The sequence below is a fragment of the Microbacterium sp. NPDC006705 genome (genome assembly GCF_044903545.1).
GTDB lineage: Bacteria > Actinomycetota > Actinomycetes > Actinomycetales > Microbacteriaceae > Microbacterium > Microbacterium plantarum.
The window spans coordinates 733457-960342 of the sequence record NZ_JBJDQQ010000001.1; the positions used below are offsets into that span (position 1 = coordinate 733457).

The window sequence follows — 226886 nt, forward strand, 5'->3', positions numbered from 1 at the left end:
CGGATCTCCTCGAGCAGATCGTCGATCTGACCCTTCGAGGGTTTGATGATGATCTCGGGGTCCACGAGACCGGTAGGCCGGATGATCTGTTCGACCACGCCGTCGGCGATGCCCATCTCGTAGCGCCCCGGTGTCGCGGAGAGGTACACGGTCTGCCCGACGCGCTCCTTGAACTCGTCGAAGCGGAGCGGCCGGTTGTCCATGGCGCTCGGCAGACGGAATCCGTGATCGACGAGGGTGCGCTTGCGGGAGGCATCCCCCTCGTACATCGCTCCGATCTGCGGAACGGTCACGTGCGACTCGTCGATCACGAGGAGGAAGTCGTCGGGGAAGAAGTCGAGCAGCGTGTGGGGCGGGTCACCCGGGGAACGACCATCGAGGTGCCGCGAGTAGTTCTCGATGCCCGAGCAGAAGCCGAGCTGCTGCAGCATCTCGAGGTCGAACGTCGTCCGCATCCGGAGACGCTGCGCCTCCAGCAGCTTCCCCTGGCTCTCGAACTCCTTCAGACGCTCGCCCAGCTCGTGCTCGATCGTTCCGATGGCGCGCTGGACCGTCTCGGTGCCCGCCACGTAATGCGACGCCGGGAACACCGGGACGCTGTCCAGCTTCTGCACGACGTCGCCCGTCAGCGGGTGGAGCATGTACAGCGCCTCGATCTCGTCGCCGAAGAGCTCGATGCGGATGGCGTACTCCTCGTACACCGGGATGATCTCGATCGTGTCGCCGCGCACCCGGAAGTTGCCGCGCGAGAAGTCCACGTCGTTGCGGTTGTACTGCATCGCGATGAACTTGCGGATGAGGGCGTCACGGTCGTATCGCTCGCCCACCTGGAGCGCGACCATGGCGCGGAGATACTCCTCAGGCGCACCGAGGCCGTAGATGCACGAGACCGTGCTCACCACGACCACGTCGCGACGGCTCAGGAGCGAGTTCGTGGTCGAATGGCGCAACCGCTCGACCTCGGCGTTGATCGACGAGTCCTTCTCGATGAAGGTGTCGGTCTGCGGGACGTACGCCTCGGGCTGGTAGTAGTCGTAGTAGCTGACGAAGTACTCGACCGCGTTGTTCGGCATGAGATCGCGGAACTCGTTCGCCAGCTGCGCGGCGAGCGTCTTGTTGTGCGCCATCACGAGCGTCGGACGCTGCACCTGCTCGATGAGCCACGCCGTCGTCGCCGACTTGCCCGTACCCGTGGCGCCCAGCAGCACGACGTCGGTCTCACCCGCGTTGATCCGGCCTGCGAGCTCGGCGATCGCCTGGGGCTGGTCACCGCTCGGGACGTATTCGCTGATGACCTCGAAGGGCCTCACGGAGCGCGTGGTCTGCATGATTCCAGCGTAGGCGGGGCCACCGACATCGGGCTCGGCCTTCGCTCAGAGCGTGCGCGCGTGCTACGAGGCGGGCGCCGCGGTGAGCTCGGCCCAGAGGGCGTCGACCTGCGCCAGCGTCGCCTCGAGGTCACCCGCGGTGTCGATGACGACGTCGGCGATTGCGAGTCGCTGGTCATCGTCGACCTGCGCCGAGATCCGCCGGTCGGCCTCCTCCGCCGTCATCCCGCGAAGGCGCTGCAGACGCTCGCGGCGGACGGATGCGGGCGCGTGCGCGACGACGACGGAATCCCAGGGGTCGTCGACGCGAGCCTCGACGAGCAGAGGCACGTCGTACACCACGATGGTCCCGTCCCCTCGGCCGAGCGCTTCGTCGAAGCGTCGCTGCGACTCCGCACGCACCGCCGGGTGGACGATCTCGTTCAGCCTGGTTCGCGCTTCCGGGTCGGCGAACACGATGACCGCCAGCGCGGCGCGGTCGAGTTCGCCGTCAGCCGCGATCACGCCGGACCCGAACTCGGCGCTGATGGCCTCGAGCACGGGAGACCCGGGGCGCTGGACGTCCCGCACGATCGCGTCCGCGTCGACGACAACGGCCCCGTGCTCGGCCAGCCGACGCGCGATCGTGGATTTGCCGGACGCGATCCCGCCTGTCAATGCGATCAGAGGCATACACCCGAGGATGCCACGGGCGCTAGGCCGAGCGCGAGGTCGCCCGGTCGATACGATGGATTCCACACAACCCGCGGAAGGTGGGATCACCGTGGAACGCACCGCCGTCATCGTCGAAGACCAGGCCGACATCCGCAGCCTGCTCTCGGCGATCCTCGAATCGAGCGGATTCTCGGTGCACGCGACCGAGAACGGCCTCGACGCGGTCGAGCTGATCCGATCGGTATCCCCCGACGTCACGACCCTCGACGTCAACATTCCCGGCATCGACGGGTTCGAGGTCGCGCGTCGCGTCCGCGCGTTCAGCGACACCTACATCATCTTCATCTCCGCCTTCGTGGAACCGGGCGACGCCGAGCGCGGCAGGGCAGCCGGCGGTGACGAGTACCTCGGCAAGCCGTTCCGGCCGCGCGATCTCAAAGCACGCCTGGCAGCCATCCCGTCACAGCGGCGACGCGAGGAGGCGCCCGTCGTGGATGCCGCACCGACGGCGACCCCGACTCCGGCCGCGCAGAACCTCTCCTATGGCGACGTATCGGTGACCGACGGCGTCTTCCGCCTCGCGGGCGTTCCGATCGAACTCGCGCACGCCGAATCGTCCGTGCTCCGCGCCCTCCTCCTCGCGCAGGGACGCACCCGGACGAAGCACGACCTCGCACTCGCTCTTCGGTCCCGGTCACGCGCAGAAGCTCCCGATCCCGACGAGGTGCGGGCGATCGAGCGCAGCGTCGAGTCGCTGCGCGGGACGTTCGCGGCCGCCGCGACGTCGACCCTGATCGCCTCGGACCAGGGCACGGGGTACCGGCTCGACCAGCGCTGACAGCGGCGCGGACAGCGTCAGGACGGTTCGGCGAGCAGCACGGCCGAAGCCACCCCCGACGAGGCACGGGTCGCCGCGGCCGCCGCCGCCTCGATCAGGGCATCCGCGTCGTAGCCGACGGCATCGCTCAGCGCGACGCCGATGCCGATGGCCGGAAGCACGCCGCCCTCGACCGAGCCGAGCGCCTCGAACAGGGAGCGGTAGAGCGCCAGCGCCTGCCGTCGCGCGTCCGCCGCGGATCCGACGACCGTGATGACTCCGATCCGCTCGGCCCCGACCTCGCCCAGAACAGCGAGCGTCGGCGCGTTCGCCGCCATGGTCTTGCGCCACGTCCGTACGACCTCATCGCCCACATCGAGACCGAACGCGGTGGCGATGTACTCGAGTCCGTCGAGCTCGATGACCCAGACCGCCACCAACTCCCTCCGCGCGCTGGCCCGCTGGACGCTCACGCTGACCGCCCGGCGGAAGCCCGCGATCGTGGCGATCTCACCCGAACCGGCATCGCGCCCCTCCGGCGAATCGGACCCGCGCACGCCGACCCGACCAGCGCGGAGGACCGACGCGCTGACGACGGCGGTGATGGAGAGGACCACCGTCAGGATGCTCGTGGGTATCGAACCCGCCCACAGATCGAAGACCTCGCCGTACCCCAGCGTCACGACGATGACGACGCGCACGAGGTAGAACAGCGCCTGCACGCCGAAGACGATGCCCAGCGGGAGCGCGGTACGGGAGGCGCCGAGGGCACCGCGGAAGCACTCCACCGACGCCGCCGTGGCCAGCACGCTCAGCGCTCCGAACATCACCACGGCCCCGGACCAGTCGTCGCCGCCCAGGGCGAACTCGACGGCGGCAGCGACCGCGGCAGCGGTGCCGCCGAGCGCGACGACGACACCGGCTCCGCGCACCGGCCGCCGGTTGTAGGCGCGGCATCCGAGCCACATGAGACCCGTACCGACGACGGCAGCGGTGTTGCCGCACACGACGGCCCAGGCGGTTTCAGGGGCACTGGCCCAGACGACGTAGAACATCGTGGTCAGCACGGCGGAGAGGAATCCGACTGCCCAGAATCGGCCGCTCTGCTCGGGCCGACGCAGCAGAGTATCGAAGATGAACAGCACGGCGCACACCAGCACCACGACGGCGGTCACGAGCGAAACGGAGAACTGATCGATCATGATGTCGCCGTCCCGGGCCGCCGCGCCGGAAGCGTCACCGAGAAAGTCGAACCGACGCCCAGAACGCTGGTGACCGTGATGTCCCCGCCGTGCCTGCGCACGATATCGCGGCTGATCGCCAGACCGAGCCCGTTGCCGGTGACGGACGAATCGCGGACGGCTGCCCCCCGGTAGTAGCGCTGGAACACCGAGCCGAGGTCCTCCTCGTTCAGCCCGACCCCGGAGTCCTGCACGGCGATCAGCGCCCACTGGTCACCGACCGAGGTGGCGACCGAGACACGACCGCCCGGTCGGTTGTACTTGACCGCGTTCGAGAGGAGGTTGTCGAGAACCTGCCGGATGCGAACAGGGTCCGCATAGGCCCGAGCTGGTTCGACGCGGGACACGTCGATCACGATGCCGCGCTCCCCCGCGCTCACGAGGATCGACTCCACGGCAGCGTGGACGATCTCGACGAGATCGACGTCCGCCGGTGAGACGGTGAGCTGCGCCGCGGATTTGTGCTGACTCGACGCCGCCAGCACGTCTCCCACGAGGCGGAGCAGCTGGTCGGCGTTCCGATCTGCGACGCGCAGGTTCTCGAGCGCCGCCTCGGGAACACCCGGCGTGTCGATGGCCAGCTCGAGGTAACCCAGGATGGACGTCAAAGGGGTCCGCAGCTCGTGCGAGACCGACGACACGAGGGCGTCGCGCTCTCGCAACGCGTCGGTTTCGGCCGTGACGTCGCGCGTCACGACGACCGCGCCGGAATCCCTGCCATCCGGCTCGATGATGCGCCGCGCCGACACGCTCAGAACACGGCGGTCCTCGCCCTGGCCGACCTGGATTCGCGCGTCGGTGAAGGCTTCGCCGTGCCGGACGCGCGCCAGTGGATGCTCGTCAGCGGCCAGCAGCGTCGAGCCGTCGGCCGAGAACACGTCAGGCTGTCCGCTGGTGCGCGACCCGCGCTGCAGGCGCGCGTGGGCGTCATTGATGATCGAGGCCGAGCCGTCCGACTCGATCCGCGCGACGCCGAAGTCGACGCGGTCGAGGGCCTCGGTGAGCACCTGCTCATGTCGGCGCGCTCGCTCGAGAGATTGCGTCAGCACCGTCGCTTGACGGTCGAGGAGCAGCCGCTGTGCGCTGGCGCGCCGGCTGCTGAGGAACGTCGACGTGCTCACGGCGATGAGCAGGAGAGGCAGAAGCAGGAAACCGAAGGATGACGGCGACGACCGGATCACCGCGTCCGTCACGCCGTATGCGGCGAGAGCTAGGAAGATGCCCCCGAGCCAGCCGGCGGCGCCGAAACCCGCCGCGAGCCAGATGACCGGGAAGACCCAGAGCAACCCGAATCCACCGGTCGGCTCGGCGACGCGCATGACGCCGATCGCGACGATGTCGCCCAGCGGGATCAGAGCGAGCCACCGGGGCGGCAGATGCCCCCACGGGACGATGATCGATGCGCCCGTGAGCACGAAGACAGCGGTGACGGCGAGGAAGAACAGGGCCGTGTCACCGCGGAATCCCACCATGAGGCCCGCAATTGCAACGACGAGCACGACGGACGTCGTCACGATCTGATTGAGCATCGCCGACCGCGCGCGGTCACCGTCTCCGAGGACGGCATCCACCCACCGCGGGGGCGCGGGGAGAACGTAGGTCGCGCGCGTTCGTTGCGGCGTCTCGTTCTCCATGCACTGAAACTATCGCGTCACGGACGCCCGCGCGCACGGCACGGCGGAATCTCGTTACGTCGCCCGGAAACGGCGAAAGGGCCGGAGCACGAGGCTCCGACCCTTCCGTCGTATCAGTGTGGGCTCAGCGACCCGAGAGCTTCTCGCGCAGAGCGGCGAGAGCCTCGTCGTCGGCCAGCGTGCCGCCGCCGGTGCTCGCGGACTGGACGTCCGACGAGAACGACGAGCCGTTGTCGGCGGGAGCAGCCGCCTCGGCCTCGAGGGCCTTGACGACAGCAGCCTTGTGCGCCTCCCAGCGACCCTGAGCTGCCGCGTACTCGGCCTCCCAAGCCAGACGCTGCTCGTCGAAGCCTTCCTTCCACTGGTTGGTCTCCGGGTCGAAGCCCTCGGGGTACTTGTACTCCCCGTTCTCGTCGTACTCGGTGACCATGCCGTAGAGGGCGGGGTCGAACTCGGTGCCGTAGGGGTCGACCGACTCGTTCGCCTGCTTCAGCGAGAGCGAGATGCGGCGACGCTCGAGGTCGATGTCGATGATCTTGACGAAGACCTCTTCGCCGACCGACACGACCTGCTCGGCGAGCTCGACGTGCTTGCCCGACAGCTCGGAGATGTGCACGAGGCCCTCGATGCCGTCAGCGACGCGAACGAACGCACCGAACGGAACGAGCTTGGTGACCTTGCCCGGCGCGACCTGTCCGATCGCGTGGGTGCGGGCGAAGACCTGCCACGGGTCCTCCTGCGTCGCCTTGAGCGACAGCGAGACGCGCTCGCGGTCGAGGTCGACCTCGAGGATCTCGACGGTGACCTCCTGGCCGACCTCGACGACCTCGGAAGCGTGCTCGATGTGCTTCCACGAGAGCTCGGAGACGTGCACGAGGCCGTCCACGCCGCCCAGGTCGACGAACGCACCGAAGTTGACGATCGACGAGACGACGCCCTTGCGGACCTGTCCCTTGTGGAGGTTGTTGAGGAACGTGGTGCGCGACTCGGACTGCGTCTGCTCGAGCAGGGCGCGGCGCGAGAGCACGACGTTGTTGCGGTTCTTGTCGAGCTCGAGAATCTTGGCCTCGATCTCCTGGCCGAGGTACGGCGTGAGGTCGCGGACGCGACGCAGCTCGATGAGCGATGCCGGCAGGAAGCCGCGCAGGCCGATGTCGACGATCAGACCACCCTTGACGACCTCGATCACGGAGCCGGTGACGACACCGTCGTTCTCCTTGATCTTCTCGACGTCACCCCAGGCGCGCTCGTACTGCGCGCGCTTCTTGGAGAGGATGAGGCGACCTTCCTTGTCCTCCTTCTGGAGAACGAGGGCTTCGACCTCGTCGCCGACCTTGACGACCTCGTTGGGGTCGACGTCGTGCTTGATGGAAAGCTCGCGCGAGGGGATGACACCCTCGGTCTTGTAGCCGACGTCGAGGAGGACCTCGTCGCGGTCGATCTTCACCACGGTGCCTTCGATGAGGTCGCCGTCGTTGAAGAACTTCAGAGTCTTCTCGACCGCGGCCAGGAAGTCCTCAGCAGATCCGATGTCGTTGATAGCGACCTGCTTGGTGGCCGGGGCGGTCGTTGCGTTAGTCATGTAGTGGGTTGTCCTTGTTGGGTCAGGGTGTCGGGCCGCGAATCCGGGGCTCGTCATCTCGGGGACGACGGCCGCGATCGAGGCGGATGGTTGTGGATGATGCGTCAGATGCGCATGGCGACGAAGCCACACGAGTGACGATCCAGGGTATCAGAGCGAACCCGCTCGATTCCAGTCCTCCAGCGCTTCCTGCTCGCCGCGGCGGCGCCAAGTGCCCGGCCCGTCCCGATCGGTCACGCGGAGGGGTCGAGGACACCACCGACGTAGAGCCATCGGCCGCGTACTCGAGTGAATCGGCTGACCTCGTGGAGCTCTCCGGAATCGGAACCGGAGCGCCACCGGGCCCGGAACTCGACGATGCCCGTGGCGTCGTTCGCGCCGCCGGCGGCCCGAACGACCGTGAGCCCCGTCCACTCCTCCGGGCCGTCCGCCTCGAGACCGTCGGGACGCGTCGCAGGGTGCCAGGTTCGCGCGAGATGGGTACGGTCTCGCACGGCGAACGCGGTGTAGCGCGAACGCATGAGCTGCTCCGCAGTTCCCGCCGCCTGCCCGTCGAGGATGGGACCGCAGCAGGCGCCGAACGCCCCGCCGCCGCACGGGCAGGGCGCCGCGTCCGTCGGACGCCGCCTGAGCGCCGCCTCACCGAACGACATGTGCACCACCACTCCGCATCCCTCCAGGCTACGAGACAGCCCTGTGGAAAGTTCCCGCGGGCGGAGGATCGGGGTCGCTACGTTCGGGGCATGTTCGTCCGACGCCGCCATGCTGTCGCCGCCGTCCTCGCCGTCGCACTGCTGACAACCGGATGCGGCTCCCCCGCGTCCTCGCCCACCCCCGAGCCAACGGCGACAGCGCCCTCCCCCACCGACAGCGACACCGCCGCTTTCGCCGCCGCCGAAGCGACCTACCGCGCCTACGTCGACGCCCTCAATGCCGTGGACCTCTCCGACCCGACAACGTTCGAACCCGTACTGGCGCTTACGACTGATGAGGCCGAAGTCTCTGTAGCGAGGTCGTTTGAGGAGATGCGCTCGAAGAGTTGGCAAGTAGAGGGGAGGAGCACGATTGTGTCGTTGAGCCCAGACGAAATGAATGCTGCCCGCACTCGTGCGACCCTGGCCGTTTGCCTCGACGTGTCTCGGGTAAGCGTCGTGGACAAGAACGGCGCATCGATGGTCGGCGATCGTCCTGACATCCAAAGCTTGCAGATCAGCGCAACCCGCTCCGACGACGGGTGGCTGCTGAGCAAGTTCGAGAGCAACGCGGTTCCGCGCGCATGTTGACCGCAACCGTGGTGGCAGCCCTCACGATCGGCTTACCACAGAGTGTGAACGATCCCTGTTCAGACGGCCTCGGATGGGTGTCTGCCTGCACAGTCGACCCCGCGGGCGAATCGGTTGTCATCCGAGGCGAAGGCCGCGCACCTTCGTTGCAGGCTCCCTCTTCCCAAGGACGCGAAACCGACACCCAGCCAGCCCCACCGAGAGACTGCGGGGCGCTGAACCGGTGCGACGACTTCACCGTCTCGCTTCTGCCGCAGGCGACGATCGCCGATGTCGCGTCCTTCGCTCCGCAACCGGGTGCGCTCAGCAGCCAGCCGGCCGGCTACGGTGTCGCCGGGCTCCCGCTCGACTTCCTGATCGCGGCGTCGCAGCACACGGCCACGGGAACGCTGTTCGACCTGCCGGTCACCGTGCGCTTCACGCCGGACGAGATCGTCATCGCTCCCGGCGACGGCAGCACCCGCACCGTCGCAGCCACCGCCCGGACACCGGCGAGCCACACCTACCGGTCGCGAGGCAGCTACGTCGCGAACGCCACCGTGCGCTACCGCGCGGAGGTCGATTTCGGCCGCGGCTGGCGACCGGTGCCGGGCGCCCTCGAGATCCCGACCGCCGGGTACACCGTCGAGGTGCTCGAGGCACGGGGAACGCTCGTCGATCGGGTCTGCACCGAGCCGCCGTCGGGGCCCGGATGCTGAGCAGTCTGGATCAGCACGATGCTGCGGGGGCCGCCTCCCGTGCCAGGATGATGCGATGAGCGACCGACTCATGCTGCTCGACAGCGCATCCCTGTACTTCCGCGCGTTCTACGGCGTCCCCGACACCGTCAAGGACTCCGAGGGCCGGCCGGTCAATGCGGCCCGCGGCTTCCTCGACATGATCGCGAAGCTCGTCACGACGTACGAGCCGACTCACCTGATCGCCTGCTGGGATGACGACTGGCGACCGCAGTGGCGTGTCGACCTGATCCCGACATACAAGACGCACCGCGTCGCCGAGACGGTCGAGACCGGTCCCGATGTCGAGGTCGTGCCCGACCCGCTCGAGGCGCAGATCCCGACCATCCGCGAGAGCCTCGACGTCCTCGGCATCCCGATCGTCGGGGCACCCGACCACGAGGCCGACGACGTGATCGGCACGCTCGCGACGCGCGCGACGATGCCCGTCGACGTCGTCACCGGCGACCGCGACCTCATCCAGCTCGTGGACGACACGCGGCAGATCCGCGTCGTCTACACCGGCCGGGGCATGAGCAACCTCGATGTGCTCACGGGCGAGGCGGTCGTGGCGAAGTACGCCGTGCGCCCCGACCAGTACGCCGACTTCGCCACGATGCGCGGTGACGCTTCCGACGGACTCCCCGGAGTGGCCGGCGTGGGCGAGAAGACCGCGGCGACCCTCCTCGCCGCTCACGGCGACCTCGACGGCATCCTGGCGGCGGCAGAGAGGGGCGAGGGCATGAGCGCCGGGGTCCGCGCGAAGCTCGCGGCGGCAGCGGATTACCTCGCGGTGGCTCCGCGAGTCGTCCGGGTGGTCCGCGACCTGGACCTCGGCGCTGTCGACGGACGCATCCGGCGCACCGATGCAGACAACGTCGCAGAGGTTGCCGATCGTCGTGGGCTGGGCGGTTCGCTCGCACGCGCGGCATCCGCACTCTGCGACCGCACCTGACTCCACCGCCGCGCTCTCAGGAGCGGGTGCGACCAGTCCATTCCCGCAGCCGGTCGAGAGGCCATGTCGTGACGATGCGATCGGCGGGAACCCCCAGCCGCTCCGCGCGCTCGGCCCCATAGTCGATCAGCGACAGCTGCCCCGGGGCGTGAGCGTCGGAGTCGATCGAGAACAGGCACCCCGCCGCGATCGCCTGTTCGATGAGGTCGTCTGGCGGGTCCTGCCGCTCCGGCCGCGAGTTGATCTCCACCGCCACCCCGTGTTCCACGCACGCCGCGAAGACGGGCTCCGGATCGAACTCGGACGGCGGCCTCGTCCCCCGGGAACCTTCGACCAGTCGGCCGGTCACGTGCCCGAGCACGTCGACGCGGGGATCGGATGCGGCGGCCACCAGGCGTCGCGTCATCGCCCCACGGGCCATCCGCAGCTTCGAATGCGCCGACGCGACCACGATGTCGAGGCGCTGCAGCAGCTCGTCCTCCTGATCGAGCGCCCCGTCGTCGAGGATGTCCACCTCGATGCCGCTGAGCAACGTGAACCCCTCACCGCTCATCCCGGCGACGACGTCGAGCTGATCGCGCAGGCGCTCGGGAGACAGCCCGCGGGCCACCCGGAGTCGCGGCGAGTGGTCGGTCAACGCGAGGTACTCATGCCCGAGGTTCCGGGCCGCGGCGACCATCTCGGCGATCGGGGTCGTCCCGTCCGACCAGTCGGAGTGGCAGTGCAGGTCGCCGCGGAGTCGACGTCGGAGCTCGCCGGCGACGACCACACCGCGCCGCTCCCGCAGATCCGCGAGGTATGCGGGCACCCCGCCGGCGCGGGCTTCCACGATCACGGTCAGCGTGCGATCGCCGATCCCCGGACGTCGGCGCAGCGCGGAGACGTCGTCGAGAACGTCGTCCGGCAGATCTCGAATCGCGTCGGCAGCGGCGCGGAACGCCTTCGACTTGTACTTCGACGACCGTTCGCGCTCGAGCAGCTCGGCGATCTCGGTCAGGGCGTCGACAGGTTCCATATGCATGCCGGAGGCCCGCGCCGCGGCGCGGGCCTCGCTCCTCCCTGTTCAGCCGGAGGTGACCGCCGACCGGCGGACGACCACCGGGGCCGAGGCCAGGCGGTGAATCGCGAAGCCGAAGATGATCGACAGGATACCCACGCCCATGGCGAAGGCGGCGACGCCGAACGACACGACGGAAGTGAACAGCGACGCGCGCAGGAACGACGCGTTCATCATGGTGGCCCGGACGGGATCGTCCTTATCCAGCTGGGCATACGTCTTGCCGCCGGACGCGTCGAGTGCGTGGTGCTGGATGATGTCCGCCTGCACGTATGCGGTGAACGGACCAGCCACGGTCTGGCCCTGGAAGGCGGCCGCGTCTTCCGGAACGGTGATGTTCTCCGCACGGAGCTGACCCGACACGATCGACCAGACGACGAGCCCGCCGATGATCAGCACGACTCCGCCCAGCATCCCGAGCACGCCCAGGATCTTCACGAGGCCGGCTCGGCGGACGGGCGCTTCGACCGTATCGGCGGTGGGGGTGGTGTGTGACATCGGGTCCTCCTCGGGTGCGTTGCGCCTCACGCTATGCATCCGGGCTCTCGGCGCCGTGCGCGCGATGCCGTGAAAAACCGATGTGGTCTGACCTCAACCGGCCGACGCGGAGATCCAGCGCTCCAGAGTGCCGGCAGCGGCGCCCGAGTCGAGGGCCTGCGACGCATCGTCGGCCGCCTCCGCGAGGCGCTCGAGGATCGGGCGCTGCACCTGGGCAGCATCCCGCCACAGGCGGTACGCCACGATTCCCGCCGCCGCGTTCAGCACCACGATGTCACGCACCGGCCCGGTCTCTCCGGACAGAACCCGGTGGACGACCGCGGCGTTGTGCTGCGGGTCCCCGCCCAGCAGATCCTCGATGCGCGCGAGCGGCATCCCGAGATCACGCGGATCCAGATCGTGCTCGTGGATGTCGCCGCGGCTGACCTCCCAGATGCGGCTGTGGCCGGTCGTCGTCAGTTCATCGAGCCCGTCGTCACCGCGGAAGACCAGGGCGGTCGCACCGCGAGTGCGGAACACGCCCGTGATGAGCGGCACCCGGTCGAGGTGCGCGACGCCCACCGCGTTCGCCTCAGCGCGCGCCGGGTTGCAGAGCGGCCCGAGGAAGTTGAAGACAGTGGGGATGCCGAGCTCAGCTCGGGCCGCGCCGGCATGCCGGAATCCGGGGTGGAAGGCCGAGGCGAACGCGAAGGTGATCCCCGCTTCCTGCAGCACCCGTGCCACATCATCGGGGTCGAGCGAGAGGTCGATGCCCAGTGCGGCGAGGACGTCCGACGAGCCCGACTTGGAGCTCGCCGCCTTGTTGCCGTGCTTGACGACGGGAACGCCGGTGGCAGCCGCGACGATGGACGCCATGGTCGACACGTTCACCGTGCCGAATCGGTCGCCCCCGGTCCCCACGATGTCGAGCGCGTCGGTCGGAACAGCGAGAGGGAGCGCCGCCTCGAGGATCGCGTCGCGGAAACCGACGATCTCGTCGACGGTCTCCCCCTTAGCGCGAAGAGCCACGAGGAACCCGGCCAGCTGCGCGGCGGATGCGCGACCGGCCATGACCTCGCGCATCGCCCAGGTCGCCGCCGACACGCTGAGATCGCGCTTCTCGAGAAGGTCGGTCAGGATGTCGCGCCACGCGTACTGAGCCATGACACACGATCCTATCGGCCGGTTGTCGGGCGACTTTCGGCTGATTCTTAGGTCGCCCTAACCGCGGCGCGATCCGACCAGACCTTCAGCGATGCAGAAACCACCCTCCAGATCGGCCATAATGGATGCCGTGACGACCACTCCAGCGACGTATTCCCAGGCCCTGCGCTCGGTCAAGCGGCCGGACCCGGTCGCTGTGGGCACCATCGTGTGGCTCGGCAGCGAGGTGATGTTCTTCGCGGGGCTCTTCGCGATCTACTTCACCCTGCGCAACACCTCTCCTGAGTTGTGGGCCGACCGCACCGAACTGCTGAACATCCCGTTCGCCGCGGTCAACACGCTCATCCTCGTGTTGTCGTCGGTGACGGCGCAGATCGGTGTCCACAACGCCGAGCACTTCCGCCCCTACCGGTCGGGCTCCTTCTGGAACCTCCGCAAGTGGGGAATGGTGGAGTGGTTCTTCCTGACCTTCATCATGGGAGCGATCTTCGTCTCCGGCCAGGTCTGGGAGTACGCGACGCTCGTCGCCGAGGGCATGCCCATCCAGGCCGACTCGTACGCTTCCGCGTTCTACATCACCACCGGCTTCCACGCCCTCCACGTCACCGGTGGTCTCGTGGCGTTCCTCCTCGTCATCGGGCGCGCCTTCGCCGTCAAGAACTTCGGCCGGAAAGAGATGACGTCCGCCATCGTCGTGTCGTACTACTGGCACTTCGTCGACGTGGTGTGGCTCGTCCTGTTCGCCGTCATCTACTTCCTGAAGTAAACCGGAGCTGATTCACCCATGGCATCCAACAACCCGCGCCGCAACGGCGGTCGTCGCAGCAAGTGGGCTGCCGCCGCGCTGATCGGCATCGGACTGCTCGTCACCGGCGGAGGCTACGCCGGCGCCACCGCCGCGATGGCGGCGGGCGACACGACGCAGACGGCATCCACGCTCACGGTCGAGGACGGCAAGAAGCTGTTCCAGGCCAACTGCGCCACCTGTCACGGTCTCGACCTGCAGGGCACGAACGACGGCCCCTCGCTCTACGGCGTGGGCGAGCTGTCTGTCGAGTTCCAGGTGGCCACAGGACGCATGCCGCTGCAGATGCAGGGGCCGCAGGCTCCGCAGAAGCCCGTTCAGTTCACGCAGGAGCAGATCGAGGCCATGGCGGCCTGGGTCCAGTCCGAGGCCCCCGGCCCGACCTACCCGGCTTCCGAAACGCTCGACGGTGAAGGCGACGTCTCACACGGTGCCGAGCTCTTCCGCATCAACTGCGCGATGTGCCACAACGTCGCCGGCGCCGGTGGTGCACTCACCGAAGGCAAGTACGCACCGCCGCTGACGACCACGTCGCCGCTGCACATGTACGCAGCCATGGTCACGGGCCCGCAGAACATGCCCGTCTTCAACGACATGACCCTCACCACCGAAGAGAAGCGCGACATCATCAGCTACCTGATGATGCGCCCGACCGAGAACTCGCCCGGCGGCTTCTCGCTCGGTTCGCTCGGCCCCGTCTCGGAGGGTCTGTTCATCTGGATCTTCGGCATCGGCTCGCTCGTCGCCATCTCGGTGTGGATCACCGCGAAGTCGAACTGAGAACCGTGACGATCGAAGCAACGCACAAGGAGCAAAATGGCTGACGAGAAGGCGCCCGAGCAGGTTCCTGCTTCCCCGGTGCCCTCATCGGGGCTCGCCGTAGCGGTGTCCGACCCGGTGCACAACCCCGGGCTCGCACCCCACCGCAAGCGCATGACCGACAAGGACCCCGCCGCCATGACGCGCGCGGTCCGCACGGTGTACACCCTGTTCTACCTGTCCGCAGCGGCAAGCATCTGGGCCATCGCGGCGTACCTGATCTTCCCGATCGAGAGCGGGATGATCAGCGACATCCGTCGCAACAACCTGTTCATCGGTCTGGGCATCGCGACCGCCCTCCTCGCCATCGGCATCGGCGCGATCCACTGGTCGAAGGCCGTGATGAACGACACCGAGTTCATCGAGGAGCGCCACTCGACGCGTGGCAGCGAGAAGACCCGCGCCGCGGCGGTTCAGGTCTTCGCGGACGCGAACAACGAGTCGGGCTTCGGCCGCCGCACGATGGTGCGCAACTCGCTTTTTGTGGCGCTCGCGGCATCCGTCCTCCCGGGGATCACGCTGTTCCGCGGTCTCGCGCCGCACAGCTCGCCCGAGCACCCGCACGCGGGCGACCCGGTTCACCTGCTCAAGCACACGATGTGGGAAGAGGGCATGCGCCTGGCGCACGACCCGACCGGCAAGCCGATCCGCGCCGCCGACCTGACGCTCGGCTCCGCCGTGCACGTCATCCCCGAGTCCCTCGCGACGCTCGCGCACCACGACGGCTACCTCGAGGAGAAGGCCAAGGCCATCGTCCTCCTCATGCGTCTGCTCCCCGAGCAGCTGAACGAGGCGGATGACCGCAAGGACTGGTCGTACGACGGCATCGTCGCGTACTCCAAGGTGTGCACGCACGTCGGATGCCCGGTCGCCCTCTACGAGCAGCAGACCCACCACCTGCTGTGCCCGTGCCACCAGTCGCAGTTCGACGTGACCAACGCGGCGGCCGTCATCTTCGGCCCCGCAGCACGTCCGCTGCCGCAGCTCCCGATCACCGTCGACGACGAGGGCTACCTGATCGCACGCAGCGACTTCACCGAACCCGTCGGCCCGAGCTTCTGGGAGCGTCATTGAGCACCTCCACCCACCCCACGGAGAACGTCACGACCGCACCCGCGGTCCACGCTGACGGCCCGACCCGTCCCTCGGACAAGCCGCTCGGCGGCAAGTTCGTCGGCGGCGTCGCGAACTACCTCGACGAGCGCACGAGCATCTCGGGCCTCGTCAAGGAGCTGGGCCGGAAGATCTTCCCCGACCACTGGTCGTTCATGCTCGGCGAGATCGCGCTGTGGTCGTTCGTCGTCGTCCTGCTCTCGGGAACGTTCCTGACGTTCTTCTTCGAGGCGTCGATGGCGGAGACGCACTATTACGGCGCTTATGCACCGATGCGCGGCCTCGAGATGTCGGCGGCCATGGCCTCGACCCTCGAGATCTCGTTCGACATCCGCGGCGGCCTCCTCGTGCGTCAGCTGCACCACTGGGCGGCGCTCGTGTTCGTCGCCGGTATCGGCGTGCACATGCTGCGTGTCTTCTTCACCGGTGCGTTCCGCAAGCCGCGTGAGCTCAACTGGGTCATCGGGTTCATCCTCTTCATCCTCGCGATGGCAGAGGGCTTCACCGGATACTCGCTGCCCGATGACGTTCTGTCGGGCAACGGTCTGCGCATCATCGACGGCATGATCAAGGGCATCCCGCTGATCGGAACCTGGACGTCGTTCCTCCTGTTCGGCGGCGAGTTCCCGGGCACCGAGATCGTGGGGCGCCTGTACGCGCTGCACATCCTGCTGCTGCCGGCCATCCTGGTCGCGCTGCTCGCGCTGCACCTGATGCTGATGATCGTGAACAAGCACACGCAGTTCGCCGGCCCCGCGCGGACGAACAACAACGTCGTGGGCTACCCGATGATGCCGGTCTACATGTCGAAGATGGGCGGCTTCTTCTTCATCACCTTCGGCGTGCTGGTGCTCATCGCGGCCCTGTTCACGATCAACCCGATCTGGAACTACGGCCCGTACGACCCCTCCCCCGTGTCGGCCGGTACGCAGCCCGACTGGTACATCGGCTTCGCCGACGGCGCGCTGCGCCTCGTCCCGCCGCACTGGGAGTTCGTGCTGTTCGACCGAACCTGGTCGTTCAACATCCTGGTCCCGCTCGTCGGACTCGGTCTCTTCATCGTCATCGTCATGCTCTACCCCTTCATCGAGGCGTGGGTCACCGGTGACAAGCGTGAGCACCACATCGCCGAGCGCCCGCGCAACGCGGCGACCCGCACCGCGATCGGTGCAGCCGGTGTGACCTTCTACGCCGTCCTGTGGGCAGCTGCATCGTCGGACATCATCGCGACGCACTTCCACCTGACGATGGAAGGCGTGATCCACACGCTGCAGGCGCTGCTGATCCTCGGGCCAGTGATCGCGTACTTCGTCACGAAGCGCATCTGCATCGCGCTGCAGAAGAAGGACCGCGAGATCGCTCTGCACGGCTACGAGTCGGGTCGCATCGTGCGTCTGCCCGGCGGCGAGTACATCGAGGTGCACCAGCCCGTCGACGAGTACGAGCTCGTCAAGCTGGTCGACTACACCACGAACGCTCCCCTGGTGGTCCGCCCGAACGACAAGGGTCAGATCCCGTGGCACGAGAACCTTCGTGCCGGACTCTCGCGCTGGTTCTTCGAAGACCGTCTCGCGCCCCTGACTCAGGCAGAGATCGAGGCTGCGCGGGCACACGCCCACCACGACCTCGAGCACATCAGCGAAGAAGAGGACGCCGAGATCCAGGGCGCCCACGAGCGCGCCGGTGTCCCGAACGCTCCGCATCAGCCCATCGATGATGGCAAGGGCGTCGAGACCGCGAACCGTCCGTCGAACATCATCGTCCCCGATGAGGATGCCGACGGCGAGGCGCCGAAGAAGAGCTGACCCGGACCTGTCCGGATTACGGCGGGGTGTGACCGATCGGTCGCACCCCGCCGTTCGTCTGTCTGCGTAGCGTGTCCACCATGACTGATGCACTCGCCTACTTCACCGCCAAGCTCGAGCATGAGACGGATGCCTCCGACGTCTACGAAGCGCAGCGCGCGGACGAGCCCTTCACGCTCGTCGATGTCCGCAGCGCCGAGGCATGGGCGCAGGGGCACGCTGTCGGAGCCGTGCATCTCCCCCACCGCGAGATCGCAGTGCGCGCCGCGGACGAGATCGACCGTTCACTCGACGTCGTCGTCTACTGCTGGAGCCCCGGCTGCAACGGCGGCACCCGCGCCGCGATCGAGTTCGCCAAGCTCGGATACCGGGTGCGTGAAATGATCGGTGGCTTCGAGTACTGGGCTCGCGAGGGCTACCCGGTGGCGAACGCGCACGGTCCCCTCCCCCGGCTCTCCGACCCCCTGGTGGCCCTCGTACGCTCCTGAGCGTTCCACGGCCTCATGTGACGCTCGTGAGGCGTTCACGGCCCCCATCGGCCGCCTGACGTCGTGGAGGCTGTCCCGGCTCGGCCCAGGCCGACCGCGCCCACGCCGGGTCGTCTGCAGCCGCATCTCTGCCGGCATGTGTGCCGCGATGCAATGGTTCAGGCGCAACGTCCCGTGCCCGCCGTGCCCGAGGCGGGGTGTCGATGCTGTTCCATTGCATCGCGGCACGCCCCGGCATCCGGGCACGTCCCGGCATCCGGGCACGCCCCCGCATCCGGACAGCCGGCACGGTGACGTGGCCGCCGTCGCAGAGCTCCCTAGCCGGACACCAGGTCGTGTCGCATCGAGAGGTCATCCCCCGAATAGCTCCGCCCGCTGACCGTCGGCCGGGCCTGGATGCAAGAGAGCAGCGGCGACGCGCCGAGCCCCAGCATTCGGGCGCGGCGTGGTGTCGCGAGGACATTGCACCCCGGTACAGCGATCAGCGCGTGGCGTCCACACATCGCCGGCGAGGCGGGCCAAGGGGGCGAGGCGGGAGGCGGGTGGGGCGACCGTCCTAGCCACACTCAATGCCGGAAATAGCGACGGCCACCGCACCGGAGTGCGATGGCCGTCGTGCAGCGCGTGGGATCAGCGCGCGAAGTAACCGCGGTAGTACTCGTAGACCCATCCGACGATCGCCACGATGAAGATCGCGAACCCGATCGGCAGGAGGAACTGGCCGACCGCGAGTCCGATGATGAACACCGAGGCAGCGAAAGCCAGCACGAGCGGCCACCAGGACCACGGGCTGAACTCGCCGACCTCGGGGTCGCCGTCGTCGATGTCAGCGGTGAGCGAGTCCTCCGGGAGCTCGCCGCCCTGCGCCTTGTGCACGCGCGAGACGTAGAACGCGATCATCGCGCCCATGAAGCCGGTGAACAGGAGGGCGGTCGAACCGACCCACTCGATGCGGTGCCACCAGACACCCTGGTCGGTGTGAGCAACGAGGTTCCACACGGTGTAGGTGATGAACACCGCGAAGAAGAACCAGGTGAGCACCCACCACAGGTTGATGTTGGTCTTCACGGCTTACTTCACCTCTCCATCGGCGACATCCACAACCGGTGCATCGGGGGCGTCCTTCGCGGGGCCCACGCCGACCGGGATGGCGGCCTCGGGGTGGTTCAGGTCGAACGCCGGCCGCTCGCTGCGGATACGCGGGATCGACGTGAAGTTGTGTCGCGGCGGCGGGCAGCTCGTCGCCCACTCGAGCGACGCTCCGTAGCCCCACGGGTCGTTGACTGTGACCTTGGGGGCGGTGCGCGAGGTGATCCAGACGTTCAGGAAGAACGGGATCATCGAAGCGCCGAGGATGATCGCGCCGATGGTCGAGACCTGGTTCTGCCACGTCCAGCCGTCAGCCGCCGAGTAATCCGCGTAGCGACGCACCATTCCGTCGACACCCAGCCAGTGCTGGATGAGGAACGTCATGTGGAAGCCGATGAACAGCATCCAGAAGTGCACCATGCCGAGACGCTCGTTGAGCATGCGCCCGGTCCACTTCGGCCACCAGAAGTAGAAGCCCGCGAACATCGCGAACACGACGGTGCCGAACACGACGTAGTGGAAGTGAGCCACGACGAAGTACGAGTCGGAGAGGTGGAAGTCGAGCGGCGGCGACGCGAGGATGACACCGGTGAGACCGCCGAAGACGAACGAGACGAGGAAGCCGAGGGTGAAGACCATGGGCGTCTCGAACGTGACGGAGCCCCGCCACATCGTTCCGATCCAGTTGAAGATCTTCACACCGGTCGGAACCGCGATGAGCATCGTCATCAGCGCGAAGAACGGCAGGAGCACAGCACCCGTGACGTACATGTGGTGCGCCCACACCGCCACCGACAGGGCAGCGATCGCGATGGTGGCGTAGATCAGCGTCTTGTATCCGAAGATCGGCTTGCGGCTGAACACCGGGAGGATCTCGGAGACGATGCCGAAGAACGGCAGCGCGATGATGTAGACCTCGGGGTGGCCGAAGAACCAGAACAGGTGCTGCCACAGCAGGACTCCGCCATTGGCGGTGTCGTAGATGTGCGAGCCGAGGACACGGTCGGATGCCGCCGCGAAGATCGCAGCCGCCAGAACCGGGAACGCCATCAGGATCAGGATGCTCGTGACGAGGGTGTTCCACGAGAAGATCGACATGCGCCACATGGTGAGGCCGGGCGCGCGCATCGTGATGATCGTGGTGATGAAGTTCACCGCGCCGAGGATCGTGCCGAAACCGCTCATGCCCAGACCGAGCATCCAGAGGTTTCCTCCGGCTCCCGGCGAGAACGTCGCGTTCGCGAGCGGCTGGTACGCGAACCAACCGAACGACGCGGCGCCCTGCGGGGTCAGGAAGCCCGAGATCGCGATGATCGAGCCGAAGAGGAACAGCCAGAAGGCGAAAGCGTTCAGACGCGGGAAGGCGACGTCGGGCGCGCCGAGCTGCAGCGGCAGGATCGCGTTCGCGAAGCCCGCGAACAGCGGCGTCGCGAACATCAGCAGCATGATCGTGCCGTGCATCGTGAAGAGCTGGTTGTACTGCTCCTTGGTCGGCACGATCTGCATGCCGGGCTCGAAGAGCTCAGCACGGATGATGAGTGCCATCACGCCGCCGAGAAGGAAGAACATCACCGAGGCGATGAGGTACATGTACCCGATCGTCTTGTGGTCGGTGGAGGTGATCCACTTGACGATGATGTTGCCCTTCTGCTCGACGCGCGATGCGCTGAGCAGGGCCGCCTGGCGCGGCGGCAGGGTCGTGGGGCGGCCTGCGGGCTGTTCGCCCTGAAGCGGAAGTGTCGTAGCCATCAGTGGCTTCCCTCACCGGAGTCGTCGGTGACCGCGCCCGTTCCCGGAGCGTTCTGGAGGCGGTCATATGCCGTGTTGATGTCGCCGGTCTGGCCGCTCTCGCGCAGGGACTCGAGGTACTCCTCGTACTCCTGCTCGGACACGACCTTGACGTTGAACAGCATCATCGAGTGGTACTCGCCGCACAGCTCGGCGCACTTGCCGGCGTACGTTCCCTCGCGGGTGGGGACGAAGGACCACGAGTTGGTGTCGCGGTGCGGGTACATGTCCTTCTTGTAGAGGAAGTCGATGACCCAGAACGAGTGGATGACGTCGCGCGACTGGAGGTTGATCTTGACCTCCTTGTTGACCGGCAGAACGAGCGTCGGCAGCTCTGCCTGGTCGATGTCGCCGTTGGCGTCGGGCTGCGCCTGGACGCCCATCGTCCAAACCGCGTCGGAGTTATCGGACTCGTCGCCGTTGTACTGGAAGTCCCACGCCCACTGCTTGCCGATCGCCGTGATCGAGACCTCGGGATCGTCGTACTGCGTCTCGAGGATCGACTGGTCGCGCGCCGTGAAGGCGAAGAACCCGATCACGAGGATGAGCGGCACGATCGTGTAGAAGATCTCGATCGGCATGTTGTAGCGCAGCTGGACCGGCAGACCCGTCTGACCGCGGCGGCGGCGGTACGCGATCGCGGCGAAGGCCATGAGGCCCCACGTCAGCACGCCGACGGCCAGGAGCACGATCCAGGAGTTCACCCAGAGGCCCGACACCATCTCGGTGCGGTTCGTCGCCTGCGTACCGTCGTCGGTGAAGCCCGGGAGGTAGCCGTTCAGCTCCGTCGGTGTACAAGCTGCGAGGGAGACTGCCGTGACGATCCCGAGTGGGATCACGGCCCAGCGGAGGCGGCGTTTGAAGCGCACAGTGCACCTTTCCGGGACGAATGGTTCGACCTTCAGTCTAGGGCAAGCTTTCACCCTATTCAGGCCATCCATTCAGGATGTCGGAGACGGGGGATGTCGCGGGCGAGGCTCAGTGGAAGCTGTCGCCGCACGCGCACGAGCCCGCCGCGTTGGGGTTGTCGATCGTGAAGCCCTGCTCCGAGATCGTGTCCTTGAAGTCGATCGTCGCGCCGTCGAGGTAGGGCACGGACATGTCGTCGACGATGACCTCGACGCCGTCGAACTCGACGGCCTTGTCGCCGTCGAGGAACCGCTCGTCGAAGTAGAGCTGGTAGATCAGTCCGCTGCAGCCGCCGGGCTGGACGGCGACCCGAAGACGCAGGTCGTCGCGGTTCTCCTGCGAGAGGAGGCTCTTCACCTTGAGCGCCGCCTCATCGGTCAGCGAGACGCCGTGGGCACGGACGGTGTCGGACGTGGCGATGTCGGTCATGATTCTCCCGAGGTCTCGGGCCGCGAGACACGCGGCCGGTGCCACGATTCTACGCGTGAGCACCGGCCGCGGGTCGGTCCGAGACGACGTCGTGACCGTCAGCGCGAACTGGCGTCCAACCGCTCGAGCAGCAGCGCCTCGGACACGAGGGCGTGCCGGAAGGTGTCGAGGTGGAGCGACTCGTTCGGGCTGTGGGCGCGGGCGTGCGGGTCTTCGACACCGGTGACGAGGATCTGGGCCGCCGGGAACTCCCGCACGAGGTCCGCGATGAACGGGATGGACCCGCCCACACCGATGTCCACGGGATCGACCCCGTAGCCCTCAGCGAGGGCCGCGCGAGCGTGCGCGACGGCGTCTCCGCTGGTGTCGACGAGGAACGGATTCCCGGTCTCGATGTCGCGGAAGCTCAGTTGGGCACCGAACGGTGCATGGGCGCGCAGGTGGGCCTCGATCGCTTGGTACGCCTCTTCGGCGGACTGTCCCGGAGCCACGCGGGCGGAGATCACCACGGAAACCTCGGGACTCAGCGTGTTCGATGCGTTGCGCACGCTGGGAGCGTCGATGCCCGTCACCGTGATGGAGGGCTTGTTCCAGATGCGCGAGAGGATCGTTCCCGATCCGATCGGCGAGACACCCGGCGGGAGACCGGCCTCGGAACGGAGCGTCTCCTCTGAGTACTCCGGCGTCTCCGCGTCACGCTCGGACAGTCCCTCCACGGCGACGCCGCCGTCGTCGTCCCAGAGCGTGGCGAGCAGCTTCACCGTCGCCAGCATCGCGTCCGGGACCGCTCCCCCGAACATCCCCGAGTGCGACGCGTGCTCGAGTGTGCGCACCGTCATCGTGAAGCGCGCGTTGCCCCGGAGCGAAACGGTGAGCGCAGGCGTGGTCGCATCCCAGTTGCCGGAGTCGGCCACGACGATCACGTCAGCACGCAGGGCGTCGGCGTTGTCGGACAGGAATGCCGCGAAGGACGCCGACCCGGCTTCCTCCTCACCCTCGATGAAGAGGTTGACGCCGAGGTCGAAGTCTTCGCCGGCCGCCTCGACGAGAGCACGCAGGGCGCCGATGTGTGCCATGACCCCGGCCTTGTCGTCGGCTGCGCCGCGACCGTACAGGCGACCATCACGGACGGTGGGCTCGAAGGGAGCGGAGTCCCACAGGGCCTCATCGCCGACCGGCTGCACATCGTGGTGCGCGTAGAGGAGGATCGTCGGCCGGCCATTGCGCGCAGCGCGAGTCGCCAACACCGCCGGCATCCCCTCCTCACCCGTCTCCGGAATGGTCGCCGTCGCCACCTCGACGCGATCGAAGATGCCGAGCCCGCGCGCCAGATCGGCGACGGCCGCGGCGCTGCGCTCCACCTCGGCCCGGTCGAATCCGGGGAACGCGACCGAGGGGATCCGCACGAGCGCGCCGAGATCGGCGAGGGCGGCGGGGACGGCGGAGAGGGCGGCGTCGCGCACAGCGACGGACCGAGGAGATTCGGAGGTCATGCGGGTAATCTTAAGAGGCACGTTCGTCGCAGAACCCGAGGATCCCCGTGGCCAAAACTCCCGCTGCCCCTGCTCCGGACGACGCCGCTCAGGCGTCGACGGGCTCCGGCAAGAACCGTCCCACCCCCAGCCGCGCCGCCCAGGAGGCGGCCCGCAAGCGCCCTCTGGTGCCGGACACCAAAGAAGCGAAGGCGCGCGCTCGCGCAGAGCTCGCCGAGCGCCGCGACAAAGCGCGTATCGGTATGGCCAACGGCGACGAGCGCTATCTGCCGATGCGCGACAAGGGACCGCAGCGTCGTTTCGTCCGCGACTACATCGACGCCGGATGGCACCTCGGCGAACTCGTCATGGGCGCGATGGTGCTCGTCATCATCGTGACGTTCCTCGGCTCGAACGCGGTGACCTTCTACGCGTTCATCGCCCTGTGGTCGTTCATCCTGCTCGTGATCGGCGACATGGTCATCACCAGCATCCGCGTGAAGAAGGCCGTTCGAGCGAAGTTCGGCGCAGAACGCATGGAGAAGGGCCTCGGCTGGTACGGCGCGATGCGCTCGATCCAGATGCGCTTCATGCGTCTGCCGAAGCCTCAGGTCAAGCGCGGCCAGCGCCCCGTCTGAGATCGACCAGACCACGGTTGATCTGCCGTGCCCACAGGGGGCCGCGGTAGATGAACGCGGTGTACCCCTGAACCAGATCGGCGCCCGCGGCCAGCCGCTCCTGCACGTCCACCGCGGTCTCCACTCCCCCGGCTGCGATGACGCAGAAATCATCGGGGACGGCCGACCGCACCACGCGCAGCACCTCGAGCGCGCGACGGCGAAGCGGCGCGCCCGAGAGTCCGCCGGCGCCGATCTGCTCGATAGTCGCCTCGTCCGTCAGCAGGCCGTCGCGAGAGATCGTGGTGTTCGTGGCGATGAGGCCGGCCAGGCCGGCGTCGACGGCCATCCGCGCGATGGCGGTGACCTCGTCATCCGCGAGGTCGGGCGCGATCTTCACCAGCAGGGGCGTCGCGCCGGCCGCATCCCGCACGGCCTCGAGCAGCGGGCGGAGCGTCTCGACCGCCTGCAGTCCGCGGAGCCCGGGTGTGTTGGGCGACGAGACGTTGACGACCAGATAGTCGGCCTCGGGGGCGACCAGACGCGTGCTCGTGACGTAGTCGGCGGTGGCCTGCTCGACGTCGACGACGCGGCTCTTGCCGATGTTCGCTCCGACGATGGCATGGTTCCGGCCGCGACGCAGACGCCGGAGGCGGGATGCCGCGGCCGCCGCGCCGCGGTTGTTGAAGCCCATGCGGTTGACGAGCGCACGATCCGGAATCAACCGGAACAGCCGAGGCCGGGGATTGCCTTCCTGCGGCACAGCCGTCACGGTACCGATCTCGACGTGCCCGAAGCCGAGGGCGCCGAGCCCGCGCACCATGACCGCGTTCTTGTCGAACCCTGCCGCCACACCGAACGGCGAGTCGAAGACGAGTCCCAGCGCCTCGGTCCGAAGCGACGCGTCCGGACGGGTCAGCGCACGGGCGATGGTCGAGAAGGGCGGGACGCCGAGCAGACGGATGACCGGGACCACCAGGTGGTGCGCCGTCTCCGGCTCCATGCGCGAGAAGACGGTGCGGAAGATGAACGGATACATCGCCGTCCAGCCTAGAGCGCGTCCGACCCCTCCGATGTCCGTGCCGCGATGTGATCGGCACGCAGCTGTTCGATCGCTGCTTCGAAATCTTCGAGCGTGTCGAACGCCTGGTACACACTCGCGAATCGCAGATAGGCGATCTCGTCGAGATTGCGCAGCGGTCCGAGGATCGCGAGGCCGATCTCGTTCGTGTCGATCTGCGACGAACCGGTCTGGCGCACGGCCTCTTCGACCGCCTGCGCCAGTACGGCGAGGTCGGCCTCGGTGACCGGTCTGCCCTGACACGCCTTGCGGACGCCCGACATCACCTTCTCGCGGCTGAACGGCTCGATGACTCCCGAGCGCTTGATGACGTTGAGGCTCGCCGTCTCGATCGTCGAGAAACGGCCGCCGCACTTCGGGCACTGGCGCCTGCGACGGATGCTGAGGCCGTCATCGCTCGTGCGGGAGTCGATGACGCGGGAATCGGGATTGCGGCAGAAAGGGCAATGCATGACGAGCCCAGATTACGCGTCGAACCGCGCCGAGACCGCTTCGCCGTGCGCGGGAAGCTGTTCCGAGTCGGATAGAGCCAGGATGCCGTCGTGCACCGCGCGCAGCGCCTCACGGTCATAGGTGATCACCTGCTGCGATCGCAGGAAGGTCGCGGCACCGAGACCGGCGGCGTAGCGCGCCTGTCCCCCGGTCGGGAGCACGTGGTTGCTGCCGGCGAGATAGTCGCCGAGGCTCACCGGGGTGTGCGAACCGACGAAGACGGCCCCCGCGTTCACGTACTCGTCAGGACGCGGATCGCGCAGGTGCAGTTCGAGGTGCTCGGGCGCGTAGGCGTTCGAGAACGCGGCCGCAGCCGGGATGTCGTCGACGAGGACGATCGCGGACTGGGGGCCGTCCAGGGCGATCGCGACGCGGTCCGCGTGACGTGTACCGGCCGCACGGACTGAGACCCGCTCCGCCACCGCGGCGGCGAGATCGGCGGAGTCCGTGACGAGGACGGCGGCTGCCTGCTCGTCGTGCTCGGCCTGGCTGACAAGGTCAGCAGCCACGAGATCGGCATCGGCCTCATCGTCGGCGACGATCAGGATCTCGGTGGCGCCGGCCTCGGAGTCGGTGCCGACGACGCCCGCGACGACGCGCTTCGCGAGGGCGACGAAGTTGTTGCCCGGCCCGGAGATGACATCGACGGGATCGAGCTCGAGAGAGTCGACGCCGTACGCGAACGCGCCGATCGCGCCGGCTCCGCCCATCGCGTAGACCTCCGAGATACCGAGGAGACGTGCCGCCGCGAGGATCACCGGGTGAATACGCCCGCCGTGGTCGCGCTGCGGAGGCGAAGCCAGCGCCACCGTCTCGACACCGGCGACCTGCGCCGGCACGACGTTCATCACGACACTGGAGGGATACACCGCTTTACCGCCGGGGACGTAGACCCCGACGCGCCGGACGGGTCGCCAGCGCTGCTCGACGCGGGCACCCGGGCCGAGCTCGGTGACCCGGTCGGGCGGGACCTGAGCGGCCGACGCCAACCGCACGCGGCGGATTGACTCCTCGATCGCAGTTCTCACGGCCGGCGAGATACCCGCCAGTGCCTCATCGAGGTGTTCAGCGGGAACTCGTACCGCGTGATCTTCGACCCCGTCGAAGCGAGCCGCCTGCTCACGGAGCGAAACCTCTCCGCGAGCGGCGACATCATGCACGATCTCAGCTGCCGTAGCCAGGGCAAGCCCGCGGGCGGCTTCGGCCCGGGGAACGGCGGCGAGCAACTCGGCGGGCGTCAGACGACGGCCGCGAAGATCGATAGTGCGCATCGTTCCAGGCTAGCGCGCGCCCGCGGCGGACTCAGCCGCGCGTGACATCGCTGGTCTCGTGGAGATATCCGACGCGGCCGTCCTCGTGGCGGACCACGAAGACCTCGCCGCGATCCTCGATGACGAGGGCCCATGCCGTCGGCCCGATCCGGAAGAGCGGCGCACCCATCTCGTCGAGGACATCGCGCTCATCCGGGACGAGCGCCCAGAACGCCTGGGGCGCGGCAACGGGCTCGATGACCGTCGTCGCGCCGGTGTCGAACGGCTCCGCAGCGTCGGCCGGTGCCGACTCGGGCGCGCCGGAGGATGCCGGAGCCTCCGCGGGGACGGCGTAGCCGGCCGGAGCCGCGTAGCCGGTGTAGGCGGGGGTGCCGGCGCCTGCTGCGTGCGGAGCGCTGTGCGCCGATGCGGTGTGCGACGGGCCGGTGTGCGGGGCCGGGCGGGCGGATGCCGGCCGGGCGACGACCGGACGCGTCGCCCGCGCCACCCGGTGCGCCGGCGATTCGGGCCGGTGCGCGAAATCGTCGCCGAGAACGGGAAGGTGGGGCGCGACGACGGTGAGCACGACCCCCGCCAGAGCCAGGATCACCTCGACCCACACGACCCAGCTCGCGAGGAACACGCCGGACTGTGCGAGGCCCGCGAACGAGCTCCAGATGATCCCGAGCCACACGGTGGCGGAGACCGAGAAGGCGACCGACGCGAACTGATCGATGCCGAGGGAGCCGACACGGCGGATGCCCTGCGGCGAGAAGCGGCGCAGCAGCACCAGGAAGACCGCGACCGTGGGCACGCCGATCGTCAGGATCCAGTCGATCCCCGCGCCCCACACCGACACCCCGGCACCGAAGCGGCCGTACACGGGGAAGAACGAGCAGATGAACGCGACAGCCCAGACGCCGGCGAGAGCGACCTCGCGGATCGAGAGCGGACCCACGCCGTACTGCGGCGGCGCCTCCCCCGACGAGCCCACGGCGGACTGCGCGCCGCGCTCGTCCGAGCCGGGAAGGACCGAGGTCTGCCCGGCCACGGCGGACGCGGCAGAGGTGCCTTCGGATGACGCCGGCATCTCCGCCGCGTCGTCGACCGGGGCGTGCTCGGCGGGCTCCTCGATCACGACGGGCTCGACCGCGGACTCGTCGATCACGACCGCTGCATCCGCTGCGGGCGCGAACGCGTCCGAGGCCGCGTCGGTCTGCGCACCGTCGAAGTCGTCGGTGGCTGTGGTCTCGTGTGCCGGCTCGGCAACGCCGGGCGCTGCGTCCTCGGGACGGCCGTCGTCGGAGTGGATGTTCTTCTCGTCGGTCACGATGTTCCCTTCGTCGCGGCGGTTGCGCTGCGGTGGAATCCTACCCGGCTCAACCCAGACACTGAGGTCCCAGAAGTCCCTTGAGCTCACCGTAGAGATCGGGCGTGACGCGTACCGGATGCGGCACCTCGAACACCTTCGCCGTACCCGCCCTGTGGAGCTTCAGCGACACCTCGGTCTCACCGCTGTGACGACGCAGGACGGCCGCCAGCTCGCCGATCGTCGACTCCGTCGCACGCTGCTCCGGAAGCAGCAGCACGAGCGGCCCGGCGGCATCGAATGAACCGAGGTCGGGAGAGAACGCGGATTGGCCGTGCAGGTTCAGCCCGTCGTCGCGTCGCGACACCCGCCCTCGGACGACGAGGATCGAGTCGGCCACGAGCATGCTCTGGAACTCCGTATACGTCTTCCCCATGAACATCACGGTCACTTCACCATCGAAGTCCTCGACGGTGATCATGCCGTAGGGGTTGCCGCTCTGCTTGGCGACGCGGTGCTGCACGCTCGTGACGAGCCCGGCGACGGTGACCTGATCGCCGTCCTGGACGTCATCCGACGCCAGCAGGTCGTGGATCGAGGTGGAGGCGTGCTTGGCCAGCGGGATCTCCAGCCCGGCGAGCGGATGGTCGGACACGTAGAGTCCGAGCATCTCGCGCTCGAAGGCCAGCTTGTCCTTCTTCGTCCATTCGGGCCGCTCGGGCACCTTGGCCGGCATGACTTCCTCGGCCTCGTCGTACAGGCTGTCGAAATCGAATCCGATCGCACCGGTCGCGGCCTTGCGCTTCGCGTCGACCGCGGCTTCGACCGCGTCCTCGTGGATCTCCATCAGGGCGCGGCGGGTCGAGCCCAGTGAGTCGAACGCGCCAGCCTTGATGAGGGACTCGACGGTCCGCTTGTTCGCGACGTGGAGCGGGACCTTGGTGAGGAAGTCGTGGAAGCTGACGTAGTTGTCATCGGCCCGCGACGCGATGATGCCGTCGACGACGTTGGCACCGACGTTCCGCACCGCGCCCAGACCGAATCGGATGTCCTCGCCGACGGCGGCGAAGTATCGGATCGACTCGCCGACGTCGGGCGGCAGCACCCTGATGCCCATGCGGCGGCACTCGTTGAGGTACACCGCCATCTTGTCCTTCGAATCGCCGACGCTCGTGAGGAGTGCGGCCATGTACTCGGCGGGGTAGTGCGCCTTGAGGTAGGCCGTCCAGTACGAGACCAGGCCGTACGCAGCGGAGTGCGCCTTGTTGAACGCGTAGTCGGAGAACGGGAGCAGGATGTCCCAGAGCGCTTTGATAGCACCCTCGCCGAAGCCGCGTTCCTTCATACCGCCCGAGAAGCCCTCGTACTGCTTGTCGAGTTCGGCCTTCTTCTTCTTGCCCATCGCGCGGCGGAGGATGTCGGCCTGGCCGAGCGAGAAGCCGGCGACCTTCTGCGCGATCGCCATGACCTGCTCCTGATAGATGATCAGGCCGTAGGTCGTGTCGAGGATGTCGCGCAGCGGCTCTTCGAGCTCGGGGTGGATCGGCGTGATCGGCTGCAGGCCGTTCTTGCGCAGTGCGTAGTTCGTGTGCGAGTTCGCGCCCATGGGGCCCGGCCGGTACAGCGCGATGACAGCCGAGATGTCCTCGAAGTTGTCGGGCTTCATCAGGCGGAGCAGCGATCGCATCGGTCCGCCGTCGAGCTGGAACACCCCGAGCGTGTCGCCGCGGGTGAGCAGGTCGTAGGCCGGGCGGTCGTCGAGCGCGAGATGCTCGAGGTCGAGCTCCTCACCCCGGTTCATGCGGATGTTATCGAGCGCATCCGAGATGATCGTGAGGTTGCGCAGCCCCAGGAAGTCCATCTTGATGAGACCGAGCGTCTCGCACGAGGGGTAGTCGAACTGCGTGACGATCTGACCGTCCTGCTCGCGACGCATGATGGGGATGATGTCGAGCAGCGGCTCCGACGACATGATGACGCCGGCCGCGTGCACGCCCCACTGCCGCTTCAGGCCCTCGAGCCCGAGGGCGCGATCGAACACGGTCTTCGCCTCGGGATCGGTGTCGATCAAGGCGCGGAACTCGCTGGCTTCCTTGAACCGCGGGTGCTCCTTGTTGTACATGCCGTCCAGCGGCATGTCCTTGCCCATCACCGCCGGCGGCATCGCCTTGGTGAGCTTCTCGCCCATGCTGAAGGGGAACCCCAGCACGCGGCCGGCATCCTTCAGTGCCTGCTTCGACTTGATCGTGCCGTAGGTGACGATCTGCGCGACGCGCTCGGAGCCGTACTTCTCGGTCACGTACTCGATGACCTCGCCGCGGCGACGGTCGTCGAAGTCGACGTCGAAGTCGGGCATGCTGACACGATCGGGGTTGAGGAACCGCTCGAAGATGAGACCGTGCTCGAGAGGATCGAGGTCGGTGATGCGCATCGCGTAGGCCACCATCGATCCGGCGCCCGAGCCACGCCCGGGACCGACCCGGATGCCGTTGTCCTTCGCCCAGTTGATGAAGTCGGCGACGACGAGGAAGTAGCCCGGGAAGCCCATCTGGAGGATGATGCCCGTCTCGTACTCGGCCTGCTTGCGCACCTTGTCGGGGATGCCGCCGGGGTATCGGTAGTGGAGCCCCGCCTCGACCTCTTTCACGAGCCAGCTGTCTTCGGTCTCGCCGTCGGGTACGGGGAACCGCGGCATGTAGTTGGCCGAGGTGTTGAACTCGACCTCGCAGCGCTCGGCGATCAGCAGGGTGTTGTCGCACGCCTCGGGGTGGTCGCGGAACAGCTGCCGCATCTCCTGGGCCGTCTTGATGTAGTAGCCGTCGCCGTCGAACTTGAAGCGGTTCGGATCGTCGAGCGTCGAGCCTGACTGCACGCAGAGGAGCGCCGCGTGCGCATCGGCCTCGTGCTGATGCGTGTAGTGCGAGTCGTTGGTCGCGACGAGCGGGATGTCGAGGTCTTTCGCCAGCCGCAGCAGGTCGGTCATCACCCGGCGCTCGATCGACAGGCCGTGATCCATGATCTCGGCGAAGTAGTTCTCCTTGCCGAAGATGTCCTGGAATTCGGCGGCCGCGGCGCGAGCGGCGTCGTACTGACCGAGGCGGAGCCGCGTCTGCACCTCCCCCGAGGGGCAGCCCGTCGTCGCGATGAGCCCCTTGCCGTAGGTCTGCAGCAGCTCGCGGTCCATGCGCGGTTTGAAGTAGTAGCCCTCCATGCTCGACAGGGAGCTCAGCCGGAAGAGGTTGTGCATGCCCTCGGTGCTCTGGCTCCACATCGTCATGTGGGTGTAGGCGCCGGAACCGGAGACGTCGTCGCTCTTCTGCTCGGGCGATCCCCACGCCACGCGCGACTTGTCGCTGCGGTGCGTTCCCGGCGTCACGTAAGCCTCGAGACCGATGATCGGCTTGACGCCGGCCGCCTTCGCGGCACGGTAGAACTCGAAGGCGGCGAACGTGTTGCCGTGGTCGGTCACCGCGATCGCGGGCATGCCGTAGTCAGCCGCCGCCTGAGTCATGGCCGCGATCTTGGCTGCACCGTCGAGCATCGAGTACTCGCTGTGCACGTGCAGATGAACGAAGGAGTCGGATGCCACCAGACGAGTCTACGTTCGGGCTCGGACACCGGTCCTAGGCTGGGCCCATGGCCACTCCCGACTTCGTCCTCGATCTGCGCAAGAAGATCGGCACCGCTCCGCTGCCCCTCGTGGGGGTCACCGCCGTGGTGTTCCGCGATGAGAAGGTGCTTCTGGGCAAGCGCGCCGACAACGGGAGCTGGCAGCCGGTCTCCGGCATCGTCGACCCGGGTGAGGAGCCTGCAGACGCCGCGGTCCGCGAGTGTCTCGAAGAGGCGGGCGTCGTCGTCCGTGCGGAGCGCCTCGCCCTCGTGCACCAGATCCCCCGCATCGTGTACGCCAACGGCGATCAGGTCGACTACCTCGACCTGGTGTTCCGGTGCTCCTGGGTCTCGGGCGATCCGCACCCCGCGGACGGCGAGCTGACCGACGCCGGGTTCTACGACCTCGGACAGATGATCGACGTCGCGCCCGAGCACGTCCGCAAGATCGCCCTCGCCGTCGCCGAGGATGACCCGGCGACGTTCCGGGGCGGCCGGTGAGCTCGCGCGTCGCCCTGGGCGACCTGCTCGACGCCCTCGCGCGGGACAACGGCGACCCCGGCGGCGGAGCGGCCAGCGGAGTCGTGACGGCCGTCGCGGCGGCACTCGCTCAGATGGTGAGCCGCTACAGCTCCGCGGAGCCGGCCGCGGACGGGATCGACGACCGTCTCGCACGGCTCCGCGACGCGGCCATCGCCGCGGCTGACGACGACGGCCGGGCGTCGGGCGCGCTCGGTGCGGCGCTGAGGCCGGACGACGACCCGGGCGAGCGCGACCGTCGCATCGTCGATGCGGCGACCCGCGCCATCGAGACGTCGGCTGCCCTCGGCGAGATCGCGCTCGGCGTGTGGGACGAGGTGCGCTTGCTCGCCGACGTCGGCAACCGCCACCTCATGTCGGACGTCGCCGTCGCCGCTGACACAGTCGCCGCGGGCCTGGGCGGCGCGGCGACGAACCTCCGCGGCGGGCTCGCTCTGCTCCGCGCCCACGGCGATGCCAGTGCCCTCGAGTCTGCGCACGACGGCCTGTCTGATCGACTCATCGCAGGGCGTCGCGAGGCGCGTGCTCTCGCCGATCGGCTCGGCGAGCCGTGATCGCGACGCGAGGGGCGAACGCGGGGCGACCCGTCAGTCGCCGCTGAGGATCTCGAGGGCGCGCGCGAGGTCGGGGGCGTAGGGCGACGTGAACGCCGACCACTCCCCCGTCACGGGGTGTTCGAATGCGAGGCGATGAGCGTGCAGCCATTGACGCGTCAACCCGAGCCGGGCGGACAGTGTCGGGTCGGCACCGTAGAGCGGGTCGCCGACGCACGGATGCCGGTGAGCGGCCATGTGCACGCGGATCTGATGGGTGCGACCGGTCTCCAGGTGGATCTCGAGCAGGGAGGCGCCGACGAACGCCTCCAGCGTCTCGTAGTGGGTGACCGAGTCCTTCCCCGTCGGAGTGACGGCGAACTTCCAGGAGTGCGACGGGTGACGGCCGATCGGGGCGTCGATCGTCCCCGAGAGCGGGTCGGGGTGACCCTGCACCACCGCGTGATAGATCTTCTCGACCTCACGCTCCTTGAATGCGCGCTTGAGGGCGACGTAGGCGGGTTCGCTCTTCGCGACGACCATGAGACCGCTCGTGCCGACATCCAGGCGGTGCACCACGCCCTGGCGCTCGGCCGCCCCGGTCGTCGCGATGCGATAGCCGGCAGCGGCCAGAGCGCCGAGCACGGTCGGGCCGTCCCAGCCGAGCGAGGGATGGGCGGCGACACCCGCCGGCTTGTCGACGACCACGATGTCGTCATCGTCGTGCACGATGCCGAGGTCGGGAACCGCGACTGGGACGATCTGAGCCTCTGCTCGCTCCTCCCAGAACACGTCGAGCCACGCTCCGGCGGCGAGCTTGTCGGACTTCCCGAGCGTGCGACCGTCGAGCGTCACACCACCCGCAGCCGCCACCTCCGCGGCGAAAGTCCGTGAGAACCCGAGCAGCTTGGCCAGCGCGGCGTCGACACGGACGCCGTCGAGCCCGTCGGGAACCGGGAGCGCGCGTTGCGGCATGTCAGCGTTCCGTATCCGCAGTGGCAGCGGCCCCGGCGGCCTCGTCCACGTTGCGGCGCTCGCGTGAGCCGTCGAAACGGACGCCGATCACGACCAGCACGGCGACGGAGATCATCATCGTGACGATGAACATGTCGGCGACGTTGTAGATCGCCGACGGGAACCACAGCCACATCCACGGGGTGTGGATGAAGTCGACGACGTGCCCGACGAGGAAGCCGGGTTCCCGGAGCAGGCGATCGGTGAGGTTCCCGAGGACGCCCCCGAGGAGCAATCCGAGGACGATGGCCCACGACCTCGTGCGCACGCTGCGGACCGTGAGCACGACCACGACGACCGCCACAGCCGCAAGTGCGAGCGTGAAGAGCCAGGTGACCCCCGTGCCGAGCGAGAACGCTGCGCCGGGGTTCTTCGTCAGATACAGCTGGAAGAAGTCGCCGAGGACCGGAACCTCACGCTGGTACGGCAGGTTCTCGAGCGCGAGATACTTTGTGAACTGGTCGGCGGCCAGTACCACTGCCGCGAGAATCGCGACGAGGGCACCGGCCGCCGGACCGTTCAGACGCTTGCGCGACGCCAAGGATTACGCGCCGGCCGAGACGCCGGTCGTGTCGAGGTCGCGGAGCTTGCTTTCGATGAAGCCGCGGAGCTGGCCGCGGTAGTCCTTCTCGAACTGCTGCAGCTCGGAGATACGACCTTCGAGCGACACGCGCTCGGCCTCGAGACGCGCCACCTCGTCGCGGCCGCGGGCCTCCGCCTCGGAGATGATCGACGCAGCCTGAGCCTGCGCGTCGGCGATGAGCTTGTCGCGCTGCGCCTTGCCCTCGGCCACGTGCTCATCGTGCAGGCGCTGGGCCAGCTCGATGATGCCGGCGGATGCGGCGGCGGGAGCCATGTCGGCGGCCGGGGCGGGCTGCTCGACGGCGGGAACCGGCGCGGGCACGTCCTCGACGACGGCGTCGTCGGCGGGAGCTGCAGCGGGCGTCTCACCCGACTCGTAGGCAGCGAGCTTCGCCTTGAGCTCGTCGTTCTCGGCGATCGTCTTGCGCCATTCCACGACGATCTCGTCGAGGAAGTCGTCGACCTCATCGGGGTCGAATCCTTCCTTGAAACGCACGTGCTGGAACTGCTTGGTGACGACGTCTTCAGGGGTCAAAGCCATGGTGTTGTCCTCTTTCAGGGCTCACGACGCGGGCCGGTCAGCCGGCACCCGCCGCAGCGGGCCGTACCCACCCAGCATAGTCCGACGCCTTCGCGGTCGCGACGATCCCGCCGCGACCGCCTCAGGAGAAGGCGATCACGCGGGTGATCGACAGCAGGATGAAGCACGCCAGCATGGTGAGCGGGAATGCCAGATCGATTGCGATGACGCCGAGTCGGATCGGAGGGATGACCCGGCGCAGTGTCTTGATCGGGGGGTCCGTGATCGTATAGACGACCTCGGCGAGCACGAGGGTGAAGCCCCGCGGGCGCCACTCCCGGTTGAACAGGGGGATGTACTCCAGGATCAGTCGGACGAACAGAACGAGGATGTACAGCAGCAGAGCGAAGTAGACGAGCGCGGCGATCAGCCGAACGACATCCACGTCAGGTCACTGCGCGAACGGCGCCGCCTCAGGCTCAGCCTGAGCCACAGCGCCGTCGCCGGAGACGGCGATGTTCTCGGGTGAGAGCAGGAACACCTTGCTCGTCACGCGCTCGATGCGGCCATACAGACCGAGGGAGAGTCCGCTCGCGAAATCGATGAGGCGCCGCGCGTCGGCGTCGCTCATCTGCGAGAGGTTGATGATGACCGGCACACCCTCGCGGAAGTTCTCGGCGATGACCTGCGCATCGCGATACTGCTTGGGGTGAACGGTCAGAATCTCGCTGACGGTTCCCGTGGTGGGCTGACGCACGACCGCCGGACGGTGCAGCGGAGTCACCGGCGCGGCCGGCTTCTCGACGGGCTTGTCACGGCGGGCCTGCTGCTGCTCGGCCTGCGGCTCTTCGTACATTTCTTCCTCATCTGCGAGGCCCAGGTAAACCATGGTCTTCTTCAGCGGGTTCGACATCGCATCCTCCGTTTGCTCGTCTGTTCCGAGGCTATCCGCGGTCCGGGCGCGGTCCCGTGATTGCCGATCCGATCCGCAGGTGTGTCGCACCGGCGGAGATCGCTTCGACGAAATCGCCGGTCATCCCGGCGGAGATCCAGGTCGCGTCGGACGCGACGGAGCGCAGGGCGACGGACGCCTGCGCGAGACGGGCGAAGGCCGCGGCCGGCTCCTCGCCGAGGGGAGCCACAGCCATCACACCGCGCATCCGGAGACTCGTGCAGTGCTCCGCCACGTGGGCGGCGAGGGCCTCGACACCGCTCGGCGCGACGCCACCGCGGCCCGGGTCGTCGGTCAGATTGACCTGCACCAGCACATCGAGCGGCGCCCCCTCGGGAGCCGCCACATGGAGCGCGTCGGCAATACGCGCGCGATCCACCGAGTGGACGACATCCGCTGCGGCTCGCACGGCACGGGCCTTGTTCGTCTGCGCCTGCCCGATGAAATGCCAGTGCATGCCCTCGAGGTCGGCGAGCTCATCGTGCTTGGCGGTGAGCTCCTGCTGTCGGTTCTCCCCCACGTCGCGCACGCCGAGGGCGTGCAGCTCAGTGATGAGCCCCGGAGGGTGGAACTTGGTCACCACGATTCGCGTCACCTCATCCGCGGCGCGACCCGACGCCCGCATCGCAGCTGCGATGCGGGCGTCGACGTCGGCGAGCCGTGCGGCAAGGTCCGGCATGGATCGTTCGGTCTACTTCAGGAAGTCGGGGATGTCGAGGTCATCGTCACCGAAGACCGAGTCGTACGACTCGCTCTTCGCCGAGACCGGCACCGTCTCCTTGGCCTCACGACGCTCGACCGGCTCGGATGCCGCGGCCTGCTCAGCCGGGATCTCGGGGACCACCGGAGGCGCCGACGGCCGGGCGGCGGCGATCGGCTCGATGCGAGCCTGGGGCTCGCCGCCGTCGAAGCCCGCGGCGATGACGGTCACGCGAACCTCGTCGCCGAGGGTGTCGTCGATGACCGTACCGAAGATGATGTTGGCCTCGGGGTGCGCCGCCTCCTTGACGAGCTGCGCCGCGTCGTTGATCTCGAAGATGCCGAGGTTCGATCCACCCTGGATCGACAGCAGGACGCCGTGGGCGCCTTCGATCGAGGCTTCGAGCAGCGGCGACTCGACAGCCAGCTCGGCCGCCTTGATGGCGCGGTCGGCGCCACGAGCGGAGCCGATGCCCATGAGAGCCGAACCGGCGCCCTGCATGACCGACTTCACGTCGGCGAAGTCGAGGTTGATGAGGCCGGGCGTCGTGATGAGGTCGGTGATGCCCTGGACACCGGCGAGGAGCACCTGGTCGGCGGTCGCGAAAGCCTCGACCATCGAGATGCCACGATCGCTGATCTCGAGCAGGCGGTCGTTCGGGACGACGATGAGGGTGTCGACCTCTTCCTTCAGCTTCGACACACCGGCCTCGGCCTGGCTCTGGCGACGACGACCCTCGAACGAGAAGGGCTTGGTGACGACACCGATCGTGAGCGCCCCGATCGACTTGGCGATCCGCGCCACGACAGGAGCACCGCCGGTACCGGTTCCGCCGCCCTCACCGGCGGTGACGAAGACCATGTCGGCACCTGCGAGCGCCTCCTCGATCTCCTCGGCGTGATCCTCTGCGGCGCGGCGACCCACCTCGGGGTCGGCGCCGGCACCGAGGCCTCGCGTCAGTTCGCGGCCGACGTCGAGCTTGACGTCCGCGTCGCTCATGAGGAGCGCCTGCGCGTCGGTGTTCACCGCGATGAACTCGACACCCCGCAGCCCCAGCTCGATCATCCGGTTGACGGCATTGACGCCGCCACCGCCCACACCGACGACCTTGATCACCGCGAGGTAGTTCTGGTTCTGGCTCATGCCGGCCTCCATCTCGTCCCGAACCCTGCTCGTAAACCTTCAACCTCACGTAGAGGTTTAAAGAATTGCCGGGTATGCAATTCCTGAGTTGAAGCTACGCACTCAGGGACTCACCCGCCGGACGTGCGCGGCGTGTCGCGACATCCCGTGTTGCGCGTTTCTCGGAGCAGCGGAAAAGGGGCAGGATCGACGCCTCAGCGGACGACTGCCGCCTGCGGCGACGACACGTCGTAGCCGGAGGCATCCGGTCGAGCCGCCATGAGCGCTTCGAGCGCCTGGACCTTCTTGGCCGAGTCGCTCGCCCCGCCCCAGACCACCGAGCGGCCGTCGGTGAGCGTGAGCGTCACGTCGTTCGGCGTCGTCGCGGACAGCACCGTGACCTGGGTCCGCAGGGACTCCGGCAGCGAGCGGAAGACCTGCCCCGCGGCGGCGAAGGTGCTCGACGACAGGCCTCCCTCGACCTCGAGGAGCGGCTGGCCGGACGGCGGTTCCGGGGTGGTCGACAGCGCGACGCCCGCGGCATCGACCAGCGTGTAACCGGCCTCGCCCTGCACGGCGCCGACCGGTGTCCGCTCGACGATGCGAACCACGAGCTCGTGCGGCGGACGCGCTTCGAGGCTGTACGACTCGACCAGCGGGAAGGAGACGAGTGCTGCCTTCACAGCGCTCTCGTCGACGAGGGGCATCGGCGTCCCGATCTGACCCTCGAGCGCTGTCTCGACCGCGCCGGCGTCGAGTTGCGAGGTTCCCACGATCGTGACGCGTTCGACCGCGAACAAGGGGCTGTAGGCGGCACCGATAGACCCGAGCACGAGAGCCGCCAGAACGCCGGCGGAGATCAGCCAGATACGTCTGCGCCGACGCTGACGTGCCGTGAAGCGCCGCACCTCGCGACGCAGCGCCCGCCGCCTCGCACGCGCCGCGCCCCACAGATCGCGCGCCGTGAGCGGCCGGTCGGGCTCGCCGACATCCGAGACGTCGGATGCGGGCGGCGCCGCCGACTCTCCGCGGGCGGGCGGATCGAACGGGATGATCGGCGCTATCCCGTAGTCGCGGCCGCGCTGGTGCCACAGCTCCTCGACGGGCTGGGTCTCGGTGGCGTCCGGCGAGACGCTTTCCGCCACGCCCGCACCCCGCTCATCGGCGTCGCGCCGCGGTGGGTCCACCCGCCGCGGAGCCGACGTGGGACGGTCGTCCGGCGCACTGGCGCCGTCCTGCCCGCCGCGCGGCCGCGGGGACGGTGGCAGCGGACTCGGGCGACGCACCGGCTACCCCTCCGCCCGGGCGAGCGACTCGAGCACCTGCGGGATGATCAGGTTGACGTTGCCGCAACCGAGGGTGACGATGAAGTCGCCCTCGCGCGCGACGCCCGCCGCGTAGTCGGCGGCCTCCTGCCAATCGGCGACGAAGTGCACGTGCCCGGGGTCGGTGAACGCGCCGCTGACCAACTCGCCCGTCACTCCCGGCACCGGATCTTCGCGCGCTCCGTACACATCCAGGACGACCGTGTGGTCGGCATGGGTCTCGAGCACGTCGGCGAACTCGCGGAACATCTCCTGCGTGCGCGAGTACGTGTGCGGCTGATGCAGGGCGATGATCCGCCCGCCGCCCACGACGGTCCGCGCTGCGGAGAGCGCCGCAGCCACCTCGGTCGGGTGGTGCGCATAGTCGTCGTAGACGCTGACGCCCCGGGTGACGCCGTGGAGCTCGAACCGTCGGGCCGTGCCGCCGAATCCTTCCACCGCTCGGAGGGCGCGCTCGAGCTCGTAACCGAGGGCGACGAGCACGGCGACGGCGCCCGCCGCGTTGATCGCGTTGTGGGCGCCCGGCACCGAGAGCCGGCCGTGGGCCGTCTCTCCCCCGGCGGTGAGCGAGAACGACACCGGCCCGTCCGTCACGATGTCGGAGACGCGGACGTCGGCGTCGGCGGCCTCACCGAAGGTGACGACGCGGCGGTGGCTGAGGGCGGCCGCGACGCGTGCTGCACCCGGGTCGTCGGCGGAGATGACGACGGCCTCGCGCGCGCCATCCGCGAAGCGGACGAAGCCGTCGTAGAACGACTCTCGGGTCTGCCAGTGATCGAGGTGATCCGGATCGACGTTCGTGATGAGGGCGATGGAGGTGTCGTAGAGAAGGAAGGTGCCGTCGGACTCGTCGGCTTCGATGACGAATACATCGTCGTCTCCCGTCGCGCTCGAGACACCCAGGTCGGCGATGACACCGCCGTTCACGAAGGTCGGCCGCGTCCCGAGACCACGGAGCGCCGTGACGATCATGCCCGTGGAGGTCGTCTTGCCGTGCGCACCCGCCACCGACACGAGTCGGCGGCCGCCGACGAGCCAGTGCAGGGCCTGCGAGCGGTGGATGACGTGCAGGCCGCGCTCCTTGGCGAGGAGGAACTCGGGGTTCTCGGGCCAGATCGCCCCGGTGTGGACGACCGTGTCGGCGTCATCGGGAAGATGCGCCGCGTCGTGTCCGATGTGGACGTCGGCGCCGCGGGCGGCCAGCGCGCGCATCGCAGGGCTGTCGGCCCGGTCGGATCCCGAGACGCGGATGCCGCGGTCGAGGAACATCCCGGCGAGGCCGGACATGCCCGATCCACCGATGCCGATGAAGTGCGCGGCGGTGATGTCGGCGGGGATCGGGAGGCTCAAGTCGGGTCTGATCATGACCCGTCAAGTCTAGGTCGCCCGGCTGACAGCACCGCCCGCCACGCCCTCAGCGTCGCTGCGCGGCATCCAGGAGGGCCACCACGTTCGCCGCCCCCTCGCGTGTGCCGACGGCGCCGGCTGCGCGCCGCATCCGCTCCAGTTCGTCGCCATCGCTCAGCAGGGGCACGACCTCGGAGCGAACGCGCTCGGGCGTGAAGTCGGCGTCGTCGATGATGCGCGCGGCTCCGGCGCGGACGGCTCCCGCGGCGTTCAGCGCCTGCTCGCCGTTTCCCACCGCGTAGGGCACGTAGACGGCGGGGATGCCGAGCGCGCTGACCTCGCTCACCGTCGCCGCCCCTGAGCGCGAGACGACGACGTCGGCGAGGGCGAACGCCAGGTCCATTCGATCGAGATAGGGCACGACCCGGTAGTCCGGCGACGCGGCCTCGGAGACCTCGTTGCGCTCGCCCGACGCGTGCAGCACCTGCCAGCCGGCATCGACGATGTCTCGCCACGAGCCCGCGAGCGCCTCGTTCAGCCGACGAGCGCCCAGCGAGCCTCCGAAGACCAGCACGACGGGGCGCGCGGGGTCGAGACCGAAGGCCGCCGCAGCCTCGGCACGACGCGTCGCCCGGTCGAGGTCGACGATCTCGCGGCGAAGCGGCATTCCGACCACCTGCGCACCGCGCAGCGGGGTGCCGTCGAACACGATGCCCGTCGCGGCCGCGCGTCGGGCGCCGAGCACGTTCGCGAGCCCGGGACGGGCGTTCGCCTCGTGGACGACGTAGGGCACGCCCTCGCGGCGCGCCGCGACGTAGGCCGGAGCGGCGGCGTAGCCACCGAAACCGGCGACGACGTCGACTCCTCGCTCGCGGATATATGTGCGCACCTGCGAGACCGCACGCAGCCAACGGGCCGGGAAACGGATCGCGGCACCGTTCGGACGCCGGGGGAAGGGCACCTTGTCGACGATCAGCAGTTCGTAGCCCCGTTCGGGGACCAGCCGGGACTCGAGCCCCTCGCGGGTTCCGAGTACCAGAACCGTGTCGTCGGGTCGTCGGTCGCGCAGGGCATCGGCCACGGCGAGAAGCGGATTGACATGGCCCGCCGTGCCGCCGCCTGCCAGAAGGTAGGTCGTCACTGCACCGAGCCTACCGGCGGGCCGAGCGTGCCTCGGCGCCCGCGGGACGCACCGGTCGCGCCCCCGAGGCGACCTCGAGCGCCGGAGCGCGAACGGGCAGCGTCCGCGCGAACGAGAGCAGAACCCCGGTCGCCAGCAGACCCGACACGAGAGAGGTCCCGCCCTGCGACATGAAGGGCAGCGGCACGCCCAGGACCGGGAAGATGCGCAGCACGACGCCGATGTTCACGAGCGCCTGACCCACGATCCAGATCGTGATGCCGCCCGAGACGATCCGCACGAACGGATCGTGGGTCTTGCGCACGATGTGGAAAGCCCCGACGGCGTAGAGCGCGAAGAGAGCGAGGACGACGGCGCAGCCGATGAGGCCGAGCTCCTCCCCCACGATCGCGAAGATGTAGTCATTCGCGGCGGCGGGCAGCCACTGGTACTTCTCGCGCGAGTTGCCGAGCCCCAGACCGAAGATGCCGCCGCTCGCGAGCGCCCAGATCCCGTGGAGGGGCTGGTAGCACGAACCCGCATCGGCGAAGTAGCAGTCGGTCGAGTCGACGTTGAGGAAGCTCATGATGCGCGCCATGCGGTTCGGGCTCGTGACCGCGAACACCGCAGCAGCAGCCACGACCAGGATCAACGGGATCACGAAGAGCCGAAGCTTGACGCCGGAGAAGAAGAGGCAGCCGAGGAGGATCGCCATGAGGATCATCGCCGTGCCCAGATCGTGACCGCCCATGACGGTGCCGATCACCAGAGCGCCGACGGGAACGACCGGGATGAACACGTGCTGCCACTTCGACAGGAGCGTCTGCTTCCGGTAGAGCACGAAGCCCAACCACACGGCGAGGGCGAGTTTGAGGAACTCCGACGGCTGCGCCTGGAACCCGAAGACCGAGATCCAGTTGGTGTTTCCATCGTTGCGGACGCCGAGGCCGGGCACGAAGACGAGCAGCTGCAGAAGGATGCCGGCGACGAGGGCCGGCCACGCGATGCGTTTCCAGAACCGCAGCGGCATCCGGCTCGCGATGAACATCAGCGGGATGCCGAGCAGCGCGAACACCGCTTGCTTCAGCACCGTCTCGAAGGGGCTCGCGTTGGCCGTCGCCATCGTCGCCGACAGCACCATCACGAGGCCGAAGCCGGTCAGGATGAGGGCGGTCGAGGCGAGCAGCAGGAATTCGCTGGGCACCGGCGCGAACACGCGCCCGAGCGACACACGCGCCGCGAAGCCGCTCCGCGTCTGACCGTCGTCAGCGAGCTTCTTCGGCGGGGGCGTCGGGCGGCTCGGCGTCGTGGTCACCGTCTCCCCTTCCGATCCGTTCGCGCACGGCCTCCGCGAAGCGACGACCGCGGTCTGCGTAGGAGGCGAACTGATCGAACGACGCCGCAGCGGGTGCGAGGAGCACGACATCCCCGTCACCGGCGACGCCGGCCGCCAGTTCGACGACCCGTGCCATGACATCCTCAGTCTGAGTCGCCTCGACCTCGATCACCGGAACCGCGGGGGCGTGTCGCGCGAACGCGGCGAGCACGGCGGTGCGGTCCTCGCCGATGACGATGGCCGCTTTGGTCGCCGCACCTCGTCCCGCGACGAGTTCGGAGATGTCGACGCCCTTGAGGAGCCCGCCCACGACCCAGATCGCGCCCGGGAAGGCGGCGAGCGACGAGGCCGCCGCGTGCGGGTTGGTCGCCTTCGAGTCATCCACCCAGGTCACGCCCGACACGCGAGCGACCACTTCGATCCGGTGCGGGTCGAGGCGGAACGCCAGCACCGCCTCGCGGATGGCGGCGGGCTCGACATCGAGCGAGCGAGCGAGGGCCGCCGCGGCGAGAATGTTCGCGACGATGTGAGGAGCCGCGAGGCCGCGCGCCGCGAGCTCGACGACCGTCGTCAGTTCGAGAGCCGACGAACGCCGGTCCTCATGGAAGGCGCGATCGACGAGGATGCCGTCGACGACCCCGAGATCGCTCGGGCCCGGAACCCCCAGGTCGAACCCGATGGCGCGGCAGCCCTCGACGACCTCGGCCTCCTCGACCATTTCGCGGGTGGCTGCATCCGACTTGTTGTAGACGCACGCGACGCGGGTGTTCTCGTACACGACGGCCTTCGCGTCGCGGTACGCCTCGAATGAACCATGCCACTCGAGGTGATCGTCCGCGAGGTTCAAGCACACGCTCGCGTGAGGCGAAAGCCGGTCGGGGCCCTCGGCCAGGCCGAGGTACCAGAGCTGATGGCTCGACACCTCGACGACGAGGACGTCGAAACCACCCGGATCGCGGACGGCGTCGAGTACCGGGACGCCGATGTTGCCGCACGGGGCGGCCCGCAGCCCGCCGGCGGCGAGCATGGCCGCGCTGAGCTGCGTCGTGGTCGTCTTGCCGTTCGTGCCCGTGATGAGCACCCAGTCAGCCGGGCTGCCGTCAGGACGGACGACCTTGTCGCGCACGCGCCACCCGAGCTCGATGTCGCCCCAGACGGCGATCCCGTTCTCGCGTGCCCAGCGGATCACCGGGTGGTGCGGGGGGAACCCGGGGGATGCGATCACGACCTCCGGCGCGTGCGCGACGACCGTCTCCGGCACGCTCTGCAAGGAGCCGTCATGGAGCGAGACGCCGATGACGGGCAGAAGCCGCGCGTACTCGGCATCCGCGCCCTCGGTGGCAACCAGCACATCGGCGCCGAGCTCGGCGAGGGTGTCAGCGACGGAGAAGCCGGTGACCGACAGCCCGAGGACGACGACGCGGAGTCCGCGCCAGTCAGCGTGCCAGCTCGTGAGGCTGTCCAGACGGGCGGTCATACCGCTGCCAGCCATGCGACGTAGAAGAGACCGACGCCGCCGACCGCCAGCATTCCGGCGATGATCCACATCCGGACGACGATCGTCACCTCGGGCCACCCCCGCATCTCGAGGTGGTGGTGGAACGGGCTCATGAGGAACAGGCGCTTACCGCCGGTGGCCTTGAAGTAGTAGCGCTGGAGGATCACCGAGCCGGGCGCGATGATGAACACGCCGGCGATGATGACCGCGAGCAGCTCGGTGCGCGAGAGCACGGCCATAGCGACGATGACCCCGCCGATCGCCATCGATCCGACGTCACCCATGAAGATCTTGGCCTTGGGCGCGTTCCACCAGAGGAACCCGACGAGCGCGCCGACGAAGGATGCCGAGATGATGGTGAGATCCATCGGGTCGTTGGTCGTGTAGCAGGCGGACTCGTACGCCGGCACGAGAGCACCGCTCGCGCAGCGCTGCTGGAACTGCCAGAAGGTGACGAGGCTGTAGGCCGACACGGTGAAGATGCCCGCGCCGGTCGCGAGCCCGTCGAGTCCATCGGTCAGGTTCGTCGCGTTCGACCAGGCCACCGCCTGGAACGAGATCCACGCGAGGTAGAGAAGCCAGCCGGCGACACCGCCGAGCGCCATGAACGACAACCAGTCGATGTCGCGGAACAGCGAGATGAAGGGGCGCCCGACCGGCTCGCCGCCGTCGTTGGGCACGAGCAGGGCGAGGATGCCGAAAGAGACTGCCACGATCACCTGGCCGGCGACCTTGCGCCATCCGGACAGCCCCAGGCTGCGCTGCGAGCGCACCTTCATGTAGTCGTCGATGAACCCGACGATCCCCAGCCCGACCATCATCCAGATGACCAGGAGACCCGACATCGATGGCGGCGCCCCGCCGGTCAGCGTCCCCACGAGGTAGCCGACGATCGTGCCGCAGATGAAGATGATTCCGCCCATCGTGGGCGTTCCACGCTTGGCGTGGTGACTCGGGTTCGTCGCGTCGTCCGGCGTGCGGATGACCTGGCCCCAGCCGAGCTTCTCGAAGATCCGGATGAACAGGGGCGTCAGGAAGAGTGTGAACGCGAGCGAGATCGTCGCGGCCGTCAGCAGAGATCTCACGAGAAGAATTCTCCCAGACGATCACCGAGGTGCCGCAGCCCCGCGGAGTTCGACGACTTCACCAGCACGCGATCGCCCGCCCGCAGCTCCTCGATGAGGTAGTCGTACGCGGCATCGGCGTCGGCGAAGAACACCGCCTCGCCGTCCCACGACCCCTCGCCGATCGCAGCGAGGTACAGGCGTCGCGCCTCGGCGCCGACGACCACGATCCGCTCGATGCGGAGGCGGACGGCCTGGAGGCCGACGCGATCATGCTCGTCACCGGCGAACTCACCGAGCTCGCTCATCGCACCGAGCACGGCCACCTTGCGCTCGCCGGGCTGCGTGATCTGCGCGAGAGTGCGCAGAGCTGCGGCCATCGAGTCGGGGCTCGCGTTGTAGGCGTCGTTGATGATGCGCACGGACTCCGACCCGAGCGGCTGCATCCGCCAGCGCTCTGCGAGCTCGACCGTCTCGAGCCGCGCGATGGCGTCTTCGAGCGCGACCCCGAGCTCGAGAGCCGCGGTGATCGCGGCCAACGCGTTCATGACGTGATGCTCGCCGAGGACCCGCAACCGCAACGGCATCCGCTGGTCGCCGACCACGACGACGCACGAGGTCCCCGATGCATCCACCTCGACGTCGTCCGCACGCACCTCTGCCGCGGCGCCCCGCCCGAACCAGCGGACGCGGACGTCGCGAGCCTCCGCGACCGCAGCCATCGTCGCGACGCGCGCGTCGTCGGCGTTGAGGACGGCCACGCCGCCGGAACGGACCGCCTCGACCAGCTCGGTCTTCGCCTTCAGCGTCGCCTCGACGCCGCCGAACCCGCCCGCGTGCGCCATGCCGACCATGAGGACCACTCCGACGTCGGGGGTCACGAGACCGGCCAGACGTGCGATCTGACCCGAGCCGTCCGCACCGAACTCGCTGACGAGGAAACGCGTGTCGTCAGCGACACGAAGCATGGTCAACGGCGCACCGACGGCGTTGTTGAACGACGCCCGCGGCGCGACCGTCGGCCCCTCCCCCTCGAGGATGCGCGCGAGGAGGTTCTTCGTCGTGGTCTTGCCGTTGGAGCCGGTGATCCCCACGACGCGGAGATCACCCGTCGCGCGCACGCGTCCGACGACCTCGCGAGCGAGGTCAGCCAGCGCCGTCACGGCGTCGGCGACGACGATCTGCGTGATCTCGGCGTCGACGAGGTGCTCGACGACCGCCAGCGCGGCTCCGGCCTCGGCGGCCGCCGGCACGAAGAGGTGCCCGTCGGTCGCCTCGCCCGGCTTGGCCACGAAGACGTCGCCCGGACCGATGTTCCGCGAGTCCGTGTCGACCATCCCTTCGACCCGGGTGTCGGGAGCGTCGCTCCCGGCGAGGTGGAGGGTGCCGGAGAGCACTCGAGCGATGTCGGACAACGGAAGGGAGATCATGTTCAATCCTCGGACGCGCTGATGCGCATCACTGGGTCACGGGGAGCAGTGGCGTCTGCGAGTCGGACGGCATGATCCGGTAGTGCTTGAGCACCTGGGTCATCGCCTTCTGGAACGCCGGCCGGTTCGCTGCCGAAAGGCGCAGGGTCTTCGGCTCGTCGAATGCCGTCAGGACAACATACTTCGGATCGTCGGCGGGTGCGTAGCCGACCAGCGACGTGTAGTACAGGTTGTCCTTGTACGCGCCGGTGTTCGGATCGACCTTCTGAGCGGTTCCCGTCTTGCCCGCCATACGGTACCCGGGGATCGCGATGTCGTCCGCGAGGGTCCCCTGAGCGAAGACGTTCTCGAGCATCTCGCTCACCTGGCTGGCGGTGCTCTCCTTGATCACGCGCACCGGCTCGGGAAGATCCGGCTCGGTCACTGTTCCGTCCGACGCCGTGCAGGACTCGACGAGGCTCAGCGGCTCGCGCACACCGCCGTTGGCGATCGTCTGATACACGGATGCCACCTGCGGCGCCGTCACGGTGAAGGCCTGGCCGAAGGTCGTCGTGTAGTAGGTCTGGTTGTCCCACTGGTCGGTCGGGATGTACGTGCCCTTGGGTTCACCCGACCAGTTGAGCGCGGTGCCCTCTCCGACACCGAACTTCTTGAGGTACTCCAGCCGGGTCTCGGGGTCGACCTGCGAACCGAACTGCGACAGGGCGACGTTGGACGACGTGACGAGCCCTCCCGTGAGCGTCAGGTTCTGGGCCTCGTGGTGCTCCGAGTCGTTGACGACGGCTCCGTTGGGGAATTCCATCCGATCGGGTGACCATGCGGTCGAGAGCGGGGTCAGCCCCGCCGCTTCGATGGCGGTCGCGGCCGTCACCGGCTTGAAGGTCGATCCCGGCTCGTACGAGTCGCGGAAGAGGCGGCTGCCCCGGTCCGCGGGATCGGATGCCGCGATGTCATTGAGGTCGACGCTGGGGTACTCGGCAGCGGCGCGGATCTTCCCCGTGGCGACCTCGACCACGAGGATCGAGCCGCTCTCGGCGCCGAGGTTCTGCGTCTGCTCGGCGATGAGCTGCTGCATGTACCACTGCAGGTCGCGGTCGATCGTGAGACGGAGCGTCCCGCCGTTCACCGGGGCGGGGTCTTCGATCTCCGTCCCGGGGATGACGACGCCGTCGAGGCTGCGCATGTAGCGGACCTTGCCGTCGCTGCTCTGCAGGCACGAGTTCTGCAGAGCCTCCATGCCCTCGAGCGGCGCTTCGTCCGAGCCGACGAAACCGATGACGTTGCCCGCCACCGCCCCGTCGGGGTAGGTCCGGTGGGGGTGGGGGTCGAACCCGACGAACGGGAGCTTCAGATCGGCGAGAGCGCGGTACTGGGCCGTCGAGATCCCCCGCTCGAGGTACGCGAATCGCGACTCCGGGTCGGCGGCGACGGCCGTCGTGACGATGCCCTCGACCTCGGCGGCATCCTGCCCGGTCACGGCGGCGATCTCGGCGGCCAGCTCGGGCCAGGTGACCGTGACCGTCTGACCGTCGTCGTTCTTGCGCTTGATCCCCTCGATCGCCAGCTTCGGGTCGATCTTCGCGTCGTAGACGGAGGTCGTCGTGGCGAGGGTCGCGCCGTTGGTGTCGGTGATGTCGCCGCGCGTCCCGAACAGGTCGGTCCCGGCCTCCATCGCGAGGTTGCGGGCGTCGGCCTCGTGCTCCTCGGCGTTGACGACCTGGATGTCGACGAGCCGGACGATGAACGCGACGAGGACGGTGAGGACGACGAGGAGTGCGACGACCGTACGGCGGCGCGGACTGCGGGTGGCTCGTGTCGTCATGTGTCTCAGTGTGTGGTCGGGGCGGGCAATCCGTCGGCGATGGGCGGGGGTGTCGCTCGATCGGCACCGACCAGCTCGTCGGTGCTCGTGCCGGTCTCGAGGCTGGCAGCGGGATCGGTGACCAGCGGGACGCCGGCGACGAGCGAATTGGCGACGGCGGCGCGGCCGAGGGCGTCGACGTTCGAGTGCGCGCCCGCGGCGCTGGCGGATCCGAGCACGGCGCCGTCGCTGAGTCGCAGATAGTTCGGAGACTCGGCGATCACCATGCCCAGGGCGGTCGCATTGGCCGCGAGGTACTGAGGTGAGGCGAGTCCCGCGAGATCATCCTCGATGATCTGCTTCTGCCAGGTGAGCTGCCGCTGCTGCTGCGAGAGCGAGGAGATCTCATACGAGGTCTGGGTCGTGAGGATCGACAACCCCATCTGCACCGCCCCGATGAGCACCGCGCCCGACACGGCGATGACGCCGTAGAGCATGCGCGGGCGACGCCGACGGGAAGCGCCGGCGACGAGGCGCAGATCGCGCTGACGCTCCCGCTCCCCCTCGCGCGGCAGGCGACCGGGAACGCTCGCGAAGAAGTCGTCGCCGAGCGGCGATGGGATGCGGGCGGTGTTGTCGGCAGTCACGAGGCCTCCCTCATCCGTTCCGCCGCACGCAGCCGGACCGGCGTCGCGCGGGGATTGCGTTCACGTTCTTCCTCGGACGCCAGTTCCGCGCCGCGGACCAGCAGCCGGAACCGCGGCGCATGCTCGGGGAGCTCGACGGGCAGGCCGCTGGGGGCAGTCGATGACGACGCCTCGGCGAGCACGCGCTTGACCGCGCGGTCTTCGAGCGACTGGTACGACATCACGACGATGCGTCCACCGAGGGCCAGCGCGTCGAGCGCCGCCGGCAGCGCGCGCTCGAGCACGGCGAGCTCGGCATTGACCTCGATGCGCAGGGCCTGGAACACGCGCTTCGCGGGGTGCCCGGAACGGTCGCGCTGCACGGCGACCGGGGTCGCGGCGATGAGGACGTCGACGAGCTGACCTGATCGTGTCAGCGGCGCCCGGCCCCGCGCCTCGATGATGGCCCGCGCATACCGCCCTGCCAGCTTCTCCTCGCCGTAGCGCTCGAAGATGCGCCGCAGGTTGCCCTCGCTGTAGGTCGCGAGGATCTCTGCCGCGGTCGTGCCCGCAGTCTGATCCATACGCATGTCTAGAGGAGCATCCTGGGCGTAGGCGAACCCTCGCTCTGCCTCATCGAGCTGGAGGGACGAGACACCCAGATCGAACAGGATGCCGTCCACGCGCCGGATGCCGAGCGAATCGAGGGCCTCGCGGATGCCGTCGTAGACGGTGTGGACGAGGTCGACGCGGTCTCCGAACCGGGCGAGGCGCTCTCCCGCGATGCGCAGGGCGTCGGTGTCACGGTCGAGCCCGACGAGCCGAACGCCGGGGAACCTCTCGAGAAGCGCTTCTGAGTGACCGCCCATGCCTTCGGTCGCGTCGACGACGACGGCGCCCTCGCGGTCGAGCGCGGGCGAGAGCAGCTCGACGCAGCGGTCGAGCAGGACGGGGGTGTGGATGTCGTCGTTCGTCATGGTCGTGGCGGGACGGGTCCCGGAGCCCTGATCCCCCTCCGCTGCGACCTGACACCGGGGAAGTGCGTCAGGGCCAGCGGCTGAGGATCACGGCCACGGGTCAGAAGAGTCCCGGGATCACCTCCTGCTCCATGTCGGAGTAGGCGTCTTCGTTGCCTGCGGCGTAGGCGTTCCAGGCATCCGCGTCCCAGATCTCGGCGTGCGCGCCGACACCGGTCATGACCAGTTCGCGCCCCAGCCCGGCGTAGGTGCGCAGGTGCGGCGGCACGGTGATGCGGTTCTGGCTGTCGGGCTTCTCCGCGCTCGCGCCGGAGAGGAACATCCGCTGGAAGTCACGCGCCTGCTTGTTCGTGAGAGGCGCTTCGCGGATGCGCTCGTAGACACGCTCGAACTCCACCGTGCTGAACACGTAGAGGCACCGCTCCTGTCCGCGCGTGACGACGACACCGGGGCCGAGGTCGTCGCGGAATTTGGCGGGGAGGATGACGCGGCCCTTCTCGTCGAGCTTGGGGGTGTGCGTGCCGAGAAGCATGGTGCTCCACCACCCCCTCCCGGCCCGTCGGTGGCCACCACTTTACTCCACTTTCCTCCACTTCACTATGGCCACAGCACCCATTCCTCCCCAGGGCACAAAAAAGAGCACCGACCCGAAGGTCGGTGCTCTGAGAAGAAGCGGGATGCGTCAGCGTTCGCCGTTGCGGCGGTCCCAGCGGTCGTTCATCCGGTCCATGAAATTCGAGGACCGGGCGGCGGGCTTTCGCGTGCCGGTGGTCGCCGTCGGTCGGCTCGCTGTTCCGTTGCGAGAGGGCGTCAGCGCCAACACGACCCCGCCCACCATGACGAGGAAGGCCACGACGCCGATCGCGATGATGCTGCTCGAGACGCCGGCGATGAGACCGCCGAGACCGAGGAGGACGAGCACCGCACCGTAGACGATGTTGCGGTAGCTGAGGGACTGACCTTCGCGCGGAGCACTGACGACGTCTGCTTCATTGCGCATGAGATGGCGTTCCATCTCGTCAAGCAGCCGCTGCTCCTGTTCTGACAGTGGCATGCATCCCCCTCTGTTCGGGTACCGATGCGCCCGATTCTACGCGCGCTGATGAGAACTAGGCTAGGCCTGTGACGAGCTCCGCCGACCCGATCTCGACCGTTTCCCAGCGACTGGAAAGCTTCGCGGCGGAACGGCGGGCCGAGGCCGCCGATCTCGGGGCCGAAGCGGTCGATTTCGTCGACCGCGCCTTCGCCGCCGTCGCCGGCGGCAAACGCCTCCGCGCGCGGTTCCTCACGGCTGGGCACGCGGTGGCCGGGGTCTCTTCCGACGACGCCGACATCGCAGGTGTCGCCGCTTCCCTGGAGATCTTCCATGCGGCCGCGCTCGTGCACGACGATCTGGTCGACAACTCGGACACGCGACGAGGACGCCCCGCCGCCCATCGCGCCCTCGAGGAGGCGCATCGCCGATCCGGCTGGCTCGGTGACGCCGACGCGTTCGGACGGGCCGCCGCGATCCTGCTCGGCGACCTGCTCATCGCCTGGAGCGACGACCTCCTCGAAGAGGCCGTCGACGGACACCGCTTCGCGTCGGACGTCCGCCGCCAGTACGCGACGATGCGGCGCGACGTCACGGTCGGGCAGTATCTGGACGTGGCCGAAGAGGCCGCGTGGGCCACGGCACCCGACCACGAGCACGCCGCCCGAGCACTGCGGGTCGCGTCCTACAAGTCCGCTCGATACAGCGTGCAGCAGCCCCTCCTGATCGGCGCGGCACTCGGCGGCGCCACCGCGGCCCAGCGCGAGGCCCTCGCTGAGTTCGGCCACTCCGTCGGTCTCGCCTTCCAGCTGCGCGATGACGTATTGGGCGTCTTCGGCGACCCCGCAGTGACGGGCAAGCCGTCCGGCGACGATCTCCGCGAGGGCAAGCGGACCGTCCTCATCGCTTACGCGCGCGAAGCGATGGACGCCGACGGCCGCGCCGACCTCGATGCTGCGCTCGGCGACCGGGCACTCGACGAGGCGACCATCCGACGCCTGCAGCGGGTCATCGACGAGAGCGGCGCCGTCCAGCGCCTCGAACAGGAGATCGCGCAGCTCGCCGCCGCAGCCGATGCGGCGCTCGATGACGCGCCGATCGGTGGTGCCGAGATCGCAACGCTCCGAGAGATCGGACAGGCCGCGATCCAGCGGACCGCCTGAGCGTCCGGAGCCTCTGCTCCGGTCAGGCGAGCGTCTGCGCGACCCTGCGGACCTCGGTCTTCCGTCCTGCGCGCAGGGCGGCGATGGGAGCGGCGCCGATGGAGTCCTCGGTGGCGAACAGCCAGTCGATCGCCTCGTCGTCCGAGAACCCGGCGTCGTGCAGCACGGTGATAGTGCCCCGGAGCGACGACAGCGGCGCGCCGTCGAGGAAGAAGGCCTCCGGCACGCGAAGCGTTCCGTCCCGACGCGAGCCGATGAGGTGATTCTCATCCAGCAGTCGCCGGACGCGGCTGAGCGTCTCGCCCGTCAGCTCGACGACCTCGGGCAGTGTCAGCCAGGACAGGGGAACGGCGGGGTAATCGGGAGTGCTCACCCCTTCACTATGTCACTTCCGATCGGCGTCCCGGCCCGCCGTCGGGTCGGCTTTCACACGAGTCACAGCAGTCACTTCGGTTGACACCTCTCACAGCAACATGTCAGCGTTTCCGAGACCTCCGAGAAGGGACCCTCCGTGCGCCGCGACTCGAACTCTCCCCCGCACCGCCCGCGACCACGCCTGCGTAGCGCCGTCGCACCCGCCGTCGTCGGTTCCATCGCGCTCAGCCTGACCGCGCAGCCGGCGACGGCAGCGCCGATGACCGAGACCGCCCAGCGCGACGCGGTCCCCGGCGCGTCGTTCCGAGCCGCCACGGTCGGCACCGCGGGCCCGGTGCGCCCGCTCTCGTCGCGTCCCGCAGAGCACACCGTCGTGCTCGGCGACACCGTCAGCCGCATCGCGTCCGCTTACGGACTTCGCACGGTCGATCTCCTGGCCTGGAACGGTTTGAATTGGTCGTCGGTCATCCGCCCCGGCGACCGCATCCGGTTGAGCGCGGAGCCGGGCGCCTCGGCGACGCCGGCTGCGGTCCCCGTAGCCCAGACCACCTCGACGGGACTCACCCATACCGTCGCGAGCGGCGACACCCCGTGGTCGGTCGCTCAGGCTCACGGCGTCGACGTCGCCACACTCCTGGCAGCGAACGGGCTCGCGGACGGTGCCGTGATCTTCCCCGGTCAGACGCTCGCGGTCCCAGGGTCGCCCTCGGCCGCCCCGACCCCGGCGCCCGCAGCCGCGGACGCCTCGCAGTCCGTGCCGATCGCCGCCGCGGCGCACACCGTGTCGGCAGGCGACACGCTGTCGGCGATCGCCGCCGCTCACGGTCTCGGCCTCGACGCCGTACTCGCGGCGAACGGGCTCGACCGCTCCTCGATCATCTATCCCGGCCAGCAGCTCGTGATCCCGGGAGCCGCCGCAGCACCCGCCGTCCAGGCCGCCGCTCTCCCCGACCTCGGCCTCGACGCGGAGCAGATCGCCAACGCGCGGCTGATCATCCAGGTCGGTCGGGAACGCGGTGTGCCCGACCGCGGGATCGCGATCGCCCTGGCGACTGCGATGGTCGAGTCGTGGATCCGCAACCTCGACTGGGGCGACCGCGACTCGCTCGGCCTCTTCCAGCAGCGTCCGAGCACCGGGTGGGGCACCCCCGATCAGGTGCGCGATCCCGCTCGCTCCATCGCCACGTTCTACGGCGGCGCGGCCGATCCCAACGGCACCGCGACGCGCGGACTGCTCGATATCCCGGGGTGGGAGAGCCTCGCCTTCACCGACGCCGCGCAGGCCGTGCAGATCTCCGCCTACCCCGAGCGGTACGGCGAGTGGGAGCAGCAGGCCTATCGCTGGCTCGCCGCACTCGGCTGACTCCGAGAACGCTCGGAAGCCATGTCGCCGACGCACGAGGGTGAGCCGTTGCCCGGGCTCGCAGCATCCGCTCCGTAGAATCGCTCCGTGAGCATGAGCCAGCAGACCGACCCGCTGATCGGCCGACTGGTCGACCAGCGGTATCGCGTCCGCGCTCGCATTGCCCGTGGCGGCATGGCCACGGTCTACGTCGCGACCGACCTCAGACTCGAGCGACGCGTGGCACTCAAGGTCATGCACGGGCATCTGTCGGACGACTCGGTCTTCCAGAGCCGCTTCATCCAGGAGGCCCGCTCTGCGGCGCGCCTGGCCGATCCGCACGTGGTCAACGTCTTCGACCAGGGCCAGGACGGCGAGATGGCCTACCTGGTGATGGAGTACCTCCCGGGCATCACTCTGCGTGAGCTGCTGCGCGAGCAGAAGCGTCTGACGATCCCTCAGACGATCACCATCATGGATGCGATCCTGTCCGGTCTCGCCGCCGCCCACCGCGCCGGGATCGTGCATCGCGACGTCAAACCGGAGAACGTCCTGCTGGCCGAGGACGGTCGCATCAAGATCGGCGACTTCGGCCTCGCTCGGGCCACGACGGCGAACACCGCGACCGGGCAGATGCTGCTCGGCACGATCGCCTACCTGGCACCTGAACTCGTCACCCGGGGCACGGCCGACGCCCGCAGCGACATCTACGCCCTGGGCATCATGCTCTACGAGATGCTCGCCGGCGAGCAGCCCTACAAGGGCGAGCAACCGATGCAGATCGCCTACCAGCACGCGACCGACTCGGTCCCGCGCCCGAGCGCGAAGAACCCGGGGGTGCCCGAGCAGCTCGACGAGCTGGTGCTGTGGGCGACCGAACGCGAGCCCGACGAGCGTCCCCTCGACGCCAAGGTCATGCTCGATCGGCTGCGAGAGATCGAGCGTGAACTCGGGGTGTTCCCCCAGGTCGTGCGCACGGCGCCGTCCGGCGCGCCGGTGGTGGTCATCGACGACGACGGCGAAGGTTCCGGCGAGCTCACGAAGGTGATGCCCGGGACGTTCACGGCGCCCCCCGTCACGACGGATGTCGACAACGCGACCCGGCTGCGCCGACACGCACGTCGCAACCGGACGAAGGGCGCCTGGCTCGTCACGATCGTGCTTCTGCTGGCGGCTCTCGCCGGCGGCACGGGATGGTGGTTCGGCTCGGGGCCGGGCTCGCTGGTCGCCGTTCCCGATGTGCGCGGAACGAGCTTCGCCGATGCGCAAGCCGCCATCATGGCACAGGGACTCCAGGCCCAGGAGACCGGCGAGAACAGCCTCGACGTCGCAGAGGGGCTCGCCATCCGCACCGACCCCGACCCCGGCTCCCGGCTCGATCGAGAGGCGGTCGTGACGGTCGTGATCTCGCGGGGCCCGGCGGAAGTCTCCATACCCGCGTTGTCGGGTCAGACCGAAGACGCAGCGCGCGAGATCCTCCGCCAGAACGTCATCGCCGTCTCGGACGATGCCGACGCGGAGTTCGATCCGGATGTCGCCGACGGCACCGTCATCCGCGCTTCCGGCACGCCTGCGGGGGGTGGCGAACCGGTCGACTGCTCCGGTGGATGCACGCTGCGCCAGGGCGATTCAGCCGCACTGCTGGTCTCTCGGGGTGCCGTGCCCGACGTCGCGGGCCAGAGCGTCAACCGTGCCACCGGAATCCTGACGGACGCCGGACTCGAGGTGTCGGGCGAGACCCGCACCGAGGCGAGCGAGCGCATCGCGAAGGGCGATGTGATCGGCATCGCCGACCGCGGTGAGGAAGGCAACTGGCGGCCGGGTGACGTCGTCACGCTCATCGTCTCGAGCGGTCCCCCGCTGTTCGAGGTGCCGAGCGTCGTCGGACAGACCCGCGATGCGGCCGCACAGACGCTCCGCGACGCCGGCTTCGAGGTCAGCTTCTCCGCGCTGTGGAACATCTGGCCGGACGGACTGACGAAGGTCACCGCTCAAGACCCCGCCGGTGGCAGCAAGCACGTGCGCGGCACCACGATCACGCTGCAGATCACCGCGACCGGCTGACCCTCTCCGCCGCCGCGCGCCGATGACCCGGTACCCGGCATCCTCGAACAGCTGAACGCGCGTGAGGTCGTCGAGCCACCGTCGCCGCAAGGTGCGGTGCTCGACCCCCTGGTACTCGAGGGGCAGCCGGTGCGCGACGCGCAACAGCGACTCGCGGGCGGGAGCAGGCCTCGCCGACCCAGCGCTCTCCACAGCCGGGAACGGCGAGAGCGCACATCTGCACGGTGGGGAGACCCCACAACCGTGCGGATGTGCGCTCTCGCGCGGCCGCGGAGCCCGGAGCTCAGCGCTTCTCGAGCTCCTCGGCGACCAGGAAGGCCAGTTCGAGGCTCTGCATGTGGTTCAGACGCGGGTCGCACAGGCTCTCGTACCGCGTGGCGAGCGTCGCCTCGTCGATCATCTCGGAGCCGCCGAGGCACTCCGTGACGTCGTCACCCGTGAGCTCGACGTGGATGCCGCCCGGGAAGGTGCCCACCGCACGGTGCGCCTCGAAGAAGCCGCGCACCTCGTCGACGACGTCGTCGAAGCGACGCGTCTTGTAGCCGGTGGGCGTCGTGATGCCGTTGCCGTGCATCGGGTCGGTGACCCACAGCGGCGTCGCGCCCGAGTCCTTCACGGCCTCGAGCAGCGGCGGCAGCGCATCGCGGATCTTGCCCGCCCCCATACGAGTGATGAAGGTGAGGCGACCCGGCTCGCGCTCGGGGTCGAGCTTGTCGATCAGCGCCAGCGCGGTGTCGGTCGACGTCGTGGGGCCGAGCTTCACCCCGATGGGGTTGCGGATCTTCGAGAAGTAGTCGACGTGCGCGCCGTCGAGCTCGCGCGTGCGCTCGCCGATCCAGAGGAAGTGCGACGACGTGTTGTACGGCGTGTTCGTCCGCGAATCGATGCGCGTCATCGGGCGCTCGTAGTCCATCAGCAGGCCCTCGTGGCCCGTGTAGAACTCGACGCCGCGCAGCTCGTCGAAGTTGGCCCCGGCCGCCTCCATGAACTTGATGGCTCGGTCGATCTCTCCCGCGAGGCCCTCGTAACGGGCATTCGCCGGGTTCGACGCGAAGCCCTTGTTCCACGAGTGCACCTCGCGCAGGTCGGCGAACCCGCCCTGCGTGAACGCGCGGATGAGGTTGAGCGTCGACGCGGCCGTGTGGTAGCCCTTGAGCAGCCGGGCTGGGTCGGGCTGACGCGAGGCGGCGGTGAAGTCGTAGCCGTTGACGATGTCGCCGCGGTACGCCGGCAGCGTGACGTCGCCGCGCGTCTCGGTGTCGCTCGAGCGGGGCTTGGCGAACTGCCCGGCCATGCGACCCATCTTGACGACGGGCATCGAGGCGCCATAGGTCAGCACGACCGCCATCTGCAGCACCGTCTTGATGCGGTTGCGGATCTTCTCCGCGGTCGCGCCGGCGAACGTCTCGGCGCAGTCACCGCCCTGCAGGAGGAAGGCTTCTCCGGATGCCGCGCGCGCGAGGCGCTCGCGGAGGATGTCCACCTCACCGGCGAAGACGAGGGGCGGGAGCGTCGCGATCTCGGCCGACACCGCAGCCACGGCGTCGGGGTCGTTCCACGCCGGCTGCTGCTTGATGGGAAGATCGCGCCACGAGTCGAGTGAATCCAGCGTAGGCACGCGCCAAGTCTAGTGCTCGGCCGACACCCCGCCGGCCGTGTGACGATCAGGCCTGCTGCTGCGCTGCGCGCTCCTTGACCGACGATGCGTACACGTCTTCGTACTCCTGCTCGCCCAGCCGCTGCAGCGCGACCATGATCTCGTCGGTCACCGAGCGCAGCACGTACCGGTCGCTCTCCATCCCCTGGAAACGAGAGAAGTCCAGCGGCTCGCCGATGACCATTCCCACCCGTCCGACCCGGGGGATGCTGCGCCCGATGGGCATGACCGCGTCGGTGTCGACCATGACGACGGGGATCACGGGCACGCGGGCCTCGAGCGCCATGCGCGCCAATCCGGTACGTCCGCGGTAGAGCTTGCCATCGGGGCTCCGCGTGCCCTCGGGGTAGATCCCGAGCAGATCGCCGCGGCCCAGCACCTGGAGTCCCGTGTTGAGCGAGGCTTCGGACGCCTTGCCCCCCGTCCGGTCGATGGCGATCTGACCCGTCGCCTTCATGAACACCCGAGTGGCCCAGCCCTTGAGGCCCGTTCCGGTGAAGTAGTCGCTCTTGGCGAGGAACGACATCGGCCGGTCGATCATGAGCGGCAGGAAGATCGAGTCGCTCACAGAGAGGTGGTTACTGGCGAAGATCGCCGCACCGGATGCCGGGACGTTGCGGCGCCCCACGATCCAGGGCCGGAAGATCGCCTTCACGACGGGTCCGATGAAGATGTACTTCATCAGCCAGTAGAACACCGGTCACCGCCCCCCGGCCAGATCGGCGACGCCGATCAGGCCCGCGTCGTTGCCGAGCGTCGCGATCGCGAAGTCGGCGGGAGCCGCGTTCTCGCCGCCCGGGAGCGCGTCACGGTAGGCCGCCCGGACCGGCGCGAGGAGCGTCTCGCCGAGCTGGGCGACGCCGCCGCCGATGACGAAGATCTCGGGGTCGAGCGTCGCCTGGAACCCGCCCGCGGTCTCGCCCAGCGCCGTCGCGACCCGGTGGAGCGCCTCGAGCGCTCCGGGATCGTCGGCGAGGATCAGGCGCGAGATCGCGTCGCCCGGGATCGAACCGTGCTCGTCGCGCACCTGCGCGAGCCCGGCACCGAGCTCGGGGTCGTCGGCGATGGCCACCGCCTCGCGCTGCAGCGCGCGTCCCGAGGCGTACTGCTCGAGGCATCCCTTCAGGCCGCACCCGCACGGGCGCCCGCCGCGCTCGAACCGCACGTGGCCGAGCTCGCCCGCCGCTCCTCGACCGCCGATGAGGAGCTGCCCGTCGATGATGACCGCTCCCCCGACGCCGGTGCCGAGGGTCAGCATCACCATGTTGGAGCTGCCGCGGCCGGCGCCGAAGCGGTACTCCGCCCACCCCGCGGCGTTGGCATCGTTCTCGAGCACGACGGCGACGCCGACGCGCGCCTCGAGCTCGGCTCGCAACGGGTGCTCCACCCAGTCGATGTTCGGGGCGTGGCGCATGATCGACCGGGTGCGATCGAGGAACCCCGCAGCAGCGACGCCGACAGCGGTGACCTCGTGCGATGCGCGGAAGTGCCGCACCATGTCGGCGACGGCTTCGGCCAGCGCGTCGGTGTCGGCGGGGGTGTCGACGCGGATGCGGTCGACGATCGTCCCGTCGGCGGAGACGACACCTCCGGCGATCTTGGTTCCGCCGATGTCGATGCCGATGTTGAGCACGCGTGGTCCTTTCCGTCGGCCGTCCGGCGGCGACCCGCAAAGTCTAATGGGGCACCGCGTTCGCGCGCGGGCTCGGCGGCCGGGCGGCCGATAGAGTGTCTGTACCCTGCCAGACGCTTCCGGTACCGAAGGAGTTGCCGCCCATGAGCGCCGTCCAGTTCGAAGTCCCCGCTGTCGTTCCAGCCGACCCTGACGCGAACATCACCGATCTCCTCGTCGACCGGGTCGCCGCGACCCCGTCGCGAGCGCTCTTCGCCGTGCCGCACGACGGTGGTTGGCGAGACATCTCCGCGGCCGAGTTCCAACGCGAGGTCATCGCGCTGGCGAAGGGTCTCGTCGCCGCCGGTGTCGAGCCCGGCGACAAGGTGGCGTTCATCGCCCGCACCACGTACGACTGGACGCTCGTCGATTTCGCGATCTTCTTCGCCGGCGCCGTGATGGTCCCCGTCTACGAGACGAGCTCGGCGTCGCAGATCGCCTGGATCCTCGGCGACTCGGGCGCGACGTTCGCGATCGCGGAGTCGGCCGACCACGCGGGTCGCATCGACGAGATCCGGTCGACCGTGCCCCTCGTCCGCGAGGTGTGGGTCATGGCTTCGGGACATCTCGACAAGCTGCGCTCGAGCGGGGGCGGCGTGTCCGACGAGGAGATCGAGCGGCGACGGAACCTCGCCGTCGGCTCGGACATTGCGACGCTCATCTACACCTCGGGATCGACCGGGCGCCCGAAGGGCTGTGTGCTGACCCACAGCAACTTCGTCGAGCTCGCCCGAAACTCCGGCGAAGCGCTCAAAGAGGTCGTCAACCACCCCGGCGGCGCATCGACGCTGCTGTTCATCACCACGGCCCACGTCTTCGCTCGCTTCATCTCGATCCTCAATGTCCATGCCGGGGTCAAGACCGGGCATCAGCCCGACACCAAGCAGCTGCTGCCTGCTCTCGGCACGTTCCAGCCGACCTTCCTGCTCGCGGTCCCGCGCGTGTTCGAGAAGGTCTACAACTCGGCGGAGCAGAAGGCCGAAGCCGGCGGCAAGGGCAAGATCTTCCGCGCCGCCGCGCAGGTCGCGATCGATCACTCGCGGCTGAAGCAGGAGGGCAAGAGCATCCCGCTGCTGACCAAGCTCAAGTTCCGTGTCTTCGACAAGCTGGTCTACGGCAAGCTCCGGGCCGCCATGGGCGGCCGCGTCACCTACGCCGTCTCGGGATCCGCTCCCCTGGGCCCGCGCCTCGGCCACTTCTTCCACAGCCTCGGCGTCACGATCCTCGAGGGCTACGGACTCACCGAGACGACGGCTCCCGCGACGGTCAACCTCGCGACGAAGTCCAAGATCGGCACGGTCGGGCCGGTCCTGCCCGGCGTCGGAGTCCGCCTCGGTGAGGACGGCGAAGTCGAGGTGCGCGGCATCAACGTGTTCGCGGAGTACTGGCGCAACCCCGAGGCCACCGAGGCGGCGTTCAACGACGGCTGGTTCAAGACCGGCGACATCGGATCGTTCGACGACGAGGGCTTCCTCACGATCACCGGACGCAAGAAGGAGATCATCGTCACCGCCGGCGGCAAGAACGTCGCCCCCGCCGTGCTGGAAGATCCCATCCGCGCCAATCCGATCGTGGGCCAGGTCGTCGTCGTGGGCGATCAGAAGCCCTTCATCTCCGCGCTCGTCACGCTCGACCCGGAGATGCTGCCGACCTGGCTGACGAATAACGGCCTCTCCGGAGACATGTCCCTCGCCGACGCGGCAAAGAACGCCGAGGTCCGCGCCGAGGTCCAGCGCGCGATCGACGAGGCGAACCGCAACGTCTCGCGCGCAGAGTCGATCCGCAAGTTCACGATCCTCGACACGGAGTGGACCGAGGCGAGCGGCCACCTGACGCCCAAGATGAGCATCAAGCGCAACGTCATCCTCACCGACTTCTCGGACGCCATCTCCGACATCTACGACGAACCGGTGAAGACGAGCAACGTCCCGCTCGGATGATCGGATGACGCAGAAGCGGGGCCCGGCTGGTGATGACCGGCCGGGCCCCGCTTCTGCGTGACGCGTCAGAACCAGGACGACTCGCGCACCTCGCGCATGGCGATCCGACGCTCGGCGGGCGAGAGCCGGTCGAGGTACAGGATGCCATCGAGATGATCGCACTCGTGCTGCAGGGCCTGCGCCATCAGCCCCTCGCCCTCGAGGACGATCTCTTCGCCGTCGAGATCGATGCCCACGGCGCGCGCGTACGGGTGCCGGAGCGTGTCATGCCACAGGTTGGGTACCGAGAGGCATCCCTCGCCGATCAGAGACGGTTCACCGGAGACCTCGACGAGACGCGGATTGAGGATGTAGCCGATGACGCCGTCCACGTTGTAGCTGAACGCGCGCAGGCCCACGCCGATCTGCGGAGCGGCGACGCCCGCACGACCGGGCAGCTCGACGGTGTCGAGGAGGTCCTGGACGAGCGAGCGCACACCGTCGTCGATCGTCTCGATCGGAGCTGCCGGCGACTTCAGGACCGGGTCGCCGAAGAAGCGGATCGCGCGAACCGTCATGTCAGGCCGCCCCTCCCAGACGCAGACCTTCGACCACGCTCGCCGCGAGTTTGCGCGCCGCTTCGCGGGTCGCCGGCTCGAGGTCGCGGAACGAGACCGCGCTCCCCGCCGCCAGGTGCGGGTCGTACGGAACGCGCAGGACGGAGCGCACGCGCGTGGCGAAGTGCGTCTCCAACTCTTCCGCGCGAACCATCGGCGTTCCCGGACGGGATGTGTTGAGCACCACGACGGCGTTCTTCACGGCGTCGGCGAAACCGTTGGATTCGAGCCACGTCAACGTCTCGGAGGCCAGCCGGGCCTCGTCGACCGAGAGACCGGCGACGACGACGATCTGGTCGGACAGTCCGAGAGTCGCGCCCATCACGGAATGCACGATCCCGGTGCCCGTGTCGGTGAGGACGATGGAGTAATAGTGCGCCGCGATCGCGGCCACATCCTCGTAATCGTGATCGCTGAACGCTTCGGATACGTGCGGATCGGCGTCGGAGGCCAGCACGTCGAGCCGGGTTTCGTCGCGCGCGACGATGGCGGAGAGGTCGTTGAAGCCGACTACCTCACCGCGTGCACGCGCCAGATCGCGCACGGTCTTCCCGCTCGTGCGGCCGATGCGATCGGCCAGCGTGCCACGATCGGGATTGGCGTCGATGGCGATCACGCGGTCATCGCGGGCATCTGCGAGAGCCATGCCGAGGAGGGTCGTCACCGTCGTCTTGCCGACGCCGCCCTTGCGCGAGAGCACGGGGACGAACTTCGCGCCACCGGCCAGCGGCGCGGCGATGCGACGGTCGAGCTCCTTCCGCGCCCGCGCGCGCTTTCCGTCGCCGAGGTTGATGCGATGGCCGGAGACGCTGTACAGCAGCCGCTGCCAACGGCCTTCCGGCTCGGCTCGCACGACCTGCGAGGGGTCGATCAGACGTTCGGCCGTGAGGAGGTCGGCGGACTCGCGCCCGGCCTCGAGGTCGCCGATACGTCGCGATTGGAGGACGGGCTCGGTCGTACGCGCCACGGACACGCGCTCGGTGGCGTGACGCACCTGCTCGGCGGCCTGGTGCGCTTGCCGGCGCGTCGTCGGCACGGTCCCGGTGATCGGGGTGGAGGTCGGCACGACCGTCGCGACGGCGGCACCGCCCTCGAGCGTTTCTCCGACGTCGGGCTTCGGGGCGTCGTGCTCGACGGCGGCGTCCGTCGCGTCGCCGGACTCATCACGCACGTCCAGAGCCTCGCCGGCTGCACCCGCGGTCATCGGTTCCGAGTCGTCCTGACCGTCGGTCTCCGCGTCCTCGTCGTCGATCGTGGCGGTGACGACCTCGTCGGCCGGCTCGGCTGCGTCGTCATCGGTCGCGACGTCCTCGTCGATCGCGACGTCCTCATCGGTCGCGACGTCGATGTCGTCGTCGACGACGAGGTCGGCTGCTTCGGCCTCCGTCACCTCGTCGCCCATCTCGCCGTCGCTCGGCCGATCCGGCGCCGCGAGGTCGTCGTCGTGGTCTGGAGTCGCGTGCTCGCCGACGCCCGCCTCGTCGTCGGAAGCACGCGATGTGTCATCCTCCGACGCGTCGGCATCGCCGTACGGCTCGCCCGGTCCCGCCCCGAGGGGGATGTCGCCCGTCGTCAGCTGCTCGTCGCCGACCTCGCCGTCGATGACGTCGTCGTCATCGAGGTCGTCTTCCGCGACGGGAAGCGCGACGTCGACCTGCGCGGTGCCGCCGATGATCCCGATCGCCGTCGTGTGAATGCTCTCGCTGTCGGCGAGGACCGCGGGATCGGTCTCTTCGGGCTGATTCTCGTTGCGCTCAGGCATGTTTTGCTGCGTCCACTCCCAGGTCTCGAGCTCGCGCCCGACCCCTTAGGCTACCCGCCGGGCCGGACGACGACCAAAAGGTCACCGGCTTCGACAGCTGCGGTCGGATCGACGACGAGCCGCTCGACGACGCCCGCCACGGGCGCCGTGATGCCCGCTTCCATCTTCATCGCCTCGATCGACGCGACGGGCGCCCCGGCCTCGACGGCATCGCCGACGGCCACCTTGAGCGTCACGACGCCCGAGAACGGAGCCGCGACCTGACCAGGAATCGCGGTATCGGCCTTCTCTGCTTGGCGGGCCTCGACGCTGATCCCGCGGTCGCGGACGAAGACCGGCCGCAGCTGCCCGTTCAGCGTCGCCATGACCGTGCGCATGCCCTTGTCATCGGCCTCGCCGATGGCCTCGAGCCCGACGTAGAGCTGGACGCCCTTCTCGATCTCGACGACGTGCTCAGCGCCGGGAACGAGCCCGTACAGATAGTCCGCGGTGTCGAGCACGCTGAGGTCACCGTACGTCTCGCGTACCCGGTCGAACTCCTGGGTCGGCGCGGGGAAGAGCAGCGCGTTCAGCGTGCGCCGTCGCGTTGCGGAATCCGCGTCGAGGTCCGCCGCCTGCGCTGCCGACAGGTCGGTGACAGCGGGGCGCACGGTGCGCCCGGCGAGCACCTTCGACCGGAACGGTTCGGGCCATCCGCCCGGCAGGTCGCCGAGCTCGCCCGCCATGAAGCCGACGACCGATTCCGGGATGTCGTACGCACCCGGGTCGGCGGCGAAGGCTTCGGGATCGGCTTTGACGGCCGCCAGATGCAGGGCGAGGTCGCCCACGACCTTCGACGACGGCGTGACCTTCGGAACCCGGCCGAGGATCCGGTTCGCCGCGGCGTACATGTCCTCGATGAGCTCGAAATCGTCGGCGAGCCCGAGGGCGATGGCCTGCTGCCGCAGGTTGGAGAGCTGGCCGCCGGGGATCTCGTGGCGGTAGACCCGGCCGGTGGGGCCCGGCAGACCGGACTCGAACGGCCGGTACATGTGCCGCACGGCTTCCCAGTAGGGCTCGAGGTCCGACACCGCATCGAGGTCGAGCCCCGTGTCGCGGTCGGTGTGCGCGAGGGCGGCCACGAGGGCGGAGAGCGACGGCTGGCTGGTCGTGCCCGCCATGGGCGCGGACGCCGCGTCGACGGCATCCGCCCCCGCTGCGCTCGCGGCCAGAAGGGTCGCCAGCTGCCCGCCGGCGGTGTCGTGCGTGTGGACGTGGACGGGGAGATCGAACCGTTCGCGCAGCGCCGAGACCAGGCGCGACGCTGCGGCCGGCCGCAGCAACCCGGCCATGTCCTTGATGGCGAGGACGTGCGCTCCCGCTTCGACGATCTCCTCGGCGAGACGGAGGTAGTAGTCGAGGGTGTAGAGGTCCTCGCTCGGGTCGAGCAGATCTCCCGTGTAGCAGAGCGCGACTTCGGCGATCGTCGTTCCGGTCTCGAGGACGGCGTCGATGGCGGGCCGCATCTGCGTGACGTCGTTCAGTGCGTCGAAGATCCGGAAGATGTCGACACCCGCATCCGCCGCTTCCCGGACGAAGGCTTGCGTGACGGCTGTCGGGTAGGGGGTGTACCCGACGGTGTTGCGGCCGCGCAGCAGCATCTGCAGCGCCACGTTGGGAAGCGCGTCACGGAGCTTGTCGAGCCGTTCCCAGGGGTCTTCGCCGAGGAAGCGGAGCGCCACGTCGTAGGTCGCTCCGCCCCACGCCTCGACGGAGAGAAGCTGAGGAGTGAGCCGCGCAACAGCGGGGGCGACCGCAACGAGGTCCTTGGTCCGCACGCGGGTCGCGAGAAGCGACTGGTGCGCGTCGCGGAAGGTCGTCTCCGTCACGGCGAGCGAGGTCTGGCGGCGCAGGGCTTCGGCGAACCCCACTGGCCCGAGTTCGAGGAGGCGCTGACGCGAGCCCGCCGGTGGCGACGCAGCGAGGTCGATCCGCGGAAGCTTGCTCCGGGGGTCGACGCTCGTCGGAGCAGAACCGTGCGGGCGGTTGACGGTGGTGTCGGCGAGCCAACCCAGGATCTTCGATCCGCGGTCCTTGGACGCGCGTCCCTCGAGCAGCTCGGGGCGCTCGTCGATGAACGACGTGCTGAGGTCACCGCGAGCGAAAGACGGGTCGTCGAGAACCTGCTGCAGGAACGGGATGTTGGTCGAGACGCCACGGATGCGGAACTCGGCGAGGGCGCGGCGCGAGCGCACGACCGCGGCGCCGAAGTCTCGCCCCCGGCACGTGAGCTTCGCGAGCATCGAGTCGAAGTGCGGGCTCACCTGAGACCCGGCGGCGGTCGTGCCGCCGTCGAGACGGATGCCGGCCCCGCCGGGCGACCGGTAGGTGGTGATCTTCCCCGTATCGGGGCGGAACCCCTGAGCCGGGTCTTCGGTCGTGATGCGGCACTGCAGAGCCGCGCCGCGCAGCTGGATGCGGTCCTGGGTGAGGCCGAGCTGCGCGAGGCTCTCCCCCGCCGCGATCCGCATCTGGGACTGGACCAGGTCGACGTCGGTGACCTCCTCGGTCACCGTGTGCTCGACCTGGATGCGGGGGTTCATCTCGATGAAGACGATCTCGCCTGCCCGGGGGCCGGCGGTCTCGAGCAGGAACTCGACGGTGCCGGCGTTCACGTAGCCGATGGAGGTCGCGAAGGCGATCGCGTGCCGGTGCAGGTCGGCCCGCGTCTCGTCGTCGAGATTGGGAGCCGGCGCGATCTCGATGACCTTCTGATGGCGCCGCTGCACCGAGCAGTCCCGCTCGAAGAGGTGAACCGTCTCCCCCGTGGCATCGGCGAGCACCTGAACCTCGACATGGCGGGGTCGCTGCACGGCCTGTTCCAGGAAGACGCGCGCGTCGCCGAAGGCACTCCGGGCCTCGCGCATGGCCTCGGAGAGGGCCGGCGCGAGCTCGTCGGGGCTGGCGACGCGCCGCATCCCGCGTCCCCCACCGCCGGCGACGGCTTTGACGAAGACGGGGAAGCCGATGTCGCCTGCCTGGGCCACGAGAGCGTCGATGTCGTCAGAGGCGTCGGTCGATCGCAACACCGGCACGCCTGCGGCGACCGCGTGACTCTTGGCCGTGACCTTGTTCCCCGCCATCTCGAGCACGCGTGCGGAGGGACCGATGAACGCGATGCCCGCCTCGGCGGCGCGCGCGGCGAGTTCCGGGTTCTCCGACAGGAAGCCGTAGCCCGGATAGATGGCGTCTGCCCCGCTCTCACGCGCGACGCGGATGATCTCGTCGACGTCGAGGTACGCACGCACCGGGTGCCCCTTGACGCCGATCTCATAGGCCTCGTCGGCTTTCAGCCGGTGGAGCGAGTATCTGTCCTCATGGGGATAGACCGCCACGGTCCGGGCCCCCAGCTCGAACGCCGCACGGAAAGCGCGGATGGCGATCTCACCACGATTCGCGACAAGGATCTTCCGGAACATGCTCACCTCGCTGGAGTGAGTCGCGCGGCAACGGCGCCGCGCGGGGGCTCGAATACCCTCACAGCCTAGGGGAAGGTAACGTAGAGCCTCGTGCACGTACTTTCCGTCAGCTCGCTCAAGGGCGGGGTCGGCAAGACGACGGTCACCCTGGGGCTCGCATCCGCCGCGTTCGCCCGCGGTGTCCGGACGTTGGTTGTCGACCTCGATCCGCAGTCCGACGTGTCGACGGGGATGGACATCCAGGTCGCCGGCCGTCTCAACGTCGCCGATGTCCTCGCCAATCCGAAGGAGAAGGTGGTCCGTCAGGCCATCACCTCGAGCGGCTGGGCGAAGGTGCATCCCGGCACCATCGACGTTCTGATCGGCAGCCCGTCCGCCATCAACTTCGACGGACCGCACCCGAGCGTGCGCGACGTCTGGAAGCTCGAAGAGGCTCTCGCGACCATCGAAGCCGACTACGACCTCGTGCTCATCGACTGCGCTCCCTCACTCAATGCCCTGACCCGCACGGCGTGGGCGGCGAGCGACCGCGTGATCGTCGTGACCGAACCCGGCCTGTTCTCCGTCGCTGCCGCCGATCGCGCCCTCCGCGCCATCGAGGAGATCCGACGCGGCCTTTCGCCTCGCTTGCAGCCCCTCGGGATCGTGGTCAACCGCGTGCGTCCGCAGTCGATCGAACACCAGTTCCGCATCAAGGAACTCCGCGACATGTTCGGTCCGCTGGTGCTCTCGCCCCAGCTTCCCGAGCGCACGTCGCTCCAGCAGGCGCAGGGCGCCGCGAAGCCGCTCCACATCTGGCCCGGAGACTCCGCGCAGGAGCTCGCGTCCGACTTCGACGCGCTGCTCGACCGCGTGCTGCGCACCGGCCGCATCCCGGTCGCGGGCGAGACTCCCACGGCCACCCCGAGCTGATCAGCTCGTCCCCACACGAACGAAACCCCGGCCGCACCGCAGGTGCGCCGGGGTTCTGTGTATCGGGAGCGACTCAGGCGCTGCGCGCCGAGCGTCGCGCGGCGAGCTCGTCGACGGGGTCCGGCGCCTGGGGGTCGAACTCCACGAGCGTCGACTCGACCTCGCGGAGGACCTTCCCGACCGCGATGCCGAACACGCCCTGACCGCGGCTGACGAGGTCGATGACCTCGTCGTTCGACGTGCAGAGGTAGACCGAAGCGCCGTCGCTCATCAGGGTCGTCCCGGCGAGATCACGAATGCCGGCGGCGCGGAGCTGATCCACGGCGACGCGGATCTGCTGCAGCGAGATGCCGGTGTCGAGCAGTCGCTTCACGAGCTTGAGGACGAGGATGTCGCGGAAGCCGTAGAGCCGCTGCGACCCGGAGCCACTGGCGCCGCGAACGGTCGGGACGACGAGTTCGGTGCGAGCCCAGTAGTCGAGCTGACGGTAGGTGATCCCGGCGGCGCGAGCGGCCTGCGCTCCCCGGTACCCGGCTTCGTCATCCATCTCGGGGAGACCGTCGGTGAAGAGCAGGTCGGTCGTGAACCGCATCTCGCCGAGCGAATCATGCGCGGTCATCTGGTCCTCCTGCCGGACGGTCGGGTTTCTTCCACGCTAGATGAGGGATGCCGCCGCGGCAACGACATCCGTTCCGAGCCCGCGGCGTGTCGCGTGCGGCTCACCTGACGAGTCGGTCGATAGCCGCCTGGACGAACGCCGAACGGACGTCGTCGAGCCGGCGCACCAGTTCGGGAGCGAGCTCGTGGGCGCGTCCACGAGACGAGGAGTCGGTTCGGCGGAGCAACGGCGCGAGCGCCGTCTCGACGAGCGCGACGTCACGCTCGGCCGCCTGGCGCACCGTGCGGAGGTGGCGAGGACCGATGCCGTGACGATCGAGGGCGACGAGGGTACGCAGCAGCACCAGCGCGCGTTCGTCGTAGGTGTCGGCGGCGGGCAGCAGGCCCGCTGACACCGCGTCGCCGAGCAGCGCCGCGGTGGCCTCGGCCTGATCGATCAGCTCGTCGCGCCGATAGCGCCGATGCTGGACGATCGACGCCGGCAGCGCAGGCGGAAGCCCCTCGGCCCCCGGTGTGTCGAGGTACTCACGGATGCGTGCCAGGGGCATGTAGTGGTCGCGCTGGAGCGTCAACGCCGTGCGCAGGCGCTCCACGTCCGCGGGCGAGAACTTCCGGTATCCCGACCCGGTGCGCGTCGGTGTGACGATCCCCTGGTCCTCGAGGTAACGGAGCTTGCTCGAGCTCAGAGCCGGAAACTCCGGGCTGAGCCGGGCGAGCACCTGACCGATGCTCAGATGACCCGCCGTCGTGGACCGACTGCGGGCGGCGGGGGCCGCGCTCACGCGCCGGTCGCCGGTCCGCGATCGAGCGGTGAGACGAAGAAGTTCAGGCGGAATTTGCCGACGCGCAGTTCGGCGCCGTCCGAGAGCACAGCTCGGTCGACGCGCTCACCGTTCACGTACGTGCCGTTCAGGGAGCGCTGGTCGACGATCTCGAATGCCGAGCCGGTGCGAGTGATCTCCGCGTGCCGGCGCGAGACCGTGACGTCGTCGAAGAAGATGTCGGCCTCGGGGTGGCGACCGACGGTCGTCACGTCGGTGTCGAGCAGATACCGGGCTCCCGCCGTCGGGCCCGAACGCACCAGAAGCAGGGCTGCCCGCTCCGGCAGAGCCTGGATGGCATCGCGCTCGACAGCGGTGAGGTCAGCCCCGAACGGCACGAATGACAGGTCCAGGTCGTGCCCGAACGTCTGCGTCGTGTCCGAGGACCCGCTGTGCGGCGCGCGGTCGGGGCCGCGTCGGATGTCGTCGACGTCTCGATCCTTTTCGTCCACAGTGTCCTCCTCTTCCGGGCCAGCCTAACGGATCGACGACGAGTCGCGAACGCGATTCCCGAGGGCTCTCACGACCTTCATATGCCTCGCGGATTAGGCTCGGGGCGATGTCTCAACGCACCCCCGCTCTCCGCACGCGCCTCCTCGCCGCCCTCGGCCTCGCACTCGGCCTCGCCGTCGCCGCACCCGCGTCCCCCGCCCTCGCACACGACGAGCTGCTCGCTTCCGATCCGGCCGCCGATTCGACGGTGACCGCGCTGCCCGACGAGCTGACCCTCACCTTCAGTGGCGTCCTGATCGACGAGGACGGGGTCAACGCGATCTCGGTGACCGACGCAGCCGGAACCGAGCTCGCCGAGGGCGCGCCGACCCTCGATGGGACCACGGCGACCCAGGCGCTCAGCGGCGACAGCCAGGGCCCGATCACCGTGCGGTGGCGTGTGGTCTCGAGCGACGGCCACCCGGTCTCGGGCGAGTTCTCGTTCACCGCCGGCGACCCCGCGGCCGCGCCGACATCCCCCGTCGGCGGAGAAGCCGAGACCACCACGGAGGAAGGCCTTCCCGCCGTGTTCTGGATCGTCGTGTCGATCGTCGTCGTCGCCGGCGTGATCGCGCTCGTCATCGCCCTCGTAGCGGCGTCTCGGCGGCGCACCGAGGACTAGGCTGGGAGCATGCCTCACTACAACGTCGTCATCCTCGGCGCGGGCCCCGGCGGGTATGTCGCAGCTGTCCGCGCTGCGCAGCTCGGACAGTCCGTCGCGATCATCGAAGAGAAGTACTGGGGAGGCGTCTGCCTCAACGTCGGCTGCATCCCTTCCAAGGCGCTGCTGAAGAACGCCGACCTCGCCCACACCTTCAAGCACAAGGCCGATCTCTTCGGCATCAGCGGAGATGTGAACTTCGACTTCGGCACCGCGTTCGACCGCAGCCGCAAGGTGGCCGAGACGCACGTCAAGGGCATCCACTTCCTGATGAAGAAGAACAAGGTCACCGAGTACGAGGGTCGCGGTTCGTTCCTCGACGCCAAGTCGATCCAGGTGACCAAGACCGATGGCTCGCAGGAGACCGTCACGTTCGACAACGTCATCATCGCCACCGGCTCGACGGTGCGCCTGCTCCCCGGCGTTCAGCTCAGCGACAACGTCGTGACCTACGAGGAGCAGATCCTCACTCGCGACCTGCCGAACTCGATCGTCATCGTCGGTGCCGGCGCGATCGGCATGGAGTTCGCCTTCGTGATGTCGAACTACGGCGTCAAGGTCACGATCATCGAGTTCCTCGACCGCGCCCTCCCCAACGAGGACGTCGAGGTCTCGAAGGAGATCCAGAAGCAGTACAAGAAGTACGGCATCGACATCCTCACCTCGACCAAGGTCGAGCAGATCGTCGACTCCGGCGACAAGGTCACCGTCTCGTACTCGGCCAACGCCGACGGCGCGAAGGGGCAGATCGAGGCCGACAAGGTCCTCATGTCGATCGGCTTCGCGCCCCGCGTCGAGGGCTTCGGTCTGGAGAACACCGGCGTGAAGCTCACGGAGCGCGGCGCGATCGACATCGACGACCACATGCGGACCAATGTCGAGGGCATCTACGCGATCGGTGACGTCACCGCCAAGCTGCAGCTCGCACACGTCGCCGAGGCGCAGGGCGTCGTCGCGGCCGAGACGATCGGCGGAGCCGAGACGCAGACTCTCGGCGATTACCGCAACATGCCGCGTGCAACGTTCTGCTCGCCGCAGGTCGCATCGTTCGGTCTGACCGAGCAGCAGGCGCGCGACGCCGGTCACGACGTCAAGGTCGCCAAGTTCCCCTTCTCGGCGAACGGCAAGGCGAACGGCCTGGGCGAGCCCGTCGGCTTCGTCAAGCTGATCGCCGACGCTGAGCACCTGGAGCTCCTGGGCGGACACCTGATCGGCCCCGACGTGTCGGAGCTGCTGCCCGAGTTGACCCTTGCTCAGAAGTGGGACCTGACCGCGCTCGAGGCCGCGCGCAACGTCCACACGCACCCGACGCTGTCGGAGGGCCTGCAGGAGGCCTTCCACGGTCTCGCGGGCCACATGATCAACCTCTGACGCTCGCGTCTCCAAGACGAACGCACCGCGCGGCTATGGCCGGCGGTGCGTTCGTCTTTTCGTCTGAGCGAGCTGCGGATACTCAGCGCGCGAGGGCGCGTCCGAGCTTGGATTCGGATGCCGCCGGCGCTCCCCCGACGGATGCCACGAGCTCATCAGCCGCCGCGAAGAGCTCGGCGACACCCGCCGCAGTGCTCGGGGCCGCAGGGCCCAGCTCGAGCTCCCACTCCCGCCACGAAGTCGTGCGCCCCGAGCGCTCGTCCGTGGCCGTCACCCGATCGTCGACGAACTCCGCGACCATGCCGCCCTCGGCATCGAGCAGAGCGAAGGCGGTGCGCGAGTTCCGGATGCGCGCGATGACCTCGAACGGCGGCTGCGCCACCTCGGCGAGCTCCGCGATGATCGCCTCGGGCACCTCAACCGGGGCCGACTCATCGGCGTCGTCGAGGGGCCAGTGCGTCTCGAGCTTGCCTTCCGGCGTCGAACGCTTGACGTGCCAGCCCGCGTCGGGACCGCCTGTACGTCGCCGCAGCGCGGTCAGCGCCTCGGCGAGTCGCCCGTCGGCGGTGTCGAGGTAACGCGCGTCGAGCTCGCGGGGCTCGGGCTCACCGACGGACGCGACTCCGGGAAGAGTCGACCAGTCGGGCACCGCCGTGCCGGCCTCGACGTCGTACTTGCGCTCGATCTCGAGCGAGCTGCGCGGCTCAGTCGTCACTGGTGACGCGGTCGTCGCGCTCGTCGGTCGAGGGGTCGATGTCGCCCTCCGCCTCGACGAAGTGGAACTCGGACGACGTCGGCCCGTCACCCTCGCCGGTGTGCTCCGGCTCGCCGGCGCGCTCATAGACCACCTGGGTCTCGCTGTAGGGAAGGATGAGCCGGTCTGACGCGTCTTCGTCCAGCGGAAGGGTCTGCCCATCGAGGGGACCACCGTGCAGTCGTGCAATAGCCATGTTCTGACCTCCTGGGTCCGACGATACCCGCGCCGCCCGGACCGGCCGATACGCTTGCGCCATGCGTGCTCGGCGACTACGAAAGCTCCCCTCGGCGTGAAGCCGTTCGTGCTGCTCGCCACCCGCGCTGAGGACGTACCCGCAGACGAGGAGTACGAGCTCTTCCTCCGCCATACGGGCCTCGAGCCTGCTTCGCTCCGGCGCGTGCGGCTCGAGGCCGGGCCGATGCCCGACATCGACCTCGACGACGTGTCGGGCATCTTCGTGGGCGGCGGCCCGTTCAACGCATCCGATCGGTGGGAGCAGAAGACTGCCGTGCAGCGCCGGGTCGAGGCCGAGTTCTCGGATCTTCTGGCGCGGGTCGTCACGCAAGACGCCCCGTTCCTCGGGGCCTGCTACGGCATCGGTACGGTGGGCGCCTTCCTCGGCGCCACGATCGACCGCCGATTCGGCGAGCCCATCAGCGTCGTCGACGTCGAGTTGATGGATGCCGGCAGGCGCGACCCGCTCCTGGCCGGGATGCCGCAGACGTTCTCGGCCTTCGTCGGGCACAAGGAAGCGATCTCAGAGCTCCCGCCGCGCGCCGTGCTGCTGGCTTCATCAGCCGGATGCCCGGTACAGATGTTCCGGGTCGGCGAGAACGTCTACGCGACGCAGTTCCACCCCGAGCTCGACCTCGAGGGCATCACCACCCGTATCCACGCCTACGCCGGCTACGGCTACTTCGCACCCGACGAGCTCGACCTCACCCTGAGCGCCGTGCGGCGCAGCCCGGTCACCCACACGGGGTCGATCCTGCGTGCGTTCGTCGAGCGCTACGCGCGGTAGGTCAGGCGTTCGCTTTCGCGCGTTCCTCGGCCTCGAGCTCGCGGGCCTTGTCGAGTTCCCGGGCGGCGGCGGAGACGGCATCCTCGGCACGCTGCACGCGCCGCTGCAGGAATGTCGCGGCGCCGAACCGAGCCCGAACGCGGTCTTCCTCTTCGCGCACGCCCGTGATGATGTACGCCGTGGCGATGAGGATGACCTGCGATGACAGGTTGAGCCACAGCAGCAGCGCGATGAGCGAGGCGAACGACGCCAGCAACGGGTTCGAGGTCGCGCCACCGACGAACAGCCCGGACAGCTGCTGCAGCACCGTCAGCCCTGCGGCACCGAGGAGTGCGCCGCTCCAGAGCGCACGCTTTCGCACCTTCACCCCGGACAGAACCCGGAAGAGCACGGCCACAGCGACGGCGTCGAGGGCGAACACCACCACCAGCGACACGGCCCAGCCGCCGAACTGCACGAGCGGGTTGTCGTCGGAGAAACCGAGGAGGTCGGCGAGCAGTCCCACTCCGGCCGTCCCGAGGAACGTTACGCCCGCAGCAGCGACCAGTGCCCCGCCGATACCCATCGCCAGTGCGAGGTTGCGCAGCAGCACCCAGACGAAGAGCACGTCGTCGGTGAGCTGGTCTGCGATCGCGCGCATCGCGGTACGGAGCGATCCGATCGCACCGATCGCCGCGCCGAGCAGACCGACGGTGGCGATGACTCCCGCGATCGTGAGTCCCGCGGGGGCGGTGATGTCGTCGAGCTTGATGAGGCCGTTCGTTCCGACGAGTCCCGGGATGACACGGTTCACCGCGTCGATGAGCGCCTGCCACGCAACCGGATCGCCGGCGAGCCAGAGCGCCGCGACGGAGAACCCCAACAGCACGCCGGCGAACACGCTGAACAGGGTGCGATACGTGACGCTGTCGGCGAGCACCGGTCCGCGATGTTCGCTGTAGAGCAGGAATGCGCGTACCGGCTTGCGCTGCAAGGCCCACGCGATCGAGCGGGAGATGAACGTGGACTCGGCCATGCGGCCACGATAGCGCGACGTCCACCTCCTCCCTCGCGCACTTGACAGGCATCAGCCCGCGACCCAGGAACCTCCGACGGCGACCCATGCGCCGGCGAGCATGAAAGGACCGAACGGGATCCGCGTGCGTCGGTCGCCGCGGCGCACGGCGATCATGACGACGGCGACGAGACCTCCGGATACGAATCCGAGCGCCGTTGCGACGAGCGGCGCTTGCCAGCCGTGCGGCCCGGTGAGAAGCCCGATCGCCGCCACGAGCTTCACGTCTCCCCCGCCCATCCCACCGCCGGCGCGATGCAGGAGGTAGTACAGGACGAACAACGCCGCGCCACCGACAGCCGCCCCACCGAGCGGACGCATCGAAGCGTGCTCGATCGCCGCGAGCGTGGCGAGGCCCGCGGCTGTCCCGGCGAGTCCGAAGACGAGGCGATTGGGCAGCCGGTGCGTCGCGATGTCGACGGCCGCGAGCGCCGAGCTCAGCACTGCGGCGGCCGCGACGAGCACGATCATCGCCATCGAGACCGCCGTCACGCGTCGAGGACCTCGAGCATCACCCGGACGACGCCGTCGGATCCGATCGATTCGGCGCGGCGGATCGCTTGCTTCAACGGGAGGACATAACCGCCGCGCCCTGCATCTGGAAAGATCGGAGTCTGCCACGTCGAACCACCGATCGTCGCCCGCACCCGCACGGACCCGAACCCCCGCGGCATCCGCGGGATCTCTCGGATGTCGGCGCTGGGCTCTGCCGGGACGGCCGCGAAGTACCAATCCTGGGTACGAGCCTCCCAACGGAAGACCTCCGCATCGAACTCCATTCTCACGCGATCAGCGTAGGCCGTACCTCGACCCGAGCGCCGGGGGTCTCCACAGGTGCTCGGCTAGGGCTGAATCAGGACCGGCGTCCCGGCCGGCAGCTGAGCCAGCCGGTCGACCGCGGGCCCGTCGAGGTAGATGCAGCCGAAGGATGTATCGCCCTCGCGCGCCCGGTAGTAGTGGAAGGCCGTCACAGCGACGTCTCCCCCGTCGAAGCCCGCCATCACGGGCGATTGGACCCCGAGGTAGACCATGGGATGCCCCTGGGTGTACCGGAACTCCGGCACGACCGTCGTCCACATGACGAAGGTCCGTCCGGTCGGTGTCGGTGTCGACGGCTTTCCCCACGCGAACTGGTCCGACACGCGTTCGCGTCCGGCGGCGCTGACGATGTCGATCGTGTTCCCCGCGAGGTGCACCTCGACGTACTGCGGGGTCGTGGTCAGCTCCACGTCGGCGACGCGCAGCCACCCGACGGTCTGCCCGCCGTTGCCCTCGGGCGGCACCCCCTGCCGGCCCGGCAGGAGCACCTTGACCCAGTCGGCCTGGGCCTCGACGACGGGCACGGTCGTGCCGCCGTAGTGGTGGTCGCGAGGAAGGTGCCCGACCGGTTGCCCGGTGGGGTCGGCGAACACGGGCGCGCCCGCACCCAGCGGCCGCGCGAGCGATGAGGTCACCGGTCCCATCGGATCGTCGTCGACGGGCACCGCGGGGTTGACCGAGCGCACGTCGATCAACGGGAGAGCGGTGATGTCGTAGAGGGTGTCGTTGCGGGCGTAGGGTGCCGACCCAGCATCCGTCGCCTGCGCCACGGGCGTGGATGACGGAGCGTCACTGAGGGCGGCGGCGGCCGGCGGCTCGGCTGTGGTGGCCGCGAGGTCGCGAAGCGGGGCGAGCGCCCCGTACCCCGAGGCGGCCAGGACTCCGACCGCGACGACGGCCACGAGGGCTGCGGGATGCGGTCGCCGAGTCATACGCCCATGCTCGGTCGCACACGGCGATGACGCAAGAGCGGGCCGCGGGTCACCAGTGCGGGTGGATGTCTGCTCGCAGGAGCTCGTCGTAGACGTCGACGACGGCATCGGCGAACGCCGTCAGATCGGTGCCATCGTCGAGCAGATCCGCCGCGGCCGCGTTGGCGCGCGCCTGCTCTGTCGTGCGGGCTCCCGGAATGACGCTCGTGACGCCCGGACGCGAGGCGATCCACGCCAGCGTCGCCGCCGGCAGGGTGATGCCTTCGGGAAGAGCGGCCGCGAGTCGGCGCGCAGCCGTCAGGCCGGTCTCGAAGTCCACCCCCGAGAACGTCTCGCCGCGGTCGAAGGCCTCGCCGTGCCGGTTGTACGAACGGTGATCGTCGGCCGCGAACTCGGTCTGCTCGGTGTAGCGACCGCTCAGCAGACCCGACGCCAGGGGGACGCGCGCGAAGATCGCGACGTCGGCGGCCCGGGCCGCGGGAAGCACCTCGTCGAGCGGCTTCAACCGGAAGGGATTGAGGATGATCTGGATGTTCGTGACGTTCGGCCGAGCGATCGCCGCGAGCGCCTGCGCGGCGGTCTCGACCGAGACGCCGTAGGCCGTGATCGCTCCGTCCGCGACCAGTTCGTCGAGGGCGTCGTAGGTCGCGTCCGACTCGATGACCGCCGACGGCGGGCAATGCAGCTGCACGAGGTCGAGCGTGTCGACACCCAGGTTGCGCCGCGATCGGTCGGTCCAGGCGCGGAAGTTCTCGCGCGTGTAGTTCTCGGGAACCTGCGCTTCGCGGCGCCCCATCTTGGTCGCGACGGTGATGCCGTGCCCCGGACGGCCGGCGAGGAATCGGCCGATGGTCGTCTCACTGCGGCCATCGCCGTAGACGTCGGCGGTGTCGAAGAGCGTGACGCCGGCATCGGCGGAGGCCGCGAGGACGGCCAGAGCCTGGTCGTCGTCGACCTCGCCCCAGTCGGCGCCGAGCTGCCAGGTGCCGAGGCCGATGGCCGAGACGGAACGGGAGGTCGAAGCGAGGCTGCGCTGCTGCATGGCTACAGCGTAGGCGCAGGGCCGGACACCTCGGTCCGGCCCTGCGCTCCGCGGATCGTCGTCAGGCGCCGTGCGCCGCCTTCGCCTTCCCTCCGTTCTTCTTCGTGGGGGCGTCCGAGGTCTCCGCGTTGACCGGCGCAGCCGGGAGGGCGGCATCCGCAGCCGCGACGGCCGCGGCGCGGGTGGTGCGCACCGCGCCGAACGACGTGCCGTAGTACGCGGCTTCCATGAGCGTCTTCATGTCATCGATCATCGGCATCCGCGGGTTCGCCGGTGCGCACTGATCCTCGTACGCAGCCATCGCGAGACTGTGCAGGTTGTCGAGGAAGCGGGCTTCGTCGACGCCCTGCGCCTGGAACGAGCGCTCGATGCCGACGCGGTCTCGCAGCTCCTCCACCGCGCGGGCGTAGCTCTCGACACCTTCCTCCGGCGTCGCGGCCGGAAGCCCGAGGTGCTGCGCGATCTGCTGGAAGCGCTCGGGAGCGATGTACCGCTCGTACTTGGGCCAGCTCGTGAGCTTCGTCGGCACCGTGCCGTTGTACCGGATCACGTGCGGCAGGTAGACCGCGTTGGTCCGCCCGTGCACGAGCTTGTACGTCGCGCCGGTGACGTGAGCCATCGCGTGCACGATCCCGAGGAAGGCGTTGCCGAAAGCCATCCCCGCGATGGATGCCGCGTTGTGCATCTTCTCGCGAGCCTTGCGGTCGGCGCTGTCGGTCGAGCCCGGCTGAGCCTTCGTGCTGCGCTCGATGTTCTCGAAGATGAGCTTGATCGCGTGCAGGCAGAGCCCGTCGGTGTAGTCGTTGGCGTACACCGACACGTACGCCTCGGTCGCGTGCGTCAGCGCGTCGAAGCCGGCATCCGCCACGAGGAACCCCGGGAGCACCCGCGTCAGCTCGGGATCGATGATGGCGACGGACGGCGTGAGCGCGTAGTCGGCCAGGGGGTACTTCATCCCGGTGGCGTCGTCGGTGATGACGGCGAAGGGAGTCATCTCCGAGCCCGTCCCCGACGTGGTGGGAACGCAGACGAGCTTGGCCTTCTTGCCCATCTCGGGGAACGTGAACGCACGCTTGCGGACATCGAAGAACTTCTCGCGCATGTCGGAGAACTCGATCTCGGGGTTCTCGTACAGCAGCCACATGACCTTCGCGGCGTCCATGGGCGATCCGCCGCCGAGCGCGATGATCGTGTCCGGCTGGAACTGGCGCAGCTGTTCCGCCCCGGCCACGACCTCCGACACCTTCGGCTCGGGGCGCACCTGATTCAGCAGCTGCACCTGGACCCGGTTCTCGCGACGGTTCAGGACATCGGTGATGCGGTCGACGTAGCCGAGCGAGGTCATGGTCTCGTCGGTGATGATGCTGACGCGTTCGACTCCCCGCATGTCGGCGAGGTAGCGGATCGCGTGCGGCTCGAAGTACGTCTTCGCCGGGATCTTGAACCACTGCAGGTTGTTGTTGCGTCGTCCGACGCGCTTGACGTTCACGAGGTTCACCGCCGAGACGTTGTTGGAGACGGAGTTGTGACCGTACGAGCCGCAGCCGAGGGTCAGCGAAGGCAGAAAGGCGTTGTAGATGTCGCCGATGCCGCCAAGGGCCGACGGCGAATTCTCGATGATGCGGACCGCCTTGACGACCTCCGCGAAGCGGGCGATCACGTCCGCATCGTTGGAGTGGATGGCGCCGGAGTGACCGAGCCCGTCGAACGCCACCATCTGCCGCGAGAGCTCGATGCCCTCATCCGGAGTCGAGGCACGGAGAACGGCGAGGACCGGGGCGAGCTTCTCGCGCGTGAGCGGCTCGTGCGGGCCGACGCCGGAGACCTCGGCGAGGAGGATCGAGGTGTCGGCGGGCACGGTGAAGCCCGCCTGCTCGGCGATCCACACCGGCGACTGGCCGACGACCCGCGCGTTGAGCTTCGCGTCGGCGCAGTTCACGCTGTCGGCTGTCACCCCGAAGATGAACGCCTCGAGCATCGCCTTCTCCCCCGTCGTCACCCGGTAGGCGTGCAGGCGGGCGAACTCGTCCAGCGCCTCCTCGGCGACGGGCTCGTCGAGGATGACCGCCTGCTCGCTCGCGCAGACCATGCCCATGTCGAACGACTTCGACAGCACGATGTCGTTGACGGCGCGACCGACGTCGGCGGTGCGTTCGATGAAAGCGGGCACGTTGCCGGCGCCGACGCCGAGGGCGGGCTTGCCGCACGAGTAGGCGGCGCGGACCATGGCGTTGCCGCCGGTGGCGAGGATGAGGGCGACGCCCGGGTGGTTCATCAGTTCGCCGGATGCCTCCATCGACGGCTCTTCGATCCACTGGATGCAGTCGGCGGGCGCGCCGGCCGCCACCGCGGCCTCGCGCACGATGCGGGCAGCTTCGGACGAGCAGCGCTGTGCGGACGGGTGGAATCCGAAGACGATCGGGTTGCGGGTCTTGAGCGCGATGAGCGACTTGAAGATGGCGGTCGAGGTCGGGTTGGTGACCGGGGTCAACGCACAGATCACCCCGACGGGGTCTGCGATCTCGGTGATCCCCGTCAGCTCGTCGTGCGCGATGACGCCGACGGTCTTCTGGTCGATGATCGAGTGCGTCACGTGCTCGCACGCGAACATGTTCTTCACGGCCTTGTCTTCGAACAGGCCGCGGCCGGTCTCTTCGACGGCCATGACGGCCAGCTCACCGTGATGGTGCAGCGCCGCGACCGATGCCTTGCGGACGATGTGGTCGATCTGTTCCTGGGTGAAGTGCGCGTACTCGTCGAGGGCACGCTGTGCCCGGGTGACGAGGGCGTCGACGGCGATGGACATCGTGAGCCTTCCCGGCGCGGACGGTCGCCGCGTCTGTGTCCGAATCCGGGATGGAGGGACCTCGACCCCGTGATCACAGTGTGCGCCATGTGGTCTGACCACAGCGTCCACGCGGGCCGGAACAAATCAGAACCGCGACTTTTCCCGATCCGACACCGGTCCGTCACGGACACCGCGGAGCAGACTGACCCCGTGGCGCAACTCCCGGTGTACTTCTTCTCCTCGACCTCGAACCTCATCCGCCGCTTCGCGAGCAACCTCCACGCCACCGACGGCCGCCCCGTGCGCGACCTCTCCGAGCGGACCATTCGTTCGAGCGAGGCACCGGGACCCTGGATCCTGCTGACGCCTTCGTACAAGGCGGGGAACGACGCTCACGCGACCCTGCCGGCGGCGGTTCGCGCCTTCCTGCGCTCCCCCGCGAACCGCCGGCGCCTCGTCGGGATCATCGGCTCCGGCAACCGCAACTTCGGCGACCACTACCAGGCGGCGGCACGCGAGCTCGCTCGGGTGTCGGGACGTCCGGTGGTGTTCGAGTTCGAGCTGGCGGGCACCCCGGAGGATGTCGCGGAGTGCGCTCGCATCTTGACGGCTTTCGATGCGCGCTTCGGGAACGCTCCCGAGGCGCACGATCGATGAGTCGTATTGCGTCTTTCGGTGACGTTGCACGACGCGTCGCCCCACAAGCGTCCGAAATCGCGTAGCATTCGAGAGTCGGTGCGTCACGGCGCGCCTCTCCGTCGGTTCACTCCGACGTGCACTTCGTTTCATTCCGCCGTCGATCTCATGCACCCGGGCCGTGCTCTCGGCCCCGCGACCGCACCTATCTGGACAGGTCGCCCACACCGGCGAGTGTCTGCTCGCCCCCACACACTCCGCGGCGGCCCCGCCGCAGCGGTATCCGGATCATCACAGCGGTGGTCCCAGAACACAGAAGGAAAATGACGACATGGCCACTGGCACCGTCAAATGGTTCAACTCGGAGAAGGGGTTCGGCTTCATCGCTCCGGACGACGGCACCGCGGACGTGTTCGCGCACTTCAGCGCCATCGCCGGCACTGGACACCGCAACCTGTTCGAGAACCAGAAGGTTGAGTTCGACGTGGAGCAGGGCCAGAAGGGCCTGCAGGCGACGAACATCCGCGCTCTCTGAGCGTTCGACGCAGTGAAGGGGCCGGTCCGAAAGGGCCGGCCCCTTCCGCGTGCCTAGCGGGCGCCGCTGCCCGCGGGCAGATCGACGCGGCGCGCGACGTTCGCGGTGACGGACTCGAGTGGTCCCCGGCCACGGCTGAGCGCCCACATCGTGCATCCGGCGAGAAGGACCACCACGCATCCGATCCAGAAGCGTCCGCTGACGGCAGGATCGCCATCCCACGACGAGAGATCGGGGGCGAGCCCGAGCGGGGAGATCAGCACCGCGAACGAGACGACGTGGGCCGTGTAGGCCGTCAGCGGCATGGAGCCGACTGCCGCGACAGGCACGAGCAGCGCGCGGAGCGGACGCGCGAGGAGCAGGCAGGCGCCGACGACGGCGAGCGCGAAGCCGCCGGACCCGATGATCTCCCACGTCCCTCCCGAGTGCGGCGCCACGCCCCACGCCTGAGACAGCGCGGCTCCCAGATCGACCTCGCTCAACCGTTCCAGATAGCCGCGCCCGTCGGGACCCATCGACGAGGACGATCCCGGCATCAGCGAGGACGCTCCCGATGATGACAGCGCGGATGCCGACGACGAGACGCTCCCCCACCCCGAGAGCCACCCGCGGACCGTTCCGTTGAACGCGTCGCCCAGGCCGTAGCCGAAGGCGGCGAGCCCGACTCCCGACCCGAACAGCACCGCCGCGGTCCGCGGCCGGTCGAGTCGCATCCGCCCGAGCGCCATCCCGGCGAGAACCAGGGGCAGCCACACGGTCAGCGGATACGAGCCGCTGATGAGGAAGTCGACCGCGGTGCCGCCGATGCCCTGCGGGATGCCGGCGCCCGAGAGCGTCACCGCACGCAGGAGCGCGACGACGGTCGGCCCCGCGACGGCGATCGCGGCCGCGGTGAGCGCGAGGGTACGGCGACGGAGTCCCAGGAACGGGATGAGGATCAGGAAGAGGATGCCGTAGATGGGCAGAATGACGGCGATCCCGCTGCCGAGCATCTCCAGCGCCAGCCCGAGGGCGAGAACGACGAGGGCACGGCCGGCCATACGCAGACGTGCGGACCGCAGTGCCTCTCCCCGGGGGAGCTGCTCACGTCCGGTCGCAAGCGCGACGGAAATGCCCGCGACAACGGCGAAGAGGATGGACGACCGCCCCTGGACGATCGCGGCGAGGTCGGGCCCGTCGGGCCCCGCGACCATCCACGAGATCCCGACGTGCGCGCCGATCATGCCGAAGATCGCGAGGCCCCGGGCGACGTCGATGCCCATGAGCCGGGGCGGGCGGCCGAAGTAGCGCCACCGGTTGCCGACGAAACGGCGGACGGGCTCAGCGGATCGAACGGTCGGAGTGGACGGCAGGGACACGACAGGCTCTCCTCGGCGATGGGCCGGACGACGACACGGGCACGTGCGGCACGTGCCGCGCACCCGGTCGACGGTAGGTCTCGGCCCTGTGCGCGGATTAAGCGCGCGGGTGGCATCCGCCGGTCAGGCGGCGTTCGACGGGATGCGGATCCCGAACCGCGTACCCGTGCTCGAGCTGGCCACCGACACGTCGTAGCCCGAGGCTGTCGCCAGCGCCTGCACGATCGCGAGACCGAGTCCGACCGTCGTCCGCTCGCGCGTCTGCGTCCGGCTGCCTGCCTGGGTGAAGCGATCGAAGATGGTCGGTAGTGCCTCGGGATCGATTCCCGGCCCGTCGTCCTGGACGACCAGTTCGACGGAAGTCGCCGTCGTCTCGAGAGAGACGGTCACACTGGTTCCGTCCGGAGTGTGGTGCCCCGCATTGGCGACGAGGTTCAGCAGCATCTGACGGATCGCCCCCTCGTCCCCGACCACGGAGACATCTTCGTCCGGCAAGGCGATGCGCCAGATGTGCCCGGGATATGCGAACCGCGCGTCGGATGCGGTCTCCGCGACGATCATCGACAGCTCGACGTCGTCGTGCGCGACCACCGGGTCGGCGTCGAGACGCGCGAGCAACAGCAGGTCGTCGATCAGCGTGCTCATCCGCGACGCCTCCGACCCGATGCGCTGAAGCGCGCCCTGCGTCTCGAGGGGGTCGGCGTCGGCATCGGGATGGGCGTAGAAGTCGGCGTAGCCTCGGATCGAGGCGAGGGGGTTGCGCAGCTCGTGGCTCGCCTCGGCGATGAAGCGACGCATCGATTCCTCGGCGCGGTGACGCGCGTTGAGCGAGAGCTCGACGTGGTCGAGCAGGCGATTGAGCGCGTCCGCGACGCGGTCGGTCTCCGACCCCAGATGCCGCACGTCACGGGGAACGCGGCGCTGCGGGGCGATCTCGCCGGATGAGAGCGGGGTGGCCGCCACTTCGTCGGCGATCTCGGCGACCCGTTCGAGGGGGTCGAGCTGCTGCCGGGTCCACCGCCAGCCGAACACCGCAGCGAACGCGGCGATCGCGATTCCGACGACCGCGAGCCAGAGGGCGTAGGTGCGAACGACCGTGTCGGTGTCGGTGAGGCCCACACCGCTGACGACGGTGAGCTCCTGCCCGTCTGCCGCCGCGACCTCGGAGGTCGTCACGAGGTACCCGCCGTCGTCGGCCACGTCGATCGTCGTGGTGAACCCGCTTTCCGCCATCCCGTCCCGAACGTGCGTAAGCTCGCGCTCGGTCATCGGGCGGTAGGTGTAGTCACGGGTGAAGAAGGCCGAGACCGCGACGCGGTCGCCCTCGACGACGAAGAAGAACCCGTCAGAGGGAACCGCCAGTGACACGTCGTCGAACGTCGGAACGCTTCCGGTCGCATCCACGGCCGAGAGAGTCTGCCCGATGGCCGTGTCATTGGACAGGTAGAGCGTCGACTCGGCTTGAGTGACGAGATTCTGACGGAGGATCGCGACCGAGACGATGCCGAAGACGGTGACGGCCGCGAGAAGCAAGCCCGACATCATCGCGACTGATCGGCCGCGCAGGGTGCGCAGGCCTCCCGGCCGCGCCGACCTCACGACGATGCCGGCACCGTTGGTGCCGCGCGGAGGATGTAGCCGACCCGCCGCAGCGTGTGGATCATCGGCTCACGCCCGTGATCGATCTTCTTGCGCAGATACGAGATGTAGATCTCCACGATGTTCGACTCCCGTCCGAAGTCATACTCCCAGACACGATCGAGGATCTGCTCCTTGCTGAGGACGCGATCGGCGTTGAGCATCAGGAAACGCAGCAGCGAGAACTCCGTCGCGGTGAGCCGGATCTGCTCCCCCGCGCGCGTGACCTCGTGGTTGTCTTCGTTCAGTCGCAGGTCGCCGACCTCGAGCATCGGGGTCGGTGCACCCTGCATGAGCATGGGGCTGCGTCGCAGCAGCCCGCGCAGACGCACCACCACCTCTTCGACGCTGAACGGCTTGGCGACGTAGTCATCGCCGCCGGCGGCGATGCCGGTGATGCGATTGGCCACGGTGCCGTTGGCGGTGAGGAAGAGGACCATGGTCTCGCTCAGCTCGCTGCGGAGCGTGCGCAGCACCTCGACCCCGTCGATGTCGGGCAGCACGACATCGAGGACCATGAGATGCGGCCTCATGCGACGCGCGGTCTCGATCGCGCTCGCGCCGGTCGCAGCGACCTCCACCTGCCAGCCCTGCCGTGACAGCACCGCCCCGAGCAGATGGCGGAGGTTCGGCTCGTCATCGACGACGAGCACGCGGATCGCGGGATCGGACAGCGGAGACGACGAGAGCGACATGGCTTCATGGTCGCGCGTGAGAATATGCGCCCGTTAAGAAAACCCGAGACGAGTCTCAGGCGAGCACGGGGTTGACCTCGGGGTGGCCGGCGAACACGTCCAGCACCAGGTCGAAGTAGGTCTTCCCCGCGCCCCGGTCCAGTTCGTCGAGCGCCGCGCGCGCGGGCCGTGCCGCGTAGGTGTCGGGGCGCTCGAGCTTTGCGGCGAGGTAGGCCCGGGTGAGCGGGATGCCCAGCGCCTGTCGCGAGATCGCCGAATCCGCCCACACGACGCGAGCGGACGAAGCGTGCGCGAGGACGCCGAACCCGCCGTAGAGCAGATCGTCGAGGGCGTCCAGGCTCTCCCCGAGAGTCCACTCCTCGTCGGGCATGAAGACACGGTTCAGCTCCGCGTAGAGCGACGGGATGTCGCGGACGCGCGCGCCCTCGATCCGCAGGTCGACGGCGGCGGACGGCGGGCGATTCACATGCCGAGGCTAGCCGCCGCGACGATGACGAGCGCGCGCGGCACCGCCGAGAGACAGCGTCGCAGGAGACGCGTGACGTTCGTGATCACGACGGGGATGCTCGTTGGAGCCACGATGACCGCCGCCCCGCTGGTCGCTGCAGCGGCCCTGGCAGAACTGATCCGGAACGGGGACTTCTCGACGGGTCACGAACCCTGGTGGTCGGTCGGTGTCGACGGCTTCGACACCGCAACCGGCGCCTTCTGCGCCGGCGTGCCCGACACCGAGAACCCCTGGGATGTGCTCATCGGCCAGAGCGACCTCGCGCTGGCCGATGGGGCCACCTACACGCTGACGGCGAGAGTTCGCGCCGATGCGCCCGGCACGCTCATCACTCAGGTGGCGCCGAAGGTCCCGGATACCGCCTACACGACGTACCTCGCCGAGAGCACGCCACTCGCCGACACCTGGCAGCAGATCAGCGCGGAGTTCACGGCACACGACCTGGGCCAGGGCACCGTGTCCGAGCTGCAGTTCCGCCTCGGCGCGAACGGCGCCACGCGATTCTGCGTCGATGACGTGAGCCTCGTCGCCCGCGACGCCGCGACTCCCCCGGTCACCCCGATCGGCGACGACGAGCTGCTCGCGAACCCGACACTGGACGAGAGCACGAACCCGTGGTGGACGAGCGGCCCCGTGGCGCTGTCGAACCCCGCCCAGCGGATGTGTGCGACGGTGACCGAGCGATCTGTCGAACTCGGCACCGAACCCCAGTCGTACGACCTGCCGTTCACCACGTCGCCGGCCGGCGACTATCACCTCGGGCAGGTGCAGTTCCGCCTCGGCGCGGTCGCAGCCGACACGGAGGTCTGTTTCGACGAGATCTCCCTCCAGGGAACCGCCTACTCCTACACCGCCGACCCCGGACCGGCCGTCAAGGTCAACCAGGTCGGGTATCTGACCCGGGGCCCCAAGCGCGCGACCGTCGTGTCCGATGCCAGCGCACCGTTGCCGTGGACCCTCGAAGCGCCGGACGGTACTGCCCTCGCCACGGGCGAGTCTCAGCCGGCAGGCTTCGACGCCTCCGCGGGGCTTCCGTTCACACGATCGACTTCAGCGACGTCACCGAGGAAGCGGTCGATGTGAGGCTCCGCGTCGGCACGGACGTCAGCCATCCCTTCACGATCTCCGCCGACGTCTTCCGATCGCTGCGCGCGGATTCGATGCGGTTCTTCTACACGCCGGTGGCAGCATCGCTGTGCACCCGCTCGCCAACGACGTCGCCGGCGATGCCGACATCCCGCTCGATGCGGCGTCGCTCGCCCTCCTCGACGCGGCCGGCGCGCCGACCACCTCCGTCGTCACCGACGGACAGGGTCGATACGAGCTGAACGGGGACGTCGTGTCGTTCATCGCGGATGCCGGGTTCGAGGGAACGGCGGCCCCGGTGAGGTACCGGGTGGCGGATGCGCGTGGCACCGAGGTGACCGCGACCATCACGGCCACGGTGACGGCACAAGCCGGTGAACAGCCCGACGAGCCGGGCTCGGCGGGCTCGGCCTCTGCGGGCGCGGCGCGCAGCGTCCTCGCGAGCTCGGGCATGGACCCGCTGCCACTGTGGATGCCGGTCGGCGCGGGCGCGGCGCTGATGGCGGCCGGCGTCTCGTTGCTGCGTCGGCGACGGCTCGGCTGAGTTCGGGCGGGCCGCTCGGGACACGCTTCCGAGCGGCCCCCGTCGTCCGTGTTAGCTTTCGAGAACCGCGACCAACAGCCGGAACGAGATATGACCGACACTCCCTCCACCCGAAGGGCACCCCGGGTGACGCTGCGGGAGGTCGCGGAGCGTGCGGGCGTCTCGCGCTCGGCCGTCTCGTTCGTGATGAACGGTCGCACCGACCAGCGCCTGTCCGACGACGTGTTCGAACGCGTCCGTCGCGCCGCGGACGAGCTCGGCTACCGCCCCAACATCACCGCGCAGACCCTGCGCACCGGCCGCTCCGGCACGGTCGCGCTGGTCTCCGACTTCGTCAGCAGCACCTCGTTCGCCAACTCGATGGTCCGCGGTGCGATGCAGGAGCTACGCGAGCGCGACACCCTCCTGTTCACCGTCGACACGCAGGGCGATGCGGAACTCGAGGAGCAGCTGCTCCAAAGCCTCCTGGGCCGCGACATCGACGGTGTGATCTACGCGTCGATGTTCACGCGGACCATCGCGCTTCCGCGGGCACTCGAAGGCGTCCCGACGGTCCTGTTGAATTGCGTGACGGCAGACGGGTCGATCGACGCGGTCGTGCCCGACGAGCTCGCGGCAGGGCGTGACGCCGCGCGGATGCTGCTCGATCACGGTCACCGTGACGACATCTGGTTCGTCGGAGCGCTGCCGGCAGGCTCGAGAGGCGGGGCCGCCTGGCCGGAGTGGGACCCCATCGCTCTGGCCGAGCGTCGCGCGGGCATCGACGCGGTGCTCGCCGCGGCGGGAACGAGCCTCGCCGGCGTCACCGCAATCGACGACGACTGGGACGTCGCGAACGGGCGCCGGGCGGTGTCGCGGATGCTCGCGGAGCCCCGGGTCAGGCCGACCGCGCTCGTGTGCGCAAACGACGCGCTCGCCGTCGGCGCCTATCAGGCGCTCCGTCATGCCGGGCTCGGTGTCCCCACCGACGTGTCGGTGATCGGCTTCGACGGCAGCCCCTACGCCCGCGCCGTCGAGCCCGAGCTCACGTCGATCGCGCTCCCGCACATCGAACTCGGGCGGCGAGCGGCGGCGATGCTCGCTGCCCCCGGCGATTCGCCGCGCCTCGAACGCGTGCCGATGCCGATCCGAGCGGGCGGGTCGGTCGGGGTCGCACCCTCCCGGTAGCGGCTCAGCGCCCTAGCGCAGCGGCAGGGCAAGCGGGGCGCCGTCGCGTCAGCGGAAGCCGCCCGGCGCGAAGAGGTCGGGGCGTTCGGCCTTCAGATGTGCCAGGAGCTGTCCGTAGCCCGTCATGGCCGAGGTCGCCGTGAAGGCCGTCCGCCGGCCGCGCTTCGCGAGAACCCCGCTGTAACGATGAGCCACGTGCGGGCGCAGCCGGGTGATGTCCGCCAGCTCGACCCGGGTCGGCGGCAGGAAGCCCCGCGAGACGAAGACCGCCTTTGGGGCGACCTCGAGCCGCATCCGACTCATCCCGTGCGCGAGCCACAGGAGCGCGGCGCCGATGAGCAGAGCTCCGAGCCCCACGATCCGCCTCGCGGGCGAGTCCTCCGGACGTGTGATCGGACCCACGAGATTGATGACGCCGATGATCGCCATCATGCAGCCGCCGACGCGCACCATGACCCGCCGCCAGCGCTGGGTCGTTACGACGAAGAGCACCGAGGCGCGTTCGTCACGCCAGGCTGCGGCGACGTCGGACGATCGCGCCAGTACGGCGCTCGCGCCCGCGATCGCCAGCATGACGACAGCGACCGCGAAGCCGACCACGGAGAACAGAGCGTCCATGGGCGACGGGCCTCTCGTCGGGATCGGGCGACCCTCGACGGTATCGCATCAGCCGATCCGCTCGACGCGGACGTCGTCGATATTGAGCCAGTTACCGCCGGCAGCCTCGGTGTAGAACCCGAACTCGAGAGTTCCGTTCGAGACCGGCACCTCCAGAGACACCCGCTTCCAGTCGTTCGGACTCACCGGCAGCGCTGCCTGGCGCTCCGGCACGCCGGAGTTCTTCGCGTACAGATAGGCGGAGGTCTGGCCGCCGCTGTTGAGCGTCCACGCGGAGACCCGGTAGAGCCCCGACGGCAGCCCGCCGAGCGCCTGATAGGCCGACGCGGTGTAGGGCGTCGACTTCCAGAACGTGAGCTTGAGCGCACCGACGACCGCCGGGTCCTGAGTGAAGACCGCGTTGGCGTGGGCGCCTCCCGGCGACCACACACCCCAGCCGGTCGGATCGTTCGTGTAACCGTCCTGCTCGAAGCCGCCGTTGACGACGAGGTTCGGCGGCGGCGCCTCCCCGAACACGTCGAGTGTCGTCAGGGCCGCGCCGCTCCAGTCGAACAGCGTCTGGTTGTCCCAGGGGTTGGAGAGGACGCCCGGGTCATCGTTGTCGATCTTTCCCGCCTCGGTCCCCCAGTTCGCGCCCGGGACGGGAAGCCAGCCCGGCTCCCACCAGATGAGTCCGCGCCCGCGCCCGTCAGGCACAGCACGGACGATGTCGCGGAGGTCTCGCAGAAACGCCGTCTGGCCCGCGACGGTCGCCGGATACCCACCGGTCGCCGCCTCGGCGGTGTAGAACGAGTTGCCGAGGCCGTCGGCGTCGCCGAGAGTCCACCCGTAAGCGGTCTCGACGATGAGGACGTCCTTGCCGTATCGCGCACTGATGTCGTTGAGATTGGCCGCGAGCTGGCCCATGGTCCCGTGCCAGAACGGGTAGTACGACAACCCGATGATGTCGAACGGAACACCCTGAGCCGTGATCGCGTCGAACCACCAGCGATAGAGGGCGTTGTCGCCGCCGTGGTCCAGGTGCAGGACGATCTCGATGTCCTCCCCCGTTCGAAGCGCCGCGTCGACCCCCGCGATCCCTGCTTTCAGCAAGCCAGCCAGCTGAGTGAAGTCCGAGACGCCGTTGCCGACCCGACCGTGATCCCAGAGGATGCCGCCGGGTATCTCGTTGCCCATCTGCACCATGTCGGGCAGCACCCCGGCCGTCCGCATGGCGTCGATGACGTCCTCGGTGTACGCGCGGACGGTCGACACCAGCTGCGGATAGGACAGCCCGCGCCACGCCTTCGGCACGGTCTGCGTTCCCGGGTCGGCCCACCAGTCGCTGAGGTGGAAGTCGAGCAGGACGTCCATCCCCGCGGCCTTCGCGCGCTGCGCCGTCGCGATGGTCGTCGCGAGGTCGTTGGTGCCACCGCCGTATGGTTCGCCGGCAGCCGTGTAGGGGTCGACCCACAGACGGAGCCGAGCGAGGTTCATGCCGGCATCGCCCATGATGTCGATCGGATCGCCCACGACTCCGCCCCGGGAGAACGTCCCGCCACGCGTTTCGACCTCGTGGATCATCCCGAGGTCACCGCCCATCACGAAGTCGTCCGGATCGAAAGCCGCGCTCGCGGTGGTCGCCGGAAGGAACGCCGCGACCAGGACGGCTGCGGCCGCGGTGGCAAGCGCCGTCGCTCGCCGCCGTGCTCGGTTCGTCATCTGTGTTCCTCTCTCGTGACTGTGGGCCGACCGGAGGTCGCCCCGAGTGCGCTCAGTGACGCGAGAACGCGCCCCCGCTCATCGAACAGCGTCTGGTTCGCCCAGCCGTTGCCGGGCTCAGCCACGTCGTTTCCGTAGTCCATCCCCGCCGCCGACGCCCAGGAGGTTCCGGGCACGGGCAACCAGGCGGGCTCCCAGTACACGATCCCGAGTCCCCGACCACCGGGCACTCCCCGCACGACCCCCGCGAGGTCGTCGAGATACCCGGCCTGACCCTCGACGGAGGCCGGGTAGATCGCCGCAGGCGAGCTCGCGTCGAACATCGAGGTCCCGCCGGGGTTGTCGGGCCGGTACGCGTACGCCGTCTCGACGACGATGACGTCCTTCTCGTAACGCTCGACGAGCTGGTGGAGGTTGTCGCGCAGGTCGTCCAGCGACCCGTGCCACAGCGGGTAGTACGACAGTCCGACGGCATCGAAGTCGACGCCTCTCATGGTGATCTCGTCGAACCACCGGCGATAGAGATCGGCAGCACCTCCGGCGTCGAGGTGAAGGACGATGCGCGAACGGGAATCGGCCGCGCGCACCGCACTCGACCCCGCCTGCAGCAGTCGGGCGAGACGGTCGTACTGCTCGGACGCCTCATCCGGCGACACCTCCTCGAAGGCACGGCTCTCGAGGTCGTACCGCGGCGTGCGGCCGTGCGGCCACAGCATCCCGTTCGTCGTCTCGTTGCCGACCTGCACCCATTCCGGGCTGCCCGCGCTCGACTGCACGGCGGTGATGACCTCCGCCGTGTGCGCGGCGACGGCATCGCAGACACCGTCGAGGTCGAGGCCCTCCCAGGATCTCGGCAGCGACTGCTTCTTCGGATCGGCCCAGAAGTCGCTGTAGTGCAGGTCGATCATCAGGTCGAGTCCGGCTGCCCGCGCGCGCTCGGCCAAGCGCAGCGTCGTCGCGAGGTCGTTCGTGCCGCCTTGGTACGGCCGTCCTGCGCTGTCGGTCGGGTCGACCCAGACCCGCAGGCGCGCGAGGTTCACGCCGTGGTCGGCCAGGATGCGAAAGAGGTCCCTCGTGCCCGCGGCATCCGAGAAGCTGCCGCCCAGCGCCTCGACCTCCGCGGTCATCGACACGTCGGCCCCGCGAATCGGTAGTGATGTCGTCGTCATTCCTTCTCTCCTCCTTGCGCTAGCCCCGCGACCAGGTATCGCTGGAGCACCATGTAGAGCACTGTGATCGGCACCGCGACGAGGATGGCCCCCGCCGCGAACGTCGTGAAGTCGTTCCGCGTCTGGTCGGAGATCAGCTGGAACAGCCCGATCGCGACGGTGTAGTTCTGCGGGCTGCTGATCAGAAGACGCGGGAGGATGAAGTCCATCCACGGCACCGCGAATTGGGTGACCGCGACGAAGGTCAGCATCGGCGTCATCAACGGCAGCAGAATGCGCGTGAAGATCTGCAGATGCGAGGCCCCGTCGATCACGGCCGCCTCGTCGAGGCTGGTGGAGATGCCGTCGAGGTATCCCTTGAGCAACCAGATGTTGTACGGCACCGCCGCCGCCACGCTCGCGATCACGAGACCGGTGAGACTGTCGAGCAGGCCGAAGTTCAGATAGAGGATGTAGATCGCGATCGCGGTCATGAACGTCGGGAAGATCTGGATCACCAGCATCACGAGCAGTCCCAGGCGCCGCCCCGCGAAGCGCAGCCGAGCGAACACATAGGCGGCGATCGCCGACAGCAGCACGCTGATCACCATGTTCGACACCGCGACGAAGAGCGAGTTGCCGTACCAGGTGGCGAACGGCGTCTCAGCGAACAGCCTGATGTAGTTGGCGAGAGTCGGATCGGCCGGGATGGCCGACGCCTGCGCGAGTGAGCGCCCCGAGCCGAAGGAAGAACCGACGATCCAGGCCAGCGGGTAGAGGACGATGATCGCGACGATCAGCAGCTCGACATGGATCAGGACGGTGAGAAATCGGTTCCGAGTTCTATGCATCGGTGAACGCCTTCGAACGACGCAGGCTCCAGATCGAGAAGCTGCCGACGATGACGAAGATCAGGATCGACATCACCGAGGCGATGTCGTACAGACCGTTGTCGAGCGTGAGCTTGTAGAGCCAGGTGATGAGGATGTCGGTACCACCGGCGTACCGGTAGTCGGGATTCGCAGGGCCACCTTGGGTGAGGAAGTAGATGACCCCGAAGTTGTTGAAGTTCGCCACGAACGACAGGACGATCAACGGTGCCGTGGCTCGCAGGACGATGGGCAGCGTGAGGTAGCGCACCTGTTGCACCGCCGACGCGCCGTCGATGCGCGCGGCCTCGTAGTAGCTCGGCGAGATGTTCGTCAGGGCACCGCTGATGAGAGCCATGAAGTAGGGGAAGCCCAGCCACAGGTTCACCAGAAGCGCGATGAGCCGCGCGAGCCAGGGGTTCGCCGGATCGGTCAACCACATCACCCGCTCGGGCGTGATGCCGAGGTCGACGAGCGCCTGACTGATGGGCCCGAACTGACCGTTGAACATCGAGCGGAAGACGAGAGCTGAGATCATGGCGGGCACCGCCCACGGCAGGAAGAAGATGCTCCGCCACAGGCGCGGCAGGCGTACGCGCCTGCTGGAGACGAAGACGGCCTGCAGAAAACCGAGCGCGTACGTCGTGGTTGTCGCCAGCGCCGCCCACAGCACCGTCCATCCGAGCACGCCGAAGAACGTCGCACCCCAGGCGCCGGCTCCCAGCAGCTGCCGGAAGTTGGCGAGGCCGACCCAGTCGACCAGCTGCATCGGCGGCAGGTTGTCGCTGCTGTAGTCGGTGAATGCGATGAGGATGCCGAAGACCACCGGCAGGGCGGTGACGAACAACAGCAGGATCAGGGTGGGTGCGAGCACGAGGTAGGGGAACGCCGTCTGCCGAGCGGCGCGCACCCACTCCCCGGCGGTCAGCCGCTCTCCGCTCGTGATGAGTCGGCGCCGCGTCCGTGCTGCGTCGCGCACGGCCCAGACGGTGGTCGCCGCCATGAGCCCGAGGACGAGGACCGCGATGATGCCGTTGATCATGAGGACGATCGAGTGGTCGCCCGGCGACAGCCCCGCGACCGTCATCGTGCGCGGTTGCGTGCCGAGGGTGACGAGACCCCACAGACCGCGGACGAAGAACCCGCCGTGGGTGCGCGGCGTGTAACCCGAGAGGTCGGCGTAGTGGCCGGTGAGCAGCTCAGCGATCACCGCACCGGCGCCGACGACACCGAGTGCCAGACCCTTGCCCCACTCCCGGTTGAGGAACTGCCCGAGACCGGGCACCAGCGCGGAGGCGAGCCCGAGCGTCCAGGGCGCCACGGGGTCCGCTCCGCGTCGGTGCGGGCTCACTCCCCCAGCCCGGTCAGGTCGGCGTAGCCGGCGACCGCCTGCTGCTGCGCTGTCGCCGGATCGAGGACGCCGTCCCACACGCCCGCGACGAGGTTGTTGCCGACCGTCCAGAGCGCGTCGCTCACGTCCGCGACGAGGTCGGAGCGCTCGGCCTGAGCGAGCACCCCGTTCGCGTGCGGATCGTCGGCGAGTCCGGGGATGGCTTGGGCGTTGAGCCTCGTCAGCGCCGGGATGCCGCCCGTCGTTCGATAGAGCGCAGCGGCCGCCTCGTCCGACGCGAGGAAGGCCGCGAACACACGCGCGGCGCCGGGATACTCGGAGTAGCCCGAGACGACCCCCACTCCCAGACCCGCGAGCGTCGCTGCGTCGCCTCCCCCTTGGGCCGACGGGAGGGTCGTCACGCCGTATTCGAAGCCGTTCTCCGCCGCCGCCGCGGTGAAGTCGCCGATCGACCAGGGCCCCGTGATCGCATAGGGCGTCTGGCCCTTCCCGAACTCCATCTCGATGGAGTCCCAGGTGGCGTCCGCCGAGTTGACCGGCCAGAGGTCGCGCAGCGCGCCGTAGTATTCGAGGCCGGCAGCGAGAGCCGGCGCATCGAGACCGGGATCGCCCTTATCGGTGCCGAGATGCCACCCGAGCGAGCTGAGCACCGGGTACGCGTAGTAGAGCTGCCCGCTCAGCCAACGAATGGTCCACCGGTTCTCCCGGGGGTCGTTGTAGGTCGCGGCGAGCTCGCGGATCTGCTCCCAGGTCGTCGCCGGTTCGGTCGAACCCGTGAGCTGCTGCAGGAGGGTCTTGTTGTAGAACAGCGCGATCGACTCGGTCGACACCGGCACGCCGTACAGCTCGCCGTCGCGGCTGACGACGCCCGCGAACGCGTCACCGACCCGCGAGGCGATCTCGTCCGCGTACTCGCCCAGCGGCGCAGCCACCCCGGACTCGATCGCGTTCGCCAGGTCGGTGAAGTTCGTGAAGTAGACGTCGGCGCCGGTGCCCGCCTCACCGTCGAGCGCCATCTTCGAGACAGCATCCACCTTCGACACCGTCGTCACCTCGACGCGGATGCCGGGATGCGCGGCGGCGAAGGCCTCGACCAGCGCCTCGCCGTACTCGGGGTATTCGACCCAGACCTTCAGCGGCACCTCTCCGCTGGCGATCTCCGGCTCGATCTCATACGCGCCCGCCTCGGCGTCCCAGGTCAGCGACGTCTGCTCGACCGAGGGCGCGCTCGAGCATCCCGCGCTCACCGCGACGGCGAGGATGATCGCTGTACCCACCGTTGCGCGGGTGATGGCTGCTGTGTTTCGGATGGTCATGCGAACTCCCTCGTTGCCGTGACTGTGACCGGTCCCAGTCAACTGGCGCGGTCCACCTGAGTCCATGACGGTAGTGGCAGGATCGCTGCTCCGACGCCCCTCTCCCCTGGGGAGGAATCGGCGATGACCCGGTCCCCCGGCTCAGTCCAGCGGCGTGACGACCTTGTTCTGATACGCCCAGACGACCGCCTGCAGGCGCGAACGCACCCCGAGCTTCATCAGGATGCGCACCAGGTGCGACTTGACGGTGCTGACCTCGACCGTCAACGCCTCGGCGATCTCGTCGTTCGACATTCCCTGCGCCAGCAGCTCGAGAATCTCGCGCTCTCGCGGCGTGAGGTGGTCGGCGGCCTCGGTGGCCGTCGACACCCGCTGCAATGCACGTCGGCGTGAGAACTCCCGCAGCACTCGCCGCGTGACGGCCTGATCGAGGGTGCCGTTGCCCGCGGCGACGTTTCGCACCGCTCGGACGATCTCTTCGGGCTCGGCGTCCTTCAGAAGGAATCCCGACGCCCCGGCCTCCAGCGCCTCGAACACGTAGTCGTCGATGTCGAAGGTCGTGAGGATCAGCACCGGGACGGCGGGTTCGTCTTCTCCCCGACCGGCAAGCGCCCGCGCCACCTCGATACCGCTGAGACCCGGCATCCGGACGTCGAGGCAGGCGACATCGGGCTGCAGCGACGTCGCCGATTCGAGCGCTTGGATGCCGTCGGATGCCGTCGCGACCACCTCGATGTCATCTTCAGCCGCGAGTAGCGCGGCGACCCCCGCCCGCACCAGAGGCTGATCGTCGGCGACGAGCACGCGGATCACGAGCTCGCTCCCGGGGCGCCGAGGGCCTCGGCCGGCACCGTGAGCCGGACACGCCAACCACCGCCGGCCTCCGGTCCCGCGTCCAGCGTGCCGCCCACCAGGCCGGCCCGTTCGCGCATCCCGAGCAGTCCGAATCCCTCGCGAGCCGCGCTGGCGGACGGCGCCGCGAGGGCAGGTGGGACACCCGCGTCACGCACGGTCGCGACGAAGACGCCGGGCCGAGTGCCGTCGAGGCGGACCTCGCACGGCGCCCCGGGAGCATGCCGAGCGGCGTTGGCGAGCGCTTCCTGCACCATCCGGTACACCACGAGCTGACCGAGCGGGCCGACCTGTGCAGTGCCTCGATCGATCGAGAACTCGACCGCGCGGCCCGTGGCCCGGGCGGCGTCGACCAGAGCGGCAACGGTCTCGATCGTCTCGACCGTGTCGCGCCCGTCGCCGTCTCGCCGAAGCAGTCCGACGAGCTGGCGGAGGTCGTCGAGCAGCACGCGGCTCTGTTCGCGCACCTGCCGGACGGCCACCCGAGCAGCTTCCGGATCTGTGGTGATCTGGCGCTCGATGACCCCCGACATCAACGCGATGCTCGATACGTGATGGGCGGCGATGTCATGCAGTTCGCGCGCCATCGCGGTGCGTTCGCGGGCGACCGCGGCGTCCACGACCGCGGCCCGTTCACGGCGAACCGCCTCGCTCTCGCCCTGCTCGGCACGACGGGCGTCGCGACGAGCTGTCACCGCGAGCACCCCCGCGGCCGGCAGAGCGACGATGGCGACGGCTTGCAGCAGCGCCGCGCCCACCGCGGCCGGCACGGTCACCGCGCTCGACCCGAGGATGTCGGCGGCCTGTCCGCCCGCGACGAGGATGCCGGCCACCGGCAGCACGACCCGAAGGGCTGGCACCGTCACGACCGGCGTGGCGCGCAGAACGGCGACCAGCACGGCGGCATCGGCGAGGCTGCCGAGTCCCGTCGGAGTGGTGATCCCGATGAGCAGCGCTCCGGCCGACGTGCCGAGCAGCACCGCGACGGGAGCAGAGCGCGCGAAGCACAGCGCGGCCGCCTGCACGGTGAGGACGGCGGCGAAAACCCACCACGAGGCTGACCCGAGGCTCGGCGTCGCGTGATCTGCGAACAGCTCGGGCGCAGCCGCCAGCGCGAGCAGCGTCACCGCGCCGGTGCCGAGCGCCACGACGACATCCGTGACGCTCGGCGCACGCCGCATCCGACTCATGCCGCTATCTTTGCGGCTTCCGGCGCGCGATGCCCCATCACGGGCGAACCCGCCGGAAGTCCGAGACGCCCGCGGGTGAGCGCGATCGTGACAACCGCGGCCACTGCCGCACCGATCAGGAGCACGTGCTGCAACTGGTCACCGCCCACGGTCGGGAACATCTCCGCCCAGAACACCGTGACGGTGTTGTTCAGGCTCACATGGAAGAGCATCACGATCGGCAGGCTCTGTCCGGAACGGTTGAACAGCCACATGATCACGACGTTGAACAGCGCACTGAAGGCGACGAACTCCACGACATTCAGCCATGTCACGTCCGGCCATGATCCCCACTCGGTGAGGAACAGCGGCAGGTGCCAGATGCCCCACAGCGGCCCGAGGATCGCCGCGGCGCCGAGCGGACCGAAGCGCTCCTGCAGCGGCGGTAGGGCGAAGTCGCGCCAGCCCGGTTCTTCGGCCAACCCCGTCGTCAGCATCTGCAGCAGGAGTGCGGGCACGTACAGCGCGACCGCGATGAGGCTGGGCGCCTGCGCCTGCCCGCCGGATGCGACGAATCCGAGCGACAGCACGGCCAGCGGCACCGCGAGCAGCGCGACGGCGTACCACCGCGGCGCGACTCGCCACCGCAGCAGCCGCCCGACCCAGACACGCAGTCCCGCGCGTCCGCCCGTCACCGCGGTCACGACGAACGCCGCACCGAGTGGCCCGAGGTATGCACCGAAGAGCATCCCGGTGAACTGCGAGGTGCCGAAGATCTGCGGGAACGCGTAATCCCAGACGCCGAGACCGTCGTTCGAGAGGATCCACGGCGTCCAGGCCACCCAGCTGAGACCCAGCGCGAGCACGAAGAACGATACGAGGGGCCGCCGGCGGATGATGCCGGTGACGCTCCTCTCGGAGGTGGAGCCGACGTGAATGGTGGCCATGAGGGTTTCCTTCCGGTCGTCGTCGGACCCCGGGGAACGGGGTCGTCGTCGACTGTAGGAAGGAGGCCGCGTGCGGCTCGACGTTCGAACGGCGGCAATGCGTGATCTCCATCGAAAGGTGGAGGAGCAATCGCGCCGACCTCCGCCCCACTGGCACAGTGGGGGTATGAGCACGACGCAGAGCATCATCATCGACGAGCGAGCGCTTCAGGCCGCGCTCGACGAGCAACCGTTCTCGGGGATCGTCCGCGTCGACTCCGGCGATGTGTCCGTGTGGCGCAGCGAGCACGGGATGGCCGACCGGGCGAGCGAGACGCCCGTCTCCGAGAGCACCCGCTTCGCGATCGCGTCAGGGAGCAAGGCCTTCACGGCACTCGCCATCATGCGACTCGTCGAGGACGGTCGGCTCGCGCTCGACACTGCCGTTCGAGGCGTGCTCGGCGACGACCTGCCGCTCATCGACGACGCGGTCACCGTCGAGCAGCTCCTCGGCCACACCTCGGGAATCGGCGACTACATCGACGAGGACGACGACCTCGATGTATCGGAGTTCTACCTCGGAGTGCCCGCGCACACGCTCACGACCGCGGAGGCGTTCCTGCCCCTGCTCGACGGCATCCCGCCGAAGGCCGCTCCCGGCGAGACCTTCGCCTACTGCAACAGCGGCTACGTCGTGCTCGCGATCGTCCTCGAACGGGTCACGGGCCGCGTCTTCCACGAGGTGGTGCACGACCTCGTCCTCGTCCCGGCCGACCTCGTCGACACCGGCTTCCCCCGCACCGACGAGCTCGACGGGAATCATGCCCGCGGATACGTCTTCGACGACGGACTGCGCGTCAACACGCTGCACCTGCCCGTCCGCGCCAATGGCGACGGCGGCGCCTCCACGACGGCCGCCGACGTTCACCGGTTCTGGCGCGCGTTCTCCGCCGGACGCATCGTCTCGCCCGAAACCGTGGCGCTGATGACCGCCCCGCGTTCCTTCGTCGAAGACGAGGAGATGCGGTACGGTCTCGGTTTCTGGCTCAACGAGACCGGACCAGGTGTCGTCCTCGAAGGGTGCGACGTCGGCTCGTCGTTCCGGTCCGTTCATCACCCGCCGACCGCGACCACCGCGACTGTGATGAGCAACACGGCAGACGGAGCCTGGCCCGTCGCGCGCGTACTCGCCGATGCGATGGCGCAGCTCGGCGAGCGGTAGGCCGGTCACCCGGCCGCGACAGGCTCCGTCTCGTCGTCGTCGACGGCTGGCGGAGCCGCCGCGATGTGCGTGATCGGACGCCAGACCAGCAGCAGGGTCACCGCCGCGCCGACGAAGGCGAACCACCAGGGGCCGGTCGGTCCCCAGACCTGGGCGATGACCCCGCCGAGCGCCTGCCCGATCACGAGTCCGCCGAAGACCCCGACCATGTTGACCGAGGCGATGCGGCCCTGCAGCTCGTGAGGAACGAGGCGCTGGCGGACGGTGGTCGAGATCGTAGCCCAGACGAAGGCGTAGGCGCCGAACGCGATCATGATCACGAAGGCGACTGCCCCCGAGGTCGTCAGGGCGAACGCGAGGTGCATGAGCACCTCGGCGGTGAGACACACGCGCATGAGCGCGGCGAACGAGAAGCGTCGTTCCAGCCTTCCGAACAGCAGAGTCGCCGCCAGTCCGCCGATCGCGGAAGCCGTCGTCAGCGCGCCGTACCCGACCGGCCCCATCCGCAGGTAGTCGGTCGCGTAGAGGACGAGCACACCCCAGGGCGCGGCCCAGGTCACGTTGAAGGTGAGGATGATGATCACGAGCGTCCGCACCGGCGGGTTGCGCCACAGCCAGCGGATGCCGCTGAGGATATCGGTGTGCACCGGAGTACGCTCACGCGGTCCGTCCGCCGGTTCGACGCGCTTCGTCGCGGTGATCCGCGAGATGAGGACGATCGCGAGCGCGACGCACAGCCCCTGGACGGCGAACGGCCAGAACGATCCCACGGCGAACAGGAAGGCACCCAGCGGCGGACCGCCGAGCTGGTTCGCCACGAGGAACCCGGCCTGAAGGCGCGCATTGCCGATGCCGAGGTCGCTTTTGCGCACCATCATCGGCAGCAGAGTGCTGCTCGTCGTGTCGACGAACACCTCGGCGGTGCCGTAGAGGAACGCCACGATCAGCACCATCCAGATGCTGGCGAGACCGGTGACGAGGAAGACGCACAGACCGACCAGCACGAGAGCCCGGATGCCGTTGGCCACCATGATCAGGATCCGTCGGTCGACCCGGTCGGCGATCGCGCCGGCGTGGAGTCCGAACAGCAGCCACGGCAGGAACTGCATGACGGCACCGGAGGCCACCAGGATGGGCGAATCGGTCATCGACGCGATCAGGAGCGGGGCGGCTGCGAGGGCGATGCCGTCGCCGATGTTGCTCGTCAGCGACGAAGCGAACAGCCACCGGAAGTCACGGCCCAGACGCCGCGGCGCGACCCACTCTGCGATACCCACCGCACGAGCCTAGGGCGCACCTCCGACACGGGCGGAAACACCGCGATCTGCTCCGCGCCTCAGTCTGCCCGCGGCGGCTGCGCCGGTCAGGATGCGGGGACGATCCGCAGCGCTTCGACGAGACGGGCGTAGAGCGGGCTCGTCTGGACGAGCTCGTCGTGCGTGCCCGAGGCGCCGATGCGCCCATGGTCCATGACGAGGATCCGATCGGCGTCCATGACCGTCGAGAGTCGGTGAGCGATCGTGATGACGAGGGTCTCGGACGAAATTCGCTCGACCACATCGTGGATCGCCGCCTCGGTCAGTCCGTCCAGCTGCGCGGTCGCCTCGTCGAGCAGCAGCACCGCGGGGCGCCGGACGATCGCGCGCGCCACCCCGATGCGCTGACGCTGTCCGCCCGAGAGGCTGGTCGTGCTCACGGGCTCGTCGAGGCCGAGGGGGAAGCTCTCGATCAGGTCGCGCAGCCGCACGGCCTCGAGCGCCGCCCAGAGCTCGTCGTCGGTCGCATCGGGGAACCGATAGGCGAGGTTGTAACGCACGCTTCCCGTCAGCAGCGGCGTCTCCTGCTCGACGTAGGCGATGCGCTCCCGGATCGAGCTGAGGGACAGCGCGGCGTAGTCGCCGCCGTTCATCCGGATTGTGCCCGACTCGGGGCGGTAGAACCCGAGGATCAGCGAGAACAGGCTCGTCTTCCCGGCTCCCGACGGCCCGACGACGGCGATCCGCCCACGCGAGGGCAGGCCGAGAGTGAGGTCGACCACGGCCGGCGCGACGGCCCCGGGGTAGGTGAACGTCACGCGCTCGAACTCCAGCGCCGGCGCATCTCCAGCATGCTGCGGGGCGTTCCCGCCGCTGGCGGTGTCCTCCGCGGCGATGTCCTCCGTCTCACGGATGCGCGCAGCGGCGGCCGCGCCGGACTGGAGCTCGGCGACGTACATCGTGATCGAGCTGACCGGCTCGACCAGCTGGAACGCGTACAGCAGGAACGCCACGAGAGTCGACACCTCGAGCCACCCCGACCCGACCCGCCAGGCGCCGACGGAGAGGATCAGAAGAATGCCGAACTGGATGCCGCTGCCCGCGATGGTCCACGCGAACGCCTCGGTGCGATTGGCCCGCTTGCCGTGGCGCATCGAATCGCGGGCCTGATCGATGACGCGGCGCTCCTCGGTTCCCTCCGCCCGTGCCGCCTTCATGGTCCGCACAGCGCGAGCCCCGCCCTCGAGGATCGCTCCGAGACGGCCAACCGCCTCCTGTGCGCGGCGTTGCGCCTCTCCGATCCGAGGCATGAGTCGACCGGCGAGCACGCCGACGACGACGATGCAGCCGAGCGCCACCAGGAACAGGGTGAGGTCGAGGATCGCCATGAGGACGAGCGATCCGGCGAGGGCGATCACCTGATTGACCAGATTCACCAGTGCGGACGAGGTCGCTTCGCGCAGCAGCACCGTATCGGAGGTGACTCGGGTCACCACCTCGCCGGTCGGCCGGAACTGCAGGTCCGCCACTCGTCCACGGAAGAACCGTCTGACGAGCATCGATCGCGCCGAGAACACGATGTCCTCCGCGAGGTTGCCGAGAAGCACCGCCTGCGCGAACCCGAATCCGGCGCCGGCGATAACAAGACCGAGCAACAGGGCGATCGGCGTCAGCATCTCGGCGGGCGCACCGACGGAGTCGAGGATCCGCTTGGTGACCAGCGGCGTCGCCAGCGCGGCTGCCGTGCCTCCGAGCCCCAACAGGAAGCCGACGGCGAGACGAGCGCGATGTGGCCTGACGAAGAACCAGAGCGTCCGCATGTTCGGCCACGAAGGCGCGGCGGACGGTTCCTGATCGCGGGCAGGGCTGACGGGCGATTGCTCGAGGTTCGGTGCGGAAGTCATTGCTTTCGCACCGTAGAAGATCTGGCTCTGCGTCGAATAAGAGAACGGAACGGGTGACGCCCCCTCCCGGCGCACCTCCGACACGTAGGCTTGCCCGATGTCCGGAAACTCGCGTGTCAGCCCCGATGCCTTCGTGCGCGTGCGCGGAGCGCGCGAGAACAACCTCCGGAACGTCGACGTCGACCTTCCGCGCAACGCGATCGTCGCGTTCACCGGTGTGTCGGGCTCGGGCAAGTCGTCGCTCGCGTTCGGGACGATCTTCACCGAGGCGCAACGCCGGTATCTCGAGTCCGTGGCCCCCTACGCCCGGCGCTTGATCCAGCAGGGCCACAATCCGCACGTCGAGTCGATCACGGGGCTCCCGCCGGCAGTCGCCCTGCAGCAGCGTCGCGGCGCGCCGAGCTCTCGCTCGAGCGTCGGCACGGTGACGACGCTGTCGAACTCGCTGCGGATGCTGTTCTCGCGCGCCGGCACCTTCCCCGACGGGTTCACCGACCGGCTCGACTCCGACGCCTTCTCCCCCAACACCGCCGCCGGCGCGTGCCCGGAGTGCCACGGCATCGGCGTCGCGCACACGGTCACCGAGGAGACCCTCGTGCCCGACCCCTCCCTCAGCATCCGCGACGGCGCGATCGCCGCGTGGCCGGGCGCGTGGCAGGCGAAGAACCTCCGCGACATCACGATCGCCCTCGGCTACGACGTCGACCGCCCCTGGCGCGAGCTCGACCCCGCCGACCGGGAATGGCTGCTGTTCACCGACGAACAGCCCGTGATGGAGATCACTCCGCAGCGCGACCGAGTCGCGAAGCCCTACAAAGGCATGTTCTGGAGCGCGAAGAAGTACGTCTTCCACACCCTCGCCGACTCGAACAGCGCGAAGATGCGCGAGCGAGTGCTCCAGTTCGTGCGCACCGGCGTCTGCCCGCTGTGCGGCGGCTCGGGCCTGCGGCGCGAGGCGCTGGCTGTCACCTTCGCCGGCCGCACGATCGCCGAGCTGAACGCCCTGCCGATGAGCGACCTCGCCGACATCCTGCGTCCGACCACGATGCTGACGGATGCCGCGCCCGCGCTGCCGACGTCATCGTCCGGCGAGCGGACGGATGTCGCTGTCGCGATCACCACCGACCTCGTCGCCCGCATCGAGGTGCTGATCGACCTCGGGCTGGGCTACCTCGGTCTCGGCCGGGTGACCACGACCCTCTCCCCCGGCGAGATGCAGCGTCTGCGTCTGGCGACGCAGTTGCGCTCGGGCCTGTTCGGCGTGGTCTACGTGCTCGATGAGCCGTCGGCCGGCCTGCATCCCGCCGACGCCGAGCCGCTGCTCGACGTGTTGGAGCAGCTGACGGACGCGGGGAACTCGGTGTTCGTCGTCGAGCACAACATGGACGTCGTCCGCGGCGCGGACTGGATCGTCGATGTGGGACCTGGAGCGGGCGAGGGCGGCGGCGAGGTGCTCTACAGCGGAGCCGTCGACGGACTCGCCGAGGTCGCTGTGTCGGTGACGCGGCCCTTCCTGTTCCCCGACGCCGACGGCGCTGCCGTGAAGCCGCGCGACCTGCGCACCCCCACCGGTTGGCTGACGCTGAAGGGCGCCTCACTGCATAACCTGGTGGACGTCGACGCGTCGTTCCCGCTCGGGACGTTCGTGGCCGTCACGGGTGTGTCGGGGTCGGGCAAGTCGTCGCTCGTGGGAGGCGTGCTCCGCGACGTGGTGCGCGGCTACCTGCGCGGGGATGACGCAGGCGACCAGCCGGACGACGAGACAACGGATGCCGCGGCGCCGGCCGAGACCGGGCTGGCGGAGGCGACACTCCCCGACGGGCGAGCCGATATCCCGACGGTGCGGACCGTCGACGGCCTCGAGCACATCGACCGGCTCGTGCGCGTCGACCAGAAGCCGATCGGACGTACGCCGCGCTCGAACCTGGCGACCTACACGGGCCTGTTCGATGCGGTGCGCGCCGTGTTCGCCGGCACCGACCTCGCCCGCGAGCGCGGGTACACCGCCGGCCGTTTCTCGTTCAACGTCGCGGGAGGCCGCTGCGAGACGTGCCTCGGCGAGGGCTACGTCTCGGTCGAGCTGCTGTTCCTGCCGGGCAGCTACGGGAAGTGCCCGACGTGCCACGGCGCGCGGTACAACGCCGAGACGCTCGAGGTCACCTACCGCGGTAAGAACATCGCCGAGGTGCTCGCCCTCACCGTCGACGAGGCTGCCGGGTTCCTCGAGCCGGTGCCCGCGGCATCCCGCAGCCTGCGCACGCTACGCGACGTCGGCCTGGGCTACCTGCGGCTCGGGCAGCCGGCTACCGAGCTGTCGGGCGGCGAGGCGCAGCGCATCAAGCTTGCGACCGAGCTGCAGCGCGCCCGTCGCGGCCACACCCTGTACCTGCTCGACGAGCCCACCACCGGACTGCATCCCGCCGACGTGCGCCTGCTGCTCACGCAGCTGCACGCGCTGGTCGACGCCGGCAACACGGTAGTCGTCGTCGAGCACGACATGGCTGTCGTAGCCTCCGCCGACTGGGTCATCGACCTCGGTCCGGCCGGCGGCAACGCGGGTGGCCGCGTGGTGGCGGCCGGGACGCCCGAGGACGTGGCGCGGGAGGCGGAGAGCCGGACGGCGCCGTACCTCGCGCGGCATCTGGCGAACCGATCGGAGCCGAACGCTACGCCGTGATCGAGGCCGGGTCGGCGAGCAGGGATCGGCTGATCGCCCGTACCGAGGGGAAGGTGTCGAGCTCCATGACGTCCGCGAGCGAGAACCACCCGGCGCCGTGGACCTCGTCGGCCGCGAAGCTCACGGTCTCCTCCCCCGTCACGTCGAGCACGAACGCCATGTCGAGGTGGATGTGCGCCGGCTCGCCGGGGCGCTCGGGGATGAGCTGATAGCTCATGCTCGTGGGGAGGTCGAGCTGCGCCTCTTTCGTGCCGTCGACCTCGAGGTCGATGCCCGGGTGCGGCCGCACCGCCGCATGGATGCCCGTCTCTTCGAGCACCTCACGGACGACGGCGGCTTGCGGCGTCTCGTCCGGGTCGACGTGACCACCCGGGGGCAGCCATCTGGTGAGCTTCCGGTGATGCACGAGCAGCACTCGGTCCCCCGCCGCATTGAGGACGTAGCCACTCACGCTGAACTGCTTCTCGAAGTGCGACGTGTGCTCGATGAGCGTCATACGGGGGTCCTCGGTTTCTCGCGGCCGGGGCCGGGCTAGCGCACGTGCCTCCTCCATGCGCTCGGCCATGGTCCGGTCGAGAGCTACTACCAGTCTCCATCGGGGCTGCTCGGCGCGGGCTCAGGACACTCGAGCCACGTCGCGCGGACGGAACTGTTCTCGAGCAAGTAAGACCGGCACGCTCGGCGTGCCGTCTGCGGCCGCCAACCAGCTGAAAAACTACGATCCTCCAGGTGGAACTCGACCTCCACGTCAACGGTGGAATCCGTGCTGCTCAGCACTCTCCATGTGAACGATGGCACTTCTGCTAGTTCCTGGGGCGTGAGCTCGAGGACTCGTACGAGCGCTCCCCGCTCATTGGCATCATCGGCGACCCCCTGCTGCACGCGCTGGAGCAGATCATTGTCAGCGAATGCCGCAGCGTAGGAGTCCTCTGGCTCTGCTTCCGAGTCCGACCACCAGCCCGCTGCAGAGCCCACTCCCCCGGCAGTCAGAAGGGCGCCCAGACAGATAACCAACACGATCCTGCGGCGACGGAATGCCCGGGGCACCTCATTCATTCCTCGATCCTGCTCCCAACTTGACCGCAGCGCTATGACCGGGATGTCGGTGCGTCTCGGAGTGGCACGTGTCCTTGATTGCCTTTCCATCCTGGAGACACCCCCCTGTGACCATGACCGACTGCCACCCCGGCGGTCGCGTCATCCTGCGAAGTGGTGCCAGCACGCGACGAGCGAAACGGCGGCGCCAATGCGAAGCCGAAGAGCTTGGGCCACACGGGGTAGGGCGTGAACAGCTGCAAGATCCTGCCCGCTCGGCGCGCGCAGGAAACGCGCGAGGAACACGCGTCCTCGCGAGCGTCACGACCGCTGAGGAAGCCCGCCTCGCCGACGCCTCGGGCGTGGATGGGCTCGTTGTCCAGGGACCGCGCGCCGGGGGGCACAGTGCGACGTTCGGCGCCACCCGCACACCCGACACCGTCCTCACCCGCGCCTTTACGGGACGCCCCACTCGCGCTCTGCGCAACGGGTTCATCGACCGCCACCAGAGAACCGACCTCAACGCCTACCCGGCCGTGCACCACACCTCACCCGTCCACTCCGACAGGCGGCGTCGCAGGCCGGCGACGCGGACCGGTTGCAGCTGTGGGCGGGCACCGGGTGGCGCAACGCCACCTCCGGTCCGGCATCGGAGATCATCCACCACCTCGCCGACGGGGTCTGAGCGCACCGAATCGCCTCGTCCCGGATGCCGCGGGGAGTGCGAATCCGGTCGACGGAGCGCCGGAGCGGCACACCCGCGTCCGCGAAGGCCGCGCGGAAGGGCGGGACGCCCGCCTCTGCGGTCAGGTCAGGGTGTCCCGTGCCACAGCCGCGCGGTCTCGATGTGCGTTCGCAGCAGGCGCTCGCGCGCTTCGTCCAGTGCGTCACGAGCATCCTCGAAAGCGCGACGCGCATCCTCGAGTCGGTGGTCGACCGCGGTCGGCGCTCCGGTCAAATGACGATCAACGGGGCGCCTGCAGATCGAATGACTCGATGTCGATGATCTGCTTCGTTATCGCATAGATCAGAACCTGCACTCGGTCGCGCACCCCCCACTTGGTCATGACCCGACCCAGATGCGCCTTGACGGTCGGCTCTGCGAGATGCAGCTGCCTCGCGATCTCCGCATTCGATCGCCCGTGAGCGAGTGCTTTGACGATCGACAACTCGCGCGGGGTGAGGGGTGGCGGTGCAGGCGCACCACCGACGATGCCCGGGTCGTCGCGCACGGAGCTGATCAAGTCGCGAGTGACGCGTGGGGAGATGACGGACCGGCCGGCATGGATCTCGCGCATCGCTTCCAGGATGTCGTCCGGGTCGGTGTCCTTCACGAGGTAGCCGGAAGCTCCAGCGCGCAGCGCCGGTACGACGTGCCGCTCCGTCGAGAACGTCGTGACGGCGAGCACCCGCACATCCGGGGAGGCCGTCGTGATCTGACGCGTGGCTTCGATTCCCGAAAGCTTGGGCATCTGCAGATCCATGAGCACGACGTCGGGTCGAAGCTCCCCCGTCGCCGCGACCGCACTCTCGCCGTCCACCGCTTCGCCGACGACGCTCATGTCACCGCTGGTGTCGACGAAAACACGGAGAGCATGACGGACGAGCGCTTCGTCATCGGCAATCAACACTCGCGTGGCTCCCACGCTGCGATTATAAGGAGCGCGTCGACAATCGGGTTAGTACATAGGTATGTGAATTCCGATACCTCCGGACGCAGTGCACCGGCATGCTCTTCCGAAATCCTCCTCCGAGAACCCTCGTTAGGAGTATCGATGTTCACGGAACTCTTCTTGTTCACAGCGGGAATGCGACCGGCGGGTCCGATCATGAGCGAGTTGTGCCGCTTGCTGGGGATCTGCAAGTGACCCGATCACCCATGCGGGCATGATGGGAGGGTGACGGAGCGTCAGAGGAGACTACGACACCGGCACGCGCCGGGCCGAGTGGGCGCGGATGAGCGCGGGTTCTCCGCGCTGCCGCGCCGGGGGCGCATCATCCTGCTCCTCGTCCTGGCCGTGATGCTCGTCGTCGACATCGCTTTAGCCGTCACCGAGCCAGGTGTCGCGTGGCGCGGTCTGATGTTTGGGTTGCCTGCGATGCTGGCCACGGTTCTGTTCATCTGGTGGCCCCCGGCAGCAGCGACCAGCCTCCTCCTCATCGCGCTCGTGCAGATCACCGCGGGGCAGGACGGCAGCGATGTCCTCTACCTCGCGGGCGTTGCCGGCCTCGTGGTCTACACGAGCCCGCTCTGGTTCGTGTCGATCTACGTCGTCGCGACGCTGATCCTCACGATCCTGGCGAGCACCGTCCTCGGAATCTTCGCGAACACGGCGCTGCCCGCGCTGGCGCTCGTGGTCGCGATCTCCGCCTCCATCGGCTGGGCGCTGCGCGCGGCGCACGGGCGTGAGTTGCGCCTGGCAGGTGACGTCGCCGCACTGGCCCAGGCACGCACGGCGGCGATCGAAGCCGAGCGGGAACGCATCGCAGACGAGTTGCACGACATCATCGCGCACGACATCACGCTCGTCTCGATGCACGCGAGGGTTCTTGAGCGCGTCGATGACGAAGCACTGCGCGACCAGTCCGTTCGCGCCATCCGCGCCGGCGCAGACCAGGCGCTGGCTGACATTCGCAGGATGCTCCGGATCGTGCGCGACGACGGAGCTTCCCCACTTCAGACGCCCGATGACCACGTCCCGACGCCGAACATCGCCGCCGCTTTCGAGGAGGCCCGCGACGCGCTCCTGCAGCTTGGGGCGGCCATCACGGTGCGATACAGCGACGTCTCGGTGTCGTCCACGATCGAACAGGCCCTGGTGCACCTGATCCGTGAGGGCACCACCAACATCGCGAAGCATGCGCCCGCGAACGCCTCCGTGACGATCACGCTCGAGGTGCTCGACGACGACGTGTGTCTAGAGCTGACCAACAGCATCGACCCTGCTCCGACCACAAGCGGCGTCCCATCGTCCGGTTATGGGCTCGACCGTCTGCGCGAGCGTGTCTCGGTCTCCGGCGGGCACTTCACGTCGGGACCCGCAGACGGACGGTGGGTCCTCACCGCACGGTTACCCGCGCGCTGACCGTCGGCGACGTGCCGCCCGAGCGCGCACCGGGGAGCGCGGAGCGCAACGTCATGAAGGTCAGCGCACGTCGCAGCACTGCGACGACGAGCGCAGTGCCGCGGATCGTCACCCACAATCGGGGCGACGTGATCCTGTGCGCAGCCGAGAACACTCGATAAGGCGACCGGCTCGAGCGAGCATCACCCCCGGCGAAGTCAGTACGTTCGTCGCTACTCGCGGGTCCGGGCAAGCGCGAACATGACGATGTCGGGGCGCCCGCTCCGCGTGAAAGTGAGGAGATGAAGACATGAGCACTGTCACGGGTCTGGCCGAGGACCAGACGAGAATCAACGTCCGTCAGCTCGCGGGCGCGACGGTGGCCCTGACAATCGCCACCTTCGCGCTCGTCTTGAGCGGCACCTTCGGGCCGGAGGTGGTGAAGTCGATCATCACGGCGGCAGGAGTTGCCGAGGCCGGGGTCGCCGTCGCGATCGTAGATGCGGTCCTAGCGGGTTCCGCGGTCGCGACCGTGGTGGCCGCGTTCATCGGCCTCGGCGTCGGCGGCGCCGTCGTGGGCGGCATCCGCTGGGCGATCGCGACGTTCGGGCGCAAGCAGGCCATCGAGTAAGACCTGAGCGTGTCCGCCAGGAGCTTGCCCTCGGCTCGACGAGAGATGACGGGCGCACGGCGCTGGGCAGCGGGGGTGACGATCCCTCTGTGGATCGTGACCCTCGCGCTCGGCGCCACTGCCGGGCTGCCGTTCGAAACTGCCCGTCAGGACCCCGCATACATGCCCTGGGAGCAGGTGCCGCTGATCTTCGGCAGCAACATCATGGTCGGCCTCATCCTCTACGCGGGAGTCGCAACGCTCGGCACCATCACGATCGCGATGACGGTACTCGCGGGGATCTACATCGGCTCGGTGGTAGGACTCGCCGCTTCGGACTGGGGCGTCGGCGGAGCCGCCGACGCGCTGCTTCCGTTTCTCGCCTTCGAAGTTGCGGGTTTCGCTGTGTTCGGTTTTGCGGGACTTCTCCCGACTGCGGAGCTAGCTCGTCGCTTGTATCTGCGGATGCCGTCTGGATCAGCCACGTGGCGGCAGCACGCGAACTCGTTGAGTGCGTCACTGTCCGCCACCCTCCCATACGCACTCCTCGGAACCGTGCTACTGATCGTCGGCGCGATTCTCGAGGTCGCTGGCGGCTTGCCGCGCTGACGACCGAGTCCGCCCGGTACGGAGAAAAATGATCAATGCACCATCCGAGTCCATCCTCGACCACGTATCGAGGACCCCGCGACGGCGCCGCGCGCTGCCGTGGGTGCTCGTCAACGTCCTCCTCGCCATAGTTGGCGCCTTCGCCCTCGTCAGACACATCGACGCTCAGCTCGCCTTGCCTGCGACCGAGGTGCCCCAGGGTTTCGAGGGCCTAGCGCGGGTTACCGCGCTCTCGATGCTGATACTGGCCGCCATCGCGACGTACGTCGTGCTACGGCTGGGAGCGGCGATCGTCGGCGGCGGCCTCGCCGGCTTGATCAGGTCCGAGGCGCGGTGGGATGCCCGCGATGCAGCGGTCGCTGCGGTCGATTACGCTTCCGCAGGCTCAACGCTGCTCGCCATCATCGCTGCGGTAGCGGCTGTCCCCAAAGCCGCCGCAATCACGGCCATCGCGGTGTTCGGCGTGTCCATCATCTTCGCGGTCGGTTACCGCACGCTTCACGGGCGGCACGTCGCGGTGCGAGTGCAGGTCGTGACGATCGCTTTAGCCGCGGCAGCGACCGGCGCCGTGCTCGCCGCTCAGATCGGAAGGGTTCTCGCATGAGCGCGTGGAAACGTATTCGACCATGGATCGCCCCGGCTGCTGTTGGTGTTCTCTTCGTGGCGTCGGTCGTCGGGTTCTTGCTCCGCGACTCCAACGAGCTCGGCGCACCGGAACGCACCTTCGCCGTGCTTTCTGTTTCGCGTTCGGTGTTGGCCGTCGCGGGCGCGGTCGTAGCAGTGCTGCTGGTGATATTCGTTGCGAAGCCCACATTCGTGCCAGTCGTCGGGGTGCTTCTCTTCGCGATCGCCATGCTTCTCTGCGTCGTTATCGGGGCGTTCCTGCGCGGGGAAGCCTGGGTTTGGCTTCCCTACTCGGCCGCCGCCCTGTGCGGGCTCGCGGCCCTCGCGCACCTTGAGGGAGCGTTTGATCGAAAGCAGCTCGGCCGGGAGCGGCACACGTGACAGTTGGTTCTCGATCCATAGTCGCAGCGTCTGCGGACGGAGGCGCGCTCGCGGCTCCGAGGCAAACATCGCTTGTCGGCCGGGCACGGTCGGCGCTGGGCGCGATCGTTGTCGTCGCGCGGTTCGAATTCGCTATGTGGGCGCGAGCAAACGGCGTCACGAACAATGTTCGCGCGGCCAGCACGATCCTTCTCGTGATGGTCGTCAGTTCAGGCGCGATGCTCGTGCTGCTTCTCGTGGCGATCGCTGCCGTCGTCCGCATTCTTTCGGTCGCTATCACTCCCTCCCTGCCGGTGGTCGCCCTTGTCGCCGAGGTACTGATGGCGCTCACCGCCCTCTCTGCTGTGAGCGGCTCAGCTCGCGTGCAGGCACACTTGACGCCCTTCTCCCGGCTCCTGTTCGACGGGCTGCGGGTCGCCCCGCGCGCGAGTCTGTTCGTGCGGGGTCAGCTTCGACCGCTGCTGCGTGTAGCTGCAATCGCCGTGATCGCGCTGACGGTGACGATCAGCGGCCCCGCCGATGTGGCCACGGTCGGTGGCGTTCTGCTCGTCGGCGTCGCAGCCGTGCTTCTCATCGCGGTCGGGGTGTCACGAGCGCCAACGAAGATGCACTCCTTTCCCGTCGCCGTCGCACTTGCCGTCGGCTGCGGGGCAGCGGCGGGCTTTTTCCTCTCGACCCTCAACCCCGTCGCACTATTCGCCCTGGACGTCGAGGAGTTGTTCCGATTCGTGACCGATCAGTTGCGCAGCGCGTCGTCCTTCTCTCCCGCAGCGATCGCTGCGGTCCTGGTAACCGACGCACTGGCGCTTCGATTCGGCCGCGCGACCGGCGTCGAGTCTGCGCTCCGCAGAGTCCACGGCTGGCCCTCGGCTTTCGTAGCGCTCGTGACGCGCTCGGTCGGGCGTGGCTCCATCATCCTCCGTCGCACTCTCCGCCCGCTGTGTCTGTTGAGCTCAGCTGTGCTGGCAGCGGGCCTCGCCGGCACTGGCGCTCTGGCGGGCGTAGCACCGGGAACGACGGCGATCGCACTGCTTCCTTTGGTGGTCGCCAGTATTGTCTCGGCGACCGCATCGACGTTCCTCACGCCGCTGCATGTCTTGCCCCTCTTCGCGTTGGCCGCCCGATCAGCGCCACGGTCTATTCCGGTCGCGGTCGCGGTCTACGGGGTGACTCTGACCGTCGTGGTCGCCGCTCCAACCCTGGTCCTGGGTGCCGGGGTCTCGCTGTTGCGCTTCGATCCGACTCCGCTGCTGGTTGCTGTTGTGACCTCGTTCGGGGCTGTAGCAGGCCTCATTCTGGGCCCATTCGCCGATTCCGGGGTCCAACGATTGCCGGACGGCACCATCGAACTCAGTATCCATGGCCACCTCGTTTCGGGTGCGCCTCCGCTTCTGGGCGCGCTCGCCGTGACATTCTCGCCGCTCGCCGTTGCCCCCGCGGTATTGCTGGCGTCGGTCGGGGCCGCGGCTGTCGCCCTCGTGTTCCTCCGTCGAAAGGTGCACGTCCTGTGAATGAAATGAGCGCAGTCGTCGCGTTCGAGAACGCCACGCTCGCATATCGCGGTGAGCCACCCGTACTCACCGACGTCACACTCGCTATCGGACCAGGTTTGACTCTGATCACGGGGGCGAACGGCAGCGGAAAGTCGACGCTGCTCGAGACCGCAGCCTCGAATCTGCCCCTGCGCTCGGGAACATGCTCGATACGCGGCGTCTCGGTAGGCGACACCGCAGCGCGACGCATGAGGGCATACGCTCCGCATGAGATCGGCCTCATTCCGGCGCTGACCCTGCGCGAGCACCTCATTCTTTGCGGGCGAAGTTCGGACGACGAAATCGATGCTGCGCTCCAACGATGGGGTTTGATGGACTACGGTGACTTGCCAAGCTCGGAGTTGTCGTCCGGGAACCGGCGCAAGAGCTGGCTCCTCATGTGCACCGACGACGTCGAATCCTCCTGTGTGCTGTTGGATGAGCCCTTCAACGCGCTCGATGAGGACGCCGTGGAGGCGTTGATCGACACCATTTCGACATGGCTCACGCAAGGCCGAGCGGTGATCGTCGTCGCCCATGCGTTGCCAGCTCGCCTGCGCCAGCTGGCAACCCGACTCGTCGCGATCGAGAAGGGCGAGGTTCATGTCGCGGACGCTTGACTCCGGCGCTGCGCCGCGCCTCATCGTGTCCGGCGTCTCGAAAACACTCGGTGGGCGTCGGGTGCTCAACGACGTTTCCTTGCGCGTCACGCCCGGGACCGTGACGTCTCTCGTAGGCCCGAATGGGGCCGGCAAGTCCACGCTTCTCCGAGTAGTGCTCGGATTGGAACGCGCGGACGCAGGCGCGGTCAGCATCGACGGGGTGTCGTACACGCACCTGCAATCGCCGATGCGTTCGGTGGGCGCGTCCCTTGATGCTGGTTGGTTGCACCCCCGCCGGCGAGCATGCGATGAGCTACTCGTCGCCGCCCGGTCGCATCGGATCGACAAGGCCCGAGTGACAGAGGTGCTGATGGAGGTCGGGCTGACGGAAGCTGCGCGCCGCCGGGTCGGAACCTTATCGTTCGGCATGCGGCAGCGGCTATCGCTCGCGCGCGCCCTTCTCGGGCAGCCGAGCCTTCTGATACTGGACGAGCCACTCAATGGCTTGGACGTTGACGGCATCCGGTGGATGCGGTCGTTGGTACGAGGCGTAGCCGACAAAGGCGGAGCAGTGCTCATGTCGTCCCACGTGCTCAGCGAGGTCGCAGCGGTGAGCGACAACGTCGAAGTGATGTCGGCAGGACAGATTGTGACGACCCGCCCTCCGGCGAGGACGTCCGGAAGCTCGACGTCTGAGGCTGCCGGATGGACCGTCACCGCTCTCACGGATGCCGCCGCGGATCTCGCCGCCCTGCTGCGCCGCCAAGGCCACGTCGTCAGCGTCGACGGACGTCGCGTCGTCGTGCATGACGCGCGCGTCGCCGCCGTTGCCCGCGTGGCCTTCGTCGAGCGTCTTTTCGTTGAGTCGATCGGGGAGACACGTGGGGACCTCGAGGCCGAGTACACGCTCGCGATGGCGCGTGCGAACCAGGAGAACCTCGCGCCGTCTGCATTTCACCAAGGCTGAGACATGAACACCGAACCCGTGACCCAGACAGGGCTCCGCGCTCAGCGGCGTTTTCTTCGACCAGGCTGGCGCGACGTCGTCGCATTCGAAATCACCCGCTACTGCACCGTCCCCGCACCCTGGCTGATGATGGCGTCGGTGGTCCTGGTAGGAGCAGGATCGGCGGCACTTGCCGTGCTGCTGGCTCAAGCATTGGCCGACACGACACACGGCGGCCTGCCAGCGGACGCTACGAGTCTCCTTCGGGCGGCTCCGACCTCAGGCGCATCCACGATGTTCCTGGTAGCCGGCGTGTTGGGCGTTTATGCCTCCTCGGGCGACCGAACCACCGGGGGTAGTCGCTTGAGCAACCTCGCAGTGCCGTCAGCACGACGCCTTCTCGCGGCGCGCCTCTGTGCCGTCGGAGCTGTTTCCTCCGGCGTGGCGCTGGCGACTTTCCTCGTCTGCGTCATCGTGGTCGGAGGCTTGGCAGCGCTACTCGAGCAACGCCCGCCGAGCTTCTCGGTGGAGATCGCGCGAGGAGCGCACCTGGCGCTAGGAGCGGTTGCTGTTGCTTGGATTGGCACCGCCATCGGCGTCTTGCTTCCGTCCGGCCCTCTCGCCTACTGGTTGTTCTTGGCTATCGGCTGGCTCGTCCCGACAGCGCTGCGTGCGGTCAGGGCACCTGCCACGATCATCGATCTCCTGCCCGTAGACCAGGCCGCCGCGCTGGCCGGCGCGGCCGGTCCAAACGCCCCGATCACCTACATCATCCCGTTTACGTGGGCCGCTCTGCTGTGCGGTCTCGCCTGGCTGATGGCGCCGGTCACGACGCGTCGTTAGCCCAGAGCTTCCGCAGGCACCAGCCCCTTCGTGGCAACGCGAAGATTGGGCGACGCGGCAGGTTGAAGCTGTCCCCCGGCTCAAGCCTGGGCTCACGCCCGGCGGCCTCCGCTCCGCGACCTGATCCTCAAGGCTGATGAGGGAGCCCTGCATCCGGATGCCGACCTCGCCGCAGCAGGGCTCATTGCGAGCCCCCGACACGACATCGGCAATGAGCTCGCGGCTCGGATAACGCTCCGTGGGCCTGCCGCGAATGCAGCAGAGGCGCCGAAGTCCTGAGCAACCTGCGACCTGAATGAGAAGCCACTGCCAAAGACCGCGAAGCCCCGACAAGCATCTCGCTCGCCGGGGCTTCGAACCGTCGGGATGACAGGATTTGAACCTGCGACCCCTTGACCCCCAGGCGTGCGAACGGCTCCAACCGAGCCGAAATCCGCGTAGTTCCGCGGATCAGATCATGCAGAGTGCGTCACGAGATGCATGGTTTGAATGATTCTGGTCCCCAATTGGTCCCCCTCCGCGAAGGTGGCGGGAGCCTGAAAAGGAGCTTGGTTGGGGGCGCCGATGGTCAGGAATCCGGCCGACACGCTCTTCGCTTCGTCAGCGGTCTTGACTTGGACAAGGGGGTTCTTGCCTTTCTCCCACGCGACGCACCAACAGCCCGCAGAGCGATGCTCGGTGACATGTATGAGCGAGACGGTTATGGTCCCCTGTTGGCCCCCTCCGGCATCGTCGTGGTTGCCCCGAGGTGTCGGCGGCGGAGGAGATAATTTAGCTGTGATCAATCGGCCAGCGGATCTCATGGCGCAGATCGAACGTGACCTCCTCGATGAGAAGCCGCTCGATACTCTGCTCCGCAAACTCATCCTGCTCGGCGGAAACGCGGGCTCGCCCGAGCTTCGCAACTGGGCGTCACTAGAGCTCCGCGGCTACGGGCGGGACGTGGAGCTGCCCCCGTACCGAACTGTGTCCGCCCCGCTACAGGTCGACGGCGCCGTTTCAGGCGGGATCGTGCGCCACGAGACGATCGGCGCGATGGACATTCCTGACTTCGCTCGCGATGAAATCAACGAACAAGTTCCGCTTCGAATGGGCGTGAGCGAGATCCACAGCATGGTGAATCAGCACCGAAACGACAGAATCGTCAAGCTCCAGCCACCGGGTGCTCCAGACCTCGTCACCTACATGAACGGCACCCGGGAGATGAACGGCCACATCACTGCGCTCTACTGGAGCGTCAGCACTATCGCGCTCGCTGGCGTGCTCGACCAGATTCGCACTCGCTTGGCTGAACTCATCGCCGAGCTGCGCTCCGCAACCCCGCAGGGCCAGAACCTACCAACCCCAACGCAGGCAGCCAACGCCGTGAACTTCGTCATCAACGGGCGCGGGAACCGCGTGAGCATTGCACAGGCCGCGGACGGCAGCACGATCACTGCTGCACCCGAAGAAGCGAAGCCGCGCTTCTGGACGCGAGCAAGGCTCGTCGGTGCAGCGGCCGTTGGACTCGCCACGATCGCAGGAACGGTCATCGCGGCACTCCAACTGCCGATCTGGTGAGGTAATCGAGAGGAAGCCATGACCACGCATACACCCCGAACAGTCACGTCCGTGCTGGCGGAAGTGGGAACCGACAGCGTCACCGTTACTTGGGGGCTCGGAGAGCCAGTCGATGTCGGCGATGTCGAGTTCTTCGGCTATGGCGTCTATTACTACGACCCGACCGGCAACGGCGGAAAACGACTCGGCGTTCGCTTCGGCGACGCGATCACGGCGTGGGTCTTCGACAACGCCAGTGCCACCCAGGCTAACTACGAGGCATCGTCCGTCACGGCCACGAAGGACGCCGTGACGGTGCACTTCCACGACGCAAGTCTGGGCCTGGACGTGGTGGGCACGATCGCGGCCTACGCACACGTCAACGGTCGCGATACGCAGGCCGAACTACCTGTCACGCTTCTGCATTAACATGAGCGATCTCCAACTTCCTGGCGGCGAAGAGACCTTCGGTGAACATCTCGTCGAGAACGTCTTCGCAACGTGGATTGATCGCGACCTCGAACAGCGCGCAACCGAGCTCACGCGGGCGCACGTGTACCGCGCGGTGGTTGAGCTCCCGCCATCGGGTGGTGCACCGATCGTCCGAATCAACGAGGAGGTGTCGCTGCAGGCGCGGGCGGTCGCATCGGCGCCTATCAAGAAGGGCGAGCCGGTCACGGCAGAGAACATCAGCAGCCTCGAAGCCTTCTGGCCTGTCGATGTCGACCCGAACAGCGGATGGCTGGCCTACATCATCGTCGGCGAGTCCGCATACATTGCCTTCGACTTGCGCTACAACAAACAACGCAGTGCCGAGTTGCTCAGCCTTGCTGACGACTACCTCGACGTAGTCGAAGCGGTCCGGGAGTTCGCGCTGCGACCAGCCGTCGACAATCTCCTCTCCGCGGCGGAACTCACCGTTCAGGCGCAGATGCTCGCGCAGTCGCAGGAGACGAGGTTCCACAACGTGCGAGATCGGTGGCTGCGTGAGAACGAACGGCTTGGCAATGCGCCGGAAGGCTTCTTCGCCACGCTCCAGCGGCTCCGGCGAGAACGAGGGGCCGCGAGGTACGGCGACGGCGTCTTAGGAGTAACAGCCGACGAGGTGCCAGCCTTGATTGCGACCGTCCGCTCGATGGTCGAGCACGCAGCCAATCAGATCGGGCTGGTCACGGCCGACACAAGTTCACTGAGTAGCAAGTCTCCTCAATAATAGTTGGGCGTGAGGAACGAACGCTCGATCGGCTCAGTCCGGTATCTACAGCGTGAAGTTGACCGCGAAACGTCCAAACGGCGTCGTCGCGGCCGGAATTCGGGTAGTTCTAGGTCTCAGATAATGCAGAGGATGTCACGAGACGCATGAATTGCATGGGTTTGGTCCCCTACGTGGGGGTCAGAAGAGACGATCATCAAGAGGATCAAGCAACGTGATCTGCAACTGGTCACGCCCGTCGGGATGCTCAAGCTCGACTCGAAGCGCAAACCCCGTGTCCAAGATGCTCTGGATATCTGAGTGGTCTCTGGCCGAGATCGTCCCCAACAGCTGCACGCCCTGGTAGAGACCGAACGGAGCGGGATGAGTCTCGCCCTCTATCTCCGCCAGGCGTAGCGGGATAGATCCTGTAGTAGGCGCAGCCTGAAGGTGGACAGGCACGTTCGCCACGTTGCGATCGAGCAAGTTCTTCAGCAGGCTTCGCCGTCGCTGACGCGTAAAGTCGAGGAGATCAATTACCTCAGAGGTCGATGCGGCAAACTCTTGGCGCCAGCCGGACACGCCGAGTGATGCCAGATGCTCTCTCAACACGTCCAGTTCCGCTACCCGATCGAAGCGACTTGCCACTAGGTTGGCGATCCGTCGTGAACGAATACCTTCGGTCACGAGTGCGAGCGCGACCGGCGTGCTGACTCCGTACCTGATGTACCCGCCGAGTTCTGGACAAACGAGTTCGTCACCGCCGGCTGCTTGCAGGTGCGTATTTATGAGGTCGATGAGCGCTCCAACTGTCCACGACAGATAGTGCTCGAAGTGCTCTGTGGTCGCAGTGACTATTTGTTCAATCCTCCATGCGGGATCGGCGACGGCGCCCAAGTGACTCTCTGCCAGCTGCGGTAGCGAAGCACCTTCGAGCCAGTCGCGCAAGACTTCGGCGGCATCTACATCTAGAGTCGCGCCCTGTACAGACTCGCGGAATCCCCATCGAGGTGCTTCAGGAAGCCGGAGCAACTCTGCGATCGTCGGACGAAGGATTCCCGCCGCTTCTAGAGCCGTAGAGACAGAAGTTACGTCTGCGGAGATCAGGGCACGGGCAATCTGCGACGCCCATTCATCAATCTTACGAGCGGAACCGATAGAGCAGCCGATCCGCGACCATCTCTGACGGGCAGCGGAATCGACAGATACATAGGCATCCCGCGCTCGCCCCGCGAGTCGTGTATATCGCGTTCTAGCTTGGGTGGATTGATTTGCCGCCAGGGTGAACCCCACCACCGTGTCGAGGTCCACCGTCTCTGGGCTGGTCAGTTCCCGCTCGGCCGCGGCCAGCATCATCCAGACGAAGCTGATAAAATCCGCGGCCGCACCGTTGGCTGCGAACACTGCGTCGGCGTCAGCCCTTTGAACGCCTTCGAGTTCGGCAACAGCCTGGAGTGCGGAGTCAGTCAGCAGGGAGGACGTGACCTCTAGGTCCTGATCGTCAGGGTTGAGGTCGGCGAAGTCCTGACTGCTCGGCGAGGCCGCCCTTACTAGTACGATCCAGCCCTCAGTCTCGCGTCCTGCCCGCCCTGCCCGTCCCATTGCGTTCACGAGCCGGGCACCGCGTAAGCGGGTATCTTCGGGCTGGTCTGGGTATGGAGTGTCGTATAGAACGACGGTCCTGACCGGCAAGTTCACCCCGTCCGTAAGCGTTGAAGTGCAAGTCAGATAGAGGAGATCATCACTTCGCACGGCAGCCTCAAGCGCTTCGAGCACCTCGACGGGCAACCCTGCATGATGGAATCCCACGCCTCGCCTAAGCGTGCCGACAAGTGGATGTGCGTCGCCCAACTGTTGGCGTACAAAGTCAACCAGCGCGGCCAGTTGCGGCTGCTCATCGAGCTCGTCCGCGATGCCACGAGCGAGCGTCTGGGCTTGCTTCTTTGTTGACGCAACAACTAGTACCGATCCTGCGTGCCCTAGAGCGGTAATCATGCCGCTGGCAATCGAATAGTGTTTCGTGTTTCGTGAGGAATCGACCTTCACTTCAACTGGACGCTCTCCCCCGTCCTTCGACTTTCGGACTAGACGCCAACCCGTGTCCCCTTGAGTGCGGAGTGACTTGGTGCTCCCGTTTCCGAGCCGCAATCGGATCAGTCCCGAGAGCGGCGTGGTGTGCCGGTAGGGCCACACGGACCCGGCCCCTCCTTCAACGACGGTCTGATCCCACTGCGCTTCGGTATTGAAGACTGCATGCAGTCGCCTGGGCCCCCGCCAGTCACTTGTCTGGCTCAGGGCACCGCCGTTTGGATCAAGCCACTGAGCGATCCCACCGACGTTTCCCATCGCGGCCGAAAGGAGAATTATGCGATGCGGTCGGCCTTGTGTTTGCAGGTTCAGGGCAGATATCACGGATTCAAGCACGAAACCACGCCCCTTCTCCTTCAACAGCTGAGCCTCATCGAAGATGAACAGACTGTACTTGTCGAGTACCGCTTCGAAGTCGTTTCTCAGGAGATGACTGAGTCTTTCCGGGGTCATAACATCGACGTCGGCCTGCTCAGCCTCCGAAAGCGAGAGGCCCAATTCTTCCAGCCAGGCGGAGAAGTCAGTCTTTTCCGCTCCGACCTCTTTCTGGAGGATACGAACTCGTGCGCTCATCGCGCGTCGAATTTCTCGACCAAGACTTCTTGTTGGCACGACAAAGCAGATACTCGTGTCCGTCTGCGCCAGATGGGCGACGGCGAGCATTTGAGCGACGAGTGTTTTCCCCCCGCTGGTGGGAACGGAAAGTACCATTCGCTTGACTTCCTGCGAGCACGGCGATGGTTCTCCGGTGAGCAGCTCTCGCTGCGGCTCCCAGAGCGTCAGCACGGCAGGGCTGCCAACCGCGAAAGCCTGGCGTACGGCGATCGGTACGTCTGGCGGCAGGATCGAAGGGTTCCAGGGTGAGCCCGCCTCCGCGATGGTCGCGAAGTTCAGTAGATGTGTAGCGACCCAACGCGCGTCGAGCGAAGCGCCCCCGGTTTCGCCAGTCGCTACCTCCCGCAGTCGTTGAGACCCCCGAATGTAGCGTTCATAGTCTCCACGAGTCAGGTACGAGAGTATGTCTTCCACAGCCAGGACGAGCGTCTGCAGCGAACCGAGGGCCGTTGAGCGCAGGCTGTCCATCGCCGACTGCTGTGCTAATGATGCGAAGTATCTGCGCCACCGAGCAAGCCAACCGAAGGCTCGTTTAGCATCGAAGCTCAAAAATACGAGTCCGGCGCGTATGGAGAGATTCTCAAGTGACGGTTCTTGCGTGCTGTCTGCTCCACCTAAGAGGGGCTGAAGTCGGGTTATGATCGCGGACGCGTTTGGGTCACGGCCACCTCGGCGATACCCGATCGCAGCAGCAAATCCGATTGATAGGCGTTCTTCATCGCTCCAGTCATTTCGAGCCAGAGCAAGATCGAAAATATGGGCGCTCACCAAGAACGCCTGACGTTGGCGAGCTGCCGAGTAACGTTGACGCGCGTCACTTACCGACGCCACGCCATGCAAGTACCATGCTGTCTTAATTAGCTTCTCGTCAACAGATGGACGATTAAGCACTAGGGCGATTTCGGCCTGCGCCATGCGTTCTTGCAATCGCTCAGCCGTCGGGAGACCGGAGCGACCCGCGAGCGCTTCGCCGAGTAGATGTATGTCTAGAGACCGCTCCATAGGATCTCCTTTACCTTCGAGGCAAACTCAGGAAAGTTCGGCAACGCAATAACGATTGACTCGGTTTGTCCAGCCGCCACAAACTCCGGGAATTGTGTGCCGAGCGATCTGAACGTGTTGCTGTTTCGTGGGCGATGTTCGAGAGACGCCCCTACGGAGACTCCCACGCCTGCTCTTGCGCTCCGTTCGAACCAGAGGTCAACCATGCCGTCGTAAAGCTCCCCCAGGGCACCTTCAGCAGTGAGGGTCGCAGGTCCCGCGAGCTTGGCAAGGTAGTGGTGGCCTCTCTTGCGCAACTGTTTCGCCGCCCGGTTGATCGTTTTCGATATCCGAGCATCCGCGTCGTGTTTCTTAATCTCCCAGAGCCGGAAAACGAGGGTTCCGCAAGAGTCCTCGTACACGACGAGCCCATCTCCCCCTGGTTCGAGTGCATCGGCCTTGATGGGTGGCGCTTCTACGAGAGTGCGTCCGTCCCGACAGGATGTACGCTCGGCCACAACGCGGTGCCAGAGCAACTCCGCGACGTGCCCTTGTACATGATCAGCGGGCTTCGGAGCATCCGGAAGACCGAAACCGATGGAAACAAATGCCTTGACGGCTTCTAGTTGCGCTCCCGTCGAGGGTGCGCCCCCGTCACGACGCGTGCGCCACCGGTCGAGGACCGGTGATTTCCCGCATGCAACGACCATCGCATCGTCAGCGATGATCGCGGCGGCAAGGTCACGCGCATCATCTACCAATTGCTCGCCACCGACGACATACTCAACCTTCGACTTGCCATCGCTTTCTTCAAGTGTCAAAAGCGGAGTCAAGAAGGCTGGTGAGCTCATAATGACGACCTATCTGTCGAGTTGCGGATCGCCGTTGATCTTGGATGCGGAGAGCGGTCGGCGAGCATCGACCGCGGTGAAGCGGATCTCCTTGCCGGTTGCAGTCGAGACTTCGGACACATCGGCAGGGAGTGCGCGGAGGCGGTCCACGGCGGCCTTGTTGCTCCGGTACTGCAGCGCGATGAACCAGCCTTTGGTGGCGTTGTCGGATTGCAGATAGCTCGGGAGCTGGTACCGCAGCCCGTTCCAGAACCTGCCGTTGTGGAGCTTCTTGACTTCGATCAGCAGACGGGCAGATGTGCCTGAGGATGCTTTGAAATCGACCGGACCGCGTCCGAGCTCGACTTCGCGGTCGAGCTCGACGTCGAACTGCCGGAGGTACTGCTGAGCGATGCCCAGGAACACCAGCTGTGCTGCCTCTTCGGGTTTCTCGGAGCCGTCATCGTTCCACAGCAGGCTCCAGCCTCGCTGGTCTTCGATGAAATGCCGGAACTGTTCCACGACTTTCGCGGCGAGGTCGACGAGATCATCGTGAGTTGTGATCGTGCGCGGCGGGAGAGGATGCTCAGCGGCGTATCGTGCCGGTTCCCGGTCCCACTGAACGACCCCGAGCGGGTCAGCGCCGAAGTCGTAGCCGATGAGGTCTTCCCGGCTGGTCTGGGCTCGCGCCCAGTCCCGGACTCGATCGGGGTGCTGGCGGGCGAAAGCGACGATGCTCGCCTTAGTCACCGCCTGACCGACCTGGAGGTTGAGAGACAGGCGGATGTCGTCATTGAAGTGGGAGTCGAACCAGTCATCCGCGTTCAGCGTCGGCAGGCCATTGAGGATGAACGCCGGGACGAGGATCACCGGGCGCCCAGTGACAGGGTTGGTGGGAAGGGCAACGTCCTCGTCATGCCATCTGGCGCTATCCAAGCTGACACGAGCATGCCGGACCTTGTGCTGGTCGAGCGGGACGTTGTGGTGCGTTGCGATGGCCTGCGTGTATGCGATCAGGCGGCTCTTGATGACATTGGCGGTCGCATCGGAGATCCGATCCGCCCCGATTCCCTCGTTCAGGATGCCGATTTCCTCGATGTGCTCGGGCTGCCCGAGGCCTGCGGCGATCGCGACGGCGATACCGTCGGCCATCCGCGCCGCGAAGCGATCGCCGGCGCCGGAACCACGGGTTCCTTCCGCCGTGTATCCGAGGCCGAGCTCGAAGGGCTCCGGGAAAGTGAGTAGTCGCCGCGCCGCCTGTGCTGACACCGAGGTGCTGCTCGTTGCCCTGGCGACGAGGCCGTAGCAGTGGACGAAGTGGGCGATCAGCTCGTTGTGCGCTTGTGCCCATTCGCCGCCCGCTTCGAGAAGAAGCAGCGGGTCAATGAAGAGCTTGGTGTCGATGGTGAGGTGTGGATCAAACCAGTCGTCTGCCTCGGAGCGCTCGATCCCGAAGGCTTCCGAGAATCTCACGATCGATCCCCGGTCAGCGGAACGCGAGATGCGGCTATCTCGTAGAGGTGGGCGGGCAGACCCGATCCCGAGAGGAATCTGTCGTCGTCGATCCCTGCGGAGCTCATGACCTCACGGGCGCGCGGCAGCATCGAGGGCATCTCAAGTGATGCGACCCGGCCGGGCTCGGCGCGGCGCCAGCCGTTCTGTGACATGCGGATCATGGCGTTCCGGTATGAGACGTCGCCCATGATGCCGAGTGCACGAGCCCTGTACAACAGCGCTGCCAGGCTGACTCCCCAATGCTCCTTGAGCTCGGCGAGCTGTGCCCATGCACGGCCAGCCGTAGAACTCGGCAGGAACGGGGCAATCTCCTCGGCAGGCATGAGGAACTCGGATGCGAATCGATGAGCCTGCTCTTCAGCGATCTTCCCGCCGGGTTCGGCGTCGTGATGCATGATCAGATGCCCGAGCTCGTGGGCGACGTCGAACCGCTGCCGGTAGTAGTCGTCCTTGGCGGGATTCAGAACGACAATCGGCCGCGTGGCCGTGTGCAGGGAGTAGGCGTCGATAGCCGCAATCCCCGGCTCACTGAAGACGACGACTACACCCGCGCGCTCGGCGAGGCGGATCATATGCTGGATCGGTCCTGGGCCGACGCCGAAGAACTCACGGGCATCCCTGGCCGCCTCTTCCGGAGGTGTTGTGCCCTCTTCAGGGTCGACAGGCAGATCGGGCAGCAGCGCTTCCGGAAACTCGACCGCGTTTTCCAGCATACCGGTCACCTCGGCGACGAACTGCCCATACGCTTCGGCTTCATCCTGAGCGATCTGCGGGGTGGAGCGGAGCGACCGGAAGTGCGGCTTGTTCACTCGTGGCGGGGCGCCTCCGCCGAAGAACTGCGGCTCGACTTTCAGGGCAAGCGCCAGCTTCGCCACAGTGGCCCGGTTGGGTTGCTTCGCGCCGCTCTCCCACGCCGTCACTGAAGCCGGCGACATTTCGATCAGGGCAGCGAGATGCGCCTTCTTTAGCCCCGCGAGTTGTCGCGCCATTGCTAGACGCTCGCCGTTGAAAAACGAGGCGGCGGCGGCGAGCGTCTGGGACGGTCGGCGCGGGCTATCCATTCGCCGCGCCCGCCCCCTCGCCCGCGAGCGGCTTCTTCATTCGCACGACAACATCGTCCACATTGGTCGATGCCGAATCCCCAGGCAGTGCGGGCGGCACACGCACACCCGTGCCGCCCATCGGAGTCCCGCCTGAAAGCAGCAACTGACGCCAGTGCCAGCAGGAGTCCTCGGGATGAACGGGGTTCTTACTTTGGCCGACGTAGAGCTCGAACTGCTTAGTGATCGGGTTGAAGGCATGTGCCGCCACGAGCGTCACGCCGACGAACTCGTCATCATCAGGGATACCGGGAACCGACTCCAGGCCGAAGTCGGCGTCGTCGAACAGCGTGTTCCCGCCGATGAACTGCTGGGAGGCGACTCGGCGCTTGGCATCGCTGCGCTCCACCCACTTGATGTCGTCGATGCGGCCGAAGATGTAGGACTGCAGCAGCACACGGTGCCCGTCGGCTGCCCAGCCTGGTGACTGCCGGTAGTTGCTCCGCGCAATCGCCTCGGGAGAAAGTGACGGCATAGACCGGAACGCCTCGGGCGCGATACCGCGCTCGAGAACATCTGAGCCAGTTCCATCCACATCTTCTCCCAGAGCGAACCGCCCGTTCGAGGTCGCGCGGTCCATCAGATCCTTGAGGTGCTTAAAGTTCAGGTAGCCGATGACTCCCTGGTCATGTCCGGCGTCCTCGTCATAAATCTGATCGGTGGCGGCGAAGGCTGCTGGCGCGGCCCACGCGAGCACGTCGAGGAGGCCGGAGGTCCGGAGGCTCGCGATGGCGTCGTCTTCAGCAGTCACAAGATAAGCCTACACCCAGGTCAGTAAGTTGCGTACTAGTTTTCACTCCCAGCGTGGCTTGTGCCTTCTAATTTGCTTCGTGCGCCAGGGGTCCTCACCCCGCTCTTCCGAAAGCTCGCTCGAGGTGCTCGGCGGTGGCGGGGTTCACGGTCTCATTTCGGTGAATGTAGTGTTGCATCGTGATCCGCGGGTCGGTGTGCCCGAGGAGTTCGGAGGCGAGGAGCGCGCCCTGGGCGTCGTTGATGACTGTGGCGACGGTGCGGCGGAATCGGTGCGGGGTGACGTTCTCGATCCCGGCTTGATCCATCACGTCGCGAAGGAGCCGGCGGATATTGTTCGTCGTGTGTGGCGTCCTCATCCGCGTGCTGAATAGCAACGCCCCCGAATCGGTCTCGCCGGTCCGGAGAAGACGCGATCGGATCGCGTACAGCGCGAATGAAGGTAGCGCGACGCGGCGAACCGAGCGATCCGTCTTCGGATGATCCTGCCGGTGTGTCGGCTCACCCTTGCGGCTGATGATCGTCCCAGCGATCCGTGCCGTCGGAATCGGACTATCCAGGTCGAGATCCTGGAGGCGGATGGCGAGGACTTCGCCGATGCGGGCGGAGGTGCCGAGCATGACCTCGACGATCTGCCCGAGTTGCCGATCAGGCCTTGGTCCCGCCAGTATCCGCCGTGACTCCCATGCCTTGATCGCTGCCCGGATCTCCTGCACCTCGCCGATCGTGAACGCGTCCGGGATGCTCTTTTTCCGGTGTAGCCGGGAGACGTGGTCCATCGGGTTGCGGGGCAGGATCTCGTGTCGGACCGCGAGCGCGAGGGCGAGGCGGAGGACGACGCGGGCGTGCTTGGCGCGGCTGTAGCTGCGCTTGGCGAGTTGCTTGAGGAAGTAGTCGCAGCGGGCGACGCCGATCTCCCGGAGTGTGAGGTCCTTGAACGCCGGGAGGACGAGGGCGCGCATGTCTCGCTCGTACAGGTTCCTGGTGGTTCGTGAAAGCCGGTCTTCGATCTCCATGTCTTCCAGCCAGTAGGCGACGAGTTCCGGGAAGGGGCTGTCGGCGCTCATCCCGTTGAATCCCGGCTGGTACAACGAGCGTTCGGAGAGCTTCTGCTTCAGCTTTCGCTCGGCGGCGGAGCTCGAGGACCCGGTGGCCTGGACGAGTCGGCTCTTGCCGTCCCAGTCGCGGTAGCGGGTCTTGGCGACGTGGTTGCCGCTGGGCTGTGCGCTGGTGGCGATGACTCCGAAGGTGCCGATCGGGGTTCGGGGCCTACCCACGCGCGCTCTCCGCACCACCGGGAAACGTGGCGGCGCCGGCGGGTTCGCGCATGGCCCCCATCCAGGTGCGGACGTCGCTGACGCCGAACATGATGCGCTTCCCGAACCGGTAGGCGCGAGGGCCTTTCCCGCTGGTGCGCCAGTCGTAGATGGTCGAAACGGGGACGCCGAGGTAGTCGGCAAGTTCGTTGATGCTCAGGAGTGGTTCCAGCCCGTGGGAGCTGGGCTGCGGGTCATCGTTCATCCCTCCAGTCTCGAAGCCCTTGGCGTGTGATGCTGCCGTCGGCAGATACCGGACCTGCCTGAGGCGGATGACGAGCGATGTCGTCAGTCAGAGGAAGCCTGCGGCGCTGCCGATCCCACTCCCCCGAAGGGCTCGCCGTTCGCGCTGTTCACGCAGCCGGGCTCCGGCCAGGAGTGCCAGGCTCACCGGGCCGATCGCGATGAACTTGAGCGCGTTCCAGCAGAACAGCAGCACGAGGAGGTTGAGCCAGCCCGAGCCACCGCCATCGATGACGGTGATGCAGTAGTTCGCGGCGAGCAGGTAGGGCGCAGCCAGGAGCATCGCGGGGATTCCCCCTTTCAGTCCGCGACGGGTGCGGATCAGCTCGAGCAGGATGTTGGTGGGCATGTAGCGCCGCAGGAAGTAGCGGGTGCGGACGCTCAGCGCGCAGAGCAGTCGAAGCATGGTCGGGCCTCTCATCAGACGTGGTTCTCCGTCGAGGAGGCAGAACATGATGAGTGGCCCCGAAGGGACTGTCCCGAAGGACCCGCAAAGATTGGAGACGCTGCCTCTCCCTCCACAATACGACCGATGGGTGACGGTCGGAATAGCCGAAGCGGCACATGACCGCCCGCCTGGGCCATGCTTAGAGTGTGAGCGGCGGACCGAGGGACTACGGCGCGGGAACCGAGCGCCTGTTGTTCCGCATGGCGCGAGGCACCTGCTACTACCCGGCCTGTCCTGTTCCCGTCATCTCGACGGAAGCCAGTCACGCGATCGTGGGCGTTGACATCGCGCACATACGAGGGGCGAAGCCGGGATCTGCCAGGTACGACTCGAGCATGACGGACCCTGAGCGGGCCGCGATCGAGAATCTGATCTTGCTCTGCAAGCCGCATCACAAGCTGGTGGACACGATCGAACCCCAGAACTACTCCGTGGAGATACTCGCGGAATGGAAGCGTGACAACGAGCCGAGCGAGCCACCTGGTTCGCTCGGCTCGATCCTCACCGAGAGCAACCTCGAAAAGCTCCTGGAGGAGTTCGCGGCGAAGTCGGGACCCGTGCGTCGTATCGACGTCGCGATCTCCGCTGGATTCGTCGTGAACGCGACCGAGTTCACATCGGTTCCCCTGGACGCGTTCAGTCTCGTGCTGGAGCTCAATCCGGTTCTGGACAAGCATCCGAAGCTTCTCATCACGGACATACGCAACGTCGGGAGCATCGCTGTCTCCGTAGCGTCGATCAGCATCTACTGGGCCTTCGAGGCGGAGGACGTTGATCGGCCGCCAGAAATGACCCTCTTGGGGCGCAACGACTTCGGAGCCTCGAACCCCCCTCTTCCGTACCGACTTGCGGATGGGGAGGCAGTGCAGTGGCTGACCTCGATGGACACGATTCGCTCCATCGGAGTCGCGGCGCACCCGCTGGTGGTCGAGAGCCTGAGAGCCGAAGTACGGCTTGCGACCGGCGAGGTGGTTAGTTCGGATGTGGCCGGCTGGCCCTGGCGTCACCCCGACGGGTCGGGCTCGGCAAGATAGCGAAGAATTAGTCATGCTGTTCGACGCGGGCATCACTCTCCCTATTGAAGTCGAGTTCACCGTCGTTGGCGTGGACGCAGGTTCCGGTCGCGGTGTCCTCGTGAGCGATGCGGGCAGGGTGCTGCTCACGACCGCCTATCGGTTCTCCTACACGACGGGGCGCTCAGCACTGCGCGAGCTTCGCGGCAGCATCAACGGCATCCCGGTCAGGCTGTCCGGTTCGATATGGGTCAAGGCCGGTGAGCTCGGGCTTCTGCTGTCAGAGGTGCGTCTCGGGTCCGATGAGCTTGCCCCCGAGTACGTCTCGGTTCGTGCGACCTACGAGCACGGGCGCCTCGCCTCCAGCTACCGCTTTGAGGATGGCGCTGCCCGGAGCCTGAACGACCCACTCACGCTCCCGGCACTTGGTCTCGCGCGGTCGATGACGCTGCGTTATCCGGTTGACGACGCGGTGGTGATCGAGACTGCCGACCCCGCCCCACTCGAAGAGTTCGACGAACATCTAGCCGCATGGCAAGACCTGCTCACCTTCGCTGAAGATCAGCCGATCGGCCGCTTGGCTCTGACCGCAATTGACGCGACAGGACGAACGGTCACAATCCACGGCCATGATCGTTATCCACCGTTCGGCAAACCGGCTCGCCAACCGATCGAGTTCGTCCTGCGGCTCGCCGGCACCTACGCCCAGGAGGTCCTCAATGGCTGGTGGCGTGCCCGAGCAGACCTGCGTCCAGTGCCGCAGGTGCTAGCGGGAACCCTCTACCAGCCTGGTTTTGTCGAGAGTGAGCTGATCGCCCTTGCCGCCGTCGCAGAGCACACCGGCCGGACCCTCCTTCCAGGGGCAGCTCGCCCGACCCACTACCGCGACGTTCTACGGAAGATCGTCGCCGGGCTGGGGATGGGAATCGTGCAGGCCGCAAAGGTTGACGCAGAGGACTGGGGAAACCACCTCCTGTGGGCACGAAATGACATCGCTCACCAAGGCGCCCCCGACGCTTCCCGTGGTTCGCATTACGTCACTGACGCGGAGTCCCGCGCTGTCCGCGACGCGACCCGAATCCTCACGACACTGACTCTCGCGCAACACATCGGTGTGCCCGCAAACGCTCTGGCTCGGGCGGCTGAGCGGCTCGGGGTGCGCTACTCAGTGCGGCACGGGGACACGTCGATCTTCCGCCGATAGGGCGATCTTGGTACGTGGTGCCCGTGCGTGTGTTCGAGAGCCACGCCATCACGGCGCGGGGCTGGTTCGCCTGGGAATCGCACATAGTCGTCCAGCTCAGGCCCTGGCCGGCGTGGTGTCGGGGAGCATAGCGGCGCAGCAGTCGATGCGGCCGCGGCGCTCGCCGAGTGCGTGGTGCAACTCGTCGAGCAGTGCCTCGTGGCTGCTCTCCTCCCTACGCTGGGGTGATGACGTTCACCGCACTCCACCGTGTCCTAGGATTCGCGCCGGGGCCGCTGACTGACGATTTGCTCGACGCAGCGGTGGCCGCAGGCGTCATGGAGACCGACGATCTGGACTGGAAGTCCGAGCTGCCGCCAGCCAAGGGCTTGCCCCAGACGGACTTCCCGAAAGACGTAGCCGCGATGGCGAACAGCGGCGGCGGCGTCATCGTGTTCGGTGTGCGCGAGTCGCAGAAGGCGGCGGTCGAGCGGGTCGATGTCGCTGAGCTTGATGAGGCGTACGAGCGTTCCTTGCGGAGTGCGGCGATCACCGCCATCTCACCGCCTGTCTTCGGGCTCAACATGCACCGCCTCGGAACCGCAGGGAGTCGAGCCGTCATCGTAGAGGTGCCTGCGAGCCTCGACGGGCCACACCTGATCTACAAGAACGACTACTTCGCCGCCCCGGTGCGCAACGACTCAGACACGGTGTGGATGAAGGAGCGGCAGATCGAGGCGATGTACCGCGCTCGTTTCGAGGAACGTCGGCACGCGACCGAGGCGTTGGACTCGCTGTATGCCGAGGCCGTAGCGGGGCGGGACTCTGACAAGCGCGCCTGGCTAATCGCGGTTGCTCACCCCCGCATTCCACGCTTCCGGGACCGTCTGACTCGTGAGGAAACTCGAGGGGTACTGATGAAGACCGTCGGACTGGCCCTGACCTACGCCGGCCGCGGAGGCGTCCACCCGCTGGAGAACGTCGACCGCGACAACCCGCGCCCCGGCTTGCGCCGCTGGGTGGCTGTGAACGCGGCGACCGGCGAACGCTCGGTCTGGAGGGAAGCGTGGATCAGCATTCACCATGACGGCTCCGTCACGGTTGCCGCGGCGGTGGGCGGGCATCGCATGAGTAGCGACGGGTACTTCGAGGGCTGGCAGGTGGAATCTGTCGCTATTGAGTGCGCCATCGCCGATCTGCTGGCGCTCACGAGGACGACAGCGGAGACGACAGGCAACGACGAGTACGACGTGCGCCTTGGCATCGAATGGGCCGGCGAGCAGCCGCTGACAATCCTGACTAAGGACAACATGGGCTTCACCTACGACGGCGTTTCGGTCCCGCTGCACCGCTACACGCCGGTCGAGACCACCGTGAACGCCGTCGAGCCGGCGGCGGACTTCTTCTGGCACGTTCACGACTTTGCTCAGGACTGCGTGAATCAGGGCGGCGTCTCGAACGTGCTGATGATCCAGCCGCCGGCCCGCGACGAATCGACGTAACCCGGACTCGCCAAGGGCGCCGCACCGAGGCGGGTTCGCACCGGCTCGGTGCAGCGCGCGGTTCCGGCCTGGTCTGTTAGGCGGCGGGGCGCACGGTCACGGGTTCCAGCGCCCAGTCTCGAACGCCCCTGCCGTCGACGAAGCGCCATTCTGCGTGGCACTTGTCGCAGTCGATCCGCACGTCGTGCTCGCGGAAGCCAGGGATGTTGTCGTGCTCTTCGATAATCGTCCCGTCTCCGCAGGGGCACAGGAACTCGTAGCGCTCAACTGTCCCCGCACCGGCGCCCCATCCTCCGTGGTCGTGCGCGTCTCCGCCGACCGGCTCGGTGCGGATGGGCGCCGGCGAAGGCTCTGTCCGCATCCACTCGGCGATCGAGGTGACCACGGCATCGTATGCCTCCGGCGAGTGGGAGACCTCGTGGAAGATGGCCAGGAGTTCGTCTGCGGTGCGAGCGACGCGGTGATCGCTGTCGCGGACGCCGGCTGCGTAGTCGCCGGCGAGGTCGCCCACGACATCGTTGCGGCTGACCTGCTGGACGAGCCAGTCGTGGAACGGAGCCGGCTCTGCGACCGGCTCCGGCCGGACCCAACCTTCGGTGATGAGTTCCCCGGCGGCGGCCCGCGCGAGCGCGGCGCGCAGGTGCTCGTACCCGGCGGGACGGTAGTGGTCGGCCTGCGGCCGGGTCTGACCCGAGCCGACCATGCGGCGCACGTAGTCGTGCTCGCGCTCCGAGACGCCGATCAGGAGGTTCGGACCGTCGCCGTCCGGGTCTGTGATCGGAAGTCCCAGCGCTGCCGCCGCCCAGATCAGGCGGCCGTTGGACACGTATGAGAAGTGGGGGCTGAGGAACCACTCTGCGGTGTGCTTCAGGGAGTAGCTGCCGACCTCTGGAACCTCGGAGCCCGAGGTGGGCGTGAACATCCGCAGCATGTCCGTGATGAGGGCAAGCTGGATGTAGTCGGTCTTGCCGTTGAAGCTCCACGGCGAGTCCGAGCGGACGCCGTTCTCGCCGAAGCGGGGAGCGCCGCCGTTGGCGCCGATCATCTCGTGATCATTGAGGGCGGCGATCAACCGTCGCGCGCTGACCCGTGGACCGAGGAGTCCTTGGGCCAGGGGGGAACTCATCTGCCGCAGCGCGGAGGTGTAGTTCGTGCCCGTGAAGGCTGACCAGGCGCGCGCGTCCTGCTGGAACGCGCGGCTCGGAGTGTTGTTGTTGGGAGTCATCTCATCTCTTGTTCCGGGCTATGCACCCCACGCCTGCCAGCCCTGTGACTTGAGAGAGGTCTCGAACCAACAGGTACTGCTTCTCTGGATTCCGCATCTGCGGTTGTCCTCGACGTCTTCGCCGCGTGGGGGCTCGGACTCGGAGACAGGCAGTCCAGACTGCCTGTGCATAGTCTACCCACCGAGGCTCCACTCGTCCATCACGAGCAAGCAGCTTGTGCGGGTGCCGGCGGCTGCTAGTAGTTGTCCACTGACTACGGAACGATTGAGACGTGACTGATGCTGAGCCGGGGCGGTCGGCCCACGAGGTTATGAAGGAGCTGCTGCGCGAGCAGATCGCGAAGCTGTATCTGGAATCGCCGGACTTCAATGGTGTTGCGGCTGCTTCGCTCATGACTGTTGCGGAGGAGTTCTCTGTAGACCCCGAGATCGTGCTTACTGAGCTCGTCGCGGAGGGTGCGGTGTACGCCAACTTCGGGCACGAGATGGTCAACCCGAACATCCTCGGATTCCCCCACCAATCAGCAGCGGACAACCTTGCAGAGGTCCGGCGGCGCGGCGGGACGCGTTCGGCTGTGCTGTATCCGACTCGTGCGACGCTCACTGCGATGGAGGCGGGTAGCCGCTATCCGAATGCCCCCTATTCAGCGGCTCTTGCCCTTGGGCATGCCCAGCTTGAGTCTGTGTTCTTTCGAGCCGATGTGCTCGGCCGATACCGAGATGACCCGCGGTACGACTACACCCTCGACATCGGCGGCGAGATCAGGGCTCGGGAGGGCACCCCGCTCGACACCTACCTGACGACGTTCAGCATCGGGTTTGATCGCGACCCGGATAGCAACGAAATCGTCGTTGGCGTGCCATTGCGCTATCTCCATGATCTCTCGCCGGCTGAGCAGTCGTACTGGAAGTCTTTCGAGCATGAGCGCCAGGACTGGGTGCTTCACCCCGATTGGGTGCGACCTCATCTCATGGGAGAGTTTCCGGAGCGCGTCAGCCCGTACACGGCGATCCTCATGGAGATGAATCTTGCGAACGAGATTTGCGATGCGATCGGCTATCCAGCGCTCTTTCGGACTCTTTTCGAAGGTGCTGGCCGCCCCACGGACTACGGTTACCTGATTCGCCCTACTCGACGCGAGCTATCCAACTTCATCGAGCAGCTCAACAAGCTATTGATCGACAATCTCGACCAACGGTTCTTTCGCAGAGCTGGAATCTCGCTTACCGAGGAGAGGCGGGATGGCGAGGGCAATACATATCAAGGCCAGCGCGGCACGATGAACATGCTCATCGAGTGGATGGAGCGGACGGTCAGGCACGATCCCGAAAACATGGTGCCCGCTGCAGCCACGATCCTCAAGGAGATTCGCCGAGCACGTTCTGGCGCAGCTCACACTCTGCGTGAGAACGAATACGACCTGGCAACATGGACAGATCAACGGCGTCTAGTTGTGGAGGCCTACTTCGCCATACGGACCGTGCGGCAACTCCTTCAATCCCACCCCAGAGCTTCGTCGGTCAGGGTGCCTGAGGAGCTTGACGAGCCGAGAGTCTGGCCGTTCTAAGATCACTCGGCCGATGCTTGCGCCGACTCCCGCTTCCCTACAACGTCGGACCGACCCGTGTTGACCCGGTGCGGCTGGCGGGCTCCTGCGGCTGTCGTCCTGCATCGGCGAGGCTTCGAGCTCGCTCGAGTGCCGCCCGCGCGCGAGCCGCATCGACTTTCTGCGCGTCACTCTCGGCCGGCGCCCCGAGCGGAGCCGGGCCGGTGATGTCGTAGCGGTCGCGGTACGCGGCGACGATGCGGGCGGCCTGCCGCCAGGCGGCCGCGTCCCCTCCTTGCTTCGGCGCAGCTCCGAGTGCTGCCGCCCAGCCGCGACGTTCGTGCAGCGCGGTTTCGAGGAGCGCGTCGGCGCGAGCTTCGATCAGGTCACGCCGCTCAGTGAGCGCCTGCCGGAACTCCGCGCTCATCGTGCCGGTGGCCTCCGGGATGAGCCCGGCGATCAGGCGGGGCGCCTTCCGTGCCCGCCCGGAGCCGACGGGCCGGACGGTGGCTCGGGCGACGCGGTAGTGAAGGACGGCTGCGATGTCGTCGGCGTCACCGAACGCCCGCGCCCGGACCAGGCGCGGGAGCAGCTTCTCGATGTCATGGTGGTTCGCCTCGGCCCGGCGCAGCTCAGCGGTCAGGGCACCGAATGCCGGGGAGCTGATCGCCGCTTCGGCCTCGTCGTCGCTGAGCCCGGAGGCATGGATGAGGAGCGCCCACCTGTCCCGTTGGGCTGCGGCGGCGATCAGCTCGTACTCGGCGGCGAGCTGAGCTATCGACCCCCAGGCGTCCTGTTCGGCGGTGATCGCCTCGTGGGCGGAGAGCTCGGCGCCAGTGTGCTGGAGGATCGCGGCCATGACGCTGCGCCCAGTCGCCTCACTGCGGGGGCCGTCGTGCGCGGGGTCGGGCCGGTCGACCGCGAGATAGGCGTGGTTGCTCTCGGCGCCGCGGGTCATGGCGACGTAGAAGTTCTCCCTCGTCGTGGTCGCGTCGGCCAAGACGTGGGCGGTTGCGACCGTGACGCCCTGCGTCCGGTAGGAGGTGATCGCGTAGCCGAGCTCCAGGTGCTCGGCCGCGTAGCCGGCGGGGATCACGACGGAACCGCCCCACCGCTGGCCGGCTCTGCGGAGAGTGAGGGAGCCGTCGTCGCGGACCTCGGTGACCGTCCACCTGTTGCCGTTGCGGACCCAGCCTCGCCCGGCACGGAGACGGCGGTCGTTATTGCGGGTGATGACGGTATCGCCGGCAGCGGCACGCTGGCCGTTGTGCAACTCGACCTCGCGGCGGGCGTTCACTGTGCCGTCCAGGATCAGCTCGGCACGCGCCCGCTCGTTCAGCGCCAGCACGGACTCGTTCGAGTCCGCGACCAGCACGCTCGCCTTCCCGTCGATGGTGTCGGTGCGCCAGGCGGCGTAGGCGGCCTCGATCATCGCCTCCGTGTCGCCCTCGCTGATGCGCTGATGCGTCGCGTAGGCGTCGATGACCGTGGTGTCGCCGTGCCGCAGGCCGAGGGAGGCGGTCTTCTCCCACGGGTTCCTGAACCTGTGGATGTCTACGAGTTCGGGGGTGTCGTCGCGGTCGTGGACGAGCATCGCGTAGGCGCCGGATGCGGTCGGTGACTGGAGTTGGGCGTAGTCCCCGACGAGCAGCGTCTTCGCGCCGGCTTCGACGGCGAGGGCGGTGATGCGGTCGAGGGAGACGGTGCCCGCTAGGGATGCCTCGTCGATGATGACGAGCTGGCCCTTGCGGAACGTCTCGCCGTACATGATGTGGTTCTGCCACCACTTCGCCGTGTTCTCCGTGGCGATCCCGAGGTCATCGGCGAGGACCTGCGCGGCGACCGCGGACGGCGCGAGCCCGACCACGCTGCCGTGCCCGTGCTCGTGCTCCCACGCCCGCCGCAGCGCGTTCATAGCGGTCGTCTTCCCCGCCCCGGCGGGACCCACGAGGACGTCGATGAGCCGGCCGGAGAGGGCGATCTTCGCCAGCGCGTCTGCCTGGTCTGGGCCGAGGGTGCGGCCCTGTCGGTCGGGCCGGCGCGCGATCCGCTCCACCGTGACCAGCGGCACGGTCGGCCCGGTCGTGGTGCGGGCGCGTTCGAGGAGGCGGTCTTCGGCTGCCCGACCTCACCCGACACGGCCTCCGGCACACTGGCGCGACCTGGATGGCCGACGCAGGCGTCCCGCTGCACGTCCTCCAGGACATCCTCGGCCACGCCTCCGTCGAGACCACCCGCGGATACCTGCACCCCGACGACCGCCACCTAGCCTCCGCCGCGGAGCAGGCCAACGCCTTCCTTGCCCGATCCTCCAAGGCAAGCAGACCGAGCCGGCGCGAGGCGTCGAGGTCGCTGTGACGGGTAGCCAGGAACCATGATCAGATGCTCTGGTCCCCTTTTGGTCCCCTTATCCACAGGCGACGACTTCCAGAGAGCCAGATACGCCCTCCGCCGTCTGTGGGCCGGCGCCGATACCTTGGCGAGGGGACCAGAGGGGGACCAACGAAAACCCGTCGCCAGACATGACGAAGCCCTGATGAAAATCGCTTCTCATCAGGGCTTTTCCGTCGGGATGACAGGATTTGAACCTGCGACCCCTTGACCCCCAGTCAAGTGCGCTACCAAGCTGCGCCACATCCCGGTCCGCTGTCCGCACGCGGACAACTCCCCTATCCTAACGGGTCCGCGGCCCACTCGCGAACCGGTGCACCCGGGCGCGTTGCCCGTGTCGGTGGCGAGCGCTACGGTCGGCCCATGACCGAGACGAGGATCGTGCCGGTGACGCCCGGCAGCTTCAGCGACGCACAGCACGCCATGAGCGGCGGTGGTGACGGACGCGAGTGTCAGTGCCAGTGGTGGACGATGACGAACGCCGAGTTCCAGCGCACCGACATCGAGGGTCGGGCGGCGGCGTTCCGCAGCGAAGTGGATGCCGCACCCTCCCCCGGCCTCGTGGCTTACGTCGACGGTCACGCAGCCGGCTGGGTTCGCGTCGGGCCGCGCACGCGCCAGGTGCGACTGAGTAAGACCCGCGCGTACGCCGGCGCATCCGAAGAGCCCTGGGATGACGCGGACGTCTGGGCGGTCAGCTGCTTCGCCGTGCGCAAAGAACACCGCCGCACGGGGTTGAACGCGGCGCTCCTCGATGCCGCGATCGCCTTCGCCCGCGAGAACGGCGCGCGCGTGGTCGAGGCGTACCCGGTCGACCCGGACGCGGGTCGCAAGGTCACCTCGAACGAGCTGTACCATGGCGCCCTCTCCACGTTCCTCAGCGCGGGCTTCCGCGAAGTCGCCCGCCCGAAGCCGCACGTCGCCGTCGTCTCCCTTGACCTGGCCGGCGCGAACGAGACCAGCACCGGCGAGCACCCGTGACGCTTCGACGAGAATGGAACGCATGACCGCATCCGACGCCCCCGTCCGCGTGGACTCGTGGCTGTGGGCGGTCCGCATCTACAAGACCCGCTCGGCGGCGACCACGGCGTGCCGCGCCGGTCACGTCCGGGTCAACGGCGAAAAGGTCAAGGCGTCGCAGTCGGTGAAGCCCGGTGACGAGCTGCGGGTGCGGATCGCGGGCTTTGACCGCATCCTCGTCGTCCGGCAGACGCTCACCAAGCGCGTCGGCGCGCCCGTCGCCGCGACCGCCCTGGAAGACCGCACTCCCCCGCGCGAGCCGATGGCGATGCTCGCCGTCCGTGACCGTGGCGCCGGCCGACCGACGAAACGCGAACGTCGCGAGATCGATCGACTGCGCGGAGTCGACTGACCGCCCAGCCCCAGCGCGCAACACCGGCAGCCGAAAACAGGAATCCCGCGATACTCAGCGCGTCGCGCGGCGACGCGCCACCTGCACGACGACGCACAGCACGAGCGTGACCAGCCCCCAGATGGCGCACGCGGGCGGCAGCACGCGGTAGGCGAGGTGCTGGGCGGTCCACTGCGCCGTCAGCGGGCCGTACGCGGCGAGGCCGATCAGCCACGCCGCGACGAGCGCGACCGGCAGCGACAGCCACCAGACCACCCGCACGGCACCGGGCAGCACCCGCCGCACCGGAGCCGACGACCGTTTCCGCAGCCAGAACGCCCCCGCCACCGCGAGCCCCAGCAGGCCGAGCGCGCTCGATGCGTACTGGAACCACCGGTAGCCGTGGAACGGTCCCCAGCGCTCGGCCAGCGCGGGGAAGAGCTCGACGCCCCAACGCCCCTCATGGGTGAAGGCATCCCAGGCGATATGACTCAACACGCCGAGAGCGAGCGACACCACGACCAGCAGAACCGTGACCGCAACCGACCAGCCGCGCCGCGTTCCCGGCACGACCGTTCGCAGCGCGTCGCCGCCCGCGGAATCCCACGCCTGCGGCAGCCGTCTCGACAGCCAGTCCGGCCCGAGCTCGCGCACCGCCGGGCGCAGCAGCAGCCACCACGCGAGCAGCAGCACACCCGCGATCACGACCGTCAGCCACGGGTACTCGTGCGTCTGCGCATAGCTGATGCCGATCCCGCGGGCGAACAACGGCAGGTCGGGAGCCATCGCCCCGACGACCACTGCCGCCGGCACGAGCGGTGTGCGAACGACCGCCAGCGCGACGACGGCGTGGCTCGGGGTGAACGGCATCCGGTCGGGTCAGTCCTCGACGAAGACGCCCGCGAGCGTCTTCTTGCCTCGCCGCAGCACGGCGAGGCCACCGGGCAGATCGCCGACGACGACGGCCGACTCGTCGTCGACCTTCGCACCGTTGATCGAGACGCCGCCCTGCGCGATGGCCCGGCGGGCCTCCGACAGGCTGCCGACGAGCCCGGTGTCGACGAGCAGCTGCACGACCGAGGCGCCGGCAGACGCGGTGGCGTGCGGAAGCTCCTGCAGGGCCGAGCGCAGCGTGGCAGCGTCGAGAGCGGTCAGGTCGCCCTGACCGAACAACGCGTCGGACGCCGCGATGACCTTCGCCGTCGCGTCGACGCCGTGCACCGTCGCGGTGACCTCGAACGCCAGACGCTTCTGCGCGGCACGGCGGAACGGCTCGTCGGCGACGAGGCGCTCGTAGTCCGCGATCTCGGCGCTGCTGAGGAACGTGAACACCTTCAGGCGCTCGACGACATCGGCATCCGCGGTCGAGAGCCAGAACTGGTAGAACGCGTACGGGCTCGTGAGCTCAGCGTCGATCCAGATGGCGTTGCCTTCGCTCTTGCCGAACTTCGTGCCGTCGCTGTTGGTGATCAGCGGCGTGCCGAACGCGTGCACCGAGGTGCCCTCGACACGGTGGATGAGGTCGGTGCCACTGGTGAGGTTGCCCCACTGGTCCGATCCACCGGTCTGCAGCGTGCAGCCGTACTGGCGGTAGAGCTCGAGGAAGTCGAGTCCCTGCAGAATCTGGTAGCTGAATTCGGTGTAGCTGATGCCGGCATCCGAGTTCAGGCGCGCGGCGACGGCATCCTTTTTCAGCATCGTGCCGACGCGGTAATGCTTGCCGATCTCGCGCAGGAAGTCGATCGCCGACAGCGGCGCCGTCCAGTCGAGGTTGTTCACCATGCGAGCGGCGTTCTCGCCCTCGAAGCTGAGGTACTTCTCGATCTGACTGCGCAGCCGGTTGACCCACTCGGCGACGGTCTCGCGCGAGTTGAGCGTGCGCTCGGCGGTCGGACGGGGGTCGCCGATGAGGCCGGTCGACCCACCGACGAGCCCGAGGGGCTTGTGACCGGCAAGCTGCAGACGGCGAAGCGTCAGCAGCTGCACGAGGTGGCCGAGGTGCAGGGATGCCGCCGTCGGGTCGAAGCCGCAGTAATACGTGATGGGGTCTCCGCCGAGCGCCTCTCGCAGCGCTTCCTGGTCGGTGGACACATGCACGAGACCGCGCCACACCAGCTCGTCCCACACGTTCTCGAACGCGGGATCGAGCGCCACGGGGGCGGTCGTCAGGGCTTCATCAGACACGCGCTTCAGGCTATCAGCGGCGCACCCGCCGACACGGTCGGTCGGGCAGGTCCGACCTGTCAGGAATCAGCCTGAGTCGTCCCGCCGACAGGCTGAGAGGCGCTCGGGGCGGCTTCGCCGCCCCGACCTGGCGTCTGAGCCTGACGACGGCACGCGAGTCAGCTCGCCGAGACCTGGTCGTACAGACCGATCACATTGCCCTCGGAGTCTCGCAAGTAGACCCAGCGCGCGTCGTCGCCGAGAGCCTGGATCTCACCGACCTGTTCGCCGCCCGCTGCAACCGCCGCGGCCACGACGTCTTCGATGCGGTCGACGGTGAAGACGACTGTCGGATGCGGCACGGCAGACCGTTTGTGCAGGTCGCCGTTGACGCCTTCGCCATCGGGCTGCCGGAGCACGCCCATGTCATCTCCCCACGGCTCGTAGTCGAACCCGAGAACGGTTCGGTAGAACTCCCGGGCGCGCGCGATGTCGTCGGCCGGGATCTCGAAATGCTCCATCTTCGCCATGCCTTGAGCATGACGAACGCCGCTCAGCACGACAAGAGTCAGCGGCGCACGGCGCGACCCGCCTCGATGACGGTCAGGCGGCGGTGCCCCACCAGATGAGGAAGGCCGCGCCGAGGGCGACGACCCAGCTGACGAGGCTTCCGACGAGGAAGTACTCGGCGCGGTCGCCCCCGTCGTGGTCGCGCGAGATCTCCGGGAAGCGGACGATGCCCTTCGCCGCGAGCACGGCGGCCAGCAGAGTGAACGCCCCGGTGAGGGTGAGGGCGAAGACCAGCACGCGCTCGAGAGGGCCGATGATGCGCCCGCCTTTCAGCTCGTTCGCCGCTTCGGCGGCGACGACACCGCCCCGCAGCGATGCCCGCACGATGACGTTTCCCGACTCGACGAGGAACACCAACGCGCCCGCCAGCGCGATGGCGAGGTCGAGGCTCACGACGCCCAGCGGCGAGTCGATCGGCCAGATCCTCTCGAGCGGCCCCTGGCCATCGCGCACCCCGATGAGGGCGACCGCCACGGCCACGACGACCGCCAGGAGCGCCGCGGGCCACAGTCCCCACCGATTGGGCTCGCGCGTCGAGGTGACCGCCGCCCACCCGGCCGCGACGGCGATCGCCGCGAACCACCAGGCCGCGGCGCCCGCCCAGGCCGCGAGCGGCAGCAGCGCCGCGCCGAGGACCACCAGCACGATCCCGAGCTTCGCGCCCGACAGCCGCTTGCGGGCGAGGTCGAGCCCGCCGACCGCGAGAAGGATGAGTCCCGCGCCGATCACGACGAGCGCTCCGTCAGGGCCGTGTACCCGGCGACGATCGCGGGAGCTCCGGATGACGCCAGCAGCTGCGATACGGCCGACTGGGTGATGCCCTCCTCTTTCGCGAGAGCGCCCTGGGTGCGACCGAGGCAGCGGCCGTAGGTCAGGCGCCGCGCGCGCGCCGACATCGCCCCGACGAGTTCGTCGCGGGCGAGCGCGTAGGCGTTGGCGAAGCGGATGCGGTCGGCCATGGCGACATCCTCGTCCTCCCCTCCGACAATGCGGATGCGGGCGCGCGGAACCGCGCGGTCCTGCATCGCGTGCACCTGCTCGATCGCCTCGCGCGCCCGCCACCACCCCGGCCCGTCGGAGATGTCCGAGCTCTCGGATGCGACCGAGCCGACGTCGCCGACACCGACCCCGAAGCGCAGCGACGCCTCGTCGGGCAGCGACAGCTGCAGGAGCAGAAGCCAGGCCAGCGCGTCATCCAGCTCGTCGAAGACCGCCTGGAACTCGTCGGCGAACGTGGCACGCATCGGGGTCACGGCGACGGGAAGGGCGCGATCGACCTCGGCCATCGTTGCTTCGATCTGCGCCTGGGTGCGGCTGCGATCGTCGAGCAGGCGAGAGCCGACGATGTCGGCGATGACAGCAACGGTCATCAGATCAGGCTAGCACTTATATCCCGCGGATATCAGTCATCAGCTGATGAATGCCTGATATCAGATGATCGCTTATGTCAGAGCTGCCACACCCGCACGGCGTGCTGAGCCTGAGCGATCAGTGCCGCACGCTGCTCGGCGACCCGCACCGGCGCGGTTCCGCCGATGCCGTCGCGGCTGGCGACCGATCCCTCGGGCGACAGAACCTCGCGGACCTCGGGAGCCAGGTGCTCCGAGACCGAGACGAGGTCGTCATCGGATGCCTCATGCAGCTCGATGCCCCGCTCCTCGCAGAGCCGCACGAGCGAGCCCGAGATCTCGTGCGCCTCGCGGAACGGCACACCGCGCTTGACGAGCCACTCGGCGACATCGGTCGCGAGCGAGAACCCCTGCGGCGCGAGCTCGGCCATCCGGTCGACGTCGAAGCGGAGCGTCGCGACCATGCCTGCGAACGCGGGCAAGACCACCTCGAGCGTCTCGATCGAGTCGAAGACCGGCTCCTTGTCTTCCTGCAGGTCGCGGTTGTACGCGAGCGGCAGCGCCTTGAGGGTCGCGAGCAGGCCCGAGAGGTTGCCGATCACACGACCGGCCTTGCCGCGAGCGAGCTCGGCGATGTCGGGGTTCTTCTTCTGCGGCATGATGCTCGACCCGGTCGAGTAGCCGTCATCGAGCGTGACGAAGCCGAACTCGCGGGTGTTCCAGATGATGATGTCTTCGGCGAACCGCGAGATGTCGACGCCGATCATCGCGGCGATGAAAGCGAACTCGGCCACGACATCCCGCGAGGAGGTCCCGTCGATCGAGTTATCGGCGGGACGCTCGAGGCCGAGCTCCGTGGCCACGAGCTGCGGGTCGAGACCGAGGGTCGCACCGGCGAGCGCTCCCCCGCCGTAGGGAGAGATCCGCGCGCGCGCCGCCCAGTCACGCAGGCGCTCCAGGTCGCGCAGCAGCGGCCAGGCGTGGGCCTGCAGGTGGTGGGCGAGCAGCACCGGCTGCGCGTGCTGCAGGTGGGTGCGGCCGGGCATGATCGCGCGGGAGTGGTTCTCGGCCTGACCGACGATGGCGTCGATGACCCGCAGGATGTCGCGGGCGATGACCTCGGCGTGATCGAGCAGGTACAGGCGCACGAGCGTGGCGATCTGGTCGTTGCGGCTGCGACCGGCGCGCAGCTTGCCGCCGAGCTCCGGCCCGACGGTCGCGATGAGGGCGGCCTCCAAGGCGCCGTGCACGTCTTCGTCGCCGGGGGCTGGCTGCAGCGATCCGTCGCGGACGGCGGCGAGCACCGAGTCGAGCCCCGCGTGCATGCGGCTCTCCTCGTCGGGCGTGAGGTACCCGGCGGCGGCGAGCGCCTTCGCGTGAGCGTGAGATCCGGCGATGTCGTATCCGGCGAGCGTCCAGTCGAAGTGCGTCGATCGGCTCAGGCGGGCCAGCTCGGGCGCGGGGCCCGAGGCGAAGCGGGCTCCCCAGAGAGCCCCGGAGTTCGTGCCGCCTGACGTGTCTGCGCTCATCGCTCCAGCCTATCGGGGCGGCATCGCTGTGCCCGGCGCCTCCACGCGCCCGCGCACCGTCAGCCGGGCGAGTGCGTCGATGCCGGCTTCGAGGGGACCGCGTCCGACGGCGAGCGCCCAGGCCGTGCATCCGACGATGATGCCGAGGGTCATCGGCCAGAACGGATCGAGGGCTCGGTAGGAGTCGAGCTCGAAGACGCCCGGCTCGGCGGCGGGCCGGGTGAGTGCCCATACGACGATCTGCGCCGAGTACGCGGTCAGCGGCATCGAGCCCACGGCGCGCAGCGGCAGCGCGACCCACGTGAGGGGCGTCCGGCACACGAGCACGCACACGCCGATGACGAGGAGGGCGAACCCGCCGGATCCGATCACCTCGAACAGCCCGGATGAGTGGGCTTCCCCGGTCCACGGGGTCTGTCCGAAGACCTCGGAGCGCCCCCACACGATGTCGAGAGCGGCCCCGGCAGCGGTCAGGGCGAGCCCCGCAAGCGCGAGGAACCGCGGCGTCGCGCGCGAGCGCAGGTCGAGGCGCGCCGCCCCCATGCCCGCGAGGACGAACGCCATCCAGGTCAGGAACGGGTAATGCCATCCGACAGCGTTCGAGACGTCGACCCCCTCGGGTGTCGACCAGAACGACAGGCCGTCGATCGCCGCTTGCGGGAACGGCGCGACGAGCCCGACGACCGCGGCCGCGATGAGCAGCGTGCGTGCCCGCAGCGGCAGCACCGCGGCAGCGATCACGAACAGCAGCGCGTAGGCGGGAAGGATGACGTACACCGGCACCGCGAGGAAGAGAAGCAGCACGCCGATCACCCAGATCGCTCCGGCCCGCACGAGCAGGCGCAGACGGGCCGTCTCGAGTCGTGGCCCGCGCAGCGGAACCGGTCCGCCGCTGATGAGCCCGATCGAGACGCCCGCGAGCGTTGCGAACAGGATCGACGAGCGCCCGTGGACGATCCCCTCGTACGAGGAGGGGATCGTCCAATCGAAGTCGGGGATCGCGAGCAGGTGCGCCGCGAGCATCCCGATCACGGCGAGGCCGCGAGCGAGGTCGATGCCGTCGATGCGCGAGGGCGCGAACAGCGGGCGGCGCCGCAGCATCGCGCTCATCCCCGGCACCGGCCGCTCCTCACCGCTCCGCGGTCACTGCTGACGCAGCAGCCAGACCAGCAGCGCCTTCTGCGCGTGCAGACGGTTCTCGGCCTCGTCCCAGACGACGCTGTGCGAGCCGTCGATGACGTCGGCGTCGACCTCGTAGCCCCGGTCGGCGGGCAGGCAGTGCATGAAGATCGCCCCGTCGGCGGCGGCATCCATCGTCTGCTGCGTCACCTTGTACGCACCCAGATCGCGGATGCGTGCGATCTTCTCCTCCTCCTTGCCCATCGACACCCACGTGTCGGTCACGATGACGTCGGCGCCGGATGCTGCTTCGAGCGGGTCGACGAGGATCGTGACCGATCCGCCCGTCTGTGCCGCGATGCGCTGCGCGTCGGCGACGACATCCTCACGCGGGCCGTACCCCTCGGGAGACGCGACTCGAACGTGCATGCCCGCGGTCACGCCCGCGAGCACGTACGAGTGACCCATGTTCGACTGCCCGTCGCCGAAGAACGACAGCGTGAGCCCGGCGAGGTCGCCCTTGTGCTCACGGATGGTGAGCAGGTCGGCGAGCAGCTGGCAGGGGTGGAAGTCGTCGCTCAGCGCGTTGACGACCGGCACGCGGGTGCCGCGAGCCATCTCCTCGAGACCTGCCTGCGCGTACGTGCGCCAGACGATCGCGGCGACCTGGCGCTCGAGCACGCGCGCGGTGTCGGACGGGGTCTCCTTGCCGCCGAGCTGGCTGTTGGCCGTCGAGATGATCAGCGGCGAGCCACCGAGGTCGGCGATGCCGACGGCGAACGAGACGCGCGTGCGGGTCGACGACTTGTCGAAGATGACCGCGACGGTCTGCGGACCCTCGAGGGGCTTCAGCTTCCAGCGGTCCTTCTTCAGCGAGAGGGCGAGATCGAGGACCTCGGCCTGCTCGGCCGGGCTCAGGTCGTCGTCGCGGAGCAGGTGGCGGGTCATGCGGATTCCTCCGTGGTCGTGTTCTCGAGAAGCAGGGCCGACTCGACGGTGCGCAGCGCGGCGGTGAAAAGCTCGGCGAACTCGTCGATCTCGACGTCGCCGATGGTGAGCGGCGGAGCGATCCGCACGGTGCGGTCGTTGGCGGCGTTGACGATCAGGCCGTGCTCCTGCGCCGCCGCGACGACGGCGCCGGCGACCGGATGCCGCAGCCCGACGCCCAGCAGCAGACCCTGTCCGCGCACGCCCTCGACGAGCGACGAGTCGATCGTCTCGAGCACTTGCCGCAGGCGTGCGCCGTGAGCTGCGGCGGCCTCGACGAGCCCGCCGTTCTCGATCTCGCCGAGCACCGCCGACGCCACCGCGGTGCCCAGCGGGTTGCCGCCGAACGTCGAGCCGTGCGTGCCCGGGTAGAAGAGGTCGCTCGCGCTCGCGAAGGTGATCAGTGCGCCGATCGGGAAGCCGCCGCCGATGCCCTTGGCGACCGTGATCGCGTCGGGCTCGATGCCGGCGTGCTGGAAGGCGAACCACGCGCCGGTGCGCCCGGCACCGGTCTGGATCTCGTCGATGATCAGCAGCGCGCCGTGGCGCTTCGTGATCTCACGCGCCGCCGCGAGGTAGCCCTCGGGCAGCGGGATGACCCCGGCCTCGCCCTTGATGGGCTCGACGAACAGGGCTGCGACGCGGTCGTCGATCGCGGCCTCGAGAGCCTCGATCGTCGAGTCGATGCTCTCGACGCCGGGAACCATCGGCTCGAACGGCTGCTGCATCTGCGGCTTGCCGGTGAGGGCGAGGGTGCCCATCGTGCGACCGTGGAACGCATCCTTCAGCGCGAGGATGCGGGGGCGCTCGGCTCCGCCGTGCAGACGCGCGAGCTTGAACGCCGCCTCGTTCGCCTCGGCGCCGGAGTTGCCGAAGTAGACGCGACCGGCATCGCCGGTGCCCGCGAGACGCTTGAGCTTCGCCGCGAGCTCGAGCTGCGGCGGCGTGGCGAAGTAGTTCGAGACGTGCGACAAGGTGGCTGCCTGACGCGAGACCGCCTCGACGAACACGGGGTGAGCGTGTCCGAGCGAGTTGACGGCGATGCCGGCCAGGAAGTCGAGGTAGCGCTTGCCGTCGACATCCCAGACGTACGCGCCCTCGCCGCGCTCGAGCAGCGCCAGGCGTGCGCCGGCGCTGCGGACGAGGTCGCGATCGACGTCATCCGCCCATGTGGGCGCTGTCTGCTGGATCGTCGGGTTCGTCATCCCGCCACCACCTCCGTACCGATTCCCTGTGCTGTGAAGACTTCGACCAGCACCGAGTGGGGCTGGCGTCCGTCGATGATGGCCGCCGTGTCCACTCCCCCGTCGACCGCGTCGAGGCATGCCTGCATCTTCGGGATCATCCCCGACTCGAGCTTCGGCAGCATCGCGCGCAGGTCCGTCGACGTCAGATGGGAGACGAGCGAGTCGCGGTTGGGCCAGTCGGCGTAGAGGCCGGGCACGTCGGTGAGGACGACGAGCTTCGTGGCGCCGAGGGCCGTCGCGAGTGCAGCGGCTGCGGCATCCGCATTCACGTTGAGCGAATGACCGGGGTTGTCGAGATCGGGTGCGATCGAGGAGATCACCGGGATGCGTCCGGCGTCGAGCTGATCGTGCACCGGCTGCGGGTCGACCTCCACGACATCGCCGACGTGCCCGAGGTCGTGCTCGGTGCCGTCGATCACGACGCCGCGCCGGCGACCGCCGAACAGACCGGCATCCTCGCCCGACAGGCCGGTGGCGAACGGGCCGTACGCGTTGATGCGGGCGACGAGCTGCGGGTTGATCTGCCCGGTCAGCACCATCCGGACGACATCGATCGCCTCGGTGCTGGTGACCCGGTAGCCGCCCTTGAACTCGCTCTCGATCGAGAGCCGGTCGAGCATCTTCGAGATCTGCGGGCCGCCGCCGTGGACGACGACGGGCTTCACGCCGACGAAGCGGAGGTAAGCGATGTCCTGCGCGAACGACTCCTGCAACTCCTCAGAAACCATCGCGTTGCCGCCGTACTTGATGACGATGATCTGATCGCGGAAGCGCTGCAGCCACGGCAGCGACTCGATGAGGACGCCCGCCTTGGCGGCCGCCTCTTCGGGGGTCGTGTACTGGAGGTCGATGTCGTTCATGAGGAGTAAGCGCTGTTCTCGTGGACGTAGTCGTGCGTGAGGTCGTTCGTGAGGATCGTCGCCGTGGCATCGCCCGACTTCAGGTCGATGAGGATGCGCGTCGCGCGGGGCGTCAGGTCGACCTCTTCACGCGGGCGGTCGGGCCCGCCGGCGGTGCACACCCGCACGCCGTTGAACGAGACGTCGACGTCGTAGGGGTCGAAGGCCGCATCGGTCGTGCCGATCGCGGCGAGCACCCGGCCCCAGTTCGGGTCGTTGCCGAAGATCGCGGCCTTGAAGAGATTGTTGCGGGCGACCGAGCGTCCGACGACGACGGCGTCCTCTTCGGATGCCGCGCCGACGACCTCGATCGCGATGTCGTGGCTCGCACCCTCGGCGTCGCCCTGCAGCTGCTCGGCGAGGTCGGCGCACAGCTCGGCGAGCGCGGCGGCGAACTCGGCGGCATCCGGCGTCACGCCCGACGCGCCGCTGACCATGAGGGTGACCTGGTCGTTGGTCGACATGCACCCGTCGGAGTCGAGCCGGTCGAAGCTCGTGCGAGTCGCGGAGCGCAGCGCGGCATCCGCCTGCGCCGCGTCGAGAACGGCGTCGGTGGTGATGACGACGAGCATCGTCGCGAGGCCCGGTGCGAGCATCCCCGCGCCCTTCGCCATGCCGCCGATCGTCCAGCCACCCCGTGAGACGACGGCGCGCTTGGGCCGCGAGTCGGTGGTCATGATCGCGAGCGAGGCGTCCTCGCCGCCCTCGGCACTGAGCGAGCCGATCGCCGCCGTGGTGCCCTCGAGCACCTTGGCGCGGAACACCTCGTCGCCGGTGCCGATGAGGCCCGTGGAGCAGACGAGCACATCGCCCGAGCTGACATCCAGCAGCTCCCCCGCCTTCTCGGCGGTCTGGTGCGTCGTCTGGAAGCCGAAGCTGCCCGTGAAGCAGTTCGCTCCGCCGGAGTTGAGGACGATGGCTTCGACGACGCCGTCGGCGATCGCCTGCTGCGACCACATGATCGGGTTCGCCTTGGCGCGGTTCGAGGTGAACACCGCGGCGCCGACCTTGAGCGGGCCGCGGTTGACGACGACGGCGACGTCGGGCTTTCCGGTCGACTTCAGGCCCGCGGCGACACCGGCGGCTTCGAAACCCTGGGGGGCGGTGACGCTCACGGGGCGACTCCGTTCACGCTCAGGCCCGTGGTCTCGGCGAAACCGAGGGCGATGTTCATCGACTGGATGGCGGCACCGGCGGTGCCCTTGGCGAGGTTGTCGACCGCGGTCACGACGACCACACGGCCGGCGGCCCGGTCGATCGCCAGGCCCATGAGCGCGGTGTTCGCGCCGGTGACGTCGGCCGTTCGAGGGAAGGATCCTTCGGGCAGCAGCTGCACGAACGTCTCATCCGCGTAGGCGCTCTCCCACGCCTCGCGGATCTGAGCGTCGGAGACGCCGTCCGCGATCGGAGCGGTCGAGGTGGCCAGGATGCCGCGCGACATCGGCACGAGGACGGGGGTGAACGAGATGCGGATGTCGCCTACCGCGCCCGCTCCCCGAAGCGCCTGCCGGATCTCGGGGATGTGGCGGTGCGTCCCGCCGATGGCATAGGGGTTCGCCGATCCGAGGATCTCGGCGGCGAGGAGGTTCGTCTTCAGGCTCTTGCCCGCGCCCGAGGGACCGACCGCGAGCACGCTCACGATATCGCTCGGGTCGATGACACCGGCGGCGACACCGGGCGCGAGGCTCAGCGCGACGGTCGAGGCGTTGCACCCGGGAGCAGCGATGCGCGAGGCTCCGACGAGCTTGTCGCGCTGCTTGCCGGTGCCGTTCGCGCCTCCGACGAGGAGCTCGGGCACACCGTAGGTCCAGGGCTCGTGGAAGTCGCCGCCGTAGAAGGCATCCCAGTCGTCCGACGACGTCAGCCGGTGGTCGGCGCCCGCGTCGATGACGAGGGCGGTGTCAGCGAGCGCCTCGGTGTACTGACCCGACTGGCCGTGCGGGAGGGCGAGGAACACGATGTCGTGCCCCGCGAGCACCTCGGGCGTCGAGGGCTGCAGCGTGAGGTGACGCAGCGAGCGGAGGTGCGGCTGGTGTTCGATGAGCGGCTGACCGGCGTTGGAGTGCGCGGTGACCGTGCGGAGCTCGACCTCGGGGTGAGCGGCGAGCAGGCGCAGGATCTCGCCTCCCGCGTATCCGGATGCGCCGGAGACGGCGACGGAGAGGGGCATGACTTCCACCTTATTGTCTGGGATGACGTCGCCTTCGCGGCGACGGGGACCGGCGGCGGCGACACCACGCGCTCGACCGCGGATGCGGGAGCGTGCAGGGTCGCCTAGCGTCGGCGGTCGCCCAGACGTCGGCGCGCGCGAAGCACCGAGACGGTGCGCTGCGGGGCCGAAGACATGCGCCGACAGTAGCGCTCGCTCGCGGCATCCGCCAAATCCCCCGCTGCCGGCGTCCGCGGTATGAGGCGCAGTTGCGGCCGTCGGGCGCCGTTCGAACTGCGGCCGGCCCATCGAAGTGCGCTCGACCCGGCGGTGCGACCGCAACGATGCCGAGTTGACCGCGCAAGGTTTGCAGTGCAAAGTGGTTTGCATGGAGCACGATTCGATGGATGACGAGCAGCAGGCCGACCCGGCGGCGATGCTCGCCCTCATGCAGGACCAGCGCCGGCGCACCGCGCACTGGGTCAACCGCAACTACGCGGTGATGCTCATCACCTGGGCGGCGGCGTGGATCGTCGGATTCGGAGCCATCTGGAGCGCGGCCGACGGCGGCGGCAACCCCTGGTTCCGCATTCCGACGACCCCCGCGTGGATCGTCTTCGGCACGGTGCTCATCGCCGGCATCGTCGTCTCCGCCGTCGCCGGCATCCGCTCCGGCGTGGGCGTGCGGGGACCGTCGCGCCTGGCCGGGGCCATGTACGGCTGGGCGTGGTCGCTGTCGATGTTCGGTGCCGGCCTCCTCATCGGCGCGGTGCAGCGCACCGGCGCGGATGCCGACGTCATGGCAGTGCTCTCCCCCGCGATCTTCGTCCTGCTGGTCGGCGTGCTCTACCTCGCCGGCGGGGCGCTGTGGCGCTCCCCCGTCCAGTACGCGCTCGGCATCGTCATGATCGCCACCGCGATCGTGGCGTCGTACGCGGGCACGCCGACCAACTACCTCGTGTACGCGACCGTCGGACCGCTCGCGATGCTCATCGTCGCGACCCTGATGCTGCGCGGCGTCATCCCGGCGGAAGGCAGCCGATGACCGAGCTCGACCCGGTGATCCACGCCCCGGCCCGCCTGCGCATCGTCACGGCGCTGAACGAGGCCCTCGCCGACGGCGACGAGGTGACCTTCCCCGTGCTGCAGAAGCTGCTCGGGATGACCGCCGGGAACCTCACCACGCACCTCGCGAAGCTCGAGGCGGCGGGCTACGTCGAGACCAGCAAGGCCTTCGCGGGCCGGAAGCCCGTGACCTACGTCGCGCTGACCCCCGCCGGGCGAGCCGCGTTCCGCACGTACCGCACCCATCTGCTCGATCTCCTCGGAGGAGGATCATGACCGCCCTCATCAGCACCCGCGACCTCGTGAAGCGGTTCGGCGACGTCACCGCGCTGGCCGGAGTGACCCTCGACATCCACGCCGGCGAATGCGTCGGTCTGCTGGGCCCGAACGGCGCCGGCAAGACGACCCTCCTGTCGCTCGTCGAGGGCCTGCGAACCCCGACCAGCGGCGAGGTGCGGCTGTTCGGCGGCGACCCGCGCGACACGTCCTCGCGCGTGCGCCTCGGGTCGACCCCACAGGCGACGGCGCTGCCCGACGCCCTGCGCGTGGGTGAAGTGCTCGACTTCGTCGCGGCTCACTTCCCGCATCCTTCTCCCCGCGCCCGCATCATCGAGGAGTTCGACCTCGGCCCGCTGCTGCGCCAGCAGTGCGGGGCGCTGTCGGGAGGGCAGCAGCGGCGTGTGTCCGTCGCGCTGGCCTTCGTCGGCGACCCCGACCTCGTGCTGCTCGACGAGCCCACGACCGGTCTCGACGTCGACGCCCGACGAGCCCTGTGGGATGCCGTCCGCGCCCGGCACGCCGCCGGATGCGCCGTCGTGGTCACGAGCCACCACCTCGAAGAGATCGAGCAGCTCGCTCACCGCGTCGTCGTCATCGACGACGGTGTCGTCCGCACCGATGACACGCTCGCGGCCGTCGTGTCGAGCGTGTCGCGACGCCGTGTCACCCTGCGCGGAGTCTCGGCGGACGACATCCGGCGCCTCGACCCGGAGTCATCCGTCTCCACCGCGGACGACGCCGTGACGGCCGTCGTCGGCGACTCCGACGCTCTCGTCCGCTCACTCGTCGCCGCCGATCTGCCGTTCAGCGATCTGACGGTGCGCGGAGCGACGCTCGAGGAGGCGTTCCTCTCCCTGACCGCCACGTCCGCGCGCCCCGGCGCACCCTTACCCGCACCCACCACCGAGAAGGCCGCCTGATGTCCACGCTCTCGCTCACCCTGACCGCGACCAGATACAACCTCATCGAGACCGCGCGGGTTCCGATCGCGGTGATCGGGTCGGTCGTCTTCCCGACCCTCGCGTTCTGCCTGTTCGTGCTGCCCCAGGGCGCGGTCGTGGCGGACAGCAGCGTCGCCACCGCCGCCGTCTGCTCGATGGTCGTGTTCGCCTTCATGTCGTCCGGGCTGTTCTCGGTCGGGCTCGAGCTCGCCGAGCAACGCTCGAAGCCGTGGACGCCCTATCTGCGGACGCTCCCCGGCAGCCCGCTCGCCCGCATCGGGGCGCTGATCCTGGCGACCCTCGCGATCGCGACCGCGGCGATGGTGCCGCTGCTCGTCGTCGGAGGTGTCTTCACCAGCGCGCGGCCCGAACCGCTCCGGCTGCTCGCGGCCATCGTGCTCGTGATCGCGACGGCGCTTCCGCCGATGCTCATCGGTGCGATCATCGGTCTCACGACGGGCCCGAAGGCCGCCATCGCCGTCACGCAGGTGGCCCTGTTCCTGCTCGCCTTCGGCGGCGGCCTGTTCCTGCCCCCGCAGTTCTTCCCTGCTTGGCTCGACACTGCCTCGTCGGTCCTGCCGATCCGTCAGGCCCGAGAGATCGTCGTCGGCGTCGCGACCGGTGCCGAGGTGCCCCTCTGGGCGATCCTCGGCGTCGTCGCGTGGACGATCGCGCTGGGCGCCCTCGTCGTGTGGCTGTACCGACGCGACGAGGGCCGCCGCTACCGCTGATCTCGAGCGGGGCCGCGGGGCCGGACGTCGATCAGGTGGGGAACGACTTGATGCGCACGAGCAGGTCGGGACCGGTCCGTTCGATCGTGCGCCCTCCGACGAGCACCCCGACGATCGCGACCACTGCGCCGAACACGACACCGGCGGCCAGCGCGATCCAGCCCCACATCGCGTCTCCCGTCACGGCGTTCACGACGGCGGGCACGATGGCCGGCAACGACAACGCGATCACCGCGGCCCATACGACGAAGACCAGCAGGCCCATGATGGAGTTCTGACCCGGGGTGCTCTTGAACGGGCTGTCACCGGGTGCGGGCACCGGGGTGACGATGAGCGCCGACGACACCGCGCACGCGCCGTATCCGGCCAGCAGCACGCCGAGGGCCGCTCCCAGCACCGCGGGCAGGTGCGCCGCGTCGCCCGACACCACCGCGGTGGCGACCGCGATGAGGCCGATCAGCGGAACTCCGACGCACGCGGCGCCGAGCAGGCGACCGAGGCGGTCGGCACGGCCGGAGATGCCGGTGGCGAGGGTCGTGCCGAAGGCCGTGCCGTCGAAGGAGACATCGGCGTAGCCCACCGCGGCCATGACGAGCGCGGCGAGCACCGGCGAGATGAGGAACATGAAGCCGTCGGTCCCGCCGGTGAAGGCGAAGAGGACGGGGAACAGCGGGATGACGATGAGCTGCCGCAGGTACCGCGGATCACGCAGCCATCCCGAGAGCGATCGCGCCCACGTCGCGCCGACACCACCGGTCGGCATCACGCCGAAGAGGCCGAGCTTTCCGGCAGCCACGGTGCGAGTCGCGCGCTGGCGCGGCGACGACACGGCCGTCTCGATGACGCGGTCCCACACGATCCAGAGCACCACGACGGTCACGATGGCGATCACGGTGCTGGCGAGCGCGGGAAGCCACTGCCCCGCCGCCGCGCTCGGGGCGACCGACCAGGCGGCACCGAGCGGAGTCCAGGCGAGAATGCCGGCGGCCTGCTGCAATCGCGTCCACAGATCGCCACCGGCCTGATCGAGCAGCGCGGCGATGCCGGTGAGGATGGGACCGGTCATGATGAGGACGACGAGCACGACGGTGCCGATGATCTCGCGCGAGCGCCGGCCGCCCATGCCGCCCGAGAGCTCGCCCATCAGGCGCGAGGCCAGCACGCAGGTGAGAACGCCGAGCAGTACCGTCGGCACGGCGACGATGGCCGCGACCGGCCACCGCACCCACACGATCAGCGTCGCGAGGGCAGCGACCGTGGTGACGATGCCGGGGATGCCGGTGAGCCCGGCACCCGCGAGGGCGAGCATGACCTGACGGCGCGTCAGGGGGAACGGCGCCAGCCGCACGGCGTCGACCGTGCTGTCGAGCCCCGCGATGATGATCGGCCCCACGAGCCAGCCGAGGATCAGCAGCGAGCCGCCGAGGACCGCGACGACGGTCGCGGCCTCGAGGTTCTCGAACACCGACAGCGCGACGAACCCGACGACGAGCCCGCCGAGGATGCCGAGACCCCAGAGTGATCCCAGGATGAAGCCGACGAGCTGCCAGGGGCGACGGGCGAGCGTGTTCCCGAGAACGCGGTAACGCAGCTTCAGGACTGTCGCAACCACTGCGGTCCCTCCGACTGGTGGCGTCCGCCGACGAGCGAGACGAAACGGTCCTGCAGGCTCTCGCCGGCACGCACCTCGTCGATCGTGCCCGCGGCGAGCACGCGGCCTGCGGCGATGACGGCGACGTGGTCGCACATGCGCTGGACGAGGTCCATCGAGTGGCTCGAGACGATCACCGATCCGCCCGAGCTGGTGTAGCTGCGCAGGACGTCCTCGATGTTCGCGGCCGACACCGGGTCGACCGACTCGAAGGGCTCGTCGAGCACGAGCAGGCGCGGGGCGTGCACGAGAGCGCACGCGAGCGCGACCTTCTTGGTCATGCCCGCAGAGTAGTCGGCGACGATCGTCCCGGCTGCGCCGCGCAGGTCCATGAGGTCGAGCAGGTCCGACACGCGCGGTGCGATCTCGGGGCGCGGCAGCCCGAACATCATCGCGGTGTAGGTGATGAGCTGCTCCCCCGTCAGACGGTCGAAGAGCCGCACGCCGTCGGCGAGGTTGCCGATCGTGCGCTTGGCGGCCACCGGGTCGCGCCACACGTCGATCCCGTGGACGCGCGCGGTGCCGGCATCCGGGCGCAACAGCCCCGTGGCCATGGAGAGGCTCGTGGTCTTACCTGCGCCGTTCGGCCCGACGAGTCCGTAGAACGAGCCGGCCGGCACGACGAGGTCGATGCCGTCGACGGCGACCTTCTCACCGAACCTCTTGACCAGGCCGAGCAGTTCGAGGGCGGGGGCGGCACCGGCCGCCGGAGACGATGGGGTGACGCTGGCTGGGATCTCGCTCACGGCCCCGACACTATCGGGAAGCGGAGGGCGGTGTCAGACGCAGATGCCAGAGTGAGGGGATGCTGCGCACTCTGGCTGTATCGGGATACCGCTCGCTCCGCGACGTCGTCGTGCCGCTCGGCGACCTCACCGTCGTCACCGGCCCCAACGGCTCGGGCAAGTCGAACCTCTACCGCGCGTTGCGCCTGCTCGCCGCAGCGGCGCGGGGCGACATCGTGGGCGCGCTGGCACGCGAAGGAGGGCTGCCGTCGGTCCTCTGGGCCGGACCCGAGAACGGCGGAGATCAGGGAACGGTGCGCCGGGGACCCGTCGCGGTGCAGCTCGGCTACGCGTCCGACGAGCTGGGATACCTCATCGATCTCGGCATCCCGCAGGGCGACCAGACCAGTCCGTTCGCCCGCGACCCCGAGATTAAACGCGAACAGGTGTTCGCCGGTGTCGTCGCCAAGCCGTCGACGTTGCTCATCGACCGCACGCGACAGCTCACCCGCGTGCGCGAGCACTCCTGGACGATGCTCGACCAGCAGCTGGCGCCGTACGAGAGCATCGTCACCGATCTCGCCGACGGCGACACCGCCCCCGAACTGCTGACCCTCCGCCGCGCGATGACCGCGTGGCGCTTCTACGACCACTTCCGCGTCGACCTCGACGCCCCCGCGCGTCAGCCACAGGTCGGCACCCGCAGCCACACCCTCGCGCACGACGGGGCGAATCTCGCCGCGGCCTGGGCGACGATCGTCGACGCCGGGCACGGCGACGCTCTGGCGCGTGCGGTCGACCAGGCGTTCCCGGGCAGCCGCGTGCGCGTCGTGACCTCCGACGGACTCTTCCGCCTGACGATCGAGCAGCCCGGCCTGCTGCGTCCGCTCGATGCGGCCGAGCTGTCGGACGGCACGCTGCGTTACCTGCTGCTGTGTGCCGCGCTGCTGCCGGCGCGACCCGCACCGCTCCTGGTGCTGAACGAGCCCGAGGCGAGCCTGCATCCCTCCCTCCTCGCACCGCTGGCCTCGCTCATCCGAGCGGCATCCGAGCGCACGCAGGTGCTCACGGTGTCGCATGCCGATGCGCTCGTCGACGCTCTGCCAGAACCGTCGCGCGTCGAACTCCAGCGATCGAACGCCGAGACGACGGTCCGCGGTCAGGGTCTGCTCGACGTTCCGGCCTGGAACTGGGGCTCGCGCTGAGCCCCTCTCGGTCGGCCGGCCAGTCACGGGAACGCGTCGGGCGCAGTTCCGGACGTGGAGCGCGCCCGTAACCGCGCGTGACGTCGGGAACTGCGCCCGGTACGCAGGTCAGTCGCGGATGACGGCGCCGAAACGCTCGGCCGCGACGGCGACGCCCGCGAGCTTGGCCTCGCTCGCCTCGGCCGCCGTGAGGGTGCGGTCGTCGGCGCGGAAGCGCAGCGCGAACGTCAGGCTCTTCGAGCCCTCGGGAACGCCGGCACCGCGGTAGTCGTCGACGAGACGGAGCGACTCGAGCAGCTGGCCCGCCCCCTCCGACAGCGCCGACGCGAGCGCACCCGCCGTCACGTCCGCAGGAACGACGAGCGAGACGTCCTGCGTGGCCGCCGGGTAGCCCGACAGCGACGCGACGACGACCCGCTCCCCCGCGCTCGCCAGAACGGCGTCGAGGTCGATCTCGGCGACGAGGACACGGCCCGACAGGTCGGCCGCAGCCGAGACCTCGGGATGCAGCTCCCCGGCGTAGCCGACCTCGACACCTCCGACCGTGAGCGCGGCGGCGCGACCCGGGTGCAGCGCGGCACGACGGGCCTGCGAGATCTCGATGTCGACGCCGGCCGCCGAACCGATCGCGGCGACAGCCGCAAACACGTCGCTGAGATCGGCCGCGACGGCGGCATGCCCCGGCGACTTGGGCGCCACGTTGCCGGCGACGAGCACCGCAACGTGACGCGGCTGCGGCGGGATCGACGCGTGGAGCTCTGCGAGCGTGGCGTCGTCGGGACGCGCGGCGAGCGGCGGCACCGTCGCGGTGCCGTACTGCTGGCCGGGCTCGGGGAGGAAGACCGCTCCGACCTCGAAGAGGGCGAGATCGGTCAGTCCGCGCGAGACGTTGCGGTGCGCGACCTGGAGCAGGCCCGGTACGAGCGAGCGGCGCAGGTAGGGCGCCTGCCCGTCGAGCGGGTTGGCGATCTTGACCGAGGGCAGCTCCTCGCCCGAGGCCGAACCGTGGAGATCGTTGCTGTCTCGCGTCGTGAACGGGAACGACGGGGTCTCGACGAAGCCCGCGGCCGCGAGCGCATTCGAAACGCGACGTCGCCCCTTCTGCGCATCCGTCAGGCCGCGACCGGAGGGAGCCGTCGGGAGGACCGACGGCACGCGGTCGAGGCCGTGGATGCGCGCGACCTCTTCGGCCAGCGTCCACTTGTCGGTGAGGTCGGGGCGCCACGACGGCGGGATGACCTCCCAACCGGCATCCGTGTCGGTCACCTCGGCGCCGATCGTCTCGAGCGCCGAGACGACCTCGTCGTCGGTGTAGTCGATGCCGATGAGGCCTGCGACGAAGCCGCGCGGCAGATCGATCGCCTCGAGGAACACCTCGCCGAACAGCGCGCCACCGACCGGCTCGAGCGTGCCGCCAGCGAGCTCGACCATGAGGTCGGCGACGCGGCGGGCGGCCACGAACGGCAGCAGCGGGTCGACGCCGCGCTCGAAGCGCCGCGAGGCCTCGCTCGGCAGCTTGTGCCGACGAGCGGTGCGGGCGATCGTGACGGTGTCGAAGATCGCGGCCTCGATGAGCACATTGCGCGTCGCATCCGTCATCTCGGTCGTGCCGCCGCCCATGACGCCGGCGAGGCCGATGGGCCCCGACTCGTCGGTGATGAGCAGGTCTTCGCCGTCGAGGGTGCGCTCCTTGCCGTCGAGCGTCGTGAGCTTCTCGCCCGCCGTCGCGCGACGCACCGTGATGCCGCCGGTGAGCTTGTCGAGGTCGTAGCCGTGAATCGGGTTGCCGAGCTCGAGCATCACGTAGTTGGTGATGTCGATCAGGATGCCGAGCGAGCGGATGCCGGCGAGCGTGAGACGCGCCACCATCCACGGCGGCGTCGGCCGCGACGGGTCGACGCCCGAGACGACGCGCACCGCGAACTCGGTCGCACCGACGCGGCCGCGGATCGGCGCCTGGTCGTCGACCGCGACGTCGAAGCCCGTCGCGGGGTGCTCGAGCTCGTCGAACTCGCGGAGACCAGGGTCGCGGAATGCCGCGCCGGTCGCGTGCGAGTACTCGCGCGCGATGCCGCGCACCGACAGCGCGTACCCGCGGTCGGGGGTGACGTTGACGTCGATCGCGGCGTCGTCGAGTCCGAGCAGCGCGATCGCGTCGGTGCCGACCGGCGCATCCTCATCGCTGTCGAGACCGAGCTCGGTCAGACGCAGGATGCCCGAGTGCTCGTCGCCGAGGCCCAGCTCCTTCGCCGAGGCGATCATGCCGTCCGAGACGTGGCCGTACGTCTTGCGCGCCGCGATCGGGAACGGACCGGGCAGCACGGCGCCGGGAAGGGTCACGACGACCTTGTCACCCTCGAAGAAGTTGCCGGCGCCGCAGACGATGCCGCGCACGCCGCCGTTCGCCTCGCCGACATCGACCTGGCACCAGCGGATCGTCTTGCCGTTGGACTGCGGCTCGGGCTCGAACGAGACCACGCGGCCCACGACGATCGGACCGGTCAGGTCGAAACCGTGGACGTCCTCCTCCTCGAAGCCGACCGACACCAGCGCCGCGAGGATGTCCTCAGGCGCGGCATCCGCCGGTACCTCGACGTACTCACGCAACCACGACAGCGGAACGCGCATCAGACCACCATCCCGAACTGCTCGCTGAAACGCACATCGCCCTCGGCCATGTCGCGCATGTCCTTCACGTCGGAGCGGAACATCAGCGTCCGCTCGATGCCCATGCCGAAGGCGAACCCGGAGTAGACCTCGGGATCGATGCCCGCGGCACGGAGCACGTTGGGGTTCACCATGCCGCAGCCGCCCCACTCGATCCAGCGCGCTCCGCCGGCGAAGGTCGGGTGCCACAGGTCGAGCTCGGCGCTCGGCTCGGTGAACGGGAAGTAGTTGGTGCGGAAGCGCGTCTTCGCCTCGGGGCCGAACAGCTCGCGCGCCGCGTGGTCGAGGGTGCCCTTGAGGTGCGCCATCGTGATGCCCTTATCGACGACGAGGCCCTCGAACTGCGTGAACACGGGGAGGTGGGTCGCGTCGTACTCGTCGGTGCGGAACACCCGGCCCGGCGAGAGGACGTAGATCGGGATGTCGCGCTCGAGCATCGACCGCATCTGCACGGGGCTCGTCTGCGTGCGCATGACGAGGTGCCGCGCGACCGGGTCGACGAAGAACGTGTCCTGCATCTGGCGCGCGGGATGGTCGACGTCGAAGTTCAACGAGTCGAAGTTGAACCATTCGTGCTCGAGCTCCGGCCCCTCGGCGATCTCCCAGCCCATCCCGACGAAGAGGTCGGCGACCTCCTCCTGCAGGAGCGAGATCGGATGCCGCGCCCCGACGCGTCCGCGCGGGGCGATGGCGGTGACGTCGAGCGCCTCGGCCTCGAGCTTCGCGGCCGTCTCGGCGGCGGCGAGCTCGCCCTCGCGGGCGGCGAGGGCCTGGGTGACACGGCCACGCGCCTGGCCTACGAGCTTGCCGAACTCGGCCTTCTTCTCGTTGGGCACCGACCGCAGCTGCGCGTTGAGGCGCGCGAGCGGCGACCCCTCGGCCGTGTGGGCGTTGCGGGCGGACTTCAGCTCGGCGGTGGAGGACGCGTCGGCGATGGCGGCGAGGGCCGCATCCACCGCCGCGGCGACCGCGTCAGGGGTGATCTCGGGTGCGTCGGACACGGGAGTCGAGTCTACCGGCGACGGGCCCCTCCGCTTTCGCGTGAGGGGCCCGTCGGGGTCGTGCTGTGCGTCAGGCTCCGCCCGAGCTGTTGGAGTCGTACTTGCCGATCCCCTTCTGCGTGGCGATGAGCTCGGTATCGGTCGTCGGCGCCACCGGGTGGTGCAGCGGGTCGACAGCAGCTGCGCCGCCGCCTGGGGTGCGCGGCGACCGCGAGAGGCGCTTCTCGAGGAAGCTGGCGAACCACGACAGCAGCAGGCACATCACGATGTAGATCGCGCCGATGACGATGCCCGCCTGGAGGATCGGGCGCCCCGGCTGGGAGGTCAGCTGCTTGGCGTAGTACAGCAGCTCGGGATAGGTGATGATGAAGCCGAGCGCGGTGTCCTTCAGCGTCACGACGAGCTGCGCGACGATGACGGGCAGCATGGCCCGAACCGCCTGCGGCAGCAGGACGAGGCGCATGACGCCGCTCTTGCGCAGACCGATCGCGTAGCCGGCCTCCTTCTGTCCGCGCGGCAGCGACTCGATGCCGGCGCGCAGGGCCTCCGCCAGCACGGAGCCGTTGTAGGCGACGAGGGCGATGACCACGGCCCAGTACGGCTCCATGCGGATGCCGAGCGTCGGCAGCCCGTAGTACATCAGCATCATGAAGATCAGCACCGGCACGGCCCGGAACGCCTCGATGACGACGCCGAAGGGAATCCGCACCCACGCATGATCCGACAGGCGGCCGATCGCGAGAACGAAGCCGAGCGCCAGGGCACCGACGGCCGCGAGCCCGAAGGCCGCGAGCGTGTTGCCAAGCGCCCTGAGGATGCCGAGCCACACGTTGCTGAACGTGAAGATGTACCACTTGTCGGCGGAGAACTGACCGCTCACCGCGAAGCGGAAGACCACGAATCCGATCGCCGCGGCGACCAGGAGGATGGTGACGATGCCGAGGATGCGGTTGCGCAGGATCGCGCGGGGCCCCGGGACGTCGTACAGGACGGAAGTCATCGCGCGATCCTCCACTTGTTCTCGAGTCGTCGCTGCACGGCACTGAGGACCAGCACCAGGGCGACGAAGACGACGGCGACCCAGAGCAGCACGGTCAGGGCGTTCTCGCCGCGCTCGCTCAGGTTCGCGCGGATGGCGCCGAGCTCGACCACGGAGAAGCCGGCAGCAACCGTGGTGTTCTTCAGCAGCGCGATGAAGACGCTCATCATCGGCGGCACGACCGACCGGAAGGCCTGCGGCATGACGACCAGCGTCATGACCTGGCCGAACGTGAGCCCGATCGCTCGGGCCGCCTCGGCCTGGCCGACCGGCACGGTGTTGATTCCCGCGCGGATGACCTCGGCGACGTAGGTCGCGGTATAGATACCCAGCGCCCAGACGCCGAGCACCGTGAAGCCGGGGTTCGGCAGGTCGAGCTGCGGGTAGCCGAACGCGAAGAAGAAGAAGACGAGCGTCAGCGGGGTGTTGCGGATGGTGTTGACGTAGACCGTGCCGAAGGCGCGCGCCACCGGAATCGGCGAGACGCGCATGGCGCCGATCAGGGTGCCGAGGACCAGGGCGATCGCTCCGCCGGCGAAGAACAGCAACAGGGTGTTGCCGAGAGCCTCGCCCCAGAGGTCGAGGTTGTCGGTGATGACGCCCACATCGTCTCCTTGGATGGTGCGGGGCGGGGACGCGTACGCCCCCGCCCCGTGGTCATGGTGTCAGTGCGACTCAGTACGCGTCGACCGCAGGCTGCTCGACCGTGATCCCGGACTGACCGAGGTTCTTGTCGAAGATGCCCTGCCACACGTCGCCGCCGTCGGTGAGCAGCTCGTTGATGTGCGCGCGGAACGCATCGTCGCCCTTGCGCAGGCCCACGCCGTACTTCTCCTCGCTGAAGGGCTCGCCGACGACCTTGATCTCATCGGGGTACTGCGCCGCGTAACCGATCAGGATCGCCTGGTCGGTCGTGACGGCGTCGACGGTGCCGTTGATGAGCGCGTCGACGCATGCCGAATAGAGGTCGAACTCCTCGGTGGGAACCTCGGGGTAGTTCGTCTTGATGTTCTGGATGGGCGTCGAACCGGTCGCCGAGCACACGCGCGTGTTCTCGTTGAGGTCGTCCTCGCTCGCGATGTCGCTGTCCGCGGCGACCAGCAGGCCCTGGCCCGTGATGAAGTACGGACCGGCGAAGTCGATCTGCTGCTTGCGCGCGTCGGTGATCGAGTAGGTGCCGACGTAGTAGTCGACGTCGCCGTTCACGATGGCCTGCTCACGGTTGGCCGACGCGATCGCCTTGAACTCGATCTTGTCCTCGTCGTAGCCGAGGGATGCCGCGATCCACCGTGCGATGTCGACGTCGAAGCCGCTGCGCTCGTTGGACGTCGCGTCGAGGAAGCCGAGACCGGGCTGGTCCTCCTTGACGCCGACGATCACCTTGTCGCGCGACTGGATCGCGTCGAACGTCGGGCTGCCCTCGAGCGAGACGTCGGAGGCGACCTCCCACAGGGCTTCGTTACTGTCGCCGCCGTCACCGCCGGCGGCGCCGCCGGGCGAGGTGGGCGAGCCGCTGTTGCAGCCGGTCAGAGCGATCGCAGCGATGGCGACACCGGCGAAGGCGCCGGTGATTCGTGTCTTGCGCATGTGGTCCTCCTGGTTGGGGCTTCCGCGCCCGGTGCAGAGCGCGGAGGTCGGTGGTCTCAGTGGGTGATGAGCTTGGAGAGGAAGTCCTTGGCACGGTCGCTCCGGGGCGACGTGAAGAACTGCTCGGGAACGGCCTCTTCGACGATCTGGCCGTCGGCCATGAAGACGACGCGGTCGGCGGCCTTGCGGGCGAAGCCCATCTCGTGCGTGACGACGATCATCGTCATGCCGTCCTGCGCGAGGCCGACCATGACGTCGAGCACCTCGTTGATCATCTCGGGGTCGAGCGCGCTCGTGGGCTCGTCGAAGAGCATCACCTTCGGCTTCATCGCCAGCGCGCGGGCGATCGCGACGCGCTGCTGCTGCCCGCCCGACAGTTGCGCCGGCAGCTTGTCGGCCTGGTGCCCCACGCCGACTCGGTCGAGCAGCTCACGGGCGAGCTTCTCGGCCTCGGCCTTCTTCATGCCCTTGACCTTGATCGGACCGAGCGTGACGTTCTCGAGGATCGTCAGGTGGGCGAAGAGGTTGAACGACTGGAAGACCATCCCCACGTCGGCGCGGAGCGCCGCGAGAGCCTTGCCCTCGGACGGCAGCTTCTCGCCGTCGATCGTGATCGTGCCCTCGCTGATGGTCTCGAGGCGGTTGATCGTGCGGCAGAGGGTCGACTTACCCGAGCCCGAGGGACCGATGACGACAACGACCTCGCCGCGGTTGACGGTCAGGTCGATGTCCTTCAGAGCCTGGAACGAGCCGTAGTGCTTCTGCACGCCCTCGATCACCACGAGCGGGTCGCCGCGGCGCACCGAGATGTTCGACGTCGGGGGCGCCGGGTTTTCGGGAGTCGTCATAAGAGATCACATTAAGAGCACTCCCCCGCCCTGGACCCCGCGGAACGCACCGAGTCACCGATCTGTAACAGAATCGGAATACACGGCGCATCCGGCTGGCGTCGTCGACGGGTTCAGCCGGCGCGCTGGGCGAACGCGGTCTCGTAGAGGCACACGCTCGCGGCGGTCGCCAGGTTGAGCGACTCGGCGGCGCCGTAGATCGGCAGCCGCAGCGCGAGGTCGGCCTGGGCCAGGGCCTCGTCGGCCAGGCCGCGCGCCTCGTTGCCGAAGAGCCACGCCGTGGGCTCCGCGAGCGTCGCACGGTGGTCGAGGAACTCCTCGCCCTTGACGTCCGCGGCGACGACTCGCAGTCCCGCCTCGTGCGCCCGCGCCACGGCGGCGTCGAGCTCGACACCGAGCACGATCGGCAGGTGGAACAGCGACCCGGTGGTCGAGCGCACCACCTTGGGGTTGTAGGGATCGACGGTGCGACCCGTCAAGACGACGGCATCCGCACCGGCGGCATCCGCGGCTCGGATGATGGTGCCGAGGTTGCCGGGGTCGCGCACCTCTTCGCAGATCGCGACGAGGCGGGGACCGGCGGCGAAGATGTCACGCAGCGACGACGGCGACTGACGCGCGACGGCGACGATGCCCTGGGGCGTGACGGTGTCGGCCATCGCCTCGAGCACGGCCTCGCTCGCCGAGACGACGGCGACGCCGGCCTTCTCGGCGTTCGCAGCCAGTTCGGGATGCCGCTCGATCGCGCCAGGTGTCGCGAAGACCTCGACCAGGGTGTCGGGACGGTACGCGAGCGCCTCCCGCGCGGCCTGCGGACCCTCGAGCAGGAACAGACCGGTCTCCTGACGCGCGCTGCGCTTGGTCAGCTTGGCGACGGCGCGAACGCGGGGCGAGCGGGGGTTCTCGAGCACGTTTTCAGCATACGGCGAAGGGGCGCCCTCCTCTCGGAGGACGCCCCTTCGTGCGGTGCGTGGAACGCGAAGACCCGATCAGGCCTTGGGAGCGTTGACGTCGGCGGGCAGCGCGCCCTTGGCCGTCGCCACGAGCGACGCGAAGACCGCGGGCTCGTTCACGGCGAGCTCGGCGAGCATACGACGGTCGACCTGCACACCCGCGAGGCCGAGGCCCTGGATGAAGCGGTTGTACGTGATGCCGTTCTGACGGGCAGCGGCGTTGATGCGCTGGATCCACAGACGGCGGAAGTCGCCCTTGCGCTTGCGACGGTCGCGGTACGCGTAGACGAGCGAGTGGGTGACCTGCTCCTTCGCCTTGCGGTACAGGCGCGAACGCTGTCCGCGGTAACCGGAGGCGCGCTCGAGGATGACGCGACGCTTCTTGTGGGCGTTTACTGCCCGCTTGACTCTAGCCATTTCGTTTGTTTCCTATTCGTGCGCAGCAGCGCTCAGATGCCGAGGAGCTTCTTGGCGACCTTCGCGTCGCCGGGAGCCAGGATCTTGTCGGCCGACAGGCGGCGCGTGCGCTTGGTGGGCTTGCCTTCGAAGTTGTGGCGGAGGTTCGCCTGCTGCTTCTTGATCTTTCCGCTGCCGGTGACCTTGAAGCGCTTCTTGGCACCCGAGTGGGTCTTCTGCTTCGGCATGTCTCTTCCTTCGTTGTGTTTCCCGCGAGGCGGGAGTCTGGGGGGCTACTCCGCCGAGGCGGGAGCGGCGTCTTCGGTCGCGGGTGCGTCGCCGGAGCGGGCCTGGCGTGCTGCCTCCTTGTTGGCGGCACGCTGGGCGTTCTGCTCGGTCTTCACCTCGGACTTGTTCTTGTGCGGCGCGATGACCATCACCATGTTGCGGCCGTCGATCGTCGGGTTCGACTCGACGGTGCCGAGCTCGGCGACATCCTCGGCGAACTTGCGGAGCAGGCGCACACCCTGCTCGGGACGCGACTGCTCGCGACCGCGGAACAGGATCATCGCCTTCACCTTGTCGCCCGCCTGGAGGAAGCCCTCGGCGCGCTTGAGCTTGGTGATGTAGTCGTGCGCCTCGATCTTCAGGCGGAAACGGACCTCCTTGAGGACCGTGTTGGCCTGGTTACGGCGCGTTTCCTTGGCCTTCTGAGCCGCTTCGTACTTGAACTTGCCGTAGTCCATGATCTTGACCACGGGCGGCTTCGAGTTCGGGGCGACCTCGACGAGGTCGAGTTCGGCCTCCTGCGCCAGACGCAGGGCGACCTCGATACGGACGACGCCGACCTGCTCTCCAGCGGGGCCGACGAGGCGAACCTCGGGGACGCGGATGCGGTCGTTGGTGCGGGGATCGCTGATGTGCGGAACTCCTGTTCGTGCGGTGGTGGCCACCGGGACGCGAGGACGCGACCCGGGCGGAAGAGCATCGCATCCACCCCGCACGACGCGCGTGCGTCGGCATTCGTGTTCCGCACCCTGGCTACCCCGGCCGCGGTGAGACGGACGGAGCGGAGTGCATGACCCGGTAGCCTGGAACGGCAAGCGCGGGTGGGATGTGATCCTCTTTCGATCCGGAGTAGAACACTCCGGTGCCCGCACAGTCTAGCAGAGAGCGACACGTGGACACGAACCCCGCCGACAACAGCACTTTCACCGACGACGAGGCTCGTCGCCAGCGGTGGGAGGAGCAGGAGCGCGCGGCCTCGGCCGCGACCCGCGACATCGCCGACGTGCCGGCGGTCGAGGTCATCACCACCGCCGCCGTGCACCTCATGAGCGCCGCCGCCGTCAAGGTCGGGCTCGCCGACGACCCGGCCACCCAGCTCGACCTCGACGAGGCCCGCAAGCTCATCAACGCCCTCGCCGGGCTCATCACCGCCGGCGCTCCCGAGATCAGCGACATGCACGCGCGATCGCTGCGCGACGGCCTGCGCTCGCTGCAGCTCGCCTTCCGCGAGGCGTCGACGATCCCCGACCCGATCGGCAAGGGCCCCGGCGAGAAGTTCACCGGTCCCGTCAACTGACGAGCTCCCGGGCTCGAGCAGGGCTCGGGCCCGGGACCTCCGTCAGGAAGCGCGCACCAGCTTGACCGTCAGCGAGTCGACGAGCACCGCGATGCGGTCGTCGGCGGCCCACCGCGACGCCAGCCGCGACAGCACCGCGTCGAGCTCGGCGGCATCCAGCCCATCGATGAGATGAAGCCGGACGATCAGCTCGGGGCCGCGCATCCGGGCGTCGGGATCACCCGCCGCGACCGACAGGTCGAGCACCGCGAGCTCTCCCCCGATGCTGGCCTGGAGAGCGGTGAAGACCTCGGGCGAGGTGGGCGCCGGTTCCCAGGGCAGTCCCTGTCCGATCGCCCAGACGGCGGGGCGTCGCAGCACGAACTCGGTCTCGGAGCCCGGGTCGATCACGATCAGGTCGGTGTCGTCGGACGCCGCCGCCATCGCCGTGCGCACCCCGTCGGCCGGAACCGGACGCGCGACGGCATCCCACCGCGCGAGTGCGGCCACCGACGTGAAGACCGGCAGAACGCGCCGACCGTCAGGAGCCGCGACCGTGACGATCGACAGCTCCTGGGTCTTGTCGACGCGCAGCCCTGTCGGCCCGACCCCTTCGTCGCCCTTCTCGGGCACGAGCGGGATCAGCAGCCGCGCCGCGCGATACGCCTCGACGACCGCCACGGCGTCACCGGTCCCCGCGCGGAAGGCTTCGAGCGCCGCGAGCAGCGCGGGATCGGCGGAGCCGTCGTCACCGGCGTGAGGGTTCGACTCGAAGCTGCGCCCCTCCCAGGGAACGCCCGCCGAGTCGGCGGCGTGGCCGCAGCCGTCGTCAGTCTCCGGCGACATCCAGCGCCTCGGCCAGCGTGAACGCGCCGGCGTAGAGAGCCTTGCCGACGATCGCACCCTCGACGCCCAGCGGCACGAGCTCGCGCAGCGCGGCGATGTCGTCGAGGCTCGAGATACCGCCCGATGCGACCACGGGCTTGGGTGTGCGCGAGGTGATCTCGCGCAGCAGCTCGAGGTTCGGGCCCTGGAGCGTGCCGTCCTTCGTCACGTCGGTGACGACGTATCGGCTGCAGCCGGCGTCTTCGAGACGCTCGAGGACGTCCCACAGGTCGCCGCCGTCGCGGGTCCAGCCCCGGGCGGCGAGCGTCGTGCCGCGGACATCGAGTCCGACCGCGATCGCGTCGCCGTAGCGGCCGATGACATCGGCGGCCCACTCGGGGTTCTCGAGCGCGGCAGTGCCCAGGTTGATGCGCGTCGCACCGCTCTCGAGCGCGGCCTCGAGCGTCGCATCGTCGCGGATGCCGCCCGACAGCTCGATCTGCACACCCTTGACCTGCTTGATGACCTTGCGGAGCACGGCGGTGTTGTTGCCCCGGCCGAAGGCCGCGTCGAGGTCGACGAGATGGATCCACTGCGCACCCTGCTTGGCCCAGGCGAGCGCCGCGTCGACGGGGTCGCCGTAGGTCGTCTCGCTGCCGGCCTCGCCCTGGGTCAGGCGCACGGCCTTCCCGTCGGCGACGTCGACGGCGGGCAGGAGGATCAGTTCGGGGGTGGACGCGAAGTCGTTCATCACATTCCAGGGGTGGGTCGGGATGCACGCTCGTCCACGCGAGCGCACCAGAGGGAGACTAGTGGCGCGGTAGGGCGCCGATCCAATTGGCGAGGAGACGGATGCCGGCGGCCCCCGACTTCTCGGGGTGGAACTGCGTCGCCGAGAGCGGCCCGTTCTCGACGGCCGCGAGGAAGGGCGCGCCGTAGTCGCACCAGGTCAGCACGGGCTCGGCGAAGGGCTTCATGACCTCGAGGCTCCAGTCCTGGGCACCGTACGAGTGCACGAAGTAGAAGCGCTCGTCCTCCAGACCGTCGAACAGCGTCGACCCTGCGCCCGCGCGCACGGTGTTCCAGCCCATGTGGGGCAGCACGGGTGCCTGCAGCTCGGTGACGGTGCCCGGCCACTGCCCGAGGCCCTCGGTGTCATCGCCGCGCTCGACGCCGTTGCCGAACATGATCTGCATGCCGACGCAGATGCCCAGCACCGGGCGCCCCCCGGCCAGGCGCCGCTCGATGATCTCGTCGCCGCGGCTCTCGCGCAGGGCGGCCATGACCGCACTGAACGCACCGACGCCGGGAACCAGAAGACCGTCCGCATCGCGGATGAGACCACGATCGGACGTCAGTCGGGCGTCCGCACCCGCGGCGGAGAGGGCCTTGACGGCCGAGTGGATGTTGCCCGAGCCATAATCGAGGACGGCGACGAGCGGCGCGCGTCCGGTCGTGTCACCCTCGGTCATAGGGCGCCCTTCGTGCTGGGGATGCCGTGCACGAGCGGATCGAGCGCCTTGGCCTGCCGGAAGGCACGGGCGAAGGCCTTGTACTCCGCCTCGGCGATGTGGTGCGGGTCGCGTCCGCCGAGCACGCGGACGTGCGTCGTCAGGCCCGCGTTGAACGCGATCGCCTCGAACGTGTGCCGCACGAGCGACCCCGTGAAGTGCCCGCCGATGAGGTGGTACTCGTATCCCTCGGGCTCTCCCGTGTGCACGAGGTAGGGACGCCCGGAGATGTCGACGACAGCCTGCGCGAGCGCCTCGTCGAGGGGCACGAGCGCATCGCCGTAGCGGGAGATGCCCGACTTGTCGCCCAGCGCAGAGCGCAGCGCCTGCCCGAGCACGATCGCCACATCCTCGACCGTGTGGTGCGCGTCGATGTGCGTGTCGCCCGTCGCGCGTACAGTCAGGTCGGTGAGCGAGTGCTTCGCGAACGCCGTCAGCAGATGATCGAAGAACGGCACGGTCGTCTCGATCGTGCTGATCCCGGTCCCGTCGAGGTCGAGCTCGAGTTCGACACTCGACTCGCTCGTGGCACGACGGATGCTGGCCGTTCGGGGGCTGGTCATGCCTCCGAGTCTATCGACGCCAGTGCTTCGAGGAACGCGGTCGTCTCGTCTTCCGTACCGGCACTGACGCGCAGGCTGTGCGGGATGCCGACGTCGCGGACGAGGATGCCGCGATCGTAGAGCGCCTGCCAGGTGGCGCGCGGGTCGTCGACCCCGTCGAACAGGACGAAGTTCGTCCAGCTCTCGTAGGCGTGGTACCCGAGGGCATCGAGCGTCGCCGACATCCGATCGCGCTGCGCGACGATCTCGTCCACCATCCGGAGCATCGTCGACGAGTGCGACAGCGCGGCTGTCGCGGCCGCCTGCGTGAGGGCGCTGAGGTGGTACGGCAGGCGGACAAGACGCAGAGCGTCGATGAGGGTCGCGTCGGCGGCGAGATAGCCGACGCGCGCACCGGCGAAGGCGAACGCCTTGCTCATCGTGCGCGAGACGACCAGGCGCTCCCGCTCGCCGAGCAGCGTCAGCGCGGAGGGGCTCTCGCGCGGCGCGAACTCCTGATAGGCCTCGTCGACGATCACGATTCCGTCGGTGGCGTCGTACACCGCCTCGATGACGTCGAGACCGAGCGGCGTGCCGGTCGGGTTGTTGGGCGCGCAGAGGAAGACGACGTCGGGGCGTAGTTCGGAGACTTGTGCCGCGGCGGAGGCCGGGTCGAGCGTGAAGTCGGGGCCGCGCGTGCCCGCGACGTACTGCGCGCCGGTGGCTCGCGTCAGCAGCGGGTACATCGAGTACGTGGGGCCGAAGCCCATGGCGGTGCGCCCCGGGCCGCCGAAGGCCTGGAGCAGGTGCTGCAGCACCTCGTTCGATCCGTTCGCGGCCCAGATGCGATCGGGGGTGAGGCCGTGACCGAGGTACTCGGCGAAGGACTCGCGGAGGTGCGTGAACTCGCGGTCGGGATAGCGGTTGACGTCGCGCAGGGCACGGGCGATGGCATCCAGGATGTCGTCTGCGACCTCTTCGGGAACGGGATGCGTGTTCTCGTTGACGTTCAGCGCGACCGGAAGCGGCGCCTGCGGGGCGCCGTACGGGGTGAGGCCTCGCAGATCGTCTCTGAGGGGCAGATCATCCAGACTCGGGCTCATCCCACCCATGCTAGGCCGCGTCCGAGTCCGGCGTGGCCGCACCCCAGCTTCTGCGCCGAAGACGGCGGGCTTCAGCTCGCGGCGTCGTACTCGGCGGGGATGGCGAGTGTCTGGCCTGCCTCGAGCTGACCAGAGCCGAGGGCGTTCAGCCGGATGATGGCGTCGACGACGTCACGGGGGTCGGCGGCCGGCGCCACCTCTTCAGCGATCGACCAGAGCGATTCGCCCGACATGACGGTCACCGTCGTGAACGACCCCTCGGGCGCGCCCGCCTCGTTGGAGGCGAGTGCTCCCCCGCCGGAGAGCACGGCAGCGGTGACGGCGACGACGGCGGGAAGTGCGGCGATCGCTGCGATGACGCGGCGTCCACGGCGCGTCAGGCGCAGACGGGTGCGGGGGGCCGGTGCGAAGCGAGCATCGATCGTGGTCATGACATCTCCTCGGGAGCGGTAGGAAGATTCGCTCCCGCCTCTCGGCCGGGAGAGGCGGGTGCGAACTTCGGTTCCGAACGTATCTTCGATATTGTGTGGTGTCAACCACCCACCGAAATCGGAGACCGATCGAAGAGACACGCGGAGCGTTCCGTGATGTCGCTGTCGGATCGGGCTACCTTTTCGACAGCGAGAGCCCACCACGAACCTCCGACATCGGGTCGGGGACGGGGCGCGACGACAGGAGACCGGCGGTATGAGCGAGAAGCCGCAGACGCGACGACGCAAGAATCTGAGCGATAAGCAGCTCGCGATCCTCGAGGTGATCCAGCACGCGATCGCCCGCAACGGCTACCCGCCGAGCATGCGCGAGATCGGCGACGCCGTCGGCCTCAAGTCGCTGTCGAGCGTCACCCACCAGCTGAACCAGCTCGAGCTGAGCGGATACCTCCGCCGCGACCCCGGCAAGACCCGCGCGATGGAGGTCCTCATCGACCTCCCCGGCACGGCCGGCGAGAACCCCGCCGACGCCGCGCCCGCCCTCGGCGACGCCGCCCTCGTGCCGCTCGTGGGCCGCATCGCGGCGGGCGTCCCGATCACCGCCGACCAGCAGGTCGAGGAGATCTTCCCCCTGCCGCGTCAGCTCGTCGGCAAGGGCGAGCTGTTCATGCTCAAGGTCGTCGGCGACTCCATGATCGACGCCGCCATCTGCGACGGCGACTGGGTCGTCGTGCGGGCACAGTCGACCGCCGACAACGGCGAGATCGTCGCGGCCATGCTCGACGGCGAGGCCACCGTCAAGACGCTCCGTCAGCGCGACGGCCACACCTGGCTCCTCCCCCGCAACTCGGCGTTCGAGCCGATCCTCGGCGATGACGCCACCATCCTCGGCAAGGTCGTCGCCGTCCTCCGCACGGTCTGACCTCGCCGCACCGACGGAACTGCGGGAGGGGATGCCGCGACTCGGCGGCATCCCCTCCCGTCGTCCGGCACGATCCGGATCCGCTCGCGTAGCGTGGCGGTATGTCGCAGCAGCAACTCCCGTACGGTTCTTGGCCCTCCCCCCTGACCGCCTCGTGGGCCAGCGCGTCCTCGTTGCGCCTCGACGGCGCGCGCTTCGTCGGAGATGAGATCTGGTGGGGCGAATCCCTTCCCGATGAGGCCGGTCGCGTCGCCGTCATGCGCCGCCGCCGCGACGATTCTGTGGAGGTCGTCCTCCCCGCGCCCGGGAACGCGCGATCGCGTGTGCACGAGTACGGCGGGGGCGCCTGGACGGCGTCCGACGACGGCGAGCTGTTCTTCGTCGACAAGTCGGACCAGCGCATTCGACGCCTCCGCCCGGGCGGCGAGCCCGAGGCGCTCACCCCAGAGGAGAGCGGCACCCACTACGGGGGTCTCCGCTGGCAGCACGGCGCGCTCCTCGCGGTGCGCGAGCGCGAGCGCCCGGGGCGCACTCCCGAACGACACATCGTGCGGATCGACGGCGCGAGCAGCGATGAGAACGCCGCGAGCGGCGACGAAGCGGGAGTGACGGAGCTCGCCGGGGGCAGCGACTTCGTGGCTCAGCCTGCACTGTCACCCGACGGATCACAGCTCGCGTGGGTGGCGTGGGATCACCCGGACATGCCCTGGGACCGCACCTGCATCCGTGTCATCGAGCTCGACGCCCCGGATCGTGTCCGTGAGCTGGCCGGCGGCAGCACGGCCGCGCTGCAGCCGGAATGGACATCGGACGGCCAGCTGTTGCTGCTCGACGAGCCGACGGGGCGCTGGAACCTCCATCGCATCGACCCCGCGACCGGCGCGGCACCCGTCGCGGTCTCCCCCGCCGACGCCGACACGGGTGGTGGCCTGTGGGTCCTCGGCACCCGGTGGTACGCGCCGCTCGACGACGGCCGCGTCGTGGCCGTCCGCACGCACGGCTCGGACCAGCTCGTGATCATCGACCGCGACGGCGGCGCGATCCCGCTCCCCTTCCCCGCCACCGCTCGACTGCAGATCGAGGACGTCCGCGGCAGCCGCGCCCTCGTGAGCGGCGCCATGCCCGGGGCGAGCGGGCTCTGGCTGGTCGATCTCGACAGCGGCGAGACGACAGCGGTGCGCGGCGGTACCCCCGATATCGACGAGGCATGGATCCCCCATGCCCGTCAGATCACCACCGAGGGTCCCCACGGCCCGGTGCACGCCTTCGCCTATCCGCCGACGAACCCCGATGTCACGGCGCCGACCGACGAGCTGCCGCCGTACCTCGTCTGGGTGCACGGCGGGCCGACGTCGCACGTGGGCGGCACCGCCGACGCCAAGGCGGCCTACTTCACCAGCCGAGGCATCGGCGTGCTCGACGTGAACTACGGCGGGTCGACCGGGTACGGCCGGTCGTACCGTGAACGGCTGAAGGGCCAGTGGGGCGTCGTCGACGTCGATGATGTCGCGGCGGCGGCACGCGGCCTCGCCGCCGACGGACTCGCCGATGCGTCACGGCTCGCGATCGAGGGCGGGTCGGCCGGTGGCTGGACCGTGTTGGCGGCGCTCGTCGGCACGGACGTGTTCGGCGCGGGCGTCTCGCGCTACGGCGTCGGCGATGCCCGCGCCCTCGCGGCCGAGACCCACGACTTCGAGGCGCGCTACCTCGACGGCCTGATCGGTCCCCTCCCTGAAGCGGAGCACGTGTACATCGAGCGGTCGCCGCTGAGCCACGCCGAGCGTTTCCGCGTGCCGCTGCTGCTTCTCCAGGGCGACGAGGACGCCGTCGTGCCACCGGCGCAGGCCGAGGCCATCCGCGACGCACTCGTCGCGCAGGGCGTGCCCCACGCCTATGTCCTGTACGCGGGCGAGGGGCACGGGTTCCGACGGACCGAGACGATCGTGAACGCTCTGGAGAGCGAGCTGGCGTTCCTCGGTCAGGTGTTCGGTTTCGACACGCCCGGCGTCGCGCCGATCGAGCTCGACTGAGCCCGGCGACCGCCTGGCGCTGATACGCCTGTCAGGCCGGCGGTGCTGGTGAGGCCTTCCGCATCCGCGGCGGGCTCACCAGCACCGCCGAGCCTGCAGGTGTATCGCCGACCGCGGGCTCAGACGGCGTAGGGCGCGAGCTCAGCCGCGAGACGCTCGGAGACGTGCGCGTGCACGGCCGTGCCGTCCTCCTCGTGCGAGGTGGCGACGATGTGGCCGCTCTCGTGCACGGCCGAGATCAGGTCGCCACGGTCGTACGGCACGAGAGCGCGCACCTCCACCGCCGGCAGCGGCAGCGCATCCTCGATCGCGGCGCGCAACTCGTCGATGCCCTCACCCGTGCGCGACGACACGAAGTGGGCCGTCGGCTCGAGCCCGCGCAGCAGCAGCCGCGCATCGTCGTCGACGAGGTCGGCCTTGTTGAAGACGACGAGCTCGCGGGTGGCGCGAGCGCCCACGTCGCCCATCACGTCGCGGACGGTCGCGAGCTGCGCGGCGGGGTCGGGATGCGAGCCGTCGACGACGTGGACGATGACGTCCGCGCCCGAGACCTCCTCGAGCGTGGACCGGAACGCCTCGACGAGCTGGTGCGGGAGATTGCGGACGAAGCCGACGGTGTCGGTGAGCGTGAACACGCGCCCGTCGGCGGCCTCGGCCCGACGCACCGTGGCATCCAGCGTCGCGAACAGAGCGTTCTCGACCAGGACACCCGCGCTCGTCAGCCGGTTCAGCAGACTCGACTTGCCGGCGTTGGTGTAACCGGCGATCGCCACCGAGGGGATCGTGTTGCGCCGACGCTCGGCGCGCTTCGCCTCGCGCGACGGCGCGAACTCGCGGATCTGCTTGCGCAGCTGCGCCATGCGGGTGCGGATGCGGCGCCGATCGAGCTCGATCTTCGTCTCACCGGGACCGCGCGAGCCCATGCCCGCACCGCCCGCGCCGACCTGGCCACCGGCCTGGCGGCTCATCGACTCGCCCCATCCGCGCAGACGCGGCAGGAGGTACTCGAGCTGTGCGAGCTCGACCTGGGCCTTGCCCTCACGACTCTTGGCGTGCTGGCTGAAGATGTCGAGGATGACCGTGGTGCGGTCGATGACCTTGACCTTCGCGACATCCTCCAGGGCGCGCCGCTGGCTCGGTGCCAGCTCGGTGTCGGCGATCACGGTGTCGGCACCGACGGCGGCGACGAGGTCGCGCAGCTCGGCTGCCTTGCCGCGCCCGATGTAGGTGGCGGGGTCAGGATGCGGTCGCCGCTGCAGAACGCCGTCGAGCACGACCGCACCGGCGGTCTCGGCCAGGGCCGCGAGCTCGCGCAGCGAGTTCTCCGCGTCCTCGTGCGACCCCTGGGGATACACGCCGACGAGCACGACGTTCTCGAGTCGCAGCTGTCGGTACTCGACCTCGGTGACGTCCTCGAGCTCTGTGGACAGACCGGGGACACGGCGCAGCGCCGCGCGCTCCTCGCGATCCCACTGGTCGCCGTCGGTGTCTCCGTACGACACCGTCGACTCATCCTGCAGCGCCTGCGCGCCGCCGAAGACGCGGATCGACGAGCGCGTCTCCGCGCTCGCGAGCACGCGATCGACCGGGTCCACCGCGATGTCGCCGTCGCCGTCGGGGGTGGTGATATGCGTCATAACTCTCTTCCCGGGATGCCCGTGCCCGGGCATCCGTGAATTCTAGTCTCCCGCCGGTACGTCCGGCTCCGATACGCTCGGATGCATGGGGAGCGATCATTACTTCAGCGCGTCCCCGTCCAGCGAGCAGAACCTCCGCCGCATCCGCGTGACCCTCGCGGGTCGCGCTGTCGAGGTCACGACCGCGGGCGGGGTGTTCAGCCCTGACCACGTGGATTCGGGTACAGGGGTTCTTCTGGCCAATACTCCGCCGGCACCGTCCGGTGGGGATTTCCTCGACCTCGGCTGCGGCTGGGGGCCGATCTCGCTGTCGCTGGCTCTGGAGTCGCCTCACGCCACGGTGTGGGCCGTCGATGTCAACGAACGGGCTCTCGACCTGGTGCGACGCAACGCCGCTGATCTGGGACTCGGTAACGTCAACGCCGTCCTGCCCGACGATGTTCCCGACGACGTCGTATTCCGGACCATCCGCTCCAACCCGCCGATCCGCGTGGGCAAGAACGAGCTCCACGGGATGCTGCAGCGCTGGATACCCCGTCTGGCTGAACGCAGCGACGCGTGGCTCGTCGTGCAGCGCAACCTCGGTTCGGATTCCCTCCAGCGCTGGCTGGCCGCGACGTTCGACGACGGCTACGGCGTCTCGCGCGCCGCGACCGGACGCGGTTTCCGCGTGCTTCGGGTGCGCCGGCACGGCACTCCCCCGACGGGCGCGATCGAACTGCCCTGACCACGGGCCGTCCGGATGCCGCGGCGCTCGGATCAGTCGGCGAGGGTGACCTGCCCCGAGAAGACCAGCGTCGCGGGGCCCGAGAGCAGCACGTGCTCGCCATCGGCCTGCCGCACGATGCGCACGCCCAGCGTTCCGCCCGGCACGTCGACGGTCCAGCGGTCGGGTGCCGCAACCCCGGCCCAGTGACGCACGGCCAGAGCGGATGCCGCGACCCCGGTGCCGCACGACAGGGTCTCTCCCACGCCGCGCTCGTGGACGCGCATCCGGATGGCCCCGACACCGTTCTGAACGAGCGGCTCGGCCGGAACGACGAACTCGACGTTCGCGCCGGCGGACGGACGAGGCTCGAGGGTGGGCTGTACCGTCAGGTCGAGGCCCTCGAGTTCATCCTCCCCGGCGAGCGCCACGACGACGTGGGGGTTGCCGACGTCGATCCCCTGCCCGGGGCGGGCGACGCCGAGCCCGCGTGCGCGGACGAGAACGTCGCCGTCTTCGGCCCGCCAGGTTCCGAGGTCGACCTCGAAGCCGTTGTCGACCCGGGTGATCGTCTTCACTCCGGCACGCGTGCCGATTCGGAGGCCGGCATCGATCGAGGCGAGGCCGGCGTCGGCGAGGTAGCGCGCGAAGACCCGCGTTCCGTTGCCGCACATCTCGGCCTTCGAGCCGTCGGCGTTGCGGTAGTCCATGAACCACTCAGCGCCGGCGGCAGCGGCATCCGCCCCCTCGGGGATCGCGGCCGAGCGGACCACGCGCAGCAGCCCGTCGGCGCCGATGCCGACATGGCGATCGCAGAGCGCTGCGATCTGCGCGTCGCTCAGGTCGAGGTCGCCGTCCGGGTCGGCCAGGATCACGAAGTCGTTGCCGGTGCCGTGCCCCTTGGTGAACGCGAGAGTCGCCATGAGCCCAGCTTAGGCGGGGCCGCCCGGGCCATCGACGACGAGGCGCTTGCCCGCGGACCACACGGTGAACGCCTCGTAGCCGAGCTCGTCGTAGAAGCCGCGCACCGCCTCGTTCTCAGGCCGCACCATGAGCTGCACCTTCGGACACCCCATGGCCTCGAGCAGGCGCTCGGACTCCGTGACGAGCAGGCGCCCGATGCCGAGCCCGCGGTGAGACCGAGCCGAGGCCGCGGTGTCCGTCGTAACCGGCCATCACGGTGCCGACGACGGCTTCCGCCGTCCCGTCGACAGGCTGATCGACGGCCACGAGGAACAGTTCGGGCTGCACGGTGAGTTTCCGCCTGATGTCGGCACGCGGGTCGTTCCAGGGACGGGTGAGACCGGCCTCGTGCCAGAGCCGGATGACGGCTTCTTCATCGGCGAGCGCGAATGCGCGCACGGTGATGCTCACTGTTCCTCCCCTTCCGACCGGGGCGCTGCCTCGCCCGGTCCGGCCACCGCCCCGATGAGGGACGCCGCGTCGACCTCGCGGGCGTCGACCCACCGCACGCTCTCATAGCGCTTGAACCACGAGACCTGCCGGCGCGCGTAGCGCCGCGTGAGGGCCTGCGTCTCGGCGATGGCCTCGTCCTCGCTCAGGTCGCCGCGCAGCTGCGCGAGTGCCTGCGCGTAGCCGATCGCCCGACCCGCCGTCACACCGCGTTCGAGGCCCTGCCGTCGCAGCGCCTCGACCTCGTCGAGCAGCCCGGCAGCCCACATCCGTTCCACGCGCACGTCGAGCAACGGGACGAGCTCGTCGCGCGGTACCGCCGTGCCGATGATCCGCGTCCGCGGCATCCAGAGCACCGGCGCCTCGGGCAGGGCTCCGCCATGCGTCTGTCCACCCGATGCCAGCACCTCGAGCGCGCGCACGATGCGGCGGCCGTTCCGCGGGTCGATGCGATCGGCCGCCTCCGGGTCGGCCGCGCGCAGGCGCGCGAACAGATGTCCGGCACCGTGTCGCTCGAGTTCGTCCTCGAGAACCGCGCGCAACCGCTCGTCGCGCGGCGGGAAGCGGAAGTCGAACAGGACGCTCGACGCATACAGCCCGGAACCGCCGACGAGGATCGCGTGGGCTCCGCGGCCGTGGATCGCCGAGATGGTGCGGCGCGCGACCTCCTGGTACCACGCGACCGCGGCCTCCTCGGTGACGGCGAGCGCATCGAAGAGGTGGTGCGGGATGCCGCGACGCTCGGTCTCGGGGAGCTTCGCCGTCCCGATGTCCATGCCGCGGTACAGCTGCATCGCGTCGACGTTGACGACCTCGGCCGGGCGGCCGCGTGCGGCGAGCGCTGCGGCGAGGTCGAGGGAGAGACCCGTTTTGCCGGTGCCCGTCGCCCCGACGACGGCCCACAGGATCGGCGCTCCGGCAGCCTCGCTGCCACCGGCGCCCGGGCCCGAAGCTGTCGTCACACGCCGACGCGCAGGGACGGCAGCCCCAGCGAGACGGAGCGCGGACCGCCATCCGACGAGGCCGGAGCCGGCACGCCGCACGACTCGGCCAGCGAACGGTCCCACGCGTCGCCGGCTCGGGTACGGCGGACGCGCAGCGGCGAGCCGTCCGTGCTGTCGGCCAGCAGGTGGAAGGGGGCTGCGTGCGTCACCGTCACCGTCACGACATCCCCCGGTCGCGGGGTATCGGAGCCCTCCGGCACCTCGAAGTGCACGAGGCGGTTGTCTTCTGCGCGCCCCGTGAGCCGGTGCGTCTCGGCGCCCTTCTTGCCGTCGGCCGACGAGACCAGCACCTGGACCTCACGGCCGAGCTGCTTCTGGTTCTCCTCGAGCGCGATGCGGTCCTGCAGCGCGACGAGGCGCTCGTAGCGCTCCCGCACGACGGCCTTGGGCACCTGGTCGGGCATCGTCGCGGCGGGTGTGCCCTCGCGGATCGAGTACTGGAAGGTGAATGCGCTCGCGAACCGGGACTGCTCGACCACCCGCAGGGTGTCTTCGAAATCGGCGTCGGTCTCGCCGGGGAACCCGACGATGATGTCGGTCGAGATCGCCGCGTGCGGGATGCGCTCGCGCACGCGGTCGAGGATCCCCAGGAATCTCGAGCTGCGGTACGACCGGCGCATCGCCTTCAGGATGCTGTCGGAGCCCGATTGCAGCGGCATGTGCAGCTGCGGCATGACCGCCGGCGTCTCGGCCATGGCGTCGATGACGTCGTCGGTGAACGCCGCCGGATGCGGACTCGTGAAACGGATGCGCTCGAGGCCGGGGATCTCCCCCGCTGCGCGCAGGAGCTTGCCGAACGCCTGTCGGTCGCCGAACTCGACACCGTAGCTGTTCACGTTCTGGCCGAGGAGGGTGACCTCGATCGCCCCGTCGTCGACCAGCAGACGGATCTCGTTCAGGATGTCGCCGGGACGGCGGTCCTTCTCCTTGCCGCGAAGGTGCGGCACGATGCAGAACGTGCACGTGTTGTTGCATCCGACCGAGATCGACACCCAGCCGCTGTAGACCGAGTCGCGCTTCGTCGGGAGAGTCGAGGGAAAGGTCTCGAGCGATTCGAGGATCTCGAGCTCGGCCTCGCCGTTGTGCCGCGCTCGCTCGAGCAGGCCCGGGAGGGCCCCCATGTTGTGCGTCCCGAAGACGACGTCGACCCACGGCGCCTTCTGCTGGACGGCCGCCTGGTCCATCTGCGCGAGGCATCCGCCGACGGCGATCTGCATACCGTCGTGCTTGTCTTTGCGCGACTTCAGGTGCCCGAGGGTGCCGTAGAGCTTGCCGGCCGCGTTGTCGCGCACCGCGCAGGTGTTGATGACGATGACGTCGGCCTCGGTGCCGGGATCAGCCGGGAGGTATCCGGCGCTCTCGAGCGAACCCGACAGGCGCTCGGAGTCGTGGACGTTCATCTGGCAGCCGAAGGTGCGCACCTCGTACGTGCGCGGGCGGCCGTCGGCGGCGCGCGCCGCGAGCGACGGCGCGATGAGGGTGGGTGCGCTCGAGGGAGTCGACATGATTCCCTCATTCTACGATCGGCTGCCCGGAGTCCCGCCGATTCACCTGTCCGCGCTCGTCCGGCCCGGGACCAACTGCACACAGCGAGAGCGGACTCAGTGCCAGCTCAGTAGCCGCTCCGCGCTTGCTCATTGGCTCTGCTCTCGCGGTCTGGCTAAGTTGAGCAGAGACAGCGTGAAACCGGGGGAGCATCGCGGGACCATGATGGACGATCGATTCGGATGGCCCACGTCGGGAAGGACGGGCAGAACGGCCTCCTCCACAGCGGAGCGCGACGTCCTCATCGGGGCGAGCAGGGATGCGCGCGCCTTGACCGACGCCTTGATTCGAGGCGCATCGACCGTGCTGGTCGGTCCTCTCGGGTCGGGCAAGACCTTCCTCATGCAGCACGTCGCCGAGGCGCTCGCCACCCGGTCGGTGTCGCCCGTGATCCTCCGAGGAGCAACGGCACTCGCAGACGTCGAGTACGGGGTCGTGAACGCGTCATCCGACCCCCGGGCGTCCGAGCTGAGGGAGGGCACGCTCGAGCGCCGCATCGTGCTCATGGTCGACGACGCGCAGCACCTCGACTCCGCGTCGGCCGAGGCCGTCGCTCGTGCGGTCCATCGCGAGCAGGCGGCGGTGCTGGTGGCGCTCTCCGAGCCGCGCATCCCCTCTTCTCGCAAGCTCGACACGGCGGGTCATCGTCTTGCCGATCTGTGGCTCGATGGGACGGCCGAGCGGCTGGACCTCGGCGGCTTCACCCCGGAGGAAGGATCGCGCCTGTTCGCCGAATTCACGTCGAACCAGCCTTTCGACGGTGTGACCCGCGCGGCGATCATCTGGCAGGCCGACGGTTCTCGCCTGTTGCTTCGAGCCCTCGCTGATCACGCTGTTGACGCCGTCTCCCGCGGCGAAGATCCGATACGCGCGATCGACGACGCCCCGCCCAGCAGCAAACTCGCCGCAGCTCTGAGCGCACACATCCGCGGCGTCGACGACGCCGCCCTCCAGGCACTCGTCCTGGTCGGCCACGCGCCAGGCATCGCCTTGGGCGACGCGGCGAGATTCGTCCCGACCGCCGTCCTCCATCATTTGCGAAGCGCAGGCATAGTGCAGGACGACCGCAGCCTGGCACACCGCCTGACCGCCAATCGCGCGGTCGCGCGCGCCGCCGCGCGCGCAATCGGTGCCAGCCGAGCCGAGGCACTCGTCCGCGAGGCGACGGACCGCATGATCGAGGATGGCGGCCAATGGTGGAATGGACCGCTGGCGCGGCTGGTCGCCGAGCGGTGGATACGCGGGTCGGGCAGTCCCGCCCGCCTCGCCAACGTGTCCGCCGACCTGATCGTGCGTGTACTCGCCGACGCCGCACGCCTCGCCAACGACGAGGGTGACGCCGGGTCGGCTGCGGCATACGCCGCCTGGGCGGGCGAGCACGCCTCCACACCGGTCCTCGCGCTTGAGGAGAATCTCGCTCACGTCGTGCTGGGGGCGAAGCGCACCAGTCGCCTCAGCCTGCACGCGCTCCCCTCCCATGGCCAACGGAGGACGCTCACCGCAGCGTTGGCGCTCGCGCTGCAGTTCGACAGCTCGCCTCGCCCGCAACCCGACGCTGGCGAGGCGGCAGAGGTCACGGTCGACAACGCCCTCGCCGATGCACGCAATGCCATCAGCAGAATGGAGATCGGACGAGCCGACAGCGTTCTCCGCTCCGTGCGTGCGCACCCGGATCTCGACCACGCCGACCGGATAGACACGGAGCTGCTGGCCGCGACCGTATCGGCGTACCTGGGCCGCGAACAGGATATGCGACGTGATCTACGGTCGGTCGATTGGCTGCTGCGCAGCGGCGGGCGCCGCGGCTCGGCCGCAGAACTGCTCGCTGCTCGCTGCCGGGACCTCGCTGCGCGAACGACGGCAGGGGTCGACGACACCGACGTGCTCGCGCAGCTGGACGCCGAGCGTCGACTCGCAGTGCACACCGGTGACACGAGTCTCGCGCTGGCAGGCGTCGCTTCCGTACTCACGCTCCTCCGGCGGGGGCACGTGCTGGAGGCGCGCATCGAGCTTCTCGCGGCTCTTCGGCGCAGCCCGATCAACGGGGGCGAGGGGCAAGGCCTCATCGTCCTCGAGACCGCGCTCGGACTCGCCCTGTACGGGCATGTCAGCGAGGCCCGACACCTCATGGACACAGTGGCACCGCTCGAAACGCCGACACCATTGTTCGAGCATATGGAGCACGCGACGCAGGCCACGATCGAGCTCGCCGAGGGACGATGGGATCACGCTCGGCGGTCCGCCGCCCAGGCGTGGGTCATCAGCAGCCGCACCGATGCCGTCATGCTTCAGACCCGGACGCTGCACCGTCTCATCGTGGTGGGGCATCCGGACGCCGGTACGGCGCTGCGCGATCTGCGCGCACTCGTCGCGGGCATTCCGTCGGATGCAGCACGGATGATCCTGTCGAGCGCCGAGCAGGCTGCTCGGAGCAACGAGATGACGGTCCCGGCGGCGCTCCTTCACCTGCGACTCGACCTGTGCCCGCCGCAGCTCCTCCCCGACCGGGCCACGCACGGATTTCCCGAATCCGCGGGATCACAGAACACGCTCACGCCACGCGAGCTCGAGATCGCAGGGCTCGTGCGCCGGGGCTTCTCGAACCGCCAGATCGCGAACGCCCTCTTCCTGTCGGTGCGGACGGTCGAGTCCCACATCTATCAAGCGCGCTCCAAGATCGGGGCTCGAAGTCGCCAAGATCTCGGTGCCCTCATCGCTCCAGACAACCGGGACCACCAGAACTCCCGCCGAACGTGGGCGTGACTCGCGGAATGCACGATCCTCTCGCTTCCGGCGAGCCGGAGCCAGCTTCGTGTCGCCCTCAGGCCAGGTCCGCCAGCGCCTGACGGGCGGCATCAAGCGCCACCGTCCCCCGGAAACCACGCCGTGCCAGCTGTCCGTGCAACCGCCGAAGTGCGACGTCGTGATCGAGCCCCGACATCCCGCGCGCGCGCTGCCGAGCGAACTCGAGCGCGCGCTCGGCCTCGTCGTCGGGTAGCGACGCCATGGCGATGTCGATGACCTCGCGGTCGAGGCCGCGACGAGACAGGGTCTGCGCGATCGCGGTGGCGCCTTGCGCCTTGCGCCCGAGCGCCCCGTCGAGCAGTTGCTCCGCCAGCCGACTGTCATCGAGATAGCCGTTGTCGAGGAAAGCGGCGATGACGGCATCGGCGTCAGCCTCGGCGAGTTCCGCCTCGCGCAGGACGTCGCGAGCCTCGCGCACGGACAGCGACCTGCCGCGCAGGCGTTTGAGCAGCGTGCGCTCGGCACGCGCGCGCACGGCGGCATCGTCCGCGGGGGCTTCGTCAGCGGACCTCACCGCTGCCGGCTCGACGGGAGCCGGTCGAACCGCGGGCGACGGACGGGAAGCAGCTGTTCGCGGTTCGGTGGTCCAGGTGGTGTGCCACTTCTGGCCGTCATCCGGGACGCGCGCGCTTCGCGGGCGAGGCGCCGACGGGGCGGCATCCGCTTGCCCGAAGAGCGGGATGACGGGGGCGAGGCGCTCGGCCTCGCCCCCGTCGTGATCCGTAGCGCTCACGCCGGGCGGCGCGCCGCGAGGTCGTCGCCCTGGACCGGAGCAGGGGCAGCGGGCTGACCGATATCGAGCTTCTGCTTGATCTTGTTCTCGATGTCGGCGGCGATGTCGGCGTTCTTGATCAGGAAGTTGCGGGCGTTCTCCTTGCCCTGACCGAGCTGCTCACCGTCGTACGTGTACCAGGCGCCCGACTTCTTGACGATGCCGTGCTCGACACCGAAGTCGATCAGGCTGCCCTCGCGAGAGATCCCGACGCCGTAGAGGATGTCGAACTCGGCCTGCTTGAACGGCGGCGCCATCTTGTTCTTGACGACCTTGACGCGCGTGCGGTTGCCGACCGCTTCGGTACCGTCCTTCAGCGTCTCGATACGGCGGATGTCGAGGCGAACCGACGCGTAGAACTTCAACGCCTTACCGCCGGCGGTCGTCTCGGGCGAGCCGAAGAAGACACCGATCTTCTCGCGCAGCTGGTTGATGAAGATGGCCGTCGTCTTGGTCTGGTTCAGGCCACCGGTCAGCTTGCGGAGCGCCTGCGACATGAGGCGTGCCTGCAGACCGACGTGAGAGTCGCCCATCTCGCCCTTGATCTCGGCCTCGGGAACGAGCGCAGCGACGGAGTCGATGACGACGAGGTCGATCGCCCCGGAGCGGATCAGCATGTCGGCGATCTCGAGCGCCTGTTCACCTGTGTCGGGCTGCGAGACCAGCAACGCGTCGATGTCGACGCCCAGCTTCTGAGCGTAAGACGGGTCGAGCGCGTGCTCGGCGTCGATGAACGCGGCAATACCGCCCGCACGCTGCGCGTTGGCGATGGCGTGCAGGGTCAGCGTCGTCTTACCCGATGACTCGGGTCCGTAGATCTCGATGATGCGGCCACGCGGGAGACCTCCGATGCCGAGAGCGACGTCGAGGGCGATCGACCCCGTCGGCACGACCTCGACGGGCGCGCGCTCGTCGGAGCCGAGGCGCATGACCGATCCCTTTCCGAACTGACGGTCGATCTGGGCGAGGGCCGATTCGAGGGCCTTCTCGCGGTCAGCGGGTGATGGCATGGCGTGCTCCTTATGCTCGCGTTTCCGACGCCTGTAGGCTGTCGCGCTCCCGGCTCGGTGCCGGGATGCTGCGACAAGGCATGGTGTGTCTCTCGACGCTGTCCACGGTACGGAGGGCCTCCGACATTCGTCGGCTACCGGGCCGTATCCGGGGATCCTCGACGGGATGAACCACCTGTGCAGGACACTACGCCCGTTTCGAAAGAATATTCGACGACACGCCGCAACATCCGGTTCAGCATCGAACACGCACGGCGTCGGCGACCGCACGTGGGACCGTCAGCGTTCCCGCGGATCCAGCCGCCCGACCCCGTAACGTCGGGGCTCGGGTACGTCGGCCTCGACGCACAACGCGAGCCATACGGCGCGAGGCGGCTCGCCGTCGGCCAATGCCTGGCGCGCGGTGCGGTCGCCCAGCGGCCCCAGCGCGAGATCGTCGATCAGAGCAGGACCGCGGCCGGCGAACTCCGCCTCGACGGCGCGATCGAATTCACTGCGACGCATCGGACCGCGCGAAGCTCAGTGCAGCGAGAGCTCGGGTGCGATGAGGTCGTTGTCGAGACCCGCGATGTCGTCGGGCACGACATCCGAGAGCACCGGCAGCCCCTCCAGCACGGAGATGCGGTCGCCGACTTCGCGCATGATGCTCGAGATCGGCACGTCGAGGGCTTCGGCCACCGCGGCGAGGATCTCGCTCGATGCTTCCTTCTGACCGCGCTCGACCTCGCTCAGATAGCCGAGCGCGACGCTGGCGCGGCTGGCCACCTGCCGGAGCGTGCGACCCTTCTGCAGGCGGAGGTCACGCAGAACATCGCCGATCTCCTGTCGAACCAAGATCATCTCGGACCCCCTCCTTCGTCGTGGTGCTGGCTTGTCCCGGGTGGACAACGGTATCTCATCAGCACGCCACCCTAGCCCGCACCTGCTGTGGGTCGGATGAGAGTTGACATGCGCTGCTCACGATGACAAGAACCGCGATCGCCGCTCGTCTATTCCGTCACAGCGCGTCGAGCGCCAACCGGATCGCCCGGGCGGTGGCCTCCGCGCGGATCTGCGCACGGTCGCCCCCGAGGTGCAGGCTCTCGACCCGCACACCGAGCGCCGTCGCCACCGCGATGTGCACCGTTCCGACGGGCTGTCCATCAGGTGAGCCCGGTCCCGCAATACCGGTCGTGGCGATGCCGACATCCGCCACTGCATCGCCCGGCCCGAGCGCGGCGCGCGCACCCTCGGCCATCTGACGCGCGACCCGCGGGTGCACCGCCCCATGCGCCTCGAGCAGTGCGCCATCGACGTGGAGCAACCGCTGCTTCAGCTCGGTCGCATAGGCGACGACTCCGCCGCGCACCACCGACGACGCTCCCGAGACCGCGACGAGCTCGGCGACCACGAGTCCGCCTGTCAGCGACTCGGCCACGGCGAGCGTCCACCCCAGCTCGCCGAGTCGCTCGATGAGGCGCTCAGCGTCGGTGCGCCGACCCGGCGAGACGAGTGTCGCCTCGACATCATCCGGGAGGTCGTGGACATGCTCGCGCGCCGTCACGATCCCACTCCGCTCCGTCGCGCGCCGCGGACGGCGGTGATGACGTAATCGATGCCGCTCGCGACGGTCAGCAGCACGGCGATCCACATCGCGATGCCGTTGACCACGTGGATCCAGTCGCCGACGATCGTCCACAGCGGCAGGAGGGCCAGTGACAGTGCGATCGCCTGTGCGACGGTCTTGAGCTTGCCCATCCACGCCGCGGCGACGACGTGATCGCCCGCGACGATGAGCCGATGCACGGTGATGCCCAGCTCGCGCACGAGCACGATGATGGTGACCGCCCAGGGAAGCTCGCCGAGCATCGAGAGCCCGATGAAGGCCAGGCCGGTCAGAACCTTGTCGGCGATCGGATCGAGCAGCTTTCCGAGATCCGTGACGATGCGGTACTTGCGGGCGAGGTACCCATCGATGCCGTCCGTCGCGATCGCTACGATGAAGAGCACGCCGGCCCACCAGCGCAAAGCGCCGTCCGCTCCCCCGTCGACCAGCAGCAGCCAGAGGAAGACGGGGGCGCACAGGATGCGCGCGATCGTGATCGCGTTGGGCAGTTGCCGAGGGATCGCCACGGAGCCGAGCCTATCCGTCAGTCGCGTCCGGTGAGGCCCCAGGCGTCTTCGGAGGCGTCGTCACCGTCGACGACCTCCAGCCCCTCGAACTGCGCTTCGACGGGGTCGACGGCGCCGCCGGCGGGAGCGGCAGCCGCGGGAGCCGGCGGGTCCTCTCCCCGCAGCCGTGCCAGGACGGCCGGCAGCTGGTCGGGGGTGACGAGGACGTCACGCGCCTTCGAACCCTCCGAGGGCCCGACGATCTCGCGAGATTCGAGGAGGTCCATGAGGCGTCCGGCCTTGGCGAACCCGACGCGCAGCTTGCGCTGCAGCATCGACGTCGACCCGAACTGGGTCGACACGATCTGCTCGGCGGCGGCGAGCAGCAGCTCGAGGTCGTCACCGATGTCGGCGTCGATCTCCTTCTTCTCGGCGACCGCGGCCACGTCGGAGCGGTACTCCGGCTGGGCCTGGCCCTTCACGTGTGCGACGACCTTCTCGATCTCCGACTCCGCCACCCACGCGCCCTGCACACGGATGGCCTTGGACGTGCCCATCGGCAGGAAGAGGGCGTCGCCCTGACCGATGAGCCGGTCGGCGCCGGGCTGGTCGAGGATGACGCGGGAGTCCGTGACGCTCGTGACGGCGAACGCGAGCCGTGACGGCACGTTGGCCTTGATGAGGCCCGTCACGACGTCGACCGACGGTCGCTGGGTCGCGAGCACGAGGTGGATGCCGCTGGCGCGTGCGAGCTGGGTGATGCGGACGATCGAGTCCTCGACGTCGCGCGGAGCAACCATCATGAGGTCGGCGAGCTCGTCGACGACGACCAGGAGGTAGGGGTACGGCTTGAGCACGCGCTCGCTGCCCGCCGGGAGCTGGATCTCACCGGCCACGACGGCCTTGTTGAAGTCGTCGATGTGACGGAAGCCGAAAGACGCGAGATCGTCGTACCGCATGTCCATCTCTTTCACGACCCACTGCAGCGCCTCGGCCGCCTTCTTCGGGTTCGTGATGATGGGGGTGATCAGGTGCGGCACGCCGGCGTAGCTCGTGAGCTCGACGCGCTTGGGGTCGATGAGGACCATCCGGACGTCGGTGGGCTTCGCCCGCATCAGCAGGCTCGTGATCATCGAGTTCACGAAGCTCGACTTACCCGATCCGGTCGAACCGGCGACGAGCAGGTGAGGCATCTTCGCGAGGTTCGCGACGACGAATCCGCCGCCGACATCCTTGCCGACGCCGATCGTCATCGGGTGGGTCGACGAGGTCGCGGCGTTCGAGCGCAGCACGTCTCCGAGCGTGACGATCTCGCGGTCGGTGTTGGGGATCTCGACGCCGATCGCGCTCTTCCCGGGGATGGGCGCGAGGATGCGAACCTCGTTCGAGGCGACGGCGTAGGCGATGTTGTTCGTCAGGGCCGTGATCTTCTCGACCTTGGTGCCGGGCCCGACCTCGATCTCGTACTGCGTGACTGTCGGCCCACGCGAGAACCCGGTGACCTTGGCGTCGATCGAGAACTGCTCGAAGACACCGGTGATGGCCCGCACGATCGCGTCGTTCGCCTCGGACCGCGTCTTGGCGGGGGTGCCGGCGCCGAGTGCCGCGACGGCGGGCAGGCGGTACGGCGTCGCCGGGGGCTGACCGTGGAAGTCGCCGCCGAGGCCGGTGAGCCCGGGCAGCTCTTCGATCTCACCGGTGTCGTGGTCATCGCGCACGGCGGTGTCGGCCGGCCGGCCGGAACGGGCGGCCGTGGCCGCCCGCTCGATGACGGAGGGGTCGATGATCTCGGTCGGCGCGTCGGGAAGCGGGGGCGGCGTGGCGACGGCCTGCTCGAATCCGCCGGCGACAGAACCGGCGACGGAGGGGCCGAGAAGCTCGGTGAGGTCCTGCGACGCACTGCCGTCGTCGGGATCCTCCTCGCGGCCGCTCTTGTTGCGACGCCACCACGGCAGCGCGTCTTCGTCCTCGTCGTCGTCCACTTCCGCGGGCGTCGCCTTCTTGCCCTTCTTCGGCGAGAAGGCGACGGTCGGAGCGTCGCCATCGGGGTCGGCGGCCGGACGCTCGGCGCCGAACATCCAGGCGTACAGGTCGCCGAGGCGGCTGCCGATACGGTTCGGCGGCGTCTTGGTGAGGATGAGGATGCTGAGGACCGTGACGAGACCCAGGACGGCCGCAGCCCCGTAGACGGTGAGAATGGTCAGCGGCTCCCCCACGGCCCATCCGAACAACCCGCCCGACGCGCTCAGCTCGAGCGCACCGGCCTTGGGCTCGGGGCGCGTGCCGAAGACATGGCAGAACCCCGCCACAGAGAGGATGAACAGGCCGAAGCCGATGCCGATACGCCCGTTGTCGTTGACCGACGCGGGATGCCGGAACAGCCAGCCCGCGAGGAAGAGCAGCAGCACCGGCATGATGAACGCCTCACGACCGATGAGGAAGCCCACCGTGTAGGCGCTCACGAGCGTGCCGGCCTCGGTTCCGATCATGAACCATTCGACCGCCGCGCCCGCGATCGCGAGCAGCACGAGGAGGAAGGGCAGCCCGTCGCGACGCTGGTCCTTCTCGAGCGTCTCGGGTCCGAATGCACGGAACATTCCGCCCGTGGCGTGGGCGAGCCCCATCCAGGCGCGCGCGATCACCGGAGGCCGGTCGGCCTCGTCGACGTATCGCTTGGGTGTCGGTTCGCTCTTGCGGGCGCGCGAGGTCGAGGTCTTCGCCGGTGCGCGGCGTCCGGAGGGCGCGTTCGTGCTCCTGGCCATTCCTCCACGGTACGCGGGGGTTCCCCCATTACCGCGGAACGACGCGGGTCAGGCCTCGATGACGACCGGGACGATCATCGGGCGACGTCGGAGCGACTGGTTCACCCAGCGGCCGATCGTGCGGCGGACGACCTGTGAGAGCGCGTGGTTGTCTCGCGTCCCCGATTGCACGGCCTCCGCGAGCGCAGCCGCGATCTTCGGCTTGACGCCCTCGAACACCGCGTCGTCCTCGGCGACACCACGCGCGTGGATGTCCGGGCCGCTCACGACTCGTCCCGTCTTGCCGTCCACGACGACGATGACCGAGATGAAGCCTTCCTCGCCCAGGATCCGACGGTCCTTGAGATCGGCGTCGGTGATCTCGCCCACGGTCGAGCCGTCGACGTACACGAAACCGATGTCGAGCTGGCCGACGACCTCCGCGACGCCGTCCTTGAGGTCGACGACGGTACCGTTCTCGGCCAGGATCGTGCGATCCTCCGGAACGCCGGTGTCCTGCGCGAGTTTCGCGTTCGCCATCAGGTGACGGTACTCCCCGTGCACCGGGAGCACGTTGCGCGGCTTGAGGATGTTGTAGCAGTACAGCAACTCGCCCGCGGCGGCGTGTCCCGACACGTGCACCTTGGCGTTGCCCTTGTGCACGACGTTCGCGCCGAGCTTGGTCAGCCCGTCGATGACGCGGTAGATCGCGTTCTCGTTGCCCGGGATCTGGCTCGACGCCAGGATGACGGTGTCTCCCGGCCCGGGCTCGATCGCGTGCTCGAGGTTGGCCATGCGCGAGAGCACGGCCATCGGCTCGCCCTGGGAGCCCGTCGACATGTAGACGATGCGATCGTCGGGCAGGTCCTTGGCCTTCTTGTAGTCGATGAGCACGCCGTCGGGGACGTTGAGGTACCCCAGGTTCTCGGCGATGGTCATGTTGCGGACCATGCTGCGGCCGAGGAAGGCGACGCGGCGACCGTTCGCGGCCGCGGCATCCACGACCTGCTGCACGCGGTGCACGTGGCTCGAGAAACTGGCGACGATGACACGGCGCGGCGACTTGCTGATGACCTGGTCGAGAACGGGACCGATACCGCGCTCGGTCGGCGTGAAGCCGGGGACGTCCGCGTTGGTGGAGTCGACGAGGAACAGGTCGACGCCCTCCTCGCCCAGTCGCGCGAAGGCACGCAGGTCGGTGATGCGGCCGTCGAGCGGGAGCTGATCCATCTTGAAGTCACCCGTCGCGAGGACGAGCCCCGCGGGGGTACGGACGGCGACCGCGAGCGCGTCGGGGATCGAGTGGTTGACCGCGATGAACTCGAGGTCGAACGGGCCGACCTGCTCCTCCTGCCCCTCGGTGACCGTCAGGGTGTAGGGGCGGATGCGGTGCTCCTTGAGCTTCGCCTCGATGAGGGCGAGCGTGAGTCCCGAGCCGATGAGGGGGATGTCACCCTTGAGCTTGAGCAGGTAGGGAACCGCCCCGATGTGGTCCTCGTGGCCGTGGGTCAGGACGACACCGACGATGTCGTCGAGGCGATGCTTGATCGGCTCGAAGTCGGGCAGGATCAGGTCGACGCCCGGCTGGTGCTCCTCGGGGAAGAGCACGCCGCAGTCGACGACGAGGAGCTTGCCCTCGTACTCGAAGACGGTCATGTTCCGGCCGACCTCGCCGAGGCCTCCGAGCGGGTACACCCGCAGCGTTCCGGGTTCGAGAGCGGGCGGGCTGAAGACGTTCGTGGGCATTGGCACGCTTCCTCGGGACGCCGACCTATGCGGCATCCTCATTTGTTTTCGTCTAGCGGGTCGTCCCGTGCACCTTGGGCAGGGCACCGCCGGCGGCGGCGTTACGGTCGGGACGGAAGTTGGAGAAGTCGGCGCCGGGGACGCCCGAGACGAGGGCGAGCTCGTCCTCGATGATGGCGGCCTCCCACTCTTCGGGGCCGACGAGGGGCAGCCGCACGCGTGGGCTCGAGATGCGGCCCAGACCGTGCAGGATGTACTTCGCACTCACGGTGCCCGGGACGTGCGTCATGACGGCGCGCACGAGGGGCTCGAGGCTTTTGTGCGCCGCGGTCGCCGCGGCGAGGTCGCCCCGGTTCACCGCGTCGACGATCGTGCGGTACGGGGTCGCGGTGATGTTCGCCGTGACGCCGATGAGGCCGCTCGCGCCGATGGAGAGGTGCGGCAGCACGTTGGCGTCGTCACCGGAGAAGTACATGAGGTCGGTCTGGTTCAGCACGCGGCTGACCTCGCTGAAGTCGCCCTTCGCGTCCTTGACCGCCAGGATGTTGGGGTGCTTGGCGAGGCGCAGGATCGTCTCGTACTTGATCGGAACACCCGTGCGTCCGGGGATGTCGTAGAGGATGACCGGCAGGTCGGTCGCATCGGCGACGAGGCGGAAGTGCGTCAGGATGCCGGCCTGCGTGGGCTTGTTGTAGTACGGCGTGACGATCATGATGCCGTCGGCGCCGGCCTTCTCGCTGGCCTTGTACAGCTCGATCGCGTGCGCGGTCTCGTTCGAGCCACCGCCCGTGATGATCTTCGCGCGACCGGCGGAGACCGACTTGCCGACCTCGACGAGGCGGAGCTTCTCGGGGTCGGTGAGCGTGCTCGTCTCGCCCGTCGTACCGGTGACGACGATGCCGTCGGCGCCGGCGGTGATGACGTCGTCGATGTGCTTCTCGACGGCGGGCCAGTCGACCTCACCGTCGGCGGTCATGGGAGTGACCAGCGCGACGAGGACCTGTCCGAAGGGATTGCCCGAGTGCGTCATGGTCTCAGGGTATCGGTTCCGCCTTTGCATCGCGTATGACCGACGGGCTGACTCCTGGTCGCCGATACGTTCGCAGGACCGGAGGTGCTGGTGGCGGCATGGCAGCGCCGCGAGGCGACATCCGCCCCGCCGGTCCGACGGATGTATCGCGACTGCGTCAGCGGCGTCGGCGGATCGCGTCGAGACGCGCGAGGACGGCTCGCTCGACGCGGGGCCAGTCGAAGACGACGAGGGCATAGTCGAAGCGCAGAGTCTCGTAGCCGATCGCCGCCGCTTCGGCGTCGCGCACGAGATCCTTGTGCCGCAGCGACGTGCCCTCGTGGTTGAGACGGCCGTCCACCTCTATGATGAGGCACCCCGCGACGAGGAAGTCGACCCGCCCCACGCCCGGGATGAGCACCTGACTCTCGACGGAGATGCCCAGCCGCGAGAGGCGCAGCCGCAGGAGGGACTCGAGCCCGCTGTCGGCATCGGGACGAGCGAGATCGACGAGGTATCGGAAGCGGGCCGGGAGCGCCAGGCGCACCTCCGCCCGGTCTGCGCGCGTGAGCAGGCCGAGCCGCCACGCCGACTCGAACGCCACGAAGAACACCTCCGCACCGAGGCATGAGGCCGCCTGCACGAGCGCGTGGACGAGCGAGACGGCACCGAATGCCGCTGGGTCCCCGTCGTGATGCGTGACGCAGCGGCATCCCGGGTGCGCGTGCACCCGCCCTGCACGCCCGACCCGCACGTGCAGGCGTCCCTGCGGCTCGAGCACCCACACGCCGCGCCGTCGCAACGCCGAAGCGCAGCACACCTCGCCGCCGTGGGCAGCGGCTTCGAGGACAGCCGGCTCGGCATCCGGAACCGCGTAGACACCGTGCCGGACCCTGATGAGCGCGCCCCTCTCGACCGCCCGCGCCAGCTGCAAACGAGTGACGCCTCGCGAGGTCAACCAGCGCGACCGCACGCACCCGCCCATCGCACGGATTCTCGTGGCCAGTTCGTATCCGGTCATTCACCGACGTTCGCCGCGAACGCGATCTCGTCGCTCCGGACATCGGCCGTCTGTGGAGGGAGCGGACCCGCTGCGGACTGGGGAGGAGCGCCGAGCGACCTCGAGTCGGATACAACCGTCGGACTCGCGGTGCAGGATGCGCCTCAGGGGCCGGCCGACGCGACACCAGCCCCGCCGGTCCGACAGATGTATCGCGGGGCGAGGGGCCCCCTAGGGTAGCGGCATGGCGTGGACGACGCGAAGCACCCGCACGACGTACGAGAACCGGTGGATCTCCGTTCGCGAGGACGAGGTGACCGGGCCGGCGGGAGACGGAATCTACGGCGTCGTCGAGATGCGGCATCCGGCCGTCTTCGTCGTGGCCGTCGACGAGCAGGACCGAGTCTGCTTCGTGGAGGTCGACCGCTACACGACGGGGCGTTCGCTCGAGGTGCCGGCGGGCGGGACTGACGGCGAGGAACCGCTCGTGGCTGCGAAGCGCGAACTGCTCGAGGAGACGGGCCTCGTAGCCGCCTCGTGGGAGGCCATCGGCCGGATGAATGCGCTCAACGGCATCGCGGTCGCCCCGGAACACGTCTTTCTCGCGCGCGGCCTCGCCGAGGCGGAGGACGCGGCGTCATCCCAGCGGGAAGAAGGCATCGAGCGCGTCGTGTGGATCCCGTTCGCCGAGGCCGTGCGTCAGGTCGCCGAGGGACGGATCGACGACGGCGAGACGGTCGCGGCGCTCGCGTACGCGGGCATCAGCCTGGGCCGATTCGTCTGAGTCGGTCCCGCGACGTCGCCCTCCGACCCGTCAGGGAGCGACGCGGCCGTTGGCGTTGAATGCCGCATGCGTGAGCGGCATGAGCTCGCGCCAGAAGGTCTCCATCTTCTCGGCGCACATCTCGATCTCGCGCTGCGGGAACGACGGGAAATGCGTTCCCTCGACCTTGGTCCGCAGCGACAGGAAGTTCATCAGCGAACGGGCGTTGACCGTCACGTACATCGACGAGTAGATGTTCAGCGGCAGCACGATGCGTGCGACCTCGCGGGCGACGCCGGCATCCAGCATCCGCCGGTAGGCCTCGTACGCCTGGATCGACGCCTGGCGCGTGCTCTCGTCGACGACGGCGAACTGCTCGTCGGTGCCGGGCAGGAACTCGTACGCGCCCGGCTTGCCGACCTGGTTGAGATTGCGCTCCCGGGCGGGGACGTAGAACACCGGGCGCAGCTCGCGGTAGCGGCCGGACTCCTCGTTGTACGAGGCCATGCGGTGCCGCATGAACTCGCGGAACACGAAGATGGGCGCCTGCACGTAGAAGGTCATCGAGTTGTGTTCGAAGGGCGAGCCGTGGCGGTCGCGCATGAGGTAGTTGATGAGGCCGCGATCGCGACCGGAGGCCTCGGTGCCGGCGGCCGCGGCATCCAGGGTCTGCTCCCCCTGCGTCGACACGCGAGCCGCGAACAGGACGTCCGAGTCGGCGGCACTCGAGCGGATGAGCTCGACCGTCACATCGCTGCGGAACTCGATCTCGGGGCTGGTCGGGGTCTGCTCGGCGTCGCTCACACTCTCAGATTACCCCCGGCGCCCGAGTGCTTCCGGCTCCCCCCGAAGGTCTACTCTGGGCTGTTGTGGAACTCATGGCGGTGGCGGTCGTCCTGGCCTGTCTGTTAGCGGTAACAGGCGGGATCGGAGTCTTCCTGCGGTGGCGCGCCTCACGGCCCTATCCCATCCCGCGTTTTGATGTCGTCGACCCGCGTCGACTCGGCGCCGACCCCGATGCCCTCGGTCGAACGGCGACGCTCCTGCAATTCAGCAGGGAGACCTGCCACCGGTGCCCCGCGGTGCATCGCACGCTCTCGGAGATGGCCCGGGAGACCGACGACGTCGTCCACCTCGACATCGACGTGACCGACCGCCCCGACATCGCGCGTCGATTCCAGATCGCGCAGACGCCCACCACGCTCGTCCTCGACGGACGGGGGGTCGTGCGGACCAGATTCGGCGGCGCACCGCGACGGGATGTCGTGCACCTCGAGATCCTGCGACTGCGGGCCGACTCCGCCTCGGTCTGAGCCCGCCGACGGACCCTGTCAAGACGTTCCGACGGGCGGCCGACCGACTTAGGCTCGACGCGAGCGCACACCGCGCCGTCTCGATACGGCACCCGAGGTGCCATCTGCGAACAGGAGAGTCATGAGCGTCACGAGCGAAGCAACCACCAGCTGGAAGGGCAGCCTCACGGAGGGGTCGGGACAGATCGCCCTCGAGAGCTCGAACCAGGGCCCGTTCGAGGTCAACTGGAAGGCGCGCAGCGAAGGCTCCAGCGCGGTGACCACCCCCGAGGAGCTGATCGCCGCCGCCCACTCCTCCTGCTTCTCGATGGCTCTCTCCCACGCTCTGGCCGAGAACGGCACGCCGCCCGAGTCCGTTGAGACGACGGCATCGGTCACCTTCATCCCGGGCACCGGCATCACCGGCTCGCACCTGAACGTCAACGCCGTGGTCCCGGGCCTGTCGGCCGAGGACTTCGACCGGCTGGCCCAGGAGGCCAAGAGCGGATGCCCCGTCTCAGCCGCCCTCGCGGGCATCGAGATCACCCTCGAGGCGACGCTTGGCTGATCAGGGCTCGGCGGGCCGTGTCGTCGTCGCGGGTGCGTCCGGTCTGATCGGACGCGCCCTCGTCGACGCGCTGCGCGGTGACGGGATCGAGGTCACGCGTCTCGTCCGCCGCTCCCCTGTCGCCGCCGACGAGGTTCAATGGTTCCCCGGAGAGCGCCCGCTCGACCCCGCGGTGCTCGACGGGGCCCGCGCCGTGGTGGGGCTCAACGGCGCGAGCATCGGTCGCTTCCCGTGGACCCGTTCGTACAAGCACGAGCTCGTGTGGTCGCGGCTGCTCCCGACCGAGACGCTCGCAACAGCCGTCCGCGCGCTCGGATCGGATGCGCCGGTGTTCTTGTCGTCATCGGCCGTCGGCTACTACCCGACCCGGCCCGGCGTCCGCATGACCGAGACCGCGCCGCGCGGCGACTCGTTCCTCGCCGATCTGTGCGGGGAGTGGGAGGCGGCTGCACTGACCGCTCGTGAGCACGCGCGCGTGGTCCTCCTGCGGACGGCGCCGGTCGTGCATCCCGAAGGCGTGCTGAAGCCGCTCATGCTGCTGACCCGAGCGGGTCTGTCGGGACCGATCGGTCGAGGCACGCAGGTGTGGCCCTGGATCTCGCTCGTCGACGAGGTCGCAGCCATCCGTCACCTCATCGACGCCGACGTCGCCGGTCCGGTCAACCTCACCGGGCCGACGCGCGCGACGGCCAACGACCTGGGCTTCGCTCTGGCCATGAGGATGAACCGCCCATACCTGGTCCGCGCTCCCGAGTGGGGGCTCCGCCTCGTCCTCGGACGCGATGCGACCGAGGCGCTGCTGACCAACGACACCGACGTGGCTCCAGCGGTCCTGCAGAAGTCGGGCTTCGTCTTCACGCATGAGCGCGTGGAGGACGCTATCCGCGCCGTCGTCCCGCCGCGCTGAATCAGGCGTTGCGCTCGGCTCGCTCGAGGGCGATCGCCGTACGGACCGCCTGTCGTGCGCGCCGGCGGTCGCCGGCGCCGTCGTAGGCGAGGCCCAGCCGGAACCACGCTCGCCAGTCCTCGGGCGCCTGCTCGACCGCTTCTCGGTAGCGCGGGAACAGGGCGTCGGCCTCGGCGCGGTCCGGTCGGCCGCTCGGAGCGAGATCGATGGTCTCCACGGGAAGCGCCGCCTCCTGCTCGAGCCGCTTGCCGAGCCGCGACGCGCTCGCGCCGAACACCAGCTCGCGCCATAACGCCCATGCGGCGATGACCGGAAGGACGATCAGCGCGACGCCCATCGCGATGCCCACGGGCTCGCCGGACATGACGAGCAGCACGGCGCGTTGCGCGACGAAGACGATGTAGATGGCGAGCAGCGCCGCCATGATCAACGCCAGGATGCGGGCGCTCATGCTCCGGTGGCTCGCGCGACCTGACCCGGGACGTCGCCCTCGTCGGTCGGCGCGTTCTCGTTCGTCGCGGCGGGCGGCCGGATCCCGATGTCGATGAAGCTGTCGAGCCCGACGGTGATGCCCCGCGCGTCTCGGGCGGCGTCGAGCGCGATTCGGATGCCGGGCTCATAGGCTCGCGCGGGCTCGATCGTGTCGTGCACGATCGACAGGGCCTCGCCCGGGCCCGAGAGGATCGTCTCCTGGCGGGCGATGACGCCGGGCCGGCGCAGCGAATGGATCGGGACGCTGGCGACCTTCTGTCCGCGGGCGCGCTGGTCCGCGTGGGGCGACTCGACCGGACCGACGCCGGTGCGGGCAGCGGCGATGAGCTCGGCCGTGCGGACTGCGGTACCGCTCGGAGAGTCGACCTTGGTGTCGCGGTGCGCCTCGATGATCTCGATCGAGGGGAAGAGCGAGGCGGCTGCAGCGGCGAGGGCGCTGCCGACGACCGAGCCGAGCGAGAAGTTGGGGATGAAGACGACTCCGACGCCCGCAGCATCCGCAGCGGGGCGGATCTGCGCGATCCGCTCCTGCGACCAGCCCGACGTGCCGACGAGCACATTGAGGCCGCGCTGGATGGCTGCACGCACGACATCCGTCGACACGGCCGGGGTCGAGGCGTCGACGACGAGGTCGGCGCCGTCGAGCTCGTCGAGGCTGCTGCGGCTCGTCAGGACCGCCGAGATCTCGAAGCCCTCCGACGCCTCGATGACGTCTCGGATGATGCCGCCGAGCTTTCCGGTGCCGCCCACGAGGGCCACGCGCGTGGTCATGACCACCAGCCTACGCGGGCGCGAACTGCATGAACGTGTCCCAAGCGAGCTTCACGACGAGGATCGACAGCACGACGAGGAACACGATCCGCACGAAGCCGCTGCCGTTCTTCGTCGCCATGCGAGCGCCGATGAACCCGCCCGTCATGTTCGCCGCCGCCATGACGACGGCGAGCAGCAGGAGGATCTCGCCGTGCACCCCGTAGACGAGGAGCGCTGCGAGATTCGTGGTGAGATTGGCGATCTTGGCGTTGACGCTCGCCTGGAGGAAGCCGTATCCGAGCACGGCGACGAGCAGGATGACGAAGAACGAACCGGTGCCGGGACCGAGGATGCCGTCGTAGAAGCCGACGACGATTCCGATGAGCGCCGAGCGCCACACGATCGCCGCACGCGACTCGTGGCGCGGCTCGTGGTTCAAGCCCATCTTGGGTTTCAGCAGCGTGTAGATCGCGACCGCCACGACCGCGACCAGCACGATCGGCGTCAGCAGTTCCCGCGGGACGTAGCGCGACAGCGCGGCCCCCACGGCCGACCCCCCGAATGCGCCGGCCACAAGCGGCACGAGGAGGACCAGTTGCACGCGGATGCGGCGCAGATAGACCCAGCTGGCCGAGAGCGTGCCCGCGAAGGACGACAGCTTGTTCGTCCCGAGGATGAAGGGCGTCGCGACATCCTTGGGCACGCCGATGACGAGGGCGGGGAGCTGGATCAGCCCTCCCCCGCCGACGACCGCGTCGACCCAGCCGGCCACCCCGGCCGCGACGATGAGGAAGATCAGCGCGGAGACGGAGACGGGAAGCCAGTCGGCGAGCAGAGGACCATCGAGCACCGATCGATTCTCCGGTTCGGTGCGCGCCGCGTCCAATCGGCAGGAGCCGGGCTCGCGCCGCGGATCAGCCGTGCATGTTGCTGAAGAACGCCGTCTTCGCTCGGGTGTAGTCGTCGTAATCGGCCTTGCCCGCGTTCGCAGCCGACAGTCGGCGCTTGAGGTCCTGATAGTGAGCGCTGAGCACGGGGTCGGCACAGAGGGCGTCGCGGAATCGCACCGTCTCGCGCGCCCATGGCGAATCGGAGCGGCGCACGTGCAGGATCACGTCGGCGCCGCGCGCGACGAACAGCCGCTTCTCCCAGACCTCATCGGGAACGTCCTCGGCACCACGCGGGATGTCGCGGCTGACACCGGGAGAATCAGGCCGAGACCCCCACTCGCGACGGAAGCCCACAGGTCCCAGTCGCGCGCTGAGCTCGTCCTCGGCCGGCAGGGGAAGGATGCTGACCTGGAGATCGATGATCGGCTTGGCGTCGAGTCCCGGTACCGCGGTCGACCCGATGTGGTCGAAGCGGGCGGCGTCGACTCCCGGCAGCCCGACGAGAGCGTTGTGGACGCGATCGAGGATCGCCCGCGCCTCGACGGCCCACGCGGGATCATGCGGCTGAAGCTGCGCGGGGTTACGGGGCTCTTCGGCGGGCGCCTCGGCCATCGGCTCAGACGGGAAGGATGTCGGGAAGGCCGGTGCGCAGCTCGACAGGGAGGTGCGAGAGGTCGTTGTGCGAGACCATCGTCCAGGGGCGGCCGGGGCGCTGCGCGAGCACGGTCAGCCCGCAGTGAGCCTGGTTGATCGTCAACCACCGCCAGTCAGGTGCCTGCAGCACCTCGCGCACGAACCAGGCGATGACGAAGTTGTGGGTGATCAGCAGTTCGTGGGCGTCGGGCTTGCGTGCGAGGAACTCCCCCACCGCATCCGCCATCTGCGCTGCGCCCGCCTCGGTCTCGGCCTCGGTGTACGACCCGAAGAAGGGCTCGTAGGCGGCGGGCGTATCGGGCGTCATACCGGTCGGGACGCAGTCGAACAGCAGAGACGACGCCTGCGGAGCCAGGGCCGGCAGGCGCTTGGCGACGGCGCGCGCCGTCTCTTGGGCGCGCTCGAGCGGCGAGTGCCAGACGGCGTCGAGGGGCACGCCGGAGATGCGATCGGCCAGCAGCTCGGCTTGACGGCGTCCACGCGGCGAGAGCGGGCCGTCTTCGAGACCGTGCTCGGCATCCTGATGCTCTCCGTGGCGCACGAGGTAGAGATACTGCGTCACAGAAGCTCGATTCGAAACGATGAACAGGGCGCCATCCACCCTACGTCACCCCTCCGACAAGAGCTCCGCGGGGTCACAGATCGGCTCACTCCACGGCGCGCGCGATCTCCGCGAGGTGCGAGCGACCGAGCCGGGCGCCGACACCCTGCACGAGCTGGTCGACGTGCGCGGGCCGGCTCGCATTGACGATCGGCGCCGTGACGACGCGCTGCGCGAGGAGCCAGGAGACCGCGATCGCTGCCGTCGAGACCGACAGCTCCTCCGAGATGCGGTCGAGCGCCTTCAGCGTCCGGGCGCCGCGACGGTTCATCCATGCGGCGAGCTGCGAGCCGCGCACGGATGACGACAGACCGGAACGATCGCGATGGCTCCCGGTGAGGTAGCCGTGCTCGAGAGCCTGCGAGGGCGTCACCGCGAGGCCCTGGGCGCCGGCGATGAGACGCAGGTCACCGTCGAACTCCGACCGGTGCAGCAGGTTGTAGGGAACATCCAGTGCGGCGAAACGCGGGTACCCCGCCGAGGACAGGATGCGGGCCTCGACGAGCTGCATCGCGGTGTATCCGGCCGCTCCCAGCGCTCCGACCTTCCCGCTCTCGACGAGCCATTCCGCCGTCGCGAGAGTGTCTTCGAGCGCCGTGACGCCGTCGGTCGCGGCATCCAGGTACAGCAGGTCGATGCGATCGATGCCCAGCCGGCCGAGCGACGCCTCCACCGACCGTACGAGATTCACCGAGCCGAGCCCAGGATTGTCGGGGTTGCCCCCCACCCGCACCGTGACGACGATGTCGTCGCGGTTTCCCCGACTGGAGAGCCAGCGGCCGATGATGTGCTCGCTGCGACCCGAGGCGTAGCCGTCGGAGGTGTGCAGGGCGTTGCCGCCGCGCTGCACATAAGCGTCGAGGACGGCGTGGCTCGCTGCGAGATCGATGGTCCACCCGAACTCGGAGCCGCCGAGGATGAGGGGGAAGATCCGCTTGCCGGTCTCGGCCAGGTCGACGCGGATGTCGGCGCCCACGGGCTTGCCGTGCACCGGGATCGGGCTGGAGGGATGCACGGCCGCGGCGGGCGCACCAGCGGCTGCGACCTGAGCCACCCGGTCCCCCGACATCACACACCTCCGTCGACACCGAGGAATCGCGGGGCGCGGCTCCTCGGCGCGCACTTCGAGAGTAGGACACCCCGCACCGGTGGGCGCGTATTGTCGCGAACGGGCCGTGAATTCCAGATAACTGTTTCATCACGGCCGCTCTGGGAACGACGGATGCCCGCCCCCGAGACGGGGACGGGCATCCGGGTGATCAGGAGATTCAGCCTTCGGCGGGAGCCTCGGGGCCCTCGCTCGCAGCGGCCGAGCCGTCCTGGTCAGCGGTCTCTTCGAGAACCGGCTCGAGGGAGAGCTTGCCGCGGTCGTCGATCTTCGTGATGCGCACGAGGATCTTCTGGCCGACGCCCAGGACGTCTTCGACGTTCTCGACGCGCTTGCCGCCGGCGAGCTTGCGGACCTCGCTGACGTGCAGCAGTCCGTCCTTGCCGGGCAGGAGCGAGATGAACGCGCCGAACGTCGCGATCTTCACGACGGTGCCCAGGAACTGCTCGCCGACCTCGGGGTTGGTGGGGTTGGCGATCGCGTTCACGCGGGCACGAGCGGCCTCGGCCGAGGGGCCGTCGGTCGCGCCGATGTAGACGGTGCCGTCCTCCTCGATCGAGATGTCGGCGCCGGTCTCGTCCTGGATCGAGTTGATCGTCTTGCCCTTGGGGCCGATCAGCTCACCGATCTTGTCGACCGGGATCTGGACGCTGATGACGCGCGGGGCGGTCGGTGCCATCTCGTCGGGACTGTCGATCGCGGCGTTGAGGACGCCGAGGATCGTCAGACGAGCCTCCTTGGCCTGGGTCAGCGCGGCCGAGAGCACCGACGACGGGATGCCGTCGAGCTTCGTGTCGAGCTGGATGGCCGTGACGAACTCGCTCGTGCCGGCGACCTTGAAGTCCATGTCGCCGAGCGCGTCCTCGGCGCCGAGGATGTCGGTCAGCGCCGCGTAGCGGGTCTCACCGTCGACCTGGTCGGAGACGAGACCCATCGCGATACCGGCGACCGGGGCGCGCAGGGGCACACCGGCGTTCAGCAGCGAGAGGGTCGAGGCGCACACCGAGCCCATCGAGGTCGAGCCGTTCGACCCGAGGGCCTCGGAGACCTGACGGATCGCGTACGGGAACTCCTCGCGGCTGGGCAGCACCGGCACGAGCGCGCGCTCGGCGAGGAAGCCGTGCCCGATCTCGCGACGCTTCGGGCTGCCGACGCGGCCGGTCTCACCGGTCGAGTAGGGCGGGAAGTTGTAGTGGTGCAGGTAGCGCTTGCTCGTCGTGGGCGACAGCGAGTCGATCTGCTGCTCCATCTTCAGCATATTCAGCGTGGTGACGCCCAGGATCTGGGTCTCACCGCGCTGGAAGATCGCCGAGCCGTGGACGCGCGGGATGACCTGCACCTCGGCGTCGAGCGGACGGATGTCGGCCAGGCCGCGACCGTCGATGCGGACGCCCTCGCTGAGGATGCGACCGCGGACGATCTTCTTGGTGACCGACTTGTAGGCGGCGGAGAACTCCGCGAGCGCGGACGCCGGGAGCTGCTCGGCCTCGACGGCAGCGGCGACCTCGCCCTTGACGCGGTCCTTGATCGCGTCGTCGGCGTTCTGGCGCTCCTGCTTGTCGGCGATCTGGTAGACGCTCGTCAGCTCGCCGTAGGCGCGCTCGGCGACGAAGTCGTAGACCTCCGGGGCGTACGGCGGGAAGACGGGGTAGACGCCCGGCTCACGCGACGCGGATGCCGCCATCGAAGCCTGCGCCTCGACGAGCTGCTTGATGAAGGGCTTCGCGGCCTCGAGGCCCTGTGCGACGACCTCTTCGCTCGGCTTGACGGCGCCGCCCTTGATGAGGTTCCAGCTGCCCTCGGTCGCCTCGGCCTCGACCATCATGATGGCCACTTCGCCGTCGGGGAGGACCCGGCCGGCGACGGTGAGGTCGAAGACGGCCTCTTCGACGACCTTCTGGTTCGGGAAGACGACCCACTGGTCCTCGTGCTCACCGTGACCGGGAACGAGCGCCAGGCGAACACCGGCGATCGGGCCGGAGAACGGCAGGCCCGAGATCTGCGTCGAAGCGGATGCCGCGTTGATCGCGAGGGCGTCGTAGTACTCGCCGGGTGCGATCGAGAGGACCGTGATGACGATCTGGACCTCGTTGCGCAGGCCGTCGACGAACGACGGGCGCAGCGGACGGTCGATCAGACGGCAGACGAGGATCGCCTCGGTCGAGGGGCGTCCCTCGCGGCGGAAGAACGAGCCGGGGATCTTGCCTGCGGCGTACGAGCGCTCTTCGACGTCGACGGTGAGCGGGAAGAAGTCGAAGCCTTCGCGCGGGTGCTTGCCGGCGCTGGTGGCCGAGAGGAGCATCGTCTCCTCGTCGAGGTAGGCGGCAACGGCGCCCTGCGCCTGCTGTGCCAGGCGTCCGGTCTCGAACCGGACCGTGCGGGTGCCGAAGCGGCCGTTGTCGAGGACGGCTTCGGCTGCGGTGATTTCTGGACCTTCCAAGAGGTCCCTCCTTCTTTGTTTAGACTCGCACGCGCGTTTCGCGCACGAGATCGTGCGAAGGAGCGGGGCAGATATGGGCGCGCGGACGAAACCGCGAGAACCGCCTGCGCTGGTCACCAGTCGAAGATCACCATCTCCGCGATCGGCATTCGATCGGGATGGGAACCCACCACAGGGGACCAGCTTCCTGCCGGATCCGCTCCATGAGCTCAGTGTTGAATTGAGCGGGTGCCGGACGGCAACCTGCCCCAGCCTACCAGCGAGACCCTCGCCTGCGTATCGTGGCCTCATGAGCGAAGCAGACAAGCCCGCGGGCGCGGCATCCGACGATGTGAAGCGCAAGTTCCGCGAGGCGCTCGAAAAGAAGAACGCCCAGCACCGCACCGGAGAGGCACACCTCGACGGCGATTCGTCGGTGCACGCGTCGCACGGTGCCATGACGAAGCGGGAGTTCCGCCGCAAGAGCGGGTGACGCCGAACGGCCGCCCGCGAACGGGGCTCGGATGCTGACGCGTCCGAGCCCCGCCTGTATTTCTCGGGCGCTTCGGGGTGTGTGCAGAGTGGCGGGGCGATGTCGGAGGTTCGTGACAGTATTCGAACATGCATTCGAATGATGGGATCGGTAGCCGGGCAGGCTGCGGGATGGGCAGCGACAGCGATGTCGACGCGCTCGCTCAGCTGGTCGCGGATGCCGAGGGCGTTTCGGATGCCGCGCGAGCCGTGCAGATTCGTGAGGTTCGGGTGCTCGCAGCGGCTGGGCTGCTGGCCGAGAAGCAGGCCGCTGGGGCGTCGGAGAAGGTCAAGGCGCGCGAGATGGCGCTGCGGGGCATCGCCGCGGAACTTGCCGGAGTGTTCGTCACGACCGACCGCACTTTGCAGCGGCGGATCGACGAAGCGCGGGACCTGGTTGAGAACTACCCGGTGACGATGGCGGCCTGGGAAGCCGGGCGCATCGTCCGCGGGCATGTCCGGGTGATTCAGGAGACGGGATGCCTCGTGCCCGCAGAGGGCCGGGCGGAGTTCGAGCGGGTCGCGATCGAGCGGTGCGAGGGCGAGAGGCCCAACCGGGTGCTGGAGACATTGCGGATGCTGGCGGAGCAGATGCACCCGCGGTCGTTCACCGAGCGGCACGAGGAGGCCGCGGCGGGGCGGTGCGTGCGAGTGCAGGCCGGGGCGGATGGGATGTCGGACCTGATCGCGACCCTGCCGACCGTGATCGCCGACGGAATCGTGGACCGGCTCACGCGGCAGGCGCGGGAGATCATCAACGCGCGGGCCCAGGCTGACGGGGCGGGTGGCGGCGCTGACGCTCGAGCCGACGCCCCTGACGCTCGAGCCGAGGCGCCTGGCGTTCGAGCCGACGCGAACGGCGGCTCACCCGGCGCCGACACGACGATTCGCGACGGGTCGTCGTTCGTCGACGATGCCCGCACGATCGATCAGGTCCGCGCCGACGTGTTCAGCGACCTCCTCCTGACTGGATCGCCGGCGCTCGACCCGACTGGCACCGGTGACGGCGGCGGAACGCTCGGGGCAATCCGGGCACACGTGCAAGTCGCCGTGTCCGCGCTGACACTCATGGGGCAAGACGAGGGGCCTGCCGATCTGGCGGGGCGCTCCCCCATCGATGCGAACACCGCACGCGAACTCGCCGGCAACGCGACCTCGTGGGACCGGCTTCTCACCCACCCGGTCACCGGAACCGTCCTCGAATGCGACAGCTACCGGCCCACCGCTGCCATGGTGCGGCTGCTGCGAGCCCGAGACCGGCACTGCCGGTTCCCCGGATGCCGGCAACCCGCCATCCGCTGCGAGATCGACCACACCATCGCCGCATCCGACGGCGGCGCGACGCACGTGTGCAACCTCGCGAACCTCTGCAAGAGACACCACGACGTCAAACACCACACCCGATGGCGAGTACGACAACTCCCCGGCGGAAGGCTGATCTGGACCTCACCCACCGGACGGATCTATCGCGAAGACGCACCACCACCCCTCGTCGCATTCACGGTCGCCTTCACGTCCACAGAGCCACCCGGCCCCGGGGCCGCGCCATTCTGAGCGGTCGCGTTCCACCTTCTCCTCGCGGGGCCCGTCGCCCTGCGCGCCAGCGAGCCGGTTTCGCCTGCCGTCGAGAATGCCGGTGGCCACGGCATCCGATTTCTCGGATCCGCGGCCACCGGAGATCGGGAACCGTCAGCGCGTCGCGGCCTCGCGGCGGAGGCGAGCGCGCTCCTCCTTCGCCGCGGCCTCCTCGAGGGCGGCGTCACCGAGTCCCTGCGTGTTGACGGCGCCGGTGTCGTTCGACATCCCGTCGTGACCGTGACCGGTGAGCATCGCCTCGTCGAAGGGGCGCTCGCCGCTGAGCACGGCGCGGGCCTGGTCGCGGTCGAACTCGCGGGTCCAGGTTCCGATGAGGATCGTCGCGACCGCGTTCCCGGTGAAGTTGGTCAGCGCGCGACCCTCCGACATGAACCGGTCGATGCCGACGATCACGCCGACGCCGTTGACGAGGTCGGGCCGGTACGCCTGCAGACCGCCGGCGAGGGTCGCGAGGCCGGCGCCGGTGACTCCGGCCGCGCCCTTCGAGGCGATGATCATGAAGACCAGCAGTCCGATCTGCTCGGGGATCGACATCGGAGCGCCCATCCCGGCGGCGATGAACAGCGACGCCATCGTGAGGTAGATGGCCGTCCCATCGAGGTTGAACGAGTATCCCGTGGGGACCGTGATACCCACGACCGGCTTCGAGACGCCGACGTGCTCCATCTTGGCGATCAGGCGGGGCAGCGCGGACTCGCTCGACGAGGTCCCGACGATCAGCAGGTACTCGCGGGCGAGGTACTTCATCAGGCTGAAGATGTTGATCCGCGCCACGGCGTAGAGCAGCGTGCCGAGCACCGCGACGATGAAGACGATGCACGTGATGTAGAACGCGATCATCAGCACACCGAGGCTCACGATGGCGGCGACACCGGTCTTGCCGACCACCGCGGCGATCGCACCGAAGGCGCCGATCGGAGCAAGCCACAGGATCATGCCGAGGATGCGGAAGACCAGCGTCTGCAGGTTCTTCACGGCGCTCATGATCGGGGCGCCCTTCTCGCCGAGTCCCTGCAACGCGAAGCCGACCAGCAGCGCGATGAACAGCACCTGGAGCACGCTCTCACCGGTGAACGCCGAGAAGAAGGTGGTCGGGATGATGCCGAGCAGGAAGTCGGTCGTCGACTTCGCCTCGGCCGCCGCCCCGGCGTCGTAGACCGCGCTCTGCATGTTGAGCCCCTCACCCGGGTGGATGATGTTGCCCACGATGAGTCCGATCGCCAAGGCGAAGGTCGACATCACCATGAAGTACAGCAGCGCGAGACCGCCGATGCGCCCGACCGTCGCGGCCTTCGCGATGGAGCCGACGCCCACCACGATCGTGCAGAAGATGATCGGCGCGATCATCATCTTGATGAGGTTGACGAAGCCCTTGCCGAGCGGCTCGAGACCGACGGCGAAGGAAGGCCATACGAGGCCGACGACCGCGCCCAGCACGACCGCCAGGATGACCGAGACGTAGAGCCACGTGTGCTTGTCCCAGGCCTGCTTGCCTTTCCGGGCGTTGTACCCCGGCAGGCGGAAAGATGATGTGAGAGCCATGGTCTCCTCCAGCTGAACAGTCGTTGTCCGATGCCGACGTCTCTGTCGGTGCGCTCTCAGCGTCCGGCCGTTCCGCGCGGACGCCGATTTATGGTCGTATTGGTCACGGCCTGCGACGTGGCAGCACCCGACGACGACGACGAGAGCGAGAGCGGCATGACAACGCGCACCCGCAGCGCCGCTTCGCTCGTGTTCGTCGCGGTCGCGGTGGCCGTGGCGCTCCTCACCCTGGCGATCGCCGGCATCCTCATCGCCGACGGCCAGCGGTCCGCGCGGTCCGAGGCCGAGCGCGTCACCCAGGCCGTCGCGCAGACCGTCGCCGACTCGGCGCAGGTCGCCGACCTCCTCGCCGCCGGCGACCGCGACCTCGCATCCGCGGAGCTGCAGCCCCAGGTCGAACAGGTGATCGTCGATGCCCGCGTCGACTTCGTCACGATCATGGACCCGAGCGGCATCCGGATTACGCACCGCGACGCCGAGCGGATCGGCGAGCGCTACCTGGGTTCGATCCCCACCACGTCACGCGCGTTGACGGAGGAGTTCACGGGCACCCTCGGCCCCTCGATCCGCACCATCGTGCCCGTGGAGAGCGGCGGCGCCGTCGTCGGGTGGGTCTCTGTCGGCGTGACGATCGGCAGCATCGCGGCGACTCTGGGGCCCCGCATCCTCGTCGTCGTCGGCATCGCGGCCGCGCTCCTGGCGGCTGGTCTCGTCGGAGCCGTCGTCGCGCGTCGGGCGACGCGGCAGGTCACCGGAGACCTGCCCGCCGGCGCCGTCCGCGACGCCGTCTCGTCGTTCGAGTCGCTCCGTACACTCGGCGAAGCCCTGCGGGCGCAGACCCACGAGCACGGCAACCGCATGCACACCGCCATCGCCCTGCTCGAGCTGGGTCGCACCCCCGAGGCGATCGAGATCCTCGCCGAGACCTCGCGGCAGAGCCAGGTGCTGGTCGACGAGGTCGCGGCCCGCCGCGAGGGCGACCCGACCGTCGGGGCGCTGCTGCTCGGCAAGGCCTCGCAGGCCAAGGAACGCGGCATCCGGTGGCGCTCCCGCATCGAACCCGACGCGCCTCGCTCGGTGCTCTCGCCGGTCGACGCCGTCTCGGTCGTCGGTAATCTCATCGACAATGCGCTCGACGCCGCCGCCGGCGGGCCCGAACCGCGCTGGGTGGAGATCAGGATGACGCGCACCGAGGAGGACGAGCTCGAGATCGCCGTGTCGGACTCGGGAACCGGCGTCCCTCCCGAGCTCCGGCGCCGGATCTTCGAGCACGGCTTCTCCACGAAACCCGCCGGCGCCGAAGGACGTGGTGTCGGTCTCGCCCTCGTCGCAGCGATCGTCGACGACGCCGGCGGTAGCCTCACCCTCGATCACGACCCGACGACGTTCCGCGTCATCCTGCCGAGGAGGGAAACATGATCGGCGTGCTGCTGGTCGACGACGAAGCCCTCACCCTCGACCTCCACCGCCACTACATCGAGCGGCTGGACGGATTCCGGGTCGTCGCCGAGTGCAGCGGCGCACGTGCCGCCCTGCGAGCCCTCCTCGACAGCCCGGCCACGGACGAGATCGACCTCGTGCTGCTGGACATGACGATGCCCGACGGATCGGGACTCGACGTCCTGCGCCATGTGCGCGCGCGAGCCCGGGATGTCGACGTCATCGCGATCACCTCGGTGCGGGATGCCGACGTGGTGCGCCAGGTCGTCGGCCTCGGCGCGGTGCAGTACCTCGTGAAGCCCTTCACCTTCGCCGACTTCCGGGAACGGATGTCGCAGTACGCGCGCTACCGCGAGCGCGCGAGCGAGACCACGGGCGCGGCGACCCAGGCCGAGATCGACGCGATGCTGGGGGCGCTGCGCCCGGTCACGGCGCCCGTCCCCAAGGGGCTCTCTCCCGAGACGCTCGAGCACGTGTCGAACCGGCTCCGCGAGGCCGGAGCCCTGTCCGCCCGCGAGGCTGCGGAGGCGCTCGGGATGTCGCGCGTCGCGGCGCGACGATACCTCGAGCACCTCGCCGACGCCGGCCGCGCCGAACGGGCCCAGCGCTACGGGGCCCCCGGCCGCCCCGAGGCCGAGTACCGCTGGCGCCCCTGACCGCGCGTCGCTCTCGGCGGGCGGGGCGGGGCGGGGCGGGCTACTGCTGCGGGAGGGACGAGCGGCGCGGGGCCGTGGGGCCGATGCGCACGTAGGCGGGGAGCTTGGGGGCGACGCCGTCGCCGGCCGTGCGGCCGCGCAGGCGCCGCCACATCCACGGGAGTGCATCGCGACGCAGCCACGTTCCCGGCACGACGGGATCGTCGTCGAGATGGAAGGCCTCGTCGAGCTCGGCGAGCGCCTCGGCGTGCGGCACCCCGAGCGCTTCCGCCGCGCGATAGGCCACGAGCCGATGCCCGCGCGAGCGCAGATGCACCTTGTCGTCGGCCCACAGCTCGAGGCGGGCGAGTTCCGGCACAGCCTCGAGGTCGACCAGGATGGCGCCCGTCCTCGACGCGATCGTTCGCAGCCGGGCGTTGTAGGCGGCGAAGCGCCGCGCGAAGATGCTCGCCGCGGCCCGCCCCGGAAGGAACACCGTGGCGAGCAGCACGTCCGCCCCGGATTCCCGCAACCGCCGGACCGCGATCTCGACCTCGTCGGCGACGCTCGCGACGTCCACCCGGGCCTGCACGAGGTCGTTGGCACCGATGAGCACCGAGACGAGTTCGGGCCGCAGCGCCAGGCACGCCGGAACCTGCTCGTCGACGAGGTGCCGTACCCGTTTACTGCGCACCGCGAGGTTCGCGTACTGGAAGGCTCCGGTTCCCCCACCGGCTCGCGGCGCCGCCGAGGCGAGCAGCTGAGCGAGACGATCGGCCCATCCCCGGTGCATCCCCGCCGGCATGCGCGACGTGTCGCAGAGCCCCTCGGTGATCGAGTCGCCCAGCGCGACGTAGCGCCGCCACAGCGGGGGTCCGTCGCCCGCGGCGGGCAGCTCGGCGCGCGGCCACACGCGAGCCCGCCGGGCACGGTCGATCGCATGCAGCTCGCCCGCACGCTCGTAGTGGCCGAGCAGGGCATCGCCGAGGCTCTCCCAGGTGCGCCCGGCGACGGCCTCCCGGGCCGCCGCGCCGAACGCGCGCCGCTTCGCCGCGTCCCCCGCCAGGTCGGCGACCCGGCTGCGGAGATCGTCGGCATCGCCGGGCCGGTAGAGCCACCCGTCGACACTGCTGCGCACCAGGTCGAGCGGGCCGCCGCGACCCGTCGCGACCACCGGTACACCGCTCGCCTGCGCCTCCTGGATGGTCTGGCCGAACGTCTCGCTCTCGCCCGGGTGCACGAAAACGTCGAAGCTGGCCATCACGGTGGCGAGCTCGTCCCCGTGCAGATGGCCGAGGAAGACGGCATCCGGCAAGAGGCTCTCCAGACTCGTCCGCGAGGGCCCGTCGCCCACGATGACCAGTCGCACGCCGGGCAGCGAGCTGAGTGCCGCCAGATCCTCGATCTGCTTCTCGGGGGCCAGCCGCCCGACATATCCGACCATGACGTCGCCGTCGGCCGTTTCCGGAACGACCCGCGCGCGCCACGCCTCGTCGCGGCGGTGGGGCGCGAAGCGGATGCCGTCGACCCCGCGGCCCCAGATCGCGACGCGATCGACACCGAGGTCCTGCAGCTGCAGCCGTGCCGCGTCGGCGGGGGCGAGCGTCAGCGTCGCGCGGCGATGCAGCCGCCGCACGTGAGCAGCCGTGAGCGCCGTGGCGTGCGGCACACCGTAGCGCTCGGTGTAGGCGATGACATCGGTCTGATAGACGGCGACGCTCGGCAGCCCGAGGCCCTCGGCGGCGAGAAGCCCCTGCCAGCCGAGAAGGAACGGCGATGCGAGGTGCACGACGTCTGGGCGGAACTCTCGCAGCGCCCGCGCGACCGAGACCACGGGCGGGGCCGCCACGCGCACGGCGGGATACCGGGGCATCGGGATCGACCGCACCGCTCGACCCGGAACGGCGAGCGGATGCCGTCGCCCCGCGCCCGGCGCGACGACGAAGGCCTCGTGCCCGCGATGCTCGAGATGCTCGAGCACCCGCAGGACCGAACCGGTCACGCCGTTCATGTGGGGAAGGAAGGACTCGGTGACCACCGCGACTCTCACAAGACCAGGGTGTCGCCGACGGCGCGCCACTGTCTGCTGAACCAGCCGGAATCGCGCACTGTTCACACGATCCTCCGCGCTCGGTCACCTCGCGGACGCCTGACCGTCGCCGTTCCCGCTCCGTTCATCCACGGCTGATAGGGATGCCGCGTGCTCGACGACCTGCTGACCGCGATGTCCGGCGGCCCCTGGCTCCTCGTCGCGGTCTTCGCGCTCGTCCTCCTCGACTCCGTCCTGGTCGTCGTCCCCGGCGAGATCGCGGTGACGGCGGCGGGAGCGCTCGCCGCGTCGACCGGCGATCCCCCGCTGGCGGCCGTCGTCGGTGTCGCCGCATCCGCTGCGTTCTGCGGGGATGCGCTCTGCTACGCCGTGGGGCGTCGGATCGGCCTCCGCCGGTGGCGTTGGATGCGGCACCGGCGCGTGCAGCGCGCGTTCGCGTGGGCGGGGGGTCGGCTGCAGCGGGGAACCGCGACGGTCGTCTTCACCGCCCGCTTCATCCCCTTCGCGCGCCTCGCGGTCAATCTCACCGCGGGCGCCACGCGAATATCGGCCGTGCGCTTCCTCGCCATCGCCGGAGTCGCGGCGACGGCCTGGGCCACCTATCAGAGCGTCATCGGCGCGGCGATCGGCGCGCTCCTGCCCGATGCCCCGCTGCTTGCGGTGCTCCTGTCGGTGGCCGCGGCGCTCGCGCTGGGCGCCGCGATCGATGTGATCACGGCCGCCCTCACGCGGCGCCGCGAGCGGGTCACTCCCCGGCGAGACCGCCGAGCAGGTGACCGAACGACTTGCCCTCGCCCAGGTACGAGGCGGGGTCGAACGGATCCGCGTCCGTGACGGGCGTGCGTGCCACGACGGCCGCAGCGAGCTCCCGTGCGCCGCGCTCGACCCGCGCGCTCAGCGGAGCGACCTCGTCGGCCTTGCTCCCCCAGTCGCTCGACGCCGCGAAGACGCCGGTCGAGACCGGGGCCGCGTGCAGGTACGCGAACAGCGGCCGGATGGCATAGTCGATCGCGAGCGAGTGACGAGCCGTGCCCGCGTTCGCCCCGATGAGCACGGGCTTCCCGGTGAGCGAGTCGGGGTCGAGCACGTCGATGAACGACTTGAACAGCCCGGAGTAGCTCGTCGAGAAGATCGGCGTCACAGCGATGAGCGCGTCGGCCGAGACGACCGAGTTGATCGCCGACTCGAGGGCGGGCGGGGCGAAACCCGTCAGCAGGTTGTTCGTGATGTCGTGCGCGAGATCGCGCAGCTCGATGACGTCCGCTGTCGCGGTGATGTCGGATGCCGTGAGCTCGGCGATCGTCGCCGTCGCGAGCCGGTCGGCGAGCATGCGGGTCGACGACGGGTTCGACAGGCCGGCCGAGACGACCGCGATACGCCGCGCGCTCATCGTGCCGCCGCCACACCGAAGGCCGAACCTGCGGGCGCGGGAGCGTCCTGGTAGGGCGAGGGGCCGCTGAGGTTGTCTCCGCGATTGGCGCGGGGCCGCGCTTCGCGCGCCGGGCCGTCGCCGTACACCTCACGGACGCGCGCGGCGTGCGTCGGGGCGTCGGGCACTGCCGCGCCACGACCCTGCGCGAGCTCCTTCCGAAGCACCGGGACGACCTCGCCGCCCAGGATGTCGAGCTGCTCGAGCACGGTCTTCAGCGGCAGGCCCGCGTGGTCGATGAGGAACAGCTGACGCTGGTAGTCGCCGAACGTCTCGCGCATCGCCGCGTACCGGTCGATGACCTGCTGCGGCGACCCGACGGTGAGGGGCGTCATCTCGCTGAAGTCCTCGAGCGAGGGGCCGTGACCGTAGACGGGGGCGTTGTCGAAGTACGGGCGGAACTTCCGAACGGCATCCTGCGAGTTGGCGCTCATGAACACCTGGCCGCCGAGACCGACGATCGCCTGCTCGGGCGTGCCGTGGCCGTAGTGCGCGAAGCGCTGACGGTACAGGTCGATGAGGCGCTGGTAGTGCTCCTTGGGCCAGAAGATGTTGTTCGCGAAGAAGCCGTCGCCGTAGTAGGCGGCCTGCTCGGCGATCTCGGGGGTGCGGATCGAGCCGTGCCAGACGAACGGAGCGACGCCGTCGAGCGGACGGGGCGTCGAGGTGAAGCCCTGCAGCGGAGTGCGGAACTTGCCCTCCCAGTCGACGACGTCCTCACGCCACAGCTTGTGCAGCAGGGCGTAGTTCTCGATCGCGAGCGGCAGGCCCTGACGGATGTCCTTGCCGAACCACGGGTAGACCGGGCCGGTGTTGCCGCGCCCCATGATGAGGTCAACGCGGCCGCCCGACAGGTGCTGAAGCATCGCGTAGTCCTCGGCGATCTTCACCGGGTCGTTCGTCGTGATGAGCGTCGTGGCCGTGGAGAGGATGAGGCGTTCGGTCTGCGCCGCGATGTAGGCGAGCGTCGTGGTGGGCGACGACGACCAGAACGGCGGGTTGTGGTGCTCGCCGATCGCGTAGACGTCGAGCCCGACATCCTCGGCATGCTTGGCGATGGTCACGGCGGCGCGGATCTTCTCCGCTTCGCTCGGGGTGTGGCCGCTCGTCGGGTCTGCCGTGATGTCGCTCACGGAGAAGATGCCGAACTGCATCCCCGACCAGCCGGTGTTTTCGCTCGTGTGCGTGTTCACGTCGGTCCGCCTTCCCGGATGCCGCGGCATCCGTTTCATGCAAATGAATATAAACCATGCAACGCGGTCGCGCTCGGACTATTCCCCCGGGATAGTGTTTCATCCACGATGACGCATCCCGCCACCGGCACGACCGGAACGCGCCCGAAGCGGCGCGTGCCCTTCTGGGACAACGCCCGCTTCGCCTGTATCGTGCTGGTGGTGCTGGGTCACGCGATCCAGCGCCTGACGTACGACTCCGACATCGCGATGGCGATGTACCTCGTGATCTACGCGTTCCACATGCCCGCGTTCGCGATCATCTCGGGCTACTTCTCCAAGTCCGACCCGCAATCGCGGCGGCAGATGGCCCGCGTCATCACCGACATCCTCGTGCCGTACGTGATCTTCGAGGGACTCTGGACGCTCACGAAGTTCCTCGTCGAGGGCCACGCGAACCCCAACCCGACCCAGCCCTCGTGGACGCTGTGGTTCCTGCTGGCGCTCGGGATCTTCCGCCTGGTCCTGCCCTACCTCGCGCTCCTGCGGTGGCCGCTCCTGTGGGCCTTCGCGATCTCGGTGATCTCCGGGTACCTCCCGAACATCGATTCGACGCTCTCGCTGTCGCGAACGCTCGGCTTCCTGCCCTTCTTCGTGCTCGGCTGGTGGCTGCGCGACCGCGACGTCGTCGACCGGTTCGACCTGCTGCGGCGCACCCCGACGACCGTGACGGCGGCCGTCGCGACGCTCGGGCTCGCGGGATGGGCGGCCTGGGCATTCATCGGAACATGGCGCGACATCAACCTCGGAAAGTGGATGTTCTACGACGCGAGCTACTCGGATGCGGGCAGCTCCGAATGGTGGGCGGGAGCCGTGCGGGTCGCCCTGCTGCTCGTGGCGCTCGCCCTCACGGCATCCTTCCTGGCCCTCGTCCCCCGCGGTTCGCACCGCTGGACCCGGCTCGGGCAGTACACGATGTACATCTACCTGCTGCACTCGTTCGTGCTGTACCCGTTCCGGGAGTCGGGCGTGCTGCGAGACGCCGAACCCACGTGGGTGTGGCTGCCGCTCGTCGTCGTCGCGTCGATCCTCATCGCTCTGGGTCTGGCCACGGCTCCGGTTCGACGAGTGTTCCGGCCGCTCGTCGAGCCCCGCCCGGCGTGGCTCTTCCGCGACCCGCAGCTCGCGGGCCGCGAGGGCCGGCGCAGCGACCCGACGGGGTCGCGCCGTCCGCGCGAGGCCGGCGAGGTCATCCCGCGCAACAAACGAGCGGATGCCGCAGAGGGCTCGTAGCCTCACTGCATGAGCGAGCTCTCCCTTCCCGTTCTCGACTTCTCCCAGCTCGACGGCGACGCCGCCGATGTCGCCCGCTTCCGCGACGAGCTGCGCGCCGCGACGCACGACGTCGGCTTCTTCTACCTCACCGGCACCGGCATCCCCGCCGGTCTCGAGGACCGGCTCCACCGCGTCGCGCGCGAGTTCTTCGACCTGCCCGAGGCCGACAAGCTCGCGATCGAGAACGTCAACAGCCTGCACTTCCGCGGCTACACGCGCGTCGGCGGCGAGCTCACGCAGGGCCGGGTCGACTGGCGCGAGCAGATCGACATCGGTCCCGAACGGTCCGCGGTCGACGACCCCGACGCGCCCGACTACGCCCGGCTCATCGGCCCCAACCTGTGGCCGGCCGCGCAGCCCGAGCTGCGCGAGGTCGCCGACGCGTGGGTCGCGCACCTCTCCGAGGTCGCGCGGCGTCTGCTCCGCGCCTGGGCCGAGGCCCTCGGCGCCCCCGCGACGTACTTCGACGACCACTTCGGCGAGCCCCAGACCCTGCTGAAGATCGTCCGCTACCCCGGCAAGGACGACCCCACCCCGCAGCAGGGTGTCGGCGCGCACAAGGACTCGGGCGCCTTGACGCTGCTGTGGGTCGAGCCCGGGAAGGGTGGCCTGCAGGTGCAGCGCAACGGCGAATGGGTCGACGCTCCGCCGGTGCCGGGAGCCTTCGTCGTCAACATCGGCGAACTGCTCGAGTACGCGACCGACGGCTATCTCATCGCGACGAACCACCGCGTCGTGTCGCCGCGCTACCCCGACGACCGCATCTCGGTGCCGTTCTTCTTCAACCCCGCCCTCGACGCCCGATTCCCGCTCATCGACCTGCCCGCCGAACTCGCCGCCGAGGCGAGAGGCGTCACGAAGGATCCGACCAACCCGATCCACGGGGTGCACGGCGAGAACGCGCTGAAGTCGCGCCTGCGGGCCCACCCCGACGTCGCCGAGCGCTGGCACGCCGATCTGCTCGCCGCGGCCCGCCGCTGAGCACACACCACCGAACACCCGCCGCCGAACACGCACCGTCTCCGCGACAACGCACCAGACGGCGTACGTTCTCGCGGTGAAGGTACGTTCTCGCGGCGCGGGCTCGGGAAAAGCCGAAGGCCGCCCCACACCTGGGACGGCCTTCGCAAGAATGTTTTGCGCGATTGTGCGCGGAGTCGCTCTCCTTAGCGGCGGAGACCGAGGCGCTCGATCAGCGTACGGTAACGCTGGATGTCGAGCTCCTGGAGGTAGCCGAGCAGTCGACGGCGCTGACCGACGAGCAGGAAGAGCCCACGGCGCGAGTGGTGGTCGTGCTTGTGGGTCTTGAGGTGCTCGGTGAGGTCCTTGATGCGCTGCGACATGAGCGCGACCTGCACCTCGGGGGATCCGGTGTCACCGGGGTGCGTCGCGTACTCTTCGATGATCGCCTTCTTGACGTCTGCTTCGAGTGCCATAGATGGGATCCCCTTCCTTCTCATTGCGCGGCGCCCGTCACCCGATGTGCGAGCTCTCTTTATCCGCGGCCGATCGAACGGCAACCGCTCTACTGTACCAGTCATCTAGGCTCGCATGATGCGCCTGCGTCGGGATCACCTCATCGATCTGCGGCCGTTGACCACCTCCCCCGCCTTCGCGCGCATGTGGGTCGGCTCGACCCTCGCCGGCCTCGGCGGGCAGTTGACCATCGTCGCGATCATGCTCCACATGTACGACCTCACGGCGTCGACGTTCGCCGTCGCGATGATCGCGGTCGCCGGGCTCGTGCCGATGATCATCGCCGGCCTCTACGGGGGCATGCTCGCCGACGCGTTCGACCGGCGCCGGGTCGCCATCATCGCGGCATCCGTGACCTTCGTCTCGACGGCCGTCCTGATGGTGCTGACCTGGAGCGGCGGCGAGACGGTCGCGTGGCTCTACGCCATCGCGGTCGTGAACTCTGCTGCCAATTCGGTCGTCATGGCGGCACGGCAGGCGATCGTGCCGCGGCTGATCCCCCGCGAGCTGCTGCCCGCAGCCTCGGCGCTCGGCGGCATCACCATGGGGATCATGGTCTCGGTCGGGCCGGCCGCGGCCGGGCTGCTCGTGGCCTTCACCGGCTACGGCTGGACCTACACGATCGACCTCGTGCTCATGAGCGCCCTCTTCCTCGGCCTCTGGTCGTTGCCCAGCATCCGCCCGGAGGGCGCCGTCGTCCGCCCGGGCCTGCGATCGCTCGCCGACGGCTGGCGCTTCATCAAGCGCGCGAAGAACATCCGGCTGCAGTTCATCCTCGACATCATCGCGATGACGTTCGGTCAGCCCACCGCACTCTTCCCCGCCATCGGCGCAGTGCTGCTCGGCGGCGGCGCGATCACGACGGGGCTGCTGACAGCCGCCATCGCCGTCGGCGCGTTCTTCTCGAGCCTGTTCTCGGGACCGATCGCGCGCTATCCCTTGCACGGCCGTGGCATCGAGAGGGCGATCATCGCCTACGGCGTCACGATCGCCCTGTTCGGCGCCGTCCTGCTCGCGGGGTCGTTCGGTGTACTCGCCCCGGGGACCGTAGGCGAGGAGTCCGCGAACGTCGCCCTGATCGCCCTCGCCGGCCTCGCGCTGGCCGGTTCCGGCGCGGCCGACAACGTCAGCTCGATCTACCGCAACACGATGGTGCAGGCCGCCGTCCCCGATGCGATCCGAGGCCGACTGCAGGGCCTGTTCATCGTGGTGGTCGCCGGCGGTCCGAGGCTGGGCGCGCTGTACGCCGGGACGCTCGCGACCGTCACGGCACTGTGGTTCCCGCCACTGTTGGGCGGCTTCATCATCGTCGGTCTGGTGGCGCTCCTCGTGCGCCTCGCCCCCGCGTTCCGCGCCTACGACGCGGCCCACCCGACCCCGTGAGCCGGACGACGCGCCCCCGGAGACACGACGAGGGGCGGATGCCGCAGCATCCGCCCCTCGGAGAGAACCGGGCGATCAGGCCTGGATGGAGCCCTGCAGGTCGAGCTCGATGGTGACGTCCTTGCCGACGAGGACGCCGCCGGTCTCGAGCGCGGCGTTCCAGGTGAGGCCGAACTCCTCGCGGTTGATGACGGTCTTGGCCGTCGCGCCGGCCTTGTAGTTGCCCCACGGGTCGGTGCCGAAGCCGCCGAACTCGACCTCGAAGGTCACCGGCTTGGTGACATCCTTGATGGTGAGGTCGCCGTCGACGAGGAAGTCGCCGCCCTGCTGACGCACGCCGGTCGAGACGAACGTGATGTTGGGGTAGTTCTCGACGTCGAAGAAGTCGGCACTGCGGAGGTGGTTGTCGCGCCCCTCGTCCTTGGTGTTGATCGAGGCGACGTCGACCTTGGCGTCGAGCGTCAGCTCGAGCGGGTTCTCGGGGGCGACGATGGTCGCCTCGGCGACGGCGAAGGTGCCGCGCACCTTCGAGATCATCATGTGGCGGACGCTGAAGCCCACCTCGCTGTGGGAGGCGTCGAGCACCCAGGTGCCAGCCTTGTAACCGGGGATGTCGGTGGTCGTGGTCATGATCGTCCTTCGTCGTAGGTGTCCGGGAGGGCTCCGGCGTACAAGGGGTCGGCAACGCGGCCCGCGCACAGCCTATTCCCGCGAATGTAAATTTCCGGTGCCGAATGGCGACGGGCGGATGCCGCGCTGTGCAGCATCCGCCCGTCGAGCGGTGTCCGTCGGGTCAGCCGACCGCGAGCAGGTCGATGATGAAGATCAGGGTCTTGCCGCCGAGGAAGTGACCGCCGGCGGGGCCGTAGGCCAGGTGCGGCGGGATCACGAGCTCGCGGCGTCCGCCAACCTTCATGCCCGGGATGCCGTCCTGCCACCCCTGGATCAGACCGCGGAGCGGGAACTGGATGCTCTCACCGCGGTTCCACGACGAGTCGAACTCCTCGCCGGAGGTGTACTCGACGCCGACGTAGTGAACGGTGACGGTGTCGCCGGGCTTGGCCTCGGCGCCGTCGCCGACGATCAGGTCGCGAACGACGAGGTCATCGGGCGCGGGCCCCTCGGGGGCGTCGATCTCGGGCTTGGTGCGGTCGTCAGTCATGGTGTCCATCCAACCCGAGGGCGAGGACGGGTGCAACGCGGCGCCCACCCGAGCGCACCTCTTGACGCGGCGCGGCGGCGGGAGGATCATGAGGGCAGGCCAACTCAGCGCCCGGGAGACATGCAGGCATCGCCGCAGCACCGGGCGCTGAGTCTTTCCCGGGCGGTGTCGTCCCGGTCGAGGGTCACGGTCGCAGCAGGGCCTGTCGCAGGCGCGTGGCCCGGGCGAGATGCTCGCGCTCGTCGGAGAGCGCCCGATCGTCGCGGCCGGTCAGCGCCCGTTGGCGTGCGGCGGCGAGACGCGTCGCCTCGGCGATGAATGCCCGCATCGTCTCGGTGCGGTCGCCGGGAAGTGTCCGCGCCCAGGCCAGCGCGCGCCTTCGGCCTCCCCCGGTGGCGAGCAGGTCGACCTCGACGGGGGTGAACCAGCCCGCCGCGGCGTAGTCGTCGAGCCGCTCGCGGGTGAGGCGCGCCTCCTCGCGGCGCAGCAGCAGCACGCCGATCACGAACCCGATGAACAGAGGCACCTGGAGCGTCACGTAGAGGGCGAAGAAGTCGGCGAAAGCAGCCGAGCCGTTCCAGAGCGCGTGCAGCAGGATCGCGACGGCGAGGCCGGTCGCCCAGGGCCCGAACACGGCGGCGCCCCGTGCTCCCCGCCGCACGGCGAGTCCGACCGCGAAGCCGGTCGCGGCCGTGAACATGACGTGGGCGAAGGGCGAGAGGATGCCGCGCAGCACGAACGTGACCGACACCTGAGCAAGACCGCCGGTGATCAGGCTGTCGGCGAAGTAGAGGATGTTCTCGGTGAAGGCGAACCCCGCCCCGATCATCGCCCCGTAGACGACGCCGTCGACGGGTCCGTCGAAGTAGCGGCGCCCGAGACGGAGCATGAGGAGGATGCCGAGCCCCTTCGCGATCTCCTCCACGATGGGCGCCTGCACGACGCTCTTCATCGCCTCGAGGAGCGGGTCACGCGCCGGACCGGTGGCGATGGTCACGAGAAGGTCGACGCCGAGCGCGATGACCACCGACGCGACGGCGCCCCACAGCAGCGCGATCCACAGCAGCCGTGGCGGCTCGGGCTCCCAGCGATCGACGATGCGGACGACCCACAGCACTCCCAGCAGCGGCAGCAGCGCGAGCACGGCTCCCACGATCGAGGCGAACCAGCCGAGGAACGACACGAGGTAGGCCGCCAGTCCGAGGAGCAGCACCACGAGGACCGCGCCGACCCAGAGCGCCGCCCAGCCGCCGGGACGCGCCCGAACGGGGACGACGGGCGGCGAGGTCGGCGCGGCCGGGATGGGACCGGGGTGACCGGGCTGCGGCTGCGAGAGAGGCGACGGGAACGACACGCCCCCACCCTAGAGCGCGCGCGGCGTCCGCCCTATGGCGAGGACGTCGCGCCGCGACCGAGTCGTGAGCCGGGTAGCCTGAGAGCATGCGCTTTGCCCACGTGATGACCGCGGGGGCCGACGATCCCCGCCTCGTGCTCGTCGAAGACGACCGGGCCACGTTCGTCGGCGACCTGTTCGCCGGCGCACCCGAACGACTGCAGCAGCTCATCGAGCTCGGCGACGACGGGCTTGCGCGCGTCGCGGACGCGTCGACGAGCGAGGGCGTCGCGTGGCACGACATCACCGGCTCGGCGTTCGCATCGGCCGTTCTGGCCCCGCCGATCGTGCTGGCTGTCGGGCTGAACTACGCGGCGCACTCGAGCGAGCTGGGCCTGAAGGCCGACACCGCGCCCACCGTGTTCACCCTGTGGCCGAACTCGCTCACCGCGCACGACGCGATCACGTCGTGGCCGCGGAGCCTCAGCGAGTCGGTCGACTACGAGGCCGAGCTCGGCGTCATCATCGGCACCGCGGCCAAGGACGTCCCTGCCGACACGGCTCTCGACCACGTCTGGGGCTACACGGTGGTCAACGACATCACCGCGCGCGACATCCAGTTCTCCGAGGCGCAGTGGTCGCGCTGCAAGTCCTTCGACGGGTTCACGCCGACAGGACCCTACGTGGTGACCGCCGACGAGGTCCCCGACCCGCAAGACCTTCACATCTGGGCCGTCGTCGACGGCCAGACGGTGCAGGACGCCTCGACGGGACAGATGATCCGCTCGGTCGCGACGCTTGTCGCGCACCTCTCGACGGCGGCCACGCTCCTGCCCGGCACGCTCATCTCGACCGGCAGCCCGGGCGGCGCCGGCTACTCGCGCGACCCGCAGATCTTCCTGCGCGACCGCTCCGTCGTCACCGTCGGGATCGACGGGATCGGTGAGCTGCGGACGCACTGCCGCATCACGGACTGACCGGGCACCCGCAGCTTCCGCCGACCCGGAGCCCCACCTCGACGCGCACGCTGCGCCGCGCCGAGCCGTCTCCCGGATCGGTCAGCAGCAGGTGGGCGGCGATGCGCCCCATGAGCTCCATCGGCTGGCGCACGGTCGTCAGCGGCGGCGACGACATCCCGGCCGCCTGGATGCCGTCGAAGCCGGCGAGCCGCACGTCGCGGGGCACGACGATACCCCGGGCGTGCAGCACGTCGAGCGCGGCGAGCGCGATCTGATCGGTCGCGCACAGCACCGCTTCGGGGAGCGTGCTCTCGCGTGCTCGTGAGCTCAGCCCCGGGAACACCGGTGCGCGCTCGAGCTCGACGGTGTCGATGATCTCGGCGCGCGCGCCGGGGTGAGAGGCGACGGCATCGAAGAAGGCGGCGCGGCGCTCGTCGGTGTCGAAGCCCGCAGGCGCGTCGATCCACCCGAAGGTGGAGACGCCGTGGACCTCGACGAAATGATCGACGAGCATCCGCTCACCACCAGCGTTGTCGGCGAGGACATGGTGCGCGTCACCCAGCGGCGAGCTCAGCACGGCGACCGGGAGCGTCGACGACACCGAGCCGAGAGACGCGGTCACCGTCGGGCCCGGCAGGATCGCGAGGCCGTCGACCTGCCCCGCCGTGTCGGCGATCTCGGACGCCCCCAATCCCCCGGTGCTGAGCAGCACCGCGGTGCCGGCCCGCTTGCACTCGAGCACGAAGCCGCGCTGGATCTCATCGACGTAGAGCGGGAACGTCCGGGGAGCGCTCCGGCGGACGTCCTCGTCGGCGTCCCACGCGATCAGGTCGACGTCGAGGTCGAGCTCGGCGAGATCGGTGAGCCCGGGCGGCGTCGGCCGCTCGGGAGCCGCACCCGAGGTCAACCCCGTCTCGACGGGCGGCGCCGATTCGACCAGCAGATCGAACAGATGCAGCCCGAGCACTCCGGTGCGGCCGCGCGCGAGGTTCCGGGCCGAGCCGCTGGGGACGTACCCCAGCTCGCGTGCGACCCGCAGCACCATGTCGCGGGTCTCGGTGCGCACCTTATCGGGGCGCCGGAACGCGAACGAGACCGTCGCGATCGACACCCCGGCTCGTTCCGCGACGTCGTAGACCGTGGGTCGTCCGACCACCATGACTACCTCGATTCCCCGGGGAGTCTACCGACGCACCTCACGCCGGCACGATCGACAGTCCGGTCCCCCGCGGGAAGATCGGCTCGTCCGTGTCGCCCGGGACGTCGGTCCGGGAACGGCGCACGGCGTCCATGGATCGCGGGATCTCGACGGGCAGCGTGCCCCGCGGCGGCACCGCGCCGGTGAGCGCGGCGAGCACCGCGGCATCCGAGCTGCCGTAGTCGGCGACGATCGCCGAAGCGACGGGAACGAAGGGGGTGAGGACCGCGGGCCGGTCGAGGCCGACGACCAGCACGAGAGGGGCGTGCGTCGCGACACGACCCAGTCGCGACACCAGCCCGGGGCCGAAGTCGAGGGAACCCTGGTGGAACCACTTCTCGAGGAACAAGTCGTCGCGAGGCTCGAAGGGCGCTCCGACACGGACGATCGCGACGTCGGCGTCCTCGGGCCGCTCGACGCGGTCGCCGTACGGGGCGATCGCGGCGTCGCCGACGTTCTCGGCGTAGATCTTCGGACGCGGCGCCGAACGGATCGGCAGCACCTCGTCGCGGTTCTGCAGAACGGTCAGCGACTCCGCCTGCGCGCGGGTGCCGAGCGCGCGGAAATCGGCGTTGCCGACGATGCGCTCGGCCTCGTCCTCGTCGACGTACGGGTCGTCGAAGAGGCCGAGCCGGAATTTCACGAGCAGGATGCGCCGGGCCGAGACGTCGATGCGCTCGAGCGGCACGGTGCCGGATTCGACGAGGCCGACGAGCAGCTCCGTGCACTCCTCGCCGCCGAACTGGTCGACCCCGGCGTCCAGCAGCCGCAGCATCCGCTCCGTCGGGTCGAGCTCCTCGACGCCCCACGCGCGAGCGGGCAGCACCTGGTCGCCGACGTGGTTGTCGTTGACGAGCTCCCAGTCGGTGACGACGACGCCGTCGTAGCCGAGCTCGTCGCGCAGGAGGTCCGTCACGATCTGACGGTTGTAGGCGAACCCGACCTCGGCGATCGGCACGCCGTTCCGTTCGAGTCCGACCGGCATGCCGTAGTACGGCATCATGCCGGCCGTGCCGCGCCGGATCGCCTCGCGGAAGGGCTCGAGGTGATAGTCGAACATGCCGCCCGGGTAGACCTGCTCGCGTCCGTACGGGAAGTGCGCGTCTTCACCGTCGAGCTGCGGTCCGCCGCCCGGGAAGTGCTTCGTCGTGCACGCGACGCTCTCAGCGCCGAGCACGTCGCCCTGGAAGCCGCGCAGGTAGGCGGCGGTGATCTGCGAGACCCGCTCGGCATCGAAGCCGAACGTCTGGGCCTGACGACCCCAGCGAGCTTCGGTGGGGAGGTCGATCTGCGGGTGCAGCGCCGCCCGGATACCGACCGCGCAGTACTCGCGACGGGCGACGTCGGCGAACTGCTCGATGACCTCGAGGTCGTCGAGCGCGGAGAGCCCCAGCGGCTCCGGCCACTGCGAGAAGGGACCCGCGGAGAAGGCGACGCCGGTGTTCTCGACGAACGCGTGCCGCGGATCGGTGCTGATCGTCACCGGGACGCCGTGCGGCGTGCTCTCGGCGAGTCTCTGCAGGTTGTTGTTCCAGCGAGCGCCCTCACGAGCCGTGCGGATGGCGTGCACGTTGAAGTGCGTCATGTTCTTGCCGACCACGACGTCGGTCGTCGGCGACTTCGAGATGGCGCCCGGTGTCTCGAGGAGCTCGCCATCGGGACCGATCTCGATGACGGTCTGGAACATGAGGCCGATCTTCTCGGCCGGCGACATCCGGCTGAGCAGATCGTCGGTGCGCTCCTCCGGGGTCAGGCGCGGGTCCTCGTAGGGGTCGAGGACGCCATTGCCGTTGAGGTCGCGGAAACGGGTTCCATCGGGCGCGGTGTGGAATTCGGGTCGCATGAGGTGCTTTCGCTTGTGGGGGACGGATGCGGCGACGCGGAGGTCGGCGCGTGGGTCACTTCAGACCGGTGGTGGCGACGCCCCGGATGAACCAGCGCTGCAGGAAGACGAACAGCACGATGATGGGCGCGATGACGAGCACGGATCCGGCCAGGAGCAGTCCGTAGTTGGTCGCGTTCTGTCCCGTCGAGTAGAGCGAGAGCGCGACGGGAAGCGTGTACATCTCCTCGGTCTGGGCCGCCACCAGCGGCCAGAGGAAGTTGTTCCAGGAGGCGAGGAACGTCAGGATGCCGAGGGTCGCGAGCGGCGGCCCGCACAGCGGCATCACGATGCGCGAGAAGATGCGCCACTCCCCCGCCCCGTCGAGGCGGGCGGCCTCGAGCAGCGCGTCGGGGATGCCCATGATGAACTGCCGCATGAGGAACACGCCGATGGGGGCAGTGATGAAGGGGAGGATGAGCGCGGGGTAGGTGTTGACGAGCCCGAGCGAGGAGACCATCACGAACAGCGGCACGAAGGTGACGACCCCCGGCACCATGAGCGTCACCATCACGAGGAGGAAGAGGACCTTCTTGCCGGGGAAGTCCATCTTCGCCAGGGCGTAGCCCACCATCGAGCAGAACACGATGTTGCCGAGGACGGTGACCACCGCGACGATGAGGCTGTTGGCGAAGAAGTGTCCGAAGTCGAGAGGCCCGAACCACTGCGCGAAGTTCTCGCCCGTCGGGTTCTCCGGGAACCACGTCGGCGGGCGGCGCAGAATCTCCCCCTGCGTC

At 68.8% G+C, this 226886-nt stretch carries 217 protein-coding genes, 1 tRNA gene and 1 pseudogene (2 of these 219 running past the window's edge); 70 read left to right on the forward strand and 149 right to left on the reverse strand.

The window, feature by feature from the left end; genetic code table 11:
* Positions 1 to 1328, reverse strand: the 5' portion of a protein-coding gene (uvrB, locus tag ACI2K6_RS03535) for an excinuclease ABC subunit UvrB (RefSeq protein ID WP_112614014.1). It extends 754 nt beyond the left edge of the window; 1328 of the gene's 2082 nt are visible here — the first part of the coding sequence; the start codon lies at positions 1326 to 1328; its stop codon lies beyond the left edge, outside the window.
* A gap of 63 nt (positions 1329 to 1391) precedes the next feature.
* On the reverse strand, positions 1392 to 2000 hold the full coding sequence (gene coaE / locus ACI2K6_RS03540; RefSeq protein WP_404568088.1) for a dephospho-CoA kinase: 609 nt from the start codon (positions 1998 to 2000) through the stop codon (positions 1392 to 1394).
* Between the two features lie 91 nt (positions 2001 to 2091).
* Between coaE and ACI2K6_RS03545 the strand changes: the two genes are divergently transcribed.
* Positions 2092 to 2820 carry a response regulator transcription factor gene (locus ACI2K6_RS03545; RefSeq protein WP_323987515.1) on the forward strand — a complete coding sequence of 243 codons (729 nt, stop codon included), beginning with the start codon at positions 2092 to 2094 and terminating at the stop codon, positions 2818 to 2820.
* Positions 2821 to 2837: 17 nt separating this feature from the next.
* On the opposite strand, the gene ACI2K6_RS03550 is transcribed toward ACI2K6_RS03545, so the two are convergent.
* The 4 genes from ACI2K6_RS03550 to ACI2K6_RS03565 all read right to left on the reverse strand — a co-directional run bounded on the left by ACI2K6_RS03550 (position 2838) and on the right by ACI2K6_RS03565 (position 7921).
* Entirely contained in the window at positions 2838 to 4001 is a 1164-nt protein-coding gene (locus tag ACI2K6_RS03550; protein WP_404568089.1) for a diguanylate cyclase domain-containing protein, read from the reverse strand.
* Positions 3998 to 5674 carry a sensor histidine kinase gene (locus ACI2K6_RS03555; RefSeq protein ID WP_404568090.1) on the reverse strand — a complete coding sequence of 559 codons (1677 nt, stop codon included), beginning with the start codon at positions 5672 to 5674 and terminating at the stop codon, positions 3998 to 4000. The genes ACI2K6_RS03550 and ACI2K6_RS03555 overlap by 4 nt, the downstream gene beginning before the upstream one ends.
* A 124-nt stretch (positions 5675 to 5798) precedes the next feature.
* A complete protein-coding gene (gene rpsA, locus ACI2K6_RS03560) occupies positions 5799 to 7256 on the reverse strand; it encodes a 30S ribosomal protein S1 (protein ID WP_023951490.1) in 1458 nt (485 codons plus the stop codon).
* 233 nt (positions 7257 to 7489) lie between these two features.
* Positions 7490 to 7921, reverse strand: coding sequence for a YchJ family protein (locus ACI2K6_RS03565; RefSeq protein ID WP_404568091.1), 432 nt, complete (start codon positions 7919 to 7921; stop codon positions 7490 to 7492).
* Positions 7922 to 7999: 78 nt separating this feature from the next.
* On the opposite strand from ACI2K6_RS03565, the gene ACI2K6_RS03570 reads away from it, so the two are divergent.
* The 3 genes from ACI2K6_RS03570 (at position 8000) to ACI2K6_RS03580 (ending at position 10210) form a co-directional block, all read left to right on the forward strand.
* Positions 8000 to 8539, forward strand: coding sequence for a hypothetical protein (locus tag ACI2K6_RS03570; protein ID WP_404568092.1), 540 nt, complete (start codon positions 8000 to 8002; stop codon positions 8537 to 8539).
* A 146-nt stretch (positions 8540 to 8685) separates the two neighbouring features.
* Positions 8686 to 9237 carry a hypothetical protein gene (locus ACI2K6_RS03575; RefSeq protein ID WP_404568093.1) on the forward strand — a complete coding sequence of 184 codons (552 nt, stop codon included), beginning with the start codon at positions 8686 to 8688 and terminating at the stop codon, positions 9235 to 9237.
* Positions 9238 to 9292: 55 nt separating this feature from the next.
* Positions 9293 to 10210, forward strand: a complete 918-nt coding sequence (locus tag ACI2K6_RS03580; RefSeq protein ID WP_404568094.1) for a 5'-3' exonuclease H3TH domain-containing protein — start codon at positions 9293 to 9295, stop codon at positions 10208 to 10210.
* Between the two features lie 16 nt (positions 10211 to 10226).
* Here the strand turns inward: ACI2K6_RS03580 and ACI2K6_RS03585 are convergent, their stop codons facing one another.
* The 3 genes from ACI2K6_RS03585 to trpD form a co-directional block, all read right to left on the reverse strand.
* Entirely contained in the window at positions 10227 to 11225 is a 999-nt protein-coding gene (locus ACI2K6_RS03585) for a PHP domain-containing protein (protein WP_323987719.1), read from the reverse strand.
* A 48-nt stretch (positions 11226 to 11273) separates the two neighbouring features.
* A complete protein-coding gene (locus tag ACI2K6_RS03590) occupies positions 11274 to 11765 on the reverse strand; it encodes an aromatic ring-opening dioxygenase LigA (RefSeq protein WP_404568095.1) in 492 nt (163 codons plus the stop codon).
* A gap of 93 nt (positions 11766 to 11858) precedes the next feature.
* Positions 11859 to 12908: an anthranilate phosphoribosyltransferase gene (trpD, locus tag ACI2K6_RS03595; protein ID WP_323987508.1), complete on the reverse strand. Its 1050-nt coding sequence runs from the start codon at positions 12906 to 12908 to the stop codon at positions 11859 to 11861.
* A 121-nt stretch (positions 12909 to 13029) separates the two neighbouring features.
* On the opposite strand from trpD, the gene ACI2K6_RS03600 reads away from it, so the two are divergent.
* The 5 genes from ACI2K6_RS03600 to ACI2K6_RS03620 all read left to right on the forward strand — a co-directional run bounded on the left by ACI2K6_RS03600 (position 13030) and on the right by ACI2K6_RS03620 (position 17938).
* Positions 13030 to 13674 carry a heme-copper oxidase subunit III gene (locus tag ACI2K6_RS03600; RefSeq protein ID WP_112613998.1) on the forward strand — a complete coding sequence of 215 codons (645 nt, stop codon included), beginning with the start codon at positions 13030 to 13032 and terminating at the stop codon, positions 13672 to 13674.
* 18 nt (positions 13675 to 13692) lie between these two features.
* Positions 13693 to 14493, forward strand: a complete 801-nt coding sequence (locus ACI2K6_RS03605) for a c-type cytochrome (protein WP_404568096.1) — start codon at positions 13693 to 13695, stop codon at positions 14491 to 14493.
* Positions 14494 to 14529: 36 nt separating this feature from the next.
* Positions 14530 to 15606, forward strand: a complete 1077-nt coding sequence (locus tag ACI2K6_RS03610; RefSeq protein ID WP_112613994.1) for a ubiquinol-cytochrome c reductase iron-sulfur subunit — start codon at positions 14530 to 14532, stop codon at positions 15604 to 15606.
* Entirely contained in the window at positions 15603 to 17450 is a 1848-nt protein-coding gene (locus tag ACI2K6_RS03615) for a ubiquinol-cytochrome c reductase cytochrome b subunit (RefSeq protein WP_112613992.1), read from the forward strand. Before ACI2K6_RS03610 ends, ACI2K6_RS03615 begins: the two co-directional genes overlap by 4 nt.
* 80 nt (positions 17451 to 17530) lie before the next feature.
* Positions 17531 to 17938, forward strand: a complete 408-nt coding sequence (locus tag ACI2K6_RS03620; RefSeq protein WP_269266586.1) for a rhodanese-like domain-containing protein — start codon at positions 17531 to 17533, stop codon at positions 17936 to 17938.
* A 630-nt stretch (positions 17939 to 18568) separates the two neighbouring features.
* Here the strand turns inward: ACI2K6_RS03620 and ACI2K6_RS03625 are convergent.
* The 5 genes from ACI2K6_RS03625 to ACI2K6_RS03645 all read right to left on the reverse strand — a co-directional run bounded on the left by ACI2K6_RS03625 (position 18569) and on the right by ACI2K6_RS03645 (position 23646).
* The gene (locus ACI2K6_RS03625) at positions 18569 to 19006 is read right to left on the reverse strand and encodes a cytochrome c oxidase subunit 4 (RefSeq protein WP_112613990.1); all 438 of its coding nucleotides are present in this window, start codon (positions 19004 to 19006) and stop codon (positions 18569 to 18571) included.
* Positions 19007 to 19009: 3 nt separating this feature from the next.
* Positions 19010 to 20776, reverse strand: coding sequence for a cytochrome c oxidase subunit I (gene ctaD / locus ACI2K6_RS03630; RefSeq protein WP_112613988.1), 1767 nt, complete (start codon positions 20774 to 20776; stop codon positions 19010 to 19012).
* A complete protein-coding gene (gene coxB, locus ACI2K6_RS03635) occupies positions 20776 to 21684 on the reverse strand; it encodes a cytochrome c oxidase subunit II (RefSeq protein WP_114587897.1) in 909 nt (302 codons plus the stop codon). Before coxB ends, ctaD begins: the two co-directional genes overlap by 1 nt.
* 109 nt (positions 21685 to 21793) lie before the next feature.
* The gene (gene erpA, locus ACI2K6_RS03640) at positions 21794 to 22153 is read right to left on the reverse strand and encodes an iron-sulfur cluster insertion protein ErpA (protein WP_404568097.1); all 360 of its coding nucleotides are present in this window, start codon (positions 22151 to 22153) and stop codon (positions 21794 to 21796) included.
* Between the two features lie 98 nt (positions 22154 to 22251).
* Positions 22252 to 23646 carry a dipeptidase gene (locus tag ACI2K6_RS03645; protein ID WP_282502385.1) on the reverse strand — a complete coding sequence of 465 codons (1395 nt, stop codon included), beginning with the start codon at positions 23644 to 23646 and terminating at the stop codon, positions 22252 to 22254.
* 47 nt (positions 23647 to 23693) lie between these two features.
* On the opposite strand from ACI2K6_RS03645, the gene ACI2K6_RS03650 reads away from it, so the two are divergent.
* Positions 23694 to 24263 carry a DUF3043 domain-containing protein gene (locus tag ACI2K6_RS03650; RefSeq protein ID WP_112613982.1) on the forward strand — a complete coding sequence of 190 codons (570 nt, stop codon included), beginning with the start codon at positions 23694 to 23696 and terminating at the stop codon, positions 24261 to 24263.
* On the opposite strand, the gene ACI2K6_RS03655 is transcribed toward ACI2K6_RS03650, so the two are convergent.
* Genes ACI2K6_RS03655 through dnaE form a run of 5 tightly spaced genes read right to left on the reverse strand, consistent with a single transcriptional unit; the run spans position 24238 to position 31963 of the window.
* Entirely contained in the window at positions 24238 to 25281 is a 1044-nt protein-coding gene (locus ACI2K6_RS03655; RefSeq protein ID WP_404568098.1) for a quinone-dependent dihydroorotate dehydrogenase, read from the reverse strand. The genes ACI2K6_RS03650 and ACI2K6_RS03655 overlap by 26 nt on opposite strands.
* Positions 25282 to 25292: 11 nt before the next feature.
* Positions 25293 to 25775: a transcriptional regulator NrdR gene (gene nrdR / locus ACI2K6_RS03660; protein ID WP_112613978.1), complete on the reverse strand. Its 483-nt coding sequence runs from the start codon at positions 25773 to 25775 to the stop codon at positions 25293 to 25295.
* Between the two features lie 12 nt (positions 25776 to 25787).
* On the reverse strand, positions 25788 to 27086 hold the full coding sequence (hisD, locus tag ACI2K6_RS03665; protein ID WP_404568099.1) for a histidinol dehydrogenase: 1299 nt from the start codon (positions 27084 to 27086) through the stop codon (positions 25788 to 25790).
* 31 nt (positions 27087 to 27117) lie between these two features.
* On the reverse strand, positions 27118 to 28395 hold the full coding sequence (locus tag ACI2K6_RS03670) for a hypothetical protein (protein ID WP_282502382.1): 1278 nt from the start codon (positions 28393 to 28395) through the stop codon (positions 27118 to 27120).
* Positions 28396 to 28444: 49 nt separating this feature from the next.
* Positions 28445 to 31963, reverse strand: a complete 3519-nt coding sequence (gene dnaE, locus ACI2K6_RS03675) for a DNA polymerase III subunit alpha (protein ID WP_404568100.1) — start codon at positions 31961 to 31963, stop codon at positions 28445 to 28447.
* A gap of 47 nt (positions 31964 to 32010) precedes the next feature.
* On the opposite strand from dnaE, the gene ACI2K6_RS03680 reads away from it, so the two are divergent.
* Together ACI2K6_RS03680 and ACI2K6_RS03685 are read left to right on the forward strand one after the other, a co-directional pair.
* Positions 32011 to 32484 (forward strand): NUDIX hydrolase, encoded by a 474-nt coding sequence (locus ACI2K6_RS03680; protein WP_404568101.1) that lies wholly within the window; start codon positions 32011 to 32013, stop codon positions 32482 to 32484.
* Positions 32481 to 33077, forward strand: a complete 597-nt coding sequence (locus tag ACI2K6_RS03685; RefSeq protein ID WP_112613970.1) for a cyclodeaminase/cyclohydrolase family protein — start codon at positions 32481 to 32483, stop codon at positions 33075 to 33077. Before ACI2K6_RS03680 ends, ACI2K6_RS03685 begins: the two co-directional genes overlap by 4 nt.
* A 33-nt stretch (positions 33078 to 33110) precedes the next feature.
* Here ACI2K6_RS03685 and ACI2K6_RS03690 read toward each other — a convergent pair whose 3' ends face one another.
* The 19 genes from ACI2K6_RS03690 to ACI2K6_RS03780 all read right to left on the reverse strand — a co-directional run bounded on the left by ACI2K6_RS03690 (position 33111) and on the right by ACI2K6_RS03780 (position 51524).
* Positions 33111 to 34031, reverse strand: a complete 921-nt coding sequence (locus tag ACI2K6_RS03690; RefSeq protein WP_112613968.1) for an RluA family pseudouridine synthase — start codon at positions 34029 to 34031, stop codon at positions 33111 to 33113.
* A 1-nt stretch (position 34032) separates the two neighbouring features.
* Positions 34033 to 34611, reverse strand: a complete 579-nt coding sequence (gene lspA, locus ACI2K6_RS03695; RefSeq protein ID WP_404568102.1) for a signal peptidase II — start codon at positions 34609 to 34611, stop codon at positions 34033 to 34035.
* Positions 34612 to 34614: 3 nt separating this feature from the next.
* Entirely contained in the window at positions 34615 to 35193 is a 579-nt protein-coding gene (locus tag ACI2K6_RS03700) for a DivIVA domain-containing protein (protein WP_112613964.1), read from the reverse strand.
* Positions 35194 to 35314: 121 nt separating this feature from the next.
* Positions 35315 to 35617 carry a YggT family protein gene (locus tag ACI2K6_RS03705; protein WP_112613962.1) on the reverse strand — a complete coding sequence of 101 codons (303 nt, stop codon included), beginning with the start codon at positions 35615 to 35617 and terminating at the stop codon, positions 35315 to 35317.
* 6 nt (positions 35618 to 35623) lie between these two features.
* Entirely contained in the window at positions 35624 to 36085 is a 462-nt protein-coding gene (locus ACI2K6_RS03710) for a cell division protein SepF (protein WP_112613960.1), read from the reverse strand.
* Positions 36086 to 36116: 31 nt separating this feature from the next.
* Positions 36117 to 36803, reverse strand: coding sequence for a YggS family pyridoxal phosphate-dependent enzyme (locus tag ACI2K6_RS03715; protein WP_274177637.1), 687 nt, complete (start codon positions 36801 to 36803; stop codon positions 36117 to 36119).
* 12 nt (positions 36804 to 36815) lie between these two features.
* Positions 36816 to 37967, reverse strand: coding sequence for a cell division protein FtsZ (gene ftsZ / locus ACI2K6_RS03720; protein ID WP_112615065.1), 1152 nt, complete (start codon positions 37965 to 37967; stop codon positions 36816 to 36818).
* A gap of 194 nt (positions 37968 to 38161) precedes the next feature.
* Positions 38162 to 39091, reverse strand: coding sequence for an FtsQ-type POTRA domain-containing protein (locus ACI2K6_RS03725; RefSeq protein ID WP_274177636.1), 930 nt, complete (start codon positions 39089 to 39091; stop codon positions 38162 to 38164).
* Positions 39092 to 39235: 144 nt separating this feature from the next.
* Positions 39236 to 40636 (reverse strand): UDP-N-acetylmuramate--L-alanine ligase, encoded by a 1401-nt coding sequence (gene murC, locus ACI2K6_RS03730; RefSeq protein ID WP_404568103.1) that lies wholly within the window; start codon positions 40634 to 40636, stop codon positions 39236 to 39238.
* A gap of 49 nt (positions 40637 to 40685) precedes the next feature.
* Positions 40686 to 41759 (reverse strand): UDP-N-acetylglucosamine--N-acetylmuramyl-(pentapeptide) pyrophosphoryl-undecaprenol N-acetylglucosamine transferase, encoded by a 1074-nt coding sequence (locus ACI2K6_RS03735; protein ID WP_404568104.1) that lies wholly within the window; start codon positions 41757 to 41759, stop codon positions 40686 to 40688.
* Positions 41760 to 41769: 10 nt separating this feature from the next.
* A complete protein-coding gene (gene ftsW / locus ACI2K6_RS03740; RefSeq protein WP_323987500.1) occupies positions 41770 to 43053 on the reverse strand; it encodes a putative lipid II flippase FtsW in 1284 nt (427 codons plus the stop codon).
* The gene (gene murD / locus ACI2K6_RS03745; RefSeq protein WP_404568105.1) at positions 43004 to 44551 is read right to left on the reverse strand and encodes a UDP-N-acetylmuramoyl-L-alanine--D-glutamate ligase; all 1548 of its coding nucleotides are present in this window, start codon (positions 44549 to 44551) and stop codon (positions 43004 to 43006) included. Before murD ends, ftsW begins: the two co-directional genes overlap by 50 nt.
* Positions 44548 to 45657: a phospho-N-acetylmuramoyl-pentapeptide-transferase gene (mraY, locus tag ACI2K6_RS03750; protein WP_354450890.1), complete on the reverse strand. Its 1110-nt coding sequence runs from the start codon at positions 45655 to 45657 to the stop codon at positions 44548 to 44550. Before mraY ends, murD begins: the two co-directional genes overlap by 4 nt.
* Positions 45654 to 47066 (reverse strand): UDP-N-acetylmuramoyl-tripeptide--D-alanyl-D-alanine ligase, encoded by a 1413-nt coding sequence (murF, locus tag ACI2K6_RS03755; protein ID WP_404568106.1) that lies wholly within the window; start codon positions 47064 to 47066, stop codon positions 45654 to 45656. Before murF ends, mraY begins: the two co-directional genes overlap by 4 nt.
* A gap of 28 nt (positions 47067 to 47094) precedes the next feature.
* A complete protein-coding gene (locus tag ACI2K6_RS03760; protein WP_354450894.1) occupies positions 47095 to 48888 on the reverse strand; it encodes a penicillin-binding protein 2 in 1794 nt (597 codons plus the stop codon).
* 5 nt (positions 48889 to 48893) lie between these two features.
* On the reverse strand, positions 48894 to 49514 hold the full coding sequence (locus ACI2K6_RS03765; RefSeq protein ID WP_112613940.1) for a hypothetical protein: 621 nt from the start codon (positions 49512 to 49514) through the stop codon (positions 48894 to 48896).
* Entirely contained in the window at positions 49511 to 50470 is a 960-nt protein-coding gene (gene rsmH, locus ACI2K6_RS03770; RefSeq protein WP_274177631.1) for a 16S rRNA (cytosine(1402)-N(4))-methyltransferase RsmH, read from the reverse strand. Before rsmH ends, ACI2K6_RS03765 begins: the two co-directional genes overlap by 4 nt.
* A gap of 100 nt (positions 50471 to 50570) precedes the next feature.
* Positions 50571 to 51002, reverse strand: coding sequence for a division/cell wall cluster transcriptional repressor MraZ (mraZ, locus tag ACI2K6_RS03775; protein WP_023951570.1), 432 nt, complete (start codon positions 51000 to 51002; stop codon positions 50571 to 50573).
* Positions 51003 to 51152: 150 nt separating this feature from the next.
* A complete protein-coding gene (locus tag ACI2K6_RS03780) occupies positions 51153 to 51524 on the reverse strand; it encodes a DUF3040 domain-containing protein (protein ID WP_112613936.1) in 372 nt (123 codons plus the stop codon).
* 68 nt (positions 51525 to 51592) lie between these two features.
* On the opposite strand from ACI2K6_RS03780, the gene ACI2K6_RS03785 reads away from it, so the two are divergent.
* Positions 51593 to 52666: a polyprenyl synthetase family protein gene (locus tag ACI2K6_RS03785; RefSeq protein ID WP_282502373.1), complete on the forward strand. Its 1074-nt coding sequence runs from the start codon at positions 51593 to 51595 to the stop codon at positions 52664 to 52666.
* A gap of 22 nt (positions 52667 to 52688) precedes the next feature.
* Here ACI2K6_RS03785 and ACI2K6_RS03790 read toward each other — a convergent pair whose 3' ends face one another.
* Positions 52689 to 53039, reverse strand: a complete 351-nt coding sequence (locus tag ACI2K6_RS03790) for an Rv2175c family DNA-binding protein (protein ID WP_274177629.1) — start codon at positions 53037 to 53039, stop codon at positions 52689 to 52691.
* A 138-nt stretch (positions 53040 to 53177) separates the two neighbouring features.
* Here ACI2K6_RS03790 and ACI2K6_RS03795 point away from each other — a divergent pair, with 138 nt between their 5' ends.
* Both ACI2K6_RS03795 and pknB read left to right on the forward strand, forming a co-directional pair.
* Positions 53178 to 54404: a LysM peptidoglycan-binding domain-containing protein gene (locus tag ACI2K6_RS03795; protein WP_404568107.1), complete on the forward strand. Its 1227-nt coding sequence runs from the start codon at positions 53178 to 53180 to the stop codon at positions 54402 to 54404.
* Between the two features lie 87 nt (positions 54405 to 54491).
* Complete coding sequence (pknB, locus tag ACI2K6_RS03800; protein WP_274177627.1) at positions 54492 to 56447, forward strand: Stk1 family PASTA domain-containing Ser/Thr kinase; 1956 nt, start codon at positions 54492 to 54494, stop codon at positions 56445 to 56447.
* A 283-nt stretch (positions 56448 to 56730) separates the two neighbouring features.
* Here pknB and ACI2K6_RS03805 read toward each other — a convergent pair whose 3' ends face one another.
* The 3 genes from ACI2K6_RS03805 to ACI2K6_RS03815 are packed head-to-tail and all read right to left on the reverse strand — an operon-like array spanning position 56731 to position 59737.
* A complete protein-coding gene (locus ACI2K6_RS03805) occupies positions 56731 to 58065 on the reverse strand; it encodes a class II 3-deoxy-7-phosphoheptulonate synthase (RefSeq protein ID WP_112613926.1) in 1335 nt (444 codons plus the stop codon).
* A 46-nt stretch (positions 58066 to 58111) separates the two neighbouring features.
* Complete coding sequence (locus ACI2K6_RS03810; protein ID WP_112613924.1) at positions 58112 to 58801, reverse strand: 1-acyl-sn-glycerol-3-phosphate acyltransferase; 690 nt, start codon at positions 58799 to 58801, stop codon at positions 58112 to 58114.
* Positions 58802 to 58804: 3 nt separating this feature from the next.
* Positions 58805 to 59737: an ROK family protein gene (locus ACI2K6_RS03815; protein ID WP_404568108.1), complete on the reverse strand. Its 933-nt coding sequence runs from the start codon at positions 59735 to 59737 to the stop codon at positions 58805 to 58807.
* 143 nt (positions 59738 to 59880) lie between these two features.
* On the opposite strand from ACI2K6_RS03815, the gene ACI2K6_RS03820 reads away from it, so the two are divergent.
* A complete protein-coding gene (locus ACI2K6_RS03820) occupies positions 59881 to 61716 on the forward strand; it encodes a long-chain fatty acid--CoA ligase (protein ID WP_274177625.1) in 1836 nt (611 codons plus the stop codon).
* 65 nt (positions 61717 to 61781) lie between these two features.
* On the opposite strand, the gene def is transcribed toward ACI2K6_RS03820, so the two are convergent.
* The 3 genes from def to ACI2K6_RS03835 are packed head-to-tail and all read right to left on the reverse strand — an operon-like array spanning position 61782 to position 67532.
* Positions 61782 to 62273: a peptide deformylase gene (gene def / locus ACI2K6_RS03825; protein ID WP_112613918.1), complete on the reverse strand. Its 492-nt coding sequence runs from the start codon at positions 62271 to 62273 to the stop codon at positions 61782 to 61784.
* A 1-nt stretch (position 62274) separates the two neighbouring features.
* Entirely contained in the window at positions 62275 to 64074 is a 1800-nt protein-coding gene (locus ACI2K6_RS03830; protein WP_404568109.1) for an AAA family ATPase, read from the reverse strand.
* 50 nt (positions 64075 to 64124) lie between these two features.
* Positions 64125 to 67532 (reverse strand): pyruvate carboxylase, encoded by a 3408-nt coding sequence (locus ACI2K6_RS03835; protein ID WP_274177623.1) that lies wholly within the window; start codon positions 67530 to 67532, stop codon positions 64125 to 64127.
* A 90-nt stretch (positions 67533 to 67622) separates the two neighbouring features.
* Here ACI2K6_RS03835 and ACI2K6_RS03840 point away from each other — a divergent pair, with 90 nt between their 5' ends.
* Positions 67623 to 68444 carry a ParA family protein gene (locus tag ACI2K6_RS03840; protein ID WP_112613912.1) on the forward strand — a complete coding sequence of 274 codons (822 nt, stop codon included), beginning with the start codon at positions 67623 to 67625 and terminating at the stop codon, positions 68442 to 68444.
* Positions 68445 to 68517: 73 nt separating this feature from the next.
* Here the strand turns inward: ACI2K6_RS03840 and ACI2K6_RS03845 are convergent, their stop codons facing one another.
* The 3 genes from ACI2K6_RS03845 to ACI2K6_RS03855 form a co-directional block, all read right to left on the reverse strand.
* Positions 68518 to 69063, reverse strand: a complete 546-nt coding sequence (locus ACI2K6_RS03845; protein ID WP_023951592.1) for a MerR family transcriptional regulator — start codon at positions 69061 to 69063, stop codon at positions 68518 to 68520.
* 100 nt (positions 69064 to 69163) lie between these two features.
* Positions 69164 to 69844 carry a MerR family transcriptional regulator gene (locus ACI2K6_RS03850; RefSeq protein ID WP_181574115.1) on the reverse strand — a complete coding sequence of 227 codons (681 nt, stop codon included), beginning with the start codon at positions 69842 to 69844 and terminating at the stop codon, positions 69164 to 69166.
* A complete protein-coding gene (locus ACI2K6_RS03855; protein WP_112613910.1) occupies positions 69841 to 70335 on the reverse strand; it encodes an FHA domain-containing protein in 495 nt (164 codons plus the stop codon). The genes ACI2K6_RS03850 and ACI2K6_RS03855 overlap by 4 nt, the downstream gene beginning before the upstream one ends.
* A 107-nt stretch (positions 70336 to 70442) precedes the next feature.
* On the opposite strand from ACI2K6_RS03855, the gene ACI2K6_RS03860 reads away from it, so the two are divergent.
* Positions 70443 to 70997, forward strand: a complete 555-nt coding sequence (locus ACI2K6_RS03860; RefSeq protein ID WP_282502365.1) for a copper resistance CopC family protein — start codon at positions 70443 to 70445, stop codon at positions 70995 to 70997.
* A gap of 9 nt (positions 70998 to 71006) precedes the next feature.
* The gene (gene lpdA, locus ACI2K6_RS03865; RefSeq protein WP_114587916.1) at positions 71007 to 72407 is read left to right on the forward strand and encodes a dihydrolipoyl dehydrogenase; all 1401 of its coding nucleotides are present in this window, start codon (positions 71007 to 71009) and stop codon (positions 72405 to 72407) included.
* An 82-nt stretch (positions 72408 to 72489) separates the two neighbouring features.
* On the opposite strand, the gene ACI2K6_RS03870 is transcribed toward lpdA, so the two are convergent.
* Together ACI2K6_RS03870 and ACI2K6_RS03875 are read right to left on the reverse strand one after the other, a co-directional pair.
* Positions 72490 to 73122 carry a CYTH domain-containing protein gene (locus ACI2K6_RS03870; protein WP_282502364.1) on the reverse strand — a complete coding sequence of 211 codons (633 nt, stop codon included), beginning with the start codon at positions 73120 to 73122 and terminating at the stop codon, positions 72490 to 72492.
* Positions 73112 to 73357 carry a response regulator gene (locus tag ACI2K6_RS03875; protein WP_282502363.1) on the reverse strand — a complete coding sequence of 82 codons (246 nt, stop codon included), beginning with the start codon at positions 73355 to 73357 and terminating at the stop codon, positions 73112 to 73114. The genes ACI2K6_RS03870 and ACI2K6_RS03875 overlap by 11 nt, the downstream gene beginning before the upstream one ends.
* Before the next feature lie 96 nt (positions 73358 to 73453).
* On the opposite strand from ACI2K6_RS03875, the gene ACI2K6_RS03880 reads away from it, so the two are divergent.
* Positions 73454 to 74185, forward strand: coding sequence for a glutamine amidotransferase (locus ACI2K6_RS03880; protein WP_404568110.1), 732 nt, complete (start codon positions 73454 to 73456; stop codon positions 74183 to 74185).
* 1 nt (position 74186) lies between these two features.
* On the opposite strand, the gene ACI2K6_RS03885 is transcribed toward ACI2K6_RS03880, so the two are convergent.
* The 6 genes from ACI2K6_RS03885 to adhE form a co-directional block, all read right to left on the reverse strand.
* The gene (locus tag ACI2K6_RS03885; RefSeq protein ID WP_404568111.1) at positions 74187 to 75200 is read right to left on the reverse strand and encodes a YihY/virulence factor BrkB family protein; all 1014 of its coding nucleotides are present in this window, start codon (positions 75198 to 75200) and stop codon (positions 74187 to 74189) included.
* A 51-nt stretch (positions 75201 to 75251) separates the two neighbouring features.
* The gene (locus tag ACI2K6_RS03890; RefSeq protein WP_404568112.1) at positions 75252 to 75731 is read right to left on the reverse strand and encodes a prepilin peptidase; all 480 of its coding nucleotides are present in this window, start codon (positions 75729 to 75731) and stop codon (positions 75252 to 75254) included.
* On the reverse strand, positions 75728 to 76018 hold the full coding sequence (locus tag ACI2K6_RS03895) for a DUF1905 domain-containing protein (protein WP_404568573.1): 291 nt from the start codon (positions 76016 to 76018) through the stop codon (positions 75728 to 75730). The genes ACI2K6_RS03890 and ACI2K6_RS03895 overlap by 4 nt, the downstream gene beginning before the upstream one ends.
* 63 nt (positions 76019 to 76081) lie before the next feature.
* The gene (locus ACI2K6_RS03900) at positions 76082 to 76990 is read right to left on the reverse strand and encodes a L,D-transpeptidase (RefSeq protein ID WP_404568113.1); all 909 of its coding nucleotides are present in this window, start codon (positions 76988 to 76990) and stop codon (positions 76082 to 76084) included.
* A 49-nt stretch (positions 76991 to 77039) separates the two neighbouring features.
* Entirely contained in the window at positions 77040 to 78032 is a 993-nt protein-coding gene (locus ACI2K6_RS03905) for an aldo/keto reductase (protein ID WP_274177614.1), read from the reverse strand.
* Between the two features lie 61 nt (positions 78033 to 78093).
* Complete coding sequence (adhE, locus tag ACI2K6_RS03910) at positions 78094 to 80838, reverse strand: bifunctional acetaldehyde-CoA/alcohol dehydrogenase (RefSeq protein ID WP_274177613.1); 2745 nt, start codon at positions 80836 to 80838, stop codon at positions 78094 to 78096.
* Between the two features lie 192 nt (positions 80839 to 81030).
* Here adhE and nrdI point away from each other — a divergent pair, with 192 nt between their 5' ends.
* Entirely contained in the window at positions 81031 to 81477 is a 447-nt protein-coding gene (gene nrdI, locus ACI2K6_RS03915) for a class Ib ribonucleoside-diphosphate reductase assembly flavoprotein NrdI (RefSeq protein WP_274177612.1), read from the forward strand.
* Between the two features lie 310 nt (positions 81478 to 81787).
* Complete coding sequence (locus tag ACI2K6_RS03920) at positions 81788 to 81991, forward strand: cold-shock protein (RefSeq protein ID WP_023951622.1); 204 nt, start codon at positions 81788 to 81790, stop codon at positions 81989 to 81991.
* Between the two features lie 53 nt (positions 81992 to 82044).
* Here the strand turns inward: ACI2K6_RS03920 and ACI2K6_RS03925 are convergent, their stop codons facing one another.
* The 4 genes from ACI2K6_RS03925 to ACI2K6_RS03940 all read right to left on the reverse strand — a co-directional run bounded on the left by ACI2K6_RS03925 (position 82045) and on the right by ACI2K6_RS03940 (position 86148).
* Positions 82045 to 83349 (reverse strand): heparan-alpha-glucosaminide N-acetyltransferase domain-containing protein, encoded by a 1305-nt coding sequence (locus ACI2K6_RS03925; protein ID WP_404568114.1) that lies wholly within the window; start codon positions 83347 to 83349, stop codon positions 82045 to 82047.
* 123 nt (positions 83350 to 83472) lie between these two features.
* Positions 83473 to 84894 (reverse strand): sensor histidine kinase, encoded by a 1422-nt coding sequence (locus ACI2K6_RS03930; protein ID WP_404568115.1) that lies wholly within the window; start codon positions 84892 to 84894, stop codon positions 83473 to 83475.
* A 50-nt stretch (positions 84895 to 84944) separates the two neighbouring features.
* Complete coding sequence (locus tag ACI2K6_RS03935; RefSeq protein WP_323987476.1) at positions 84945 to 85682, reverse strand: response regulator transcription factor; 738 nt, start codon at positions 85680 to 85682, stop codon at positions 84945 to 84947.
* Positions 85683 to 85737: 55 nt separating this feature from the next.
* Complete coding sequence (locus ACI2K6_RS03940; RefSeq protein WP_404568116.1) at positions 85738 to 86148, reverse strand: ribonuclease inhibitor; 411 nt, start codon at positions 86146 to 86148, stop codon at positions 85738 to 85740.
* 72 nt (positions 86149 to 86220) lie between these two features.
* Between ACI2K6_RS03940 and ACI2K6_RS03945 the strand changes: the two genes are divergently transcribed.
* The 3 genes from ACI2K6_RS03945 (at position 86221) to ACI2K6_RS03955 (ending at position 88987) form a co-directional block, all read left to right on the forward strand.
* Positions 86221 to 87273 (forward strand): carbohydrate binding domain-containing protein, encoded by a 1053-nt coding sequence (locus ACI2K6_RS03945; RefSeq protein WP_404568117.1) that lies wholly within the window; start codon positions 86221 to 86223, stop codon positions 87271 to 87273.
* A 58-nt stretch (positions 87274 to 87331) separates the two neighbouring features.
* Positions 87332 to 87820 carry an Ig-like domain-containing protein gene (locus tag ACI2K6_RS03950; protein WP_404568574.1) on the forward strand — a complete coding sequence of 163 codons (489 nt, stop codon included), beginning with the start codon at positions 87332 to 87334 and terminating at the stop codon, positions 87818 to 87820.
* Positions 87821 to 87910: 90 nt separating this feature from the next.
* Positions 87911 to 88987, forward strand: coding sequence for a LacI family DNA-binding transcriptional regulator (locus tag ACI2K6_RS03955; RefSeq protein ID WP_404568118.1), 1077 nt, complete (start codon positions 87911 to 87913; stop codon positions 88985 to 88987).
* 48 nt (positions 88988 to 89035) lie between these two features.
* Here the strand turns inward: ACI2K6_RS03955 and ACI2K6_RS03960 are convergent, their stop codons facing one another.
* The 9 genes from ACI2K6_RS03960 to ACI2K6_RS04000 form a co-directional block, all read right to left on the reverse strand.
* Positions 89036 to 89605: a hypothetical protein gene (locus ACI2K6_RS03960; RefSeq protein WP_404568119.1), complete on the reverse strand. Its 570-nt coding sequence runs from the start codon at positions 89603 to 89605 to the stop codon at positions 89036 to 89038.
* Between the two features lie 48 nt (positions 89606 to 89653).
* On the reverse strand, positions 89654 to 91306 hold the full coding sequence (locus ACI2K6_RS03965) for an arabinogalactan endo-beta-1,4-galactanase (protein ID WP_404568120.1): 1653 nt from the start codon (positions 91304 to 91306) through the stop codon (positions 89654 to 89656).
* Positions 91303 to 92475, reverse strand: a complete 1173-nt coding sequence (locus ACI2K6_RS03970; protein WP_323987467.1) for a glycosyl hydrolase 53 family protein — start codon at positions 92473 to 92475, stop codon at positions 91303 to 91305. Before ACI2K6_RS03970 ends, ACI2K6_RS03965 begins: the two co-directional genes overlap by 4 nt.
* Positions 92472 to 93305 carry a sugar ABC transporter permease gene (locus tag ACI2K6_RS03975; protein WP_274177603.1) on the reverse strand — a complete coding sequence of 278 codons (834 nt, stop codon included), beginning with the start codon at positions 93303 to 93305 and terminating at the stop codon, positions 92472 to 92474. Before ACI2K6_RS03975 ends, ACI2K6_RS03970 begins: the two co-directional genes overlap by 4 nt.
* On the reverse strand, positions 93298 to 94674 hold the full coding sequence (locus tag ACI2K6_RS03980) for a carbohydrate ABC transporter permease (protein WP_404568121.1): 1377 nt from the start codon (positions 94672 to 94674) through the stop codon (positions 93298 to 93300). The genes ACI2K6_RS03975 and ACI2K6_RS03980 overlap by 8 nt, the downstream gene beginning before the upstream one ends.
* Positions 94671 to 95990 (reverse strand): extracellular solute-binding protein, encoded by a 1320-nt coding sequence (locus ACI2K6_RS03985; protein ID WP_404568122.1) that lies wholly within the window; start codon positions 95988 to 95990, stop codon positions 94671 to 94673. Before ACI2K6_RS03985 ends, ACI2K6_RS03980 begins: the two co-directional genes overlap by 4 nt.
* Positions 95991 to 96131: 141 nt before the next feature.
* Positions 96132 to 96803: a response regulator gene (locus ACI2K6_RS03990; RefSeq protein ID WP_404568123.1), complete on the reverse strand. Its 672-nt coding sequence runs from the start codon at positions 96801 to 96803 to the stop codon at positions 96132 to 96134.
* Positions 96800 to 98032 (reverse strand): sensor histidine kinase, encoded by a 1233-nt coding sequence (locus ACI2K6_RS03995; protein ID WP_404568124.1) that lies wholly within the window; start codon positions 98030 to 98032, stop codon positions 96800 to 96802. The genes ACI2K6_RS03990 and ACI2K6_RS03995 overlap by 4 nt, the downstream gene beginning before the upstream one ends.
* Positions 98029 to 98958, reverse strand: coding sequence for a CPBP family intramembrane glutamic endopeptidase (locus ACI2K6_RS04000; RefSeq protein WP_404568125.1), 930 nt, complete (start codon positions 98956 to 98958; stop codon positions 98029 to 98031). Before ACI2K6_RS04000 ends, ACI2K6_RS03995 begins: the two co-directional genes overlap by 4 nt.
* A gap of 166 nt (positions 98959 to 99124) precedes the next feature.
* Between ACI2K6_RS04000 and ACI2K6_RS04005 the strand changes: the two genes are divergently transcribed.
* Positions 99125 to 100159, forward strand: coding sequence for a serine hydrolase domain-containing protein (locus tag ACI2K6_RS04005; protein WP_404568126.1), 1035 nt, complete (start codon positions 99125 to 99127; stop codon positions 100157 to 100159).
* 5 nt (positions 100160 to 100164) lie between these two features.
* Here ACI2K6_RS04005 and ACI2K6_RS04010 read toward each other — a convergent pair whose 3' ends face one another.
* Positions 100165 to 101436, reverse strand: coding sequence for an MFS transporter (locus ACI2K6_RS04010; protein ID WP_404568127.1), 1272 nt, complete (start codon positions 101434 to 101436; stop codon positions 100165 to 100167).
* Positions 101437 to 101522: 86 nt separating this feature from the next.
* Positions 101523 to 103319, reverse strand: coding sequence for an ABC transporter ATP-binding protein (locus ACI2K6_RS04015; RefSeq protein ID WP_323987461.1), 1797 nt, complete (start codon positions 103317 to 103319; stop codon positions 101523 to 101525).
* Between the two features lie 97 nt (positions 103320 to 103416).
* Here ACI2K6_RS04015 and ACI2K6_RS04020 point away from each other — a divergent pair, with 97 nt between their 5' ends.
* Positions 103417 to 105996, forward strand: coding sequence for an ABC transporter (locus tag ACI2K6_RS04020; protein WP_404568128.1), 2580 nt, complete (start codon positions 103417 to 103419; stop codon positions 105994 to 105996).
* On the opposite strand, the gene ACI2K6_RS04025 is transcribed toward ACI2K6_RS04020, so the two are convergent.
* A complete protein-coding gene (locus tag ACI2K6_RS04025; protein WP_274177594.1) occupies positions 105986 to 106492 on the reverse strand; it encodes an NUDIX hydrolase in 507 nt (168 codons plus the stop codon). The genes ACI2K6_RS04020 and ACI2K6_RS04025 overlap by 11 nt on opposite strands.
* A 673-nt stretch (positions 106493 to 107165) precedes the next feature.
* On the opposite strand from ACI2K6_RS04025, the gene ACI2K6_RS04030 reads away from it, so the two are divergent.
* Positions 107166 to 107993, forward strand: a complete 828-nt coding sequence (locus ACI2K6_RS04030) for a nitronate monooxygenase (protein ID WP_354452187.1) — start codon at positions 107166 to 107168, stop codon at positions 107991 to 107993.
* Positions 107994 to 107996: 3 nt separating this feature from the next.
* Here the strand turns inward: ACI2K6_RS04030 and ACI2K6_RS04035 are convergent, their stop codons facing one another.
* A complete protein-coding gene (locus ACI2K6_RS04035) occupies positions 107997 to 108677 on the reverse strand; it encodes a response regulator transcription factor (protein WP_274177593.1) in 681 nt (226 codons plus the stop codon).
* Between the two features lie 252 nt (positions 108678 to 108929).
* On the opposite strand from ACI2K6_RS04035, the gene ACI2K6_RS04040 reads away from it, so the two are divergent.
* From ACI2K6_RS04040 to ACI2K6_RS04095, 12 genes are all read left to right on the forward strand, one after another.
* On the forward strand, positions 108930 to 110117 hold the full coding sequence (locus ACI2K6_RS04040; protein ID WP_404568129.1) for a sensor histidine kinase: 1188 nt from the start codon (positions 108930 to 108932) through the stop codon (positions 110115 to 110117).
* A gap of 289 nt (positions 110118 to 110406) precedes the next feature.
* Positions 110407 to 110727, forward strand: coding sequence for a hypothetical protein (locus ACI2K6_RS04045; protein ID WP_274177591.1), 321 nt, complete (start codon positions 110407 to 110409; stop codon positions 110725 to 110727).
* 75 nt (positions 110728 to 110802) lie between these two features.
* Entirely contained in the window at positions 110803 to 111315 is a 513-nt protein-coding gene (locus ACI2K6_RS04050) for a stage II sporulation protein M (RefSeq protein ID WP_404568130.1), read from the forward strand.
* Positions 111316 to 111343: 28 nt separating this feature from the next.
* Positions 111344 to 111919 carry a hypothetical protein gene (locus ACI2K6_RS04055; protein ID WP_282502342.1) on the forward strand — a complete coding sequence of 192 codons (576 nt, stop codon included), beginning with the start codon at positions 111344 to 111346 and terminating at the stop codon, positions 111917 to 111919.
* Positions 111916 to 112320 (forward strand): hypothetical protein, encoded by a 405-nt coding sequence (locus ACI2K6_RS04060; protein ID WP_404568131.1) that lies wholly within the window; start codon positions 111916 to 111918, stop codon positions 112318 to 112320. Before ACI2K6_RS04055 ends, ACI2K6_RS04060 begins: the two co-directional genes overlap by 4 nt.
* Positions 112321 to 112517: 197 nt before the next feature.
* On the forward strand, positions 112518 to 113831 hold the full coding sequence (locus ACI2K6_RS04065; protein ID WP_404568132.1) for a hypothetical protein: 1314 nt from the start codon (positions 112518 to 112520) through the stop codon (positions 113829 to 113831).
* A 5-nt stretch (positions 113832 to 113836) separates the two neighbouring features.
* On the forward strand, positions 113837 to 114472 hold the full coding sequence (locus ACI2K6_RS04070) for an ATP-binding cassette domain-containing protein (protein ID WP_404568133.1): 636 nt from the start codon (positions 113837 to 113839) through the stop codon (positions 114470 to 114472).
* The gene (locus tag ACI2K6_RS04075) at positions 114456 to 115421 is read left to right on the forward strand and encodes an ATP-binding cassette domain-containing protein (RefSeq protein WP_274177585.1); all 966 of its coding nucleotides are present in this window, start codon (positions 114456 to 114458) and stop codon (positions 115419 to 115421) included. The genes ACI2K6_RS04070 and ACI2K6_RS04075 overlap by 17 nt, the downstream gene beginning before the upstream one ends.
* Before the next feature lie 3 nt (positions 115422 to 115424).
* Positions 115425 to 116243 carry a hypothetical protein gene (locus ACI2K6_RS04080; RefSeq protein WP_404568134.1) on the forward strand — a complete coding sequence of 273 codons (819 nt, stop codon included), beginning with the start codon at positions 115425 to 115427 and terminating at the stop codon, positions 116241 to 116243.
* A gap of 777 nt (positions 116244 to 117020) precedes the next feature.
* A complete protein-coding gene (locus tag ACI2K6_RS04085) occupies positions 117021 to 117803 on the forward strand; it encodes a hypothetical protein (RefSeq protein WP_404568135.1) in 783 nt (260 codons plus the stop codon).
* 51 nt (positions 117804 to 117854) lie between these two features.
* A complete protein-coding gene (locus ACI2K6_RS04090; protein WP_404568136.1) occupies positions 117855 to 118211 on the forward strand; it encodes a hypothetical protein in 357 nt (118 codons plus the stop codon).
* Position 118212: 1 nt separating this feature from the next.
* Positions 118213 to 118995: a hypothetical protein gene (locus ACI2K6_RS04095; RefSeq protein WP_404568137.1), complete on the forward strand. Its 783-nt coding sequence runs from the start codon at positions 118213 to 118215 to the stop codon at positions 118993 to 118995.
* A gap of 180 nt (positions 118996 to 119175) precedes the next feature.
* On the opposite strand, the gene ACI2K6_RS04100 is transcribed toward ACI2K6_RS04095, so the two are convergent.
* From ACI2K6_RS04100 to ACI2K6_RS04135, 8 genes are all read right to left on the reverse strand, one after another.
* Positions 119176 to 122592, reverse strand: a complete 3417-nt coding sequence (locus ACI2K6_RS04100; RefSeq protein WP_404568138.1) for a DEAD/DEAH box helicase — start codon at positions 122590 to 122592, stop codon at positions 119176 to 119178.
* A 71-nt stretch (positions 122593 to 122663) separates the two neighbouring features.
* Positions 122664 to 123479: a hypothetical protein gene (locus ACI2K6_RS04105; RefSeq protein WP_404568139.1), complete on the reverse strand. Its 816-nt coding sequence runs from the start codon at positions 123477 to 123479 to the stop codon at positions 122664 to 122666.
* Between the two features lie 39 nt (positions 123480 to 123518).
* On the reverse strand, positions 123519 to 124961 hold the full coding sequence (locus ACI2K6_RS04110; protein WP_404568140.1) for a hypothetical protein: 1443 nt from the start codon (positions 124959 to 124961) through the stop codon (positions 123519 to 123521).
* The gene (locus ACI2K6_RS04115; RefSeq protein ID WP_404568141.1) at positions 124958 to 126064 is read right to left on the reverse strand and encodes an XRE family transcriptional regulator; all 1107 of its coding nucleotides are present in this window, start codon (positions 126062 to 126064) and stop codon (positions 124958 to 124960) included. The genes ACI2K6_RS04110 and ACI2K6_RS04115 overlap by 4 nt, the downstream gene beginning before the upstream one ends.
* Positions 126057 to 126854: a hypothetical protein gene (locus tag ACI2K6_RS04120; protein WP_404568142.1), complete on the reverse strand. Its 798-nt coding sequence runs from the start codon at positions 126852 to 126854 to the stop codon at positions 126057 to 126059. Before ACI2K6_RS04120 ends, ACI2K6_RS04115 begins: the two co-directional genes overlap by 8 nt.
* 94 nt (positions 126855 to 126948) lie before the next feature.
* On the reverse strand, positions 126949 to 128130 hold the full coding sequence (locus ACI2K6_RS04125) for a tyrosine-type recombinase/integrase (RefSeq protein ID WP_404568143.1): 1182 nt from the start codon (positions 128128 to 128130) through the stop codon (positions 126949 to 126951).
* Positions 128123 to 128374, reverse strand: a complete 252-nt coding sequence (locus ACI2K6_RS04130) for a helix-turn-helix domain-containing protein (RefSeq protein WP_404568144.1) — start codon at positions 128372 to 128374, stop codon at positions 128123 to 128125. Before ACI2K6_RS04130 ends, ACI2K6_RS04125 begins: the two co-directional genes overlap by 8 nt.
* Before the next feature lie 87 nt (positions 128375 to 128461).
* A complete protein-coding gene (locus tag ACI2K6_RS04135) occupies positions 128462 to 128818 on the reverse strand; it encodes a sulfate permease (RefSeq protein WP_404568145.1) in 357 nt (118 codons plus the stop codon).
* Positions 128819 to 129195: 377 nt separating this feature from the next.
* Here ACI2K6_RS04135 and ACI2K6_RS04140 point away from each other — a divergent pair, with 377 nt between their 5' ends.
* The 3 genes from ACI2K6_RS04140 (at position 129196) to ACI2K6_RS04150 (ending at position 132558) form a co-directional block, all read left to right on the forward strand.
* Entirely contained in the window at positions 129196 to 129894 is a 699-nt protein-coding gene (locus ACI2K6_RS04140) for a hypothetical protein (protein ID WP_404568146.1), read from the forward strand.
* A gap of 13 nt (positions 129895 to 129907) precedes the next feature.
* Positions 129908 to 131077 (forward strand): hypothetical protein, encoded by a 1170-nt coding sequence (locus ACI2K6_RS04145; protein ID WP_404568147.1) that lies wholly within the window; start codon positions 129908 to 129910, stop codon positions 131075 to 131077.
* A gap of 227 nt (positions 131078 to 131304) precedes the next feature.
* The gene (locus ACI2K6_RS04150; RefSeq protein ID WP_404568148.1) at positions 131305 to 132558 is read left to right on the forward strand and encodes a helix-turn-helix domain-containing protein; all 1254 of its coding nucleotides are present in this window, start codon (positions 131305 to 131307) and stop codon (positions 132556 to 132558) included.
* A 76-nt stretch (positions 132559 to 132634) separates the two neighbouring features.
* On the opposite strand, the gene ACI2K6_RS04155 is transcribed toward ACI2K6_RS04150, so the two are convergent.
* Entirely contained in the window at positions 132635 to 133783 is a 1149-nt protein-coding gene (locus tag ACI2K6_RS04155) for a hypothetical protein (RefSeq protein ID WP_404568149.1), read from the reverse strand.
* Between the two features lie 272 nt (positions 133784 to 134055).
* On the opposite strand from ACI2K6_RS04155, the gene ACI2K6_RS04160 reads away from it, so the two are divergent.
* The gene (locus ACI2K6_RS04160; RefSeq protein ID WP_404568150.1) at positions 134056 to 135351 is read left to right on the forward strand and encodes a hypothetical protein; all 1296 of its coding nucleotides are present in this window, start codon (positions 134056 to 134058) and stop codon (positions 135349 to 135351) included.
* Between the two features lie 37 nt (positions 135352 to 135388).
* Here ACI2K6_RS04160 and ACI2K6_RS04165 read toward each other — a convergent pair.
* A pseudogene (locus ACI2K6_RS04165) lies at positions 135389 to 137452 on the reverse strand (AAA family ATPase); the annotation flags it as partial.
* 44 nt (positions 137453 to 137496) lie between these two features.
* Here ACI2K6_RS04165 and ACI2K6_RS04170 point away from each other — a divergent pair.
* Entirely contained in the window at positions 137497 to 137688 is a 192-nt protein-coding gene (locus tag ACI2K6_RS04170; RefSeq protein WP_404568151.1) for a tyrosine-type recombinase/integrase, read from the forward strand.
* A gap of 209 nt (positions 137689 to 137897) precedes the next feature.
* On the opposite strand, the gene ACI2K6_RS04175 is transcribed toward ACI2K6_RS04170, so the two are convergent.
* Positions 137898 to 137971: transfer RNA gene (locus ACI2K6_RS04175), tRNA-Pro, on the reverse strand.
* 113 nt (positions 137972 to 138084) lie between these two features.
* On the opposite strand from ACI2K6_RS04175, the gene ACI2K6_RS04180 reads away from it, so the two are divergent.
* Both ACI2K6_RS04180 and ACI2K6_RS04185 read left to right on the forward strand, forming a co-directional pair.
* Positions 138085 to 138702 carry a GNAT family N-acetyltransferase gene (locus ACI2K6_RS04180; protein WP_404568152.1) on the forward strand — a complete coding sequence of 206 codons (618 nt, stop codon included), beginning with the start codon at positions 138085 to 138087 and terminating at the stop codon, positions 138700 to 138702.
* 22 nt (positions 138703 to 138724) lie between these two features.
* Positions 138725 to 139093, forward strand: coding sequence for an RNA-binding S4 domain-containing protein (locus ACI2K6_RS04185; RefSeq protein ID WP_023951692.1), 369 nt, complete (start codon positions 138725 to 138727; stop codon positions 139091 to 139093).
* Between the two features lie 54 nt (positions 139094 to 139147).
* Here the strand turns inward: ACI2K6_RS04185 and ACI2K6_RS04190 are convergent, their stop codons facing one another.
* The 12 genes from ACI2K6_RS04190 to argC all read right to left on the reverse strand — a co-directional run bounded on the left by ACI2K6_RS04190 (position 139148) and on the right by argC (position 151105).
* A complete protein-coding gene (locus tag ACI2K6_RS04190; protein WP_404568153.1) occupies positions 139148 to 139942 on the reverse strand; it encodes a DUF4184 family protein in 795 nt (264 codons plus the stop codon).
* Between the two features lie 9 nt (positions 139943 to 139951).
* Entirely contained in the window at positions 139952 to 141256 is a 1305-nt protein-coding gene (tyrS, locus tag ACI2K6_RS04195; protein ID WP_404568154.1) for a tyrosine--tRNA ligase, read from the reverse strand.
* A 158-nt stretch (positions 141257 to 141414) separates the two neighbouring features.
* Positions 141415 to 141765: a VOC family protein gene (locus tag ACI2K6_RS04200; RefSeq protein ID WP_274177579.1), complete on the reverse strand. Its 351-nt coding sequence runs from the start codon at positions 141763 to 141765 to the stop codon at positions 141415 to 141417.
* Between the two features lie 73 nt (positions 141766 to 141838).
* Positions 141839 to 142534, reverse strand: a complete 696-nt coding sequence (locus tag ACI2K6_RS04205) for a hypothetical protein (protein ID WP_354450964.1) — start codon at positions 142532 to 142534, stop codon at positions 141839 to 141841.
* Complete coding sequence (locus ACI2K6_RS04210) at positions 142531 to 143175, reverse strand: SatD family protein (protein WP_274177577.1); 645 nt, start codon at positions 143173 to 143175, stop codon at positions 142531 to 142533. Before ACI2K6_RS04210 ends, ACI2K6_RS04205 begins: the two co-directional genes overlap by 4 nt.
* A gap of 77 nt (positions 143176 to 143252) precedes the next feature.
* Positions 143253 to 144683, reverse strand: coding sequence for an argininosuccinate lyase (argH, locus tag ACI2K6_RS04215; RefSeq protein ID WP_354450966.1), 1431 nt, complete (start codon positions 144681 to 144683; stop codon positions 143253 to 143255).
* A 9-nt stretch (positions 144684 to 144692) separates the two neighbouring features.
* Entirely contained in the window at positions 144693 to 145793 is a 1101-nt protein-coding gene (locus ACI2K6_RS04220) for a heparan-alpha-glucosaminide N-acetyltransferase domain-containing protein (protein ID WP_354452189.1), read from the reverse strand.
* 33 nt (positions 145794 to 145826) lie between these two features.
* On the reverse strand, positions 145827 to 146750 hold the full coding sequence (gene argF, locus ACI2K6_RS04225) for an ornithine carbamoyltransferase (RefSeq protein WP_064956902.1): 924 nt from the start codon (positions 146748 to 146750) through the stop codon (positions 145827 to 145829).
* Positions 146747 to 147994 (reverse strand): acetylornithine transaminase, encoded by a 1248-nt coding sequence (locus tag ACI2K6_RS04230; protein WP_274177575.1) that lies wholly within the window; start codon positions 147992 to 147994, stop codon positions 146747 to 146749. The genes argF and ACI2K6_RS04230 overlap by 4 nt, the downstream gene beginning before the upstream one ends.
* Positions 147991 to 148896, reverse strand: a complete 906-nt coding sequence (gene argB / locus ACI2K6_RS04235; protein ID WP_114587953.1) for an acetylglutamate kinase — start codon at positions 148894 to 148896, stop codon at positions 147991 to 147993. Before argB ends, ACI2K6_RS04230 begins: the two co-directional genes overlap by 4 nt.
* Positions 148893 to 150050: a bifunctional glutamate N-acetyltransferase/amino-acid acetyltransferase ArgJ gene (gene argJ / locus ACI2K6_RS04240; protein WP_282502310.1), complete on the reverse strand. Its 1158-nt coding sequence runs from the start codon at positions 150048 to 150050 to the stop codon at positions 148893 to 148895. The genes argB and argJ overlap by 4 nt, the downstream gene beginning before the upstream one ends.
* On the reverse strand, positions 150047 to 151105 hold the full coding sequence (gene argC, locus ACI2K6_RS04245; protein ID WP_282502309.1) for an N-acetyl-gamma-glutamyl-phosphate reductase: 1059 nt from the start codon (positions 151103 to 151105) through the stop codon (positions 150047 to 150049). Before argC ends, argJ begins: the two co-directional genes overlap by 4 nt.
* 367 nt (positions 151106 to 151472) lie before the next feature.
* On the opposite strand from argC, the gene ACI2K6_RS04250 reads away from it, so the two are divergent.
* From ACI2K6_RS04250 to ACI2K6_RS04265, 4 genes are read left to right on the forward strand one after another with little or no spacing between them, the layout of a single operon-like run.
* Complete coding sequence (locus ACI2K6_RS04250) at positions 151473 to 152129, forward strand: hypothetical protein (RefSeq protein WP_274177572.1); 657 nt, start codon at positions 151473 to 151475, stop codon at positions 152127 to 152129.
* Entirely contained in the window at positions 152126 to 152425 is a 300-nt protein-coding gene (locus ACI2K6_RS04255) for a transcriptional regulator (protein ID WP_112613817.1), read from the forward strand. The genes ACI2K6_RS04250 and ACI2K6_RS04255 overlap by 4 nt, the downstream gene beginning before the upstream one ends.
* Positions 152422 to 153348 (forward strand): ABC transporter ATP-binding protein, encoded by a 927-nt coding sequence (locus tag ACI2K6_RS04260; RefSeq protein WP_282502307.1) that lies wholly within the window; start codon positions 152422 to 152424, stop codon positions 153346 to 153348. Before ACI2K6_RS04255 ends, ACI2K6_RS04260 begins: the two co-directional genes overlap by 4 nt.
* Complete coding sequence (locus tag ACI2K6_RS04265; protein ID WP_274177569.1) at positions 153348 to 154100, forward strand: ABC transporter permease; 753 nt, start codon at positions 153348 to 153350, stop codon at positions 154098 to 154100. Before ACI2K6_RS04260 ends, ACI2K6_RS04265 begins: the two co-directional genes overlap by 1 nt.
* A gap of 31 nt (positions 154101 to 154131) precedes the next feature.
* On the opposite strand, the gene ACI2K6_RS04270 is transcribed toward ACI2K6_RS04265, so the two are convergent.
* Together ACI2K6_RS04270 and ACI2K6_RS04275 are read right to left on the reverse strand one after the other, a co-directional pair.
* On the reverse strand, positions 154132 to 155712 hold the full coding sequence (locus ACI2K6_RS04270; protein WP_282502305.1) for a hypothetical protein: 1581 nt from the start codon (positions 155710 to 155712) through the stop codon (positions 154132 to 154134).
* Complete coding sequence (locus ACI2K6_RS04275) at positions 155694 to 156497, reverse strand: ABC transporter ATP-binding protein (protein ID WP_240309665.1); 804 nt, start codon at positions 156495 to 156497, stop codon at positions 155694 to 155696. The genes ACI2K6_RS04270 and ACI2K6_RS04275 overlap by 19 nt, the downstream gene beginning before the upstream one ends.
* 59 nt (positions 156498 to 156556) lie before the next feature.
* Between ACI2K6_RS04275 and ACI2K6_RS04280 the strand changes: the two genes are divergently transcribed.
* The gene (locus tag ACI2K6_RS04280; protein ID WP_282502304.1) at positions 156557 to 157681 is read left to right on the forward strand and encodes an AAA family ATPase; all 1125 of its coding nucleotides are present in this window, start codon (positions 156557 to 156559) and stop codon (positions 157679 to 157681) included.
* Between the two features lie 108 nt (positions 157682 to 157789).
* Here ACI2K6_RS04280 and pheT read toward each other — a convergent pair whose 3' ends face one another.
* From pheT to infC, 10 genes are all read right to left on the reverse strand, one after another.
* Positions 157790 to 160309 carry a phenylalanine--tRNA ligase subunit beta gene (pheT, locus tag ACI2K6_RS04285; RefSeq protein ID WP_404568155.1) on the reverse strand — a complete coding sequence of 840 codons (2520 nt, stop codon included), beginning with the start codon at positions 160307 to 160309 and terminating at the stop codon, positions 157790 to 157792.
* Positions 160309 to 161349, reverse strand: coding sequence for a phenylalanine--tRNA ligase subunit alpha (gene pheS / locus ACI2K6_RS04290; protein WP_094261998.1), 1041 nt, complete (start codon positions 161347 to 161349; stop codon positions 160309 to 160311). Before pheS ends, pheT begins: the two co-directional genes overlap by 1 nt.
* Positions 161350 to 161419: 70 nt before the next feature.
* Positions 161420 to 162349 carry an amino acid ABC transporter permease gene (locus tag ACI2K6_RS04295; RefSeq protein WP_114588012.1) on the reverse strand — a complete coding sequence of 310 codons (930 nt, stop codon included), beginning with the start codon at positions 162347 to 162349 and terminating at the stop codon, positions 161420 to 161422.
* The gene (locus tag ACI2K6_RS04300; protein WP_112613805.1) at positions 162346 to 162993 is read right to left on the reverse strand and encodes an amino acid ABC transporter permease; all 648 of its coding nucleotides are present in this window, start codon (positions 162991 to 162993) and stop codon (positions 162346 to 162348) included. Before ACI2K6_RS04300 ends, ACI2K6_RS04295 begins: the two co-directional genes overlap by 4 nt.
* Before the next feature lie 70 nt (positions 162994 to 163063).
* Positions 163064 to 163975, reverse strand: a complete 912-nt coding sequence (locus ACI2K6_RS04305) for a glutamate ABC transporter substrate-binding protein (RefSeq protein WP_274177565.1) — start codon at positions 163973 to 163975, stop codon at positions 163064 to 163066.
* 56 nt (positions 163976 to 164031) lie between these two features.
* Positions 164032 to 164823, reverse strand: a complete 792-nt coding sequence (locus tag ACI2K6_RS04310) for an amino acid ABC transporter ATP-binding protein (protein ID WP_112613801.1) — start codon at positions 164821 to 164823, stop codon at positions 164032 to 164034.
* A 113-nt stretch (positions 164824 to 164936) separates the two neighbouring features.
* Positions 164937 to 165734 carry an RNA methyltransferase gene (locus ACI2K6_RS04315; RefSeq protein WP_114587965.1) on the reverse strand — a complete coding sequence of 266 codons (798 nt, stop codon included), beginning with the start codon at positions 165732 to 165734 and terminating at the stop codon, positions 164937 to 164939.
* Positions 165735 to 165812: 78 nt separating this feature from the next.
* Complete coding sequence (gene rplT, locus ACI2K6_RS04320) at positions 165813 to 166193, reverse strand: 50S ribosomal protein L20 (RefSeq protein ID WP_023951735.1); 381 nt, start codon at positions 166191 to 166193, stop codon at positions 165813 to 165815.
* Positions 166194 to 166225: 32 nt separating this feature from the next.
* A complete protein-coding gene (rpmI, locus tag ACI2K6_RS04325) occupies positions 166226 to 166420 on the reverse strand; it encodes a 50S ribosomal protein L35 (RefSeq protein ID WP_005048908.1) in 195 nt (64 codons plus the stop codon).
* 45 nt (positions 166421 to 166465) lie between these two features.
* Positions 166466 to 167125 (reverse strand): translation initiation factor IF-3, encoded by a 660-nt coding sequence (gene infC / locus ACI2K6_RS04330; protein WP_240309666.1) that lies wholly within the window; start codon positions 167123 to 167125, stop codon positions 166466 to 166468.
* Between the two features lie 227 nt (positions 167126 to 167352).
* Between infC and ACI2K6_RS04335 the strand changes: the two genes are divergently transcribed.
* The gene (locus tag ACI2K6_RS04335; protein ID WP_023951737.1) at positions 167353 to 167757 is read left to right on the forward strand and encodes a DUF1844 domain-containing protein; all 405 of its coding nucleotides are present in this window, start codon (positions 167353 to 167355) and stop codon (positions 167755 to 167757) included.
* Between the two features lie 42 nt (positions 167758 to 167799).
* Here the strand turns inward: ACI2K6_RS04335 and ACI2K6_RS04340 are convergent, their stop codons facing one another.
* From ACI2K6_RS04340 to ACI2K6_RS04365, 6 genes are all read right to left on the reverse strand, one after another.
* On the reverse strand, positions 167800 to 168582 hold the full coding sequence (locus tag ACI2K6_RS04340) for an SseB family protein (protein ID WP_269266670.1): 783 nt from the start codon (positions 168580 to 168582) through the stop codon (positions 167800 to 167802).
* A complete protein-coding gene (gene priA / locus ACI2K6_RS04345) occupies positions 168566 to 169312 on the reverse strand; it encodes a bifunctional 1-(5-phosphoribosyl)-5-((5-phosphoribosylamino)methylideneamino)imidazole-4-carboxamide isomerase/phosphoribosylanthranilate isomerase PriA (protein ID WP_112613795.1) in 747 nt (248 codons plus the stop codon). Before priA ends, ACI2K6_RS04340 begins: the two co-directional genes overlap by 17 nt.
* Before the next feature lie 58 nt (positions 169313 to 169370).
* On the reverse strand, positions 169371 to 170033 hold the full coding sequence (gene hisH / locus ACI2K6_RS04350) for an imidazole glycerol phosphate synthase subunit HisH (protein ID WP_112613793.1): 663 nt from the start codon (positions 170031 to 170033) through the stop codon (positions 169371 to 169373).
* Entirely contained in the window at positions 170030 to 170635 is a 606-nt protein-coding gene (gene hisB, locus ACI2K6_RS04355; RefSeq protein WP_404568156.1) for an imidazoleglycerol-phosphate dehydratase HisB, read from the reverse strand. The genes hisH and hisB overlap by 4 nt, the downstream gene beginning before the upstream one ends.
* Positions 170632 to 171717: a histidinol-phosphate transaminase gene (locus tag ACI2K6_RS04360; protein WP_404568157.1), complete on the reverse strand. Its 1086-nt coding sequence runs from the start codon at positions 171715 to 171717 to the stop codon at positions 170632 to 170634. Before ACI2K6_RS04360 ends, hisB begins: the two co-directional genes overlap by 4 nt.
* Positions 171718 to 171788: 71 nt before the next feature.
* Entirely contained in the window at positions 171789 to 172148 is a 360-nt protein-coding gene (locus ACI2K6_RS04365) for a LysM peptidoglycan-binding domain-containing protein (RefSeq protein ID WP_112613787.1), read from the reverse strand.
* Positions 172149 to 172404: 256 nt separating this feature from the next.
* Between ACI2K6_RS04365 and lexA the strand changes: the two genes are divergently transcribed.
* Together lexA and ACI2K6_RS04375 are read left to right on the forward strand one after the other, a co-directional pair.
* Complete coding sequence (lexA, locus tag ACI2K6_RS04370; RefSeq protein WP_404568158.1) at positions 172405 to 173070, forward strand: transcriptional repressor LexA; 666 nt, start codon at positions 172405 to 172407, stop codon at positions 173068 to 173070.
* A 101-nt stretch (positions 173071 to 173171) separates the two neighbouring features.
* Positions 173172 to 175100, forward strand: coding sequence for a prolyl oligopeptidase family serine peptidase (locus ACI2K6_RS04375; protein ID WP_404568159.1), 1929 nt, complete (start codon positions 173172 to 173174; stop codon positions 175098 to 175100).
* A gap of 119 nt (positions 175101 to 175219) precedes the next feature.
* On the opposite strand, the gene hflX is transcribed toward ACI2K6_RS04375, so the two are convergent.
* Positions 175220 to 176548, reverse strand: a complete 1329-nt coding sequence (hflX, locus tag ACI2K6_RS04380; protein ID WP_378718968.1) for a GTPase HflX — start codon at positions 176546 to 176548, stop codon at positions 175220 to 175222.
* Between the two features lie 274 nt (positions 176549 to 176822).
* Here hflX and ACI2K6_RS04385 point away from each other — a divergent pair, with 274 nt between their 5' ends.
* Positions 176823 to 177464 carry a class I SAM-dependent methyltransferase gene (locus tag ACI2K6_RS04385; RefSeq protein ID WP_404568160.1) on the forward strand — a complete coding sequence of 214 codons (642 nt, stop codon included), beginning with the start codon at positions 176823 to 176825 and terminating at the stop codon, positions 177462 to 177464.
* A 32-nt stretch (positions 177465 to 177496) separates the two neighbouring features.
* Here ACI2K6_RS04385 and dapF read toward each other — a convergent pair whose 3' ends face one another.
* From dapF to miaB, 5 genes are read right to left on the reverse strand one after another with little or no spacing between them, the layout of a single operon-like run.
* A complete protein-coding gene (dapF, locus tag ACI2K6_RS04390; RefSeq protein ID WP_404568161.1) occupies positions 177497 to 178366 on the reverse strand; it encodes a diaminopimelate epimerase in 870 nt (289 codons plus the stop codon).
* 9 nt (positions 178367 to 178375) lie between these two features.
* Entirely contained in the window at positions 178376 to 178564 is a 189-nt protein-coding gene (locus ACI2K6_RS04395; protein ID WP_404568575.1) for a GNAT family N-acetyltransferase, read from the reverse strand.
* Positions 178482 to 178817 carry a hypothetical protein gene (locus ACI2K6_RS04400; protein WP_404568162.1) on the reverse strand — a complete coding sequence of 112 codons (336 nt, stop codon included), beginning with the start codon at positions 178815 to 178817 and terminating at the stop codon, positions 178482 to 178484. Before ACI2K6_RS04400 ends, ACI2K6_RS04395 begins: the two co-directional genes overlap by 83 nt.
* On the reverse strand, positions 178814 to 179818 hold the full coding sequence (gene miaA / locus ACI2K6_RS04405; protein WP_404568163.1) for a tRNA (adenosine(37)-N6)-dimethylallyltransferase MiaA: 1005 nt from the start codon (positions 179816 to 179818) through the stop codon (positions 178814 to 178816). The genes ACI2K6_RS04400 and miaA overlap by 4 nt, the downstream gene beginning before the upstream one ends.
* Entirely contained in the window at positions 179815 to 181365 is a 1551-nt protein-coding gene (gene miaB / locus ACI2K6_RS04410; protein WP_404568164.1) for a tRNA (N6-isopentenyl adenosine(37)-C2)-methylthiotransferase MiaB, read from the reverse strand. Before miaB ends, miaA begins: the two co-directional genes overlap by 4 nt.
* A 343-nt stretch (positions 181366 to 181708) precedes the next feature.
* Between miaB and ACI2K6_RS04415 the strand changes: the two genes are divergently transcribed.
* On the forward strand, positions 181709 to 184168 hold the full coding sequence (locus ACI2K6_RS04415) for a LuxR C-terminal-related transcriptional regulator (RefSeq protein ID WP_404568165.1): 2460 nt from the start codon (positions 181709 to 181711) through the stop codon (positions 184166 to 184168).
* A gap of 58 nt (positions 184169 to 184226) precedes the next feature.
* Here the strand turns inward: ACI2K6_RS04415 and ACI2K6_RS04420 are convergent, their stop codons facing one another.
* The 10 genes from ACI2K6_RS04420 to ACI2K6_RS04465 all read right to left on the reverse strand — a co-directional run bounded on the left by ACI2K6_RS04420 (position 184227) and on the right by ACI2K6_RS04465 (position 194600).
* Entirely contained in the window at positions 184227 to 184724 is a 498-nt protein-coding gene (locus tag ACI2K6_RS04420) for a regulatory protein RecX (RefSeq protein WP_404568166.1), read from the reverse strand.
* 215 nt (positions 184725 to 184939) lie between these two features.
* Positions 184940 to 185992 carry a recombinase RecA gene (recA, locus tag ACI2K6_RS04425; protein ID WP_274177548.1) on the reverse strand — a complete coding sequence of 351 codons (1053 nt, stop codon included), beginning with the start codon at positions 185990 to 185992 and terminating at the stop codon, positions 184940 to 184942.
* Between the two features lie 279 nt (positions 185993 to 186271).
* Complete coding sequence (locus tag ACI2K6_RS04430; protein ID WP_112613755.1) at positions 186272 to 186496, reverse strand: DUF3046 domain-containing protein; 225 nt, start codon at positions 186494 to 186496, stop codon at positions 186272 to 186274.
* Positions 186497 to 186511: 15 nt separating this feature from the next.
* On the reverse strand, positions 186512 to 186832 hold the full coding sequence (locus ACI2K6_RS04435; protein ID WP_112613753.1) for a helix-turn-helix domain-containing protein: 321 nt from the start codon (positions 186830 to 186832) through the stop codon (positions 186512 to 186514).
* Between the two features lie 157 nt (positions 186833 to 186989).
* Positions 186990 to 187535: a CinA family protein gene (locus tag ACI2K6_RS04440; RefSeq protein WP_114587978.1), complete on the reverse strand. Its 546-nt coding sequence runs from the start codon at positions 187533 to 187535 to the stop codon at positions 186990 to 186992.
* Positions 187532 to 188104, reverse strand: coding sequence for a CDP-diacylglycerol--glycerol-3-phosphate 3-phosphatidyltransferase (gene pgsA, locus ACI2K6_RS04445; RefSeq protein WP_404568167.1), 573 nt, complete (start codon positions 188102 to 188104; stop codon positions 187532 to 187534). The genes ACI2K6_RS04440 and pgsA overlap by 4 nt, the downstream gene beginning before the upstream one ends.
* A 17-nt stretch (positions 188105 to 188121) precedes the next feature.
* Positions 188122 to 190845 (reverse strand): DNA translocase FtsK, encoded by a 2724-nt coding sequence (locus ACI2K6_RS04450; RefSeq protein WP_404568168.1) that lies wholly within the window; start codon positions 190843 to 190845, stop codon positions 188122 to 188124.
* A gap of 48 nt (positions 190846 to 190893) precedes the next feature.
* Complete coding sequence (locus ACI2K6_RS04455) at positions 190894 to 192570, reverse strand: ribonuclease J (RefSeq protein ID WP_269266686.1); 1677 nt, start codon at positions 192568 to 192570, stop codon at positions 190894 to 190896.
* Between the two features lie 52 nt (positions 192571 to 192622).
* Positions 192623 to 193600 (reverse strand): 4-hydroxy-tetrahydrodipicolinate synthase, encoded by a 978-nt coding sequence (dapA, locus tag ACI2K6_RS04460; protein ID WP_112613743.1) that lies wholly within the window; start codon positions 193598 to 193600, stop codon positions 192623 to 192625.
* A 157-nt stretch (positions 193601 to 193757) separates the two neighbouring features.
* A complete protein-coding gene (locus tag ACI2K6_RS04465) occupies positions 193758 to 194600 on the reverse strand; it encodes a type IV toxin-antitoxin system AbiEi family antitoxin domain-containing protein (RefSeq protein ID WP_282502284.1) in 843 nt (280 codons plus the stop codon).
* A gap of 223 nt (positions 194601 to 194823) precedes the next feature.
* Here ACI2K6_RS04465 and ACI2K6_RS04470 point away from each other — a divergent pair, with 223 nt between their 5' ends.
* On the forward strand, positions 194824 to 195363 hold the full coding sequence (locus ACI2K6_RS04470) for an NUDIX hydrolase (RefSeq protein ID WP_282502283.1): 540 nt from the start codon (positions 194824 to 194826) through the stop codon (positions 195361 to 195363).
* Between the two features lie 30 nt (positions 195364 to 195393).
* Here ACI2K6_RS04470 and thyX read toward each other — a convergent pair whose 3' ends face one another.
* On the reverse strand, positions 195394 to 196146 hold the full coding sequence (thyX, locus tag ACI2K6_RS04475) for an FAD-dependent thymidylate synthase (RefSeq protein ID WP_112613737.1): 753 nt from the start codon (positions 196144 to 196146) through the stop codon (positions 195394 to 195396).
* Positions 196147 to 196220: 74 nt separating this feature from the next.
* Here thyX and ACI2K6_RS04480 point away from each other — a divergent pair, with 74 nt between their 5' ends.
* The 3 genes from ACI2K6_RS04480 to ACI2K6_RS04490 all read left to right on the forward strand — a co-directional run bounded on the left by ACI2K6_RS04480 (position 196221) and on the right by ACI2K6_RS04490 (position 198109).
* On the forward strand, positions 196221 to 196655 hold the full coding sequence (locus tag ACI2K6_RS04480; RefSeq protein ID WP_181574138.1) for a thioredoxin family protein: 435 nt from the start codon (positions 196221 to 196223) through the stop codon (positions 196653 to 196655).
* A 121-nt stretch (positions 196656 to 196776) separates the two neighbouring features.
* Positions 196777 to 197202, forward strand: coding sequence for an OsmC family peroxiredoxin (locus tag ACI2K6_RS04485; RefSeq protein ID WP_023951786.1), 426 nt, complete (start codon positions 196777 to 196779; stop codon positions 197200 to 197202).
* A complete protein-coding gene (locus ACI2K6_RS04490) occupies positions 197195 to 198109 on the forward strand; it encodes a TIGR01777 family oxidoreductase (protein WP_114587983.1) in 915 nt (304 codons plus the stop codon). The genes ACI2K6_RS04485 and ACI2K6_RS04490 overlap by 8 nt, the downstream gene beginning before the upstream one ends.
* 1 nt (position 198110) lies before the next feature.
* On the opposite strand, the gene ACI2K6_RS04495 is transcribed toward ACI2K6_RS04490, so the two are convergent.
* The 7 genes from ACI2K6_RS04495 to ACI2K6_RS04525 form a co-directional block, all read right to left on the reverse strand.
* Positions 198111 to 198560 (reverse strand): tetratricopeptide repeat protein, encoded by a 450-nt coding sequence (locus tag ACI2K6_RS04495; RefSeq protein WP_282502280.1) that lies wholly within the window; start codon positions 198558 to 198560, stop codon positions 198111 to 198113.
* Positions 198557 to 199372 carry a 4-hydroxy-tetrahydrodipicolinate reductase gene (dapB, locus tag ACI2K6_RS04500; RefSeq protein ID WP_282502279.1) on the reverse strand — a complete coding sequence of 272 codons (816 nt, stop codon included), beginning with the start codon at positions 199370 to 199372 and terminating at the stop codon, positions 198557 to 198559. Before dapB ends, ACI2K6_RS04495 begins: the two co-directional genes overlap by 4 nt.
* Before the next feature lie 10 nt (positions 199373 to 199382).
* Positions 199383 to 200204, reverse strand: a complete 822-nt coding sequence (locus tag ACI2K6_RS04505; protein WP_112615043.1) for a TSUP family transporter — start codon at positions 200202 to 200204, stop codon at positions 199383 to 199385.
* 64 nt (positions 200205 to 200268) lie between these two features.
* Positions 200269 to 200856: a GrpB family protein gene (locus tag ACI2K6_RS04510; protein WP_282502278.1), complete on the reverse strand. Its 588-nt coding sequence runs from the start codon at positions 200854 to 200856 to the stop codon at positions 200269 to 200271.
* Positions 200857 to 200860: 4 nt separating this feature from the next.
* The gene (locus tag ACI2K6_RS04515; RefSeq protein ID WP_112613727.1) at positions 200861 to 201460 is read right to left on the reverse strand and encodes a histidine phosphatase family protein; all 600 of its coding nucleotides are present in this window, start codon (positions 201458 to 201460) and stop codon (positions 200861 to 200863) included.
* An 85-nt stretch (positions 201461 to 201545) separates the two neighbouring features.
* A complete protein-coding gene (locus ACI2K6_RS04520) occupies positions 201546 to 202568 on the reverse strand; it encodes an aldo/keto reductase (protein ID WP_112613725.1) in 1023 nt (340 codons plus the stop codon).
* A gap of 199 nt (positions 202569 to 202767) precedes the next feature.
* Positions 202768 to 205047, reverse strand: coding sequence for a polyribonucleotide nucleotidyltransferase (locus tag ACI2K6_RS04525; RefSeq protein WP_112613723.1), 2280 nt, complete (start codon positions 205045 to 205047; stop codon positions 202768 to 202770).
* A gap of 289 nt (positions 205048 to 205336) precedes the next feature.
* Between ACI2K6_RS04525 and ACI2K6_RS04530 the strand changes: the two genes are divergently transcribed.
* Together ACI2K6_RS04530 and ACI2K6_RS04535 are read left to right on the forward strand one after the other, a co-directional pair.
* Positions 205337 to 205519, forward strand: a complete 183-nt coding sequence (locus ACI2K6_RS04530) for a DUF5302 domain-containing protein (RefSeq protein ID WP_036304634.1) — start codon at positions 205337 to 205339, stop codon at positions 205517 to 205519.
* A gap of 170 nt (positions 205520 to 205689) precedes the next feature.
* Entirely contained in the window at positions 205690 to 207111 is a 1422-nt protein-coding gene (locus ACI2K6_RS04535) for a DUF222 domain-containing protein (protein ID WP_404568169.1), read from the forward strand.
* Positions 207112 to 207246: 135 nt separating this feature from the next.
* On the opposite strand, the gene ACI2K6_RS04540 is transcribed toward ACI2K6_RS04535, so the two are convergent.
* Positions 207247 to 208695, reverse strand: coding sequence for a cation:dicarboxylate symporter family transporter (locus ACI2K6_RS04540; protein ID WP_112613717.1), 1449 nt, complete (start codon positions 208693 to 208695; stop codon positions 207247 to 207249).
* Between the two features lie 117 nt (positions 208696 to 208812).
* On the opposite strand from ACI2K6_RS04540, the gene ACI2K6_RS04545 reads away from it, so the two are divergent.
* Both ACI2K6_RS04545 and ACI2K6_RS04550 read left to right on the forward strand, forming a co-directional pair.
* On the forward strand, positions 208813 to 210114 hold the full coding sequence (locus ACI2K6_RS04545; RefSeq protein WP_337994940.1) for an ATP-binding protein: 1302 nt from the start codon (positions 208813 to 208815) through the stop codon (positions 210112 to 210114).
* Complete coding sequence (locus ACI2K6_RS04550) at positions 210111 to 210791, forward strand: response regulator (RefSeq protein ID WP_404568170.1); 681 nt, start codon at positions 210111 to 210113, stop codon at positions 210789 to 210791. Before ACI2K6_RS04545 ends, ACI2K6_RS04550 begins: the two co-directional genes overlap by 4 nt.
* Before the next feature lie 40 nt (positions 210792 to 210831).
* Here ACI2K6_RS04550 and ACI2K6_RS04555 read toward each other — a convergent pair whose 3' ends face one another.
* Entirely contained in the window at positions 210832 to 212808 is a 1977-nt protein-coding gene (locus ACI2K6_RS04555) for a glycosyltransferase (protein WP_404568171.1), read from the reverse strand.
* Positions 212809 to 212970: 162 nt separating this feature from the next.
* Between ACI2K6_RS04555 and ACI2K6_RS04560 the strand changes: the two genes are divergently transcribed.
* Positions 212971 to 213654: a DedA family protein gene (locus tag ACI2K6_RS04560; RefSeq protein WP_282502273.1), complete on the forward strand. Its 684-nt coding sequence runs from the start codon at positions 212971 to 212973 to the stop codon at positions 213652 to 213654.
* Here ACI2K6_RS04560 and ACI2K6_RS04565 read toward each other — a convergent pair.
* Positions 213566 to 214210 carry an FMN reductase gene (locus tag ACI2K6_RS04565; RefSeq protein ID WP_112613709.1) on the reverse strand — a complete coding sequence of 215 codons (645 nt, stop codon included), beginning with the start codon at positions 214208 to 214210 and terminating at the stop codon, positions 213566 to 213568. The two genes, ACI2K6_RS04560 and ACI2K6_RS04565, sit on opposite strands and share 89 nt — an antisense overlap.
* A complete protein-coding gene (locus ACI2K6_RS04570) occupies positions 214207 to 215403 on the reverse strand; it encodes an LLM class flavin-dependent oxidoreductase (protein WP_274178014.1) in 1197 nt (398 codons plus the stop codon). Before ACI2K6_RS04570 ends, ACI2K6_RS04565 begins: the two co-directional genes overlap by 4 nt.
* Before the next feature lie 147 nt (positions 215404 to 215550).
* Here ACI2K6_RS04570 and ACI2K6_RS04575 point away from each other — a divergent pair, with 147 nt between their 5' ends.
* Positions 215551 to 216714: an acyltransferase family protein gene (locus tag ACI2K6_RS04575; RefSeq protein ID WP_282502272.1), complete on the forward strand. Its 1164-nt coding sequence runs from the start codon at positions 215551 to 215553 to the stop codon at positions 216712 to 216714.
* Positions 216715 to 216723: 9 nt separating this feature from the next.
* Entirely contained in the window at positions 216724 to 217737 is a 1014-nt protein-coding gene (locus ACI2K6_RS04580; protein ID WP_404568172.1) for an isopenicillin N synthase family dioxygenase, read from the forward strand.
* Positions 217738 to 217922: 185 nt separating this feature from the next.
* On the opposite strand, the gene rpsO is transcribed toward ACI2K6_RS04580, so the two are convergent.
* Positions 217923 to 218192: a 30S ribosomal protein S15 gene (rpsO, locus tag ACI2K6_RS04585; RefSeq protein WP_023951820.1), complete on the reverse strand. Its 270-nt coding sequence runs from the start codon at positions 218190 to 218192 to the stop codon at positions 217923 to 217925.
* Between the two features lie 118 nt (positions 218193 to 218310).
* Between rpsO and ACI2K6_RS04590 the strand changes: the two genes are divergently transcribed.
* Positions 218311 to 219615 carry an MFS transporter gene (locus ACI2K6_RS04590; RefSeq protein ID WP_323987420.1) on the forward strand — a complete coding sequence of 435 codons (1305 nt, stop codon included), beginning with the start codon at positions 218311 to 218313 and terminating at the stop codon, positions 219613 to 219615.
* A 75-nt stretch (positions 219616 to 219690) separates the two neighbouring features.
* On the opposite strand, the gene ACI2K6_RS04595 is transcribed toward ACI2K6_RS04590, so the two are convergent.
* The 3 genes from ACI2K6_RS04595 to ACI2K6_RS04605 all read right to left on the reverse strand — a co-directional run bounded on the left by ACI2K6_RS04595 (position 219691) and on the right by ACI2K6_RS04605 (position 222131).
* A complete protein-coding gene (locus ACI2K6_RS04595; protein WP_112613703.1) occupies positions 219691 to 220245 on the reverse strand; it encodes a YceI family protein in 555 nt (184 codons plus the stop codon).
* A 163-nt stretch (positions 220246 to 220408) separates the two neighbouring features.
* Positions 220409 to 220777: an FKBP-type peptidyl-prolyl cis-trans isomerase gene (locus ACI2K6_RS04600; protein ID WP_023951826.1), complete on the reverse strand. Its 369-nt coding sequence runs from the start codon at positions 220775 to 220777 to the stop codon at positions 220409 to 220411.
* Between the two features lie 184 nt (positions 220778 to 220961).
* On the reverse strand, positions 220962 to 222131 hold the full coding sequence (locus ACI2K6_RS04605) for a PrsW family intramembrane metalloprotease (RefSeq protein ID WP_112613701.1): 1170 nt from the start codon (positions 222129 to 222131) through the stop codon (positions 220962 to 220964).
* 86 nt (positions 222132 to 222217) lie between these two features.
* Between ACI2K6_RS04605 and ACI2K6_RS04610 the strand changes: the two genes are divergently transcribed.
* The gene (locus ACI2K6_RS04610) at positions 222218 to 223087 is read left to right on the forward strand and encodes a fumarylacetoacetate hydrolase family protein (RefSeq protein WP_112613699.1); all 870 of its coding nucleotides are present in this window, start codon (positions 222218 to 222220) and stop codon (positions 223085 to 223087) included.
* Here the strand turns inward: ACI2K6_RS04610 and ACI2K6_RS04615 are convergent.
* The 3 genes in view from ACI2K6_RS04615 to ACI2K6_RS04625 are tightly spaced (at most 55 nt apart) and all read right to left on the reverse strand, a layout consistent with a single transcriptional unit that may run on beyond the window.
* The gene (locus ACI2K6_RS04615; protein ID WP_282502270.1) at positions 223077 to 224228 is read right to left on the reverse strand and encodes a LacI family DNA-binding transcriptional regulator; all 1152 of its coding nucleotides are present in this window, start codon (positions 224226 to 224228) and stop codon (positions 223077 to 223079) included. The two genes, ACI2K6_RS04610 and ACI2K6_RS04615, sit on opposite strands and share 11 nt — an antisense overlap.
* Positions 224229 to 224265: 37 nt before the next feature.
* Positions 224266 to 226110: a glycoside hydrolase family 3 protein gene (locus ACI2K6_RS04620; RefSeq protein ID WP_404568173.1), complete on the reverse strand. Its 1845-nt coding sequence runs from the start codon at positions 226108 to 226110 to the stop codon at positions 224266 to 224268.
* Positions 226111 to 226165: 55 nt separating this feature from the next.
* A protein-coding gene (locus tag ACI2K6_RS04625; protein ID WP_323987412.1) for a carbohydrate ABC transporter permease crosses the window boundary here: on the reverse strand, positions 226166 to 226886 show its 3' portion. Its footprint extends 164 nt past the window's final position; only the last 721 of its 885 coding nucleotides appear in the window; its start codon lies beyond the right edge, outside the window — the gene reads right to left on this strand; it ends in the stop codon at positions 226166 to 226168.

Excerpts from the sequence above, each read along its gene's own strand:
- coaE (WP_404568088.1), bottom strand. The coding sequence starts at position 2,000 with ATGCCTCTGATCGCATTGACAGGCGGGATCGCGTCCGGCAAATCCACG.
- ACI2K6_RS03550 (WP_404568089.1), bottom strand. The coding sequence starts at position 4,001 with ATGATCGATCAGTTCTCCGTTTCGCTCGTGACCGCCGTCGTGGTGCTG.
- ACI2K6_RS03555 (WP_404568090.1), bottom strand. The coding sequence starts at position 5,674 with ATGGAGAACGAGACGCCGCAACGAACGCGCGCGACCTACGTTCTCCCC.
- rpsA (WP_023951490.1), bottom strand. The coding sequence starts at position 7,256 with ATGACTAACGCAACGACCGCCCCGGCCACCAAGCAGGTCGCTATCAAC.
- ACI2K6_RS03570 (WP_404568092.1), top strand. The coding sequence starts at position 8,000 with ATGTTCGTCCGACGCCGCCATGCTGTCGCCGCCGTCCTCGCCGTCGCA.
- ACI2K6_RS03580 (WP_404568094.1), top strand. The coding sequence starts at position 9,293 with ATGAGCGACCGACTCATGCTGCTCGACAGCGCATCCCTGTACTTCCGC.
- ACI2K6_RS03585 (WP_323987719.1), bottom strand. The coding sequence starts at position 11,225 with ATGGAACCTGTCGACGCCCTGACCGAGATCGCCGAGCTGCTCGAGCGC.
- ACI2K6_RS03590 (WP_404568095.1), bottom strand. The coding sequence starts at position 11,765 with ATGTCACACACCACCCCCACCGCCGATACGGTCGAAGCGCCCGTCCGC.
- trpD (WP_323987508.1), bottom strand. The coding sequence starts at position 12,908 with ATGGCTCAGTACGCGTGGCGCGACATCCTGACCGACCTTCTCGAGAAG.
- ACI2K6_RS03600 (WP_112613998.1), top strand. The coding sequence starts at position 13,030 with ATGGATGCCGTGACGACCACTCCAGCGACGTATTCCCAGGCCCTGCGC.
- ACI2K6_RS03605 (WP_404568096.1), top strand. The coding sequence starts at position 13,693 with ATGGCATCCAACAACCCGCGCCGCAACGGCGGTCGTCGCAGCAAGTGG.
- ACI2K6_RS03610 (WP_112613994.1), top strand. The coding sequence starts at position 14,530 with ATGGCTGACGAGAAGGCGCCCGAGCAGGTTCCTGCTTCCCCGGTGCCC.
- ACI2K6_RS03620 (WP_269266586.1), top strand. The coding sequence starts at position 17,531 with ATGACTGATGCACTCGCCTACTTCACCGCCAAGCTCGAGCATGAGACG.
- ctaD (WP_112613988.1), bottom strand. The coding sequence starts at position 20,776 with ATGGCTACGACACTTCCGCTTCAGGGCGAACAGCCCGCAGGCCGCCCC.
- erpA (WP_404568097.1), bottom strand. The coding sequence starts at position 22,153 with ATGACCGACATCGCCACGTCCGACACCGTCCGTGCCCACGGCGTCTCG.
- ACI2K6_RS03645 (WP_282502385.1), bottom strand. The coding sequence starts at position 23,646 with ATGACCTCCGAATCTCCTCGGTCCGTCGCTGTGCGCGACGCCGCCCTC.
- ACI2K6_RS03655 (WP_404568098.1), bottom strand. The coding sequence starts at position 25,281 with ATGTATCCGTTCATCTTCCGCACCGTCTTCTCGCGCATGGAGCCGGAG.
- nrdR (WP_112613978.1), bottom strand. The coding sequence starts at position 25,775 with ATGCATTGCCCTTTCTGCCGCAATCCCGATTCCCGCGTCATCGACTCC.
- hisD (WP_404568099.1), bottom strand. The coding sequence starts at position 27,086 with ATGCGCACTATCGATCTTCGCGGCCGTCGTCTGACGCCCGCCGAGTTG.
- ACI2K6_RS03680 (WP_404568101.1), top strand. The coding sequence starts at position 32,011 with ATGGCCACTCCCGACTTCGTCCTCGATCTGCGCAAGAAGATCGGCACC.
- ACI2K6_RS03690 (WP_112613968.1), bottom strand. The coding sequence starts at position 34,031 with ATGCCGCAACGCGCGCTCCCGGTTCCCGACGGGCTCGACGGCGTCCGT.
- ACI2K6_RS03700 (WP_112613964.1), bottom strand. The coding sequence starts at position 35,193 with ATGGCTTTGACCCCTGAAGACGTCGTCACCAAGCAGTTCCAGCACGTG.
- ACI2K6_RS03710 (WP_112613960.1), bottom strand. The coding sequence starts at position 36,085 with ATGTCGAACCCGCTGAAGAAGACCATGGTTTACCTGGGCCTCGCAGAT.
- ACI2K6_RS03715 (WP_274177637.1), bottom strand. The coding sequence starts at position 36,803 with ATGCCGGACCTTGCCGCACGGCTCGCCGACGTCGACGCCCGCATCGCA.
- ftsZ (WP_112615065.1), bottom strand. The coding sequence starts at position 37,967 with ATGAGCCAGAACCAGAACTACCTCGCGGTGATCAAGGTCGTCGGTGTG.
- murC (WP_404568103.1), bottom strand. The coding sequence starts at position 40,636 with ATGATCAGACCCGACTTGAGCCTCCCGATCCCCGCCGACATCACCGCC.
- murD (WP_404568105.1), bottom strand. The coding sequence starts at position 44,551 with ATGACCGCCCGTCTGGACAGCCTCACGAGCTGGCACGCTGACTGGCGC.
- murF (WP_404568106.1), bottom strand. The coding sequence starts at position 47,066 with ATGATCTCCCTTCCGTTGTCCGACATCGCTCGAGTGCTCTCCGGCACC.
- ACI2K6_RS03760 (WP_354450894.1), bottom strand. The coding sequence starts at position 48,888 with ATGACGACACGAGCCACCCGCAGTCCGCGCCGCCGTACGGTCGTCGCA.
- rsmH (WP_274177631.1), bottom strand. The coding sequence starts at position 50,470 with ATGACGAACGACGACATCCACACCCCCGTCCTGCTCGACCGCTGCGTC.
- mraZ (WP_023951570.1), bottom strand. The coding sequence starts at position 51,002 with ATGCTTCTCGGCACGCACACCCCCAAGCTCGACGAGAAGGGCCGCGTC.
- ACI2K6_RS03780 (WP_112613936.1), bottom strand. The coding sequence starts at position 51,524 with ATGCCACTGTCAGAACAGGAGCAGCGGCTGCTTGACGAGATGGAACGC.
- ACI2K6_RS03820 (WP_274177625.1), top strand. The coding sequence starts at position 59,881 with ATGAGCGCCGTCCAGTTCGAAGTCCCCGCTGTCGTTCCAGCCGACCCT.
- def (WP_112613918.1), bottom strand. The coding sequence starts at position 62,273 with ATGACGGTTCGCGCGATCCGCTTCTTCGGCGACCCGGTCCTGAAGTCG.
- ACI2K6_RS03830 (WP_404568109.1), bottom strand. The coding sequence starts at position 64,074 with ATGCCTGAGCGCAACGAGAATCAGCCCGAAGAGACCGATCCCGCGGTC.
- ACI2K6_RS03835 (WP_274177623.1), bottom strand. The coding sequence starts at position 67,532 with ATGTTCCGGAAGATCCTTGTCGCGAATCGTGGTGAGATCGCCATCCGC.
- ACI2K6_RS03845 (WP_023951592.1), bottom strand. The coding sequence starts at position 69,063 with ATGACCGCGCATGATTCGCTCGGCGAGATGCGGTTCACGACCGACCTG.
- ACI2K6_RS03860 (WP_282502365.1), top strand. The coding sequence starts at position 70,443 with ATGTCTCAACGCACCCCCGCTCTCCGCACGCGCCTCCTCGCCGCCCTC.
- lpdA (WP_114587916.1), top strand. The coding sequence starts at position 71,007 with ATGCCTCACTACAACGTCGTCATCCTCGGCGCGGGCCCCGGCGGGTAT.
- ACI2K6_RS03875 (WP_282502363.1), bottom strand. The coding sequence starts at position 73,357 with ATGGCTATTGCACGACTGCACGGTGGTCCCCTCGATGGGCAGACCCTT.
- ACI2K6_RS03885 (WP_404568111.1), bottom strand. The coding sequence starts at position 75,200 with ATGGCCGAGTCCACGTTCATCTCCCGCTCGATCGCGTGGGCCTTGCAG.
- ACI2K6_RS03895 (WP_404568573.1), bottom strand. The coding sequence starts at position 76,018 with ATGGAGTTCGATGCGGAGGTCTTCCGTTGGGAGGCTCGTACCCAGGAT.
- ACI2K6_RS03900 (WP_404568113.1), bottom strand. The coding sequence starts at position 76,990 with ATGACTCGGCGACCGCATCCCGCAGCCCTCGTGGCCGTCGTCGCGGTC.
- ACI2K6_RS03905 (WP_274177614.1), bottom strand. The coding sequence starts at position 78,032 with ATGCAGCAGCGCAGCCTCGCTTCGACCTCCCGTTCCGTCTCGGCCATC.
- adhE (WP_274177613.1), bottom strand. The coding sequence starts at position 80,838 with ATGTCCATCGCCGTCGACGCCCTCGTCACCCGGGCACAGCGTGCCCTC.
- ACI2K6_RS03920 (WP_023951622.1), top strand. The coding sequence starts at position 81,788 with ATGGCCACTGGCACCGTCAAATGGTTCAACTCGGAGAAGGGGTTCGGC.
- ACI2K6_RS03930 (WP_404568115.1), bottom strand. The coding sequence starts at position 84,894 with ATGATGTCGGGCTTGCTTCTCGCGGCCGTCACCGTCTTCGGCATCGTC.
- ACI2K6_RS03935 (WP_323987476.1), bottom strand. The coding sequence starts at position 85,682 with ATGTCGCTCTCGTCGTCTCCGCTGTCCGATCCCGCGATCCGCGTGCTC.
- ACI2K6_RS03955 (WP_404568118.1), top strand. The coding sequence starts at position 87,911 with ATGACCGACACTCCCTCCACCCGAAGGGCACCCCGGGTGACGCTGCGG.
- ACI2K6_RS03960 (WP_404568119.1), bottom strand. The coding sequence starts at position 89,605 with ATGGACGCTCTGTTCTCCGTGGTCGGCTTCGCGGTCGCTGTCGTCATG.
- ACI2K6_RS03965 (WP_404568120.1), bottom strand. The coding sequence starts at position 91,306 with ATGACGAACCGAGCACGGCGGCGAGCGACGGCGCTTGCCACCGCGGCC.
- ACI2K6_RS03970 (WP_323987467.1), bottom strand. The coding sequence starts at position 92,475 with ATGACGACGACATCACTACCGATTCGCGGGGCCGACGTGTCGATGACC.
- ACI2K6_RS03975 (WP_274177603.1), bottom strand. The coding sequence starts at position 93,305 with ATGCATAGAACTCGGAACCGATTTCTCACCGTCCTGATCCATGTCGAG.
- ACI2K6_RS03985 (WP_404568122.1), bottom strand. The coding sequence starts at position 95,990 with ATGACCATCCGAAACACAGCAGCCATCACCCGCGCAACGGTGGGTACA.
- ACI2K6_RS03995 (WP_404568124.1), bottom strand. The coding sequence starts at position 98,032 with ATGAGTCGGATGCGGCGTGCGCCGAGCGTCACGGATGTCGTCGTGGCG.
- ACI2K6_RS04000 (WP_404568125.1), bottom strand. The coding sequence starts at position 98,958 with ATGGCCACCATTCACGTCGGCTCCACCTCCGAGAGGAGCGTCACCGGC.
- ACI2K6_RS04005 (WP_404568126.1), top strand. The coding sequence starts at position 99,125 with ATGAGCACGACGCAGAGCATCATCATCGACGAGCGAGCGCTTCAGGCC.
- ACI2K6_RS04015 (WP_323987461.1), bottom strand. The coding sequence starts at position 103,319 with ATGACTTCCGCACCGAACCTCGAGCAATCGCCCGTCAGCCCTGCCCGC.
- ACI2K6_RS04020 (WP_404568128.1), top strand. The coding sequence starts at position 103,417 with ATGTCCGGAAACTCGCGTGTCAGCCCCGATGCCTTCGTGCGCGTGCGC.
- ACI2K6_RS04025 (WP_274177594.1), bottom strand. The coding sequence starts at position 106,492 with ATGACGCTCATCGAGCACACGTCGCACTTCGAGAAGCAGTTCAGCGTG.
- ACI2K6_RS04030 (WP_354452187.1), top strand. The coding sequence starts at position 107,166 with ATGACCGACTGCCACCCCGGCGGTCGCGTCATCCTGCGAAGTGGTGCC.
- ACI2K6_RS04045 (WP_274177591.1), top strand. The coding sequence starts at position 110,407 with ATGAGCACTGTCACGGGTCTGGCCGAGGACCAGACGAGAATCAACGTC.
- ACI2K6_RS04055 (WP_282502342.1), top strand. The coding sequence starts at position 111,344 with ATGATCAATGCACCATCCGAGTCCATCCTCGACCACGTATCGAGGACC.
- ACI2K6_RS04060 (WP_404568131.1), top strand. The coding sequence starts at position 111,916 with ATGAGCGCGTGGAAACGTATTCGACCATGGATCGCCCCGGCTGCTGTT.
- ACI2K6_RS04065 (WP_404568132.1), top strand. The coding sequence starts at position 112,518 with ATGGTCGTCAGTTCAGGCGCGATGCTCGTGCTGCTTCTCGTGGCGATC.
- ACI2K6_RS04070 (WP_404568133.1), top strand. The coding sequence starts at position 113,837 with ATGAGCGCAGTCGTCGCGTTCGAGAACGCCACGCTCGCATATCGCGGT.
- ACI2K6_RS04075 (WP_274177585.1), top strand. The coding sequence starts at position 114,456 with ATGTCGCGGACGCTTGACTCCGGCGCTGCGCCGCGCCTCATCGTGTCC.
- ACI2K6_RS04080 (WP_404568134.1), top strand. The coding sequence starts at position 115,425 with ATGAACACCGAACCCGTGACCCAGACAGGGCTCCGCGCTCAGCGGCGT.
- ACI2K6_RS04095 (WP_404568137.1), top strand. The coding sequence starts at position 118,213 with ATGAGCGATCTCCAACTTCCTGGCGGCGAAGAGACCTTCGGTGAACAT.
- ACI2K6_RS04100 (WP_404568138.1), bottom strand. The coding sequence starts at position 122,592 with ATGGCGCAGGCCGAAATCGCCCTAGTGCTTAATCGTCCATCTGTTGAC.
- ACI2K6_RS04115 (WP_404568141.1), bottom strand. The coding sequence starts at position 126,064 with ATGGATAGCCCGCGCCGACCGTCCCAGACGCTCGCCGCCGCCGCCTCG.
- ACI2K6_RS04130 (WP_404568144.1), bottom strand. The coding sequence starts at position 128,374 with ATGAACGATGACCCGCAGCCCAGCTCCCACGGGCTGGAACCACTCCTG.
- ACI2K6_RS04135 (WP_404568145.1), bottom strand. The coding sequence starts at position 128,818 with ATGCTTCGACTGCTCTGCGCGCTGAGCGTCCGCACCCGCTACTTCCTG.
- ACI2K6_RS04140 (WP_404568146.1), top strand. The coding sequence starts at position 129,196 with ATGACGGACCCTGAGCGGGCCGCGATCGAGAATCTGATCTTGCTCTGC.
- ACI2K6_RS04145 (WP_404568147.1), top strand. The coding sequence starts at position 129,908 with ATGCTGTTCGACGCGGGCATCACTCTCCCTATTGAAGTCGAGTTCACC.
- ACI2K6_RS04150 (WP_404568148.1), top strand. The coding sequence starts at position 131,305 with ATGACGTTCACCGCACTCCACCGTGTCCTAGGATTCGCGCCGGGGCCG.
- ACI2K6_RS04155 (WP_404568149.1), bottom strand. The coding sequence starts at position 133,783 with ATGACTCCCAACAACAACACTCCGAGCCGCGCGTTCCAGCAGGACGCG.
- ACI2K6_RS04170 (WP_404568151.1), top strand. The coding sequence starts at position 137,497 with ATGGCCGACGCAGGCGTCCCGCTGCACGTCCTCCAGGACATCCTCGGC.
- ACI2K6_RS04180 (WP_404568152.1), top strand. The coding sequence starts at position 138,085 with ATGACCGAGACGAGGATCGTGCCGGTGACGCCCGGCAGCTTCAGCGAC.
- ACI2K6_RS04185 (WP_023951692.1), top strand. The coding sequence starts at position 138,725 with ATGACCGCATCCGACGCCCCCGTCCGCGTGGACTCGTGGCTGTGGGCG.
- ACI2K6_RS04190 (WP_404568153.1), bottom strand. The coding sequence starts at position 139,942 with ATGCCGTTCACCCCGAGCCACGCCGTCGTCGCGCTGGCGGTCGTTCGC.
- ACI2K6_RS04200 (WP_274177579.1), bottom strand. The coding sequence starts at position 141,765 with ATGGCGAAGATGGAGCATTTCGAGATCCCGGCCGACGACATCGCGCGC.
- ACI2K6_RS04210 (WP_274177577.1), bottom strand. The coding sequence starts at position 143,175 with ATGACCGTTGCTGTCATCGCCGACATCGTCGGCTCTCGCCTGCTCGAC.
- argH (WP_354450966.1), bottom strand. The coding sequence starts at position 144,683 with ATGAGCGCAGACACGTCAGGCGGCACGAACTCCGGGGCTCTCTGGGGA.
- ACI2K6_RS04220 (WP_354452189.1), bottom strand. The coding sequence starts at position 145,793 with ATGAGCGCGATGCTGCGGCGCCGCCCGCTGTTCGCGCCCTCGCGCATC.
- argF (WP_064956902.1), bottom strand. The coding sequence starts at position 146,750 with ATGACCCGCCACCTGCTCCGCGACGACGACCTGAGCCCGGCCGAGCAG.
- ACI2K6_RS04230 (WP_274177575.1), bottom strand. The coding sequence starts at position 147,994 with ATGACGAACCCGACGATCCAGCAGACAGCGCCCACATGGGCGGATGAC.
- argB (WP_114587953.1), bottom strand. The coding sequence starts at position 148,896 with ATGAACGACATCGACCTCCAGTACACGACCCCCGAAGAGGCGGCCGCC.
- argC (WP_282502309.1), bottom strand. The coding sequence starts at position 151,105 with ATGCCCCTCTCCGTCGCCGTCTCCGGCGCATCCGGATACGCGGGAGGC.
- ACI2K6_RS04250 (WP_274177572.1), top strand. The coding sequence starts at position 151,473 with ATGGAGCACGATTCGATGGATGACGAGCAGCAGGCCGACCCGGCGGCG.
- ACI2K6_RS04255 (WP_112613817.1), top strand. The coding sequence starts at position 152,126 with ATGACCGAGCTCGACCCGGTGATCCACGCCCCGGCCCGCCTGCGCATC.
- ACI2K6_RS04260 (WP_282502307.1), top strand. The coding sequence starts at position 152,422 with ATGACCGCCCTCATCAGCACCCGCGACCTCGTGAAGCGGTTCGGCGAC.
- ACI2K6_RS04265 (WP_274177569.1), top strand. The coding sequence starts at position 153,348 with ATGTCCACGCTCTCGCTCACCCTGACCGCGACCAGATACAACCTCATC.
- ACI2K6_RS04280 (WP_282502304.1), top strand. The coding sequence starts at position 156,557 with ATGCTGCGCACTCTGGCTGTATCGGGATACCGCTCGCTCCGCGACGTC.
- pheT (WP_404568155.1), bottom strand. The coding sequence starts at position 160,309 with ATGCGCGTTCCGCTGTCGTGGTTGCGTGAGTACGTCGAGGTACCGGCG.
- ACI2K6_RS04295 (WP_114588012.1), bottom strand. The coding sequence starts at position 162,349 with ATGACTTCCGTCCTGTACGACGTCCCGGGGCCCCGCGCGATCCTGCGC.
- ACI2K6_RS04305 (WP_274177565.1), bottom strand. The coding sequence starts at position 163,975 with ATGCGCAAGACACGAATCACCGGCGCCTTCGCCGGTGTCGCCATCGCT.
- ACI2K6_RS04310 (WP_112613801.1), bottom strand. The coding sequence starts at position 164,823 with ATGACGACTCCCGAAAACCCGGCGCCCCCGACGTCGAACATCTCGGTG.
- rplT (WP_023951735.1), bottom strand. The coding sequence starts at position 166,193 with ATGGCTAGAGTCAAGCGGGCAGTAAACGCCCACAAGAAGCGTCGCGTC.
- rpmI (WP_005048908.1), bottom strand. The coding sequence starts at position 166,420 with ATGCCGAAGCAGAAGACCCACTCGGGTGCCAAGAAGCGCTTCAAGGTC.
- ACI2K6_RS04340 (WP_269266670.1), bottom strand. The coding sequence starts at position 168,582 with ATGTCGCCGGAGACTGACGACGGCTGCGGCCACGCCGCCGACTCGGCG.
- priA (WP_112613795.1), bottom strand. The coding sequence starts at position 169,312 with ATGAACGACTTCGCGTCCACCCCCGAACTGATCCTCCTGCCCGCCGTC.
- hisH (WP_112613793.1), bottom strand. The coding sequence starts at position 170,033 with ATGACCGAGGGTGACACGACCGGACGCGCGCCGCTCGTCGCCGTCCTC.
- hisB (WP_404568156.1), bottom strand. The coding sequence starts at position 170,635 with ATGACCAGCCCCCGAACGGCCAGCATCCGTCGTGCCACGAGCGAGTCG.
- ACI2K6_RS04360 (WP_404568157.1), bottom strand. The coding sequence starts at position 171,717 with ATGAGCCCGAGTCTGGATGATCTGCCCCTCAGAGACGATCTGCGAGGC.
- ACI2K6_RS04365 (WP_112613787.1), bottom strand. The coding sequence starts at position 172,148 with ATGACCACGATCGATGCTCGCTTCGCACCGGCCCCCCGCACCCGTCTG.
- lexA (WP_404568158.1), top strand. The coding sequence starts at position 172,405 with ATGAGCGAGAAGCCGCAGACGCGACGACGCAAGAATCTGAGCGATAAG.
- ACI2K6_RS04375 (WP_404568159.1), top strand. The coding sequence starts at position 173,172 with ATGTCGCAGCAGCAACTCCCGTACGGTTCTTGGCCCTCCCCCCTGACC.
- ACI2K6_RS04385 (WP_404568160.1), top strand. The coding sequence starts at position 176,823 with ATGGGGAGCGATCATTACTTCAGCGCGTCCCCGTCCAGCGAGCAGAAC.
- dapF (WP_404568161.1), bottom strand. The coding sequence starts at position 178,366 with ATGGCGACTCTCGCGTTCACCAAGGGGCACGGCACCGGCAACGACTTC.
- miaB (WP_404568164.1), bottom strand. The coding sequence starts at position 181,365 with ATGTCGACTCCCTCGAGCGCACCCACCCTCATCGCGCCGTCGCTCGCG.
- recA (WP_274177548.1), bottom strand. The coding sequence starts at position 185,992 with ATGCCATCACCCGCTGACCGCGAGAAGGCCCTCGAATCGGCCCTCGCC.
- ACI2K6_RS04430 (WP_112613755.1), bottom strand. The coding sequence starts at position 186,496 with ATGCGTCGCAGTGAATTCGATCGCGCCGTCGAGGCGGAGTTCGCCGGC.
- ACI2K6_RS04435 (WP_112613753.1), bottom strand. The coding sequence starts at position 186,832 with ATGATCTTGGTTCGACAGGAGATCGGCGATGTTCTGCGTGACCTCCGC.
- ACI2K6_RS04450 (WP_404568168.1), bottom strand. The coding sequence starts at position 190,845 with ATGGCCAGGAGCACGAACGCGCCCTCCGGACGCCGCGCACCGGCGAAG.
- ACI2K6_RS04455 (WP_269266686.1), bottom strand. The coding sequence starts at position 192,570 with ATGCCCACGAACGTCTTCAGCCCGCCCGCTCTCGAACCCGGAACGCTG.
- dapA (WP_112613743.1), bottom strand. The coding sequence starts at position 193,600 with ATGACGCACTCGGGCAATCCCTTCGGACAGGTCCTCGTCGCGCTGGTC.
- ACI2K6_RS04465 (WP_282502284.1), bottom strand. The coding sequence starts at position 194,600 with ATGACCGGATACGAACTGGCCACGAGAATCCGTGCGATGGGCGGGTGC.
- ACI2K6_RS04470 (WP_282502283.1), top strand. The coding sequence starts at position 194,824 with ATGGCGTGGACGACGCGAAGCACCCGCACGACGTACGAGAACCGGTGG.
- ACI2K6_RS04480 (WP_181574138.1), top strand. The coding sequence starts at position 196,221 with ATGGCGGTGGCGGTCGTCCTGGCCTGTCTGTTAGCGGTAACAGGCGGG.
- ACI2K6_RS04485 (WP_023951786.1), top strand. The coding sequence starts at position 196,777 with ATGAGCGTCACGAGCGAAGCAACCACCAGCTGGAAGGGCAGCCTCACG.
- ACI2K6_RS04495 (WP_282502280.1), bottom strand. The coding sequence starts at position 198,560 with ATGAGCGCCCGCATCCTGGCGTTGATCATGGCGGCGCTGCTCGCCATC.
- dapB (WP_282502279.1), bottom strand. The coding sequence starts at position 199,372 with ATGACCACGCGCGTGGCCCTCGTGGGCGGCACCGGAAAGCTCGGCGGC.
- ACI2K6_RS04510 (WP_282502278.1), bottom strand. The coding sequence starts at position 200,856 with ATGGCCGAGGCGCCCGCCGAAGAGCCCCGTAACCCCGCGCAGCTTCAG.
- ACI2K6_RS04520 (WP_112613725.1), bottom strand. The coding sequence starts at position 202,568 with ATGTCGGGGGACCGGGTGGCTCAGGTCGCAGCCGCTGGTGCGCCCGCC.
- ACI2K6_RS04530 (WP_036304634.1), top strand. The coding sequence starts at position 205,337 with ATGAGCGAAGCAGACAAGCCCGCGGGCGCGGCATCCGACGATGTGAAG.
- ACI2K6_RS04535 (WP_404568169.1), top strand. The coding sequence starts at position 205,690 with ATGGGCAGCGACAGCGATGTCGACGCGCTCGCTCAGCTGGTCGCGGAT.
- ACI2K6_RS04540 (WP_112613717.1), bottom strand. The coding sequence starts at position 208,695 with ATGGCTCTCACATCATCTTTCCGCCTGCCGGGGTACAACGCCCGGAAA.
- ACI2K6_RS04550 (WP_404568170.1), top strand. The coding sequence starts at position 210,111 with ATGATCGGCGTGCTGCTGGTCGACGACGAAGCCCTCACCCTCGACCTC.
- ACI2K6_RS04565 (WP_112613709.1), bottom strand. The coding sequence starts at position 214,210 with ATGAGCGCGCGGCGTATCGCGGTCGTCTCGGCCGGCCTGTCGAACCCG.
- ACI2K6_RS04570 (WP_274178014.1), bottom strand. The coding sequence starts at position 215,403 with ATGCAGTTCGGCATCTTCTCCGTGAGCGACATCACGGCAGACCCGACG.
- ACI2K6_RS04575 (WP_282502272.1), top strand. The coding sequence starts at position 215,551 with ATGACGCATCCCGCCACCGGCACGACCGGAACGCGCCCGAAGCGGCGC.
- ACI2K6_RS04580 (WP_404568172.1), top strand. The coding sequence starts at position 216,724 with ATGAGCGAGCTCTCCCTTCCCGTTCTCGACTTCTCCCAGCTCGACGGC.
- rpsO (WP_023951820.1), bottom strand. The coding sequence starts at position 218,192 with ATGGCACTCGAAGCAGACGTCAAGAAGGCGATCATCGAAGAGTACGCG.
- ACI2K6_RS04590 (WP_323987420.1), top strand. The coding sequence starts at position 218,311 with ATGCGCCTGCGTCGGGATCACCTCATCGATCTGCGGCCGTTGACCACC.
- ACI2K6_RS04595 (WP_112613703.1), bottom strand. The coding sequence starts at position 220,245 with ATGACCACGACCACCGACATCCCCGGTTACAAGGCTGGCACCTGGGTG.
- ACI2K6_RS04600 (WP_023951826.1), bottom strand. The coding sequence starts at position 220,777 with ATGACTGACGACCGCACCAAGCCCGAGATCGACGCCCCCGAGGGGCCC.
- ACI2K6_RS04610 (WP_112613699.1), top strand. The coding sequence starts at position 222,218 with ATGCGCTTTGCCCACGTGATGACCGCGGGGGCCGACGATCCCCGCCTC.
- ACI2K6_RS04615 (WP_282502270.1), bottom strand. The coding sequence starts at position 224,228 with ATGGTGGTCGGACGACCCACGGTCTACGACGTCGCGGAACGAGCCGGG.
- ACI2K6_RS04620 (WP_404568173.1), bottom strand. The coding sequence starts at position 226,110 with ATGCGACCCGAATTCCACACCGCGCCCGATGGAACCCGTTTCCGCGAC.